Below are 230,686 nucleotides of genomic sequence, written 5' to 3'. Positions count from 1 at the left end.
TCCGGTCTGGCCTGGACGGTCCGATGCCCGTACCCATCGCTCTGGTGGGTAGGGGGCGGTGCCGTCCGTCGCCGGATCGGATGCCCGAGGGCGCGTCGCCCGATCGCGATGCTTGCCGCATCGTGCCGGGTGGCCTTGCGGGTGGGTGCGGTCAGCGGCTGTTGCCAATGCTGGGCGCCCCACCGGGAGGTGTAGGCCGGATCCACCGCGACGACGGCGATGTCCAGCTCGGCGGCCATGGATACTAGGCGGGCCTTCAGCTTCGCGGTGGGAAAGCGGGAGATGAGACGGCGGAAGCGCTTGTTGCGGCCGTGCTTCTCACGGGACTTGCCGTCGGTGAAGTCCAGGTCCTCGATGGCGATCGCGGCAGCCCCACAGCGGCGGGCGTGGTGCAGCAGCCCGGTCAGCGCGTGCCGGATCTGGGCGTCCCGGTGCGCTGCTGTGCCCGACAGGTCGTAGAAGAAGCGCCGGGGTTCGCCGACCGGGTTGCCGTGGGTGTCGAGGTGCCAGGCGGCAAGGTGGTCGTCGTTCATGTCCACCCCGACCACACCCCGTGCCAGGGCTGCCCGCTACGACTGTGACCGAAACGGCGGCGCGTTGCCAGGACGCGGTCACATACCAGCGCCCGCGCACTTGGTCGTGGTGGAGGCGGTAGGCCACAGCCCGGTTCGCGGCGATGCGGTCCAGCCACTCCTGGCCCCGGTGCTTGAACGCCACCGTGGCATCCAGGACGTAGCGGCCGTGTGGGGCGTTGGCCAGGTGAGCGAGGGCGGCCGGGAGCCTGATCGAGCTCTCTCCGGTGTCGGTGATGCGGATCGTTTCGTTGCCGAAGCGTTTACCGGACTCGCCGTCGGCGGCCAGGAACATTCGCGCCGCCTGCCACCGCTCCCGCCAGGTGCGCTCGTCCAGCCCGGCCTCGTCCAGATGGTGACGCAGGTGGGCGAGGCGTTTGCCGCCGCGTACCACGTGCACCCGGCCCGCCGCCCAGTCCGCCTCCACGCGGGCCAACCGGTCTTTGAGCGCGTGCAGGCGACGGGACTTGGCGTGCCACTGGGATCGCGACCCGTATCCGCGCGCCAGACCCTCATGCTTGCTCGACTTCGCACCCAGCGGCCGGGCCATGCGTGCCTCGATCTGCCCGATCTGACCCCGCAGCCATGCCATCTCCGCCAGCTGGCCGCGCCTTGCCAGCGCCCACTGGTCGTGCGTGGCCTTGGTGAGGCTGCCCGCCCACCGCGCGGATGAGCCCCCGGTCATCTCCCGCTTGCGGGCCGCCCACCCGGCTCCGTCGTGCGACAGTCCCTGCCGGGAACGGATCGCGAGATCCCCTGCGGCCAGCGAACCGAGGAACACGCCGACCTCTCGCAGCACCTCCGCATCCCGATCCGAGATCCGTAGGCGGTCCCGGATGGCCACCCCCGAGGGGCCCGGCACCACGAACGACGCCTTCAACTCCCGCCGCCCGCCCACCTGGTCACCCCTTCAGCGCCGTGTCGAAGATCCCGACACTCCAATCAACGAACCCCGCCCGCAAAGGTCACCCATTCGACCCAAGAACACCCGTGCTCCCCTCGAGGAAATCCCCCGCACCACACAGCTGGGCCTCGGCGCCGCGTTACTCACACACCTTCGAAAGCAGCCCAGCGCATGCAGTTCCCAACCCCCGCCGCGCCGGGGCGCCGTCCCAGCATGCGGCGCCCTTGCCGCCGGCCGGATAGATGGGTCTAGCATCTGTCCCCGGTATGTACTCCATAACCCTCTGGGAATTCGCCGCGCTCGCCGCTGCGGCCGTGCTCGTCGGATTCTCGAAAACGGCAGTCAGCGGCGCCAACACGGTCAGCCTCGCCATCTTCGCGGCGGTCCTGCCCGCCCGTGAGTCCACCGGCATCCTGCTGCCCGTCCTCATCGCCGGCGACATCCTCGCCGTACTGACCTACCGCAGACACGCGCACTGGCCCACCCTGTGGCGCCTCTTCCCGGCCGTGGCCGCGGGAGTGGTGCTCGGCACGCTCTTCATGGTGTGGGCCGACGACGCCATGGTGCGTACGTCGATCGGGGCGATCCTGCTCCTGATGGCCGCCGTCACGGTGTGGCGCAGACGCCGGGAGGACGCTCCGGAGGTCGAGGAGACCGCGAGCCGCGCCGGCCGCGCGAAGGCCCGCTCCTACGGCGTGCTGGGCGGCTTCACCACCATGGTCGCCAACGCCGGCGGGCCCGTCATGTCGATGTACCTGCTGTCGGCAGGCTTCCGGAAGCTCGGCTTCCTGGGCACCTCCGCGTGGTTCTTCCTCATCGTCAATTCGGCCAAGGTGCCGTTCAGCGTGGGCCTCGGCCTGATCAACGGGCGCTCGCTGCTCCTCGACGCGGCACTCGTCCTGTTCGTCGTACCCGGCGCGTTCATCGGCAAGGCCTGCGTGCACCGCATCAACCAGCGGCTGTTCGAGCGGCTTGTGATCGCGGCGACCGTGGTCGGCGGGGTGCAACTCCTGCTGCGCTGAGGCACCGTCACGACGCGGACAGGACCTTGTCCCGGCTGCGGGACGGCAGGCCGTGCTCCAGGTCCTCGACGAGCAGCCGCTTCGCGATCGCGTCCACGGCGGCCCGCAGGTCCTTGCCCGGCGGCCTGCCGAGGTCGGCCTCCACCTGCCGGCTCATCCACGCGCCCCAGGCCTGACTGATCACGTCCGCCTCGCGCTGCCCCGCCGCCGTCTGCGAGAAGTAGTAGCCGGCGTGCGTCAGATAGCCCTCCTCGACCATGCGGTCGAAGACAGGCACGAGCACCTCGGGCGGCATCCGGCGGCTGGCCGCGATCATGCCGAGGCTCGCGTGCCCCACCATCCGCGTGAAGAACTCCACCTGCATCACGGCCCACGCCCCCGCGGTGTCGAGCCGCGTGTCCGACTCGTCCAGGATGCGCCGGGCGGTGTCCAGGTCCGCTGACTTGACGATGTTGCCGACGGCCCGTTCGAGCAGGATCGCCGAGTCCGTGCCCTGCGGCGACGCGAAGCCCTCGCCCATGTCGGACGACCCCGACCGCGCGCTGTCCCGCAGCTGAACCTGCTTCAGGAACAGAGCCACCACGAAGCCGAGCAGCGCGACCGGGACCGTCCAGAGGAACACGGTGTGCAGCGTGTCGGCGTACGCCTCCACGATCGGCTGACGCGCCGGGGCGGGCAGCCGGTGCACCCCCTCCGGACTCTGCGCCGCCTTGGCGATCACCGCGGGCCGCGCGGCCCCGGTCGCCGCCGCGGCGGCGACCCCGTCGGCGAGGTTCGTCTTGAGCGTGTTGGTGTAGATGGTGCCGAACACGGCCGTACCGAAGGAACTGCCGAGCGTACGGAAGAAGGTGACGCCCGAGGTGGCCGTGCCCAGATCCGCGTACTCGACGGTGTTCTGCACGGCGATCGTCAGGACCTGCATGCACAGGCCGATGCCGACGCCGAGCACGAACATGTACAGCGACGCGAGCCAGGCGCTCGTCGAACTGTCCATCAGCGACAGCAAGTACAGCCCCACCGCCATGACCAGGGAGCCCACGATGGGGAACAGGCGGTAGTGGCCGGTCTTGCTGACGACGTTGCCGCTGAACACGGACGCGATGAGCAGACCGATCACCATCGGCAGGGTGCGGACGCCGGAGACCGTGGCCGAGTCGCCGTCGACGTACTGGAGATAGGTCGGCAGGAACGTCAGCGCGCCGAGCATCGCGAAACCCACGATGAAGCTGAGCACGGAGCACACCGTGAACACCGGGTTGCCGAACAGCCGCATCGGCAGCATGGGTTCCCTGGCGCGGGTCTCCACCCAGCAGAACCCGGCGAGCGCGACGAGGCCCCCCGCGAACAGCCCGATGATGGTGCCCGAACCCCACGCGTACTCGTTCCCGCCCCAGCTCGTCGCCAGGATGAGCGCGCTCGCGCCGACCGCGACGAGCGCGATGCCGAGGTAGTCGATGACGGGGCGGGCCGCCGACTTCACGACGGGGATCGTGCGGGCCGCGGCGATCACGACGAGGATCGCGATCGGTACGTTGACGTAGAACGCCCAGCGCCAGGTGAGGTGGTCCGTGAACAGGCCGCCGAGCAGCGGACCGATCACGGTCGCGACCCCGAAGACGGCTCCGATGGCACCCTGGTACTTGCCCCGTTCCCGCAGCGGGATGACATCGGCGATCAGCGCCATCGCCGTCACCATCAGGCCGCCCGCGCCGATGCCCTGCACCGCGCGCCACGCGATGAGCAGCGTCATGTTCGTGGCGAGTCCGCACAGGAACGAACCCGTGATGAAGACGATCGCCGAGACCTGGAAGAGCACCTTGCGCCCGAACAGGTCACCGAACTTGCCGACCAGCACCGTGGCGACGGTCTCCGCGAGGAGGTACGCCGTCACGACCCACGACATGTGCGCGGCGCCGCCCAGATCCGACACGATCGTGGGCAGCGCCGTGCCGACGATCGTCTGGTCGAGCGCGGCGAGCAGCATGCCCAGCATGATCGTCACGAAGACAACGTTGCGGCGCCGCCGGTCCAGTACGGGCGGCTGCGCCGGGGGCTGCACGGTCTCCGTTGTGGTGGTCACCCGGCCAGCGTCACACTGTGAACGCCGCCGCGCGCGGTCCTGCGGAGCTTTATGGGTGACGAGCGCTGCATCTGTGCTGGGCCGGGTTTTGCGGGGCTGCCACCCCGCGCCCCGCTGTCCGGGGGGTGCGGGGGCGGGTTTTTCGCTGCGGGTTGTGGGGGTCGGGCGCGCAGTTCCCCGCGCCCCTTTGTGGGGAGCCCGGGCGAGCAGTTATGGGCGCAGGCGGGGGGCGTTTGTTGCTGCGTCCAGGGTGGGGGGCTGGTTTTCCACCTTCTCGGCCAGCGTTGTTGCCCAGGTTTCCAGGGATGCCACGTCCATTCCGTACGGTGCGTGCCTGTCCGAGGCCTCGCGCCACGCCGTGAGGCCCGTTGCGCCGCGGCGCAGGAGGCGGGCGCCGCCCGCCGTGTTGCCACGGGCCGCGTGCGTCAGGCCCACCGCCAGCTGCGCCAGCGCGCGCCACAGGCCGCGCTCCTCGTCCGGACCCGACTTCCACGCGTCTTCGAACACCTCGTGGGCGTGGAACGGCCGGCCCGCGTCGAGCAGCGCCTGCGCCTCCGCGACCGTCTCCTCGGGAGCACGCACCACCCCCTCCGGCTGCCGTGCGACCCCCTCCGCGCCGTACGGCAGCGGACGGCCGAGCCCGTCGCGGGGGCGCGCGTTCCGGGCCCGCCCCTCTTCGTCACGGTCGCGGTACCTGCCACTGCTCACGTCACTCATGCCTCGATTGTCCCGCGTCGGCGCCCGGCCGTCCCGACGCGGTCCAGCCGTCGCCCTGCGGCCTCTCGCACCGGCTACGGACCACCCCTGAGCTTGGGGTATTGTTCTTTCTGCGCCGCCAAGCGGAACACCCGCCGGGCGGCGCGACCGGGACGTGGCGCAGCTTGGTAGCGCACTTGACTGGGGGTCAAGGGGTCGCAGGTTCAAATCCTGTCGTCCCGACTTTTCGAAGTCGCAGATCAGGGGCCGTGTCAGATAGAAATCTGACACGGCCCCTCGGTCGTTCCCGGGACTCCCCCAACTCCCCCTATCCCGGGGCGTCTTCCTCCGCCGACGGCGTCCCGTACTTGTCGCGCGCCGCGTACCACCACACCGTCGCCAGGATCAGCACCACGGCCAGGGCCGCCGACGCGTAGTTCATCGAGTCGACCGTCACTGGTGACGCCTGCGGCAGGCAGAACAGGATCGTCACGAACGCCACCCACGTCACCGCGATCCAGCCGACCGGTCCGCTCCAGCGCCCCAGGTTCCAGGGGCCGGGAGTGAAGCGGCCGCCCGCCCTCAGGCGCAGCAGGATCGGGATGGCGTACGCGGGCGTGATCCCGATGACGTTGATGGCCGTCACCGCTCCGTAGGCCGTCGTGGAGTAGAGGGACGGCAGCGCGATCACGGCAGCGAGGCCCACCGACAGCCACACTGCGGGCACGGGTGTGCGGGTGCGGGCGCTCACCTTGCGCCACAGTGCCGAGCCCGGCAGCGCGTTGTCTCGGCTGAACGCGAACACCATGCGGCTGGTCGCCGCCACCTCGGCGTTGCCGCAGAACAGCTGGGCCACGATCACGATCAGGAGCAGCGCCGTGGCGCCGGACGTGCCGAGGGCGTCGATCATGATCTGCGCGGGCGGCACCCCGGTGGCGCTGTCCTGCGCGCCCGCGTAGTCCTGGATCGCGAACGTCAGCCCGGCGAGCAGCACGAACCCGGCGATCCACGAGACCCACACGGCGCGCACGATGCCGCGCGCGGCGGATACCGAGGCGTTCGACGTCTCCTCCGAGAGATGCGCGGACGCGTCGTAGCCGGAGAACGTGTACTGCGCGAGGAGCAGGCCGATCGCGGCGACGTACAGCGGGTTGTGCCAGCCGGTGTCGTTGACGAACTCGGTGAACACGAAGGACGGCGAGCGGTGGTGGTCGGGCACGATCGCGAGGGTGCCCACGATCACGGCCACGCCCGCCAGGTGCCACCACACGCTGATCGAGTTGAGCACGCTGACCAGGCGTACGTCGAAGAGGTTCAGGGCGGCGTGCACGGCGTGCACGGCGAGGATGGCCAGGAAGATCAGGAAGGTCGATCCCGGTGTCGGGTCGAAGCCGAACCGGAGGTTGAGCAGCGCGCCGGTGAACAGGGCGGCGCCGTAGTCGATTCCGGCGATCGCGCCGAGCAGGCCCAGGAGGTTGAGCCAGCCCGTGTACCAGCCCCAGCGGCGGCCGCCGAGCCGGTCGGCCATGTAGTAGAGGGCCCCGGACGTCGGATACGCGCTGGTGACCTCGGCGAGCGCGAGGGCGACGAGGAGGACGAAGAGGCCGACGCCCGCCCATCCCCACATCATCACGGCCGGACCGCCCGTGCTGAGGCCGAATCCGTAGAGCGTCATGCAGCCGGACAGCACGGAGATCACGGAGAAGCTGATGGCGAAGTTCCCGAAGCCGCCCATGCGGCGGGCCAGGACCGGCTGGTAGCCCAGTTCCCTGAGTCTGGTCTCCTCGTCCGGTGGCTGCCCGGCCGGCGCGGACTCGGCGGTGCTCGGCGGGGTGGTGCCTATTTCCGGTGTGGACATGAGCTCCTCTTGTGGGGAGAGGGGGCGGAGGGAGGGGGCGCCCTTGACGCTCTCGCGGAGGCTGTAGCAGGCTTCCGCGGTGATCACGAATGCCGGCGGGCCGTGCGAGGGGAGCGTCCTCGCCATCGATCAGGGCACATCGGGGACGAAGGCCCTCGTCATCTGCCCGCGCCGCGGCGTGATCGGCTCGGGCGGCGCGCCCGTACGACCGTGCTACCTCCCGGGCGGCCTCGTCGAGGTCGATCCGGCCGCGCTGCTCGCCTCCGTCGTCGACGCGGGGCGCCGCGCGCTGGCCGCCGCGGGCGAGCCCGTCGGCGCCGTCGGCCTCGCCAACCAGGGCGAGACGGTCCTCGCCTGGGACCCCGCGTCCGGCAGACCGCTCACGGACGCGATCGTCTGGCAGGACCGGCGGGCGGAAGCGCTGTGCGCGGAACTCGCCACGTACGCCGATGAGTTGAGGGATCTGACGGGGCTGCCGCTCGACCCCTACTTCGCCGCCCCGAAGATGGCCTGGATCCGGCGTCACCTCTCGCGGGACGGCGTCGTCACCACCAGCGACGCGTGGCTCGTCCACCGCCTGACCGGCGCGTTCGTCACCGACGCCGCCACCGCGGGGCGCACGCAGCTCCTCGACCTGGACACCGTCGCGTGGTCGCCGCGCGCCCTGGACATCTTCGGCCTCGGCGGCGAGCGGCTGCCGGACGTCGTCGACGCCGCCGGGCTCGTCGGCACGACGAAGGCGTTCGGCCCCGAACTTCCCCTCACCGGGCTCCTCGTGGACCAGCAGGCCGCGCTGCTCGCCCAGGACGTGACCGAGCGGGGAACCGCCAAGTGCACCTACGGAACAGGTGCGTTCCTGCTCGCCCCGACCGGCGACCGCCCGCGCCGCGGCGGCTCGGGACTGGTCAGCTGCGTCGCCTGGCGACTGGCCGGGCGGAGCAGCTACTGCCTCGACGGGCAGGTCTACACCGCCGCCTCCGCCGTCCGCTGGCTCACCGACCTCGGGGTGATCGCGGGGGCCGAGGACATCGACCCGGTCGGATCGGCCGTGCCCGACACGGGCGGCGTCACCTTCGTGCCCGCCCTCGCCGGTCTCGCGGCGCCGTGGTGGCGCGGCGACCTGCGCGGCTCCCTGACGGGCCTCGGCCTGGACACGACCTCCGGCCACCTCGTCCGCGCCCTGTGCGAGGGGATCGCCGCGCAGGTCGTCTCGCTCGCGGACGCCGTCGCCGCCGACCTGGGCGAACCGCTGCGCACCCTCCGCGTCGACGGCGGCCTCACCCGGTCGGCCCTGCTGATGCAGACACAGGCGGACCTTCTTCAACTTCCCGTGGAGGCGGCACAGTTGGCCGACGCGACCGCGCTCGGCGTGGGCGTCGCCGCCCGGCTCGGGCTCGATCCGGCGCTCACCGTGCGGGACGCGATCCCGCGCGGGCGGCCCGCCGCCGTGTACGAGCCGCGCATCGACGCCGCGCACGCCGCCGAACGCCTCGCCGGGTTCCGCTCGGCGGTGGCCGCACTCCTCGACCGCGCGCCGACGGGGTCCCCATGACCGTCACCACCAAAGGGCCTCTGTCCCCCAGAGGGCAGATGTCGTCCCGGCCCTACGACGTCGCGGTCGTCGGCGCCGGCGTCGTCGGTGCCGCCATCGCCCGCGAACTGGCGCGCCACCCACACCTGCGCATCGCTCTCGTGGAGGCGTCCGGCGACGTCGGCGACGGCACCTCCAAGGCCAACACGGCGATCCTGCACACCGGATTCGACGCCGTGCCCGGCTCCCTGGAATCCCGTCTCGTCGGGGAAGGGCAGCGACTGCTCGCCGCCTACGCGGCCGAGTCCGGGATCCCCGTCGAACCCGTCGGCGCCCTGCTCGTCGCCTGGGACGACGCACAACTCGACGCGCTGCCAGGCCTGTTGGAGAAGGCCGGACGTAACGGATACGGCGCGGCGCGCATCATCGACGCCGACGAGACCCGGGCCCGCGAACCGCACCTCGGCCCCGGCGCGCTCGGCGCCCTGGACGTCCCGGGCGAGAGCATCATCTGCCCCTGGACCACCACGCTCGCGTACGCCACCCAAGCGGTGCGGTCCGGTGTCGATCTGCACCTCAACACTCGGGTGGAGACGGTGAGTCCGGAAGGCGGCGATCACCTTCTGGCCACGTCGCGCGGCGCGCTCAGGGCGCGGTTCCTCGTCAACGCCGCGGGGCTGAACGCCGACGTGCTCGACCGGCTCGTCCTCGGGCGGGGCGACTTCACCGTCACCCCGCGCCGCGGCCAGCTCATCGTCTTCGACGAACTCGCCCGTGACCTGGTCCGGCACATCCTGCTGCCGGTGCCGACCGCGCTCGGCAAGGGCGTCCTCGTGGCGCCGACCGTCTACGGCAACGTTCTGCTCGGCCCGACCGCCGAGGACCTCGACGACAAGGCGGCCACCGGCACGACGGCGGACGGACTCGACGGGCTGCTCTCGAAGGGGCGCCGCATCCTGCCGGCCCTGGTCGACGAGGAGGTCACCGCCGTCTACGCGGGCCTGCGCGCCGCCACCGAGCATGACGACTACCGCATCCGCTGCCACGAGGAACGGCGCTACGTCACCGTGGGCGGCATCCGCTCGACCGGCCTCACCGCGTCCATGGCGATCGCGGCGTACGTCGCGGGGCTGATCGCCGAGGCGGACCCCGGCCTCGACCTCAAGGAGCCGGTCGAGCCGGCCCCCGTCCACATGCCCAATCTGGGCGAGGCCTTCCCCCGCCCCTACCAGCGCGCCGACCTCATCGCGACCGACCCCGCGTACGGCACCATCGTCTGCCACTGCGAGCGCGTGACCCGCGGCGAGATCAGGGACGCCCTGATCAGCACGATCCCGCCCGCTTCCCTGGAGGGCCTGCGCCGCAGGACCCGGGCGCGGGGCGGACGGTGTCAGGGGTTCTACTGCGGGGCGGCCGTGCGGGCACTTCATGAGGGGCGGGGCGAATGAGGGCCGCGATGACACGGCGGCAGCGGAGCGTCGACGTGGTCGTCGTCGGCGCGGGGCCCGCCGGGCTCGCCGCCGCCCGCGGCCTCGCCGGCCACGGGGTGGGCGTCGTGGAGGTCCTGGAGCGTGAGGCGGTGGCGGGCGGCGTGCCGCGGCACTGCCACCACCGCGGGTTCGGGCGGTGGGGCGTGACGGGGCCGCAGTACGCGGCCAGGGTCGTCGAGGCCGCGCTCGGCTCCGGCGCACGCGTACGGACGGGGGTCACCGCCACCGGATGGGCGGGGCCCCTCACCCTGGAGACCACCGGCCCGCACGGGCTCGAACGCATCGCCGCGCGCGCCGTCGTCCTCGCCACCGGGGCACGCGAACGCCCGCGCAGCGCACGCCTCGTCCCCGGCACACGCCCCGCCGGAGTGCTCACCACCGGCGAGCTCCAGCAGGCCGTCCACCTGTACGGACAGCGGGTCGGCACCCGCGCGGTCGTCGTCGGCGCCGAACCGGTCGGCTACGCGGCCCTGTCCGCCCTGCGGCGCGCCGGCGTCACCGTCGCCGCGCTCACCACCGAGGAGCCGCGTCACCAACTGGGCCTGGCCTGGGCCGCCGCAGCACGCCTCGGTCACGGCGTGCCCGTACTCACCGGCGCGACCGTGGCCGAACTCCTGGGCGGGGGACGGGTATCGGGCGTGCGGCTGCGGCACCGTGACGGCCGGCTGACGACCGTCGACTGCGACACCGTGGTGTTCACCGGGGACTTCGTGCCGGACCACGAGCTGGCGCGACGCGGGGGAGTGGCACTCGACCCCGGGACGCGGGGGCCCGCCGTCGACGGCGCGTTCCGCACCGGCGCCGAGGGCGTCTTCGCCGTGGGGAACGTGCTGCACGCGGTGGAGCCGGCGCTGTGGGCGGCCCGCGAGGGCGCGCTCGCGGCCGACGCCGTGCGCGGGTTCCTGGACGGCTCGGGCCCGGCGGCGGGCGGCCCGGCGATCGAGGTCGCGGCGCCCCTGCGCTGGGTGGCGCCGAACCGGGCGGTCCCGCAGGTGCCGGTGGAAGGCTTCGTCCTGCGCACGTCGGAGGCGCTGACGCGGCCCGTGCTCGTCGTCACGCAGGACGGCCGCCGCCTGCACCGCCAGTACGTACCGCGCCGCGCGCTCCCCCACCGCACCCTGCGCTTGGCGGGCCGCTGGACGGGAAAGGTCGACGCCGCCGGCGGCCCCGTCCGGATCACGGTCAGCGGGCTCGGAGGCGGAATCTTCGGAGCGGCTGCGAAGTGATCGGGTCTCTTGAGCGCAGACCCCCTTCCTTAGGGAGGGGTTAGCTCATCCTTGGACTGGAGCCGTGAAGCGGTGGAGTTCGCTGCGTTGTCAGTGGCCCGCGTTAGCCTGATCACCTCAGTTGGAGGGGGGTGTTCTTGTGCTGACTGGTCGTAGGTACCGGCTTGAGGTGACGGCCGGCCAGGGCGCGCAGTGTGAGGAGTTCGCTGATATCTGCCGGTCGGTGTGGAACACCGGTCTGGAGCAGCGGCGGGCATACCGGCGCCGGGGCGCGTGGATGAACTACGTCCCGCAGGCCGGCGAGCTGGCCGACGCCAAGCGCGAGCACGGGTGGTTGAAGGCCGCGCCGTCGCACGTGTTGCAGCAGACCCTGCGGGATCTCGACAGGGCGTGCCGGGACCACGGCACGTTCAGGGTGCGGTGGCGGTCCAAGGCCCGCTGGTCTCCCTCGTTCCGGTTCCCTGCCGGGAGTCTGATCACCGTGGAGCGCCTGGGCCGCAAGTGGGGTCGCGTGAAGCTCCCGAAACTGGGATGGGTCCGCTTTCGCTGGTCGCGCCCGCTGGGTGGGGAGATCCGCTCTGCGACGGTCAGCCGCAGGTCCGGGCACTGGTTTGTTTCCTTCCTCGTGGACGACCAGGCCGTCACTCCGGAGCGGCACGCCATGCCGGACACGTCGGTCGGGATCGACCGGGGGTGAAGAGTGCTGCTGTCACCTCGGACGGCGACTTCCACGACCGGGTGTTCATCACGTCTGGCGAGAGCACCCGGTATCGCAGGCTGCAACAGCGCCTGGCCCGGTCCAAGCGCGGCAGTGCAAACCGGGCCAAGGTGATCGCCGCTATGAACACGGTCATGGGCCGCGTGTCGGATCGGCGCGGAGACTTCTGCGCGCAGATGGCGTCCCGGATCGTTGCGAAGAACGCTCTGGTCGTCCTCGAAGACCTCAGGATCCGGAACATGACCGCCTCCGCCTCCGGCACCCTCGCGGAACCCGGCTCGCGGGTGGCGCAGAAGCGGGGCCTGAACCGGGCGATCCTCGACAAGGGATGGCACCGTCTCGAACTCTCCCTCACCAGCGCGGCCCGGTACACGGGCACGGTCGTGGTGAAGGCGGATCCCGCATACACGTCGCAGCGGTGTTCCGCCTGCGGCTTCGTCACCGGACACAACCGTGAGAGCCAAGCGGTGTTTCGGTGCAAAGCCCCAGGCTGCGGACACGCGGAGCATGCCGACGTCAACGCGGCGAAGAACATCCGACACGCGGGCGGACAGCCCGTGTCAGCCTGCGGAGACCTCGGCACCAGCCGGTCCGTGAAACAGGAACCCGTAAGCCGGGCGACCGGCCGAACCCCCTCATAGGGCAATCCCCGTCCCTCAGGACGGGGAGGACGTCAAGCGCGCCCCTTGCTGACACGCGCGCCGTTTCCGCCCCAGGTGCGGTTCGCATCGGCCGCTCAGCGGCGCACCTTCGAAAAATGGCGCGGACACGCCCATTGTCAGGGTTGCGGTGAGGGAGTTACATGGTGCCCGCACGTGACGAAAGCGCTTTCTGCCGGTCGGGAGAATCCCGTTCGGCAGCCCCCTTCGTTGCCGCTGGGAGGCCGTATGAGACTGCCCCGCACCAGACGTACCGCGATCGCCCGGACCGCCGTCCGCACCGGACTCGAACCACGCGCCCGGCGCACCCGATCCGCCAGCGACACCCGCCGGACCCGACGTACCGCACTCGCCGCCGGGGCCCTCGCCTCGGTCGCCGTCCTCGCCGCCGCCGCGCTTCCCGCGCAGGCCAACGGCCCTGCGGGACACAGCCCGCTGCGCGCCCAGGCCGTGGCGGCCTACGACTTCGGGCATCCCGATCCCGCCGATCCCGCGAGGGAGCGGGACATCGGCCGCTCCCGCACCCCGCTCACGCTCATCAACGGCGGCTCCGCCATGCGCGTGGACGACGAGGCGTACCGGGGCAGCTCGCCCGCCCTCCAGGTGCGTCAGCAGAACCCCGCCACAGCGGGCAACGACGACTGGAAAGCGGGTACTTGGAACGAGGCCGGGGTCGGCTCCCTCGGTGCCTTCAACAGCGCCAAGGCCGCCACCGTCATGGGCTGGTTCAAGATGACGGGCGACAACCCCACCCTCAACTCCAACACCGCCAACCCCACCGACCGCTACGGGGCGATCGGACTCGCCGGTGTGCTCTCCGGCACCAGCGACGGGCACGCCGTACGGGCGCTGCTCGAACTCATCCAGGTGAACGGCGAGTTGAAGCTCGTCGCGCTCGGCCGTCGCCTCGACAGCGGCGCCTCCCAGACCTTCGCCGCCTCCGCCGACTGGCAGAAGGTGCTGCCCCGAGGCGAGTGGGTCCATCTGGCCGCCACCTTCGACTTCCGCGACGGCACGATGGCCCTCTACCGGGACGGCAAGCCCCTCGACGGCTTCTACGTCACGCCGGGGGACCCCTGGGAACTCACCACCACACCGGCGCCGCACCGTGCCTCGCCGACCGACCCGCGCGGCATCAAGATCGGCGGCAGCTTCCCGCAGAACACGCGCGAGAACAACGCCTGCGACTGCCGCATGGACGATCTCCTTTTCCTGGACCGTGAAGTGACGGCAGGTCAGGTCAGTGCCGAGTACCGCCGCATGACGAGGGGCGACTGACGACTCGTCCCCCGCTTCCACCCAGCCGTACTCGCCATCCGAAGGGACCCGCATGGCAGCACGACGCAAGAACCCAAGACTCTGGGCGGCCTACGCCGTCACCGCAACACTGGCGCTCGGCGGGCTCGCCGCGCCGTCGCACGCCGACGAGCCGGCTCCCACCGCCGCGACCGCGGGCCTGAGCGACCCGATCCCGGAGAAGCCCGCCCAGTCGAGGACCGGCCTGGTCCTCACCGAGTACGCCCAGTTCCCCAAGTCGGAGCCGGTCCCGGCCCCGACGGACCCGCGTCTGATGCGGCACGCCAGGATCAACACCATCAACGAACTCCCCGACGGTTCGGGCCGGATGGCGACCCCGGACCTCAACGGGACGCTCTACCTCACCGACCCCGGCACCGCCGGCAAGGACACGGGCGGCACCCCGCACCCGTACCTCGACGTGAAGGGCACCTTCCCGCACTTCTTCTCGGGCCGCGGCCTCGGCCAGGGCTTCGGATACGCCGCGTTCCACCCGCAGTTCGCGCAGAACGGCCGCTTCTACACCATCCACACCGAGCTCGCCTCGCAGGTCACCCAGGCCCCCGACTTCAAGCAGGCGGGCACCACCACCTACCACGGCGTCATCACCGAGTGGACCGCGGACGATCCGAAGGCCGCCGTCTTCCACGGCACCCACCGCGAGGTCCTGCGCATCGGCTTCACCGGCCAGGTGCACGGTATCCAGCAGATCGACTTCAACCCGACCGCCAAGCCCCACGACAAGGACTACGGGCTCCTCTACCTCGCCGTCGGCGACGGCGGCCAGGGCGTCGGCAACAGCGAACCGCAGAACATGGCGCTCCCGCACGGCAAGCTCCTGCGCATCGACCCGGCGGGCCGCAACAGCGCGAACGGCAAGTACGGCATCCCGGCCGCCAACCCGTTCGTGTCCACACCGGGCGCCCTCGGCGAGATCTACGCCGTCGGCATGCGCGACCCGCACCGCTTCAGCTGGGACACCGGCGGCAGCCACCGCATGTACCTCGGCCACATAGGCGAACACGCCATCGAATCGGTGTACGAGGTCAAGGCCGGCGACAACTTCGGCTGGAGCGAACGCGAGGGCCCGTTCCTCTTCGACAAGAAGACCACCGACCCGTGCGCCCGCATCGCGCCCCTGCCCGCCGACGACGCCAAGTACGGCTACACGTACCCCGTCGCCGCGTACGACCACGACCCCGGAGCCGACTGGGACTGCCGCTCCGACGTGGGCCGCGCGATCGCCGGTGGCTTCGTGTACCGGGGCAAGGACGCGCCCGAGCTGCGCGGCACGTACATCTTCGGTGACCTCGTCGACGGCCGGATCCTCGCGGCCGACACCCACGACATGCGCCGCGGCGCCGGCCTCGCGCCCCTCAAGTCCCTGATGCTGTACGACCAGGCCACCGGCAAGAAGGTCACCATGCGCGACCTCGCCGGGGATAAGCGCGTCGACCTGCGCTTCGGCACCGACCTCGCCGGTGACCTGTACATCGTCTCCAAGGCGAACGGCAAGGTCTGGAAGGTCACCGGCACCCGCACCTTCGCCGACTGCGAGGTGGGCAACACCCCCACCACGCACACCACCGGCGCGGACAACTGGGCCCCGGTCACCCCCGCCAAGTGGGAGTTCACCCCGCGCGAGACCGTCCTCACCGAGCCGGGCGTCTCCCGCCCCGGCCCGCGCCGCCCCTTCGAGTACGCCGTCCTCACCGCCGGCCCGCGCTACTCGAACGTGACGATCGAGGCCGAGGTGCGCATCGACACCCCGGTCGACATCACCAACCGGGACGTCATCGTCGTCTGGGACTACAACTCCGACACCCAGTTCCAGTACGCGCACCTGTCCAGCGACAACAGCATCTACCCGCACAACGGCCTGTTCACGGTCAACAACGCGGACCGGCTCCGCATCGACGACCAGTGGAACGGCACCTACGGCGCGCCCCCGGCCATCAAGGACGCCGCCTGGCACAAGGTCCGTCTCACGCACTGCGCGGACACCGGCGAGACGGCCGTCTACATGGACGGCAGCCGCACGCCGCTCATCACGGGGACGGACCCGGTGTTCTCCTCGGGCCGTGTGGGCTTCGGCTCGTTCGACAACAACGGCCGGATCCGGAACCTGAAGGTCACGGGGACGGTGGCGCGCGACTGACCCAGCGGGGTCGGAAGCACGTGAGGGGGAGCCGGTCCGCTGTCCGGACGGACCGGCTCCCCCTGACCGCGCCGTCGTTACGGAAGCGGCGGTGCGGCCTCGCGCTGGTGCGGAATGGCCACCGCGCCCTGCTGGAGGGCCACCGTCCGCGTGGGCGCCGGGATCCGGATGCCCTCGTCCCGGTACCGGGCGTGAAGGCGCTTGATGAACTCGTGCTTGATCCGGTACTGGTCGCTGAACTCGCCGACGCCCAGGATCACCGTGAAACTGATGCGGGAGTCGCCGAACGTGTGGAAGCGGATGGCCGGTTCGTGTTCGGGGACGGCGCCGGTGATGTCGACCATGACACTCTCGACGACCTCGGCCGTGACCCGCTCGACATGCTCCAGGTCGCTGTCGTAGCCGACGCCGACCTGGACGAGCAGTGTCATCTGCTGTTCCGGACGGCTGTAGTTCGTCATGTTCGTGGAGGCGAGCTTGGCGTTCGGGATGATGACCAGGTTGTTGGAGAGCTGACGCACCACGGTGTTGCGCCAGTTGATGTCGACGACGTAGCCCTCCTCGGCGCTGCTGAGCCGGATGTAGTCGCCGGGCTGCACGGTCTTGGAGGCCAGGATGTGCACGCCCGCGAAGAGGTTCGCGAGCGTGTCCTGGAGCGCGAGCGCCACCGCGAGACCGCCGACGCCGAGGGCGGTCAGCAGCGGGGCGATGGAGATGCCCAGCGTCTGCAGGACCACGAGGAAGCCCACCGCGAGCACCACGACCCGCGTGATGTTCACGAAGATGGTGGCCGACCCGGCGACCGCGGACCGCGACTGCGCCACCGACCGTACGAGTCCGGAGATCACCCGGCCCGCGGTGAACGTGGCGACGAGGATCAGCAGCGCCGTCAGCGTCACGGTGACGTTGTGCCGGGTCCGGGTGGTGAGCGGCAGCGCGGAGGCGGCCACAGCGACACCGGCGGCGACCGCCGCCCACGGCACGAGGCTGCGCAGCGCGTCCACGATGACGTCGTCTCCGCCCCAGCGCGTCCGGTCCGCACGCACGCCCAGCCAGCGCAGCATCATGCGCAGGAGCAGACCGGCCGCGAGCCCCGCGGCGACCGCGATCCCGGCCACTATCAGATCGTCGGGCGTCATCGCACGGTTCACCGGCGGCCTCCCGCGCCGTGACCGAGGCCGTCGTACGCCGCCGGGAGCGGCCGTATGTGATGTGTCGTCACCTTGCTACCTGCTTGTCCGTAAGTGGAGCTGCCGCGCCTGCACCGACGCGCCGGGACATCCTGCCGCACGCGCCGGAAGCACGCGCGCGGGGGATGGCGCTCACCTGCGCCTACGGGGCGGCCGCGGGGCCGGGGCCAACTCCCCGGCCCCGCGCTCCCACCCGTCAGCGCGCCGTCCCCGCCCCGCCCTCGCCGCCCAGCGCGACGTACCGCGCGTGCGCCTCCAAGGAGTCCGACACGAACGGGTACTGACGCATCGCGTTCTTCAGGCCGGCCTCGGTGAGCCAGTCGTGCCAGACGATCTCGGAGGGGAGCGGCGAGACCGGCCCGTCGACGGTGGCCTCGTGCACCCCGAGCCAGTACGGGCTGATCTCCCCGCGGCACAGGTACTTGAAGACGAAGCGCACCGGGGCGGTGACCCCGAGTTCCTCCGCGAGCTCGCGGGCCGCCGCGGCCTCGTACGACTCGCCCGCGTCCACACCCCCGCCGATCAGCCAGTTGTACCGCCCGGGAAAACGGGAGACGTGCGGCGCCCTTCGATGCACGAGGACCCGTCCAGCCGGGTCGCGGCACACGACGGTCGCCACCCGGTGCAGCCACCCCTCACGGATGGCCGCGCCCCGGTCCACGGTGCCGAGTACACGGTCCTGTTCGTCCACGCGGTCCACCAGTTCGCTCATGCGGCCACGATGGCAGAAGCCGCCGGACGTCACCGCACCGGCACCGACCTTCCTTCCCTCGCGGACCGGTACGCCGCCGTGACGATCCGCAGGGAGCGCAGCCCCGATTCGCCGTCCGTCACGCTCGTCCCGCCGCCGCTCCCGTACAGGAACGAGTGGAGCATCAGGGCGTCCAGGTTGACGCCGTAGGGAAGTTCGAAGGGCGCGCGGGACGACTCGCTGAAGCCGTGGACCTTCTGGTCGAAGGCGTCCATCTCCAGTGTCGCCCGGTCGCCGATCACCTGCATCTGCAACCCGCCCCAGGCCGGGTGGTGCTGGGGCTGGCTCCAGCTGCAGTCGATCGTCGCGACGGCGCCGTTCGCGTACTCGACCGTGACGAGCCCGGCGGTGTCCGCGTCCACCTCTCCCGGGTGGAGCACGTTGTTGACCTGTGCGTACACGGTGGTCGCGGGGGACGCCTCGAAGAGGTCGTCCAGGAGGTCCGCAATGTGCACGGTGTGGTCCATCAGAGCTCCGCCGCCCGCCAGTTGGGGGTCGGCGAACCAGCGGCGCCGGGCGGTCGGCAGATATCCGTTGTTGGCGCCGGACACCGCGAGCACGCCGCCCGCGGTGCCGGAGCGCACTGCTGCACGGACGGCCGTATACGCCGGGCTGAAACGGACGGGATGCGCCACCGCGAGCCGCACACCGGCGGCACGGCACGCCTCGACCATCGCCGCGCCGTCCTCCTCCGTCGTCGCGAGAGGCTTCTCGCACAGCACGTCCACGCCGTGCGCCGCCGCCAGCACCACGGGGGGCCGGTGGCGGACGTTCTCCGAGCAGACGACGACCTTGTCGGGGCCCCAGGCGAACAGCTCCTCGTACGAGTCCGCGTAGGCCACCCCGAGCCGGTCGGCGAACTCCCGGCCCCGCACCTCGCCCGGCGCCGCCAGATCCGTGTCCGGGTCGGCCGCCAGGACCTCGACGCCTTCCATCCCGCCGAGCAGGCGGGCGAACCCGCCCGCGTGGACATGCGCGAACGACAGCACTCCGACCTTCATCGGGCCGCCTCCTCGGAGATCTTGAGTTCCACGGGCTCGCCCGTACGAGCCGAGGCGGCCGCCGCTGCCGCGATCCGCACCGCCTCGACGCCGTCGCGAGCCGTCACGCGGGGAGCGGGCCCGCCGTCCACCGCCCCGGCGAACTCGCGCAGCTCCGTCAGGTACGGGCTCTCCGTCATCGGGCTGCCGGGAATGCCCTCGCCGGGCGGGCGCGTGCCCTGGGCGAGAATGCGGAACCCGGGCAGGGCCGTCGAGTCGTGCTCCAGGATCCCGCCGGGCCCCGCGACACGGAACGTCGTACGGAACTGGAGGTCGGGCAGTCCCCACACGCCGAGGACGTGGCTGACCGCGCCCGACGCGTGGGTCAGGACCGCCGTGCCGACCGCGACGTCACCGGGTTTCGCGCCGGGCTCCTGACGGCCACGCAGCCTCGCGTGCACGCGTACGACCTCGCCCGCGAGCATGCGGGCGAAGTCGAGGTCGTGGATCATCTGGTCCATCAGGATCCCGCCCGACAGGGCCGGGTCGGAGAACCACGGCGCCCACACCGGGTAGGCGCCCGAGCGGGTGAAGCGCAGGACCGCAGGGGTCCCGACGGCGCCCTTGCCGACGGACCCGGCCATCGCCGCGTACGCGGGGAAGTAGCGGACCACGTGCGCGGGGAACAGCAGGACGCCCGCCGCGTCGGCCGCGTCCGCCATCTCGGCGGCCTCGGACGCGGTGAGGGCGAGGGGCTTCTCGCAGATGACGTGCTTGCCGGCGGCGATCGCGTCGAGAGCGAGCTCCCGGTGGGTGAAGGTGGGTGTGCAGATGTCGACGACGGTGGAGCGGTCCAGGAGAGCGGCCAGGCTGTGCGTGGCTGTCACGCCGGACTCGGCGTACTTCGCGGCGAGTTTCTCCGCGTTCCCGTCCGTGGACAGGATGGTGACGCGTGCGCCCAGCTCGATCCACGCGGGCAGATGGGCCCGGGCGATACCGCCCGCGCCGATCAGACCCACATCGAGGTGTGTCATGTCGTTCCTTTCTGGAAACGGGGGTTCGGCCCTGCGCGCGGCTCGGCCCCAGGTGTGACCCAGCCCTTCGTGCCGAGGAACTGCCGCAGGAGGAAGGTCCCGAAGGCGCTGAACATGCCGGGCAGGAAGAGGAACAGCGCGAACAGCACGTTCTTGCCGCGGAACCGCATACGGGCGAAGGCGTACGCGGCGAGCGAGCAGAGGACGAGAGTCGGGCGCGGTCCCGCCGCGCGTCGACATCCTGAGCGTCGTCCAGTACGAGGACCAGGGCGTGAGCTGGATGTCCACGGAGATGCCGGGGTTCTTGGCCTCGAACGCCTTCACGATGTGCTTCATGCCCGCGAGCGCACCGGCGAGACGCGTTCTCCTGCGCATACGCACCTCCGGATGGTGAGGGGGGAGGGTGGAGAGGTCAGGGGGCAGGGGACGGGCGCAACGGGCCGGTTCCGTACGGGAGATGGGGGTCGAGTGCGTCGAGCGCGCGGCGTACCGCGCCGAGGGCGACGCCCTCACGGCCGAGCGCGCTGACCGCGATGCGCGGCACGTGCAGCGTCAGCGGCCGCAGGTGCTCCGTGAGCAGCGGCCCGAGTGCCTCACCGACGGGGGCGAGCGCGCCCGAGAGGACCAGGAGCTCGGGGTCCAGGGCGAGTACCAGCGCGGCGATACCCGGGGCGACCCCGGCGAGATAGCCGTCGAGCACGGAGCGTGCCCCGGCGTCCCCGGCCCGCACGGCCCGCGCGAGGGCGTCCGTCTCGGACTCGCCCGGGAGCCGCTCGCCGTCCCACGCCAGCCACTTCTCCGCGGCGTCCAGGCCGAGCTGGGGCAGGATGCCCAGTTCGCCCGCGCCGCCGCGGCGCCCCCGGTGCAGCTTGCCGTTGATCATCAGGCCGCAGGAGATGCGCCGCCCGACGAGCACGCAGGCCACGTCGTCCGCGAGCGTCGCCGCGCCCCGCCAGTGCTCGGCGAGCACCGCGAGATTCACGTCGTTCTCGACGAGGATCCGGCACGGGAAGTCGTCGGCGAGGCGGCGCGCGAGATCCAGGTCGGTCCACTCCGGGACGATCACCGACCGGATCCGGCCCGTGTCGTCGACCATGCCCGGCACGCCGATGCCGATGGCCCAGACGGCCTCGGCCCGCAGACCGTGGTCGGCGACGAAGCGGCGCAGCCGCCCGCGGAGCAGCTCGATCCGCTCCGTGCCGCTCAACTCCTCGGCGATGTCCTCCCGTTCACGCGCGACGACCTCGCCGTCGAGCCGGGCGAGCACCAGCACGATCTTGCGGAGCCCGATGTCGACACCGACGACATGCCCGGCCTCGGACCGGAAACGCAGCCGACGGGCCGGGCGGCCGGGGGTGCGCTCGGCGGGCGGAGCCACGGCCTCGGCGATCCAGCCCTGCGAGACGAGCTCGTCGACCAGCGCCTCGACCGTGGGCCGCGACAGCCCGGTCGCACCCGTCAGCTGGCTGACGGTCTGCGGACTCTCGCTGCGCAGTGCCCGCAGCACGACACCCGTGTTGAGCCCGCGCAACGCCGCGAGGTCATGCCCCCGTGCCCCAGCCATGCCGAACCGCTCCCTCATATCGGGTTGCGCAGGACTGTTGCATAACCCGACTCCCTTGGGAACCCTGCCCGTTGAGTCGGTTACGCAGCACTCTTGCGAATCGGGTGAGCGGGCCTGCGACGGGTGACGGAGTCGAGAGTCGTTGAGGCCACCCGGGTGACCCGTGACCCCCCGTGGGGCGGATCGTCACAGAAGGCCCATTGACGTCCTTTCGGCTCAGCGTTGAGGGTGGAGGCATGACGCGACTGTCCGAGCATCTGCGCCAGGCCACCCCCGTCGTCGCCGAACGCGGGGAAGGCGTCCATCTCTACGGCACCGACGGCCGCCGCTATCTGGACTTCACCGCCGGAATCGGCGTCACCAGTACCGGCCACTGTCATCCGCGCGTGGTCGCCGCCGCCCAGGAGCAGGTGGCCACCCTCATCCACGGCCAGTACACGACCGTCCTGCACCGGCCCCTTCAGCGCCTCGTCGAGAAGCTGGGATCCGTTCTCCCCGAAGGTCTCGACAGCCTCTTCTTCGCCAACTCCGGCAGCGAGGCCGTCGAGGCGGCCATGCGGCTCGCCCGGCAGGCCACTGGCCGGCCCAACATCGTCGTCGCACACGGCGGCTTCCACGGCCGCACCGTCGCCGCCGCCTCCCTCACCACGTCCGGCACGAAGATCCGTACCGGCTTCGGTCCGCTGATGGCGGGCGTCGCCATCACCCCCTTCCCGAACGCCTACCACTACGGCTGGGACGAGGAGACCGCGACGCGGTTCGCGCTGCGCGAGTTCGACCACCTCCTCCAGACCGTCTCCGACCCTGACGACACCGCCGCGATCCTCGTCGAACCCGTCCTCGGCGAAGGCGGCTACGTCCCCGCCAACACCGCCTTCCTGCAGGGACTCAGGGAGCGCGCCGACCGCCACGGCATCCTGCTCGTCCTCGACGAGGTGCAGACCGGCGTCGGCCGCACCGGACGCTTCTGGGGCCACGACCACTTCGGCGTACGCCCCGACATCCTCATCACCGCGAAGGGCCTCGCGAGCGGCTTCCCGCTCTCCGGGATCGCCGCTCCTGAGGCGCTGATGCACAAGGCGCGGCCCGGCTCGCAGGGCGGCACCTACGGCGGCAACGCCGTCGCGTGCGCCGCCGCCGTCGCCACCCTGGAGGTCGTCGAGGAGGAAGGGCTCGTCGCCAACGCGGCCGCCATGGGCGCCCGCCTGCGCTCCGGCCTGGAGGACGTCGCCGCGAAGACGGAGGCGATCGGCGACGTACGGGGACTCGGCCTGATGCTCGCCAGCGAGTTCACCACCCCGGACGGGGAACCCGACGCTGCGACCGCCGTACGCGCCCAGCAGGCCGCCGCCGACGAGGGACTGCTGCTCCTGCTCTGTGGCCCCTGGGGCAACGTCGTGCGGATGATTCCCGCGCTCGTCGTCGACGAGGGGCAGATCGACGACGGCCTGCGGGCCTGGGCCGCGGCCGTGGAGACCGCGACGGCAACCCGCTGACCAGCGACGGAGGAACCGGTATGACAACGACCCACCCCACGCCCCGAGTCATCGAGGACGTCCCCAAGCAGCTCCTCATCGGCGGCCGCCTCCAGGACGCGGCCGGGGGCCGCACCTTCCCCGTCGACAACCCGGCCACCGGCAAGAGTCTGTGCGAGGTCGCCGACGCCGGTCCCGACGACGGCCGACGCGCCGCGGAGGCCGCAGCGGCCGCACAGGAGTCGTGGGCCGCCACGGCGCCCCGCGCCCGCAGCGAGATCCTGCGCCGCGCCTACGAGATCATCATCGCCCGCACCGACGACCTCGCGCTCCTCATGACCCTGGAGATGGGCAAGCCCCTCGCGGAGGCGCGCGGCGAGGTCGCGTACGCCGCGGAGTTCTTCCGCTGGTTCTCCGAGGAGGCCGTACGGATCGAGGGGGGATTCGCACCCTCGCCCGACGGCCGCAGCCGACACCTGATCATGCGCCGGCCCGTCGGCCCCTGTCTGCTCGTCACCCCTTGGAACTTCCCGCTCGCCATGGGCACCCGCAAGATCGGCCCGGCCGTCGCCGCGGGCTGCACCATGGTCCTCAAGCCCGCCCCGCAGACACCCCTGTGCAGCCTGGCCCTGGCCGGGATCCTCACCGAGGCGGGCCTGCCCGACGGCGTCCTGAACGTCGTGACGACCACGGACGCCGGCGCCCTCGTCGAACCCATGCTGCGCGGCGGAGTCGTCCGCAAGCTGTCCTTCACCGGGTCCACCCAGGTCGGCCGGATCCTCCTGGCCCAGTGCGCCGACACCGTCGTCCGCACCTCGATGGAGCTCGGCGGGAACGCGCCGCTCATCGTCTTCGACGACGCGGACCTCGACACGGCCGTCGAGGGTGCCATGGTGGCGAAGATGCGCAACATGGGAGAGGCGTGCACGGCCGCGAACCGTATCTTCGTGCACAGCTCCGTCGCCGACGACTTCGCCTCCCGCCTCGCCGCGCGCATGAGCGCCCTCACCGTCGGCCCCGGCACCGAACCCGGGACGCACGTCGGGCCGCTCATCGACGCCGCCGGCCGCGACAAGGTCGACCGGCTCGTTCGGGACGCGGTGGACCGGGGGGCGAAGGTCCTCACCGGCGGCGAACTCCCCAACGGGGAAGGCTACTTCTACCCGCCGACCGTCCTCGTGCGGGTGCCGCGCGACGCCGGTCTCACCGGGACCGAGATCTTCGGACCCGTCGCCGCCCTGTTCACGTTCGACGACGAGGACGAGGTGGTCCGCGCCGCCAACGACACCGAATGGGGCCTCGTCAGCTACCTCTTCACCCGCGATCTCGACCGGGCGCTGCGTGTCGGGGAACGCCTGGAGACGGGCATGGTCGGCCTCAACACCGGCCTCGTCTCCAACCCGGCGGCCCCCTTCGGCGGGGTCAAGCAGTCCGGCATCGGCCGGGAGGGAGGCCGGGTCGGCATCGACGAGTTCCTGGAGTACAAGTACCTGGCGATCCCGGCGCCGGGACAGTGACGACGATGACGGACCGGTGCGGCCTCAGAGCCGCTCCAGCGCGCGGAACGCCGTCAGCTCGGCGAGCAACGCCCTTGCTGCTGGGGTGAGTTCACGGACGGGCAGCGGTCGTCCGGAGTTGAGGACCCGCAGTACGGCGGCCAGGTCGGCGGCAGGCAGCTCCGTGGCCGCCACATGGCCGCACGCGGAGTACAGCCGCCGCCCGGCGGCCTCGGTCCACAGCACGCGCTCCGTGGCCCGCACGACGTCGTCGTCGCCGAACCTGCCGCGCGGCGCCGGCAGCGGCACGGGCCGGAAGCCCCCGGCCGTCCAGTGCCGCAGGGACTGCCGGGCGACGCGCTCCTCCAGCGGCCCGCGCGCGCCCGCCGAGCGGAAGTGCGCGAGGGCACGCTCCAGGGGTGCGGGCAGCTCCGACCCCGACTCGGCGTCGGGCACGAGCAGGCCCTCCTCGCCGGACTGTGCGGCGCCCGCGGGATCCGGGTCCGGCGTGAGCAGCGTCTCGGGCGTCACGTCGTGCAGCAGGTCGTACAGTTCGGCCGCCGCCTGCCGTCCCTCCCGTACGACGCTCACGCGTACGCCTGTCGACGCCCAACCGGCGTAGGGCTCGGCGGCGGGGGAGAGATGCGACGGCCAGTACAACAGGTCGCCCGGATCGGCCTCGACGGTGAAGGAAGCGCCCCGGTCCGCCGTATCGAACCGCATCCGCTGCCGCCCGCCCAGCGCGAACAGGAACGTCGCGACGCGCTGGCCGGGCGGCGCCTCGGCGAGCGGCTGCTCGTACGTGCCGTGGACCAGTGTCGTGAAGGCGCTCTGTGCGGGCTGTCCCACCCGCGCCCAGAGGCCGGCGTAGAAGGCGCGCTCGCGTGCCCACAACGGATGGTGGAACGCGTGAAATGCCTGGAGGGACAGGGAGTACGGCTCGCCGGAGAGTTGTCGGACGAGCCGCTGGTGGTAGCCCGCGAACGAGCCGTCCCTCGGCTGCGGCAGGAAGTCGCCGGGGTCGGTCTGGGGCTCGCCGCCGATCGCGAATCCCGCGTAGGGCGGCACGCCGAACGGACCTCCGCGGTGGGCCGCGGCGACGGCGGTCTCGAACACCTCGTGCGCGTCGAAGGGGGCGGGTGCGACCGATTTGAACAGCACGGGTTGCCGGTCCCAGTACCGCTCGCCGAATTCCCGCCAGTCGAGCTGGTCGAGCCGGACCGACTGCCGCTGCTCGACGGGGGCGGCGGCACGGCTCGCGGGCCCGGTGACGCGGGGGTCCTCCCTCATGCCGCTCCGTCTCCGTCCACCAGTTCGATGGCCCGAATGCGATGCAGGTCGGACAGGAGCGGGATCAGCGCCTTCGCGGGCATCCGCGAGCCGCGGCCCAACTCCCTTACGGTGAGGGGCACTTCGGGCCGCAGCCGGTTCCTGACGCGTTCGGGTGCGGCTCCCTCGACCGCCAGGGTGTGTCCGTTCGCGGCCCACACGGCGCGTCCGGGGCCGTCCGGTATGCGGAAGAGCTCGGCCGAGGCCCGTACGCGCAGGCCGGGCCCGAGGGGTACGGCCGGTCGCGGCGGAGGCGCCGGTTCGAGCCCCGCCGCCGATCTGCGGGCCGCCCAGGACACGCGCAACTCCCTGGCCGTACTCGGGGCGGCGGCGAGCCCGGCGAACAGCCGCGCGGTGCCGGCGACCGGCTCCGCCGCGCCGACCTCGCCGTCCGGGCCCGCCGGGGGAGGGAACGGCAGCACGCCCGGTGTGCCCGCGTAGGCGGGGTTCGCCTGCATACGGTCCGCCAGAAGCTCCCGTACGTGGGTGAGGGCGGCGGCGCGGCGAGCGGGGACGGTGATCCGTAGCGTGGTGCAGCGGTCGAGGTAGTGATCGAGGTGGCGGCATCCGGCGGGCCAGTACAACAAGTCCCCGGCGTTGGCGGCGAGTTGATACTCGGTTCCGGTGTGCTCGGGCCAGAGCCTGACCGTCATGGTGCCGGCGAGTACCCACGTGAGCGCGAACGAGCCGGGGCGCGGGGCGGGGGCGTCGCGGCCGGCGCAGCGCTCTCCGAGGGCGAGTTCGGCGGTCACCGGCAGGGTGGGCCAGCCCACTGCCCGCCACAGCCCGGAGACGAGTTCGCGCACATGGGCCCAGAGTCCGAAGTCCCGCCACAGCGGCTGTCGCACACTCAACAGCCAGCCGGATTCGGGGAGTTGATGGGCCAGCCGGTCCCGGTACGCGCCCGGATCGGGGTCGTCGGGGCCGGGCAGCAGCGCGCCCGCGTCGCGTAATCGGCCCTGCGTCGCGGTGGCGAAGCGGACTCCGGCCGCGTCCTCGGCGGGTGGTGCGCAGGAGGCGGCGACGACCCCGTACACCTGCTCCGGCCCGAGGCCCGGGGCGAACGGAACCGTGGCAGGCTCCCTGCCCCAGTGTGCTTCGGCGAACCGTTTCCACCTGGTGGAGAGGTCGGGCTCTGTCGCATTCATGGCGTCGAGAATCTGTCAGAGCGCGATCGAGCGAGTCAACGGTTGACCCGTGATCGGCAGACATATGGCGCGGAAGTAGCGCTGCGCCCCAGTGGTTCGCCCGTGCCCGCCCTCCCCTCGGCACGCACGGAATCGGCGGGACAGGGGCGTGGGCGAGTGGTGGGCGAAAGGTGAGGGAAGTGTGGAATCTGAGGCGCCCCGGCGGCGGAATGTCGGATTCCCGTGTATTCACCATGCAGTTGCCGCCGGTAACACTTAGCGCCGTTGATCAGCGGAGATCGCGGCCATGGGATCGTATGTGCGAGCCCGCTGCGGAGCTTCTGCGGCCGAGTCGGAAGGTGATCTGCATGCCCCTCGCGCTGTTCAGGAGGAGCCGGTCCGGACGTGACCCGCGCGGGGCAGGACTGGTGCACCCCGTGCCGCACGGCGCCGGCGCCTTCCACTGCGAGGTGGCCGACCCCATGGGGCAGCCGATGTCGGGGGCGGACATCACGGTGACGCGGGTCGACAACGGCCGCGTCGTGGCGAAGGCGGTCAGCGACCCGTACGGCCTCGTCTTCCTCACGCTCCCGCCCGGCCGGTACGGCGTCATGATCGCGGCCGACGGACTCCAGCCCCACCAGCAGACGGTCGACGTCGTCGCCGGTGAGACGCTCCCGCTGACCTCGGTGCAGCTGCACATGGGGCGCCCGCCGGAGCTGCCGCAGCCCGGCACCTGGCTGTTCGACCCGCCGCACACCGCGATCCGGTTCATCGCCAAGCACGTCGGCATGGCGCACGTCCACGGCCGGTTCACCCGCTTCGACGGCGGCATCCAGGTCGCGAACGACATGGCGGACTCGCGGGTCGAGGTGCGGATCGACGCGGCGAGCATCACGACGGGCAACAAGACCCGGGACAACCACCTGCGGTCGGCCGACTTCCTCGATGTCGAGCGCTACCCGTACATCCACTTCTCCTCCGACCGCTTCCTGTACCGCGGCGGCACCAAGTGGACGATCCAGGGCGCGCTGACCATGCACGGCGTCAGCCGCACGGTGGAGCTGGACACCGGCTATCTCGGCATGGTCAACGGCGGTTACGCGGAGGAGCTGCGCTGCGCGGCCCTCGCCACGGCCGAACTCCACCGGGAGGACTACACGTTGGACTGGCGGAGCATGCTGGCCCGCGGCATCGCCGTGGTCGGTCCCACGGTGAAGCTGGAGCTGGACATCCAGGCGATGTACCACAGCCACGACACCCCGACGCCGCCGGAATAGGACGCCTGATCTGACGTCAGGCCACCAGCCGCAGCCGTTCCCGGGCCCGTCCCACGCGCACCGTCTGACCCCAGGTCAGTTCCAGCGCGTCGCTCTCCACGCCGTCGCCGAAGGCGACCAGGCGGTCGGACTCGACCGTGACGCGCAGGCGGTCGGCGGGGCCGAGGGAGCCCTCCACCTGGGACGTCCCGGTGGCGGGGGAGGGCCAGGCCTCCCGCACGAACCAGAGCAGCCGGGGCTCCGCCGGGCCCGGCAGCGGCAGCGTGCTCGCGTGCTGCTGCCACAGTGAACGCAGCCAGCCGGTGGCGCCGGTCCCGGTGCCGACCAGGACGCCTGAGGAGGCCTGGGGCTCGGCCGCGTGCGTGTCGTCGTCGGGACCGATCCGGTAGCGCGCCGTCTGGTGCGACGGCGGACCGAGGTAGATCTCGTTGAGCGCGAGAATCCGCTGTGTGTCGTCGGCGACCGCCTCCACCATGGTGAGTTCGTCGGCGGATGCCCGGCCGGAAACGGCGGCCGGCAGCAGTTTCGCCGCGTCGGCCGCTCGGTGCCGCACCAGAACCCCCGGATTGCGCCCCGGATCCGCGTCGATGCCGACGACCGGCTGCCCCGACAGATACTTGGCCGCGTTCGCGACCAGACCGTCCTGCCCCACGACGATCACCACGTCCTCCGGGCCGAACAGGAACCGGTCCAGATCCGCCCGCTCGAGACGGGTCCTGCGCCACGACAGCGGCACGGCCGCCGCGACCTCCGCGAGGGCGCGCGCCGTACGGTGATGGCGCTCGGCCACCTCCTCGACGGAGCGCCCGCGCGAGGAGAGGAAGAAGGCGGCCTGGCCGTGCGTGCCGTGCCGGGCCAGCAACTCCTCGTACTCCGTGGTCCGGTGGACGAGTACGGCACGCGGGGCGAGCGTCACGATCGCTCACCCCGGTCGTGGCCGAGCCGGGCGAGCAGGCCCGTGAGCACGTCGGGGGAGAGGGTCAGGTTCTCGATCCGCGGCACGTTCTGTGCCAGTTGTGTGGCGGCGAGCGCGTGCAGGGTCGCGGCGTCGACCTCGGAGTGGACCCGCAGCCACGCCTCCTGCGCGTGCGCCCGCGCCTCGCCGACCGCGCGTGCCGCCTCCGCCTCGCCGCCGGCCAGGCGCACCGCCCGCGCGGCCTCCGCCTCGGCGCGTACCGCGTCCGCCGCCGCGTTCTCCTCGGCCTCGCGGCGCGCGTTCGTGCCGCGCTGCTGCACCAACTGCTCTTCCTGCCGCGCCAGTTCGATGCGGCTGCCCAGCTCGTTCTCGGCGATGGCGCGCTCCCGCTCGACCGCCACCGCCCGCCGCTCGTACGTCGCCCGGTCCGCCTCCTGCTGGATCCGCTCCCGGGCCGGCGTGCGCAGCGCCCGCTCCACCTCGGGCTCGGGGCGCAGCGCCACGACGCGCACGGTGACTACCTCCACGCCGGTGGCGGGCAGCCGGGGCTCGGCGGCGAGACCCGCCGCGACCCGTTCGCGCACCGCCGTCACACCGTCGGCGAGGGCCTCCGCGAGCGGGGTGCGCGCCAGGACGTCCAGCGCGTGCTGCTGCGCCGTCTCCGTGAGCAGCGCGGACAACTGCTCCAGGGGCGTGCCGCGCCAGGCGCCGGTGTCCGGGTCGAGCGAGAAGTCGAGCCGGGCGGCGGCGAGCGCGGGGTCGCTGATCCGGTACGTCACCGAGGCCTGCACGGCGACGTCCTGGAAGTCGGCGGTCCGCGCATGGAACGTGACAGCCAACTCCCGGTCGTCCACGGGTACTTCGGACAGCGCCGCGCTCAGCGCCCGGAACCAGAAGCTCAGACCCGTGCCGTCGTGGGCGGGCGCGCCGCGCTTCTGGTGGCGGATGTGGGCGGTGGGCGCGGAGCGCAGGTGGTGCAGTCCGAAGCGTCGCTTGATGTCGGCCATGACGGGAACCCCCTGATTGTTTTCGTCATGGCGACGATATGACGCACCGTGAATATAGTCAAGGTGACCATAAAGATTGTTGGGGGCGGCCCAGGGTCACGGCTTGCGCGCCACCCCCGCGTACAGCGGCACCGGTGAACCGTTCCTGACTTCGTCCACGCCGAGCTCCGACCAGTCGTAGACCCGTGCGGGATGCGGCTTGCTGGTGTCGATCCGGTCGACGGACGGCGGCGGGATCTCCCCCATGCGGCAACTCCCTTGTGAAGCAGCTCAGTTCGGTCAGGTGCCCGATCATCGTGCCTCAGTGGTCGCGGCGGAGGGAGGCGATCGGGAAGGATGGGCCCGGCAGGGATCAAGGCGGCGGGCCAGGGTGCGCCGCGCAGGAACGGAGAGGCGACGATGACGCGACCGGACCCCCACACCTCCGGCAACCACCGGACCGCCGGCACCCCCGAGGTGCCCGAGCGGCTCGACATCACCCGGGCCACGCTCGACGACTGGGCCGTCATCAGCGGCTGGGCGGCGGAAGAGGGCTGGAACCCGGGCCTCGCCGACGCCCGCAGCTTCTTCGCCCAGGATCCCGACGGCTTCTTCATCGGCCGGATCGACGGCGAGCCGGTCTCCGCGATCTCCGTGGTCAACTACGGCGACGACTACGCCTTCCTCGGCTTCTACCTCGTACGGTCCGACCTGCGCGGCCGCGGCTACGGAATCGCCACCTGGAAGGCGGGCCTCGCACACGCGGGCGGCAGGACGGTCGGCCTGGACGGCGTCCCCGCCCAGCAGGACAACTACCGCAAGTCCGGCTTCGAGCTCGCGCACACGACCGTCCGTTACGCAGGCGTACCGCAGGCCCCGCGACCGGCCGAAGGCGACCCCGCACCCGGCACCGTCATTCCTGTCTCCGAGGCGGGCGGCCTCAAGTCCATTGCCCTGTACGACAGTGCCTGCTACCCCGCGGAGCGCCCCCGCTTCCTCGCCTCCTGGCTCGCCGGTGACGGGCATCGCGCGCTCGCCCGCGTCGTCGACGGCCGCGTCACCGGCTACGGCGTCATCCGCCCGGGCCGCGAGACCTTCCGCGTCGGTCCGTTGTTCGCGGACACCCCGCAGGGCGCCCGCGCGCTGTTCGACGCCCTGCTCGCCACGGTCGGCCGGGCCCCGGTCGCCGTGGACGTGCCCGAATCCAACCCGGCCGCCGTGGCACTCGCCGAGGCGTACGGCCTGACCCCCGGGTTCGCCACGGCCCGCATGTACACCGGCCCCGTCCGGCCGTTCGCCGAGGAGCGCGTCTTCGGTGTCACGACGCTCGAACTGGGTTAGGCCCTGTCGTCGTGCGCACGTCCGGATTCGGGCCCCATCGCGGCGACATAAACCAACTGCATTAGGCTGGTTGCTGTGAGTGAACACGGGCTGGAGAGACGGCAGTTCGGCCATCGTGCCCGACTGGCCCTGCCCCCTGCCCTGGCGTTCAAGGCTGACGATCAGGCGCACGCTGCCCGCACCATGTGGAACTGCCTGCATGCCTGGTGGCAGATGATGCCCAAGGAGAAGCGGACTCTGGCGAACGCGGATGCCGTGATCAGGCAGGCCCGCAAGGACGTCGAGTTCCTTGCTGTGCTCCCGGCGCAGGCCGCGCAGGCTGTGCTGAAGACGTACTTCCAGGCCTGGAAGAACTGCTGGGACGGCCGTGCTGATGCGCCTACGTTCAAGGGCCGGTTCCGGTCGGTGATGAGTGTGGACATTCCGCAGGGCCGTGATCTCCAGATCAAGCGTGTGCACCGCCGGTGGGGCATGGTCAGCATTCCCAAGGTCGGACGGGTCCGCTTCCGTTGGACCAAAGACCTGCCCGTGGGCAAGAACGCCGACGGCGACAACCGGATCACCGGGGCCCGACTGGTCAAGGATGCGCTCGGCTGGCACATCGCCTTCCGCGTCCAGACCTTGGAGGTCGCGTCCGAGCCCCACCAGGGGCCTGAGGTCGGCATTGACGCCGGTGTCAACCTCCCCCTCGCACTCTCCGATGGCAACCACCACAACCACGGACGTCCGCCCCGGCTCCCGGACGGCACAGCCGACCGGGACAAGTGGCTCAGTCCCCAGGAGAAAGCCAAGCTCCTGCGCTTGGAGCAGCGAGCCGCCTGGCGCAAGCTGCACCGCAAGCCCGGTGAGAGGGCCAGCCGCCGCCTGCATCGCACCTACGACCAGATCAAGCAGCTCCGCGCCAAAGCCACGCGTCGGGCGACTGACTGGCAGCACAAGACCACCACAGCAATCGCCCGGCAGTACGGCACGGTCGTGGTCGAACAGCTCACCATCGCGAACATGGTCAAGTCCGCTCAGGGAACCGTCGAGGAACCAGGGAAGAACGTCAAGCAGAAGTCAGGGCTGAACCGCTCCATCTCCCAAGAGGCTTGGGGCCGGACGATCGCGATGCTGACGTACAAGACCGCCCGCCAGGGCGGCACCCTGCACAAGGTTCCCGCCCCCGGCACCTCCCAGCGCTGCTCGGCCTGTGGTGTCACCACGCCTGGCAGCCGGGAGGACCAGGCCACGTTCGTGTGCAAGAACCCCGACTGCGGCTTCGAGGCGAACGCCGACTGGAACGCCGCCCGGAACATCTTGCACCTCTACCGGATGGGCCGCGCGCTCATCCCGGCTGCCGGGAGGGCAGTCGCAAGGCGCGCTCGTCGCGTCAAGCCCGCCACCGCAAGGTAGGCAGGAATCTCCCGGCTTCACCGGGAGAGCACTTCAAATGAGCGACTACCTCCAGCCCGACCGGCTCCTGTCGATCCTGGGCCGCCACAAGGACGTGTTCCTCTTCTCCGGGCACACCCACTGGGACCTCAATCTGTCCGAGTTGACTCAGCTGACGGTCCCGCTGCACACCTCCGACTGACCGTTCGCCGGGGGCGGGCGCGGCGCCGGGTCACGTGTCGGTGAACGACCCGTGCCGCCCCGCCCCCGACGCGAACCGCGCGGCCCCCTTCAGGCTCTCCTCCAGCACGGCTGTTCCGTAGCGCAGTTCACCCGCCATGGCCGCCTCCTCGCCCTGGCCCGCCTGGTCCAGAACGGAGGCGCGGTCGCCGCGCATACAGGCCTGCGGGAAGCCCGCGATCTGCTCAGCGAGCTCCTCCGCCTCGGCACGCGCCCGGCCGGGCGGCACAAGGCGGTTGGCGAGCCCCATCGCGTACGCCTCCGGGGCGGGCACCGGGCGGCCCGTCAGGATCAGGTCCATGGCGCGGCTCTCGCCGATGAGCCGCGGCAGCCGCACCGTGCCGCCGTCGATGAGGGGCACACCCCAGCGCCGGCAGAACACCCCGAACACGGCGTCCTCCTCGGCGACCCGCAGATCGCACCAGAGCGCCAGTTCGAGACCCCCGGCCACCGCGTGCCCGCTCACGGCGGCGATCACCGGCTTGGACAGCCGCAGGCGGGTCGGGCCCATCGGCCCGTCGCCCTCCTCGGCGACCCGGTTGCCGCGCTCAGTGCCGATGGCCTTGAGGTCGGCGCCCGCGCAGAACGTGCCTCCTTCGCCCCAGAGCACCGCTACGCGTGCGGATGCGTCGGCGTCGAACTCCTTGAAGGCGGCGGCCAGCTCGGCCGCCGTGGGCCCGTCGACCGCGTTGCGGACCTCGGGGCGGGACAGTACGACCGTGGTGACATGCCCTCGGCGCTCGACGCGGACCGGCATCCGGACCCTCCTGAGTGATCGTCGCTGGGTGATGCCCAGCGTGGCACGTCGCCCGCGCCCCTCCCAGGCGCCCCCCACCGCGAATTGAACCCTTCGGTTGACCTCAACTTTGCTTTAGGTCTTACCGTCTACTTCATGAGCATGGAGACCACGGCGTGGACGCAGCTGCACAGCGTCATGAACGCCCAGCAGGACACCCGACCTTTCGCCCCCGCCACCCTGCGCCGCATCGCCGCCTTCGCGCGTCCGCACCGGCGCCGGATCGCCCAGTTCGTCGTCCTGAGCGTGGTCACCGCGCTGACCGCCGTGGCGACCCCGGTCCTCGCGGGGCACGTCGTCAACACCATCGTCGCCGGCAAGGACGAGGGCACCGTCATCCGCCTCGCCCTCCTCATCGCCGTCATCGCCCTCGCGGAGGCGGGCCTCGGCATCGTCGCCCGCTGGCTCTCGGCCAACCTCGGCGAGGGCCTGATCCTCGACCTGCGCACCGCGGTCTTCGACCACGTGCAGCGCATGCCCGTCGCCTTCTTCACGAGAACCCGCACCGGCGCCCTCGTCAGCCGGCTCAACAACGACGTGATCGGCGCGCAGAGAGCGTTCAGCAACACGCTCTCCGGCGTGGTCGGCAATGTTGTGACCCTGGTCCTCACCCTCGCCGTCATGCTCACGCTGTCCTGGCAGATCACGCTCCTCGCACTCGTGCTCCTGCCGGTGTTCGTGGTGCCCGCGCGGCGCATGGGTACGCGGATGGCCCGGCTCCAGCGCGAGGCGGCCGCGCACAACGCGGCCATGGGAACCCGGATGACCGAGCGGTTCTCGGCCCCCGGCGCCACGCTGATCAAGCTGTTCGGCCGGCCCGGCGACGAGTCCGCCGAGTTCGCCGCCCGCGCAGCCCGCGTAAGGGACATCGGCGTCCGCACGGCCATGGCGCAGTCCGCGTTCATCACCGCGCTCACCCTCGTCTCGGCCCTCGCCCTCGCGCTCGTCTACGGCCTGGGCGGCTACTTCGCCATCGAAGGCACCCTCGACGCGGGCGCCGTCGTCTCCCTCGCCCTGCTCCTCACCCGCCTCTACGCGCCGCTGACCTCCCTGGCCGGAGCCCGCGTCGAGGTCATGAGCGCCCTCGTCAGCTTCGAGCGCGTCTTCGAGGTGCTCGACCTCAAGCCGCTGATCGACGAGAAGCCGGACGCCCGAGAGGTGCCCGAGGGGCCGGTCGCGGTGGAGTTCGAGGACGTCCGCTTCGGCTACCCGTCCGCCGACAAGGTCTCCCTCGCCTCCCTCGAAGAGGTCGCCTCGCTCGACACCCGCGGGGGCGCCGAGGTCCTGCACGGCATCTCGTTCCGCGCCGAACCCGGCCAGACCGTCGCCCTCGTCGGCACCTCCGGCGCCGGCAAGTCGACCGTCGCCCAGCTCATGCCCCGCCTCTACGACACCGACGAGGGCGCCGTACGCATCGGCGGGGTCGACGTCCGCGACCTGACCGCCGTATCCCTGCGCGAGACCCTCGGCATGGTCACCCAGGACGGCCACCTCTTCCACGACAGCGTCCGCGCCAACCTCCTCCTGGCCAGGCCCGGAGCGAGCGAGGACGACCTGTGGGACGTCCTTCGCCGCTCCCGCCTGGAGGACCTGGTCCACTCCCTGCCCGACGGCCTCGACACCGTCGTCGGCGAGCGCGGCTACCGCCTCTCAGGCGGCGAACGCCAGCGCATGACGATCGCCCGCCTCCTCCTCGCCCGGCAGCGCGTCGTCATCCTCGACGAGGCGACCGCCCACCTGGACAACACGTCCGAGGCGGCCGTGCAGGAAGCGCTCGCGGAGGCACTCGAAGGCCGTACCGCCGTCGTGATCGCCCACCGCCTGTCCACGATCAGGTCCGCCGACCAGATCCTGGTGGTCGAGGACGGCCACATCGTGGAGCGCGGCACCCACGAGACGCTCCTCGCCGAGGACGGCCGGTACGCGGAGCTGTACCGCACACAGTTCGCGAACCCGGCGGACGTGGTGGAAGCCGCGTAGCCGCCTCGAAGAGAGCGAGGAGGAGGGGGTGGCCGCAGCGGCCACCCCCTCCTCCTCGCTCACGCCCTGCCCGTCGGTGCTAGTCGGTGCCGGACTCCATCGCGGCGCGGTCGAGGAGCTCGGCCTCCTCGGACACCTCACCGCGGGAGGCGATGACCTCGGCGCCGCCCTCCGGCATCGCGCCGATCAGGCCCGTCGCCGCCGCCTGTGCGGCGCCGATCAGCTCGGGGTGCGTCGTGCCGACGATGCCGAGGCCCGCGTACTGCTCGAGGCGGGCGCGCGAGTCGGCGATGTCGAGGTTGCGCATGGTGAGCTGGCCGATCCGGTCCACCGGGCCGAACGCCGAGTCCTCGGTGCGCTCCATCGAGAGCTTGTCCGGGTGGTAGCTGAACGCGGGGCCCGTGGTGTTGAGGATCGAGTAGTCCTCGCCGCGCCGCAGCCGCAGCGTCACCTCGCCGGTGACGGCCGAGCCGACCCAGCGCTGCAGCGACTCGCGGACCATCAGCGCCTGCGGGTCCAGCCAGCGGCCCTCGTACATCAGCCGTCCGAGGCGCCGGCCCTCGTTGTGGTACTGGGCGAGGGTGTCCTCGTTGTGGATCGCGTTCACGAGACGCTCGTACGCGGCGTGCAGCAGCGCCATGCCCGGGGCCTCGTAGATGCCCCGGCTCTTCGCCTCGATGATCCGGTTCTCGATCTGGTCCGACATGCCCATGCCGTGGCGGCCGCCGATGGAGTTCGCCTCCATCACGAGGTCGACCGCGGAGGCGAACGCCTTGCCGTTGATCGTCACCGGACGGCCCTGCTCGAAGCCGATCGTGACGTCCTCGGCGGCGATCTCCACGGACGGGTCCCAGAACCGCACGCCCATGATTGGCTGGACGGTCTCCACGCCGGTGTCGAGGTGCTCCAGCGTCTTGGCCTCGTGGGTGGCGCCCCAGATGTTGGCGTCGGTCGAGTACGCCTTCTCGGTGCTGTCGCGGTACGGCAGGTCGTGGGAGACCAGCCACTCCGACATCTCCTTGCGGCCGCCCAGCTCCGTCACGAAGTCGGCGTCGAGCCACGGCTTGTAGATGCGCAGATGCGGGTTGGCCAGCAGGCCGTAACGGTAGAACCGCTCGATGTCGTTGCCCTTGAACGTCGAGCCGTCGCCCCAGATCTGGACGTTGTCCTCGAGCATCGCCCGTACCAGCAGCGTGCCGGTGACCGCGCGGCCCAGCGGCGTCGTGTTGAAGTAGGCACGGCCGCCCGAGCGGATGTGGAACGCGCCGCACGCGAGCGCGGCCAGGCCCTCCTCCACCAGCGCCGCACGGCAGTCGACCAGGCGCGCGATCTCGGCACCGTAGGTTTTGGCACGGCCGGGCACCGACGCGATGTCGGGCTCGTCGTACTGGCCGATGTCGGCGGTGTAGGTGCACGGGACGGCACCCTTGTCGCGCATCCACGCGACCGCGACGGAGGTGTCGAGGCCGCCAGAGAAGGCGATGCCGACGCGCTCGCCGGCGGGAAGGGAGGTGAGAACCTTAGACATAGGAAGAGTATGCATCCCGGAGAATGATTATGCAAAGGGAGGGGTGTCCCTTTCTGTCGCCATCCTCCGTGACGCTTCCTTCATCGTGACCGCGGAGGAGGCGCGGCGCACCGCGGGGCGACCCGGGTTCAGGCCGCGTTACCCATGGGCGTCCCGGACGATCCCATACGTGAGCGCCGCGAGGCCGTCGCCGACGGTGCGGGTGTCGAGGAGGCGCAGTGACAGCTCGGCGCCTGTCTCGCCGAAGAGACGCTCGCCGGCCCCCAGCACGACCGGGTGGACGATCAGTCGCAGCTCGTCGGCCAGACCGTGCTCGAGCAGCGTGCGCACCAGCCTGCGGCTGGCATAGACGACGATGTCCCCGTCCAGCTCCTGCTTCAGCTTCGAGACCGCGGCGACCACCTCGCCGTCGAGGACCGTCGAGTTGTTCCACTCGGGGTCGACGAGGGTCGAGGACACGACGTACTTGGGCAGGGCGTTCAGCCGCTCCGCCCACGCGCCGCTCCGGGACGGCCACCGGGCCGCGAACCACTCGTAGCTCCGCCGGCCGAGCAGCAGCGCCTTCGTGCCGAGCGCCTCGTCGAACTCGACCTTGGTCCACTCCAGCCGGTCCTTGTCCGCCATCCGGTCGAACCAGCCCCCGCGCCTGAAGCCCTCCTCGCCGGTCGGGTCCTGGACGACCCCGTCGAGCGAGACGTTCTCGCTGATCACGATTTTTCCCACGTCGGTCTCCTTCAGTACGGGCTAGTGTCGGGGCGGCGAGCAACCCGAGAGGAGTGAGGCATGCCCGGTCGTACTCGCACGCTTTGACGCTGTAGGCCGTGATCGGCCCGTCATCGCGTGCTGCCCTTGTCGCGTGGCACAGCGAGCTCTCTCCTGCCCGATCCGCCGGTGCGCCTTTTGCGCGCCCGGTGGCGGGCCTCGTCGTCTGCACCGCAAGGGATTCCTGTGCCCCCCGCGCCCTCTGGTTCGTCCGCGTCATCTGGTTCCTCCGATTCCTCCGATTCCTCTGGTCCCTCTGGTTCCTCTGATTCCTCCGGTTTCTCTGTGGTTTCCGCTTCCGGACGACCTGCTTCCCCAAGCCTGTGGCGGGACCGCGACTTCCGCCGACTCTGGGTGGGCCAGACGGTCTCCCAACTCGGCGAACACACAACACTGGTGGTTCTGCCGCTCTGCGCCGTCCTGACGCTCGACGCCGGCGCCGGTGAGCTGGGCGTCCTGCGCGCGGTGGGGCAGGCGCCGATCCTGCTGCTCTCGCTCCTGGCCGGCGCGTGGGTGGACAGGTGGCGGACCCGCACGGTGATGGTGTGGGCCGACGTGGGCCGCGCGCTGGCCCTGGGCGCCGCCGCCGCGGCAGGGCTCCTCGGCGCGCTCGGCCTGCCTGTGCTGCTCGTGACCGGCTTCGCCGTCGGGGCCCTCTCCGTGTTCTTCGACGTGGCCTACCAGGCATCTCTCGTACGGCTCGTAGAACGCGATCAGCTGGTGCGGGGCAACAGCGCGCTGGAGGGCAGCCGCTCCGCCGCCCAGATCGCCGGCCCCGCACTCGGCGGGGCGCTGGTCTCACTCCTGACGGCGCCGGTCGCTGCCGCGTCCGGCGCTCTCCTCTTCGCGCTGTCGTTCCTGTCGATCCGACGGATCCGCCGCGGCGAGTCGGTCCAGGAGCCCACGCACGATCCCACGCAAGAGCGGTCGCAGCGTCTCCGGGAGCCCACTCAACCGCCCTCGCGACGCCCTCCGCGGGTGTGGCGGCGGATCAGCGAGGGCCTCCGCTTCGTCGTCGGCGACACCTCGCTACGGGCCGTGTGCCTCGCCTCGGCCGCCTTCCAGTTCTCGCTGGCGGCGACGATGACCGTCTATCTGCTCTTCCTGCCACGGGAACTGCACCTGTCCGGCACGGAGGTCGGTCTCGCGCTCGCGGCCACGGGGCCGGGCGCGCTCCTCGGCTCGCTGCTGGCCGCCCGACTGCCGGGCCGCTTCGGGTGCGGCGTGGTGCTCGTGTCCGCGGCGGCACTCGGCGACGGAGCGTTCCTGTTCGTGCCCGCGCTGCACGGTTCCTCCGCGGGAACGGTTCTCGGCCTCGTCGCGGTCAACTCGTGTTCGGGACCTTCGGCCAGCTCGTGAACGTCACGGTGATGGGCGTCCGGCAGGCCCTGACCCCGGACGGGATGCAGGGCCGGGCGGCGGCGACCATCACGTTCGTCGGCATGGGCCTGACCCCGCTCGGCTCGCTGCTCGGCGGTTTCCTGGCGGACGAGTGGGGGCTACGCCTCAGCCTCGTGGTGACGGCGGCAGGGATGCTGCTGTCACCGTTGCTGATGGCGCTGTCCCCACTGGCCCGCCTGGGACGGACGCTTCCGGCCCGCCGGATTCTTGTGGACTGATGCTGCCACCGGATTTCCATGGGCGGAGGGCTGACCCGAGACCTGGATAAGGCTGGATGAGGGCGGGGCTCAGGCCGTCCGTATCGACCGGTTCTCCTTGAGGCGGCTGTAGATGCGTTCCGGGGTCAGGGGCAGCGCGCGGTAGCGGACGCCCGTGGCGTCGTGGAGCGCGTTCGCCAGGGCGGGGGCCACCGGGTTGATGCAACATTCCGCCATCCCCTTCGCCCCCATGGGCCCGAAGGAATCCGCCGACTTCACCAGGAGCAGTTCCGTGCGGGGGACGTCGGCGTAGGTGGGGATGCGGTAGTTGCGGAGGTTCGGGTTGGCCATGGCTCCGCCCGCGTCGACCTGGTAGTTCTCGGTCAGCGCGAAGCCGATGCCCTGGGCCACCCCGCCCTCCACCTGACCCCGGACCTGCGCCGGGTTGATGACGACGGCCGCGTCGGTGGCCTGAACGCTGTAGAGGATGCGGATCTCGCCCGTCACCTGGTGCACCGCGATCTTGAATCCCTGCGTGTTGGACACGACGCTTCGGGGCGATCCGTAGGCCTTGCGTGCGGCGGTGAACCGGATTCCGCGCGCGCGGGCCAGCGCGACGAGTTCGGCCAGCGGCACGTGCTGGTCCCCGCAGACGACTTCCCCGTCGCCCAGTGAGCACATGACCACGTGGACACCCGTGTGCGTGGCGGCGAATTCGAGGATGCGGTCGCGTACGGCGTTGGCCGCGCGGAGTACGGCGTTGCCCGCCACGAAGAGTCCCGCGCTCGCGAACGCGCCGGTGTCGAATCCCGTGCGGTCGGTGTCCGACTGCACGAGGCGAATGCGCGAAGGCGTCGTCCCCAGTTGGTTGGCCGCGATCTGGACGTGCGCGGTCGACGTGCCCTCGCCGAACTCGACCGTGCCGATGGCCAGTTCGTACACGAGGTCGTCGCCGAGCGTGACCCAGGCCTCGGAGAGGTGCTCGGTCGGTGGCGCGGTCTCGTGCAGGGAACTCGCGACCCCGGAGCCCACCAGCCACCCGGCGCCGGGCGGCGGCTCGTTGACCGCACGGGCCAGGGCGTGAGCCACGAGATCGACGCACTGGCCGAGCCCGTTCTCGTTGAACATCACGTCGTCGGGGCCGTCGTGCATGGCGACGAGAGGGTCGCCCGGCCGCACGATGTTGCGCCGCCGCAGTTCGAGCGGGTCGAGGTGCAGGGCGCGGGCCAGTTCGTCCATCGCCGATTCCACGGCGAACGCGGGCTGCGTCATCCCGTAACCGCGCAGCGCCCCGCTCGGCACGGTGTTGGTGTAGACGGAGAACCCGTCGAACTTCTTGTTGGGGCAGCGGTAGATCATGATGGCGGCGCCGCCCGCGTACAGGGTCTCGCCGCCGTGGTTGCCGTAGGCGCCCGTGTTCGACACATTGCGGACCTGGACGGCCGTCAACGTGCCGTCCGCCTTCGCGCCGAGCCTGACCGTCAGCTTCATCGGGTGCCGCGGCGACGCCGTCGTGAACTCCTCCTCGCGGGTGTACTCGAAGCAGACGGGTCGCCCGGTGTCCAGGGCGGCGAGCGCCGCCAGATCCTCCGAGATGACCTCCTGCTTGCCGCCGAATCCGCCACCGACCCGCTTGCAGAACACGCGGAGCTGATCCGGGCGAAGCGCGAAGAGATGCGAGAGCTTGACCTTCGCGATCGACGGCGACTGCGAACTGGTACGCACGTTCAACCGGCCGTTCTCCACCCAGGCGATGGAGCCGTGGGTCTCGAGATGCGCGTGCTGCACGCGGGGTGACGAGTACGTTCCTTCATGGATCACGTCGGCCTCGGCGAACCCCGCGTCGACATCGCCGATGTGCGAATGGATCTCCAGCAGGATGTTGCGGCCGGAATCGCGGACGAACGGGTCGTCTGTACTGTGCAGTTGGGGAGCGCCGTCGGCCATCGCGGCCTCGGGGTCGAACACCGCCGGCAGTTCCTCGTACTCCACCTCGACCCTTCGGCAGCCCTCTTCCGCCGCGCCGACCGTGTCGGCCACGACCGCGGCGACGCGCTGGCCGACGAAGCGGACCGTGTCGTCGAGGATGTACGTGTCGTCCGGATCGACGAGGTGGTCGGTGTGGATCGCCGTCGAGAACCGCCTGCGCGGCACGTCCTCCCAGGTGTAGACGCGATGCACGCCCGGCACCGCCAGCGCGGCGGTCTTGTCGATCGACACGATCCGTGCGTGCGCGTGCGGCGAGTGCACCACCTTGAGGTGCAGCAGGCCTTCGACATCGGTGTCCATCGTGAACTCGGCGCGCCCGGTCACCACGTCGTCGCCCGCCGGGGCGCCGACGCTCGTCCCGACGGCCTTTCCCGGCGCGGCGGTCTCGACGCCGGTGACACCCTTCACGGCGTCCTCGATGGCCCGGTAGCCGGTGCAACGGCAGAGGTTGCCCTTCAGCGCTCGAGGCAGGTCCGCTTTCTGTGTCTCGGTGAAGGTAGCCGACGTCATGATCATCCCTGCGGTGCAGAAGCCGCACTGGAACCCTGGGCCATCGCGGAACTGCCGCTGCATCGGGTGCAGTTGTCCGGGAGGCCCGAGCCCCTCGATCGTGGTCACCTCATGGTTCTCGGCGCGGAATGCGGGGGTGATGCAGCTGTGTACCGGAGCGCCGTCCAGCCACACCGTGCACGCGCCGCAATCGCCCGCGTCGCAGCCCTTCTTGACGCCGGTGTGCCCGAGCGACCGCAGGAAAGTCCGCAGACACTGGCCGGGGCCAGGCTCCTCGTCGAAACTCCTGCCGTTCACGACGTACGTCATGGCACGTCACCGGCCGACAGTTCGCGTCGAATCTCTTCGGCGAAGTACTTCGTCAGGTGGCGGCGGTGATCGGGGGTCCCGTTGGGATCCGCGAACCAGAGGCCGGCGGGGATGGCGTCCATGCTCTGCCGCAGCGTCGAGGCATCGGGCAGGGCATCGAAAGCGAGGCGCACAGGTCGTGTCGTACCGGCGGTGACGGTGAGCAACAGGTCGCTCGTGCCCGGTGTCTGAGTGCCGACGAGGAAGACCGTCGAACGGCCGAGACGGGTCAGCGCGAAGCGGCGGTGGGCGGTGCGTTTCCTCAGGGCATGGGCCGGAATGTCGACGCGCCGCAGGATCTCCCCGGGGCCGAGCACGTTCTGATGGTCGCCGGTCACGAAGTCGAGGGCATCGACGGTGCGCGCGGAACCGTCGGGAGACCACAGCTCGTACCGCGCCTCCAGCGCGACCGTCAGCGTGATCATGGGCCCGGCAGGCAGGGACAGGCAGATATTGCCGCCCACGGTCGCCGAATTCCATACCTTGAACGAGGACAAGAAGGCTTCGCAGCTTTTCGCGAAAAGAGTGCCCGCGGTCCAGTCATCCGGAAAAGCAAAGGAATACAGATCGCGAATGGTGCACGTCGCGCCGATCTCGAGGCCGGTGCGGTCGGCGACGAGGGGATCCCAGCCCAACGCCGTCAGGTCGACCAGCCGGCGCAGGCTCGGCTGCTCCACGGAGAAGAGCCACGTACCACCGGCAAGCCACGCATCGCCTTCGCGCCAGTCCGCGCCGGGCCGGTTGAGCGGGCGCCGGACGACTTCCGTGATGGTGTTGAGGTCCATGGAGACTGGTCTCTCGCGCGGTAATCGTGCGACGGATATTCCCCGAGCATCGCGAGAATTCAAGTGTCGTTGGAATTCCCTGTGAACTAGACTACGCCGTATGGGTATCCGTGCAAGCGGCAGCGCGACCGTCGTGACCTCCCAGAAGGTGCGCGCCGGACTCGACGAGGAGTACGGCCGCTGGCAGGAGAAGGTGAACCGGGCCGTTCGGGACTTCGACGGTTTCAAGGGGACGGAGACCTATCCCCCCGGATCGGGCGAGGATCACGAATGGGTTGTCGTGTTCCGTTTTGCCGGGACGGACCAGCTCACGGCGTGGCTGGACTCCGCCGCCCGCCGCGAGTTGCTCGCCGAGGGCCGCGCCTTGCTGGACGGCACCCCGACCCAGGAAGTCCTCGCCGGTGGCCATATCGAGGAGCCCGACCGGGAGGAGGGGGTCACGGCGGTCATCTCGCACGACGTGCGGCCGGGCAGGGAGCAGGAATTCGAGCGCTGGCAGGAAAAGGTCCTGAGGGAGCAGGAGAAATATCCGGGATTCATGGGAACGGAATTCTTCAAGCCCGTCGAGGGAATCCAGGACCACTGGGTGGTCGTTTTCCGATACGACACGCGTGAGCATCTTGACGCCTGGCTGGACTCCAGCAACAGGGAGCGCCTGCTGGAGGAGGGGCGTGACTATTTCGCGTCCTACGAGGTCCGCAAGGTGGGGACGGCTTTCGGCGGCTGGTTCCGGTTCGGCTCGGACGAGGGCGAGGAGGTCCCGCCCAACTGGAAACAGGCCATGACCGTAGTGCTGGCGCTCTATCCCACCGTCATGGTCCTGAATCTGACCGTGGGTCACGAGTTCGACGTCCTGGGCGTCCCCGGCTACCTCGGCCTGTTCTTCAGCAACATACTGAGCGTCAGCATTCTGACCTGGCTGCTGATGCCGCTGGTGAACCGGGCCCTGGCCTTCTGGCTCCGGCCCGGCCGGACCCGCCACGTACGCCTCGACGTGGCAGGCGCGGCGCTCGTGGCCCTGTGCTGGGCCCTGACCGTCCTCGTCTTCGCCCTGACGACGGGCTGACGCACGCGTTCTTTCCCGCGGACAGGGACAGGGTGCGGCCTGCCACCTCCTTCGGTGATCTCCTTGCCGAAGATGTTCCCGGACGGTGATCCACTTCTGGATCTCGTTGGTTGCCTCGTAGATCTCGTAGATCTCGCGGATCTCCGCAAATCTGCGAGATCTTGCTTTCGCGGTAGATCGCCTCGACCGGTCCCGGCGTACCGTCCGCGCTGGGCTCGTCGCAGTGGCGGTGACCTGCGGCGAAGACGTGCCGTGGGGCCGCAGGCGTAGCCTTGAATTCAGACATTTCGGTACTGGGCAGGTCGCATGGCCACGATGCACGCATCATGCGAGACCGGTCATAAGAACCCTTTCGACACGACCACAGCAGCGATGATCGTGCTGGATGCGCAGGGGAGAGTGACTGGCTGGAGTCCTGGAGCCCGCAACCTCTACGGTGCCGACACCCGAGATGTGCTCGGTCGCCCGGTGAGCGAGGTTCTGCGGGATGTCCGTGCCCGGGGTGACAGGCTGCAGGGCGTCGGGGCAGCGGGGGCACCGGCACCCGGGGACGCCCGGACCGAGAGACGTACCGTTCGACGCCCGGACGGGGCGCTGGTGGAGACGGTCTTGCGCGTCTTTCCGGTGGAGCAGGACCGGGGGAGGCCCGCCTGGGTCCTGATGGCGGCGGCAAGCGACCGCTATCAGGAGTGGGTGACCGACCAGTCGATGTTGTCCGGGCTCTTCACACAGGCTCCCGTGGGGCTCAGCGTCTACGGCCCCGACGCCCAGCTCAACTGGGCCAACGACGTCGTGCAGCAGGTCATGGGCTGGCACGCCGGCGAATGGGAGGGCCAAGCCAACAGTGTGCTCTATCCGCACGGCGCCATCCTGTCCCCTCCTCGGTACCACGAGACGGAGGAGGTACTGGAGGAAGTGCTGCGCACCGGCGAAGCCGTGCTCGACGTCCATTGGCGCGGGCCCACCCCCGCCGCCTGCGAGTACTACCGGGTCTACTCGTGCTCGTACTTCCGCCTGCAGGACGACGCGGGCCACCCCCTGGGCGTCTGCGAGGCGTCCGTCGACGTCACCGATCGCTACGAGGCACAGACTCGCCTGGCGCTGCTCAGCCGAGCCAGCGGGATCGGTACCACGCTCGACGTCGGGAAAACGGCGGAGGAACTCGCGGGGCTCGTGGTTCCGGATCTCGCCGACTCCGTACGGATCGAGGTCGCGGAGTCGGTCCTGGCCGGAGAAGAGGCCCCGTCCTCGGCCTCCGTTGCACCGACGGGGCTACGGCTCATGGCGGAGCGCACCACGAGCGCCCCGTCCGTCGAGCAAAGTGATGCCTTGCTGGGTGTCATCGGCAGTCGGCCGATGACCGCGCACCAACGCCTGCTGGCCGTGCCCCTGCTCCTGGGCGGCAGCACGCTCGGCACGGTCACCCTCCTGCGGCAGCCGCCCCGTGCACCGTTCACCGAGGAGGACCGCGCCCTCGCCGAGGAACTGGCCTCGCGCACCGCGGTGTGCGTGGACAACGCTCGCCGCTACGTTCGCGAGCACACCACGGCGCTGAAACTGCAGCGCGACCTTCTCCCGCGAGAACTGCCGCAACCGAGTGGCATCGAACTCGCGCACCGCTACATCCCCACCACCGGTCCTCTCGGAGTCGGGGGCGACTGGTACGACGTGATTCCGCTGTCGGGCGCCCGCGTCGGGCTGGTGGTCGGTGACGTGGTGGGGCACGGGGTGGACGCCGCGGCCACCATGGGACGGTTGCGCACGAGCGTGAGGGCACTGGCAGCCCTGGACCTTCCGCCGGACGAACTCCTCACCCGGCTCGACGACTTGGTGGGTCAGGCGCGCGTCGGAATACACCGGACGCCGGGCGACGAGGGGACGGACAGGGCGCTCGGGGCGACCTGCCTGTACGCCGTGTACGACCCCACCTCCCGCACCTGCGCCATGGCCAGCGCGGGCCACCTCCCGCCGGTCGCCACCGGCCGTGGGACAGGCACCCGGCACGCTGAACCGCTCGACCTGCCCACAGGCCCCCCGCTGGGCATCGGCGGGCTGCCTTTCGAGAGCGTGGAATTCGAGTTCGCCGAGGGTGCTGTGCTCGCCCTGTTCACCGACGGAATCGTCAAGGCGCGCGGCCGGGACGTGGACGAGGGGGTGGTGGACTTGTGCGGCGCCCTGGACGCCTCGGGCGGGTCCCTGGAGAAAGCGTGCGACGAGGTGGTCTCTCTGTGTGCCCCGGGATCCGCCGATGACGATGCCGCGCTGCTGCTGGTGCGCGTCCACGCCTTCCCCGAGGACAGCGTGGCCTCCTGGGATGTCGCCGCCGACCCGGCCGAGGTGGCCGGAGTCCGCGCACTCGTCCAGGAGAAGCTGGAGGACTGGGGGCTGGACGAGGCGGCGTTCGTCTCAGAACTGGTCGTGAGTGAACTCGTCACCAACGCCATCCGGTACGGCCGCCCCCCTGTCTCCCTGCGCCTGCTTCGGGACGTCGACCGCACACTGATATGCGAGATTTCGGACGGGGGTCACACCTCTCCGAATCTCCGCCACGCCGGCGACGAGGACGAAGGAGGGCGGGGCCTCTTCCTGGTGGCACAGCTGACCGCCATGTGGGGCACGCGCTACGACCGCCAGGGCAAGACGATCTGGGCCGAGATCGGGCTGGGGCAGGAAGTACCACTGGACCTGTTTCCGGAGCCGTGAATTCGATTCCTCGCCCGGCCCGGAGTCCGAGGAGCCTCTCGCGGTGCGGAGTCGTGCTCTCGGATCTTCCCCGACACCCTTTCGCCCCGACGTGACGCGACCGGGATCGCACGGCGCAGAGCCCGGAAGAATCCCATCGGCGGACGACACCGTGACGGCAGTCCAAGCACTGGAGTACGTCCGCGAGAGGGTGGTCACCCCGTCCCTCGTAACGCGCCGCACGCCAGGCCGAGTTGCAACCGATCGCCTGGGCTGGGAGGAGCGCCCAGGCGTGCCGTGGGGCGGTGATGTGGAGGTGGTGTGTGTGGCGGACGACGTGCGAACCTTCATATAAACACTGCGTGTTAGCCTGCCCGCGGTCGCGATCGAACGCATACGGGGGAGGCACGGTGGGCTCGGACGGCTACCAGGTCAAGGCAGGTATGACCGGCCAGGCCCAGCAACTCGACGACGCCGGCACGGACATGGACGGCGTCAGGTCGGCCGTCAAGTCCCGCACGAGTTACTCGTACGGCGATGTCGGCGGCGATGACGCCGCGTCGGCGCTGAACGCGTTCGTCAAGGCATGGGAAGCGGAGACCAAGACACTGGCGTCGGCGTTGCACGAGCTCGGCGGCAAGGTGCAGTTGGCCAAGAAGACCTACCACGGCACCGACGGCCTGGTGAAGACGCGCGCGGACAGCGTCCCCGTCGGCGGCATGAGCAGCCTCACTGGCACATCGACGCAGGGCGGGCGCACCTCGGCCCTGTCGGGCTACTGAGGAAGCGGGCCGGTGTCGTTCTTCTCCTTTCCCCTCGACTCCCCTTCCTTCCGTCTCGAGTGGCTCGCCGGGCTGTCCAAGAAGATGCTCGGTGCCGGGAGCAAGAACGAGCTCCTCGACCTGATCGACGACGCCCTCTCGGTGCCCGAACCGGGCGGCGACCAGGGCGTGCTGGAGGGCCTGGCAAGCCTCTACCGCGGCCAGGTCGACCCGGTCGGCAGCGTCTTCGACCAGGTCGACCGGGTGGGCCGCAAGGGTCTTCCGGAGGTGTGGGTCGGCGACACGAGCGTCCTCGCCTCCGACGTGGTGAACGCCGCCGGACGGTCCGCGACCCAGATGAGCGAGGCGTTCCAGGGTTGCGCAACGGTGCTGCTGACGCTGGCCGACGCGATCGGCGCCGCGCAGCGCAAGGACGAGCAGGGCCGCGGACAGCTGCTGGAGCAGAAGAAGACGCTCGGCGGCAAGGACGGTTTCTTCGACGACCTGCACGAGAACGACGAGGAGGAGTGGGACCGCAAGAACGCCGCCCACTTCGGTTCCTACGCGGTCGACCGGATGCACACCGCCGTCTCCGACGCGCAGGAGGCCACCCGCGTCGCGGCCCGGGACCTGAACAAGTGGGCCGCCGAGGCACGGGCCGGGAAGATGGAGACCAGCGAACTCACCGCCGTCGACAAGCTGATGCTCGCCGACACCGGCGTCGCGGGCGCCGACACCGAGCTGAACGAGATCCTCACGGCGGGCGACCTGGCGCGCGCGTCGACGCGTATGGACCAGCTGAACCTCGACGACGAGACGGCCATGGAGCGGATGCTCGCGAAGTCGGACAACCCGCAGGAGCGGGCCTACCTGATGAAGGCCCTGGCCGCCGGCCACAGTGTCGCCGAGATCGGGACGTTCCAGGACAAGATCCACGGCAAGGACCCCGACTGGCTGCGCCGGCATCTCACTCCCGTGGTCACCGCCACCGACAGCATGAACGACGAGGGCCTGGCGTCGGACGGCGGGAACAACAACAAGGATGCTGTCACCTTCGACGGCCAGCAGTGGATCCAAGGCGGCGACGGCTCCGAGGGCACCTGCGTGGCCTCGTCCACCGTCACGTCCCGCGCCATCGTCGACCCCCTCTACGCGCTCGACCTCACCGGCGGCCCCGACGGACAGCAGGACGACCCCGACGCCTTCAAGCAGCGCCTGGTGGCCGAACAGCACCGGCTGCACACCGAAGGCGACGGCGGCAAGAACTGGGGCGGCATGGGGTCCGAGGGGCAGGAACGGATCAACGACACCGCCGTCGGCAGCGCCACCGGCAGTGACTACCAGCGTCAGGACCTGAACAGCGCCGACGACCGCAGGGCGGTCCTCACCGACGTCGAGAAGTCGGTGGCGCAGGGGCGGCCGGTGCCGGTCGACGTCTCGGGCAAGGAGGGCGCCCACGCCATGACCATCATCGCCCAGGAGGGTGACATGCTTCAGGTGTACAACCCCTGGGGCACGACCACCTGGGTCAGCGAGGACGACTTCATCAACGGCCACATGGGCAAGGCTTCCACCAGTGATCTCCCCAACGCGTACAGCGTCTATCTTCCGCGGTAGCAGGGGCGGTGCCGCGATCGCGGCGACCGCGCTCCTCGCTCTTGCCACGGGCTGCGGCTCGGGCAGCGACGAACCGGCCGGCGGTTCCACGAGCACCGCGGGCCACCCCTCGGCCACCACGCGCCACCCGGTGAAGGACACCAGCATCACCGCGGAGCCGGGCGAGCGCTTCACGCTCACCGTCGACCAGAACGCCTCCACCCGCGAGTACTGGTACCTGGTCGACCCCGAGCCCGACAGCTCGGTGCTGGTCAGCCGCGGCCAGGACTCCGCGTCGGACTCCGGTGACGAGCCGGTGGCCGGCGCCGGCCACCGGCTCACCTTCACCTTCGAGGCCAAGGGCAAGGGGACCACCCGATTCACGCTGCTGCACTGCACCTTCACCACCTGCCAGGGCAATACCTCCGCCCGGCCCCCGGAGACCACCGGACCCTCCGCCACCCCGACCACGGGGGCGGCCACCCCCTCCCAGGCCCCCGAGCGCATCACCTACACCGTCACCGTCGACTGAGCCGCAGCGGAACAGTCAGATGAGACGAGACACCCGAGGCCCCGCCATGAACGACGACGCCCCGTACCCGCCGGACCGCACGGACGACGAGCTGGCCCGGCTCGACATCACCGTCCTGCTGCGTTATGGCCTCACCGCCGCGCCCGGCACCCGGCGCACCGCCCTGTTCGGCGACGGCGCGGCGGCCGCGGCCGTCGTCCTCGACCGCCTCGGCACCGAGCCGCGCTCGGTCGCCTTCCTCGCCGACACCGTGCGCGCCGGCGGACTCGCCCGCGCCGCGGAGCTGCCCGAGCCCCTGCCCCACCGGGAGGCGGCCGTCCTCGTACGGGAGTGGCTGCGGGCCGGCACCGAACTCGTGGGCGGGATCGCCGCCGACGACACCGCGGCCGCCTGGCTGCGCGCGGTCGCGACCATCATCGAACTGAAGCAGCTGACCCGGGCGCGGGGCCGGAGCACGTGATCTGAGCAGCCGATCCGAGTACGGCGGCGGCGACGGCAGCCGCGCACAGGGGCCCCACGTCGACCGCGGGCAAGGCCGGGGCGGCAGGCGCACCGGTACCGGCCGCCCCGGCCGTGCTGCTCGCCGTGTCCGTCAGCCGGTCGTCCCGGTCTGCTCCGGCGCGTTCTGAGGGGTGATCACGTGCCAGAGCAGGCCGACCACGCCGGTGCCGACCGGCTGGTGGTCGGCGGTGTACCGGTACAGCGGGGAGCCGGCGTACGTGACCTGGTCGCACACAGTGCCGTGAGGCTGGTCGACGGGGTGCGCAGCGAACCCCCCATTCCGACGACGAGCGGGGAGCGCGCCATCCTGGCAACTCCTTCAGAGCATCTCCAGGGGCGTGGGCCCGCTGGGCGGCGGGAACGCCTCGTCGAGGGCGTCGAGCGCCTCGGCAGGAAGGTGGAGGTCCGCCGCGCCGCGGTTCTCCCGAACGTGGTCGGGTGATCCGGAACGCGGGATCGCGGCCACCCCCTGTTCCAGCACCCAGGCGAGTGCCACCTGGGTCGGCGTGGCTCCGAGGGCCTGGGCCACGGCACCCAGAGCCTCGACCTTCAGCAGCCGCCCCTGCTCGATCGGGGAGTAGGCCATGGCCGTCACGCCGGTCTCGCGGCACCAGGGGAGCAGATCCCACTCGATGCCGCGCCGGGAGAGGTTGTACAGCACCTGGTCGACGGCCACGGCGTCGCCGCCGGGGAGGGCGGTGAGCTCGACCATGTCGGCGACGTCCAGATTGCTCACGCCCCAGTAACGGATCTTCTCCGCCTCTATCAGGTCGGTGAATCCCGCAAGGGTCTCCTCGAGTGGCCACCCTCCCCGCCAGTGCAGCAGGTAGAGGTCCAGCCGTTCCGCACGGAGCCGCCGCAGGCTGCCCTCGCAGGCGGCGACGGTGCCTTTCCGGTCGGCGTGGCCGGGCAGCACCTTGCTGACGAGGAAGACCTCCTCCCGGCGTCCCCGAAGGGCCTCCCCGACGAGCTCCTCGGCTGCGCCGTCGCCGTACATCTCCGCCGTGTCGACGACGGTCATGCCCAGGTCCACGCCCAGCCGCAGCGCGGCGATCTCCTGTTCACGCCGGGCCGGGTCCTCGCCCAGGTACCAGGTGCCCTGCCCGAGCGCCGCGATCTCCTCACCGGAGGGGAGCGCGATTGTTCTGGCCGATTCCGCAGACATCTCGTGCCTCCCGTCTGCCGCGGATCCGTGTCACGCGCACCCCCACCGAGTGCCCAGGTCCGCGCCTCCCAGGCAACCGGTGTCGCATACGCCGCAGGGAGGTCAGGAGGGGGGAGGGGACTGCGCCGAGAGCGCGCCGGGACCGGGTGCGCGATCGCGCAACGCGACGGCGACCGACACAACGGCGCCGCAGGAGAGGACTGCCGCGAAGCCGATCATCGCGGTCTGCACGGCGAAGTGCCGTAGGGCGATGCTGAACAGGACGGAGGGCAGGCCCATTCCGAGGTACGCGACGACGAAGAACACGGCGAGGACCCCTGCGCGTGAGGCGGGCTCGGCCACTGAAACGGCACGTTCGACGCCTCCCTTGAACAGCAGCCCTGAGCCGGCTCCCGACAGGGACACGGCGACCAGGTAGAGCCAGAGCGCCGGATGGTAGAGGGCGACGGCGCACAGGACCAGGCCGACCGGGAAGACCACTGCCCCCACGGTCAGGACCCGGGGCAGTGGGAGGCGTCCCAGCACCAGCTGGGCGGCCGCCGCGGAACCGAACATGAGGAAGGCCGCCAGGCCGACCACGAGGTGCGAGTCGGTGTGCAGGGTGCCGTGGAGCACGCTCGCCCCGAGGGAGGAGATCAGGCCGAGGATCGCGAAGGCGAAGGCGCCCAGCGCGCCGGCCGCGCCGAACGTCCGCCGGCCGCCGGGGCGCAGGACGAACCTGCTGGGCGGTTCGGCCGCGGGCAACTCCAGGTCCACGGTCTCCGGGGTGCACAGCACCAGCGCCAGGCACACTGCCATGGCGAGCGTGAAGATCGCCTGGGTGGTGATCAGGGGCGTCGGAAGCCACTCGGCGGCGGCTCCGGCGACCAGGGGCCCTGAGGCCAGGCCGCCGAGGTTGGCGGCGGTCGCCACGATGCCGGGCAGCACCGAACCCGTCCGTTCCGGACGGGCCTCGTGGTGGAGGTCGTGCAGGTACGTCGTCGCGGTCGAGGCCATCAGCCCCAGTCCGACACCGTTCAGGATCCTGCCCGCGATCAGCCCCGGCAGGTCACGCCACACGATCAGTACGACCGACGCGAGGATGCCGACCAGCAGGGCCGGGACGATGATGCGCCGTCGGCCGAGCCGGTCCGACAGGTGTCCCAGTCCGAGGAAGGCGGCCGCTGCGCCCACGACCATCGAGGCGTACGCCACCGTGACCGTGGTCGCGCCGAAGTGGTCCCGTGCTTCGTACAGCGGCCACAGCGGGGTCGGCGCGGTGCCGAAGGCCATCAGCACGGTGAAGGCCACCGCCACGAGCCAAAAGCCGGTCGCGTGTGAGGCACGGCGCCGGGCGGGGGCGCGGGGCGGCAGGTCGGCGGGAGCGGGTGCTGGGACCCGGTGGGTCGGGTCGCCGGGAGCGTCGGTTGTGGGACGGCTCAGCGGCGTCGGAACGGCAGGCAGGGGTACCCCTCCTCGTGCGGAAGTGAATGGTGCTTTCCATTGTCCTCACCAGCCAGGATCAATGCCAACGAATGTTTTTGCTGGTCTCAAGCAATGTGAGTGATACTTCTCGTGTGGAGCTACGTCAGCTGGAGCACTTCATCGCGGTCGCCGAGGAGCTGAGTTTCACGCGTGCCGCCCGTCGGCTGCACGTGGTGCAGTCGGGGGTGTCCGCCGCGATCCGCTCCCTGGAGCGCGAGCTCGGCTGCGCGCTGTTCGAGCGCACGTCGCAGCAGGTCCGGCTCACCGGGGCGGGCGCGGCGCTGCTGCCGGAGGCTCGGGCCACCCTGCACGCCGCCCAGGCGGCCCAGGACGCCGTGCGCGCCGCACAGGACACGCTGCGCGGCACGGTGAACGTGGGCGCCATGGCCTCGGTCGAGGTGGTGGACCTGCCTGCGCTCCTCGGGCAGCTGCACGCGCGGCATCCGGCGATCGACGTCCGGCTGCGGCTGGCGACGACCGGCTCGGCGGGACTGGCGCACGCGCTGCTCAGCGGGGACCTGGACGTGGCCTTCCTGTCGCTGCCCGAGCACAAGCCCGCCGGGATCGACGCACGGGAGCTGGCCACCGTGCCGCTCGTCCTGGTGGTGAGCGCCGCCCATCCGCTCGCGCAGCGGGGGGAGGTGGCACTTGCGGACCTCGCGGGGGAGCCCTTCGTGGACTTCCCGCCGGGCTACGGCAACCGCGAGGTGGTCGACCGGGCGTTCGCGGCGGCGGGCGTCGTACGCCGGGTGGCACTGGAAGTGCCCGACATCGACATGGGGGCGGCACTGGTCCGGCACGGCCTGGGCATCGCCTTCCTGCCCGCGTTCGCCGTTGCCCGCACCCCCGGCCTGCACGTCCTGGACGTGCACGGCACCATGCTTTGCTGGAGCATGCATCTCGGCACGTCGTCGACCCGGCGGCCCAGCTCGGCCCTGCGGGCGCTGCTCGGCCTGGTCGACCTCCACGTCATCGCCCTGTGACGCCCGGGCCGCGGCCCGGGCGTCACAGGGCGGTGGTGTCCGGCCCCCTGCGTCCGCCTCGCTCCGGCCGCGACATCTGCCGCAGCATCCGCTGACGCTCACGCTGCCGTCGTCCAGGACGAGGCCGTGGCATTGGCCAACACCTCCCCCTACGGCCTGGGAGGCGCGGTCTTCGCCGCCGACCCGGAACGTGCTCGCGGGGTCGCGGGACCGGCTGGAGGCGGGCATGGTGTGGATCAACCACCCGACCGGAACTGCCCTTCGACGGCATCAAGAGCGCTCCGGCTACGGGCGCGAACTCGGCGACGTGGGCATCGTTGAATTCGCGTACCGCAAGCTCGTGCGCTACGTGGACGCCGACGCCCCGATCGAAGAGGTGCTGGGCTGACCTCCGAGCCGGTCGACCGCGCTCGGCGGATGCCGTGCCGACCGTCAGAGGCTGAAGCGCTCCTTGCCGAGGAAGGGACAGCTCGCTCTCGAACAGCACCGAGGGCGCACGCCCGGCCGTGTCGTCGCCCGCGTCATGTAACGAATCCTCGCGATAACCGCCGCATCTGGCACAACGACCACACAGGACAGCTGTCCTGTGCTCACTGACGGCCGTGTCGGAGTCCGAGGGTGCGTTCCACATAGAGATCGAACTCCCGTGAAGAGCAAGGACATTGACATCGAGGCCAACGGTCCCGAACTCGTGGTCACCGGAGAGATCAAGGAGCGGGAACGCAAGGGCGTCCTGCGCCGCAGCACCCGCCGCGTCGTTGCCTTCGAGTACCGTTTGCGGCTGCCGGGAGAGTTGCATCCACAAGATCAAGGCCGGCATGCAGGACGGAGCGCTCAGCATCACCGTCCCCAAGGCCGAAGCCGTCAGGCCCCGCCGGGTCCAGATCAGCGAGTCCGGCGAGGGCGCGCGCGAAGACGCCGCCCAGAGCGGCGGGCGGCGGGACCACCGCAGCCTGAGACCCCACCGAGCCGGCGGTGCCGGACCAGTGTCCGTCACCGCTGCCGTCGCGACGGCCCGCACGGTGCGGTTGGTCGGCATGGTCTCGACCACACGTCAGAGCCCGGGCTACCGACCGGTCATGGCCCGATCGCCCACCGCATCCGCCCCCGGCCGCATCCACGTCCAGATCGCCGAAATGCCCGAGGGTCAGCGCTACTTGTGGACCGGGCGCGCCGTCACCCGGCACCGCGGCGGCTGGGGCGACCCGGCAAGACCTTCGCCATCGGCCTCGGCTGCGAGATCCGTCACGCCCACCGTCTCGTCTACGCCGACGGCCTCGACCTCACCCATGTCTCCGCGGCCACCCACATCGGCATGGGCTGCCGCGTCTGTGAACGCCTCGACTGCCCCCAGCGCGCCGCACCACCCCTCGGCCACCCGCTGCGGATCGACCAGAACACCAGCACCTTCGTGCCGTACCCCGTGACAGAGGACATGACCTGACCTGGCCGGCACTCGTATTCTCGCGCGGCATCAGAAAAGTCAGCAACGGGTCGGTGTGAGTCCTCGAACACCTGGCGACAGCTGACCGAACATGCGAATCGATGTAACCTCCGAAGACCGCCCTTGACCTGCAATAGCAGGCAGGGAGCAGACGAATCGGGAGTTTCTTCGTGCTTCGTACAGTATTCAAGTCCAAGATCCATCGCGCCACCGTCACCCAGGCCGACCTGCACTACGTCGGGTCCGTCACCATCGACCGTGACCTCCTCGACGCCGCCGACCTGTTGCCCGGCGAGCTCGTCCACATCGTCGACATCGACAACGGCGCCCGCCTGGAGACGTACGTCATCGAGGGCGAGCGGGGGAGCGGTGTCATCGGGATCAACGGGGCCGCGGCCCATCTCGTGCATCCCGGGGACCTCGTGATCATCATCAGTTACGCTCAGGTCGACGACGCCGAGGCGCGTGCGCTGCGGCCCCAGGTCGTGCACGTGGACCGGGAGAACCGGATCGTGGCCCTGGGCGCCGACCCGTCCGAGCCGGTTCCCGGCGGGGACACGGAGCGCAGCCCCCAGGCGGTGGCGGCCACCAGCGGCTGACCGTCCCGCAGCAGACACGAGGAGACCCCCATGAGTGACATCGAGATCCACGACGAACGGGACAAGGGCCTCCTCGTGGCCGGCGCGGCGGGAGAGCCCGAAGGTGCTGTCTTCGGGTACATCCAGTACTTCGTCCTCGACGCGCCCGAGAGGGCCCTCGTGCCCGTGCACACCGTCGTGGAGCACGAGCACGAGGGCCGGGGCATCGCAGGATCGCTGGCCCGGGAGCTGTACGCGATCGCCGCCCGCGAGGGCATCGCCGTCGCGCCCCTGTGCCCGTTCGTCGTGGAGTGGGCCGCGCGCCACCCCGGCGAGGCCCCCGTCGCCCCGCCCGAGCTGCTCGACGCCGCGCAGCGCGCGCTCGCCGACGACCCGGCCAAGTGGTGACCGCGTGACACTCGCTCTCCTGCACACCTCCCCGGTCCACGTCCCCGTCTTCGACGCCCTGCGCGACACCGACCACCCCGGTCTCGTCCTGCGCCACGTCGTGGGCGAGAGCCTGCTCGAACGGGCCAGGACCGCCGGGCCCGACGCCGTCGCGGACGACGTGCGCGCGCTGCTCGAAACCGCCGTGGCCGACGGGGCGGACGCCGTGCTCTGCACGTGCTCGACCATCGGCGGCGTCGCCGAGGCCCAGTCCGCCGCCGTCGGCGTCCCTGTCCTGCGCGTGGACCGGCCGATGGCCGCCGCCGCGGTCGAAGCCGGGCGGGTCGTCGCCGTGGTCGCCGCTCTGGAGAGCACCCTCGCGCCGACCGTCGCCCTCGTCGAGGAGGAGGCCGCCCGCGCCGGCCGCCCCGTCGACGTACGCACGGTGCTGGTGGCAGGGGCCTGGGAGCGTTTCGAGGCCGGTGACCGGGACGGCTACCGGGACCTCGTGGCCGCCGCCGTGGACGCCCTCACCGATGTCGACGTCGTCGTGCTCGCCCAGGCCTCCATGGCACCCGCCGCCGACCGGACCACCGCGACGGTCCCTGTTCTCTCCAGCCCCCGCCCCGGCCTGCGCGCGGCGGCGGACAACACGGCCTACGCTGAGCCGAGTTCGTACCGAGTGACACCGGCTTGAGCTGAACGAGGAGAGCCAGATGGCCCAGGACGAGACCGGCACCGACGTCGTGATCAGCCCCACGGGCTGGGTCGCCGAACAGGCCCGCCTGTACGAGGAGTCCGGCGGCACCGAGGGCACCACGATCCCGGGCCCGATGAGCGCGCCCTGCCTGCTGCTCGACTACCAGGGGCGTCGCTCCGGGCAGTGGCGCCGCACGGTTCTGATCTACGACCGTGACGGCGACGACTACCTGATCGTCGCCTCGAAGGGCGGCGCCGACCAGCACCCCGAGTGGTACCTGAATCTGGAGGCCAATCCGGACGTGCGGCTGCGCGTCGGGACGGAGCGGTTCACCGCCCGCGCCGAGACCCTCTCCCCGGAGGAAAAGGCCAGGGTGTGGCCCCACCTCGTGGAGATCTTCGCCCCGTACGCGGACTACCAGAAGAAGACCGACCGGGACATTCCCGTCGTACGCCTCACCCGTACCAAGGGCTGAGAGCCGACCGGGGCGGTGTGTGGACCCGGCGGGCGTGGGAACGCGTGCCGGGAGACAGTGGCAGGGACCGGCTCGCGCCCCGCCGAAGCGCGGCCGGCCTCCGACCCCCCCCAGGAGGAATCGATGACGCATCCCTTCCCCGACCCCGTCACCCCGCCGACACCGGGGCCCGACGTGCCCGGTCCCGGGCCGTTCCCGGCCCCGGTCCCGACGCCCCCGTCGCCCGGCCCCGGCCCCACGCCGCGGCCCTCGCCGCCCCCGCCGTCCCCGGGCCCGCCGAATCCCGACCCGGAGCCGGCGCCGCCCGAGCCGGAGCCTTCACCCATTTGACGCCCTCCCGTGCCCGAGGGCAGAGGCGCGCGATCCTGGCCATGCCGCTGCGCCCCTCCGGGCCGCTACGGGCAGGGTGCCCTACACCTCCATCTTGAAAGGTGGAGCACCGGGCAAGCGTTCGGTAGCGGCAAGGCCCTACGCCGACACCTCGGACCGGTCGCCGCCCCACAGCGTGTGGAACGTGCCCTCGCGGTCCGTGCGGCGATAGGTGTGGGCGCCGAAGAAGTCCCGCTGGCCCTGGGTGAGCGCGGCCGGGAGGCGGTCGGCGCGCAGCGCGTCGTAGTACGCGAGCGCGGCGGCGAAGCCGGGCGCCGGCACGCCCTCGACCGTCGCGGCGACCAGGACGGCACGCCAGTCGTCCTGCGCCGCGCCGATCTCCTGCGCGAACGTCTTGTCCGCGAGGAGGCTCGGCAGGTCGGGCCGGGCGTCGTACGCGGCGGTGATCCGGTCGAGGAACGCGGCCCGGATGATGCAGCCGCCGCGCCAGATCGAGGCGATGGCGCCCAGGTCGATGTCCCAGTCGTACGCCTCGCTGCCCGCCGTGATCTCGTGGAAGCCCTGCGTGTACGACACGATCTTCGACGCGTACAGGGCCTGCTCGACCCGGTCGGCGAACGCCGCCGCCTCCGGTTCGCTCAGCGCGGTCGGCGTCGGGCCCGCCAGGTCCTTCGAGGCGGCGCGCAGGTCCGCGTGGCCGGACAGCGAGCGCGCGAAGACGGCCTCGGCGATGCCCGACACCGGGACGCCCAGGTCGAGGGCGATCTGCACGGTCCAGCGCCCCGTGCCCTTCTGCTCCGCCTCGTCGACGACGACGTCCACGAAGGGCTTGCCCGTCGCCGCGTCCACGTGCGACAGGACCTCGGCCGTGATCTCGATCAGATACGAGTCGAGGCGGCCGGTGTTCCACTTCCGGAAGATGTCGGCGATCTGTGCGGGGGAGTAGCCCGCCACGTCGCGCAGGAGCTGGTACGCCTCGCCGATGAGCTGCATGTCGGCGTACTCGATGCCGTTGTGGACCATCTTCACGAAGTGGCCGGCCCCGTCCGGGCCGACGTGCGTCACGCACGGGGCGCCGTCCTTGGCCTTCGCGGAGATCTTCTCCAGCATCGGGCCGAGCGCCGCGTACGACTCCTCGCTGCCTCCCGGCATGATGCTCGGCCCGTTCAGGGCGCCCTCCTCGCCGCCGGAGACGCCTGTGCCGACGAAGTGGATGCCGCGCTCGCGCAGTTCGCGCTCGCGGCGCCGGGTGTCCGCGAAGTGGGCGTTGCCGCCGTCGACGATCATGTCGCCGGGCTCCAGGAGCGGCGCGAACTCCTGAATCACCGCGTCCGTGGGGTCACCGGCCTTGACCATGATCACCAGGCGGCGCGGCCGTTCCAGCGCCGCCACGAACTCCTCCGCGGTCTCGGTGGGGACGAACTCGCCCTCGCCGCCGAACTCCGCCACGAGGTCGTGCGTGCGGGACGCGGTGCGGTTGTGCAGGGCGACCGTGTAGCCGTTCCTGGCGAAGTTGCGGGCGAGGTTGCGCCCCATGACAGCGAGCCCCGTGACACCGATCTGGGCTGACTTGCTCATGCCTGTCGCTCCTGACGTAGGGAGGTGATCGTTCCTGTTCATTTGTAGCGCGGTGAGGCGTACCGTGACGCTGCGACGCTCTCTCGAGCCCTCAGGACTCGCTGCGGAGGTCTCTACGGATGTCTCTACGGAGAAGGAGCTGCCCGTGCCTCATTTCGACCTGCCGCTCGACGAACTGCGGGCCTACCGGCCTACGTTGACGCAGCCCGAGGACTTCGACGCGTTCTGGGAGAAGACCCTGGCCGAGGCGCGTGAGCACGACCTCGACGCGCGCTTCGTCACCGTCGACGTGCCGCTGTCCGGGGTCGATGTCTTCGATGTTACGTACGCCGGGTTCGGCGGGCATCGGGTCAAGGGCTGGCTCGTCCTGCCCGCGGGGACGAGCGGGCCGTTGCCCGCCGTCGTCGAGTACATCGGCTACGGAGGCGGGCGCGGCCTGCCGCACACGAACCTGATGTGGGCCGCGGCCGGCTTCGCGCACTTCGTCATGGACACCCGCGGCCAGGGCTCCGGCGGCCGCGTGGGGGACACCCCCGACCCGGTCGGCAGCGGACCCGCGCACTCCGGCTTCATGACGCGCGGCATCGAGGACCCGCACGAGTACTTCTACCGGCGCGTCTTCACCGACGCCGTGCGCGCCGTCGAGGCCGCCCGTTCGCACCCCCTCGTCGACGCGTCGCGCGTGGCGGCCCTCGGCGGCAGCCAGGGCGGCGGCATCACGATCGCGGTCGGCGGCCTCGTGCCCGACCTCGTCGCCATCGCGCCCGACGTGCCGTTCCTGTGCCAGTTCCCCCGCGCGGCCACCCTCACCGAACGCCACCCGTACCGCGAGATAGCCCTGTATCTGAAGGCGCACATCGGCGCCGACGAGCAGGTCTTCCGCACGCTGTCGTACTTCGACGGCGTGCACTTCGCGGCGCGCGGCACCGCGCCCGCCCTCTTCTCGGTGGCGCTGGAGGACCAGACCTGCCCGCCCTCCACGGTCTTCGCGGCGTTCAACTCCTATGCCGGCCAGGACAAGACGATCAAGGTGTACACCTTCAACGACCACGAGGGCGGCGGGCCCTTCCACCAGGCCACCCAACTCGACTGGCTTCCGCTGCGGTTGCGCGGCTGATACGCGAACTAAGCCTGGGGAAAGCCCCCTTGACCCCTCTTGACTGGCCGTGTCACTCCTGTGCGGGTCTTGTCATGAGTGTGCGGGAGCGGCTAACTTGCCGCTTCTGACGTGTGTCTGAGGGGGCTTCCATGGCCGTACGCGGTCGGCATCGCCGGTATCAGCCGAACCGGATCAACCGGGCGTCGCTCACCGTCACCGCGGGCAGCGCGGGTATGGCGATCCCTCTCATCGGCGCGGGCGTGGCGCACGCCGCCGGCGCGGACGCCTGGAACAAGGTCGCGGCCTGCGAGTCGAGCGGCAACTGGAGCATCAACTCCGGAAACGGCTACTTCGGCGGGCTCCAGTTCACGCAGTCGACCTGGGAGGCGTACGGCGGTACCGCCTACGCGGCGCGCGCCGACCGCGCCACCAGGGGCCAGCAGATCGCCGTCGCCGAGAAGGTCCTCGACGGGCAGGGCCCCGGCGCCTGGCCGGTCTGCTCGGCCCGCGCCGGCCTCACCCGCGGCGGCGATGCTCCGGGACCGCACACCGAAACCGTCCGGCAGAAGCCCCAGCGGATGGTGAAGGACGTCAAGCCCGAGGTCACACCCCAGTCGACGGCGGGCACGGCCCAGATGTACACGGTGGTCGGCGGCGACACCCTTTCCGGTATCGCCGACGCCCGCGAAGTGCCGGGCGGCTGGCGGAAGTTGTACGAGGCGAACCGCCGCACCATCGGCTCGGACCCCGACCTCATCCTGCCGGGACAGCGGCTAGCCCTGCACCCGTCGGCGAAGCCGGGCGGCCCGGCCGCCCCGCAGAAGCGCGAACGGCAGGCCGAGAAGCCCACCGAGAAACACGAGAAGACCGACAGGAAGAGCGACCAGAAACGGGACACCGCCCCCGCGAAGAAGACCGGTACAGCCACCGCCACCCGGCCGCGGACCGAGAAGCCTGCCACGTCCCACGACGTCATCGCCCCCGTCTCGGCGAGCCTCAGCACCCCCTATCGCGCGGCGGGGTCCTCCTGGTCGAAGGCCTACCACACAGGCGTCGACTTCGCCGTGTCCACCGGCACCACCGTCAAGGCCATCGCCGCGGGCCACGTCGTCTCCGCGGGCTGGGGCGGCTCGTACGGGTACGAGGTCGTGATCCGGCACGCGGACGGCAAGTACAGCCAGTACGGCCACCTCTCGGCGCTCAGCGTGAAGGCGGGACAGCGGGTCGTGGCCGGCCAGCGCATCGCGCGCTCCGGTTCCACGGGCAACAGCACGGGCCCGCATCTGCACTTCGAGGTGCGGACCGGGCCCGGCTTCGGTTCCGACGTCGACCCGCTGGCGTATCTGCGGGCGCACGGCGTCAGGATTTGATGCGCTCGTCGCGGGCGCTGTACCACTCGTCGTACCGGCCGCTCTTGCCCTTTCGGCCCCGCGGACCGGCGTCCCGCGCGGGCGCCCCGACGCGCCGCATCAGCGGTTCGCCGTCGGTGATCGCGCGCGGCGACTCGCGCGTGGGCTGAGCGGGCATCACTGCGACGACCGGCTCGGCGGCCGCCTTGCGCGACCCGCTGATCCGCTCCGTGGTCAGCAGGATGAGGCCGCCCGCGGCGACGACACCGCACGCGAGCGCGAGAGCGGTGCCCGTCGTGCCGTATCGGAACGTTTCGCCGAACAGAGTGAGACCGACCGCCGCCGCGACCACCGGGTTCACCACGGTCACCGTGGCGAGCGGCGCCGCGAGGCCCGCGCCGCGGTACGACGCCTGGGACAGGAGCATGCCGGACGTGGCGAGCGCCGCTATCACCAGGAAGCTCGAGAACTGGGCGAACGTCCCGTCCTCCGTCCACTCCACCGCCACCGACTTCGTGAACACGGACGCGATGCCGAACGCGACACCGGCCGCGCCCGCTAGCAGGACGCTGCGCACCACGGGGTGGCGGTGCACGGCATGGGCGAGCGTCATCAGGGCGAGAACCGTACCGGCCGTCACAAGGGCGACCATCAGCCGCTCCGTGCCTTCGAGGGACTGCTCGGACGCCGACCCCGTGAGGGAGAGCAGACCGGCGAGACCCACCGCGGCCATGATCGCGCCACGCCAGGCGGTGGCTCCGGCCTTACGGTGCACGAAGAGCGCCGCCATCGGCAGCGCGAACACGATCGTCAGCGCGCCCAGGGGCTGGACCAGGCTCAGCGGGCCGTACGCCAGGGCCGCCACGTGTAGGAGCGCTCCCAGACCGTTGAGCGCGACCGCGCACCACCACACCGGGCGGCGCAGCGGCGCGTAGGTGTGCTCGGGCGTGGAGACCGCGACCCGCTCCTGGAGGATCGCGCCGCCCGCGTAAGCGACCACGGAGACGAGGGAGAGGAGCACGGCCAGCGTGAGTGCGCTCATCGCCCGCTCCTCACTGTGCGGCAGCGCATCCCGTGGCGCGGCGAACGGTCGGTTTCCATGCCTCTACGATCTCTCTTTCCGGCGCTCACGTCGTCGTACCTGAGCACGCATTGGGTCCTACTGCCGATGGAGTACGACCCGCCCCCGGTCCTCCACCCGGTGGGGGACACGGGGTGCACCCCACCCGTGACCTGCGGACGCCTACTTGCTGTACTGAGGCCGTGACAGCCCACATCGACCTGCGCGAACTCTGTTCCCTCGGCGGCTTCTTCGCTCTGTGTGAGACCGGCGCGACAGAGAGTGATCTACCGACGCTGGGGCGCGTCTATCAGAGCGGCGCACCGGTCCGCGACCCTCTCGCGTACCGCGTCGAGAAGGTCGCGCGGGCCCTCTCCGTGCCCGAAGCGCGCGTCGCCGTGTCCGTCGCCCAACTCGGACTCGCGGCGCGCCTCTGGTCGCTGTCGCTCGGCAGCGCCGCCCTCTTCGGCCGCGTCCCCGACCTCGACCCCGCGCTGCTGCACTGGAACCCCGACGCCAGTGCGCCCGACGACCTGTTCCTCGCCGGTACGGGGCAGCTCCCCGCCGGCAGCGCGCACATCGCGGAGCTCGTACTCGACCGCCACCTCGAACCGCTGTCGGCCGCACTGCGCGCCCGCTACCGCGTATCGGCCCCGCTGCTGCGCGGCAACGCCGGGTCCGCGCTCGCCGGCGCGGCCCGCGAGATCAGCCGCTGGGCGCGCCGGGCGGGGCGCCCCGACGTCGCCGCCCGTGCCCGCCTCCTGACCACGGAACTCTTCGAAGACCCCCGCCTCGCCGCGACCGGCACCCGCACCGGCACCGCCTTCCGCCGCACGAGCTGCTGCCTCATCTACCGCGCCCCGGGCGGCGGTCTCTGCGGAGACTGCTGCTTCGAGCGGCCGCCGCAGCACTCTTCCCCACCGGCCGCTTCTGGGTGACCATGAAGGTGCGCGGCCGGGCACGCTACGGACGACGGGGGTTCTGCATGAGAGTGGGGCTGCTGACCCGGGAGTACCCGCCGGACGTCTACGGCGGCGCGGGCGTCCATGTCGAGTTCCTCGCAAGGGAGTTACGTCCCCTCGTCGACCTCGACGTGCACACCTGGGGCGAGGGCGGCGCCGAGGGGCTGCGGCGGCACCGCGCCTGGCAGGCGCTCGACGGGGCGAACGACGCACTGCGCACCTTCTCCGTGGACCTGTCCATCGCCGCGGCGCTGGAAGGCCGCGAACTCGTCCACTCCCACACCTGGTACGCCAATCTCGCGGGACACATGGGCAAGTTGCTCCACGGCATCCCGCACATCGTGACCGCGCACTCGCTCGAACCGCTGCGCCCCTGGAAGGCCGAGCAACTCGGTGGCGGATACGCGCTGTCGAGCTGGGCCGAGCGCACGGCCGTCGAGGCGGCCGACGCGGTCATCGCCGTCTCCGGAGCCATGCGCGACGACATCCTGGCCTGCTATCCGGCGATCGACCCGGCGAGGGTCCGCGTCGTCCACAACGGCATCGACTCCGCTCTCTACCGTCCCGACCCCGCAACGGACGTCCTCGACCGCATCGGCGTCGACCAGGGGCGCCCGTACGTCGTCTTCGTCGGACGCATCACGCGGCAGAAGGGTGTTCCGCATCTCCTGAGGGCGGCCAAGGAGTTGGACCCTTCGGCGCAGCTGATCCTGTGCGCCGGAGCCCCCGACACCCCTGCCATCGGGCGCGAATTCCGCACTCTCGTGGACGAGTTGCGCGCGCTTCGGGACGGTGTCCACTGGATCCCGCAGATGCTGCCTCGTACCGAGGTGGTCCAGCTCCTCACCCATGCGCGGGCGTTCGTCTGTCCGTCGGTGTACGAACCCCTCGGCATCGTGAACCTGGAGGCGATGGCGTGCGGCACCGCCGTCGTGGCCTCCGCCGTCGGCGGCATCCCCGAGGTCGTCGCCGACGGGACGACCGGCCTCCTCGTGCCCTACGAGGAGCGGGACCCGCAGGCGTTCGAGAGCGGGCTCGCGCAGGCCCTGAACCGGCTGGTGGCGGACCCTGGAGAGGCGGCCCGCATGGGCGCCGCCGGACGTGAGCGCTCGCAGCGCGAGTTCGGCTGGGACACCGTGGCCCGGCGCACGGCCGACGTGTACGAGGAGATCCTCAAGGCGAAGCAGTCCGTCAACAAGGCGAAGTAGTCCGTCAACAAGGCCAATTGGATCCTCAAGGTGAAGCTGGGGGCTGGGATGCGCGGTGGACCTTCGGTGCTCGGGATCGTACTGGCGGGCGGGGAGGGCAAGCGCCTGCTGCCACTCACCGCCGACCGGGCGAAACCGGCGGTGACCTTCGGCGGCACGTACCGCCTCGTCGATTTCGTCCTGTCCAACCTCGTCAATGCCGACATTCTGCGCATCTGCGTCCTGACCCAGTACAAGTCGCACTCGCTCGACCGGCACGTCACGACGACCTGGCGCATGTCGAGCCTGCTCGGCAACTACGTCACGCCCGTCCCGGCCCAGCAGCGCCTGGGTCCGCGCTGGTACCTCGGCAGCGCGGACGCCATCCTCCAGTCGCTGAACCTGGTCCACGACGAACAGCCCGACTACATCGCGGTGTTCGGGGCCGACCACGTCTACCGCATGGATCCGCGCCAGATGCTCCAGCAGCACATCGAGAGCGGCGCGGGTGTCACGGTCGCGGGCATCCGTGTACCCCGCGCGGACGCCTCGTCGTTCGGGATCATCACGCCGGCCGGTGACGGCACGCGCGTGGACCGCTTCCTGGAGAAGCCGGCCGACCCGCCCGGCATCCCCGGCTCCCCGCATCAGGTGTTCGCCTCCATGGGCAACTACGTCTTCACCACGAAGACCCTCATCGACGCGTTGCAGCAGGACTCCGAGATGCTCAACTCCGTTCATGACATGGGCGGTTCGATTCTTCCGATGCTCACCGAGCGCGGCGTCGCCCAGCTCTACGACTTCGACGGCAACCATGTCCCCGGGGAGACGCCCCACGAGCACGGCTACTGGCGGGACGTCGGCACTCTCGACGCGTACTACGAGGCCCATCTCGACCTGCTCTCGGACAAGCCCGCCTTCAACCTCGACAACCGGCGCTGGCCCATCTACACGCACCCCGGGCAGCTGCCGCCCGCCAAGTTCTGCGCGGGCGGCATCGCGGGCCAGTCGATCGTCAGTCCGGGCTGCGTCATCCGCGGTCAGGTCACCCGTTCCGTCCTGTCCCCGGGCGTCACCGTCGAGGAGGGCGCCGTCGTCCAGGGCTCGGTCCTGCACGACAACGTCCGGATCGGCAGGGGTGCCGTGGTGCGCGGGGCCGTACTCGACAAGAACGTGGACGTCCCGCCGGGCGCGACCATCGGCGTCAACCCGGAGCGGGACGCCGAGCTGTACACCGTGTCGAAGGGCGGGGTGATCGCGCTGGGCAAGGGCCGGCAGGTCGTGGGCTGACGGTTCCTGACCTCTCGTCGGTGGGGGCCCTGCGCCGTGCCTGGTTCGCGGGGCTCCCGTTGCCGTGTCCCTTGACGAGTACACGTACACGACAGAAGAATGATCGCGCTTGCGTTGACAACGTTGTCTAGGACTCTAGGAGGCGGTCTCGCCATGAGATGGACCCAACGGCTGCGCGGAGCGGGGACGGCGGTGGCGGCGGCCGCGCTCCTGGGCGGTGCGCTCACTGTGCCGTCTGCCCAGGCGGCAGCGGCCTCCGACGAGGGCCGGCTCACCGATCTGGTCAACCCGTTCATCGGCACCGAGAACGAGGGCAACACCTACCCAGGCGCCGCCGTGCCCTTCGGCATGGTGCAGTTCTCGCCCGACACGGGGCACAACACCGGTTACGACTACTCCGAGAACCACATCCGCGGCTTCTCCACCGTGCATCTGTCCGGCGTCGGCTGCGGCCTCGGCGGCGATCTGCCCGTGCTGCCCACGACCGGCGACATCACGTCGACCGACTACGCGAAGTACGCGGCCGAGTTCAGCCACGACGACGAGAAGGCGAGCCCGGGCTCGTACAAGGTCGGCCTGAAGACGGGCATCGAGGCCGAGCTGACCGCGACGAAGCGCACCGGCGTGCAGCGCTACACGTTCCCCGCCACCGACAAGGCCAACGTCCTCATCAACGCCGGCCAGTCGCTGCACAAGACCCTGAACACCAAGGTCGAGATCCTCGACAACCGCACCGTCCGCACGGCCATCACGGGCAGTGGGTTCTGCCAGGACACCAAGCCGTACACGGTGTACACGATCACCCGCTTCGACCGGCCGTTCAAGACCTCGGGGACGTGGAAGGGCGACGCGGTCACCGAGGGCTCGAAGAAGTCGACGGCCGGCGGTGAGCGCAGCGGCGCGTTCGTGCGCTTCGACACCTCCAAGGACCGCAGCGTCGAGGCGACCACGGCGATTTCGTACGTCGACGCGCAGGGCGCGGCGCTCAACCTCAGCTCCGAGGGCGGCCGTTCGTACGACCGCGTCGAGCACGCCGCGCAGGCCGCGTGGGAGGACCGGCTCGACGACGTCAAGGCGCAGGGCGGCAGCGACACGCTCCGCCGCACCTTCTACTCGTCCCTGTACCGCTCGTTCCTCGCGCCGAACATCGGCAGTGACGTCGACGGCCGCTACACCGGCTGGGACCAGAAGATCCACCGGGCCAAGGGCTACACGTACTACCAGAACTGGTCCCTGTGGGACACCTACCGCACGCAGGCGCAGCTCTTGTCGCTGCTCGCGCCGCGTGAGTCCCGCGACATGGCGATATCCGTCATCAAGATCGACGAGGAGAGCGGCTGGCTGCCCAAGTGGGGCTACGGCACGGTCGAGACGAACATCATGACGGGTGACCCGGTCACCCCGTTCCTCACGAACGCCTATCAGCAGGGGCTGCTCAAGGGCTACGAGGAGCAGGCGTACCGCGCGCTGAAGAAGAACGCCGACGGGGTCCCGCCCGCCGACTCCGCGCCGGTCGGCCGTGAGGCCAACAAGGAGTACATCGCGGACGGCTTCGCGCCGTACATCAAGGACCGCGCGCATGTGAAGCCGGGCGACTCCGACTACGACCACGGCGCCTCCGCGACCCTGGAGTACGCGCTGTCCGACGCGATGCTCGGGCAGATGGCGAAGGACCTGGGCCACAAGGACGACGCGGCGCGGTACACGCAGCGGGCGCAGAACTACCGGAAGATCTTCGACAGTTCGACCGGCTTCTTCCGGGCGCGGGACGCGGCGGGCACCTTCACCGGCCCGGCCGACCCCGCCAAGAGCGAGGGCTTCCACGAGGGCACGTCCTGGCAGTACCAGTGGCTCGTCCCGCAGGACCTGCCCGGCATGGTCGGCCTGATTGGTGGCACCAAGGCGGCCAACGACCGCCTCGACTCGTTCTTCGCGTACGACCAGCTGGTGCAGGACCCCGCGAAGACCGCCCGTGAGGTGTGGGTCAACGGTCCGTACGACTACTACAACGCGGACAAGTACAACCCGCAGAACGAGCCCGACCTGATAGCGCCCTACACGTACCTCTCGACCGGTCAGCCCTGGAAGACGACCGACGTCGTGCACGCGGCGCTCACGCTCTTCACGGACGCCCCGACCGGCATGACCGGAAATGACGACCTCGGGACCATGTCCGCCTGGAACGTCCTGTCGTCGATCGGAATCTTCCCGGTCCAGCCCGGCACGGACACCTGGGGCCTGTCGACCCCGGTCTTCGAACGGGTGGACGTGACCCTCGACCGGCGCTACTACCCGAAGGGCCACCTCACGGTGAAGGCTCCGGGGGCGTCGGACTCGGCGCGGTACATCCAGTCGGCGCAGACCGACGGAACCGCTTTCGGGAAGACGTATCTGACGACGGACGACATCCGCGGGCTGCGGGAGCTGTCCTTCACGGTCGGCGACAAGCCCTCCACCTGGGGCACTTCCGCCGACGCGGCGCCGCCCGCGCTGAAGTAACGGCAACACGCGCCCCACCGGCACCACGAGACCCGCCCCTTCACCGAGGGGGCGGGTCTTAATCTGTTGTTTACTGTGTGTAGCTTGATCGTACTTGACCGTAATCACCGGAGAGCGGTTGACTGCTTTCCCCAGTCGTCGACGCGAGAGCGGCCTCAGTGAACTCTCAGCAGTCCCAGCACTCTCGGCCCGCGCCGAGCCCGGACCTCCTCGCGCCACTCGACCTGGCGTTCTGGAACATCGAGACCGCCGAACACCCGATGCACCTGGGCGCGTTGGGGGTGTTCGCCACGGGGTCGCCGGGCGACGCCCAGCACGCGGTGGAGCTCCTCGCCGCCCGTGCCCCCGCCGTCCCCGGACTGCGGATGCGCATCCAAGGAGTGCGGATCCCCGTGGGCGGCGCGGCGCGCGTGCCCGTACCCGACTTCGAACCGCTCGACCACGTACGGCTCACCGAGCCCACCGCGGATTTCCACGCGGCGGCTGGTGCCCTGATGGAGCGGCCGCTCGACCGGGCGAGGCCCCCTTGGGAGGCACATGTCCTGCCGGGTGCGGACGGCACCTCGTTCGCGGTCCTGTTCAAGTTCCACCACGCGCTGGCCGACGGGCTGCGGGCGCTGACGCTCGCCGCCGGGGTGATGGACCCGATGGACCTGCCCGTCTCCCGGGCGGCGCCCCCCGCCGAGGCGCCCGGCGGGTTCCGGCTGCCGTTCCCCGGCATGCGTGACCTCCGGCTCGGCGACCTCGACCCGCGCAAGCTGCCGGGCCTCCTGCGGGACAGTGCCTCCAGCGCCGTCACGGCCCTCGACATCGGCACCTCCGTCGTCCGCGCCACCTGGGACGTGCATACCTCGGCTGCCTTCTCCTCGACCGCCACGGGCACCCGCCGCACGGAGGGCGTCGTCCTGGAACTCGACGATGTGCACCGGGTCCGCAAGACGGTCGGAGGCACCGTCAACGACGTCCTCATCGCCGTCGTGGCGGGGGCCCTGCGGCGCTGGCTCGACGAGCGCGGCAACGGCAGCGAAGGGGTGCGCCCGCGGGCCCTGATCCCCGTCTCGCGGCGCCGTCCCCGTACGGCCCACCCCCAGGGCAACCGGCTCTCCGGCTACCTGGTGAAGCTGCCGGTCGACGAGGGCGACCCGCTGGCCCGGCTGCGCTCGGTCCGTACGGCCATGGACCACAACAAGGACGCGGGCCCGCAGCGCGGCGCCGGCGCCGTGGCGCTGCTCGCCGACCATGTGCCGCCGCTCGGTCACCTGATCGGCGGGCCCGTCGTAGCCCAGGCGGCCAGGCTCCTGTTCGACATCCTGGTCACGAGCGTGCCGCTGCCGAGCCTCGGCCTGCGGCTCGGCGGCTGCCCGCTCACCGAGGTCTACCCGCTCGCTCCGCTGGCCCAGGGCCAGTCCCTCGCCGTGGCCGTGTCCACGTACCGGGGGCGTGTGCACTACGGCCTGGTCGCCGACGCGGCCGCGGTCCCCGACCTGGACGTACTGGCGACCGGCATCCGCGAGGAACTCGCGGCCCTGGTGAGGGTGTGCGAGACGGAGCAGCGGGGGCTCTGAGGGAGAGGGGCGGCGTCGCCCCGCGGCCGTACCGGACCAAGATCCAGGACCGGCGTTCCCGGACCGGTCCTGGAGCGGGATAAACTGCCCACTTGGCGGAATGTCGACAGCAGGTTGTAAGGTTCCGCCTTTTGGGAGCATCCGCGGTCCCTCACAGCACGCCGCGGTCCGAGTGACGCGAGGAACGCAGCGGTGACGATGACAGAGGACAGCCCGACGGGCGCCATGAACGCCATGGTGGTGTCGCAGGAGTCGTTCGGCCCCGGGATCGACCCCGAGCGGCTCGCCGTCTGCCTGAGCGTGCTCGACGAACTCGACAAGCTGGACGTCGACCACCCCGACGCGATCAAGGTCCGGCGGGCCACCGCCGGGATCTACCGGACCGTGAAGCAGCGCCGTCGCCAGGACCGCCGCGCCGCGAAGACGGCCCACGACAAGGCCGTCACCGAGGCGACCGCGACCGGCTCCGCCGAGCGCATCGACGACGAGACCGAAGGCCTCCTGCCGTCCTCGCAGGTCCAGGAGGGCAAGCTCGCGGGGATACTCCAGCGTCCCCGCTCCTGCTACACCTGCAAGGCCCGGTACGTCGAGGTCGACTACTTCTACCACCAGCTCTGTCCCGAGTGCGCCGCCGTGAACCGCGCCAAGCGCGACATCCGCGCCGACCTCTCCGGCAAGCGCGCCCTGCTCACCGGCGGCCGCGCCAAGATCGGCATGTACATCGCGCTGCGCCTGCTACGTGACGGCGCGCACACGACGATCACGACGCGGTTCCCCAAGGACGCCATCCGCCGCTTCAAGGCGATGGACGACTCGGCGGACTGGATGGACCGCCTCGAGGTCGTCGGCATCGACCTGCGGGACCCGGCCCAGGCCGTGGCCCTGGCCGAGCAGGTCGCCGAGCAGGGCCCGCTGGACATCCTCATTAACAACGCGACGCAGACCGTACGCCGGCTGCCCTCCGCGTACGCCGCCCTCGTCGAGGGCGAGAGCGCCCCGCTGCCGGCCGGTGAGCTGCCCGCCCACCACGTCATCGGCGCGTTCAACTCCGGCGCGGTCGACGGCCTGACCGCGCTGCCCGCCGGTATCTCAGGCCTCGACGCCCAGAAGGTCGCCGATCTCGCCCTGGTCGCGGGCAACGCCAGCGTCGCCCGGCACCGCGACGGCAGCGCCATCGACGCGGGCGGCCTCGTCCCGGACGTCGTCGACAGCAACACGTGGGTGCAGACGATCGAGCAGATCTCCCCGGTGGAGCTGCTCGAGACCCAGCTGTGCAACTACACGGCGCCGTTCATCCTGATCAGCGCGCTGCGCCCGGCGATGGCCGACGCCGCGAAGAAGGCGTCGAGCGGACGCGCCTACGTCGTGAACGTCTCGGCGATGGAGGGCGTCTTCGGCCGCGGCTACAAGGGCGCGGGGCACCCGAACACGAACGCCGCGAAGGCCGCCATGAACATGGTGACGCGGACCAGCGCCCAGGAGATGTTCCAGACCGACGGCATCCTCATGACCTCGGTCGACACCGGCTGGATCACCGACGAGCGGCCGCACTACGACAAGCTGCGCCTCGCCGACGAGGGCTTCCACGCCCCCCTGGACCTGATCGACGGCGCGGCCCGCGTCTACGACCCGGTCGTCCGCGGCGAGGCCGGCGAGGACCTGTACGGCGTCTTCCTGAAGGACTACGCGCCCGGCAAGTGGTAGAGCCTCAGCGCGTGCCCGGCAGCCGGTGACGGAGCTGCTGGTGGACGGCATCGGTCAGGCCCGGCGACGCGGCTCTGACCCTGGTTCCGCCGTCCACCAGGAGGTCGGCGCCCGTCACCCAGGCCGCCTCGTCCGACACCAGCCAGCGCACCGCCCGGGCCACGTCCTCAGGCTCCCCGATCCGGCCCAGCGGCAGCCCCATCGCCACGGACTCCTCGGCGTGCTCCCACACGAAGCGTGCCATCTCCGTGCGGACGAGCCCGGGCGAGACGGAGTTGACCCGCACTGACGGGGCCAGCTCGCCCGCGAGTTGCTGCGTCAGGTGCAGCAGCGCCGCCTTGCTGGTGCCGTAGGCGCCCACGCGGGGGCCGACGTGCCCGGCGCCCTCGGTGCAGATGTTCACCACGGCCCCGCCGTGCTCCGACATCCAGGCCCGCCAGGCGCACTGCACCAGCCGCAGCGGCGCCTCCACATTGACCGTGAACGCCGCGCGCCAGGCCTCCGGATCCGCCTCCATCAGCGGCCCGTACGGTTCGTTGGTGGCGGCGTTGTTCACCAGGATGTCGAGCCGGCCGTACGCGTCCAGCGCCCGCTCCGTCAGCTCCCACAGATGCGCGGGATCCGCGACGGACCCGGCCAGTCCCGTGGCTTCGGCGCCGCTCTTCGTCAGCGCGGCGACGGTCTCGCGGACCGCGTCCGGATCACGCGCCGTCACACACACCCGCGCCCCGGCGCCCGCGAGCGCCACGGCGACGGCCCGGCCGATGCCCCGCGACCCCCCGGTCACGACGGCGACCCTGCCTTCCAGCGAGAGCTCCGAAGTCATGGGGCGTACGGTCTCATGACGGGGCGTCAGTGCGACATGTCAACTACGTAGTGATGGTGTGAAGTTGGTGGACCGATACCCCTGCGCCACCAGCTCCACCACCGGCCGCCAGTCCTCCATGACCCCGGCGTCGAGGCCCACCACCTTGCCCGCGTCGTCCGCCTGACGCAGCGTCACCGCGTCGTCGGCCAGCGGGTCATGGGCGAACGCCGCCGCCTCCCCGGGCGTCATCGGCCCGCCCTGCGTCTCCAGTGTCAGCGCGCTCTGCGGCGACAGGCCGCGCGCCGGGTCCGATGTCGCCAGGTAGCGCTTGGCCGGGACGTGCAGCTGCACCAGGCGCGCGACCCGCTCCCCGAGCAGCCCCCGCACCGCGGCCGCCGCCGTGTCCGCGTGGCCCGCGTCGTCGCCGGGGTGCAGCAGGTGGCCTATGTCGTGGACGAGCCCCGCGAGCTGGAGCTCCTTGTCGCTTGGGTGGCCGCGGCGCAGGAGCGCGGCGGTCTGCAGCGCGTGATCGTGCAGGTCGACGGGGTCGCCGCTGCGGTCGGGGGTGTCCCATGCGCCGCGGCAGGCGTGCAGCAGATCCATCAGCTCGTCGACGCTGCGCAGCTCGACCCGTGTCATGTGTGGCTCCTCCCTGGGACCCGTATGGCGGTGTTCCGGCAGGACACCATGGCCATCTTTCGCCGGGGACAACGGGACATTAACGGCGCGTCCGGACCGGCGATAGGGTGACCGCAGGCAGCGATCTTCAGTGGTGGCGCGGCGCCGAGGTCGAGGAGGAGACGGGTACGGATGACAGGTGGGCAGTCCCCGGCGGTGGACGAACCCCGTGATCCGGACGTCGATCTGCGCGTGCCGGCCCAGAGGCGCGCGGGCCTGCGGGCGCAGGGCCCTATCGTGGCGGTCGTCTCGCTCGGCGGCGCCGTAGGTGCCTGCGCCCGCTACGGCGCCGCGCTCCTGTGGCCCACGTCGCCCGGGGCGTTTCCCTGGACGACGATGTGGGTGAACGCGCTCGGCTGTTTCGTGATCGGCGTCTTCATGGTGATCATCACCGATGTGTGGGCGGCGCACCGCCTGGTGCGGCCGTTCTTCGGCACCGGCGTCCTGGGCGGCTTCACCACGTTCTCGACGTACGCGGTGGACATCCAGCGCCTGGTGGACGGCGGCCGGGTCCGCACGGGCCTGGTCTATCTCGCGGCGACGCTCCTGGCGGCGTTCGCCGCCGTAGGGCTCGGAGTGGCGCTGACGCGCCGCCTCCTGGCGTGGAGGAAGCGATGACGCGGCTGACCGGGCGTGCCCTGCGACTGACGGTCTTCGTCGGTGAGAACCACACGTGGCACCGCAAGCCCCTGTACAGCGAGATCGTGCACCGGGCGCACAAGGCGGGACTCGCGGGGGCGAGCGTCTTCCGCGGCATCGAGGGGTTCGGGGCGTCGTCCCTGATCCACACCTCGCGGCTGCTCTCGCTCAGCGAGGACCTGCCCGTGGCCGTCGTGATCGTCGACACCGAGGCGCGGGTCCGGGCGTTCCTGCCGGAGCTGGACGAGCTGGTGTCACAGGGCCTGGTCATGCTCGACGACTGCGAGGTCATCCGCTACGTGGGCCGGGAGAAGGGCGGAACGCGGGCGTGAACTGGCTCCTCGTGATCGCCGGCGCGATGGTCGGCGCACCCCTGCGCTATCTCACCGACCGGGCCGTGCAGACGCGCCACGACAGCGTCTTCCCGTGGGGGACGTTCACGGTGAACGTCTGCGGCTGCCTCGTGCTCGGTCTGCTCACCGGCGCGGTCGCCGCGGGCGCCGCCTCGTCGCAGGTGCAGCTGCTCATCGGCACGGGCCTGTGCGGGGCGCTGACGACGTACTCGACGTTCTCGTACGAGACCCTCCGCCTCGGTGAGGACGGGGCGCGGCTCTTCGCCGTGGCCAATGTGGCCGCGAGCGTCGCCGCAGGTCTCGGCGCCGCCTTCGCGGGGGTCGCCCTCGCCGACACCCTCTGGGGATAGGCCAAAAAAGGGAGCGCGAAAGTCTGAACGCCACGCCCGTCACGTCCGTACCCTCCCGTACCAACAAGTAGCTCGCCCTCGCGGCGAGTTGACGCCGGTATCGGGAGGATTGCTTGCGACGCATCAACGGGACCGCGCTCATCTTCGCCGCCCTGGTGGCCACCCTGGGCGCACTCGCCTTTCCGATCTGGTCGTACGCCGACCGCTCGGGCACCGGGGCGGCCAACCTGAACGCGGGCAGCGTGGCCACCCAGTGGGGCCCCCTGTCGGCCACCGACCGGGACTTCCTGGTCAAGGTGCGGCTCGCCGGGCTCTGGGAGATACCGGCCGGCCAGCAGGCCATGGAGCGGGCGCCGACGCAGGCGATCAGGATGGCGGGCGACCACCTCGTCGTCGGCCACACCGACCTGGACAAGCGTGTCCGCTCGGTCGCGGGCCGGCTCGGCGTCGAGCTCCCGAACCAGCCCAACCCGCAGCAGCAGGGGTGGCTCAACCAGCTGACCGCCGCGAGCGGCAAGGACTACGAGAACAAGTTCGCCAACCTGCTGCGCGACTCCCACGGCAAGGTCTTCGCCCTGATCGCCCAGGTCCGCCACACCACCCGCAACACCCTTGTCCGTGAGCTCGCCACCGACGCCAACCAGACCGTCCTCGACCACATCACGATGCTGGAGAACACGGGCGACGTGGACTTCGACGCCATCGCGAACGAGGCCGCGGGCGCCGCCACCGCCAGCCCCACCGGACCGCCGCCCCCGGGAGGCGTGCTGCCACCCGCTCCGAACCCCGCCGAGCCCTCCGGTTCGCCCGATGTGACCTCCCAGCCGTCGGCCGAGTCGACCGACGATCCGGGGCGATCGATCAACACGGCCCGGCCGGACCCCACGTAGTCGTCGCCCAGTCGGGTGTCATATCGCCGGTGGCCGGATGAATCCCCGGCGACCCCCGGCCGTCTCTCTGGTTTCGGCCCCATCGAGCGCGACCCTGCTCATATGGTTACTCTGTCTGTAGCCGACGGACAGCACAACGTGGTCCTACCAGTACCCGTGGTCCGTCGCGGGACGGCCCCATCCCGGGCCGCCCATGCGGAAAACCGGCGCCACCGCGCCCGAACCGGTATTGAAACAGGCCCGACCGGGCGCCGGACGCCCGACGGGAACGCCGGGTGGGACGCGCCGGACAGGGTTACCCGACACACAAGGAGTGCGCGGTGACACCAGAGAAGACGGATCGCGACCAGCGCCCACGGGAACGCACGGAGCGCGCGGGGGAGCGGCCAGAGAAGCTGGGCAGCCTCGACGTCTGGGCCCGCTCGGCCCCGATCAGGCTCGCGGGCTACGAGGACGACCTGGCGGAGCCTCACATCCTGCCGAGCGTGGACTGACCGGCCCCCGGCTCCGTATCCGTCCCTGACCGGCCGAGTGCCAGACTCACGTACATGCTGATCAGGGACGCGGAGGACAAGGACTGGGCGCAGATCTGGCCGTTCTGGCGGCAGATCGTCGGATCCGGCGAGACGTACGCCTGGGACCCGAACACCCCCGAGGCGCAGGCCCGGACCCTGTGGATGGGTCCGGGCAAGCGTGCGTATGTCGCCGAGGCGGACGGCGCTGTCGTCGGCTCGGCCTACGTCGCGCCGAACTACGGCGGTCCCGCCGCCGGCATCGCGAACGCGGGCTTCATGGTCAACCCCGCCCAAGGCGGCCGCGGCATCGGCCGAGCCCTCGCCGAGCACGTCCTGGAGCGCGCGAAGGCGGACGGCTACCGCGGCATGGTGTTCAACGCGGTCGTCGAGACCAACCCCGCCGTCGGCCTGTGGACGTCCCTCGGCTTCACGATCCTGGGCACGGTCCCGGACGCGTACGAGCACGCCCGGCACGGCCGGGTGGGGCTGCACATCATGTACCGCGCGCTGTGACGCGTCGGCGTCCGACGGTGGCAGGTCCCCGGAGACCGGTTTCGCGCCTTCTTCGCACGCGCTGACAGACGGCCGTTTTCGGACATTCGTCGCCGCTGCCGCTCTGGGCCGGGTGCCGATGGGCGGTCATCGGATCACTCTCTCAATTGCCGCCTCTGCGCAGCCCATTGACGCGCTCACGGACCCCCACCATCATCAGACCTCCGATGAATGCCCAGCCTTGAGCCGCATCAGGGAGTGCTGAGTATGAGTTCGTACCCAAGACGCCAGGTCCTCGGGACGGCCGCAGCGGTGGCAGCCGCGGCCGCAGTGCCGCTCGCCGCCGCCGGACCGGCGGCCGCGTCCGACGCGGCGGCCACCGCCCGGACCGCGTCAGCGGAAGCCGTCTGGGGGCCCGTCCCCGATCCGGTGCCCGTTCCGCTCGACGCCCACTTCGACAACGACGGCGTCGACACCTCGGCCGCCCGCGGAGGCGACTTCGACGGCAGCGGCTACACCTTCCCCGGCGAGGAACTGCCCGCGGGCCCCGTCGAGCTCGACGGGATCGCCTACGTCTTCCCGTCGTCGGCGGCGGGCGCCAAGAACAACATCGTGGCCATGGGCCAGCGCGTCGACCTCCCCAAGGGCCGCTATCTGTCCGCCCTGTTCCTGACCGCCGGCAGCTACGGCAACGCCTCCGGCAGCGCGACCGTCCACTACGCCGACGGCTCCACCGCGAGCGCCGGACTCGGCGGCGCCGACTGGTACTCCTCCGGCGGCCCGCTCTCCGCCGCCTACCGCTACAAGCCCGACGGCACCAAGGACACCAACCGTGTCGGCATCGGCACCAGCGAGATCCCCCTCGACCCGCAGCGCGAGGCCGTCGCGATCACCCTGCCGAAGCTCAACCCGGCCGAGGCGAACAAGACCGCCCTGCACGTCTTCGCGCTCTCGCTCCAGCCGGCCGCGCAGGGCCGGGCGCTGGCGCTGCGCGACGCGCACTCCACGTTCTCGCTCCTGGAGTCGACCGGCGCGCAGAGCGTCGAGGCGACCGTCGTGAACGCGGGCACCGTCGGCATCGTCACCGCCGACGCCCTCACCGTCAGCGTCGACGTACCCGGTGCGCGCACCGTCGAGCCCGCCCGCGTCACACGCCTCGCCCCCGGTGAGCAGGCCCGCGTCCGCGTCGGCATCCGCAACCGCGCCGGCACCGCGCCCGGCACCGTCCAGGACGGCAAGGTCGTCGCCACCGGGCGCGGACACCAGGCCGCGGCCAGCTCCAGGAAGCTCACGCTCGGCGTCCCCGACTACGAGCCGACCGACGCTTCGCTCTCCGGCCACCAGGCCCCGTACTGGTTCCACTCCGCGAAGTTCGGCATCTTCATCCACTGGGGCGTCTACTCGGTGCCCGCGTGGGCGCCGGTCGGCAAGCAGTACGCCGAGTGGTACTGGGACCAGATGCAGGACCCGAACAACCCGACGTACGCCCATCACAAGGCCACGTACGGCGAGGACTTCGCGTACGACGACTTCATCCCGATGTTCACCGCGAAGAAGTGGGACCCGCGCGCGTGGGTCGAGCTGTTCCGGGACGCCGGCGCTCAGTACCACGTCCTCACCTCCAAGCACCACGAGGGCTTCGCGCTCTGGGACACCAAGCTGTCGGACCGCAACGCCGTGAAGATGGGCCCCAAGCGGGACATCATCAAGGAGCTCTTCGACGCGTCCCGCCGCTACGCACCCGAGCTGCACCGCGGCCTGTACTTCTCGATGCCCGAGTGGTTCAACCCGGACAACCCGTGGATGGGGCACGCCCCGCGCAACCCGTACACCCTGGAGCCCGCCCCCTACACCGGCTACACGTCCGGCAAGGACTACGTGAAGGGCTTCCAGGCCCCGCAGATGCTGGAGCTGATCCACGACTACGACCCGCAGCTCCTGTGGTGCGACATCGGCGGCGTCAACGACTCGCACAACGTTCTCGCCGAGTTCTTCAACCACGGCAAGAACCGCCCGAAGCCCTACGAGGTCGCCGTCAACAACCGCTCCGGGATCGGCTTCCACGACTTCACGACACCCGAGTACACGACGTACGACAACACCGTCGTCGCGAAGTGGGAGTCGAGCCGCGGACTCGACCCGTACAGCTACGGCTACAACGCCGAGACGCCGGACGACCGCTACATGAGCACCGAAGAGGTCGTGCACAGCCTCGTCGACATCGTGTCGAAGAACGGCAACTTCCTCCTCGACATCGGGCCGCGCGCCGACGGCACCATCCCCGAGATCATGCAGACCCGGCTGCGCGAGACGGGCCACTGGCTCAAGACCAACGGCGAGGCCATCTACGACACCACGTACTGGTCGAGGATGGCGCAGCTCGGCGAGGACCTGCGGTTCACCGTCAGGCCGAACAAGGCGTTCTACATCCACTCGCTCGCCGAACCGGGCGCGACGCTCACGGTCGAGGCCGCGGTGCCGGTCAGGGCCGGGGACAAGGTCACGATGCTCGGCTACGACCGGCCGCTGAACTGGCGCACCAAGGGCGGGTCGTTCGTCGTGGACGTACCGGCGGCGGCACGCGCGGCGGGGGAGCACGTGTGGGTGTTCAAGGTGGAGTGGAAGGGCTGAGACGTGCCGGGGGGAACCCGGGAGTGAGCAGCGGGCGGCGGACCGGGGGTCCGCCGCCCGCCGTGCGGTCGGTAGCTCAGCCCACTGATTCATCCGATGAATTGTGCGAGATGTCCAAGTGGTCGCCGGGAACGATCCATTGACACCCCGCCGGAGGGCTTGAATCATCGGACCTCATGACGGATCTGAGCTCCAAGATCGCGCCCCGGCGACGCAGACACCGACTGATCGGCACCGTCGCGGCGTTCCTGCTGCTTGCGGCACCGGCCCCCCTGGCGCGGGCGGCACCCCAGGGCCCCGTGCCCCGAACCCTGCCGAGCCTCACCAACTGGGCGCCAGGACACGGTACTTACTCCTACGGTCCCGGTGCGCACCTGGTCGCGCACGACGCCGCCTCGCGCCGCGTCGCCGCCACGCTCGCCGATGACCTGCGCGCCGCGGGCAGGGGCACGGTGCCGGTCACCGGCGGTCCGTCCCGCACCGGCGACATCGTGGTCGATGTCGAGCCGTCACGGAGCGGGTCCCTGGGCGCCGAGGGCTACGAACTCCGCGCCGCACAGCGGCTCGAGATCACCGGAGCGGCCGAGGCCGGAGCCTTCTACGGCACCCGCACCCTCCTCCAGCTCCTCGCCCAGGGCGACCAGGTGCCGGCCGGACGCACCGTGGACGTGCCCCGCTACAAGGAACGCGGCGTCGGCGTCTGCGCCTGCTACGTGCACATCTCCACGGACTGGATGGAGAACCTGGTGCGCGACATGGCGTACCACAAGCTCAATCAGCTGCTCGTCGAGCTGAAGGTGAAGAGCGAACGGCACCCCGAGGCCAACACCTGGGGCTACTACACCAGGAGCGAGATACGCCGCCTCGTCGCGCTCGGCGAGAAGTACCACGTCACCATCGTTCCGGAGATCAACTCCCCGGGGCACATGGACCCCTGGATCGAGAACCGCCCCGACCTCCAGCTCACCGACTCCGACGGCAAGCCGCAGCCGTCCCGCCTCGACATCACCGCGCCCGCGGCCTTCGACTACTACAAGAGCCTCATCGACGAGTACGGCGAGGTGTTCCCCGCCAAGTGGTGGCACATGGGCGCCGACGAGTACATGCTCGGCTCGGACTTCGCCAAGTACCCGCAGATCGCCGCGTACGCGAAGAAGAAGTACGGCCAGAACGCCACGCCCCAGGACGCGTTCATCGACTTCGTCAACCGCGTCGGCGAGTACGCCGCGAGCAAGGGCAAGCGGCTGCGCATCTGGAACGACGGCCTGACCGGCGCCAACACCGTCCCCGTGACGGCCGGCACCACCGTCGAGCACTGGCTCGGCGTCAAGGAGAAGCCCAGCGAGCTGATCGCGCAGGGCTACCCCGTGATGAACTCCGCCTACGCTCTCTACCTCATACGCGGCGGATTCCACACGGACACGCAGAAGCTCTACGACGAGCAGTGGGACCCGCGCAGCTTCGAGGGCGAGAAGCTCACCTCGCGCGAAGGCATCACCGGGGCCAAGATCAGCCTGTGGCCCGACAACGGGCGCGGCGAGACGGAGAACGAGGTCGCCGGTGCGGCCCGGCTGCCCCTGAGCCATCTCGCGCAGGCGACGTGGGGCGACCCGCACCCCGACGCGACGTACGCCGGCTTCACCGCACGGGCCGAGGACGTCGGCACGGCGCCGGGACAGCGGGACCTGACGCGGCCGCCCGTCGCCGACGGCACGTACACGCTCGCCGACACGCGCCACCGCACGACGGAGGCCGGATTCGAGTTCACTCGCACCCCGGACGGCTATCTGACCCTCAAGTCGACCGAGACCGGCAACTGCCTGGAGACCCGCAGCGGAAAGCTCACCCTCAACGTGCCGCTGCAGCCCGGCTCGGCGGTCACGCAGGAGACCTGCGACGCGAAGAACACCCTTCAGCGCTGGCAGGCGTCCCGCTCCGGCGGTGGCTACGTGCTCACCAACGCCATCACACGCATGACCCTGAACGCGACATCCGACGGACATCTCGTGCAGAACCCGCCCGACCAGCAGACCCCGACCACCTGGACGCTGACCCGGCGCTGAACCGGCGCCGCCCCGAAGGGACCCCACCCGCAGATGACCGTCAGCAGACGACTCTTCATGACCGCCGCCGTGACCACGGCCGTGGCCGCGTCGAGCAACTCCCTCGCCCTTGCCGCCCCGGCAGCGACCGGAACCACGGCGGCAGAACCCCACCACCGCATCCCCATCAGCACCGCGGACTCCCCGGAGGAACTGGTCGCCAAAGCCTCACAGGTCCGCCCGACGGCCCGTCAGATCGCTTGGCAGAGCCTGGAGAAGACCGCCTTCCTGCACTTCGGCGCGAACACCTTCACCGGCCTCGAATGGGGCACCGGCGACGAGGACCCGAACGTCTTCCAGCCGACGGGCCTCGACACCGACCAGTGGGCACGCGCGCTGCGCGACGGCGGATTCAAACTCGCCATCCTCACGGTCAAGCACCACGACGGCTTCGTCCTCTACCCGTCCCGCTACACCAAGCACGGTGTCGCGTCGAGCAGTTGGCGCGACAGCCGGGGCGACGTGCTGCGCTCCTTCGCCGACTCCATGCGCAAGTACGGCATCAAGGTCGGCGTCTACATCTCGCCCGCGGACGAGAACCAGTACCTCGACGGCGTCTACGCCAACGGCAGCAAGCGGTCCGCCCGCACCATCCCCACACTCGTCGACGGCGACGACCGGGCAGGCGGCGACCCGCGCACGTTCACCCTCGACGCGACCGACTACGGCGCCCACATGCTCAACCAGCTCTACGAGGTGCTCACCGAGTACGGGCCCGTCGACGAGGTGTGGTTCGACGGCGCGCAGGGCCGCATCCCACCGGAGAAGGTGGAGACGTACGACTGGGACAGCTGGTACGCCGTGATCCGCGCGCTCGCCCCCGGCGCCACCATGGCCGTGCGCGGACCGGACGTGCGCTGGGTGGGCAACGAGGGCGGACTGGCGCGCGAGGACGAGTGGAGCGTCGTCCCGGTCAAGGACTCGGGCAACGGAAGCGTCGACTACGCCCTGCGGTACGACGCGCCGGACCAGGGCGGCCGTGACGCGCTCGCGCAGTCGCGCTCCGTGGCCCAGTACCTCCAGTGGTGGCCCGCCGAGTGCGACGTGTCCATCAGGCCCGGCTGGTTCTACCACGCGGACCAACAGCCCAAGAGCGTCGACCAGTTGGCCGACATCTGGTTCCGGTCCGTGGGCCGCAACTCCGTGCTGCTGCTCAACATCCCGCCGGACACGGACGGCCTGCTGCCCTCGGCGGACGTGGCGCGGCTCAAGGAGTTCCGCGAGCGCATCGACCGCGAACTCCCCGAGGACCTGGCCCACGGCGCCCGCGTGCGCGACGACGGCGCGGGCACCCGCACCGTCGACCTGCGCACCGCCCGCGAGGTCGACCGGATCCGGCTCGCCGAGGACATCCGGCACGGCCAGCAGGTGGAGCAGTTCGTCGTGGAGGCGAAGTCCGGCGGAGCCTGGACCGAGGTGGCGCGGGCCGGGACGATCGGCGCGAGCCGCGTCCTGGTCCTGCCCGCGCCCGTGACCGCCCGCGAGTGGCGCCTGCGGATCACGCGGACCCGCACCGGCCCGCACATCGCCCGGTTCGGCCTCTACCGCTCCCGAGTCTGAGCGCGGGGAACAACGGGACGTGGGGTGGCCCGCCGGACGCGGGCCACCCCACGCGTGCGAGGATCGGCCGCACCGGTCCAGTGCGTGTACGAGGCGGAACCATGACTGCGGAAGACGTGACCCCGAAGGCCTGCTGCGCCGCGCGCCGCGAAGGCGGCGGCGATCCGCAGCCCGTGCCCCTCGCCCCCACGGCCCGGCGCGCCTCCGGCAAGGGCATGGCGACCCTGCCCGGCGGCACGTTCCGCATGGGCAACGAGGACGACCGGGCCAACCCCGGCGACGGCGAGGGACCGGTCCGCGAGGTCACCGTCGGCCCCTTCCGGATCGACGAACACGCCGTCACGAACGCCCAGTTCGCGACGTTCGTCAAGGACACCGGCTTCGTGACCGCCGCCGAGCGGTTCGGCTGGTCGTACGTCTTTGCCGGTTTCCTCGACCCGCGCGTCGCCCGCGCGACGCCCGCCCCCGCCGGCACGCCCTGGTGGCGGGGTGTCGAGGGCGCGACCTGGCGCGCGCCCGAGGGACCCGGCTCCGGGGTCGGGGACCGGTCGCGGCACCCCGTGATCCACGTCAGCTGGGACGACGCGAGCGCCTACGCCGCCTGGGCCGGCAAGCGGCTGCCCACCGAGGCCGAGTGGGAGTACGCGGCCCGCGGCGGCCTCGACCAGGCCCGCTACCCGTGGGGTGACGAGCTGACTCCGCGCGGCCACTGGCGCTGCAACATCTGGCAGGGCGAGTTCCCCGTCGTGAACACGGGCGAGGACGGCCACACCGGCACGGCGCCCGTCGACGCCTACCGGCCCAACGCCTATGGCCTCCACAACACCGTCGGCAACGTGTGGGAGTGGGTCGCCGACCGGTTCACCACCGACCACCCGGCGGCTCCGCTCACCGATCCGCGCGGCCCCGCCGAGGGCGACACACGTGTGATGCGTGGCGGCTCGTACATGTGCCACGACTCGTACTGCAACCGCTACCGCGTGGCGGCGCGCACCGCCAACACACCGGACTCCAGCAGCGGGAACTGCGGTTTCCGGTGTGCGGCGGACGTGTAGGAAGCGGTCACTGGGCGGCGTACACCCGCTCGCCGCCCACGAACGTCTCCTGGACGCGCGTCGCTCCGATCTCATCCGTGGGCGCCGCGAACGGGTCCCGGTCGAGGACCACCAGGTCGGCGAGGCGCCCCGCCGTGATCGAGCCGGTCACGTCGTCGAGGTGGTTCACGTACGCGCTGCCCGCGGTGTACGCCGTGAGCGCCGCGTCCAGGCCGATCCGCTGCTGCGGCAGGAACACCGGGGTGCCGGGCGCCGCGTCGGGCAGGACGCGGTTGACCGCGACGTGGATGGCCTCGATCGGGTCCGGGCTGCTCACCGGCCAGTCGCTGCCCGCCGCGAGCGTCGCGCCCGAACGCTGAAGATCACCGAACGGGTACTGCCACGCGCTGCGCTCGGGGCCGAGGAACGGGATCGTCAGGTCGTCCATCTGCGGCTCGTGCGCCGCCCACAGCGCCTGCATGTTCGCCGTCGCGCCCAGCTCCCTGAACCGGCCGATGTCATCGGGGTGGACCACCTGGAGATGGGCGAGGTGTGGGCGGGTGTCGGTGCGCCCGTTGGCACGGCGCGCCGCCTCGACGGCGTCGAGTGCCTCGCGCACCGCCCGGTCGCCGAGGGCGTGGAAGTGCACCTGGAAGCCGCGCGCGTCCAGCTCGGTCACGTACTTCTGGAGGTCGAGGGGCGGGACGAAGCTGATGCCGCTGTTGTCGGAGGCGCAGCCGCAGCCGTCCAGGTAGGGGCCGAGGAGGGCCGCCGTGCCGTTCTCGGCCACGCCGTCCTGCATGATCTTCACCGTCGTGCAGCGCAGCCGCCCGCGCGTGCCGGCCGCGCGACGCGCCACGAGCTCGTCGATCTGCTCGGTGCCGCGCGAACGGTCCCACCACAGCGAGCCGACCACCCGCGCGGTGAGGCGCCCGTCCGCGGCGGTCGCGAGATACGCGTCCGTGGGGTCGGTGAGGTTGGCGTGCTCGCCGAGGAGGGCGTCCTGCCACGCGGTGACGCCGAGGGAGTGCATCAGCGCCTGGGCTCGCAGCAGGCCCGTGATCCTCTGCTCCAGCGTGACGGGCGGCAGCAGCCGTCCGATCAGGTTCGCCGCGCCCTCCTGGAGCATGCCGGTCGGCGCCCCGTCGGCGTCGCGCTCGATACGGCCGTCGGCGGGGTCGGGGGTGCGTGCGTCGATCCCGGCGGCCTGCAGGGCGCGGGAGTTGACCCAGGCGCCGTGGTGGTCGCGGTTGACGAGGTAGGCCGGGCGGTCGGGGACGAGGGCGTCGAGCTCGGCGGCCGTGGGCAGGCCGCCGGGGAACGCCTCCATGGACCAGCCGCCGCCGGTGATCCACTCGGTGTCGGGGTGCGCCTGCGCGTACGCGGAGATGCGGCTCCGGTACTCGTCGAGGGTCGTCGCGCCGCTCAGGTCGCACTGGCCGAGCTCCAGGCCGCCGCCGACCGGATGCGCGTGCGCGTCCTGGAAGCCGGGGATGAGCAACTTGCCCTTCAGGTCCACCACTTCGGTGGCCGGACCGACGAGTTCGCGTACCTCGTCGTGGCCCACGGCGACGATCCGCTCGCCGCGTACGGCCACCGAGGTCGCACGCGACCGGGCGGGGGAGAAGGTGTGGACCGGGCCGCCGGTGAAGACGAGATCGGCGGGGGCGGTGTCGGGCATGGGACGTGACTCCTTGCGGTGAGGGGACGGGGGCTGGTCAGGAACGTTCGGCGGTCAGGGGGACCGTCTCGGGAGCGGTGGCACCGCCCTTGGTGAAGTACGGGGAGCGGCGCACGTACTTGGCGTACGCGGCCATCACCAGGCCGGACGCGACGATGGCGACCGGTACCGACAGCATGAACCACCCGTTGTCCGGGCTGAGTTCGAAGCTGTCGCTCATCGTCACGTACGAGCGGGCGAGGTAGACGCCGATCCCGAGGAGCGCGATGCCGCTGACCCCGGGGGCCACGACCGCGCGCAGCGCACCGGACAGCGGACCGCGCAGGGCGGCGCGGAAGCGGACCGCGCAGGCGAGCGCCGTCAGGCCGTAGTACAGGGCGACGACCAGGCCGATGGAGTTGACGGCGGCGAGGATCATCTCGTTGAGCTTGGGGATGGCCAGTGCGAGCACGGAGACCGCGGCTGAGATCGACATGATGAGGACCGTGCCCAGGGCCGGGGACCCGTAACGCGGGCTGATGCGGGTCCATACCTGGCCCATCGTGCGGTCGCGGCCCATGGCGAGGAGGCCGCGGGCCGTCGGGATGACGCTCGACTGGAGCGAGGCCACCGCGGAGAACATCAGCGCGAGCAGTGGCAGCGTCGCCCACGGCTCGTCGGCGAGCTTCGCGCCCAGATACGTCAGGCCCTGCGGGCCCTGGGCGACCAGCTCGGGCAGGCTCATCTCGCGCTGGAAGGCCAGGGCACCGTAGAGGAACATCGCGAGCATCGTGAACAGCGCGATGAAGCCGCCCCGGCCCGCGTCCCGCACGTTCTTGGTCTCTTCGGTGACGCTGAACGCCGCGTCCCAGCCCCAGAAGAAGAACACCGCGAGGACGAGGCCCTGTGCGAAGGCTGTGCCGTCGTGGATCGCGAAGGGGTTCAGCCACGACCACTGGAAGGCGTGGCCGCCCGACACCAGGGCCCAGCCGCAGAACGCCAGCAGGACCGTGTACTCGAAGACGAGCAGCCAGGTCTGGAGCCGGGTGGCCTTGCGGACGCCGGTGATCGCCGTGTACGTCACGACGGCCAGGACCAGGAGGCCGACCACGGTGCTCAGGGCCGTCGAGTTCGGGTCCAGCGTGAGTCCGAGGGCGTGGTGCCAGCCTGCTTTAGTCGCGAACTGGAGGAAGACCGACCCGGTCACGGCGCTGGTGTACGCCATGAAGATGACCGTGCCGATCAGGGTGACCCAGCCCGTGATGAAGCCGGGCCACGGGCCGAGCGACTTGCCGACCCACACATAGCCGCTGCCCATGTTCGGCTCGGAGCGGTTGAGGCGGGCGTACGCGGAGGCGATGCCGAGGATCGGAAGGAACGCCACGAGCAGGATCGCCGGGGCCTGGAGGCCCACCGTCGCGGCGAGCGCACCCATGCCGATTCCGATGCTGGTGGTGGCGGCGGTGCTGGACGCGGCGATGGCGACGCCGTCGACGACACCGAGGGAACGGCGCAGGCCAGGGGGTTCGCTGCTCATTCGGACACTCCTGAAACCGGAGGAGGGGAGGGAGGGTGCGATCAAACAGGCCTTGTCAATGTTGCGTCAATGGTGTTGACATAAGGCGAACGGGCAGCGCGGACGGAAGGGGATTCGGTATGACCGAAGGGCGGATTCCGGTGGAGCGGCGGCGCCGCAAGCCGACCAAGTCGGGGGTGCTGCTCTCCGCCGACCTGATCGTCGACTGCGCCCTGCGCCTGGTCGGCCAGCACGGGCCCGACGCGCTGAGCGTGCGCAGGCTGGGCGCCGCGCTCGGCTGCGACCCGAGCGCGGTCTACCGCTACTTCCACAACACGGACGACTTGCTCCTGGCCGTCGCCGACCGGATCATCGGCGAGAGCATGGCCGGCTTCACGCGGGGCGACGACTGGGTCGCGGACCTGCGGACCATGGCGCGACGGATCCATCGCGCCTACAGCGAGCACCCGCGGATCGCCGCCATGGCCGCGTACCGGGTGACGCGTCGGATCAACGAGGTCAAGGCGGTGGAGACGGGAATCGGGCTGCTGCGGAGCGCTGGCTTCGACGCGGCCACGGCCGTGCGGTACTACGCGGCGTTCGTCGACACGGCGCTGGGGCACGCGGCCCTGGACGCCTCCCATCTGGCGCTGCCGCCCGAGCGGCGCGCCCAGGACCACAGCGCCTGGACGGACACGTACCAGTCGCTCCCGGCGGACACGTACCCCCAACTCGACGCCGTGCGCGAGCACTTGCCCCTGATGGCGGAGAGCTCCTTCGAGACGGCCCTCGGGCTCCTGCTCTCGGCGCTGGCAGCACAGGCGCCGCGCTGACCCTCCTTCTTGCGGGGGCGGTCAGGCCGGTTCGGCGTCGAGCTGGCTGCGCATCCAGGCCTCGACCTCGCCCACATGGGCCGCCGCCGCGGCGCGCGCCGCCTCCGGGTCGCGGGCGACCAGCGCGCGGTGGATACGGGCGTGCTCGCGGCCCGTGCGCTCGAAGGCGCCCTCTTCCTGGTAGCCGCGCCACACGCGGGCCCGGAACGTCCGTGACGACAGCCCCTCCAGGATCGCGGCCATCGTGTCGTTGCCCGCGGCCGTGGCGATGACCCGGTGGAACGCGAGGTCGTGGGAGAGGATCTCCTCGGGGTCGTCCGTCGCCGCCATCGCCGCCAAGTGCAGCTCCACCTCGGCGAGTTGCTCCGGCGTGATGCGCGCGGCCGCCAGCGCGGTCGCGGTCGACTCGAGCACGCGGCGCACCTCCATCAGCTCCACGAGCCGCGCGCCGCGCGAGAGATCCGCGACGACGCCGAAGGTCTCCAGGAGATCCCCGGCGTTCAACTGCGTGACGTAGATGCCGGATCCGTGCCGCGCCTCCAGGACGCCGAGGACCGTGAGCGCCCTGATCGCCTCACGCATGGAGCTGCGCGAGATGCCGAGCTGGGTGGCCAGATCGCGCTCCGTCGGCAGCCGCTGGCCCGGCTCCAGCAGTCCCTCGCCGATCATCGCCTTGATCTGCTCGATGGCCCGCTGCGTCACGGTGCCCTTCTGCGGGGCGGTCTGTTCCACGGACGCTCCTCAATTGGCCGGGTGCGCCGCAGTCTAGCCAGAGATGTGGTCCGACCACTACGGCTTGAAACGCGGAAAAGTTGGCGCCAAGGGGTGTCGTGGCCGCCAAGTGGTCTGATAAATATTTCCGCCATCAGGTACCAGAAGTCGCTCGATCTCGCTCGATGAGGAGCCGTCAGATGGCCGGCAGAACAGTGCGCAAGCGGAACAGGTCGCGGATCGTCGGCGCGGCGGCGGTCGCCGCTTGCGCCGCCCTGGTGCTCTCCGCGTGCGGCAGCACGAAGGACGACGTCGCCTCCGGCGGCAAGGGCGGGGGCGACGGAAAGGGCAAGGTCGGGGTCATCCTGCCCCTGCTCACCTCGCCGTTCTGGCAGTCGTACAACGACTACGTGCCGAAGATGGCGAAGTCCGAGAGCGTGGACGCGCTCAAGACCGTCAACTCCAACAGTGACCCCTCGCAGCAGATCACGGACATCAACAACCAGCTCAACCAGGGCGTCAAGGGCCTCGTAGTCGCGCCCCTCGACAGCGCCGCGATCTCCGCCGGCCTCGACCAGGCCGAGCGCAAGGGCGTCCCCGTCGTTGCCGTGGACGTCGCGCCCGAGAAGGGCAAGGTCGCCATGGTCGTACGCGCCAACAACGTCGCGTACGGCGAGAAGGCCTGCGAGTACCTCGGCCAGCAGGTCAAGACCGGCAAGGTCGTCCAGATCATGGGTGACCTCGCCTCCGTGAACGGCCGCGAGCGCTCGCAGGCCTTCCGCGACTGCGTCAAGAAGAAGTACCCGGACCTCAAGGTCCTGGAGATCCCCGCCAAGTGGGAGTCCGACACCGCCGCGTCCAAGCTGGACACCCTCCTCAACGCCAATCCCGACCTCAAGGGCATCTACATGCAGGCGGGCGGCGTCTACCTCGCGCCCACCCTGCAGACCCTCAAGTCCAAGGGCCTGCTGAAGAAGACCGGCGAGAAGGGCCACATCACGATCGTCTCGAACGACGGCATCCCGCAGGAGTTCGCCGCGATCCGCAAGGGCCAGATCGACGCGACCGTCTCCCAGCCCGCCGACGCCTACGCCAAGTACGGCATGTACTACATCAAGGCGGCGATGCAGGGGAAGACGTTCAAGCCCGGTCCCACCGACCACGACTCGGAGATCGTCAAGCTGCCCAGCGGCATCCTCGAGGACCAGCTGCCCGCGCCGCTCGTCACCAAGGACAACGTCGACGACCCGAAGCTCTGGGGAAACACGGTCAAATGAGCATCTCGACGACAACCACGCCGGCGGTCAGGCCGCTGGTCGAGGCGTCGGGCATCGCCAAGCGGTACGGTCCCACGGTCGCCCTGCAGGACGGTCGCCTGACCGTCCTGCCCGGCGAGTCCCACGCCCTCGTGGGCCGTAACGGCGCCGGGAAGTCCACCCTGGTCACGGTCCTCACCGGCCTCCAGGCACCGGACGCGGGCACCCTCCTGTTCGACGGCGAGCCCGCGCCCCCGCTCAGCGACCGCGACGCCTGGCGCGCCAAGGTCGCCTGCGTCTACCAGAAGCCGACCGTCGTACCCGAACTCACGGTCGCCGAGAACCTCTTCATCAACCGGCAGCCCGGCAGCCGCCGCGGCTTCTTCTCCTGGCGCAAGCTCCAGGAGGAGGCCGCGCAGGTCCTCGACACCTGGGACATCCACGTCGACCCCGACGCCCGCACCGCCGACCTCAAGGTCGAGGACCGCCAAATGGTGGAGATCGCACGGGCGTTGAGCGGCGGCGCCCGCTTCATCGTCCTCGACGAGCCCACCGCACAGCTCGACAACCGCGAGATCGAGCGCCTCTTCACCCGCATGCGGGCCCTCCAGGAATCCGGCGTCACGTTCCTGTTCATCTCGCACCATCTCCAGGAGGTGTACGAGGTCTGCCAGACGGTCACCGTGCTGCGCGACGCCCGCTGGATCACCACGGCGCCCGTCGCGGAACTGCCGCGCGCCGCACTGGTGGAGGCGATGGCCGGCGAGGTCATCGCCGAGGAGCGCGCGGCCGCCCGCGCTGCCGTGGAACACGAGCCCGACGCCACCGTCCTCCTCGACGCGCGCGGCCTCACCTCGGAGGCGTACCACGACGTCGACCTGGCCATCCGCAGCGGCGAGGTCGTCGGGCTCGCCGGATCGAGCGGCAGCGGCAAGATCCAGCTCGCCGAGGCGTTCGCCGGACTGCACACGCCGACCGCCGGAACAGCCCGACTGGACGGCAGGAAGCTGCCGTTCGGTGATGTCGGCGCCGCGCTCGCGGCGGGCGTCGGCTGCGTGCCGCGCGACCGGCACGACCAGGGACTCGTCACCGGCATGACGATCGGCGACAACGCCACCATGAGCGTCCTCGGGCGCCTGGGCCGCTACGGCTTCGTCGGCACCGACCGCAAGCGCCGCTTCGCCGCCGACCTCATCGACCGCCTCGACATCCATGCGGAGGGCCCCGACCAGCCCGTGTCCGACCTCTCCGGCGGCAACGCCCAGAAGGTCGTCATGGCCCGCGCCCTCGCCTCCGACCCCCGCCTTCTCGTCCTCATCAACCCCACCGCGGGCGTCGACGTGAAGTCCAAGGAGTCCCTGCTGTCCCGCATGGACAGCGCCCGCGAGGACGGCACCGCGGTCCTCGTCGTCTCCGACGAGCTCGACGACCTGCGCCGCTGCGACCGGGTCCTCGTCCTCTTCCACGGGAAGGTCGTCGCCGAGCACGCGGCCGGCTGGAACGACCACGAGCTGATCGCCTCCATCGAAGGAGTGGACCATGGCTGACATCAAGGCCCCGTCGGCCTCACCAGCCACCCCTGTACGGCTGCCCGGCAAGGGCTACGCGAAGAATGTCCTGCTGCGCCGGGCGCGCGAACTCGCCCTGGTGCCCGCTCTGTTGCTGCTGATGGTGCTCGGAGCGGTCGTCAACGACTCGTTCCTCACCGAACGCAACCTGATCTCCATCCTCGGCGCGTCCGCAGCCCTCGCGATGGTCGTGCTCGCCGAGTCGCTCGTCCTGATCACGGGCAAGTTCGACCTGTCCCTGGAGTCGGTGGTCGGCATCGCGCCCGCCGTCGGCGCCCTGCTCGTCCTGCCGGTCTCCCAGTCCGGATTCGGCACCGAGTTCCCGACCGTGCTCGCGCTGCTCGCGATCCTCGTCGTGGGCGCGGTGATCGGGGCCTTCAACGGCATCCTCGTCGTGAAGTTCAAGCTCAACGCCTTCATCGTGACGCTGGCGATGCTGATCGTCCTGCGCGGACTGCTCGTCGGCGCGACCAAGGGCAAGACGCTGTTCGGGATGCCCGACGCGTTCTTCTCCCTCGCCACCACGACGTTCCTGCGCATCCCGATGTCGGTATGGCTGGCCGCCGTCGCCTTCGGCGTGGTGGGTCTCATCCTGAAGTACCACCGGATCGGCCGCGCAATGTACGCGATCGGCGGCAACGCCGACGCCGCACGCGCGGCGGGAATCCGCGTCGAGCGCGTGATGCTCGGCGTGTTCGTCGTCGCGGGCGTCCTCGCCTCGGTCGGCGGGATCATGCAGACCGGCTACGTCGGAGCGATCAGTGCCAACCAGGGCAACAACATGATCTTCACCGTGTTCGCGGCGGCGGTCATCGGCGGCATCAGCCTCGACGGCGGCAAGGGCACCATGTTCGGCGCGCTCACCGGCGTCCTGCTGCTCGGTGTCGTCCAGAACCTGCTGACCCTCGCCCAGGTTCCGTCGTTCTGGATCCAGGCCATCTACGGCGGAATCATCCTCCTCGCCCTGATGATCGCCCGTGTGACGACCGGCCGCGCCCAGGACTGACCCCCGCCTCAGCAAGAAAGGCCATCCGTGTCTCCAACTACCGCCAGAATCATCGCGGTTGACACTTTCGACATCCGGTTCCCGACCTCCAGGGAGCTGGACGGATCCGACGCCATGAACCCGGACCCCGACTACTCCGCCGCCTACGTCGTGCTCCGCACCGACGCCGCCGACGGAGTCGAGGGGCACGGATTCACGTTCACCATCGGTCGCGGCAACGATGTCCAGGTCGCCGCGATCGACGCCCTGCGGCACCACGTCGTCGGCCGAGGGGTCGACGAACTGTGCGCCGACCCGGGGACGTTGAACCGCGACCTGATCGGCGACAGCCAGCTCCGCTGGCTCGGTCCCGAGAAGGGCGTGATGCACATGGCGATCGGTGCCGTCGTCAACGCCGTGTGGGACCTGGCGGCCAAGCGCGCCCGCAAGCCGCTGTGGCAGTTCCTCGCCGACGCGCCGCCCGAGTGGCTCGTCTCGCAGATCGACTTCCGCTACATCGCCGACGCGCTCACCCCCGACGACGCCCTCGCGCTCCTCACATCGGGCCGCGAGGGCGCGGCGGAACGCGAGAGTGCCCTGCGCGAGCGCGGCTTCCCCGGCTACACCACGTCACCCGGCTGGCTCGGCTACTCCGACGAGAAGCTCGGCCGGCTCGCCCGGCAGGCCGTCGCCGACGGCTTCCGGCAGATCAAGCTGAAGGTCGGCGCGGACCTCGCCGACGACATCCGGCGCTGCCGCACCGCCCGCTCGGTGATCGGCCCGGACATCCGCATGGCGATCGACGCCAACCAGCGGTGGAACGTCGGCGAGGCCATCGAGTGGACCAAGGCGCTCGCCGAGTTCGACCCGTACTGGGTGGAGGAGCCGACCAGCCCCGACGACGTCCTCGGTCACGCCGCGATCCGCAGGGCCGTCGCGCCCGTGAAGGTCGCCACCGGCGAGCACGTCCAGAACCGCATCATCTTCAAGCAGCTCCTCCAGGCCGGCGCCATCGACATCCTGCAGATCGATGCGGCCCGCGTCGGCGGCGTCAACGAGAACCTCGCCATCCTGCTGCTCGCTGCCAAGTTCGGCGTCCCCGTGTGCCCGCACGCGGGCGGCGTCGGCCTGTGCGAACTCGTGCAGCACCTCTCGATGTTCGACTACGTCGCCGTCGCGGGCACCACGCAGGACCGCGTCATCGAGTACGTCGACCATCTGCACGGCCACTTCATCGACCCCGTCGTGATGCGCGACGGCCATTACACGGCGCCGACCGCGCCCGGTTTCTCCGCCGCGATGCGGCCCGAGTCCATCGCGGAGTACACCTACCCCGACGGCGCGTTCTGGGCCGCCGACCTCGCCCGGCAGGGCACCACCGACCAGAAGGGTGCAGCGGCATGACCGACGCCAGCGACGTGCAGGACTTCGCGGGGCTCAGGGCCCTCGTCACCGGCGGAGCGTCCGGGATCGGCCGGGCCACCGCCGAACTCCTCGCCGCCCGTGGCGCGAGCGTCGCCGTGCTCGACCTCGACCCGGGCAGCGTCGACAAGCCGCTGCGCGGCTACACCGCCGACGTCAGCGACGACGCCTCCGTCCGCGCCGCCGTGGCCGCCGCCGTGGCGGACCTCGGCGGCCTCGACGTCCTCGTCAACAACGCGGGCATCGGCGCCCAGGGCACCGTCGAGGACAACGACGACGACCAGTGGCACCGCGTCCTCGACGTCAACGTCCTCGGCATCGTCCGCACCACGCGCGCGGCCCTGCCCCACCTGAGGGACTCCGCGCACGCGGCGATCGTCAACACCTGCTCCATCGCCGCGACGGCCGGCCTCCCGCAGCGCGCCCTGTACTCGGCGTCGAAGGGCGCCGTGTACTCCCTGACGCTCGCCATGGCCGCCGACCACGTCCGCGAAGGGGTACGCGTCAACTGCGTCAACCCGGGAACTGTGGACACCCCATGGGTCGGCCGGCTGCTGTCCGCCGCCCCCGACCCGGCCGCCGAACGCGCGGCCCTCGCATCCCGTCAGCCCACGGGCCGCCTTGTCTCCGCCGCCGAAGTCGCGGGCGCCGTCGCGTACCTGGCGAGCCCGCTGTCCGGCGCCACCACGGGCACCGCCCTGGCCGTCGACGGGGGGATGCAGGGGCTGCGGCTGCGCCCCGCGGGCCAGTGACCGCCATGCGTACCCGCACCCTGGGCCGGCGCGGCGTGGACGTCACCGAGCTGTCCTTCGGCGCCGCCGGCATCGGCAACCTGTACGCGCCCGTCACCGACGAGGAGGCCCGGTCCGCTGTCGACGCGGCCTGGGACGCGGGCATCCGCTACTTCGACACGGCCCCGCACTACGGCATCGGCCTGTCCGAGCGGCGCCTCGGCGAGGCACTCGCGGCCCGGGACCGGTCGGCGTACACCGTCTCCACCAAGGCGGGACGCCTCCTCGTACCGGCCGGGGAGAGTGGGGGCGACGACCTGGAGAACGGGTTCGCCGTGCCCGCCACGCACCGCCGCGTCTGGGACTTCAGCGCGGACGGAGTGCGCCGCTCCCTGGAGGACAGCCTGACGCGGCTGGGCCTCGACCGCGTCGACGTCGTCTACCTGCACGACCCGGACGACCACGGTGAGCAGGCGTTCCGCGAGGCCTACCCTGCGCTTGAACGGCTGCGCGCCGAGGGTGTCGTCGGGGCGATCGGCGTCGGCATGAACCAGGCCGCGATGCTCACCCGGTTCGTCCGCGACACCGATGTGGACGCCGTCCTGTGCGCGGGCCGCTACACCCTCCTCGACCAGGGGGCGCTGACGGAACTGCTGCCCGAGGCGCAGGTACGCGGCACGTCGGTCGTTGTCGGCGGCGTGTTCAACTCCGGCCTCCTCGCCGACCCGCGGCCCGGCGCGACGTACGACTACGCGGTGGCGCCCCGCGAAGTCCTCGACCGTGCCTACCGGTTGAAGGACGTGGCGCAGCGGCACGGCATCACCCTGCGGGCGGCCGCGCTCGCCTTCCCGTTCGGTCATCCGGCGGTGTCGAGCGTTCTGGTCGGCGCCCGCTCGCCGCACGAAGTCCGGGACACCGCACAGCAGTTCACCGTCGCCGTACCGGCCGCGTTCTGGAAGGACGCCCGCGCCGGGGGACTCCTTGCCGACGGTGTCCCCGTACCCGGAGAGGAGCACGCGTGAGAATCGCCCTGCACACCAAGGTCCGCGCCGACCGCGTCGAAGCGTACGAGACCGCCCACCGCGAGGTTCCGGCCGAACTCCGGAAGGCCATCCGCGCGGCCGGTGCCACGTCGTGGACCATCTGGCGCAGCGGGACCGACCTGTTCCACGTCCTGGAGTGCGAGGACTACGCCCGCATGCTCGCCGAGCTGGACAAGCTGCCGGTGAACATCGCCTGGCAGGCCCGCATGGCCGAACTCCTCGATGTCGTGCACGACTACTCGGCCGACGGCGCCGACGCGGGCCTGCCCGTCGTCTGGGAGCTGTGATGCCCGCGATCGTCGACGCGCACCATCACGTCTGGGACCTCTCCGTGCGCGATCAGGACTGGATCACCGGTGACGAACTCGCCCCGATCCGGCGGGACTTCACGCTGGACGACCTGGCGCCCCTGGCGCGCAAGTCCGGTGTCACGGCCACCGTCCTCGTGCAGACCGTCACCGTCGAGGAGGAGACCCCGGAGTTCCTCGCCCTCGCGCACGACAGCGAACTCGTGGCCGGAGTGGTCGGCTGGGCCGACCTCACGCGCCCGGACATCGGCGACGCCCTGGCCCGGCTCGCCGAACTCCCGGGCGGACGCTACCTGAAGGGCATCCGCCACCAGGTCCAGGGGGAACCCGACCCCGAGTGGCTGCTGCGGCCCGACGTACGACGGGGCCTCGACGCCGTCGCCGACGCCGGTCTGGTCTACGACCTGGTGGTCCTGCCGAACCAGCTCCCCGCCTGCGCGGCGGCGGCCGCCGCTCTGCCCGGTCTCACCTTCGTCCTCGACCACTGCGGCAAGCCGCCCATCGCGTCGGGCGTCACCGAGCCGTGGGCCGACGACGTGCGCGCGCTGGCGGCCCTCCCCAACACGGTCTGCAAACTCTCCGGCCTGGTCACCGAGGCCGACTGGGAGACCTGGACGCCGGGCCTGCTGCGGCCGTACGCCGACACGGTCCTGGAGGCGTTCGGGCCCGACCGCGTGATGTTCGGCTCGGACTGGCCGGTGTGCACCCTCGCCGCGACCTACGAGCATGTCGTGGAAGCAGCACAGGAGTTGACGGGATCGCTGACCACCCCTGAGCGTGACGCGGTCTTCGGGGGCACGGCGACCCGCGTCTACCAGCTCTGAGTCCGGGAGGCGGCAAGCCGCGTCGGCCCCAGGAACTCGCGTACGTACGTCCGCTCCCAGCAGGCACCCGTCGCCCGCAGCTCGCGCCACGTGGTGAAGCGATAGCGGTAGAGCCGGGCGCGGACGTACGTGGGCGGGGCGTCGGCGGGGAACGGTGAGCGGCGCAGGAGCCGCAGGGTGTCGCGGTCGCCGGTGAGGAGGCGCTCCACCAGGCCTCCGAACCAGGACTCCGCGTACATGGGGGAGAGCGCGGCGAACCACATCATCCAGTCGAGCCGCAGATGATAGGGGGCGAACTGGCGTGGCCAGCGCTCCGGATCGCCCGGCTTTCCCTTGAACTCGTAGACCAGCCAACGGGATTCCTCGCGCGGCACCGGGTCGGCCGTGCCCTCGATGACGATCTCGTCCCGGATGCGCCCGACGGAACCGAAGGCGCCGTACGCGTTGACGAGGTGCAGAGAATCGTAGGAGCGGTTCATGGACTGGCGCCGGGACAGCAGGTTGCGTGCCGGGTGGTAGCTCAGCGCGACGACGAGTGCGGTGACGGCGATGACGACGCACTCGTACCAGAGCGGGGCGGCGGCCAGGTGTGGCGGCTCGCGCAGGAGGGAGAAGTCCACCGCCGTCACGGCGAGCAGGATCGTCAGCCAGTTCAGCCAAGAGAAGTTGCCCGAGAGGACCAGCCACAGCTGGGTGAGGATCATCAGGCAGGCCGCGCCCGTCGCGATCGGCTGCGGGGTGAACAGGAACACGGGCACGACGAGTTGGGTCACGTGGTTGGCCCCGGCCTCGACGCGGTGCAGGGGGCGCGGGAGCCGGTGGAAGAACCAGCTCAGCGGGCCCGGCATCGGCTGTGTCTCATGGTGGTAGTAGAGGCAGGTCAGCTTCCGCCAGCACTCGTCGCCGCGCATCTTGATCATGCCCGCGCCGAACTCGAGGCGGAAGAGGACCCAGCGCAGGAGCAGCAGTACGAGCAGCGGTGGCGCCACCCGTTCGTTGCCGAGGAAGACGGCGAGGAAGCCCACCTCCAGCAGGAGTGACTCCCAGCCGAACGCGTACCAGGTCTGCCCGACGTTCACGATCGACAGATAGAGCACCCACGGCACCACCCACAGCGCCATGGCCGCCCACAGGGGCACCCGGTCGGCGAGGCCCGCGACGAGCGCGGCCGACACCGCGGCCCCGCCCCAGGCGACGCCCGCGAAGAACCGGTCCGAGTAGTACGCCCTGAACAGGGTCGGCGCCTGCCGCCACGGCATCCGCGCCAGATAGCGCGGAACCGGCAGCATCCCGCGCTCGCCGATCAGCGCCCGGAACTGCAGCGCCGCCCCGACGAAGGCCACGAGATACAGCGCGGCCAGACCGCGCTGGAAGATCAGGCGGGCGAGCCAGTACCCGGGCGAGCTGAACCACTCCACCTCTCCAGTGTGACGGAGGGGCGCAACGCGCGTGCGGGATCGCATTGCGCTTGCGGGATGCCCGATTTTGCCGCAAACAATGGGGCAAAGTGCCCATATGTAGGCGGGAGAACACGGTGCGCTCACCCACCAGGACCTTTGTCGCTGCCCTGGCGATATCCGCCGCGCTCCTGGTCGCCGGATGCTCGGGGGACAGCGGCAACAACGCGTCGGCCGGCAAGGGGGAGCTCTTCCTCCAGCCCGTGGCCGGCACGGGCCCCGACCCGTTCACCGACTCCACCGCCAAGACCACCGAGACCCCCGCGCCCGTCACCCGAACGCCGCAGCCGCCGTCACCGAGCGGCACCGCCTCCACGAGCACGCAGGGCATGCACCCCGTCGACGGTGCGACCCCCGGCCTCTACGGCGGCACACAGTCCGTCGGAAGCTGCGACGTCGAGAAGCAGGTCACCTTCCTCACCGCGGACCCGACCAAGGAACGCGCCTTCGCCGACGCCGAAGGCATCTCCGCGGACGCCGTCCCCGGCTTCCTGCGCGGGCTCACGCCGGTCGTCCTGCGCGCCGACACCCGCGTCACCAACCACGGCTACCGCTCCGGAGAGGCGACGAGCTACCAGTCCGTGCTCCAGGCCGGCACCGCCGTCCTCGTCGACGACCGCGGGATGCCACGGGTGCGGTGCGCGTGCGGCAATCCGCTGAGCCCGCCCGTCGCGTTCAGGGGGACGCCGAACACCCAGGGGCAGCAGTGGTCCGGCTACCGGCCCACTCGGGTCGTGGTCGTCACCCCGGCACCGAAGGTCATCACGAACATCGTCATCGTGAACATCACGAACAACACGTGGATCGAGCGGAAGGTCGGTGACGACGGGCAGCACGACAAGCGCGTGCCGCCGCCCCCGATGCCGAAACCCCACCCCTCCGACAGTTCCGCGTCGCCCCCGACGTCGCCCCCGACGTCGCCCCCGCCGTCGTCCACGTCGCCGAGCCCGAGCAGCAGCACCGGCCCGCCGGACTCCTCCAGCAGCGCCAGCCCCCCGTCGTCAGAGCCGCCCTCCTCGGAGAAGTCGGCGCCGGCCTCTGAGCCCGCGAGCCCGCCGACCAGCGTGCCCGGCGACACCGGCACCCCCACGGACGCGCCTCCCAGCGACGGATCCAGCGACCTCGGCCCGGACACCGTCCCCGACAGCCCCGACCTGCCCGACGGCAACGGCCTCATCCCCGACCTGCCGTCCGCCGCGAACGTCAGCGACAGCTGACGGGCCCCGTCCCGGCGAAGCGCGCCGGTGGCCGCCGCACCGACGGCCCCCGGCGCGCTCCGGGGCGCGCCCAGGCCCGTCCGGAGTACGCCGTGCCCCGCATGCGAGTGATTCGCGCTGCGCCTAGCGTGGCCCCATGGAAGCCGCCGGTACGGGGGGCGGGGAGCCGATCGACTGCACGCACTGCGGCAGGGCGACAGGGGGCGCCGCCTGCTGCTTCCTCGCCGAGTTCGGGGACCACCTGGGCATCGGCAGCTTCGACTGGGACCTCGACACCGGCCTGATGCACATGGACGCCAAGGCCCACGAGATCTTCGACGTACGCCCCGACGAGTACGACGGGCGTCCCGAGTCGCTCGACATCCGCATCCCCCCGACCGAGGCCACCCGCCTCGACGAAATCGTCTCCACGGCCCTCAAGAGCAGCAACGAGAACTACGGCGCCTACTTCCGCATCAAATGCCGCGACGGCAGGATGCGCTGGACCCACACCCAGGGCTACATCAGGCGCGACGACACCGGCCGCCCGCGCCGCATCATCGGCATCGTCCGCGACGCCACCCAGGAACTCAGCGACAGCACGGCCCGCCGCGAACAGGACGCCCTGCGCCGCCGCCAGACCAGCGTCGTCCAGGGCACCACCGCCGCCCTCGCGCACGCCCGCACCGTCCAGGACGTCATCGACGTCCTCAAGGACAGCCACGGCCTCCAGCACCTCGGCGCGACCAGCCTCGTCATGGGCCTCGTCAAGGCCGGCCGCATCCACCTGGTCGCCGACGGGCCCGAGGGCAGCTTCGTGCCCGGCACCAAGGTCACGCGGATCGACGAGCCCTACCCCATGGGCGACGTCGTGCGCACCCTCGCGCCCCGCTTCATCGATTCCCCCGACGACTTCGCCCGGTCCTACCCGCTGCTGTGGCCGCACATCACCCAGCTCGAGATCACGGCCGCGGCCTACCTGCCGCTCATCGCCCAGGCCCGCCCCATCGGTGCGCTCGGCCTGCTCTACATGGACAAGCGCGGCTTCACCGAAGAGGAGCGCAACGTCCTCGTCGCCCTCGGCAGCAGCATCGCCCAGAGCCTCCAGCGCGCGATGTTCTACGAGCAGGAGAAGGACCTCGCCCAGGGCCTCCAGCAGGCCATGCTGCCCCGCACCATCCCCGCGGTCTCCGGCGCCGACATCGCCGTCCGCTACCGCTCGGCCGCCCTCGGCCGCGACATCGGAGGCGACTGGTACGACGTGATCCCGCTGCCCGGCGGACGCGTCGGCGCCGTCATCGGCGACGTCCAGGGACACGACACCCACGCCGCCGCCGTCATGGGACAGTTGCGCATCGTGCTGCGCGCCTACGCCGCCGAAGGGCACACGCCCGCCACCGTCATGGCCCGCGCCTCCGTCTTCCTCCACGAACTCGACACCGAGCGGTTCGCGACCTGCCTGTACGCGGAGGCCGACCTCTCGACCGGGGTCGTCCAGCTCGTGCGCGCAGGACACCTGGACCCGCTGCTGCGCCTCACCGACGGGACCTGCCGCAGACTGCCCGTCGACGGCGGCCTGCCGCTCGGCCTCTCCGCCGAGTTCCGCCAGCTCGAATACCCGGTCGGGACCGTCGAACTCGACCCGGGCCAGGCACTGATCCTGTGCACCGACGGCCTCGTCGAGCAGCCGGGAACCGACCTCGACGACGGACTGCAGGCCCTCACGGCCCTCGTCAGCAGCGGCCCCCACGACCTCGGCGACCTCGGCGACCTGCTGTGTGAGAGCGTCGACGAACGCGGCGGTGACGACGACGTCGCCCTGCTCCTGCTGCGCCGGCGCGGCATCGGCGCGCCCCAGTCGGGCGGCCGCCTCCAGCAGCACGTCGCGCCGAACGACCCCGAGGCCCTGAGAGAGGCCCGGCACATGATCAGGGCCGCCGTACGGGCCTGGGGCGCCGGCGGGCGGGCGGACGAGATCGAGCTCGTCGCCGACGAGATGATCACCAACGCGCTGATGCACACCGACGGACCCGCGGTCGTCACCCTCCGCGTGATCACCGCGTCCGACCGCAGGCTGCGCGTGGACGTCGAGGACACCTCCAGCGCGCTCCCGCGCCGCCGCGAGGCGGGCGAGGACGGCGTCTCGGGGCGCGGTCTGCTCCTCGTGGACCGGCTCGCGGACGTGTGGGGAGTGGAGGCGCGGGGGAGCGGCAAGTGCGTGTGGTGCGAGTTTGTGGTGCCGGCCAGGGACTGACCACAGGCGCGGTGACGGCTCACCTGGCGCTGTCGGTGCCCGGTGGCACTCTGGACGTATGCCGGAACTTCCCGAGGTCGAAGCGCTGACGGACTTCCTCACCGAGCACCTGGTGGGGCACGAGATCGTCCGCGTCCTGCCCGTCGCCGTGAGCGTCCTGAAGACGTACGACCCGCCGCCCGCCGCCCTGGAGGGCCGCACGGTCACGGGCGTGACGCGGCACGGCAAGTTCCTCGACCTCGACGCGGACGGGCTGCACCTCGTCACGCACCTCGCCCGCGCGGGCTGGCTCCACTGGAGGGACCGGCTCCCCGACGGCCCGCCGCGCCCCGGCAAGGGACCGCTCGCCCTGCGCGTCGCCCTGGAGGACGGCGAGGGCTTCGACCTCACCGAGGCGGGCACCCAGAAGAGCCTCGCGGTGTACGTCGTCCATGACCCGGCCGATGTCCCCGGCATCGCGAGGCTCGGCCCCGACCCGCTCGCCGACGGCTTCGACGAGGCGCGCTTCGCCGCCCTCCTGGACGGCGAGCGGCGGCAGATCAAGGGGGCGCTGCGCGACCAGAGCCTCATCGCGGGCATCGGGAACGCGTACAGCGACGAGATCCTGCACGCCGCGAAGATGTCCCCCTTCAAGCTCGCGTCGAGCCTGACCGCCGACGACGTGTCCGTCCTCCACAAGGCCCTGCGCGACACGCTGACCGAGGCCGTCGAGCGCTCCCGCGGCGTCGCGGCCGGGCGGCTCAAGGCCGAGAAGAAGAGCGGGCTGCGGGTGCACGGCAGAGCGGGCGAGAAGTGCCCGGTGTGCGGCGACACGATCCGTGAGGTGTCCTTCCACGACTCGTCGCTCCAGTACTGCGCGACCTGCCAGACGGGCGGCAAGCCGCTCGCGGACCGCAGGATGTCGAAGCTCCTGAAGTGAACGCCCTGGGGGACGCTGCCCGAAGTCGCCTGCCAGGAACGGGGGTTCACCGCATAGGGATGGCCACCAGACGCGTTCCGTCCGTGGTCCGCACCTCGAAGCGGGCGATCTCCTGAGGGTGGAGCGCCACCGCGCTCTGCGTCGTGGTCGCCGCGGCGTCATGGGCCCGCGCGGCCCAGGTCGTCACCGTCTGCCGTGAACCGTCCTTGCCGACGGCCACCAGCTCGCACACGCGGGGACCGCGCGCGTCACGGACCTCGATCCCCACCGCGGTGCCCCACTCGCGGCCGGACGCCGTCACCGATGCCGACACCCCGGTCCGCGCGTCCCGCGCGTCCAGCCGCACGGCGCCGTCGCCGGATCCGCCCAGGACCACAACACCCGGCCCCGCCACGGCGAGCACGACCGCCGCCGCCATCGCACACAGCCACCGCCTGCGCCCCGCCCGGCGCACCCGCTCCATCCGCGACACCAGTCCGTCCAGAAGCACGGGACCCGCCTCGGCCACGGTCTCCACGGCCGGCGGCGTCGCCCGCGCGTACAGCGCCAGCGCCGCCGTCGTGGACCCGAACTCCCCGACCCGCGCCACGCACCGGGGACACTGCCCGAGATGGTCCTCGAAGCGGAACCGGTCCGCCTCGTCGAGGACGCCCAGCGCGTAGGCGCCGACGTCGCGATGCCGATCCAGGGACCTCATGCCGTTCCTCGCGTCGTACGTGTATGACCTCTGACCGGACGGTGTGTGCCGCTCGCCCTCCCGTACGCAACCGGCCGCCGAATCACTCAAGTCCCACCAGGATTGGCCACCACGGGACAACCACCTACACTCCAACCGCATGCTGCGCGTACTGGCCGTCGACGACGAGGAACCCGCACTCGCCGAACTGCTCTACCTGTTGCGGGCCGACCCGCGGGTGCGCGCAGCCGAGGGCGCCACCGACGCGAACGAGGCACTGCGCCGCATCGGCCGCGCCCTGGACGCGGGAGGCGACGACGCCAACGCCATCGACGTGCTCTTCCTCGACATCCAGATGGCCGGGCTCACAGGCCTCGACGTGGCGCGGCTCCTCGCGGGGTTCGCCAAGCCGCCGATGATCGTCTTCGTCACCGCCCACGAGGACTTCGCCGTGCAGGCCTTCGACCTGAAAGCCGTCGACTACGTCCTCAAGCCCGTGCGCAGGGAGCGCCTCGCGGAGGCCGTGCGGCGCGTCGCCGAACAGGCCGCCGTCGCCAGGCCCACGGTGGACCTCTCCGCCGACCGGATCCCCGTCGAACTCGGCGGCGTCACCCGCCTCGTGGCCGTCGCCGACATCGCGTACGCCGAGGCCCAGGGCGACTACGCGCGCCTGCACACCGCTGACGCCAGCCACCTCGTGCGCATACCGCTGACCACTCTGGAGGAGCGCTGGCAGCCGTACGGGTTCGTCCGGATCCACCGCAGCCATCTCGTCGCCCTGCACCGCATCGACGAACTCCGCCTCGACGGCGGAGGCATGAGCGTGCGGATAGGCGACGCCGAACTCGCCGTGAGCCGCCGCCACGCGAGCCGGGTGCGCGAACTGCTCATGCGGCGCGCGGGCGGCTGACCGGAAACCGCGTGACCTGGGCCGATACCAGTCGACCCCTTCCGCTCGGCCTGCACCCCCGCCTACACTCCGGCCGTGTCCGCCAGCGCTGAGCCCGCACCCCGCCGCGAGGTCGTGACCGGCGAGCCGCGCGCGGTGCGCCGGCTGCCCGGCCACCCCACCCAGTGGGAGATCGACGAACAGACGACGCTGGGCGCGGCCTACGTCCGCTCCCTGATGCGCAGTCAACTCCGCACCGGACTCACCGCGTTCGCGGTCCTTGCCCTGCCCGTGGTGACCCTGCCCCTCTTCTTCGGCGCCCTTCGCAACACCACCGTCGTCTGGATCGTCCTCGGCTTCGGCTGCTACCCGGTCCTCGTCCTCATCGCCTGGTGGTACGTGCGCCGGGCCGAGCGCAACGAACGCGACTTCGCGCGCCTCGTGCACGGCCGGGCCGTCCGCGACCGCCACGGTGCGCCGTGAACGAGGCGTACGCGATATCCGCGGTGACCGTGGTCGTCCTGGCCACGGTCCTCATCGGCGGCTTCGGCCTGCGCATCTCCCGCACCACCTCCGACTTCTACGTCGCCTCGCGCACGGTGGGCCCCGGCCTCAACGCCGCCGCGATCAGCGGCGAGTACCTCTCCGCGGCCTCCTTCCTCGGCGTCGCCGGACTGCTGCTCGTGCACGGCCCCGACATGCTCTGGTACCCCGTCGGGTACACCGCCGGATACCTCGTCCTGCTCGTGTTCGTCGCAGCCCCGCTGCGCCGCTCCGGCGCCTACACGCTGCCCGACTTCGCCGAGGGCCGCCTGGAGTCCCGCAGCGTCCGCAGGGTCGTCAGCATGCTCGTGGTCGGCGCGGGCTGGCTCTACCTCGTGCCCCAACTCCAAGGCGCGGGGCTCACGTTGCAGATCCTCACGGGGGCGCCGCGCTGGTTCGGCGGGGCGCTCGTCGCGGCCGTCGTCGTTCTCGCTGTCGCCGCGGGCGGCATGCGCTCCATCACCTTCGTACAGGCCTTCCAGTACTGGCTGAAGCTGACCGCGCTGCTCGTACCCGCGTTCTTCCTGGTCCTCGCCTGGCACGGCGACGGCGGCGCCCCGCCGCCCGCGGACGGCCTGCCCTGGTCGGGCGCGGGCTCCGGGCAGCCGCTCGCCACCAGCCGCGCGGACCACCCGCTGTACGCGACGTACGGCCTCATCGTCGCCACGTTCCTCGGCACGATGGGCCTGCCCCACGTCGTCGTCCGCTTCTACACGAGCCCGAACGGCCGCGCGGCCCGCCGCACCACGGTCGCCGTGCTCGGCCTCATCGGGCTCTTCTACTGCCTGCCGCCGGTCTACGGCTGGCTCGGCAGCCTGTACGCGCCCGAACTGAGCGCCACCCAGGACGCCGACGCGGCCGTCCTGCTCCTGCCGGGGCGGGCCGTCGGCGGGCTCGGCGGGAACCTGCTCGGGGCGCTCGTGGCGGGCGGCGCCTTCGCCGCGTTCCTGTCGACCGCCTCGGGCCTCACGATGGCCGTCGCGGGCGTGCTCAGCCAGGACGTCCTGCCGGCCCGCGGCGTGAGGCACTTCCGGCTGGCGACACTCCTCGCGATGACCGTGCCGCTGGGCGGGGCGCTCCTGGTCAGCGGGGTGCCGGTGGCGGACGCCGTAGGGATGGCGTTCGCGGTGTCGGCGTCCTCGTTCTGCCCGCTGCTCGTCCTCGGCATCTGGTGGCGACGGCTCACCCCGCCCGGCGCGCGGGCCGGACTGCTCCTCGGCGGCGGCTCCGCGCTTGTCGCGGTCACCCTGACCGTCGCCGGCGTCGTACAAGGCGGCTGGCTGCACACGCTGCTCGCCTGGCCCGCCGTGTGGTCGGTGCCGGTCGGCTTCCTCGCCATGATCCTCGTGTCGCTCGCCACCCAGGACTCCGTACCGCCGCACACCAGCGCCACGATGACGCGACTACACCTCCCGGAGTCGCTCAGCGTGCGCGGGACGATCACCACGGGCGAGCCGGGAGCCCGGCCGTGACCGCCACCGCCGTGCTCCTCGCCCTGTGCCCGCTCCTCCTCGCGGGAGGCTTCGTCCTCGGCCGGCGCACCGCGCACCCCGGTGGCCGCAGCGACGTGGGTACGCCGGTGGAGCGGGCCACCTTCGACACCCTGCACACCGCCTCGCTCGCCGCGCCGCCGCTGCGGGCCGGGCTCACCGAGGAGTCGGCGCGCAGGTCGGCCCGCAGGCTGCGCACGCTCCTCGGCACCGACGCGCTCTGCCTCACCAACCGCACCGCCGTCCTCGCCTGGGACGGCGCGGGGGACCCGCACGGCAAGCAGGTCATGGGGCATCTCGAAGGGCTGCTCGACACCGGGCGCAGCGCCGCGTTCGGCTGCGGCTGCGACGCCGTCGACTGCCCGCTGCGCTGGGCCGTGGCCGCCCCGATCGTCACCGACGGACGCGTGCTCGGCGCCCTCGTCGCCTACGCGCCCCGCGAGTCGGCCGTCCTCGCCCGGGCCGCCGACGAGGTCGCCCGCTGGATCTCCGTACAGCTGGAGCTGGCCGAACTCGACCGCTCCCGCACCCGGCTCATCGAGGCGGAGATCAAGGCGCTGCGCGCGCAGATCTCGCCGCACTTCATCTTCAACTCGCTCGCCGCCATCGCCTCGTTCGTCCGCACCGATCCCGAGCGGGCCCGTGAACTCCTCCTGGAGTTCGCCGACTTCACCCGCTACTCGTTCCGCCGCCACGGCGACTTCACCACGCTCGCCGACGAACTGCACTCCATCGACCAGTATCTGGCCCTGGTCCGGGCCCGGTTCGGCGACCGGCTCTCGGTCACGCTCCAGATCGCGCCCGAGGTGCTGCCGGTGGCGCTGCCCTTCCTGTGCCTCCAGCCCCTCGTCGAGAACGCCGTGAAACACGGCCTGGAGGGCGCCGTCACCCGCAGCCGCATCACGATCGGCGCCCGGGACGCGGGCGCGGAGGCGGAGGTCGTCATCGAGGACGACGGGGTCGGCATGGACCCCGGCGAGCTGCGCGCGATCCTGCGCGGCGAGGGCGGCACCTCGACCGGGATCGGCCTGTCGAACGTCGACGAGCGGCTCAGGCAGGTGTTCGGCGACGACTACGGCCTCGTCATCGAGACCGGCACCGGCGCGGGCATGAAGATCACCGTGCGGATCCCCAAGTACCGCGCGGGTGTGCACTCTTCGGGCGTAGAGGTCGGGTAGCGGGCGCAGCGGCCGCAGGGGGCCTCAGAACAGATGGATCGCCAGATGGCCCAGCGGCAGCCCGAGCTGCCACGCCGGTGTCCACACCTGCGGCCCGTCGTCCCCTTCGTCGGGCAGCGGCCCGCGGCCCGGCACCGAGTCCAGATCGGGAGCCAGCAGCTCCGTCTCCTCCAGCCACCGCCACGCCGCCTCGGCCAGTTCGAGGTCCGGCGAAGGTCTGTTCTCATCGAGCGCCTGCGCGGCAAGGCGCGCCATGTGCTCCCGTACCCAGTACTGCCACGGCTGGTCGTACGCCGTCAGTGACAGCCAGTTCTCCAGCTGGGACACGACCCGGATGCCGGACAGCTCGCCGTCCGTGTCCGACAGGAAGATCGTCAGTGCGAGTGCGTCGCGCCCGGCCCGGAACTCGAAGGACGTGGGCGGCATCAGATCACCGGTGCGCAGCAGCTCATCGGCGATGTACTCGGCGTACAACCACGCCATCGGCACCGTCAGTTCGCCGCCGCCGGCGCCCGATGTGCCTTCCTTGCTCCCGTGCAACATCCCTTCCTGCCTTCCTCCGGTCATGCGCTCCGCCGGCCCCCGGGCCCTCGCGTCCGACCGGGCAGGGGAGGACAGCCGATTACTCAATCGAGGACCGGGGCACCGGGCAAGGCGCTTTACGGAGGCTTGACCTGCCGTCCGGTTTCAATGCGGGGCGGCCGTGTTCGCCTCGTAGCCCGGGAGCACCCTGCGCAGTGCGCGCAGCGCGTAGTACGCGCGGGACTTCACGGTACCGGGCGGGATCCCGAGCGCCGCGGCAGCCTCGGCCACGGAGGCGCCCCGGAAGTACACGTGGAGGAGCACCGCCCGGTGCTCCGGGCTGAGCGTCGCCACGGCCTCACGGACGTCGAGCGCGGCCGCCGAGCGCTCCGCGTGGTCGGCGCAGACCCGCGCGCTCTCCAGGACGGTGCCGCCGATCTCCGGGGGCCGGGCGAGCCGCGCGCGCCGGGCGTCTATGGCCAGCCTGCGGCCGACGGTGAACAGCCACGGCCGCACGGACTCGTAGTCGGCGCGCAGCGCCTCCGGATGCTGCCAGGCGCGTACGAACGTCTCCTGGACCAGGTCTTCCGCCCGCTGCCGGTCGCCGTCGCACAGTCGCAGGAGGAAGGAGAGAAGCGGCCTGCCGTGCTCGCGCTGGAGCTCGGCCAGCACATGTTCTGCCGTGTGGTCGGGTCCTTCGGTCTTCATGGCGGTCGTCATGGCCGTATGGCAGCGCAGCACGCTGCTCACGCCCAGAGCGGGGGCGGCGGTCTGCGACGGGCGGTCGATGCGGTCGGCGAGCGGTGCGGTGAACGGGGCCGACTGCCTCGGAACGTGACGCCGTTCCGGGGACTGCGGCGGTATGGAGCCTTGACTCGGCCTGACGCCCGTACGTCTATGCCTATGTCGAAAATCACCTTATGCACCGAATCGGGAGCTTGATCGATGACGCACCGCAGACGCGGCACAAGGCACACGGGACACACCCGGCGCACGCGGCACGCACGGCAGGGCGCAGTGGTCCTGGCCGCCGCACTGATCGCGGCGGGCGCGGGCTGCTCCGCGCCCGAGGACGGCGCACACCGCGCGGCCCCCCACGGCACCGGCGCCCCGGCGCCGTCGGCCGCCGGCGGCGCCACCGACGGGCAGCGCGGCTTCACGCTGGTCGCCTCCGGCGACGTACTGCCTCACGCGTCGATCATCGAGCAGGCGAAGACCGACGCGAGCGGCGACGGCTACGACTTCGCGCCGATGCTGTCCGCCGTGCAGCCGGTCATCTCCAAGGCGGATCTGGCGATCTGCCACATGGAGACGATCTACGGCGCGGGCGGCCACTACACCGGCTCCCCGACCTTCAAGTCCCCGCCCGAGGTCGCCAAGGGGCTGCGCGACACGGGCTACGACGCCTGTTCCACGGCCTCTAGCCACGCCCTCGACGACGGCGCCGCCGGTATCGACCGCACCCTCGGCGCCATGGACCGCGCGGGCATCAGCCACACGGGCTCGGCCCGCACCGCCGCCGAGGGCAGCAGCCCCGCGTGGCTGCGCGCCGGTGGCGCCAAGGTCGCCCACCTCGCGTACACGTACGACACGAACGGCCTCCCGCTGCCCAAAGGGCGCCCGTGGGCCGTCAATGTGATTGACCGTCAGAGGATCGTCAAAGACGCGCGGGCGGCCCGCAAGGCGGGCGCGGACGTGGTCGTCCTCTCCCTGCACTGGGGCACCGAGTGGCAGGAGGAGCCGGACGAGGACCAGTTGCGACTCGGCGACGAGCTCACCGCTTCGCGCACGGACGGCCGCCCCGACATCGACCTGATCCTCGGCACGCACGCGCACGTCCCGCAGGCGTACGAGAAGGTCAACGGCACCTGGGTGGTCTACGGCATGGGCGACCAGATCGCCGGCGAGATGTTCAACACCGACGGCGCGCAGGACGCGCGCGGCAACGAGGGCACCATCGGCCGCTTCACCTTCGCGCCGCCGGAGCGGCCCGGCGGGCGCTGGGAGGTGCGCAAGGCCGAGTTCATCCCGCAGTGGTTCAACCTCGGCTCGAAGCGCGTGATCAACGTCAACCAGTCCATCCACGACGGCCTCGGCCTGACGGACGTCCGCGACCGGATCAGTCAGGCCGTCCTCAGCCGCGGTGCCGCCAAGGACGGCCTGACGATGGGCCGGTAGGCGACGGGCGGGTAGCGGTCAGGACTTCGTCAGCGGGTCCGTCTTCGCCAGCTCCGACCTCTTGTACGAGTAGCTGAATTGAAGTGCTCTCCTCCCTTCGCAAGCTCAGGGAGGAGATTCCCACCTACCTTGCGGTGGCGGGCTTGGCGCCGCGGGTGCGCCTGACGACTGCCCTCCCGGCAGCCGGGATCGCCACGAGGCCGATCCGGTACAGGTGCAAGATGTTCCGGGCCGCGTTCCAGTCGGCGTTGCCGGACCAGCCGCAGTCTGGGTTCTTGCACACGAACGTGGCCTGGCCTTCCCGGCTGCCGGGCGTGAGGAAGCCGCATGCGGAGCAGCGCAGGGAAGTGCCAGGGGCGGGAACCCTGTGCAGGGTGCCGCCATAGCGGCCAGTCTTGTACGTCAGCATCGTCACGGTGCGGCCCCATGCCTCCTGGCTGATGGAGCGGTTCAGGCCGGACTTCTGCGCGACGTTTGTCCCGGGTTCCTCGATGGTGCCCTTGGCCGACTTGACCATGTTCGTGATGTTGAGTTGTTCGACCACGACCGTGCCGTACTGCTGGGCGATACCGGTGGTGGTCTTGTGCTGCCAGTCAACGACTCGGCGCGTGGCTTTTGCGCGGAGCTGCTTGATCTGGTCGTAGGTGTGGTTCAGCCGGTTGGAGCTGCGCTCCTTCGGCTTGCGGAAGGACTTGCGGTGCGCGGCCCGTTGTTCGAGGCGGAGCAGCTTGGCCTTTTCATCCGGGTTCAGCCACTTGTCCCGGTTGGCGGTGCCATCCGGGAGCCGGGCGGGTCGTCCGTGATCCTGATGGTTGCCATCGGACAGGGCAAGGGGAAGATTGACCCCGGCATCGATGCCGATCTCAGGGCCGGTGTGCGGCTCAGGCTTTGATTCCAGAGTCAGGACACGGAAGGCGATATGCCATCCGAGTCCGTCTTTGACCAACCGCGCCCCGGTGATCCGATTCTCCCTGTTGGCGAGCTTGCCGACCGGGAGAACCTTGGTCCAGCGGAAGCGGACCCGACCGACCTTGGGAATGTTGACCATGCCCCAACGGCGGTGCACCCGCTTGATCTGGAGATCGCGGCCCTGCGGGATGTCGACGGACATGACGGTGCGCAAACGGGCCTTGAAGTTCGGCTCGTCCGCCCGCCGGTTCCAGCAGTTCCGCCACGCCTGGACGTACGTCTTCAAGACTGCCTGCGCGGCCTGCGCGGGCAGCACCGCATACCAGTCGATCTCCTTGCGCGCCTGCCGCACGGTCTGATCCAAGCGCGTCAGGGAGCGCTGACACCTCGGCGTCATCTGCCACAGGTCGTGGAGCTGATTCCACATCGCTCGTGCGGCGTGCGCCTGGTCGTCCATGAGCCGGGCCTGTGCAGGCGTCACCGCCAGCCGGGCACGGTGCCCGAACTGCCGCTTCTCCCAGACAAGTTCGTCCATCACGATCACTCTACGACATTTGGCTTATGTCACCACGATGGAACCTGAACCCTCATCCTGATGTGCGCACCGGCGCCACGTCGTTCACAACCTGCACGCCCACTTGGTTTTTTTGTCACCAAGTGCCGGCGCAACGCATTCACCGACGCCATGCTGACGCGCACCGAGGAGATCATGCGCGAGGTCTGCGGGGACTTCGAGGCCGAACTCAAACAGTTCAACGGCGAGCAGGACCATGTACACCTGCTCGTGCACTGCCCGCCGAAAGTCTAGCTCTCCAAGCTGGTCAACTCCCTCAAGGGCGTCTCCTCCCGCAGGCTCCGCCAGGAGTACAGCACGCACGTCCGCCGTTACCTGTGGGGCGGACACTTCTGGTCCGGCTCCTACTTCGCCGGGTCCTGCGACGGAGCACCACTGACCGCCGTCAAGCAGTACATCGAGAATCAACAGCGTCCAGTGGTCTGAAGACAAGACCGGCCAGGTGCTCGACCTCTTCGCGGACGGCAGTGGGCTGACGGGCGATCATGATGGCCCAGCCGCTGCGACTGAGGAAGACGGCACGCCCGAGGGTTCGGGGGCGGTTACGGGACCACGGTGACGGGCCAGCGCCCGGCTTTCACCAGCCGGATCGCGACCGACCCGACGATGCGGTGTCCCGCCTGCTCGGACGCGCCGACGACCACGGCGTCCGCCTTCAGGTCGTCGGCGGCGGTGACCAGGCCGTTGTACGGGTCGCCGCGGAAGGTGTGGAACTCCCAGCGCACCTCGAATATGTCCTTCACCCGCTCCGCCGCCTCCCTGATCTCGGCGATCAGACCCTCGGCGATCTCGTCCGTGGTGTCGGCCACGGGGACGCCGAGCGCGGCGCCGGCGGCCATGACGGGCTGGACGTAGACGACGGCGAGGAGAGCGCGCTGACGGCGCGCGAGGCCCCCGGCGTAGGACGCGGCGCGCAGCGAGGAGTCGGAGCCGTCCACCCCGACCACGATCACCTTGGGGCCGTCGGTACCGCGTTCGAACTGGTGTGGCTGCTCTGCGTTCACAGCGGTGAGGCTAGCGGAAACCCCAGGTCCCGCAGGCCATGGGGGCGAGCCTTTCCGTACGGGCCGCCTCGGGCGCTGCTGGTCCCATCGGGTGCTTTCGGGAGGGGGCGCGGCGTTGGAATGCGGCCCGCGTCGGGCGCCGTGCGACGCATTAGTCATGAAACCGGATCAGAACAATCCAGGGCGGCGGGCCCTGTTCCGCGGCGTGGCGCTCCTCGGCCTCGGCGCCGTCGCCGGCTGCACCGGCGCCCCCGGCCGCCCGAGCGCCCCTGCCGCGGGGCCGCAGGCCGCGAAGGCGATGCGGCCGTCCACGTACCGCCTCCAGCCCCTGGCCGGATACGGTCCGCCGCACGCGGCGCCTACCCGGCTGCCGGTTCGGCACGAGCCGATCCTGCAGATGGACACCCACGACGAGAGCATGGTCCTCACCTTCGACGACGGACCCGACCCGCTCTACACCCCGCACATCCTGCGGACGCTGCGTGAGCACGACGTCCGCGCCATGTTCTTCGTCTGCGGGGAACAGGTCGAGTGGAACAAGGACCTGCTGCGCGAGATGGCCGACGACGGGCACATCGTCGGCAACCACACCTGGACGCACCCCCTCCTGACCGAAATGTCGCGCGCGGCGATGCGCTCCGAGATCGAGCGGACCTGCGAGATCATCGACGACACGATCGGCGAGCCGCCCGCCTGGTTCCGCGCGCCGTACGGCGCCTGGAACCGCAACGCGTTCCGCATCGGCGCTGAGCTCGGCATGGAACCCCTCGCGTGGACCGTCGACACCAACGACTGGTCGGAGCCGGGCACCCGCTCCATCGTCCGGGCGGTCCGGGCCGGGGCGGCCCCCGGCGTGGTGGTCCTCAGTCATGACGCGGGCGGCAACCGCTCCCAGAGTGTTGCCGCCCTGCGCATCTTTCTGCCGGAACTCCTCGACTCGGGCTACCGCATCACGGTGCCCAGGCGTCGGGGAGTCTGAGGCGGGATTTCGCCCGCCGGGTCAGCGCACCTCGACCAGGCGGGCGAAGACGACGACATTCCCGTCGTAGCCGTTCTGCTCGGAGAATCCGCCGCCGCACGTGATCACTCTCAGTTCGGGCGCTCCCGTACTGCCGTAGACGCGATTACCCGGGAAATTCGCCTTCTCGAAGACCTTGATGCCGTAGATCTCGAACACGGCGGTCTTCTGGTCCTTGCGCACGACCTGGACGCGATTTCCCTTTTTGAGCGAGCCGAGGCCGTAGAAGACCGCGGGCCCCTGCTGGTTGTCGACATGGCCGACGATGACGGCGGTGCCCTTCTCGCCCGGAGTCACGCCACCGGTGAACCAGCCCGCGAGATTCGGGTCCTCGGGCGGCGGGGCGTCCACCCAGCCGTCCGGATCGACCCCTACGGGCGTGACCGGGGCATCCACCTGGATCGCCGGGATCCGCACCCGCTCCGCCACGGAGAACGGCAACGGCTTCGGCGCCGTCGCGCCGGGACTGGACGGGGCGCGGAAATCTCCTGCCGCCGCCGAAGCGGGCTGCGGGGGACCGAGGTCGAATTCCCCCGATCCATTGCGGATCAGCGCGATTCCGGTGAGCAGAACCAGCGCGATCACGCCCCACGGCGCGCGCTTCCTCTGCTGACCCTCCTCCTCGGCCGGCTGGGACGAAGACATTCGTTCACCCCTCTCGACGCGGCGGCGATACCGCGACAGTTGCGCTCACGAAAACGCTAAGCGAGGCGCACGCGGCGGGCGACAGCGCGGGAGCGAACGGGTGGCGGCCAGGAATGCGGTGTGCCATACGACTCCGGGTCGTCAAAGATTCCTGACAGCCCGTGGCCTGCGGCCATATCAGCCCCTACGAATTCCGCCGGCGATGCCCGGAACGCCGTGTACGGGCCCGGACGGCCGCGATCCGCGTAGGGCGAACGGGGCAACGGTGTGCGCCGGTCAGGCGACAGGTGACGGCTCGTCGGGTCCCATCGTGTGCCATACGTGCGGGCCCGCGCCGCGCCACTCGACCAGATGGGGATCGTCGAGCGTCATGTCGGACTCGCCGAGCCCCGCCGAGCGCAGCAGCCGGATCAGGTCCTTATCGCTGTGCGCGAGCCCGACGGCCCGCCCCCGCATGGTGACGTGCCGCCCGCCCTCGGGTGCGGGAGGGTGTACGACGATGGGGGTGTGCCAGGCAGTCATGGCACCAGAGTGCGTCGCCGGGACGCCGGGCGCAGCCCGCGCCCCGCTGGGAGAGGCAGGCAGTGATGACGGACGGCACGGCATCCACCGGGTTTCCGCGCGGGATCGGCGCTCCGGCGCTGCGCGCGCTGAACGGGGCCGGATACACGGAACTCGCCCAGCTCGCGGACGTGCCCGTGAACGAGCTGAAGGCGCTGCACGGGATGGGTCCCAAGGCGTTGCGGGTCCTCGGCGAGGCGCTGGCCGAGCGGGGGCTGGCGCTGGGCGGGCCGCGCTGACCCGGAGGTGAGCGCGGCCCGCCGGTCTCACCCCCCGGCGTGCGGGAACAGCATGAGGAACGGTTCCACAGTGGCCGCGACCCCGCGGCTGTAGGGCGCGTCGAGGTCCCAGACCAGGAAGAGCAGGAACGCGATCAGCGCGGAGAAGAGCCCGGCGAGGATCAGTTCGCGTGCCGTCCGGCGGATCTGGAGGGCGAAGACCATGCCGATCGTGACGAGCCCTCCCGTGATGAGGCCGAACCACACGACGCCCGGCATGGTGGCGCCGGTGGAGTCCGCGCGCGCGTTGCGGGCGTCGTCCGCGGCGGTGATCTGGTCGAGCAGCGGCTGGTAGGCCTGCGCCTCGAAGTCGGTCTTCGGCTGGTAGTCGGTGACGTCGTGGCGCACCTTGTCGAGGAGCCGGGTGCCCTCGGCGGTGAGATGGCCCTGGTTCTTCATCGTGCGCCACTCGGTGGTGACGACGTGGCTGACATAGGTGTCGACATCCGCGCGGATGCGGGTCCTGACCTCCGTCGGGTAGACGCGGACGCGTTCATGGACCTCGTGCAGGGCCTGCGCCTCGTTGCGTACGTGGTCCTGGGCGGCGCTGCGGCCCTCCCAGACGCCCGCGATGGCGAGGCCCAAAACGATCGCGTACACCACGCCGATCATCATCGTCATGTACTCGATGACGTCCGGGGTCTCGCTCGGGTCGTCGTCGTCACCGATCCTGCGCTGCTGAAGGACGGTCACGGCGAGCACGACCGCGCACGCGGCCACCATCGCGAGGGTGAGAACAAGCCATTCCGACATCGGGACCTCCGGGCGGTCAGCGCGGGCGCAGGGCGGCTACGGCGAGCACCGCGGGCGCGGTGATGAGCAGGGTGAGCGAGACCAGGGAAGGCCCGCCGCTCGGCGGCGCCTTGCGGGGCGCGGGGCGGTAAGCGGGGTAACTCACCGGAGTCGGCGAGGGCTTGGGGCGCACCGTCGGCTTCGGCGCGGGCGGCGGAGGTGCCTTCACGGGTGGCGGCGGCGGAGGCGGAGGCGGTGGAGGTGGTGGAGGTGGTGGAGGTGGTGGGGGAGGAGGAGGCGGCGGCGGTGGGGGCGGTGGCTTGGGGGCCGGGGGCGGCGCGGGCTTGCGCGGCGGTGGCTTGACGGGGCCCGCCCGGCAGACGACGCCGTCCCCGGCGCGGGCTACAGCGTCCCCGCCCTTGCCGATGGAGGCGTACGCGCAGTTGTCGGCCGGGGTCAGTGCGGCCGCCGTGGCGCCGGCCGCGGGCGAGCCCATCAGCCAGGCCAGCGCGAGCGCCGCCACCACCCGTGTGACCAGGGTCGACCTGGCCCCTCTGGATCCGTACACGACGGAGATCATGGGCGGCGGGAGCCGCCGCCACGCCCCGGCCGCCGAGGATTGGTCCGAAGGTGGGGAGATGGGGGGCGCCAGGTTTGCCCGCGGCCACCGGAGCGCACGCGTGGCCCGCACCGGACGCGTCCCGCGCCCCTCGCCAGAAAGAAATTTCCGGCCGCGTTGAACACATCCGCCGTCGCCGCGCGTACCTAGGGCCATGTGCGGCCCCTTCCGGGATCGCACAACACCCAAGCAAACAGCGGGAGTTGGCAATGAACACCTGGCGGAACGCCTCACTCGTAGCCACAGCTGCGGCCCTGCTGGCGCTGACGACGGCGTGCGGTCAGGACCAGGGCGCCCAATCGCCCAACGGCCAGACCGTGGGCAACGCCGCCCCGGCGCAGGGCGGTTACGGCAACGGCGACGCGTACGGCAGCGGGGACGGCTACGGCGACGCGAAGGACGCGGGGGCCGCCAAGGCGAAGCCGGCCGGGCAGCTCGCCACCTGGGACAGCAAGAAGCTCGGCCAGGTCCTCACGGACAGCGCGGGCTTCACGATGTACCGCTTCGACAAGGACACCGCCCAGCCGCCCAAGTCGAACTGTGACGACGCCTGCCTCAAGGCCTGGCCCGTGGTGCCCGCGGACGGCGCCAAGGCCGCGCCCGGCGTCGACCAGTCGCTGCTCGGCGAGGTCACCGCGGCCGACGGCACCAAGCAGCTCACGATCGACGGCTGGCCCATGTACCGGTACGCCATGGACACCAAGCCGGGCGACGCGAAGGGGCAGGGCGTAGGGGGCGTCTGGTACGCCGCCGGGCCCGACGGCAAGAAGGCGAGTCCCGCCGCCGCGCAGCCGGCCGACCTGGCAGGTCTGTCCACACGAAAGGACCCGAAGCTCGGCGAGATCGTCGTCGACAAGAACGGAATGACCGTCTACCGCTTCCTCAAGGACTCGGCCTGGCCCATCAAGTCGAACTGTGTCGACACCTGCGCGGAGAACTGGCCTGCCGTCGCGCCCGTGGCGAAGAACGACACCAAGGGCATCCTCAAGAAGGGCTTCATGACGTACAACCGCCCCGACGGCGGCAAGCAGCAGACGATCAACTGCTGGCCGGTCTACACCTACTCCGGGGACAAGAAGCCGGGCGACACCAATGGGCAGGGCGTGGGCGGCACTTGGTACGCCGCTTCGCCCGAGGGAAAGCCCGTGGGAGCGCCCAAGTAGGGGCACCGCGTAGAGTCTGCGACGGATTTGGCGAATCGCCGGTCTGTTCCTCCCGTGATCACGCGGAGGGAACAGGCCGGTTCTTTTCCGTTGCAACAGAGAGGGTTTCGGGGTGATTTCGGATCATTGCCATTCGGCACTTGCCGGAGGCAGTGACCGAGAACGGACGGTCAATTTCCGTTTTGACTCGCTCCATTGGCGGGCGATCAGTAGCCTCAGCTCGAACACCGGCTCGCCTACGCCTTGGAGACATTGATGGAGCGTCCCGCCTGGGCCCCCCAGGGCATCGACATCTCGGTGCCCAGCGTGTCCCGGATCTACGACTACTACCTGGGCGGTTCGCACAACTTCGAGGTGGACCGGGAGGCGGCCCGCAAGGCGATGGAGTTCATGCCGGGGCTCCCGAAGATCATGCAGGCGAATCGTGCCTTCATGCGCCGGGCGGTGCGTTACGCGGTCCAGGAGGGCATCACCCAGTTCCTGGACATCGGATCCGGAATCCCCACTTTCGGCAACGTCCACGAGGTGGCCCAGGCGGCCGACTCCGAAGCGCGCGTCGTGTACGTCGACCACGACCCGGTCGCCGTCGCGCACAGCCGGGCCGTCCTCGACGGCAACGACCGCGCGGCCGTCGTGACCGCCGACCTGCGCAAGCCCCGGGAGATCCTCGCGGCACCCGAGGTCGGTGAACTCCTCGACCTGGACAAGCCGGTCGCCCTGCTCCTCGTCGCCGTCCTGCACTTCGTCGAGGACGCCGACGACCCGCAAGGCGCCGTCGCCGAACTGCGGGACGCCCTCGCGCCCGGCAGCCTCCTGATCGTCACGCACGCCATGTACGAGGGCATCCCCGTCCCCGCCGCGCGCGCCGCCGGCACGGTCGACGTGTACAAGAACATCCGCAACCCGCTGATCATGCGCTCGCGCGAGGAGATCGCGCGGTTCTTCGAGGGATACGAGATGGTGGAACCCGGACTCGTGCAGATGCCCGACTGGCGGCCGGAGAGCGCGCCCGCGGACGAGGATCCATATGCCTTCTCGGGCTGCGCCGGCGTGGGGCGCAAGGCGTGAGCGGCGAACCGGACGGGCCCGAGGACAGACTCCGCAGGTTCGCCACCATCTGGAGCCGGGCGATCTTCCCGGTGACGGCGAGCTCCCTCACCCGGGTCGAGTTCGAGAAGGAACTCATGCCGCTCGCACGGCGGTTGCGGGACGCGCTCGGCGAGCGGACCCTGGACGCGCCCGCGGCCCAGGCCGTCGGCGCGGCCCTGATCGGCGTGCACTGCACCGACCCCGAGGCGCTCACCCGCACCCTCGACGTCGTCGACGCCTACCTCGTCCTGTACTGCCGTGCCGACGAGGACCGGCGCGAGGACGAGCTGCGGGCGCGCTGCGCACGGCTCCAGCACTCGGTCGCGGCCGGCTTCGCCCAGGCACTGCGTGAGCGGACCCTCGTCGAGCAGGAGGCCATCTCCCGGGCGGCCCTGAGCGCGCGCAGCGCGGTCGCCGAGGCCCTTCACGCGAGCGAGGCCCGGTTCCGCGCGGTGTTCCACGGCGCGGCCATCGGCATCGGCATAGCCGACCTAGAGGGCACGGTCCTGGAGGCCAACGACGCGCTGGTGCGCATGTTCGGCGGCGCCGAGAACCTGGTGCGCGGCCGCAACGTCGTCGAGTGGACCCACCCCGACGACGCCCCGCACTTGTGGCGCCTGTACGAGGAGCTGGTGCGCGGCGAGCGCGAGCACTACCGCGTGGAGAAGGCGTTCTACCGCCCCGACGGCACCGCCCTGTGGACGAACCTGACCGTCTCGCTCCTGCGGGACGCCGACGGAGTGCCGCAGTACCAGCTGGCACTGGTGGAGGACACCACCGAGCGCCGCCTCCTGAACCTTCGGCTGCGTTACGAGGCCACCCACGACGCGCTCACCGGGCTCCCCAACAGGACGCTGTTCTTCGAGCGCCTGGAGAAGGCGCTCGCGGCGGGCGACGGCATGCGCTTCGGCCTGTGCTACCTCGACCTCGACGGCTTCAAGACCATCAACGACAGCCTTGGCCACGCGGCGGGCGACCGGCTCCTCGTCGAGGTCGCCGACCGGCTCCAGGGCTGCGCCACCGCGCCCGGCGAGATGGTGGCGAGGCTCGGCGGCGACGAGTTCGTCGCGCTGACCACCGGCCGTGACACCGCGGCCGAGGTCGACGACCTCGCCGGACGCATCATGCACGCGCTGTCCGCGCCCATCCGCATCGACGGGCGCGAGCTGACCGTGCGCGGCTCCATCGGCATCGTGGAGGGGCCCGCGGCGGGCGAGCGCAGTCCCGCGGAGGTGCTGCGCAGCGCCGACATCACCATGTACCGGGCCAAGTCGGCGGGCGGCAACCGCTACGAGCTCGCCGACCCCGAGGCCGACGCGCGTGCCATCACCCGCCACGGCCTCACGACCGCACTGCCCGCGGCCCTGGAGCGCGCCGAGTTCTTCATCGAGTACCAGCCGCTCGTGCACCTCGGCGACGGCAGCGTGCGCGGCGCCGAGGCGCTCGTGCGGTGGCTGCATCCGCAGCACGGTGTGCTCGGGCCCGACCAGTTCATCCCGCTCGCCGAGGACACCGGCCTCATCGTGCCGCTCGGGCGCTGGGTCCTGGAGGAGTCCGTGCGCCAGGCCCGGGTCTGGCAGGAGCGTTACGAGGACGCCGGGTCCCTGCGCATCAACGTGAACCTGTCCCCGATGCAGCTCACCCACCCGGGCCTCGTCTCCGACACCGTCGACATCCTGGAGCGCTTCGGACTCGAACCCGGCGCGCTCTGCCTCGAGGTGACCGAGTCGGCGCTGATCGGCGCCGACGACGATCTCCTCAAGCCGCTGCGGCGGCTCGCCGAGATGGGCGTGGACATCGCGCTCGACGACTTCGGTACGGGTTACTCGAACCTCGCGAACCTGCGCCGGCTCCCGGTGAGCGTCCTCAAGCTGGACCGCTCCTTCACGCAGGGCATGCAGCGGTTCCCCGCCGACCCCGTCGACCTGAAGATCGTCGAGGGCATCGTCGCGCTCGCGCACAGCCTCGACCTCTCGGTCACCGTGGAGGGCGTGGAGACGGGCGCGCAGGCCGAGCAGCTGCGCGACCTGGGCTGCGACACCGCGCAGGGCTGGTACTACGCCCGCCCCGGCCCGCCGGACCGCCTGCACGAGCTCGCCCTGTGCGACGCGACGCGGTGAGTGCCTGGTGATCCGCTGGGTGTACGCCTTCATCGACCGGCCGGAGGCGCGCTTCGGGGCGGCCTGCGACTTCTGGACGCGGGTCACGGGGACGCGGCTGTCCGCGCCCCGCGGCGACCGCGACGAGTTCGCGACGCTGCTGCCGGACGACTCAGCCGATCCGTACCTGAAGGCGCAGGCGGTCACCGGCGTCGGAGGCGCACACCTGGACCTCGCGGTGGACGACCTCGCTCGGACGGCGGACCTGGCACGCCGCCTCGGCGCGACGCCCGTTCACACGGAGGACGGCCTGGAGGTCCTGCACTCACCCGGCGGCCAGCCGTTCTGCCTGGTCCCGTGGTCCGGCGAGCACCGGCGCCCCGCCCCCGTCACGGCCCCGGACGGGTCGACGAGCCGCCTGGACCAGGTGTGCGTCGACCTGGCCCCGACGGTGTACGAGGCGGAGATCGACTTCTGGACGACCTTCACCGGATGGACCTCGGCGCCGGGCACGCTCCCGGAATTCCACACGATCCGCCCCCCGGCGGAACTCCCGGTACGCATCCTGATGCAACGCCTCACGGACGCCCGCCCCACAGGCGCCCACCTGGACCTGGCCTGCGCAGACATCGAGGCAACGCGCACCTGGCACGAATCACTGGGCGCGACGCTCCGGTCAAGGGGCGCGCACTGGCTGGTCCTGCAAGACCCATCGGAAACGGTGTACTGCCTGACGTCCAGACCCCCCAACTAACCAACAGCAACAGCCCTCAGCCCCACGACCAGGGGCGCGGAGAGCGGCGCAATCGATCAGGGGCCGGGGACCAGCGCAATCCATCAGGGGCGCGGGGACCGTCGCAAAAAACGACCACGTGCCGCACCCGCAACCCAGCCCGGACCCCCACGATCAGGGGCGCGGGGAACTGCGCAAACCCCCAAAGACGACCCGCACACAACCACCCGGCAACAACGTGTCACCGCTCCAGCAGCATCCGCTGAAGCTCCCGCGCGGCCCGAGGCGGAGCCACATCGCTGCGATGGGCCAGCGCAATGGTCCGGTGCAGCCCGGGACGGGCCAGCGGGGTCACCCGCAGATCGGCCCCCACGCGCGTCGCGACCATATGCGGCACGACGGCCACCCCGAGCCCCGCCCGCACGAACCCCAGCACCGCGTCCATCTCTCCGCCCTCCACCGCGAAATCCGGCTCGAACCCCTCCGCCCGGCACGCGGCGACGGTCAGTTCCCGCAGGTCATAGCCGTGCCGGAACATCACAAGCCGCTCACCCTCAAGATCGGAAATGCGCACGGACCGCCCCCGTCCGGGCTGCGGCGCATCCGGCGACGACACGACCACCAGATCCTCCCGCAGCAGCTCCACGGTCGTCAGCGCGGGCGCCGGCGCGGGCAGCGGCAGCACCACGAGCGCCAGGTCCAGCGCGCCGCGCGCGAGTTCGCGTACGAGGTCGTGGGAGCCGCCCTCCTCGATCATCAGGCGGATGCCGGGATACCGGTCGTGGAAGGTGCGCAGCACATCGGGCAGCAGGCCGGTGCACAGTGAGGGCGTGGCGCCGAGCCGCACCCGGCCGCTCTTGAGCTGCGCCAGCTCGTGCACCTCCTGCCGGGCCGTGTCCGCGTCGGCGAGGATGCGGCGGGCCAGCGGAAGGAGCGCCTCGCCCGCGTCGGTGAGCGTGATGTTCCCGCGGGCGCGCAGGAAGAGATCCGCGCCCAGCTCCCGCTCCAGGGACCGGATCTGCTGGGACAGCGACGGCTGGGCGACATGGACCACTTCGGCGGCCCGGGTGAAGTGCCGGGTCTCGGCGACCGCGACAAAGTACTGGAGCTGCTGGAACTGCATGACCCCCACAGTAATCGCTCGATAGCCTGTGCCTATGGAAATGAGCCGGACCATGTCTTGGACCGATCGGGTCCTTCGGCTCTAGCGTGCGTGGCATGGCTCTGGCAACACGGACGGACCGACGGCCGTCCATGACGCGTACGCTCTGGGACTCGTCCGTCGGCAAGAAGACAGTGATGGCCGTGAGCGGCCTGATCATGCTGCTCTACTTGGTCGTCCACATGATCGGCAACCTGAAGATCTTCTTCGGGTCGGGCGAGTTCAACCACTACGCCCACTGGCTGCGCACCGTCGGTGAGCCGTTCATGCACTACGAGTGGACGTTGTGGCTCATCCGCGTCGTGCTCGTGGTCGCCGTCGTCGCGCACGCCACATCCGCGTACCAGCTGAGCCGCCGCGACATCAAGGCCCGCCCGGCCAAGTACGTGCACAAGAAGGCCCGTTCGAGCTACGCCACGCGCACCATGCGCTGGGGCGGCATCATCCTCGCGCTGTTCATCGTGTGGCACATCCTCGACCTGACGACCGGCACCGTGCACCCGGGAGGCTTCCAGTCGGGCCACCCGTACCAGAACGTGATCGACACCTTCTCCACCTGGTACGGCAACGTCGTCTACATCGTCGCGATGCTCGCACTCGGCCTGCACGTCCAGCACGGCTTCTGGAGCGCGGCGCAGACCCTCGGCGTGGGCAGCGCGACCCGCGACCGCGTCCTGAAGACCATCGCCAATGTTCTCGCGCTGCTGCTCACGGCCGGCTTCATCGCCGTACCCGTGGGCGTCATGACCGGAGTGGTGAGCTGACCCATGAATTCCTACGCGGAGTACGCGACCGGTGAGCCGGTCGTCGACACCAAGGCCCCCGAGGGCCCCGTCAACGAGCGCTGGGACACCCGCCGCTTCGAGGCGAAGCTGGTCAACCCCGCCAACCGCCGCAAGCACACCGTGATCGTGGTCGGCACCGGCCTGGCCGGCGGCTCCGCGGGCGCCACGCTCGCCGAACAGGGCTACCACGTCGTCCAGTTCTGCTACCAGGACTCCCCGCGCCGCGCCCACTCGATCGCCGCGCAGGGCGGCATCAACGCCGCGAAGAACTACCGCAACGACGGCGACTCCGTCCACCGACTGTTCTACGACACGGTCAAGGGCGGCGACTTCCGCGCCCGCGAGTCGAACGTCCACCGCCTCGCGCAGATCTCCGTCGAGATCATCGACCAGTGCGTCGCGCAGGGTGTCCCGTTCGCCCGCGAGTACGGCGGCCTGCTCGACACCCGCTCCTTCGGCGGCGTCCAGGTCTCCCGTACCTTCTACGCCCGCGGCCAGACGGGCCAGCAGCTCCTCCTCGGCGCGTACCAGGCGCTGTCCCGGCAGATCGCCGCCGGGAACATCGAGATGCACGCGCGCACCGAGATGCTCGACGTGATCGTCGTCGACGGCAAGGCGCGCGGCATCGTCGCCCGCGACCTGATCACCGGGAAGATCGACACGTACTTCGCCGACGCCGTCGTCCTCGCGTCCGGCGGCTACGGCAACGTCTTCTACCTGTCGACGAACGCCATGAACTCCAACGCGACCGCCGTGTGGCGGGCGCACCGGCGTGGCGCCTACTTCGCCAACCCGTGCTTCACCCAGATCCACCCCACCTGCATCCCGCGCACCGGGGACCACCAGTCGAAGCTGACGCTGATGAGCGAGTCGCTGCGCAACGACGGCCGGATCTGGGTCCCGAAGGCCAAGGGCGACGACCGCCCGCCGAACAAGATCCCCGAGGACGAGCGCGACTACTACCTGGAGCGCATCTACCCGTCCTTCGGCAACCTCGTGCCCCGCGACATCGCCTCGCGCGCCGCGAAGAACGTGTGCGACGAGGGCAGGGGCGTGGGCCCCGGCGGCCAGGGCGTGTACCTGGACTTCGCCGACGCGATCAGCCGCATGGGCAAGAAGGCCGTCGAGGAGAAGTACGGCAACCTCTTCGACATGTACGCGCGGATCACCGCGGAGAACCCGTACGAGGTGCCGATGCGGATCTACCCCGCCGTGCACTACACGATGGGCGGCCTGTGGGTCGACTACGACCTGCAGACCACGATCCCGGGCCTGTTCGCGGTCGGCGAGGCCAACTTCTCCGACCACGGTGCCAATCGCCTGGGCGCGAGCGCGCTCATGCAGGGTCTGGCCGACGGCTACTTCGTGCTTCCGTCGACCATCAACGACTATCTCGCGCGCAACCCGCACCACGAAGAGGTGAGCGCCGGACACCCCGTCGTCCAGGAGGTGCTGGCCGAGACCGATGACCGGATCAACCTCCTCCTCGCCGTCGACGGCGACCGCACCCCCGACTCCTTCCACCGTGAACTCGGCGAACTCATGTGGGAGTTCTGCGGCATGGCCCGTACGGAAGAAGGCCTGCGCAAGGCCCTCGACCGGATCCCGCAGATCCGCGAGGAGTTCTGGCGGCGCATCAAGGTGCCGGGCACCGGCGAGGAGTTCAACCAGTCGCTGGAGAAGGCCAACCGCATCGTCGACTACCTGGAGCTCGCCGAGCTCATGTGCCTCGACGCCCTGCACCGAGCCGAGTCCTGCGGCGGCCACTTCCGCGAGGAGTCCCAGACCCCGGACGGCGAGGCCGCTCGCCGTGACGAGGAGTTCTCCTACGCGGCCGCCTGGGAGTTCACCGCCACCGGCGACGCCCCCGTCCTGCACAAGGAAGACCTCGTCTTCGAGTACGTCCACCCCACTCAGCGGAGCTACGCATGAAGCTCACCCTGCGCGTCTGGCGCCAGAAGAACGCCGACGCCGAAGGCGCCATGTCCACGTACGACGTGGACGGAATCTCCCAGGACATGTCGTTCCTGGAGATGCTCGACACGCTCAACGAGGAGCTCATCCTCAAGGGCGACGACCCCGTCGCGTTCGACCACGACTGCCGTGAGGGCATCTGCGGGGCCTGCTCGCTCGTCATCAACGGCGACGCGCACGGCCCCGAGCGGGCCACGACCTGCCAGCTCCACATGCGGTCCTTCCAGGACGGCGACACCATCGACATCGAGCCGTGGCGCGCCTCCGCCTTCCCCGTGGTGAAGGACCTCGTCGTCGACCGAACCGCCTTCGACCGGATCATCCAGGCCGGCGGCTACATCAGCGCGCCGACCGGGGCCGCGCCCGAGGCGCACGCGACGCCCGTGCCCAAGCCCGACGCGGATTTCGCGTTCGAGCACGCCGAGTGCATCGGCTGCGGCGCGTGCGTGGCGGCCTGCCCGAACGGCTCCGCGATGCTGTTCACCTCGGCGAAGGTCAACCACCTCAACGTCCTGCCGCAGGGCGCGCCCGAGCGCGAGACCCGCGTCCTCGACATGGTCGGGCAGATGGACGCCGAGGGCTTCGGCGGCTGCACGCTGACCGGCGAGTGCGCCACCGCCTGCCCCAAGGGCATCCCGCTGATGTCCATCACCAGCATGAACAAGGAGTGGCTGCGCGCCACGCGCAAGGTGGCCAAGCGCTAGCACGCGGCGCTTGCAGAAACGTCCGCCGGCAGGGGGCGGACGGGCGGGGCCGGGAGCGGTGCTCCCCGGCCCCGCTTCCGTATGCGTCGACGGCGCGCGACCGCTCGTCCTGGAGCGCGTACTCGACGGGCCGGAGACCCGCGGATGGCTGGAGCACTGCGCGCCGGCGAAGTGAAATTCCGCGAGGTGTCACGGTCCGGGATCGGCGAGGAGGGGGCCCAGCGGGCCGAGGTCCAGGTTGAGGTCGCTGCGCTGCAGACCGTGCTGCGCGCACAACTCGTCCATCCGCTCGTCGAGCAGCATCAGCGCGGTGCCGAGCCGGTCCTCCTGCTCGGCGCTGAGCGTCCCCTCGTCGAAACGGCGCACCGCCTGGCGTTCCATGAGTTGCCGCAGGAGTTCCACGACGGTCAGGACCAGGGCCGCCAGGTCGTTGGTGACCCGCTCGGGATCGAGGTCCACCGCGTGGGCGCGCGGCGCGGTCACAGCGGCCCGCTGTCCGACCAGGGCGCGGGGACCCGGTCGCTGACCGACGCCAGCAGGGCGTGCAGGGAGATCCGCACCAGCGGCACGTCGGCGATGGCCAGCACGAGGTCACCGCTGACCACGACGCCGGTCGTCAGCACCCGGTCGAGCAGGTCGACGAGCGGTACCCCGACGGGCGCGTACGGCTCCGGGCCGTCCCAGGGGACCACCGAGCGGTCCGTGGCGCCGACGACCGGCACGGTCATGCGGGGACCTCCTGGCGCGCTGCGCGCTCCACCTCGTCCAACTGGGCGAAGGAGTATGGGATCCAGGGCCCGGACATGGTGACCTCCACGGCCGAGCGGCCGACGTCGCGGGCCAGTTCACCGACGGCCCGGACAAACTCGGTGCGGCGTCCGTCGTCGACCAGATAGGCCGCGTTGAGCAGTTGCGGGACGCTCGTGCCGGTCAGCTGCTCGCTCTGCGGCCGGTGCCGCGTCGCGGCGACGGCGTAGCGCCGCAACTCCCGGTCGACGGCGTGGGCCTGCGCCAGGGTCGACTCGCGCGCCTCGCGCTCGGTGCGCCGCAGCGCGCTCGCCCGGCGCAGGTACGACCGCCCGTCGGCCGCTCCCTCCCCGGCCGCGACGCCCGCTCGCGCGGTTGCCGGACCGTGCACCTTCACCGCCCACTCCGTACGGTCGCGCAGCCGGTCCAGCAGAGCGCGCAGGGACGCCTCCCGGGCGGCCACGGCCCGTACCGCGTTGTCGTCGTCGAGATAAAGCGTCGCCATCGGCAGCGGAACGGCCGTGCCCGCGCTCGCGGCCGTCTCCACGCCGCGGTGGTGGGCCCGGGCACAACGCTCCAGCTCGTCGGGCCGGTTGAGGCGCTCCGCGAGCGCCTCCTCGCCGAAGTCCGCCGCGGGAGCGTCCTGGACGACCAGATGCAGCGGGCCCGCGGCCAGGACCCGCAGCGGACCACCGCCGTCATGGCCGGGCGTCACCGCGAGCACCTCGTCCGGCGGCGGGGTGTCCGTCACGGCGAACACGCAGGTGACCGTCGTCATTTGTCTCCCTCCGCGGTGTCGGGGTCGGCTTCCTCAAGGGCTTCGAGACGGGCGCGCAGTTGCGCGTTCTCCTCGGTGAGCGCGTCACGCGCGGCGCGCGAGGACAGCGCCGGGTCCGTCTCCCACCAGTCGATGCCCGCCTTCTTGGCGGTCTCGACCGAGGCGATGAACAGGCGCAGCCGGATGGTGAGCAGTTCGATGTCGAGCAGCTCGATCTTGATGTCGCCCGCGATGACGATTCCCTTGTCCAGGACCCGTTCGAGCAGGTCCGCGAGGCTGCCGCTGGGCGGTCCGACGGGCTGCGGATCCGCGCCCGCGGGCCAGGTGCCGAGGTCGGTCATGAGGCGCCTCCGCGGCGCCGGTGGCGTGAGGGGGCAGGCTCGCGGCGGTGCCGTCGGTCGGGCGCACCCGGCGCGGGACGGGTCGCGGCCACCGAGCTGTGACCGGTGAACCGGACCGGACTGGCGAGGCGTTGGAGCAGGCGCTCCTCCTCCTTCTCGAAGGTTGCCTCGTCGATCGCACCCTCCTCCAGGGCCCGGTTGAGTGCCGCCAGGCGTGCCCGCACCGCACGCGGGTCACCCATCTGGCGTTCGGCCTCCTCCAGCAGGTGGTCGGCGACCCAGAGGGTGCCGCGCAGCGGGGCCAGCGGCAGCAGCAGGAGCCCGCTCACGAGTCCCATCGCGTCACCGGCCGGCCGGGGCGGACGACGCGTCGACGAAGCTGTAGCAAGGCAGCGGGCCGGTCACGCTGAGGGTCAGCCGGTCGCCGACGTCGCGAGCCCGGTCGGTGAGCACCTGCCGGAAGCGGGGCTCGTCGGCGGAGCGCACCAGGAACGACGTGCTCAGCACCTGCTCGTCGTCGACCGGTCCCTGCGCCGTGCGCACGGCGAGCGGAGCCAGGCAGGCCAGAACCTCGCGTGCCGCACGCCGGGCCTCGCGGGTTACGCCTTTGGCGAGCGCCTCGCCCAGCCGTACGTTCGCCTCGTAGCCGGGGCGGTTGCGGGTCTTGCGGGCGAGCGCGCGCAGGGTCTCGTCGCGGTGTACGAGGTCGGCGAAGCAGCCGGGCACGACGGTGCCCTTCACGTTCATCTCGACGCAACCCCGCACGCTTTCCAGCTGTGTCATCAAGTGGGCCTGGTCGGTGCGCAGTTGGCCGCGAAGGGCCTCGGAGTCGGGCGTGAGGACGGCGAACTGCATGGGCAGGACCGGTCCCTGCGCGGTGAGTTCGCCGAGCACCGACTGATGGGCCATCAGGTCCCGTCGGCGCGCCCGGACCTGAGCCGGGGCGTCCGAGACCGCCGCGCACAGCCCGGCCTCGGCCAGCAGCCGCACCGCCGCGCCGTCCACTCCGGGGGCGCGCGGGGGACGCACGCCCGCGGGGGCGATGCCGTAGACGTAGAGCGTGCCGGCGGTGGTGGGGGCGGCGGTGGCCGTCACGGTCACTCCTCCTCCTCGGCCTTGCGGCGCCGGGTCCGGGGGCGGTCGTCGTCACTGCCGCGGCGGCTCGAGGAGCTGGAGGTCTTCTTCGCGGGGCTGCGGCGCCTGCGTTCCGGCTCGGCGGCGCGCTCGGAGCCCTCGTCGTCGTCCGTGTCGTCGTCCGGGGTGAGGACGTCCTTCACCTTGTCGGTCAGCGAGCGGGCGGTGCGCTTGGCGCCCGCCTTGCCGATCGTCTTGGAGACCGGCCCGCCGCCGAACAACTCGGGCACGGTCTTGGAACGCGAGTCGTGCTCGAGGTCGAGGCGGTTGCACGCTTCGGCGAAGCGCAGGTAGGTGTCTACGCTGGCGACCACGATCCGCGCGTCGATCTTGAGGATCTCGATCCCGACCAGCGAGACGCGCACGAAGACGTCGATCACCATGCCGCGGTCGAGGATCAGTTCCATCACGTCGTAGAGGGTTCCGGCGCGCGGCGCACAGACGACCTCGTCGGTGTAGACGGTCATGCGGCGGTCCTTCCGGGAGACTTGTGCGACGGCCCGGTCACTGGTCCTGGGCTCCGCGCCGGTAGCGGGAGACACGGCGGTACTGCACGAGCTCGCCCGCCGAGTCGAGTTCCACCTGGTACGTCGCGAGCAGACTGGTGGTGTCGGGGATGCGCGCCAGTTCGAGTACGTCGACGTCGACGATCCAGCCGTCGTCCTCGCCCCGGCACACCGCGGAGACCCCTTCGAGGCGGTGGCGGATCAGCTCCGTCAGCTCCTCGGCGGCGCGCCGGGCGGCCTCCCCGGCACCGTGCACGGTCCGTCGGCGTTTGGTGGACGAGGCCGTGCCACGCCGTCGCTCGTCGGCTCCGGATTCGGTCATGCACTTCACTCTTGCCGCTGGAGCCGGTGCGCGCGTGTACAGCTAGGCCATACGAGCCGGGCCCATCGTTCGAGCGGAGCTCGGGCCGCGGAGGGCGGACCGGCCTTGTGGCGCGGCGTGAGTGGTGCGGGGGAAACCCGCAGGTGGCCGCCGCACTGCGCGCCGGCGAACTGACAGGTGCGGCTTGAGCCGTTCAACAACCTCACACCCGCGCGCTCTACGCCGGTTACTCGACGGTCAGTCGGCATCGGAAGAACAGGGGCGGCGGACCGCACGACACCGCTCAGCGGCCCCCGCCTCGCCGCCCCGGCCCGTGACCAGGAGAGAGCCATGAACGGCGTTTCCACGCTCGACCGTCCCCCGCAGCCCGCGGCGCCCACCCGCTACAGCGTCTCACTCGCCCGCGACGAGGCCGACGTGCGTGCCGCGCAGCGGCTGCGGCACGACGTCTTCGCGGGCGAGATGGGCGCCCTGCTGACCACCCCGCATCCGGGCCTCGACGTCGACGCCTTCGACGCGTACTGCGACCACCTGCTCGTCCGCGACACGGTCACCGGGCAGGTCGTCGGCACCTACCGGCTGCTGCCGCCGGAGCGGGCCTCCGTCGCCGGACGACTCTACTCGGAGGGCGAGTTCGACCTGACGTCCCTCGACGGGATCCGGCCAGGCCTCGTCGAGGTCGGCCGCTCCTGTGTGCACCCCGACCACCGGGACGGCGCCGTCATCGGCCTCATCTGGGCCGGGATAGCCCGCTACATGGTCGACCGCGGCCACGAGTGGCTGGCCGGCTGCTGCTCCATCCCGCTGGCCGACGGCGGCGCCCTCGCGGCGGGTACCTGGGACCGCGTGCGGACCAAGTACCTGGCTCCCGAGGAGTACCGCGTACGACCGCTGCTGCCCTGGGACGCGGAGGGTGTGGAGTTCCCCGCCCGCACCGATCTCCCGCCGCTGCTGCGCGGCTACCTCCGCCTCGGCGCCTGGGTGTGCGCGGAGCCGGCCCACGACCCGGACTTCGGAGTCGCCGACCTGTACGTGCTGCTGTCGATGCGCCGGGTCAACCCGCGCTATCTGCGGCACTTCCTCTCCCTCGCCCCGGTCTGATGAGCGTCTGGCTGCCCAGCGCGCCCTGCACCCCGAAGGCATGCGTGGAGCCGGCGGGGTCCACGTCGGCCGTGCCCCGGGCCGTGCTGCGGATAGCGGCGGTCGTGGTCCTGGTCCTGGCCGGGATCGCGCTGTCACCGTTCGGCGGGCGGATCCCCGCCGGACTCGTCGGGCGGTGGTGCCGGGCGATCGCGTGGGCCGTAGGGGTCCAGGTCCGCGTCACCGGCACCGCCGCCGCCACCGGCGGTCTGCTCCTGGTCGCCAACCACATCTCCTGGCTGGACATCCCGCTGCTCGGCGCCGTGCGCCCGGCACGGATGCTCGCCAAGATGGAGATAGGGCGGTGGCCCCTGGCCGGGCCGGTGGTCGCGCGCAGCGGCGTCCTGTTCATCGAGCGGGACCGGCTGCGCGCCCTCCCCGACACGGTCGCCCGCATCGCCGAGGCGCTGCGGGCCGGCTCCGCGGTCGTCGCGTTCCCCGAGGGCAGCACCTGGTGCGGCCACGCGCAGGGGCACTTCCGGCGCGCCGTCTTCCAGGCCGCGCTGGACGCGGGGGTCCCGGTCCAGCCGGTCCGCGTCCGGTACCGGCTCGCCGACGGGGCGGCCAGCACCGCTGCCGCGTTCGTCGGCGACGACACGCTGCTCGCCTCGCTGTGGCGGGTGGCGTCGACACGGGGGCTGGTGGCCGAGGTCGAGATACGGGACGTGATCCCGCCGGGCTCTCACCTCGACCGCCGCTCACTGGCCCGGGCCGCCGAGGCGGGGACGACGGGCCGGCCCCGCCGGCCCAGCACCGAGCTGGTGGCCTGAGACCCCACCGGAAGGGGTTCCGGCGAACTGCGGTGCGGTATCGCGCCCCTTCAGGGGCGCGGGGCCGGGCCGATATGCGGCTCCGCCGCGATGAGGGTCCCCCTGTTCGAGCGGAGCCGAGAACTTGGGGGAGCCGACCACCCACCGACGGCCCGCGGATTCATGGCCGCGCGTCCAACGGAGCGCCTGGCGGGAAGGCACGGGCGAGATAGGGAGCCGTAGCGCTCCCGCTCGCCCGCGCCACCTCCGTCGGCGGCCCCGCGGCGACGATCCGACCACCCGCGTCGCCGCCGCCCGGCCCCAGATCGATCACCCAGTCCGCGCCCGCGACCACCGCCATGTCGTGCTCGACGACCACCACGGTGTGCCCGGCGTCGACGAGCCCGTGCAACTGCCGCATCAGAACCTCGACATCGGCCGGATGAAGACCGGTCGTCGGCTCGTCGAGCAGGTACAACGTGTGACCGCGGCGCCCGCGCTGCAACTCGCTCGCCAGCTTGATGCGTTGGGCCTCCCCGCCGGACAGCTCGGTGGCCGGCTGCCCGAGCCGCAGATAGCCGAGCCCCACGTCGAGCAGCGTGCCGAGGCTGCGCGCCACGGCCGGCGTGTCCGCGAAGAACTCCGCCGCGCTCTCCACCGTCAGATCGAGGACCTCGGCGATCGTCCGCCCCCGGTAGGTGACTTCCAGCGTCGCGGCGTTGTAGCGCGCGCCGCCGCAGTCCGGGCAGGGCGCGTACGTGCTCGGCAGGAAGAGGAGCTCGACGCTGACGAAGCCCTCGCCCTGGCAGGTCTCGCAGCGGCCCCCGGCCACGTTGAAGGAGAACCGCCCCACGCCGTACTTGCGGGCCTTCGCCTCGTCGGTGGCCGCGAACACCTTCCGTACGACGTCGAACAGGCCCGTGTACGTGGCGAGGTTGGAGCGCGGCGTGCGCCCGATCGGCTTCTGGTCGACGACCACGAGGCGGCCCACGCCCTCCAGTTCCTCCGTGATCGAGCCGATGAGCGTGGACTTCCCGGACCCTGAGACACCGGTGACGGCCGTGAAAGTGGACAGCGGCACGTCCACCGACACGCCGCGCAGATTGTGCCGGGTCACCGGGCCGACCTTCAGCCGGCCGCGCGGCTCCCGCACCGTGCGCACGGGCATCCTCTCGCGGCCGAAGAGGAAGCGCGCCGTCGCCGAGTCCGCGACGGACGCCAGATCCGCGACGGGACCGCTGTGCAGGACACGGCCGCCGTGCTCGCCCGCGAGCGGGCCGACGTCGACGAGCCAGTCGGCCTTGCGGACGACATCCATGTGGTGCTCGACGACGAACACCGAGTTGCCGGCCGCCTTGAGCCGGTCGAGGACCGTGAGGAGCGACTCCGTGTCGGCCGGGTGCAGGCCCGCCGACGGCTCGTCGAGCACGTAGACCACGCCGAAGAGGCCGGAGCGCAACTGAGTTGCCAGGCGCAGGCGTTGGAGCTCGCCCGCGGAGAGCGTGGGTGTGGCGCGGTCCAGGCTGAGGTAGCCGAGGCCGAGTTCGGTGACGGTGGCGATGCGGGCCAGCAGATCGCCGGTGAGGACCCGCGCGGTCTCCGAGGCGTCGCCGGGGGCGTCGAAGATCTTCGCGAGGTCCGCGAGCGGCAGATGCGCGAGATCCGCGATGGTGCGGCCGCCGAACGTCACCGCGAGCGACTCGGCCCGCAGCCGCGCCCCGCCGCACACCGGACACGGCGCGCTGTCGAGGAACCGCTCGGCCCTCGTGCGGAGCGTCTGGCTCTTGGAGTCCGCGAACGTCTTGAGGACGTAGCGGTTCGCGCTCATGTACGTGCCCTGGTAGGGGCGTTGGATCTGGCCCGCGTCCCGCACGGGGTGCACGGTGACGACGGGCTGGTCGTCCGTGAACAGGATCCAGTCCCGTTCGTCCTGCGGCAGTTCACGCCACGGCCGGTCGACGTCGTACCCGAGCGCGTCCAGGACGTCGCGCAGGTTCTTGCCCTGCCAGGCACCCGGCCACGCGGCGATCGCGCCCTCGCGGAGGGAGAGGGACGGGTCGGGCACGAGCAGCGCCTCCGTCGTGCGGTGCACCACGCCGAGCCCGTGACACTCGGGGCACGCCCCGGCCGCCGTGTTCGGCGAGAAGGCGTCCGAGTCGAGCGGGTCCGCGCCGGGCGGGTAGTCGCCCGCCCGCGAGAACAGCATGCGCAATGAGTTCGAGAGCGTGGTGACGGTGCCGACGGAGGAGCGGGACGTGGGGGAGGAGCGGCGCTGCTGCAGCGAGACGGCCGGCGGAAGGCCGGTGATCTCGCCGACCTTGGGGGCGCCCACCTGGTGGATGAGACGGCGCGCGTACGGGGCCACGGACTCGAAGTAGCGGCGCTGCGCCTCGGCGTAGATCGTCCCGAAGGCGAGAGAGGACTTCCCGGAACCGGAGACCCCCGTGAACACGGCGAGCACGTCGCGCGGGATGTCCACGTCGACGGCCCGCAGATTGTGCTCACAGGCACCCCGCACGCGGACGAACGGATCGTGAGGGGGCTCGTGCATGGGGCGGGCTCCGTACGGCGGCTCGGATGTGGCGTCAGCTGGGGGCAGGAGGGCAAACCCCACGATTCTAGGCCGCGCCCAGGCCCGCGACCCGGGCGAGCCGCCGGAAGGAGTCCAGGAGTCCGTCCCGGTCGTACGAGCTGGTCGTGACCAGGACCTCCTGCGCGCCGCTCTCCTTGATCAGGGTCTCCAGCTCGTCCGCGACCTGGTCCTCGGTGCCCGCGATGTGGCCGCGCAGCCCGGACTCGTAGAAGTCCCGCTCCTTCGCGGTCATCGTCAGCGCCTCCACGCGCTCGGCGGGCGCCAGCGGCGGGAACGTGCCGTGGGTGCGGGAGTACGCCATCGACCAGGCCTCCGGGATCAGCAGGCGCTGGGCCGCCTCCGGCGTCCCGGCGACCGCGACCGTCCCCGAGACGACGACGTACGCTTCGCGCGCCCACGCGGACGGCCGGAACGCCGCGCGGTAGTGGTCGATGCCGCGCAGCATCTTCTCGCGGTTCCTGAGGTCGCCGATCACCATCGGGAGTCCGGCCTCGGCGGCGATCGTCGCGCCCTCGCCCATGGCCAGCACGAACGGCGGGACCGTCAATCCGTCCGAGGGGCGTGCCCGCACGCCGGTCGCGGAGGTGCCGCGGAAGAACGCGAGCAGTTCGGCGAGCTGCCCGGCGAAGTCGTCGGCGTCGTCCTTGTCCCGGCCGAGCGCCTTGCGCACCCCGCCGGTGAAGCCCACCGAACGGCCGAGGCCCATGTCGATCCGGCCGGGGAACAGCGACTCCAGGACCCCGAACTGCTCGGCCACCACCAGGGGTTGATGGTTGGGCAGCATCACGCCGCCGGTGCCGACCCGGATGGTGCGGGTGGCGGCGGCGACTGCCGCGGCGAGCACGGTCGGTGCGGACCCGGCGACGCCCGGCACGCCGTGGTGCTCCGCCACCCAGACGCGGTGATAGCCGAGCGCGTCGAGCTCCCGCGCGAGGCGCACGGTGTCGCGCAGCGCCTCGGGTCCGTCGTACCCCTCACGGGTGCGCGAACGGTCGAGGACGGAGAACCGGGTCGATGCGATCACTGAGCTCACACACTGCTCAACGCCTGTGCCGCGCCAGGATTCCCTACGCTTGGCGTGTGATCGACAACAGCAGACCGCTCGCCAGACCCCTCGCCGTGTTCGACCTCGACAACACCCTCGCCGACACGGCCCACCGCCAGCGCTTCCTGGAGCGCACCCCGCGCGACTGGTCGGCCTTCTTCGCGGCCGCGCCCGATGATCCGCCGCTCGCGCGCGGCGTCGAGCTGGCGCTGGAGAGCGCCCGCGAGTGCGAGGTCGTCTACCTCACGGGCAGGCCGGAGCGGTGCCGCGCCGACACCGTGGCCTGGCTCGCCGAACAGGGCCTGCCCGAAGGGCGCGTCTGGATGCGCCGTAACGACGACCGCAGGCCCGCGCGCCGCACCAAACTGGAGACGCTGCGCGCGCTCTCCCGCGGCCGCGAGGTCCGCATGCTGGTCGACGACGACGAGCTCGTGTGCGACGAGGCCGAACGGGCGGGCTTCACCGTCGTACGCGCCCGGTGGGCGAGCGGGTCCGAGGCGCTCAAGGACGCCCAGGAGCGCGAGGGCCGGACCTGAGCGGACCCGGCACGTGGGCTCAGGACCGGACCTGAGCGGACCCGGCGCTCACGCGCACGCTCAGGCCTCGTCCTCCAGTCGGAAGCCGACCTTCAGGCCGACCTGGTAGTGCTCGATCTGCCCGTTCTCGATGTGGCCGCGTACCTGGCACACCTCGAACCAGTCCAGGCCGCGCAGCGTCTGCGAGGCGCGGGTGATGCCGTTGCGGATGGCCTGGTCGACTCCCTCGTGGGAGGTGCCGACGATCTCTGTGACCCGGTACGTGTGATCGGACATGAAGGCCTCCTCGGCCCGTGCGGTGGACGTCTCTCCACGGTGCCTCAGGTCACCGCGGACCGCGAGCGAGAGGGCAGATGCTCGACTTACCGGCCGTCACCCCCTTGACCGTTCGATTGGTCCATACCAAAATCCAGCCACACCCGTGCGAGCGTCACGCTCATCCCCCACGTCGGGCCGCCCTTCCCTGTCCGCAGGCAGAAAGTGACCCACGTGAAGTACCGCCGCACCGCCGCGTCCCTCATCCCCCTCGCCCTCGTGTCCGCCTCGCTGCTCACGGGCTGTGCCTATCTGCCGGGCGGGGGCGACGAGCAGCGCACGGTGACCGTCTGGCTGATGAAGGACAGCGCGTCGGACGCGTTCCTGAAGCGGTTCACGAAGAGCTTCGAGGACAAGAACCCCGGCCTGCGCCTCGACATCCGTATCCAGGAGTGGACCGGCATCGGCGAGAAGGTGAGCGCGGCCCTGGGTCAGGCGAAGGGCGACCCGGCGAGCAAGGACGCGGCGGACGGACCGGCCCCCGACGTCATCGAGGTCGGCAACACGCAGGTCCCCCAGTACGTCGACGAGGGCGGACTGCTCGACCTCAGTCTGGAGTCCGCGCGCGACTTCGGCATGGAGGACTGGCTGCCCGGACTCGCCGATCCCGGCATGTTCCACTCACGCCAGTACGGCATTCCCTGGTACGCGGCCAACCGGGTGGTGATCTACAACAAGGACCTGTTCGCGAAGGCGGGCATCAAGCGGCCACCCCGCACCCGCGCCGAGTGGCTCGACGACACGCGGCGCCTGAACACCCACGGTGACCAGGGCATCTACCTCGCCGGCCAGGACTGGTACACGCTCGCCGGATTCATCTGGGACGAGGGCGGCGACCTCGCCACGGAGGACGGCGGCATCTGGGAGGGCAGCCTCCAGTCACCGGCGGCGCTGCGCGGCATGGAGTTCTACCGGCAGCTCCAGGCGCTCGGCCGGGGCCCCAAGGACGCCGACGAGGAACACCCGCCGCAGTCGGGCGAGTTCGCGAAGGGTGACGTGGGCCAGATCGTCGCCGTGCCGGGTGTCGCCCAGGCCGTCGAGCAGCAGAACCCCGAACTCAAGGGAAAGCTCGGCTACTTCCCGATCCCGGGCAAGACGGCGGCCAAGCCGGGATCCGTCTTCACCGGCGGCTCCGACCTGGTCGTGCCCGAGAACACCGACGACCGCGACGGAGCCGTCGCGGTCGTCAAGGCCCTGGCCGGCGAGAAGTGGCAGAAGGACCTCGCCGGCACCATGAACTACGTGCCCAACAAGACGACGCTGAGCGACGCCGTCGCCGACGAGCCGGGCGTGGCCGCGATGGCGGCGGGCGCCGCACGCGGCCGGGCCACGCCCGTGTCCCCGCTGTGGGCGAAGGTCGAGGCCGACAACCCGATCAAGGCGTACATGTCGAAGGTGCTCGCCGGGGCCGCCCCGGCCGAGGAGGCCCGGGCGGCCTCCCGCCGGATCACCAAGGAGCTGGACGCCAGCGGGCCGTGACCCGGCCGCCGCCGGCCGCCCCGGCCGTCAGTCGACGCGGCTCAGGGAGAGCGCGAAGCGGTTCTGCGCGTCCGTCCACCAGTGCGTCATGCGCAGCCCCGCGCCGGCCAGTTCGGCCCGCACGCCCTCCTCGCGGAACTTCGCCGAGATCTCCGTGCGGATCTCCTCCCCGTCCTCGAAGTCGACCGCGAGGCCGAGCGCCGGGATCTTGACGGTCTGCGCGGCCGTGGAGCGCAGCCGCATCTCGATCCACTCGTTGTCCGCGTCCCACAGGGCGACGTGCTCGAAGGCGCCCGGGTCGAAGTCGGCGCCCAGGTCACGGTTGATGACGCCGAGCACGTTCTTGTTGAACGCGGCCGTCACGCCCGCCGCGTCGTCGTACGCCGCGACGAGGACCGACTCGTCCTTCACCAGGTCCGTGCCGAGCAGCAGCATGTCCCCGGGCCGCAGCAGAGCGCGTACGGCGGTCAGGAACACGGCGCGCTCGGCCGGCAGGAGGTTGCCGATGGTGCCGCCGAGGAACGCGGCCAGGCGCGGCCCTGGGGCGTCCGGCAGGGTGAGCGCCAGCGTGAAGTCGGCGATGAGCGCATGGATGCGCAGCCCGGGGCGTTCGGCGCCGAGCGCCTCGGCGGCTCCCCGCAGAGCGCTCTCGCTGACGTCCACCGGGATGTACGTCTCCAGATCCGGCAGGTCGTCGAGCAGATGGCGGGTCTTGTCCGACGAGCCGGAGCCCAGCTCGACGAGGGTGCGGGCGCCGGTGGCGTCGGCGATCTCCTGCGAGCGGGCCAGCAGGATCTCCCGCTCGGCGCGCGTCGGGTAGTACTCGGGCAGGGTCGTGATCTCGTCGAACAGCTCGCTGCCGCGCGCGTCGTAGAACCACTTCGGCGGCAGCGTCTTCGGCGTGCCGGTCAGGCCGCTGAGGACATCGGCGCGCAGGGCGGCGCCGGTGGCGTCCTCGGGCAGGGTGCGGGTCAGCTGGTACGGGCTCACGCGGTGGGCTCCTTGAGCGGGGTCAGCAGGACGTCGGTGCGGCTCGCGGCGAGCAGGGTGCGGTCCGGCACCTCGCGCCAGTGCGGATCGTCGTCGTAGGGCTCGGAGGCGACGACGGTGCGGCGGCCGGGTTCGGCGAGATACCAGAGGCTGTCGCCCCAGGCGGTCGCGGTGATCGTCTCGCCGTCGGTCAGCAGGAGGTTGAGGCGGGACCCCGGGGCGGCCTCGGCGACCTCCAGGACGGTGTCGGCGAGGGCCTGCCCCTGGTCGTCGCCCGAGCGCAGCCGGCACAGCAGCAGCGCCCACACGAACGCCGAGTCGCAGCGGGCCTCCAGGGACAGCAGGTCCACGGGCGGCACCGCCGTGGTCAGCGGCGCGAGCGAGCGCGGCCAGCCGGTCACCGCGCCGTTGTGGGAGAACAGCCACGGGCCGCAGGCGAACGGAGCCGCCGCGGCCTCACCGTCCGCGCCCCCGAGCGTGGCGTCGCGGACCGCGGCCAGCACGGCCCCCGAGCGCACCACCCGCGCGAGGTCGGCGAACGACTGGTCGCCCCAGATGGGCCCGGCCCTGCGGTAGCGCGCGGGCACCGGGTCCCCGTCCGCGTACCAGCCCACACCGAAGCCGTCGGCGTTCACGGTCCCGTGCCGCTGACGGCGCGGCTCCCAGGACTGGCGCAGCAGGCTGTGGGGCGGCGCCACGAGCACGTCGCCGAGCGGCGCCGCAGGGCCCAGGTAGGCCAGTTGCCGGCACATCAGGCACCCTCCCCGTCGCGCGCGGTGCGGAACCCGGCGAAGATCTGCCGGCGCACCGGGTAGTCCCAGTTGCGGAACGTGCCGCGGCACGCCACCGCGTCCACGGCGAACGAGCCGCCGCGCAGCACCTTGTGGTCCGGGCCGAAGAACACCTCCGAGTACTCCCGGTACGGGAACGCCACGAACCCCGGGTACGGCAGGAAATCGCTCGACGTCCACTCCCACACGTCGCCGATCAACTGCCTCACACCCAGCGGGGATTCACCCGCCGGATAGCTGCCCGCCGGGGCCGGGCGCAGGTGGCGCTGGCCGAGGTTGGCGCGCTCCGACGTCGGGTCCGCGTCGCCCCACGGGTAGCGCATCGACCGCCCGGACGCGGGATCGAAGCGGGCCGCCTTCTCCCACTCGGCCTCGCTGGGCAGGCGCCGGCCCGCCCAGCGCGCATACGCGTCGGCCTCGTACCAGCTGACGTGCACGACGGGCTCGTCCGGCGGGACCACCTCGGTCACCCCGAAGCGGCGCCGCAGCCACTGCCCGGCCTCACGCCGCCAGAACAGCGGCGACCGCAGGCCGTTGTCCCGCACCAGGGCCCAGCCCTCCGGCGTCCACCAGCGGGAGTTGTCGTAGCCACCGTCGTCCATGAAGGCCAGATACGCGCCATTCGTGACCGGCGCGGTGTCGATGTGGAACGGCGGGACGAGGCGCGCGTGCGCGGGACGCTCATTGTCCAGCGACCACGGCTCGGTGGTCGTCCCCATCGTGAACGGGCCGCCGGGCACCAGGACTTCGGACGGTCCGCGGAACGCCGGCGAGACGGGGTCGGGATCCGGGGCCGTCAGCGCCGGAGCCCCCGCCCGGAGCTGATGGGTGATCAGCATCGTCTCGTCGTGCTGCTGTTCGTGCTGGGCGATCATCCCGAACGCGAACCCCGCCTCGGTGAGCCGGGTGCCGTGGAACGGCGTGCTCTCCAGGACGTCGAGCGCGCGCCCCCGCACCTCGGCCGCGTAACCGCGGGCCTCCTTGGGCGCGAGAAGCGGCAGCTTCGGCCGCTCGGAGCGCGGATGCTCGAAGGCGTCATACAACGGGTCGATCTCCGGGCGCATCGCCTCACGGCCCGCGACCGCGCGCAGGAGCCACTGCTCCTCCTGGTTGCCGATGTGCGCCAGGTCCCACACCAGCGGCGACATCAACGGCGAGTGCTGCGCGGTCAGGTCGGGCCCCTCGACGCAGCTCGTGAGCAGCGTCGTGCGGTCCCGCGCGGCGAGCAGCGCGGTCCGCGCGCGCTCCCGCAGCGCCTCGGGGTCCGGGGCGGTGTCTTCGCTCTGTGCGGTCATGAGGTGACGGTCCTCCCGGGGGCGGGGGCATCGATGTGGTCGAGCACGTCGTCGGCGGGGCACCGGCCGCGCACGACATAGCGGTCCATGAAAGCGGAGACGCCGGCCAGCACCTTGGGTGACGCGCCGAGCCTCGGCAACGCGTCGAGCGCCGCCGCGAAACAGGTCACGGCCGCCTCGGCGAGCTCGGAGTCCGAAGGGCCGAGCCGCGCCGCGTCGCGCCACAGCTGATTGTGCGGCGCGGGCAGCGGGCCCGCTCGTTCGGACAGCGGCTTCACCGTGCGGTACGCGGTCTCGGCGGCCTCCGGGTCGTCGAACAGCGCGGTCGTCACGGCGAGCGGCACGATCCAGCCGTCGTCACCGGGCTGGGCGTCGATCATGCGCAGTTCGAGGTGTCCGCGCGGGCGCACCGGCGGGAAGAGAGTGGAGATGTGGTACTCGACGTCACCACGCGTGGCGGGCCGCGGCCCACCGGTACGCAGCCACGTCCGCAGGGACATGCCGTCCGGCACGTCCCACGGGCCGCTGTCCTGGCGGACGCACATCACCGGCGCGTCCAGGACATGCCGCACCCAGGCCTCGCGCGGCTCCGCGTCGAGAGGCGGCGCCCCGGACCTGCCGGGGTCGATCTCCTCCCACACGGCCTGGCGAGTGGAGCGCCACCCCGTGGGACGCCCGCACAGCATCGGTGAGTTGGCGAAAGCGGAGACCAGGACGGCGCCCAGCAGATGCGAGAGCCGCCAGCGCCTGCCGTGGCCGAGCGACCCCGGCTCCTCGTACCCGGCGTCGAGGCAGACCTGCACCGACGCCGACGAGCACATCATGGCGCGGCCCGCGGGCCCGGCCCGGTCGAACGAGGACTCCATGGCGTCGTAGCGCGGCTCGTGGAGCAGCCGCCGCGGCGGGCGCCAGGGATCGGTGCCGAGGCCGGTCAGCGCGAGGCCACGGGCAGCGAGCGAGGTGCGGACCGCCGTCAGATCGGCCGAGACGGCCGAGACACAGTCCATGAGCGAGGCGGCGGGCAGGGAGCTGAGCTCCAACTGGCCGCCGGGTTCGACGGTGAGCGCCGAGCTGAGGGGCAGGGCGCCCAGTGCGGCGTACGCCGCGTCGAGCCGTTCGGGTGCCAGGGGGAGCCGCGGCCTGCGCGGCTCGTGGACGAGCCATTCCACCTCGACGCCCACGGTGCGAGGTGGTCCGGTCTTGAAGCAGATCCCGCGGACCAGCGCCTCGACCTCGGCCTCGGTGACCAGGGCCGCCGTGCCGAGCTCCGTACAGTCTCCTTCGGGCATGTTCAGGATCCTCCTGATCCGTTCGCCTTTATCGTCCCCGGTAGGGGCCGTGCCGTCGACTCGACGGGGATGGGCCGGGCCGGGGCAGTGCTCGTACCACCCAAAACCCTCACGGCGAATCGCACAAGAGTGCCCCTCGGACACAGAAAATCTGTTGCTCGCGGAGTCGCCCGGCGCACATCATGCGTTCATGAGGACGACCACGGGGGAGCGGGCGTGAGCGCCCGGCTGCGGGGGATCGCGCAGCAGACGGAGGAGATCGTCGCGGCGGGGCGGTACACGGCGCCGGGCGGCGCGGTCGTGCCGATCGCGGACGCGGTGGCGGCAGCGCGGGACGCGACCCGCACGTACGGTCCGGCCCCGGTCGATGTGCCCGAGCCGGGCCGGCCCGCGGATACGGCCGTCGAGGTCACCGGCGAGTCCAGCCTGGAAGCCGCACGCCGCCTGGTCACCGCCGGTCAGGACCCGGTCGCCGTACTGAACTTCGCCTCGGCCCGCAATCCCGGCGGCGGCTATCTCAACGGCGCACAGGCCCAGGAGGAAGCCGTGTGCCGGGCCTCGGCCCTGTACACGTGCCTGCTGCGGGCCCGCGACTTCTACGACCACCACCGCGAGAACCGCGACGCCTTCTACGCGGACCGCGTCATCCACTCGCCGGGCGTCCCCGTCTTCCGCGACGACCGCGGACGGCTGCTCGACGAGCCGTACGCCGCGGGCTTCCTCACCTCACCGGCGCCGAACGCGGGCGTCATCCGCCGTCGCACCCCGGAGCGGGCCGGTGAGATCGCGGGGGCTCTGGCGTCACGGGCCGAGCGGGTCCTGGAGACGGCCGCGGCGCACGGCTACCGGCGCCTCGTGCTCGGCGCCTGGGGCTGCGGTGTGTTTCAGAACGATCCGGCGCAGGTCGCCGACGCGTTCCGGGCGCTCCTCGACGGGGGCGGCCGGTTCGCGGGCCGCTTCGACCACATCGTGTTCGGCGTCCTGGACCGCACGCCGGACGCGCGGACCAGGACGGCCTTCGAGCGGGCCTTCGCGGCCTCGCCGGCGGTCAGCGCCAGCCGTACCGCTCCCTGAGCCGCAGCACCACGAGGTTGAACCGCATGCGGTCCAGGGCGCACGCCTCCCGGCGCATGCCGCGCTCGTGGACCCGAAGGACGCGGTCGATCGCCACCCACGAGTCGCGGCCCGCGGTGTCCCACGGCCCGCTGCCGATCGGCACCCACTCCCTGTCGTGGTCGTGCCGCTTGCTCGACAGCTGTACGGCGAGGAGCGTGCCGGCGGCCTCCCTGGCGACGACGAGCACGGGACGGTCCTTGCCGCGGCCGTCGTTCTCCTCGAACGGCACCCACGTCCAGACGATCTCGCCGGGATCGGGGTCGCCGTCGTGGGCGGGCGCGTACTCGGTGCGCACCCGGCCCACCTCGCGCGGCGCGGCCTCGACCGTGGCGGTGGCGCCGGCACGGCCGGGGTGCTCGTGGGCATGCGGGTCATCGATGAAGGCAGTCACGCGGGTCACGTTAGGGCCTTGCTGGCCCAACCCGCAGGGCGGGCCCGGCCGGTGGGACACAGGCTCGGCGCATGAAGACCCCCATAACCGCCCGAGCCGTACGACGCGTACGTCGCATAAGCCCGGGCCCCCTTTCTCTCCTCGCGCTCACGGGTGCCATCGTTCTCGCGCTGTGCGGCGCCGCCCTCGCCCCCGCCCGGGGCGACGCCGCGCCCCCGCCCCGCACCGTCTCGGCCTGGCTGCCGTACTGGGACCAGGAAGGCGCCAACCAGGACGCCCTCGCCCACGCGGACCAACTCCGCACCGTCAGCCCCTTCTGGTACGAGTCGAAGTCCGCGACCCGCATCGACGGGCACCCCGGAGCAGGGGAGCGGCGCATCATCGACGGACTGCACGCCGCGGGCATCCAGGTCGTACCGACCGTCATGGAACAGATGGAGCCCGGCGCCCTCGCGGCCATCGTCACCAGCCCGGACCGCCGCGCCGAACACATCACGGAACTCCTCGCCCTCGTCCGCAGCCGCGCGTACGACGGGATCGACCTCGACTACGAGACCATCGCGGCGACCGGTGACGCCACCTACCGCACCGTGGGCGCGGGCTACACCGCGCTCGTGCGTGACCTGTGCTCGGGGCTGCACGCGCTGGGCAAGGTGTGCTTCGCCACCGTCAACCCCAAGACCACCACGACGGACCGCATCTGGGACTACCGGAGCCTCGGCCAGGTGGCCGACCGCGTTCGCATCATGGCCTACAACCTGCACTACGCCACGGGCACTCCTGGGCCGCTCTCCTCCACCGCCTGGTACGACGAGATCCTGCGCCGCGCAACGGCCGAAATCCCCGTGGACAGAATCGAGTTGGGCCTGCCCGCCTACGGCTGGGACTGGGCCGAGGGCGGCGACGAGCGCGCCCGGCACGTCACCTCGAAGGAGGCGGAGGCCCTGCGCGAGGCCGTCGGCGCGCCCTACGGGCTCGACCCCGCCTCGCAGACCCCGCACTTCACGTACAAGGAGAACGGCACCGTCCGCACCGTCTGGTATCAGGACGCGCGCGGCACCGACGCGCACCTGCCCGTGCTGCGCCGCCACGGAGTGCACAACACGGTGCTGTGGGCCCTCGACTTCGAGGACCCGGGCCTGTGGGCGGTGCTCGCCCGCGATGCCTGAGCTGTTCCTCTTCACCGTTGAACTCGATCAGGTCCGTAACGAACAGCTAGTGTGCATGCAGGTTACAGGCGTCGTGACGACCTCGGCGAATATCGGCATTTGGTTCCCAGTGTGGTGACATGAACCAGGAAGATTCCCAGACTTGATCGGAAGGGGGTGGGCTGGATGATCCGTGCGTACAAGTTTCTTTTGCGGCCCACCGTCCGCCAGGCGCAGGCCCTGGGCGAGATGCTGAGGGATCACTGTTCCCTCTATAACGGGGCCTTGCAGGAACGTCGGGACGCCTACCGGCACGTTTCGACGACGAGTGTGAAGTACGGGCAGCAGTCCGGACAGCTCAAGGAGATCCGGGCGTTCGACCCGGAGCATCAGGGCCGTTGGTCGTTCTCCTCACAGCAGGCGACGTTGCGCCGGCTGGACAAGGCGTTCGTCGCGTTCTTTCGTCGGATCAAGACCGGGGACAAGCCCGGCTACCCGCGCTTTCGTGGGGTGAACTGGTTCGACACGGTGGACTTCCCGAAGGACGGGGATGGCTGCCGGTGGAACTCCACCCCGCACGATCGGGTGACTCAGGTCCGCTTCCAGGGTGTTGGGCACGTCAAGGTCAACCAGCACCGCGCAGTGGCCGGCGAGGTCAAGACCGTGTCGGTCAAGCGCGAGGGCCGCAAATGGTTCGTGGTGCTGTGCGCTGAGCAGCCCCGACCCGATCCGCTTCCCGCGACCGGTTCAGCAGTTGGTATCGATCTTGGCATCGCCTCGTTCCTCACCGACTCGGGCGGCACCCACGTCCCCAACCCTCGCCACGCCCACAAGGCCGCCGTGAGACTCAAAGCTGCGCAGCAGGCCCTGAGCCGCTCCCCGCGCCGCAAGACCAAGGACCGCTCCCGCAACCATCAGCGGGCGGTGGAGAAGGTCGCGGAATTGAATGGCAAGGTGCGCCGTCAGCGGCTCGACCACGCGCATAAGACGGCGCTCGACCTGGTCCGCGCGCACGACTTCATCGCGCACGAAGACCTCAAGATCCGCAACATGAGCAAGGCCCCCTCACCGAAGCCCGACCCTGAGCAGCCGGACGGCTTCTTGCCGAACGGGGCCGCTGCCAAATCCGGGCTCAACAAGTCGATCAACGATGCCGGTTGGGGGGTGTTCCTAACGATCCTGCACGCCAAGACACCTCACGGAGCTAAGTCGTCAAGCAGCTTCGAGAAGTTGTGTGGGGAAGGCGAGGTTCTCGTCGAACAGGATGTGCTTCTGGAGGCAGTGGTAGAGCTGGCCGATCATCTTGTTGAAGAGGTTTCTCTGAGCGGCGGCGTGCCAGTCCCCGGCCTCGCGGCGGCGGTCGTAGTGGGCCTTTGCGCCCGGTGAGTGGGTCAGTGAGGCGAAGGCCCACAGGTAGCCGGCGTGGTTGAGCCGGTCGTTCTTCACCCAGCGTCTGGTGATGCTGGACTTCTTGCCGGACGCCCTGGTGATGGGGGACGCACCGGCGTAGGCCTTCATACCGCGGGCAGTGGCGAAGCGGGCGTGGTCGTCCCCGATCTCAGCGAGGATCCGGGCGCCGAGCTGGGTGCCGAGCCCGGGGAGGCTCAGGATGATCTCGGCGTCCGGATGCTGAGGGAAAACCTCTTCAACCGCCTCGGCGAGCTGGTCGGCGGCCGTGCAGGCGGCTTCGAGCTGCCGCAGCAGAGCGAGCATCTGCTTGCCGAGCGCGTCCTCGACCAGTGGCGGCTGGTGCGCGTATTCGGCCCGCAGGACCTCGCGGATGCGCGCGGCGTCGGCATCGATCCGGCGCTGGCGGCCGGCGCGCTTGAGCGCCGAGCGCAGTTGCGCGAGCGACAGCCGGGCCGCCCGCGAGGGCGTGGGGGCGAGCTCCAGCAGGACGCGGGTCTCGGGGCGGCAGAGACCGTTCTGCCAGTGCAGGTAGGCGTCGAGGGCGGCGGGGAAGTACTCGCGCAGGAGCGAGCGGAGCTGGTTGGCGAGCTGCTGCCGGTTCCAAACGGCGTCCTGCTGGGCGCGGGCGAGGACGGCGATGGCGCGGGCGAGATCGCTGTCCTGGGGCAACGGCCGGTGGGCGTGCATATCGGTGCGGAGGATGTTCGCCAGGACGAGGGCGTCGCCGGGGTCGGACTTCTTCCGTGTGACCGCGTGGCGGTCGCGGTAGCGTGCGGCGGCCATCGGGTTGATGGCGTAGACCTGGCGCTTCCCGGTGCGCAGGACCGCGACGAGCAGGCCGCGGGAGGTCTCGATGGCGACCGGGATCGGGTTGTCCTCGGTGTCGCCGTGCTCGGCGAGCAGATCCAGCAGGATCTTGTAGCCGGTCGCGTCGTCGGTGATGTGGCGCTTGGCCAGGAGCGTGCCGTCGTCGTCGACCAGGGCGACGTCGTGTGTCTTCTCGGCCCAGTCGATGCCGCAGTAGATCAACTTTCCCTCCTCGAAGTGTGGGTGTTTGCGCTGGTCACGAGCGCATGCGGGGCCACGCAGCGACCTAATTCCAGGCCTCGATCAAGGAACGGGCCGACACCTCACAAGCCGTTCGTGGCACCAGCTCACCGCACAGGCCCCGGTCTGTTCCCAGAGCTCAGACGGCTCGGGGAATGCAAGAGATCACCGTGCGACGGGCTCGCACCACCAACTCCAACGAGTGATCAAGCAAACGGTGTTGACGCCGCTGGCGGCAGTGAAGGCGCCGAACACCGCCGATCTTGGCGGAGACATCATGGCCGGGCTGAAAGAAGGCGTGTGTCCGGAGCCCACACAACCGCCAGCAGCGTCAGTGCTGGGTGGGTGGCGGCCACGAGAGCACCGAATGGCGCCGCTCTCTGGGAAGGCATCTTGGCCGTGACGTTGAGAGGTATCCACCGGCACTCTCGAGACCACCACCCGCCAGCTGGGTTGCGCAGCCGTGCTCGTCGCAGACCTTCGGCCCGGCGGAGTGCAGGCGTCACAACCCGTTCGAACCACCTCACCGACCGGCGAGGGCCGGTGAGCTCGTTACACGGGAATTAGGCTGAAAGCGCCGGACGGGAAGTGATGGCCGTGAACCCCCGCAACACCTCCCGCACATGCCCCGAATGCGGCCACATCGCCAAGGGGAACCGGCCCAGCCAGGAAAAGTTCGAATGCCTCTCGTGCGGTCACCGGGCACACGCTGACGTCGTCGGAGCAACCAACGTTCTACGGGCCGGGCTGGTCCGTCGCGAAGCCATCCTGGCATAGCGGGAAGCCACCCCGCTTACGGGGTGGAGGAGTCACGTCGTCCTTCACGGTCAGTGCATAGTGCACCCCAAGCGGCGGCCTGCGGCCCCGCGCCGCGCGTTCGCGGTCCGCGGCGTCCGCCTCGGCGAGGGCGGCCTCCCCGCGGACGGTGCGGAAAGCGTTCAGGGCAGGCTGCGTCGCCTCGATGCGCGCCAGGGCCTCCTCGACGAGGACGCGCGACGACACGTCCCCCTCGGCGAGCGCGCGGGCGGTCGCGGCGAGCCCGGCGGCACGGTCGGACGCCATGCGGACACCTCCTCGTACGGAATACGGACTACGGAATTCGGAACTTCGAACGCCTGAGTGCACGCACGCTAGCGGTCGCGGGCCCCGACCGGTATGCCCGGCCGGGAACACGGCCGTACCCGTCTGGAAGGATGCGGTGCGTCATGGTGCAGATACCGAAGCCGCAGTCCGCCCGCACATCACGGGAGTCCGCCGCGCCGAGCCCGGCGCCGACGAGCGCCGACGTCGCCCGCCTCGCCGGGGTCTCGCGCGCCACCGTCAGCTACGTCCTGAACAACACCAGCGCCGTCAGAATCAGCGAACCCACCCGGCGCCGCGTCCACGAGGCCGCGAAGGAGCTCGGCTACGTGCCGCACGCGGCGGCCCGCAGCCTGCGCGCCGGACACACCCGCATCGTCCTGATGCCGTCCCCGAGTGTCCCCGCCGGACCGCTCTACAACGCGTTCTTCAACGACCTGCAGTGGGCGCTGAGCCGCCTCGACTACACGGTCGTGCAGTACGGCAGCGTCAGCCTGCGCGGCGACGATGCGGCGCGTGCCTGGGCCGAGCTGCGCCCGGTCGCCGTCCTCACACCCCCTGACCTGGGCACCGAGGGCGTCGAGGTGCTCCGCCGCTCCGGCGCCAGGGCCGTCATCACGCTCGGCCCGGAGCGCGCCGAGGGCGCCCACGCGCTGCTCATGGACCACCGTGAGGTCGGCCGTAGCGCGGGCGCCCACCTCGTCGAACGCGGCCGGCGCCGCATCGGCGTCGTACTGCCGACGGAGCAGGGCCTCGACCACTTCGCGCGGCCGCGCCTCGACGGCGTACGGAACGCGGTCCTCGGCACCGGCGCCGAGGTCTTCGAGCTGCCTCTCACGTACGACGAGGAGTCGGCCGCCCAACTGGTTCCGAAAGTCCGTGAGTTGAGGCTCGACGCCGTGTTCGCGTACAACGACGAGTACGCGATGCTCCTGATGCGGGCGCTCCAGGACGCGGGCGTCGGCATCCCGGAGGAGACTGCTGTCATCGGGGCCGACGACCTCATGCTCGGGCGGCTGCTGCGGCCCCGGCTGAGCACCGTCCGTATCGAGCTGCCGTCCGGGCAGGAGCTCGCCGCGCTCGTCGACCGCCTGGTACGCGACCCGGGCGCCGTCACCGAGTCGCACGACATGCTCCGGGCCCGCGTCGTGGCCCGGCAGTCGACGTGAGGGCCGGGGTCGCGAGTGGCCCACGTGACTAGGATGTTGCATGCTCAACAACATGGGTCGGCGCACCGCCCCGCGCGCCGCCCCGGAGATCAGTGACCGATCGGAGATCCGGCATGTCCCTGCTCGACCCGAAGACCTGGCAGGCCCGGCCGCTGTCGGGCGATGAGCACGTGGTCACGGAGCCCGCCACGGGCGAGCGCCTCGCCACCGTCACGCTCGCCTCCCCGGACGACGTCCGCGCCGCGGCGAGGGCCGGAGCGGCGGCCCAGGGCGACTGGGCCCGGCAGCCCCACTTCGTGCGCGCCGCCGTCCTGCGCCGCGCGGGCGACCTGTTCACCGAGCACGCCGACGAGCTGCGCACCTGGCTCGTGCGCGAGTCGGGATCCATCCCGGGCAAGGCCGACTTCGAGCTGCACGTCGCCGCCCAGGAGTGCTACGAGGCCGCCGCCCTCGCGTCCCGGCCCACCGGCCAGGTCCTGCCCAGCGAGGCGCCCCGCCTTTCGTACACACGCCGCGTCCCGGCCGGTGTCGTCGGCGTCATCGCCCCGTTCAACGCCCCGCTCATCCTCTCCATCCGCTCCGTCGCCCCGGCCCTGGCGCTCGGCAACGCCGTCGTCCTCAAGCCGGACCCCCGCACGGCGGTCTGCGGCGGGCTCGCCCTGGCGGCCGTCCTCGCCGCCGCGGGCCTGCCACAGGACGTCCTCCACGTGCTGCCCGGCGGGGCGGACGCGGGCCAGGCGCTCGTCGCCGACCCGGACGTCCCCGTCATCTCCTTCACCGGCTCCACCGGCGCGGGCCGGGCCGTCGGCGAGGCCGCGGGGCGCCACCTCAAGCGGGCGCACCTGGAACTGGGCGGCAACTCCGCCCTGATCGTCCTGGCGGACGCCGACCTCGACGCCGTCATCTCCACCGCGGCCTGGGGCTCCTTCTTCCATCAGGGCCAGATCTGCATGACGACCGGCCGCCACCTCGTCCACGCCTCGCTCTACGAGGAGTACGTCGAACGCCTCGCCGCGAAGGCCGAGTCCCTCGCCGTCGGCGACCCGCACCGCGACCAGGTCCACCTCGGCCCCGTCATCGACGCGGCCCAACTCGCCAAGATCCACGGCCTGGTGGAGGCCAGCACCGCCGCGGGGGCGAAGCTCGCCGCGGGCGGCACGCACCGCGACCTCTTCTACCGGCCGACAGTCCTCGCGGGCGTCGACGACAGCACCCCCGCGTACGCCGAGGAGGTCTTCGGGCCCGTAGCACCCGTGCGGTCCTTCACCGACACCGACGAGGCGGCCGCGCTGGCCGCCGCGAGCCCGTACGGCCTCTCCCTCGGCATCGTCACCCGCGACCCCGCCCGCGGCCTCGACCTCGCCGAGCGCATCCCCACCGGCATCGTCCACATCAACGACCAGACGGTGAACGATGAGGCGGTCGCTCCGTTCGGCGGAGTCGCGGCGTCCGGCACGGGCGCCCGTTTCGGCGGCGAGGCGAACATCGAGGCCTTCACCGAGACCCGGTGGACGACGGTGCGCGGCGACGTGGCGGGCTATCCGTTCTGACCCCGTGCACGTGATCGTGAAGCGGCCGCCGGGCTCGTACGGAGAGTACGGGCCCGGCGGCCGTCGGTATGGGGGTAGTGGCGTCAGGCCTGCTCGCCGCCCGCGCCTTCCTCGCCCGCCGTGGCCTGCTGCTCGGCGATCGACTTGCGCACCTCGTCCATGTCCAGCTTCCTGGCCTGGCCGATCACGTCGTCCAGGGCCTCCTGGGGAAGTGCCCCGGGCTGGGCGAACACGGCGACCTGGTCGCGGACGATCATCAGGGTCGGGATCGACTGGATACCGAACGCCGAGGCGAGCTCGGGCTGGGCCTCCGTGTCGATCTTCCCGAAGACCAGGTCCGGGTTGGCTTCCGCAGCCTTCTCGTAGACGGGCGCGAACTGCTTGCACGGCCCGCACCACGACGCCCAGAAATCGATCAGCACGAACCCGTTGTCCGTGACCGTCTGGTCGAAGTTCTCCTTGGTGAGCTCCACGGTGGTGCTGCTCATGATGTGCCCTCTTCCTGCTTCCTGGTTGCGGTGCTGAAGCCGCTGTTCACAACGGTCCCGGTAATGGACGTATTCCGCGCGCGTACCCGTGTGGCCACGGCGCACACCTGCGACCACACTGGGGCCCATGACGGATGAGAACACATACGACGTGGTGGTCCTGGGCGCCGGGCCGGTCGGGGAGAACGTCGCGGACCGGGCGCGCGCGGCGGGCCTCAGCGCCGCGGTGGTGGAGAGCGAACTGGTCGGGGGCGAGTGCTCCTACTGGGCGTGCATGCCGAGCAAGGCCTTGCTGCGCCCGGTCATCGCCCAGGCCGACGCGAGGCGTCTGCCGGGCCTGCGGGAGTCCGTGCAGGGTCCTCTGGACGCGCCCGCTGTCCTCGCTCGCCGTGATGAGTACACCTCACACTGGAAGGATGACGGCCAGGCGAGCTGGCTGGAGTCCATCGGCGCCGACCTCTACCGGGGCAAGGGCCGCCTCACGGGCCCCCGCCGGGTCACCGTCACCGGGACCGACGGCACCGAGCACGTCCTCACGGCCCGGCACGCCGTCGCGGTCTGCACGGGCACGCGCGCCGCGCTACCCGACCTCCCCGGCCTGGCCGACGTCGAGCCGTGGACGAGCCGCGAGGCCACCAGCGCGCAGAAGGTGCCGGGCCGCCTCGTCGTCGTGGGCGGCGGAGTCGTCGCCGCGGAGATGGCCACGGCCTGGCAGGCCCTCGGCTCGCAGGTCACGATGCTCGTACGGGGATCGGGGCTGCTGTCCCGGATGGAACCCTTCGCCGGGGAGCTGGTCATGCAGGCCCTCGTCGAGGCGGGCGCGCAGGTGCGGACCGGCGTCTCCGTCAAGGGAGTCACCCGGGAGGGCCCCACCGTCGTCACCACCCTGGACGACGGCTCGACCCTGGAGTCCGACGAGATCCTCTTCGCCACGGGCCGCGAGCCCCGCACGGACGACATCGGCCTGGAGACCCTCGGCCTCGAACCCGGCTCGTGGCTCCCCGTCGACGACAGCCTCCGCGTCGAGGGCAGCACCTGGCTGTACGCGGTCGGGGACGTGAACCGTCGCGCGCTCCTCACCCACCAGGGCAAGTACCAGGCCCGTATCGCGGGCGCGGCCATCGCCGCCCGCGCCCAGGGAGTCCCGCTCCTGGAGACGGACCGCTGGGGAGCCCACGCGGCGACCGCCGACCACTCCGCCGTCCCGCAGGTCGTCTTCACCGACCCCGAGGCGGGCTCGGCGGGACTCACCCTCGCGGAGGCCGAGGCGGCGGGCCACCGCGTCCGCGCCGTCGACTACGACATCGCCTCCGTGGCGGGCGCCGGCCTCTACGGCGACGGCTACCGAGGCCGCGCCCGCATGATCGTCGACCTCGACCGCGAGATCCTCCTGGGCGTCACCTTCGTCGGCCCGGGCGTCGGCGAACTCGTCCACTCGGCGACGGTCGCCGTCGCGGGCGAGGTCCCGATCGACCGCCTGTGGCACGTGGTCCCGTCCTATCCGACGGTGAGCGAGGTGTGGCTGAGGCTGCTGGAGACGTACCGCGGCTGAGGGGTGGCCCTCTGTGCGTGGCTGTCCGGGCGAGACACGATGCCCCCCGCCCGGACAGTCTCACCCCGCAAGGCGCGGAGAGGTCCCCGCGGACCCCTGGCTACCTGCGGCGGATCCGCCCGCACATCCGCGGCCCAGGAGAGCACCGCCGGCTATCGCACCTGGCCGGGATGTACTGCGACCAGCTCGTCGTGCTCCGGCAGGGGCGTGTGATCGCGGCCGGCGCCCCCTGTGACGTACACCGAGCCGGGGGAGCGCCCGTTCGTCCGCTTCCCGCGGACGTCGGCCTCCTCATGTCCAAGATCACTGCGGATGGTCCGGTCTTGGCCGTGCGCCCCTTACGCGGTACGGTCTGACCGATATTGACGACGGCAACGCGGAAGCCGGTGGGAATCCGGCACGGTCGCGCCACTGTGAGACGAGCCACTCGCCCGGACGGGCAAGGACCTCGCGAGTCAGACCCGCAGCTGTCGTACTTGTGCACCACCGAGATGGGACGCGAACTCCCAGAGGAGGTCCTGCCATGGCGCAGACCGTCGCTCAGCCGACAGCCACCAGCCCCGTTCTTCCCGCAGCCCTGCCCCTGAAGGCGATTGCCCCTTGGGCGGCCTTCTTCGGCATTCTGATGCTGGTCCTGCTCTACTTCGTCGGCGCCGAACAGGGCGCCACCGCCGTCGTCTCCGGCGAGGGCGTTCATGAATGGGTGCACGACGCCCGCCACCTGCTCGGCTTCCCCTGCCACTGACGAGGGACGCCGTAAAGCTCATGAACTCCGCAACAGTGAGAAACCTCCTCGTACGGGGCATGCTCGCCGGCCTGGGTGCCGGTCTGCTCGCCCTGGTCGTCGCCTACCTCCTTGGCGAACCCAGCGTCGACAGCGCCATCGGCTACGAGGAGGCCCACGCACCCGCGCACCACCACGAGGTCGAACTCGTCAGCCGCAGCGTGCAGTCCACCGCGGGCCTCGCCACCGGCATCCTGCTCTACGGCGTCGCCTTCGGCGGCATGGCCGCCCTCGCGTACTGCTTCGCGCTCGGCCGCGTCGGACGCTTCACGCCGCGGGCCACGGCCCTCCTGCTCTCCGGCACGGCCCTGCTCGCCGTGTACGTCGTGCCGTTCCTGAAGTACCCCGCCAACCCGCCGTCCGTCGGCGATCCCGGCACCATCAGCAAGCGCACGACGCTGTACTTCCTGATGATGCTGCTCAGCGTGCTCCTCGCCGTCGCCGCGGTGATCATCGGGAAACGACTCGCTCCCCGCCTGGGCACCTGGTACGCCACCGTGGCAGCGGTCGCGTGCTTCGTCCTCGCGATCGGGCTCGCGTACGCGTTCCTGCCGGTCGTCAACGAGGTACCGAAGGACTTCCCCGCAGCGCTGCTGTGGCGGTTCCGCACCTCGGCCCTCGCCATCCAGCTCACTCTGTGGACCGGATTCGGCCTGATCTTCGGCGAGTTGGCGCAGCGTCAGCTCGCCCCGCGCACCGGGGCGGTCCCGTCCGGCAACGCAACTCCCGTACCCCACTGAGAGAACCGCGCCACAAGACCCAGGCAGGCGATCAAGCGCAGAGGGCCGCCGGAACCATCCGGTCGGCCCTCTCGCTTTCTTCCGAGGGCGGAGACCCGCGTGGCCAGACACCCCCAACCGCGCCACATCACACTCGGCGGCCGCGAGGCGGTCGCGCTGACCCTGGAGGAGTACGAGCAGCTGATCGCCAGCAGACGGCAGATCGGCGGCCAGAGTGCCCGTGTACGCGTCCTGGCGCAGCGGGCGAAGGAGAGCGAGGAACTGCTGCGGGAGATCGAGGCACTGGTCGGCTGTCCGTCGCACGGCTGCCACGGCCTGCGGGACCGAAGGGGGAGCGAGGGTCGGGGCGGCGAGGCGGGAGAACCCGCGGGAGCGAAGGGCGCCGCCTGTCTGCGGTGTGCGCTCGCGGTACTGCTCCTGCGCCATCGGGAGTCAACGGGCGGTCCGCCGGGGGTAGTTGGCGAGGAATGCTGCTCACCGTCGAGCCAGTAGGGGGCGAGACCCAGCACGGGTCAGCCCCCGGGGCCGTCCTCCGACGGGCCCAGTGCCCGCCCGAGCCGAAGGTTCCAGCGCCCGGAGCGCCCGCTGACATCGGTCACCGTGAGGGGCGGTACGTCGAGCCGCCAGAACGCCGGCCCGGGCGCGTCGAGGATCTTGACGGCCACGGCCCGCACCACCTCCGGCTCCACCACGGCGAGCGTCCGTCCGTCGAACTCCGCCGACGCGTCCAGCCAGCGTGCGACCCGTTCGCACAGGGCGCGTACGGACTCCCCGCCGTGCGGCGCGGCGCCGAGGTCGGAGAGCCAGAGCGCGATGCCGGCCGGGTCCCCGATGCTCACCTCGTCGAGCGTCAGACCCCGCCAACGACCTACGTCGAGCCCGGCCAGCTCCGGCGCCTCGACGGCATCGAGGCCGAGGGCCTTCGCCGTCTCCCGGCAGCGCACGGTGGGGGACACCAACAGCCGGTCGGCTGGGGGAAGGACACCGGCCGCCGCCCGCGCACGTGCCGCGGCGCTCGCGTCGAGCGAGCACCCGTCGTCGAACCGGGCCTCCCGCAGAGCCCGGCTCGTGGCGGCAGAGATCAAGGTGACGCGGCTGGTCACGGGCTGAGCCCCCTCCTTGATGTGGGGGCGACGCGCCAGGCCCACGCGTCCACCCCCTCGTGACGCTCGGCGCGCCTACGAACGCGTCTCGCGTTCCTTCTTGACGGCGCGCAGGACCACGAACTTCGGGTCGCTGGCGATGAGTTCACTGTTGCCGAACAGGCGCCGCAGCTTCACGTGGTAGCCGAGGTGGCGGTTGCCGATGACCCACAGCTCACCGCCCGGACGCAGCGCGTCCCGCGCGTCGGAGAACATGCGCATGGCCGTGGCGGCGGTCGTCGCCTGGTGCGAGTGGAACGGCGGATTGTTGAGGACGAGGTCCGCACTGCCCGCGGGGAGCTCCGCGAGCCCGTCGCCCACGAGGAACTCCGCCCTCGCCTCGGGGTGTTCAGCGGGGTCGATGTTCGCCCGGTAGGTCGCCTCGGCCGACGCCACCGCCTGGAACGACTCGTCCGTGAACACGATCTCCGCGCGCGGGTTCTCCAGCGCCATGGCCGTACCGACGACGCCGTTGCCGCAGCCCAGGTCCACGACGCGCTCGGCGCCCTCGCTGCGGGGCAGGTGCTGGAGCAGGAACCGGGTGCCGATGTCGAGGCGCTCCGCGCAGAACACTCCGGCGTGGTTGGTGACGGTCCGGCCCGACACGGGGCCGACGCCGTCGGGCAGCGCGTACGTGTGCGGCCACGGGTTCCGCGGCCGGGCGAGCGCCGGGTACGGCGTCGTGAAGATGAGCCGCGCCTTTTTCTCGGCGAGGGACGTGTGGGTCGGGCCGATGATCCGCTCGAACAGCTTCAGCGTCGAGGTGTGGATCTCCTTGACCATGCCGGTCCCGATCACCACGGTGTCGTTGTGGACGGCGGGCGCGATGCGGTGCAGCTGGTCCTCGAGGAGCGCCAGGCTCTTGGGGACGCGGACGAGCAGCACGTCCACGCGCTCCGGCGGGGTGTCCTGGGTGGTCAGCAGGCGCACCGCGTTCTCGTCGAAGCCGGCCCGGTCGAGGTTGGCGCGGGTCGCGCGCTGCCCGAGGTACGACTCGGAGATCGCGGTCGGCCGGTCGCAGTGCCCGGCCAGGGCCGTGGCGAGGGCGCCCCACCGGTCGCCGATCACGACCACCGACCCCGACAGATCGGCGGCGCTGTCGGCGAGATGCCGCAGCAGGTACTCGTCCGCGGCATCCCATGCGCGCAGCGTGTCGCGGGGATCCTCGGGGAAGCGGGCGAGGTCGAACTCGCCCCATGACGTCTCGAAACGGTTGCTCATCGTCCCGCCAGGCTAGCGGAGGCGCAGATCAGCGGGGCCGGGGGCGGGGCCGTAGCCTGCCCGCGTCGGGGCCGACCGGCCCAGCGGCCGGCCCCTGCCGTTCGGCTCGGGCGCCCCGGCCGTACAGCTCAGACGCCCCCTGCCGTACGGCTCACGCTTCCCCGGCCTACGGCTCAGGAGTCGCCGAACTCGCCCGCGAACGCGGCCGCCATCCGCAGATGCGGTCCCGCCTCCTCGTGACGGCCCTGGCGCTCCAGGGTGCGGCCCAGCATCAGACGGGCGTAGTGCTCGACCGGATCACGCTCGACGACCGTGCGCAGCTCGGCCTCGGCTCGGCCCAGCTGGGCCGAGTGATAGTACGCGCGGGCCAGCAGCAGCCGCGCCGCCACCTGCTCGGGGATCTCGGCGACCAGGTCGTCGAGGATCTGCGCCGCGAGCGTGTACTCCTTGGCGTCGAAGAACTTCCGCGCGCGCTCCCAGCGCTCCGCCGGGGTGCCCTGCGTGTAGTAGTTGGTCGTGTTCACCACTGGTGCCTCCTCGACCGCTGTCAACGGCACGGACCCGGCGCATATTCCGTCCTGGTGAGCGCGCGGGTCCACCTGTACGCGTGCCTGACGGGACGGCCTGGACGGGTCTAGGTTGTGAGCCATGAGCAATCTTGATCGCGAGGCGGAGCCGACCATCTGCGGCGGCCGGGGCTTCGTCGTGGCGGAGCCCGTACGTGAACTCCTCTCCCCCCGGCGCGTGAAGCTAGGCGAGTCCACCGAGGTCCGCAGGCTGCTTCCGAACCTCGGCCGCCGCATGGTCGGCGCCTGGGCCTTCGTCGATCACTACGGGCCCGACGACATCGCCGACGAACCCGGCATGCAGGTGCCGCCCCACCCCCACATGGGACTGCAGACGGTGAGCTGGCTGCACGAGGGGGAGGTCCTGCACCGCGACTCCACGGGCAGCCTCCAGACGATCAGGCCCCGCGAGCTGGGACTCATGACGTCCGGGCGTGCCATCAGCCACTCGGAGGAGAGCCCGCGCCCGCACGCCCGCCTTCTGCACGGCGCGCAGCTGTGGGTCGCCCTGCCGGACAGCCACCGCCACACGGAACCCCGCTTCGAGCACCACGGCGACCTGCCCAGGGTCACGGCCCCCGGCCTGAGCGCGACCCTGATCCTCGGCGAGCTCGACGGCGCCGTGTCGCCGGGCACGACGTACACGCCCATCGTCGGAGCGGACCTCAGCCTCACGCGCGGCGCGGATCTCAGCGTCCCGCTCGAACCCGACTTCGAGTACGCGGTCCTGTCCATGTCGGGCGAGGCCCACGTCGACGGCGTCCCGGTCCTGCCCGGCTCCATGCTCTACCTGGGCTGCGGCCGTACCGAACTCCCCCTGCGCGCCGAGTCGGACGCATCCCTCATGCTCCTCGGCGGCGAGCCGTTCGACGAGGAGCTGATCATGTGGTGGAACTTCATCGGCCGGACGCAGGACGACATCACCCAGGCCAGAGAAGACTGGATGAGCGGGTCGAGGTTCGGGGAAGTGAAGGGGTATGACGGGGAGCGGTTGGATGCGCCGGCGCTGCCGCCTGTGCCGCTCAAACCTCGGGGTCGAGTGCGCTGAACTGCCCTTTTGTAGGGTGGCCCACGCGAAGTCGCGTGAGCGTCTAAGTCGACCCGCTCGACTTCGCTGCATGCCGATCGCAAACGGATCTCGCAGCATCTGAGTCCACGTCTTCGAGTCGCAAGTTTGGCCCGTTGTAGGCAGCTCTAGATCAGACTGATGCTGACTCAATGCTGACTTTAGTGACACCTCGTCAGATCTGACTCGGCGTCGAGCTCTGACGAGGCTCGGCTTCCTGAGCTCTCGGGGAGGGGTAGTTCTCAGCATCACAACAACGGTGCGGTGGCAGGAGAGGCGGGGCGCTGGTGAGGGAGTTGCAGCATCTGTCGACGGCCAAGCTGGATGACTTCTACGAGCCGCCGCCTCGAAGGCGCCGCACCGACCGGCCCCTGGAAGCAGAAGTCGGCGCCTGTGGCAGCAGCGCCCGCTTCGCGCTTGGAGAAGGAAACCCTGCGGAGCCAACGGCTACTGAACAAGATGCCGAACGGCTGGAGAAGGTCCTGGTACACCTGCGGGCAAAGCGTTGGGCGCGCACGCAGACACCGGCGTCCTGCGGGGGCATAGGCGCCGACGCCCGGCTGGAGTTCTGCGGCCGCTCCCACTACGGCGCGGCGGAAGGGGACTTGGGACTCCGCAACCATGGCGTGTCCACCTACAGATCGCTGGAAGAGGGCGACTGTCCGCACCGCGACATGGACTTCTGCAGCAACATCGAGCTGTTCCTGTGCGGTTCGATGCAGCATGTCCGGGATCACCGTGACCATCCGCCCAGCAGGATGGGATCCGGCTCGGACCGGCTGCACGACGTGGCGGCGGACTTGGTCGCCCGGGAAGCCACCGGTGATACGTCCCTCCCGAGTCGGCTGGACTCAACAAGCAGCCGTCCCCAGCAGCTCGACGCGATGCGAAGTCGTTCGGGCGCTCACACCGACTATGCCGAAGATGAGATCACGGCCCATCGTCGCGCCCACCAGCGTATTGACCGGGCCGAACGAGGCCGCCATCGGTGTGTCCGCGGCTCCGGCCGTGGCCTTTGCCTCTTGGCGTGACGCGATGAAGGCCGGGACATCGGCGGGCCGGATCAGCGGGCCACTCGACCCTACTCGGAGGCCGCAGCCTCCCGTGATCATCGACGCTCCGCGCTCAAGACAGGCTTGAGCGCACAATTCCGGCAGCGATGCAGGACGGTCGGCCGCGACAACGAGGAACCCACCTTCGCGCAGGTACGGCACCAACGCCTCGCTGGTCGTGATGGTTTCCATGACAGCGGTCGGCTCCGCTTCAGGGAGGCGCTCACGCACCCACTCGCCGGCCACATCGACCTTTGCCCGTCCGACGTCACAACGCCGATAGAGATATTGGCGGTTCAAGTTCTCCAGCGCGACCCGGTCGCCGTCCACGAGCGTGAGCCCGCCCACGCCCGCACCCACGATCTCAGCCAGCACCGCGCCGCCGATGCCGCCGACGCCGAGAACGGTCACGTGCGCCGCGCGCAGCCGATCCTGTGCCGCACCGGCATCCAGACCCAAGGCCGCGAAGTACTCGACCTGGTTCCTCCAAGCGGACGAGTGCCACGAACGGTCGAACGGTGCGACTACGAGGCGAAGCCGAAGAAGCGTACGCACGATGGCGTCCACTTGGCTTCCGCTCGGCGCTGGGAGGCCGGCCGGCTCGTCGGAGACCGCTTTGAGCCATTCGAACATCGATTCAGGGCAGCGTCGGACCAGCAGTACCTCGTCGGAAAAAACGCGCAGCTCGTCGCCGTCGCGGGACCAGGTCGCCGCGGGCGAGAGAACGTAGCGGTCGATTCCGTCAGCCATCCCTGGCCTTCCTTCGTAGCGAGATCACCGTTTGGCGAAGATCATGAAGAATCGGCGTTCCAGCTGAACCGGGGGAAGCGCATGGCGCCCATCGGTGGCCAGGGCCGACCTGCCAGTGCCTCGCGTTGCAGCCAGTGGCCTCGGAGACGCAGGAGCGGCAGGACCGGACACTGCTCGCGGACCGCTCGACGCAGCTCGTCGTACGCCGCATCGTCGTCCGGGACTTCGGACAGCCGGTGCAGCAGCGGCGCGAGGACGGGGTCACGGCGCGCCGGGTCGAGCAGGTCCAGCGCACCGATCGGATCCTCGAAGAGCGGGCCGCGCAACGCGAGGAGCACGTCGCAGGACTGCGCCGAGCCCGAGACGAAGTCGGCGGGTGCCATCTCGACCTCGACACCGAGGTTCTCGGTCAGCTGGGCCGCGACCTCTTCGGCCACGTCCCGGTTGGGGTAGTAGTCCCAGTACCCCAGGCGCAGCCGTACGCCGGAGCCGACGGTGCTCGGCGGTGCCTCGATGTGGTGGTCGGGCGCTGCCGGCTCCGCACCGTTCCAGCACCGTGCGACAAGGCGGGCGTAGCGAATCGCGCCGAGGAGCCGGCGACGGAACTCCGCCTCGCCCACCGCTGACGGGCTGTCGGGGTTGATCTCCAGGCGCATCTCGATCGCGGTGGGTGCCGTGTGGAACACCTGGCTGTCTGTGAAGTCCGGGACGCGGTCGAGCGGAAACGCCGTCGCGCACGTCACATCGACCTCGCCCCGCCGGAACCTCTCCGGGGCGTCGTGCGGATCGCGGCGGACGAGCACCCGCACAGGTGGCGTGCCGGCCTTGACGGGTTCGAGCCAGTACTCGTCGTCGGCGGTGCGCACGGCACGCTCGTACGTACCGGAGGACAGTTGCCCGCACGACGAGATCGGAGCGAGATCGACGCTCCGGAGCAGGCTGGGCAGGTGCGGCGCCTGGCGGCGGAGCTCGATGACGAGCGCATCCTTCGATGTGCGGACCGCGCGGATGTCGCGCAGGAACCGCTGGAGCGACGGAACCGTGAGCGCGGTTCGGATCGCCCGGGCGTGGTCGCGCGTACGCACCGGGCTCCCGTCGGAGAAGGACGCGCCCTGCTGGACGCGGTAGTGCTGGCTCAGCCCGTCGTCCGCGACCCACATGAGATCGAGCCGACTGCGTTGGCTCGCCGCGGCGAACCAACGGCTCAGGTAGTCGCCTCCCGTGGGCCCGTGCCATCGAATCGGGTCGTCGTCCACCTCGACAATGACGGGACGCGTCACGCTCACGTGGTCACGAGAGGGCTGTCGGCCACCGGAGGAGTCCGTCCGGGGGCATCGGGCGAGGCGTCGATCTGCGCACACAGCCCTGCCACCGCCGTCGCGACCTCGCGCAGACGGCCAGGGGCGATGTTCGCGAGGAGAGCTTCGCGTTCTTCCCGCCCGCGAGGCATGAGGGCCTTGAATACCTTGGCCTGCGCCGGCGTCAGGCGGAGAGTCGACACCTCTGCCTCACTTGCGCGATACACGACCACGACCGTCGGACGGCTCAGCTCCGGCTTCCAGGTGATTTCGCGCGGGTCGGAAATCATCGTCACGACGTCGACATCGAAGTCCGCGATCAGGAAGTGCGGCTTCTCCTCCACGGTGGCGGGCCGCCGGTATACGTTGACGAGCTCTTCCTCGACCTCGTCTCCCCGGAACTCCGCAAGCATCGAGTCGTATGCGAACAGCGCCCTGGCGGCTTGCGCATGCACGCCCTCCATGGGCGCCAGAATCTCAGTGAGCGCTTCCTCGATGGGCATTGCAGCCCGTTCGAGCAGTGCGTCGATGAGTTCAACGTACGTGTGTCCCGCACCCTGCTTGAGGAAGCGCAGCAGGTGGTAATAGCGGCGCGTGAAATACCGTGAAAGGCGCAACACATCCTGGTAGTACTCGTAGTCCCGGTTCCCGCTGCGAATGAAGGTGAATCCGGTGAAGGTCGCCAGATCGTCCTTGATGAGCGCGCGGACGTCCGACGGGAGGAAGGTGCCCATGACGTCGAGCCCGCTGTCGAGCGGTGCGAGTTCAGCCCGGTACTCATCCGTGATCTCAGCGCCGGGAAGCGGCTGAAGCACACTGAGGTCACTGTTGACGGCACCGTAGGCGATCGCGTCGAAGACGACCTCCAGTGCCTTCTCGAGGTCTTCGGGGCTCTCGTCCGGGTATCCCACGATCGTGTTCGTCTCGAACTGGATGCCGACTTCCTTGGCGGACCGGAAGAACTCGTAGGTCCGCTTCGTCGAGGGCATCTTCAGCATGGCTTTGAGGATCTTCTCCGACCCTGCGTCCGTGCCGCAGAAGATGTTGAAGCATCCCGCGTCGGCCATGCGCCGCAGAAGGGACGGGTTGACATTATCCGGTCGGACCGCGCAGCCCCACTCGAACATGTCGTTGTGCTCGGAGAAGTAGGACACGAACTCGTCAAGATACGTACGCTTGTTGGCGAAGTTGTCGTGCAGGAAGTTGAACTGGGTCACCCCATACGTGCGGTGCAGGAAGCGAAGCTCATCGAGGATGACCGCGGGATCTTTGATCCGGAAGTCGCGGTCCCAGAACGTCGACGTCATGCAGAACTTGCACGAGTAGGTGCATCCGGAGCCGATGTGCACGTCGAAGATGTGTGGGGTCGACAGCCGGATGTAGTCGCCCATTGGGACGGCGTCGTACGCGGGCATCGGCACGAGGTTCAGGTTCGTGGTCGGCTGAGGCCCGCTGGACACGGCCTGGCCGTTCTTGCACGACCAGAAGCCGCGTACCCCGGCGGGATCGGTCCCGTCGGCAATGGCGTCCGCGAGGGCGGTGATCGCGAGCTCTCCCTCGCCGCGGCACACGAAGTCGACGCAGTCGGCGAAGCGCGGGAGGGCATCGGGGAAGACACCGAACGTCCCGGGCCCACCGAGAACCACCGTTACGTCGGGCCGGAGCCGCTTGACCTCACGCCCGATGAGGAGGCATGCCGGGAGGGTGTCCGCGAGACAGGTGAGGCCGAGAATGTCGGGATCGTCAGCGAGGAAGCGAGCGCAGGTCTGGTCGAGCCAGTCAGCGTCACTGGGCTCGAAGGCGCCGATCCGGTGCTCGTACTCCAGGTCGACGACGACGCCGGGATGGCCGTGCGCCTTCAGTGGTGAGGCTATGCAGAGCAGTCCGAGAGGAACGAAGAACGGAGAATTGACATCGGAATTGATCAGGGGCCGGCCGAGCGTCACGCGAGCATGCCGCGTGGACGATCGAACCGACACCTGGCCCTCCCCAGCAAACGAGAGGGCCAGTCGTTTCTGAGTCGGCATCAGATGCGATCAGCAGCGCCGCGCAACGATGGCACCCAAAGTAGCCGATGACAGGGCGATCAACTCGACGTCATCGTCAAGGTCAAGACCTTCCTCGTCGGTGAAGAGAACCATGTCCGGCTCCGCCTCATCCATCGCGGTCACCGAACGCTCCGTCACTGCCTGCGCCATTTTGACCCCTCTTTACCTTGACTGGTTCCAACATCCTTATCTCATACAGTCTTTGGCGTCTCGTCAATGGGCAGTGCGCACGTTTCCCGGTGCCACACCTGGTCCCGGATGCATCGGCCGTGGTGCGGCTGTGATCTTGCCTGGAATGAGGAAGTGCCCTGTGGCCTGCGCCGATTGGAGTTCTCCAGTCTTCCAGCACGCATGATCGCGAGGGCACTTCCGAGATGCGATCTCCCCACGCCGCGGGGCGGATCTCGGCGCGGTTCGATGATCCGAATCTGATCGCGTACGGGGCGGCGGCCTTGCTGGCGGCGGCCTCTGTCTGAGTGGCGGACGCGATGACACCGGGTCTGCTTGATCCGGGGGAGCGAGAGGACCGCCGACGGCCAATCGATTCCGCTTCTCCCGCAGTTGTCGGCACGTCAGGCCGTGAATGTCCTGTTAGGAGCCCTCTTCGTGCCAGCGGGGGAGTGGTACATAACCGTTCTGATTGGGGGTATTTCGTGGGGCAGGAACTGACGACAGCCCGTGCGGTTCCGGCGCGTCGCTTCCGTGCCCCGATGTCCGCTGACCGACGGATGTCAGGCCTTTCCCGCCCCTTGTAGGGCTTGATCGAATCTGGGTAGGCTGCTGCCGGTCCGGAACAGTGCCAGGCGGAGAGGTCGCCGTTTGATGCTGCTCACCTTCAGCGGACAAGGGCTGAACATGGATGGGTTCCCGCCATGTGGCGCAAAAGATCAAGGACCGGAATCCGCAGGTAGCGGAAACCGATTCGGCGATCACTCCATTCAGCGAGTTCGGTCATTCAGGGCATCCGGCAGGGGATTTCTGGCGGCGGTCGTGATGGCGCTTGACGCTGAGGGATCGTCTCGACGAACACTCGGCCCATGGTTCCTGCATCAGCTTGGCGGGTGTAGGCGCCATCGGCCCCATTTTTTAATGTGTCTTCCGTTATGTGACATTCGGGACGGAGCTAGGATTGTGACGTCTTCGCAGGCCAACGTTCCTGATCTGGAATCCACGGCAGTCCCGTTTCCGATTCCCAGGGCGCCTGGTTGTCCGCTGGATCCGGCACCTGAGCTCGCCGAGCTACAGGAACGGGCGCCGCTGGTCCGAGTTCGGCTGTGGGACGACAGCACTCCGTGGCTGGTGACGAGGCACGCGGAGCAGTGCGCGCTCCTGTCGGACCGCCGGGTCAGCGCGGACTGGATGCAGCCGGGCTACCCGTTCCACAGTCAGTTTCTGCGGGACCACCATGAAGAAGGCCAGTTCCTGACCGCCATGGAAGGCCCCGAGCATCTCCGGCTGCGCCGGATGATCGCCAGGCCGTTCACCCCCCGCAAGGTCGAGCAACTGCGGCCCACGGTCCAGCAAGTCGTCGACGACCACATCGATGCCCTGCTGGCCGGCCCGAACCCGGCGGATTTCGTGGCGGATTTCGCTCTGCCGATTCCGTCCATCACCATCTGCCACGTGCTCGGCGTCCCTTACGAGGACCACGACTTCTTCCAGCACGCCATCAGGACAATGACCGGCAGCGACGTCCCGGACGAAGCTGTGAACAAGTCCCAAAGCGACCTGTATCACTACCTGGCCAAGCTGATCGGCCGCAAGCTCGTTGCCCCCGAAGACGACCTGCTGTCCCAGCTGGCCACCGAACGGCTGGCCACCGGCCAGCTGAACCGGCACCAGCTGGTGATGCTGGTCCTGTTCCTGCTGATCTCGGGCCACGAGACCACGGCCAGCATGATTGCGTTGGGCACGCTGGCCCTGCTGCAACATCCCGACCAAATCACTGTGCTGAAGGACTCCGACGGCCCCGAGGTCGCCGCGGCCGTCGACGAGCTGCTGCGGTACCTGACCACCGTCCAGCCCGGCCGTCGCCGCGTGGCTGTCGAGGACATCGAGATCGGCGGGCAGGTGATCCGCGCCGGCGAGGGTCTGATCCTCCCGGAGGAGATCGGCAACCGCGACGAAAGCGTGTTCCCCGGTGCCGGGGAGCTGGACCTGCGCCGCGACGCCAGCCAGCAGCTCGCCTTCGGGTTCGGTGTGCACAAGTGCACCGGCCAACCGCTGGCCCGCCTGGAGCTCCAGGTCGTGTTCGCCGCCTTGTTCCGGCGCATTCCGACGCTGGCCTTGGCCGCCGACCTCGGCGACCTCCCGTTCATGGACGACGGGCTCGGGTACGGCGTCAAGAAGATGCCCGTGAGCTGGTAAGTGAATGAGGTTGTGCCGGTGACAGGAGCCGGAGTGGAGTTGTTGCAGATCGGGCACGGTCGACCGGAACCGTGGCCGAGTCTCCCGGTGGTGGAGGGCTTCCAGGAGATGCACGCTACCGGTTCCAGCTCTTGGCACATCCACCGAGGATGGCCGCGGCGCCGGCAACGGTTCCCGGAGGGTCGGCCCGCTGTCCTGCGCGAAGTGAGGACTGTAGGTTCCGGTCAACGGCGGAGGCCGAACACCCATGATTACCGGAGTCACCAGGGGGATCCCGCAGCATGACCACCACGGAGGCCCTTGACGGGTCGGCTGCAGTCGACGAGGCAGCACGAAGCGTCGCGCGCCCGTTCTACGTATACGCCGTGCTCGCCAACTCGCTGTTCCAGCGTGGCGTATTCGTCCTCTTCCTTCAGCAACGAGGCTTCTCCGCCGGGCAGGTGGCCCTCCTTCAGACTCTGATCTACCTGGTCAGCGGACTTGCGGAGTTGCCGACGGGAGTCATCGCTGACCGGATCGGCAGGCGTGCCAGCATCGTGATCGGTCAGGTGCTGATCGCTGGATGCCTGCTCGGTCAGGTGACGTCCTCCAACTACTGGGTGTTCCTGACGCTGTTCATGGGCCAGGGCGTGGGCATGGCATGCGTATCCGGTTCGGACACCGCCCTGCTGTACGACCTGCTCGTGCGTCGTGGTGCAACGGCCGGATACGTCAAGATCAAGTCCCGGTTCACCATGCTCGGGACGGTCACTTCGGGAGTCGCCATCGTCCTCGGCGGCCAACTGCAGCAGTTCTCCTGGGGAATCGTCTACCTCGGTTCGGCGTCGTGCCTCGTCCTGGCCGTGGTGGTGATGAGGTCACGGGTGCCCGAGATCCGCGGCGCGGACGCGGTGGACGAGCAGGACGGAGCCGAGAAGGAGCACAGCGACGCCACAGCATGGCGGGCAATGCTTCGTGTCGCCACGCCCGCGCTCGTGACGCTTGTCGTGGTGTCCGGATTGATGCATGCGACGTTGACGCCGTACATCATTTTTACGCAGAAGACCCTCTCCGATCAGGGAGCGGGCACCGCGCTGGTGAGCGTGGTCATCTCGGCGGGATTCTTCGTCGGCGGACTCGTTCCCTTGCTGTCGGACCGCGCGAACCGGCGCATCGGGTATCGGATCGTCATCCCGGTGTCACTCGTGACGCTCGCTGCGGCACTCGGCCTGAGCGGCTTCGGCCTTGTCTGGGTCACCATCGCCGCGTTCCTGGTCCTGGTCGGAATTCCCGAGATCACCGCGGTGCTCGTGGACAACGTGCTCAACGAGGCAGTGCCATCGCGCCACCGGGCGAGCCTGCTGTCGATGATCTCATTCGTGGAGTCGGTGCTCATCGGCACCGGCTATCTCGTCCTCGGCACGCTCATGGACGGGTTCGGCTCCAGTGTCGGCATGGCCACCTACGCCGCGGTCCCCCTGCTGGCATGTCTCCTGTGGCTCCCGGTGCTCTTCCGGGGCGCGCGGGTGACCACCGAGACCGAGAAGCCCGCCGGCCAAAAGGCATCCTGAAACAGGCTAACGATGAGGAGCCGAAGTGGAATTGATGCAGATCGGGCACAAACGACCGGTGCTGGATCTAAACCCGCCGGTCGTGCACGAGGATGCCCTTTCGGTTGCTTTGGTCTGCATGCCCTGGGCCGTGGTGGACATGCCCTCACTGGCGCTGAGCACCATCGCTCCGCTGTTCGAGCAGCGCGGAGAAGTTGAGAAGCTCGACGTCATCTATGGCAATATTCGGTGGCTCGACTTCCTGGTCCGGGAAGCGGGCCTCGAGCGTGAGCACTACGAACTGATCGTCGATGCCGAAGTGTTCGGGGTCGGCGAATGGGTCTTCTCCAGCTGCTTCCGCCCCGGCATCGACCCGCGCCACACGAGTTTCTATGACCTCGTGAGCGACAGTGAGCACGTTGATGCCTATTGTGCGATGTTCCGCGCGGCGCCCGCCTTCATCGATGAGTTGGCCCGAGATCTCGTAGCGTCAGGTGTCGACGTCCTGGGGTTGACGACGACGTTCGATCAGAACATTGCCTCGTTCGCACTCGCGCACCGCGTCAAGGAGTTGTCCCCAAGCATCGTCACGATGCTCGGCGGGGCGAACTGCGACGGCGTTCAAGGTACGGCAGTCCACCGCGCTCGCGCGGAGTTCGACTACGTGATCCGGGGCGAGGCGGAGCGCTCGATCGCGCCACTCATCGCCCACATCGCGGGATCCCGTTGCGGTGACGAGCACGGGCATGACGAACGGCTGCGTGCCGTGCCTGGACTGTGCTGGCGATCCGACATCGATGGAGCCTCGGTAAGCAACCCCATCGGACCGACACCCGTCTCCATGAACGCGGTTCCGGAGCCCGTCTACGATCACTATTTCCGCGATTTGCGGAAGTCTCCGGCCGCTCAGCTCATCGATGTCAAGATTCCTCTGGAGGCCAGCCGCGGATGCTGGTGGGGCGCGAAGCACCATTGCACATTCTGCGGCTTGAACGGGTCGGCCATGGCCCATCGCGCAAAGCCTGCCGAGCGCGTGCAAGCGGAGGCCACCCGGGCTGTCCGTCGGCACAACGTACTTGACCTGGTGTTTTCTGACAACATTTTGGCGCCCGACCATGTCGTTCGGCTGACCACGGACATGGCGCTGCCCGCTGAATGGGACGTCCGGTTGTTCGCCGAGGTGAAGTCGAACCTCAATTTCAGTCAACTCGAGTCCCTTGCGCGCGCCGGTTTCACGCAACTGCAACCGGGCGTCGAGAGCCTCTGCACACCCATCCTGCGCATCATGCGCAAGGGGGTGACCGGGTGGCAGAACGTGCGATTCCTGCGGGACTGTGCCACCTGCAGGATCTATCCGTCGTGGAACATCCTCGTGGGTTTCCCTGGGGAGAGTGACCGCGACTACGCGGCGTTGATCGACTCGCTCCCGTCCCTCCATCATCTGACGCCGCCCGCCGGGGTGTTCCCGATCAAACTGGAACGCTTCAGCCCCTACTTCGACGATCCAGAACTCGGTCTCCGGGTGCTCGGTCCCTCGCGCAACCTGGTGAGCGCTTACGAGGGAGTAGTGGACGCCCTCGATGACTTCGTCTACGTGTTCGAGTCCGAGTCCGCTGGCATATCACCTGAGACCAGCGAGACGTTGCGCGAAGCGGTCTCGAACTGGAGGGCCAACGCATCGACTTCTCGGCTGGTCGCTCTGCCGGCGCCGGACGACTCGCTCGTCGTCGTCGACGACCGGTCCACCTGGCCCTCCCGTGAGGTGGTGCTTCAACCGGGTCTCGAGGCCGAGGCCTACCGAGGACTGGCCAAGGGCAAAACGCTTCCTGCACTCACTTCCATGATGTGCTCGCTCGGGATTGCAGTGCCGGAAGGCCAGCTCAAGGAGCTCGTCGAGAATTGGACGGAGCTCGGAATCGTATTTCATGAGGATGCCACCTATTTGGCGCTCGCGACAGGACTGCGTTGGTGACGAAACAGACAGCAGAGCGGCGGTCGAACCGACGACGACTCTTCGCGTCGGTGAATCTCCACTCGATGCAGAGCAGGGAGGACCTCGTCACCCTGACCCGGTCGGGATACGCCGGGGTACGACTGGTCGGTCATTGCGCCATGTCGGAGATGGGCGATCGCGAACTCGTCTCCCTGGTCGCGCTGCTCCGCGACGCGCGTGGAGTCGGTTTGCGGGTTTCGTGGAGCGGTGACTGTGGCGCCCTCGAGGTCGGGTGCCTTCGCCACCTCGACCCGCCACGGCAGTCGGACGGCACCTATGCGTGGTCGGCGCAGCAGGGAGAATCCCTTGTCGTTCGGCGCGGTCCGACGTTCCTAGCCGTCGAGGACACACGCTACGGGGATCGTCGCCGCATCGATATCGACCGCTCGGAACCGGCGGCAGCCGTTCTTGACGAAAGCCGTTGGGGGCACACGATCACCCCCGTAGAGGCGGCCAGTCTGCACGCTCTTCAATTGCACGACCTCGTCTTTCGTTCCGGCGACCACTGTGTGGGTATTGCCGTAAGGCAAGGAGTCTGGTGTGTCTGAAGGCAACATCGTCTTCCGCAAGACACTCGATGAGCGGACTACGTCGCGAGGGCCGGCGGATCCAGCCGCCACCGTCGTTCCGATGCGCATGGGAACGGCAGGAGTGGGACTACTCGTCAACGATCACCGCGAAGCCACCCGCATCTTGTCCGATGTCGAAACCTACGGCAGTGCGGGCGAACTCATGGCCACCGTTTTCGACGAGCCGGCCGAGTCGCATCCGGATTCGATGTCCGACGAGATGGTCTTCGCGGTCAACCAGACCGATGGGGAAGAGCATCGTCGCGTACGGCGCGCACTTCGGAGGGTCATCGATACGCGTGTGCGCGATGTCTCGGACCAGCTGATTCAGGATGTCCAACACTCGATCGAGAGGGCTCTCACCCTGGGGAGGCTCGACGCGGTCGCGTCGATCGGCGCGCCCATCGCCGACAGTGTCATGTCACGATTGCTTGGACTTGACGCACACCTCGTCTCGGCCCTGAGGACCGCGGTTTACCAGGGATACCCGGTGCGCGAACTCGACGCCACGCTCGTCGACTGGGTGCGCGACAGGCGTGCTCACCCCGCCGATGACCTTGTGTCAGACCTGATGGCGGAACTGCCTTCTCTCAACGATCGACAGGTCGCGGCGAACACTCGACTGCTCGCGCTGTCGGGTGTCGAGGTGTTGGCGGCACTGATTACGAATGGAATCCTCTGCCTGGCGCAAGATCCGAAGACGCAGAGTCTCGTACGCGATGACGAGACGCTGCTGCCTGACCTCGTCCATGAGGTGCAGCGATACGCGAGCCCGATTGCGCGAGGGATCTATCGGATGACGAAGGAACCATCCGTGATAGGCGGGTACGCAGTTCCCGCAGGTACTTTGCTCATCATTGGTGTGGACGTTTGCAACAGGGACACGTCAGCATTTCCCGATGCTCACAGATTTGACCTCACTCGCGGTCGGGATTTCGAACATCTGACGTTTGGCCGAGGGCGGCACTCATGCCTGGGTATTCCAGTCACACGCCTGATTGCGGCGCAGGCCCTGCGCGCGTTTCTCTCGGGAACAACGAGTTTCGGCCTGGCCGTGGAGCCGTCAGCGCTGCGTTTCCACGACACTATGGTCATGAACGGCCTAGCCGAACTCCCGATTTGGGTTGAGTGCGCGAACTAGTGTCTCGTGATCCTGATTTCGCTACCTCGCGTTGTTATTGACGAGTTTCCTCACGCTGGTCTGGACGAGTCGGACCTTGACGAGGATCTCGTCGGTGGTGGCGGTCCAGGTGAAGGGTTTCGCGTTCTCGTTCCAGGAGTCGATGTAGTCGCGGATCTGTTTGACCAGGACGTTGACGCTCGCGAACGTGCCGCGGTGGATGGACTGCCGGGTGGTGATCCCGAACCAGATCTCGATCTGGTTCAACCATGAGGACCCGACGGGGGTGAAATGGAAGTGGGCGTGCGGGTTCTTCGCCGGCTGCGCCTTCACGTCCGGAGTGGTGTGCGTGGAGAGGTTGTCCAGGACGATATTGATTTCCTTCCCCGTGTGTGGCTTGACGGCCTTCTCCGGAACGCCAGGACGGTCGCGCCGTTCCGGTTCGGCCTAGCGGCAAATGGATCAGGTCATCGACACTCGCCGATTCTCCCCACGGCCATGACGTGCTCAGCCGTGAAGGGCTGGGCCTTCGTCGGGTTCGCCGACGGTGATGGCTTCGGCGATGGCTTCGTGCCGGTGCCGCCACCTGGAGGGAGCCGCCGGCGAGTCCGGCCAGGTCGATCCCGTCGAGGGCACGCTGCTCGCCACGTTCCTGTCGGGACGTGGCGGCCGCGTTGATCATGGAGGGTGGACAGGCAGGTGTATGGCCTACACACTTAACGAATGATCAACGGAGTTCTGGACCAGGCGCAGTCCTTCGGCCCCCTCGGCAAGGGCGAGCGCCTCGCCCTGGAGGACGTCGGGTCGGGCGTCTTCGAGGGGTACTGCCATGGTGGCCGCGCGCAGGAGCGCGCCTATGGAGGAGCGGTCGTGGGCCAGGCCCTGGCCGCGGGGTACCGCACCGTCGAGGACGACCGCTCCGTGCACTCCCTGCACGCCTACTTCCTGCGCGCCGTCACGCCCGAACGTCCTACGAGGTACGCGTCCGACGTGGTCCGGGACGGGCGCAGCTACTCCGTGCGCCAGGTGACGGCCACCCAGGGCGGCAAGGAGGCGCTCACGATGAATGTGTCCTTCAAACTGCCGCAGCCGGAGGGGAGTTGGCGCCATCCCGGCATGCCGGACGTCCCGGGTCCCGAAGGCCTCGACGACGGCTTCGCGTTCCGTCCGGCGACGCATCCGCTGCGTACGGCGGTGGAGTGCCGGCAGGTGCCGGACGTTGCCGGTCCGGACGAGGGGCAGATCGAACGCTTCGCCTGGTTCCGAACGGTCGGCGCGCTCCCCGACGACCCGGCACTGCATGCCTGCGCCCTCGCGTACATCTCCGACGCGCCGCTCGCCCCCACGGCCCTCGTGCCGTACGGCGAACCGCGGCCGGTCGGTGTCGTTCTCGCCTCGCTGGACCACGCCATGTGGTTCCACCGCCCGTTCCGTGCCGACGAGTGGCTCCTGTACGCCTGCCGCAGCCGCCTGGCGGGCGACGGGCGCACCCTGGCGTACGGCGAGTTCTGGGACCGGCACGGGCGGCTCGTCGCGTCGGTGGTCCAGGAGGCGCTGCTGCGGACCAGGGATTGACATGATCCCGGTAGCCCTGGCCCGCGTCACCGGCCAGTGGCTCCAGCGGCCGCCTCGACCGCTCGATCCGCAGGGCCCCAAGTGCGCCGTCACCCGGACAACGTCCGCTTGCGTGCGTCCAACGCATTGACGCCGTGCTGCGGGGCCGCGATGCTCACGGTCCGCGCCTGTCCTGCGACCACTCGCCGAAGCCGACGCCGATGGAGGACTCCCGCATGGGCCCGTTCCTGCCCGACGCCGTACGACAGCACGCCGCGCTCATCCCTGGCGCTCCCGCCGTGACAGAAGGTTCCCGGACGCTGACCTACGCCGAGCTCGACCGGCGCGGCAACCGCGTCGCCCAGGCCCTCCTCGCCGCGGGCCTGCCCCAGGGCACCCACGTCGGCTACCTCGTACGCCCCGGCATCCTCTCGGCCGAGCTCCTGATGGGCTGCGCCAAGGCGGGGTTCGTCGCCACCCCGCTGAACTGGCGCCTGGCCGCGCCCGAACTAGTCGCGGTCGCCCGGGACGCCGAACTCGGCATCGTCCTGACCCAGACCGAGTTCCTGCCCGGAGCGCGTGCCGTGCGTTCCGCGCTGCCCGGCGTCACCCTCGTCACCGAGAGCGGGGGTGACGCGGGTGAGTACACGTACGAGAAGTGGCTGGCCGCGGCCGGTGACGCCGATCCGGGTGGCGGGAGCGAGGACGCGGTCTTCCTCCAGCTGTACACCTCGGGGACCACCGGGCTGCCCAAGGGCGTCCAGCTCACGCTGAACAACTGCAGCGCGGGCGAAGCCCAATTGCGCGAGATGGGCTGGACGACCGCGTCCGTCTCCCTGAACGTCATGCCCGTCTTCCACATCGCCGGAACCGGCTGGCTCGTGAACGCGCTCGCCGCGGGCGCCCACACGGTGCTGGTCCCCGACCTCGTGCCGTCCGCCGTGGTCGAGCTCATGGAGCGCCACCGGGTCACGCACACGTTCTTCGTGCCCGCCATACTCCACCTCCTCACGACGCTGCCCGACATCCACGAACGCGACTTCTCCGCGCTCCAGTTGATCGTCTACGGGGCCTCGCCCATCACGCCGGCCCTGTTGCGCCGGTCCATGGAGGTCTTCGGCTGCGGCTTCTACCAGAAGTACGGACTGACCGAGACGACCGGCTCCGCCGTGCGGCTGCTGCCCGAGGACCACGTCGTGGACGGACCGCGCTCCGCGCTGCTGCGCTCGGCGGGCAACGTGTGGCCCGACGTCGAGGTGGCCATCGCCGACCCGGTCACCGGTGATCATGTGGCGCCGGGAGTGGTGGGGGAGATCCTCACCCGCTCCCACCAGGTCACGCCGGGCTACTGGAAGCGGCCCGAGGAGAACGAGGCGCTGTTCACCGCCGACGGCTGGCTCAGGACCGGCGACGCGGGCTATCTCGACAAGGACGGCTACCTGTTCATCACCGACCGGATGAAGGACATGGTGATCACGGGCGGCGAGAACGTGTACCCGATCGAGGTGGAGTCCGTGCTCGCCGAGCATCCCGCTGTCCTGGACGTCGCTGTCTTCGGCACCCCCGACGAGAAGTGGGGCGAGGCTGTCACCGCCGCCGTCGTGCTGCGGCCCGGGACGGACGGGGTCACCGCGCAGGACCTCATCGACTTCACGCGCGAGCGCATCGCCTCGTACAAGAAGCCGCGGATCGTCCACTTCGTGGAGGAGCTGCCCCGCAACCCCAGCGGCAAGATCCTCAAGCGGGTCCTGCGCAAGGAACTCGCCCATCGCGCCGATTGAACGACCGTTAAGCCAGTGGGCGCGGGCGGGCCTGTGGGACCCGGTCCGGAAATGCGTGACAAAGGCCCCAAAGCTATGCTCGGAGGGTTCCCGTCGTTGGCGGCACGGGCCTGGACGGAGCGCGGGAGGCGACCGGCCCGGCCGGCCGACCGGGGTCCCGGCTCACTTCTCCGGAGCGAACGCATGGCAGGAAGGCGCAGGGCGGAGATCGGCCTGGGGGAGCGCCTTGCCCTGAACCGCGTGGGCACCTTCGAGTGGGACCTGTCGGAGGGGACCTTCGAGCTCGACGCGGCGGGCCTCGCCGTGTATGACATGGGACCCGACGAGTACGACGGTCGGCCCGAGTCCCTGCTGTCGCGCGTCGCGCCCGAGGAGGGCGCCCGGATGGGCGCCGCCGCGATGTCGGCGATCCACGCGGGACGCTCCTCTTACGGTGCCTACTTCCGCGTACGGCGCCGCGACGGCCGGGAGCAGTGGACCCATCTGCGGGGCCGGATCCTCAGGGACGAGCACGGCACACCCCAGCGCGTGGTCGGCATCGTGCGCGACGCCGACCAGGACCGCGCCCAGCTCGCCATGACCAGCCCCGTACAGCTCGCGGGGTGGCAGCGGATGACCACCGTCCTCCAGGGCACCGCCGACGCCCTGTCCCGGGCCGTTACGGTGGCCGACGTGATCGCCGTCCTCACCGGCGAGGGCGGGCTCGAACTCTTCGGGTCCGACGGACTCATCCTCGGCCTCGTCGAGGGCGACGCTCTCCAACTCGTCGCCCTGGTGGGCGAGTCGACGTCCGAGCTCGACGAACTCAAGCTGCACCGCCTCGACGAGTCGCTGCCCCTCGCCGAGGCGGTGATCACCCAGCGCCCGCGCTTCGTGACCTCCCTGCGCGAACTCGCCGACGCCTTCCCGCGTCTCGGCCCGTACCTGAAACGCCTTGAGCTGGACGCCGCCGCGTTCCTGCCGCTGGTCGCCCAGGCGCGCTCCGTCGGGGGCCTCGCGCTGCTGTACCGGGGGCGCGAGGAGTTCACGGCCGAGGACCGCGACCTGTGCCTCGGCCTCGCGGGCATCGTCGCCCAGTCCCTCCAACAGGCCATCCTCTTCGACGGCGAACGGGACTTCGCCACGGGCCTCCAGTCGACCATGCTGCCCCAGCACATCCCCAAGTTCCCGGGCGTCGAGATCGCCGCCCACCTGCCGCCCGCTACAACGCCGCGGGCAGCGGCCGGCAGGTGGGCGGCGACTGGTACGACGTGATCCCGCTGCCCCGACGCAGGATCGGCGTCGTCGTCGGTGACGTCGAGGGGCACGACACCCAGGCCGCCGCCGTCATGGGCCAGTTGCGCATCGCGCTGCGCGCCTTCGCGGGCGAGGGCCACCCGCCGTCCACGGTCATCGCGCGTGCCTCGCGCTTCCTCGCCGAGCTCGACACCGACCGCTTCGCCACGTGCACGTACGCCCAGGTCGACCCCGCCACCGGAGACGTACGGGCCATCAGGGCCGGCCACATGGAACCGGTGCTCCGGCACACGGACGGCCGCGTCAGCACCCCGCCGGTGCGCGGCGGGCTCCCGCTGGGCCTGGCCACGGAGTTCGAGCAGGAGGAGTACCCCGAGACGCGGCTCGACCTGCTGCCCGGCGAGGCGTTCGTCCTGTTCACCGACGGCCTCGTCGAGCATCCGGGGCGCGACATCGCGGCAGGCGTGAAGGCCCTGACGGAAGCGGTGCGCTGCGGGCCCGTCCAGGCGCGCGCCATCGCCGAGCATCTGTCGGAGCGGGTGTCGCAGATCAGGCCGACCGCCGATGACGTGGCGCTGCTCGTCCTGCGCCGGGACCTCGACCAGGGCACCCCGCTCGCGCCGCGCATCCACCAGTACCTCCACCCCGCGGACCCCCAGGGGTTCGCCGAGACCCGCACAGCGCTGCGAAGGGCCCTGGAGGACTGGGGATTCGGCGCGGTGGCGGACGACGTGGAGGTCGCCGCCGGTGAGCTGATGGTGAACGTGCTCCTGCACACGGAGGGCGGCGCCGTCATCACCCTCGAAGTGCTGCCGGGCCTGGCCCGGCGCGTCCGGCTCTGGGTCAAGGACCGGTCGAGCGTGTTCCCGCGCCGCCGCACACCGGGCGAGGCCGCGACATCGGGTCGCGGGCTGCTGCTCGTCGACGCGGTCGCGGACTGCTGGGGCGTCGAACCGCGGGGTGAAGGGAAGGCGGTGTGGTGCGAGTTCGCGGAGCCGGAGCCGGAGCCACCTGGCGGTACGTGAGACACCAGGCGTGCGACCGTGCCTAGGACACGGCGAGATCCTCGCCGGTCTCGTCGAGGTGGGCCGCCATGGCGGCGACCGCTTCCTGCGGTGCGCCCGATGCGATGGCGGCCAGGATCCGCCGGTGGGCCGTGATGGTCGCCCGCTGGCTGTCGCCCCGGCGGGACCGCCCCTCGTAGCTGGCGAGCCGGTGTGCGGTGAGGATGTCCGACAGAGATTCCAGGACGAGTTCCAGCATGCCGTTCCCGGCCATACGGGCGATCTCGTGGTGGAAGGCGAGATCGAGGGCCACGAAACGGTCGCGGTCCTCGACGGCGTCCTCCATCTCGTCGAGCAGGGCGCCGGCCGCGTCCGCCGAGGCCGCACCGGACGCGACCCGGGCCGCCGCTCGGGATGCCAGCGCTCCCTCGATCGCGCCGCGCGCGTCAAGGACATCGGCGACCTCCAACGACTGCTGGCGCAGCCGGAATTGGAGGATCTGCCCGAACACCCGCGCCGAGGGGACGTTGACCCTGGCCGGCCGGCCCTGGCTCGACACGAGGATCTCGCGGGCGGACAGCACCCGGATCGCCTCGCGCACCGCGAGCCGGTTGACCCCGAACCTGGCCGCGAGTTCGCCCTCCGAGGGCACGTCGTCGCCGGGCTCGAGCCCCGACTCCTCGATCAGATCGACGATCTCGCCGGCGACCTGATCGAACAGCGTGGTGCGGCGCACTGCCACGTGGGAACTCCTTCGGGGGATGTGCCGGGCAGGCCCCAGCGTACCGTCGGCGTCACGCCGGGAATCAGGCGTGTGCGCTGCTCAGCACCACGTACTCCCACTGCCCGAGCGGGCGCGACAGCAGTGGGCGGCCGTCGCGCCAGGCCGCGGTGAGGCGTTCGCCCCGGGCGGTCACCTGGACCACCGAGCGCGGTTCCGGCATGCCCTGCGGCAGCCGGAGCCGGAAGTCGTCGGCCTCGTCCGGCGACGCGTTCCACACCACGACGCGCCAGTCCGTGCCGTCCGTCAACGCCTGTGTGACGAGCCACGGATGCCCTGTGGCCCGCGCGTGCGCACCCCGCGACAGCCAGTCGAGTACGGCGCCCAACTGGGCCTCGCGCTGCGCGTTCATCAAGGTCATGCCGGGGGTGTGCGCGGGCCAGGGCGTGACGGCGACCCGGCCGCCCAGCGCGTTCTCGTACAGGACGAGTCCGCTGCCCCTCTCGCGGTCGAGCTGGTCGCGGACGATGCCGGCGACGCGCGCGTCCGGCGCGGGGTCGAACGCGACCACGGTGGAGCGGTCGTAGCTCTCGGTGTCCAGGGAGATCGCGCAGCCCGGGCGCAGGGAGAACTCGGGGTCGGTGCAGATCTCGCGGGCGTGCCCCTCGGGGGACTGCCGAGCACCGGTCACGCCGATCAGCGGGCCGTAGCCGCGCTCGAAGAGGATGCGGGCCGCCACCGAGTCGAGCAGGAGCCCCTGGCCGAGCCACTCGCGCAGTTCGGCGTCACCGAAGGACCAAGTCGCCTCCCCGGAAAGGGCGTTGACGTACGCCCCGCCCCGGGCGGTGACGGCGTGGCCCGCGGCGCCGAGCAGTCCCGCCCATGAGCCGTGCGGGACGACGAGGGACTGCCAGCCCGCACGCTCCGTGCGGGTGCGCCTGCCGGTGCGCTCCGACCAGGGCAGCCCGACGCCGACCGTACGGAAGGACTTGGGGAACGTCTCCGAGAGCCAGTCGAAGGTGTCCCGCCAGTCCGCGAGGAAGGTGGCGCGGCGGGGTTCGTCGTCGGGGTGGTTGCCGAGGAAGTCGTAGAGGCTGATCGCGAGGCCGTCGCTGCCGAGGATGTGGGCCAGGGACATCTGCGCGCCCGTCTGACGGAAGGACTTGTTCCACTGTCCGTAGGGCCAGCATTCGATCTCGGGGAAGCTGCGCAGGCCGGCGGGCTGTACCGCGCGCTGCATGTCCAACTGCTGGATCGCACGCGGCAGTTCGGGTCCGGCGCCGTCGGAGTAGCCCCAGAAGTGCGGGCGGTGCGCCGTGGGAAGGTCGAGCCAGGCCTGCCAGTCGCGGCCCTCGGCGGCGTGGGAGTCCGTGCGCGAGGACATGAGGCCGAGCCGGTCCCCGAGTATCTCCCGCCAGGACCCGAGAAGTTCGCGCTGGGTGGTGTCCCAGAAGTCGAGCCACCGCTCCCGCCAGGGGTGCGGGTCGCCGGGCGCGGTGCAGGCCGCGACCAGTTCCTCCCGGGTCGTCGTGATCCCGGTGCGGAGGGCGAACTCGGCCAGGTGGAGCGGGCAGAAGCAGCCGCCCCAGTCGAGCGGGCGGTGGTTGTGCAGCCGGATGTCGTCCTCGATCCACACCGTGTCGACGTCCTCGGCGGCGTAGAGACGCAGCGTCTGCGCGAAGTACGCGCGCCAGGCCGGATCCAGCGGGCACACCTGTACGGCGGCGGCCGTCCCGTGCTGGTCGGTCATCGTCTGCCACGACTGGCCGGGCTCGAGGGAGCGGGCCCAGTCGCTGTGGCCCACGGTGTGGCCGGGGTTGAGGCTCACGGCGACGCCTTCGGCGCGAAGCCGGGTGCGCCACGGCCGCGTGGCCGCCAGCCAGTGCGCGACGCGGTCGAGGCTCTCGTGGCCGTCGTTGAACTCCAGGCCGAAGAGGAATACGCAGATCTCCTCGGCCCGCGCCACCCGCGCCAGGGCCAGCAGCCTGTCGCCGGCCTGCTTCGGATCGTCGGCCGGATCCACCTGGAGGCGGAGCACATAGCGTGAGGTCACTCGTTCGCACCTTCGGTCTCGGGGCCAGGCCGGGGAGGGCGGGGCGACACCTAGCGTCGCCACATAGCAGCTAAGCTGTCAAGGGTGGGGCAAGGGCCGGGTGAGCGTCCGGGCAGGCGGAGCGAACGAGGAGTGGCGATGGGGCGGTTGGCGGACCGGGTGGTCCTGGTGACGGGCGGGGCGCGCGGCATCGGCCGGGCGGTCGTCGAGACGGCCGTGCGCGAGGACGCGGCGGTGGCGTTCCTCGACCTGGACGAGTCGGCCGGAGCGGCGCTGCGCGACGAACTCAACGGCAGGGGCGCCCGCGTGGCCTTCCGCCGGGTCGACGTCACGGACGGGCAGTCGGTCGCCGACGCCGTGAACGACGTGGCCGAGGCGCTCGGACCGGTCGACATCCTGGTCAACAACGCTGGGCGCAACGTCTACGCCGACCCGGTCGCGATGACCGAGGCCGAGTGGGACCAGGTCTTCGACGTCGACCTGAAAGCGGCCTTCCTGTGCGCGAAGCACACCCTGCCGTCGATGATCGAGCGGGGCAGCGGGGCGATCGTGAACATCGCGTCCCTGCACGCCAAGCTGACCTGCGCCGGCATGTACCCGTACGCGGCGGCCAAGTCCGGTCTTGTCGGGCTGACCCGCTCGATGGCCCTGGAGGTCGCCCCTCACGGCGTACGGGTCAACGCGGTCAGCCCCGGCTACATCAGGACGGCCCTGGTCGACGAGTACTTCGACCAGAACCCGGACCAAGACGCCGAGCGCAAGACGCTCGACGTCCATCCGCTGGGCCGGATCGGTACCCCCGAGGAGGTCGCCGAAGTGGTCTGCTTCCTCGCGTCCGACGCGGCGTCCTTCGTCACCGGGGCGGAGTGGGCCGTGGACGGCGGACTCGGAGTGCGGTTCGCCTGATCTCCGCTACGGGGGAGCCGCCGTGATCGGTCGGCCGGGGATCAGCCGTCCCCGGTCGCGGCGGCGATGCGCTCCCGGGTGTGCCGCAGTTCGGTGACCACCGGCCGGCCCGTCACCAGTTCGCCGCCGTCCACGAAGCCCTCCTCGCGGTCGCGCAGCGCGTCGACCAGCCGTCCGCGCCAGAGCTCCAGCTGCGCGGCGTGCTCGGGCCGCCGCGCCAGGTTCACCAACTCCTTCGGATCCTCGACGAGGTCGAAGAGCTGCTCGTGCCCGTCGCCCGACATCCACAGATACTTGTGCCGCCCGTCGGTCACCCACTGCAGCGACTGCCCCAGATAGGTGTGCTCGCCGTGCAGATACTCCCGCCAGTCGTCCGGCCGTTCACCGCGCAGGAACGGCAGCAGGCTGCGCCCGTCGACACTGTCCGGCACCGGAAGTCCCGCCGCCTCCAGCAGCGTCGGCATCACGTCGCGCAGTTCCACGACCTCGTCGGCCACAGAACCGCCCGCGCCGCCGCGCATCGACGGCGCGAGGTTCATCAGGATCGGTACCCGCGCCGAGCCCTCGAAGCCGAGTGCCTTACGGAACATGTGGTGGTCGCCCATCATCTCGCCGTGGTCCGACACGAAGCAGAACATCGTGTCGTCACCGAGACCCGCCTCGACCAGCGCCTCGCGGAACCGCTTGATCTGCAGGTCGATATGCGCCATGTGCCCGTAGTAGCCCGCCCGCGCCCGGTGGACCAGACGCGGATCGATCACGCCGACGGCGGCCTCGTGACAGCCGTCCTTGCGGTACGGCGCATAGTCGTCGACCCAGTCACCGACCACGGGTTCGTACGGGTCGAGCGCCATGTACTGGTCGAAGGCCCACTCGGGCGGGTCGTACGGATGGTGCGGCCGGTGGAACGACAGGTAGAGGAAGAACGGCTTGGTGGGGTCCCGGCGCGGCAGCCACTCGATCGCCTCGGTCACCGCCCACGTCGTCGGATGGAGCGCCTCGGGCTTGTCCCAGGGGCGCGCGACGATGGAGTTGCAGCTGACACCGTGGTCCGCGTAGTCGGCGGACGGCGTCATCCCGGGCTGGCGGCGCAGCCAGGGCACATAGTCGTCGAAGAACTCGAAATTACGGCTGTGCCGCCTGCGCGCGTAGTGCAGATAGCCGTCGTGCAGCCGCACGTCGTCGAAGCCGAGGCGAGCGCGCTCCGGGAAGACGTGCATCTTGCCGACGGCCTGCGTCTGGTAGCCGCCGCGCCGGAACTCGCCCGGCAGCGTCACCGGGTGGACCTGCTCGAAGGGCACCCCCTCGCGGTAGCCGACCCGGCCGTGCCGCTCCTGCGACTGGCCGGTGAAGAGGGCCACGCGGGCGGGAACACAGGTCGGCGTCGCGGAGTAGGCGCGGTCGAAACGCACGCCCTCGCCCGCGAGTTCGTCCAGGTGAGGGGTGTGGACGTCGGGGTGGCCCGCGGCGGAGAGGCAGTCGCCCCTCCACTGGTCCACACAGATCAGTACGACATTGGGCTGGGGCAAGAGGAGCTCCGGGTCCGGGAATCCCGTCGGCCCCGGTCACCGCCGACGGGTGGGCGACGGTGACGATCATGCCTGGAGCGAGCCGACCCGAACAGGGTGCGCGGGCGAATACGTCGAGCGGGCACAGTCGACCTGGCGACAAGGAGCCATGACTCGCTCAGCGGCGCGGCGACGCGTCGGCGGCGGCGCCCGGCTCCGGTACTCCGACGGCGTGATGCCGTACGCCGTGCGGAACGCGCGGCTGAAGCCGGCCCCGCGGGGGAAGCCCCGGCGGGCCGCGACGGCGTTGACGGGGGAGGAACGCGGCGCCGGATCGACGAGGTCGCTACGGGCCGCTTCCAGGCGCCGACGGCGGATCCATGCGGCGACCGAGCGGCAGCGACGGGTCCGGGCCCCACCCGGGATGACGCCCTAGGCTTCACGAGGCACAGGCCACGACCCCAGGAGCGCGCACCGTGTACGACCCCGCACCGGCCCACCCGTACCCCGACAGCACCAGCCCAAAGGAGGCCCCTGCCCCGCACCCGCTGCTGACGCCCGTGCTGGGCCTCCTGGGCACCTGGCGTGGCCGCGGACAGGGCGGATACCCCACGCTCGACGCGGACTTCACGTACGGGCAGGAGGTCGTCCTCAGCCATGACGGCCGGCCGTTCCTGCGTTTCGAGGCCCGGGCCTGGCTCCTCGACGCCGACGGTGCGCCGCTGCGGCCGTCGGCCCGGGAGAGCGGCTGGTGGCGCCTCCAGCCCGAGGGCCGGGTGGAGGCGCTGATCACGCAGCCGACCGGCATCGCGGAGATCGCCGTCGGTACCGCGGACGGCAACACGGTCGACCTCGCCACCGACCACGTGGCGCTCACCCCCACCGCCAAGGAGGTCAAGGCCACGCGCCGCCGCTACGCGCTGACCGACGACGGCACGCTCACGTTCACCCACGACCTCGAGGCCGTCGGCATGCCGCTCCAGCACCACCTGTCGGCACGGCTGCGGCGCGAGGCCTAGCTCGCGGGCCTCTCGGATCAACGGCCGTCGTCGGCAAGGGACTTCGGGCAAGGGCATTCAAGTGAAGGGATTGGCAGAAAGTGGCCACCCGGTGGTTACCCGGAAGTAACTGTGGCTGCTTTGATGTGGCGTGCTCACGTCCCTCACAGCATCCCCACAAGAAACGGGAGGCCACGTGTCCCGCGTTGCCCGCCGCACGACCGGTTCCGCCCTCGCCGTCACCCTCGCCGCCGCCTCCGCGGTCCTGACCGCCCCGCAGGCGTCGGCGGCGACGTCCGCCGACACGCCCAGGCTCAAGGTCCTGACGTACAACACGTTCCTGATGAGCACCAATCTCTACCCCAACTGGGGTCAGGCACACCGGGCGGCGGCCATCCCGGCCGCACCGTTCTTCCAGGGCAACGACGTCGTCGTACTCCAGGAGGCGTTCGACAACACCACGTCTGACGCGCTGAAGAGCAACGCGGCGGCGCAGTACCCGTACCAGACCCCCGTCGTCGGCCGGTCCAAGGACGGCTGGGACGCCACCGGCGGCTCCTACTCGTCGACCACGCCCGAGGACGGCGGCGTGACGCTGCTCAGCAAGTGGCCGATCGTGCACGAGGAGCAGTACGTCTACAAGGACGCCTGCGGCTCCGACTGGTGGTCCAACAAGGGCTTCGTCTACGCCGTCCTCGATGTGAACGGCGCGAAGGTGCACGTGGTCGGGACGCACACCCAGTCCACCGACTCCGGGTGCGGGGCCGGTGAGGCGGTCAAGGACCGCAGCCTCCAGTTCAAGGCCATCAAGTCGTTCCTGGACGCCAAGCACATCCCGGCCGGCGAGCAGGTCATGGTGGCGGGCGACCTCAACGTCGACTCGCACGGCGGGGAGTACGCCTCCATGCTCGCCGACGGCGGATTCGTCGGAGCCGACTCGCGGACCGGGCATCCGTACTCGTTCGACACCGAGACCAACTCGATCGCGAGCTACCGCTACCCGGGCGAGCCCAAGGAGGACCTGGACTACGTCCTGCACGTCCAGGGCCACGCGCGGCCGGCCGGATGGGTCAACAACGTGTTCAAGGAGACCACCGCGCCCTGGACCGTGAGCAGTTGGGGCACGAGCTACACGTACACCAACCTGTCGGACCACTACCCGCTCCAGGCCGGACGCCCGTGACCCGCGCCCGGCGCCGGGAGCAGGGTCAGAACGCGTCCGCGAGGAACGCGAGGCCCGCGATCAGGCCGATGTAGGCGAGCACCGCCAGGGCGCACACGAACAGCAGCAGCCAGCCGACCACGATGCCGAGGAGCGCCGTCCCGCGCCCCTCGCCGTCGAGGCGGCGCCCGCGGAAGCGGCCGACGTGGCCGGCCCTGACGGCGATCAGGGCGCTCAACACGGCCATGTCGACAAAGTTGCCTGGGGTTCAGCCAGGCGATGCCGGTTTGAAGTGCTCTCCTCCCTTCGCAAGCTCAGGAAGGAGATTCCCACCTACCTTGCGGCGGCGGGCTTGACGCCACGGGTGCGCCTGACGACTGCCCTCCCGGCAGCCGGGATCGCCACGAGGCCGATCCGGTACAGGTGCAAGATGTTCCGGGCCGCGTTCCAGTCGGCGTTGCCACACCAGCCGCAGTCTGGGTTCTTGCACACGAACGTGGCCTGGCCTTCCCGGCTGCCGGGCGTGAGGAAGCCGCATGCGGAGCAGCGCAGGGAAGTGCCAGGGGCGGGAACCCTGTGCAGGGTGCCGCCATAGCGGCCAGTCTTGTACGTCAGCATCGTCACGGTGCGGCCCCATGCCTCCTGGCTGATGGAGCGGTTCAGGCCGGACTTCTGCGCGACGTTTGTCCCGGGTTCCTCGATGGTGCCCTTGGCCGACTTGACCATGTTCGTGATGTTGAGTTGTTCGACCACGACCGTGCCGTACTGCTGGGCGATACCGGTGGTGGTCTTGTGCTGCCAGTCAACAGCGCGGCGCGTGGCTCTTGCGCGGAGCTGCTTGATCTGGTCGTAGGTGCGGTTCAGCCGGTTGGAGCTGCGCTCCTTCGGCTTGCGGAAGGACTTGCGGTGCGCGGCCCGTTGTTCCAGGCGGAGCAGCTTGGCCTTTTCATCCGGGTTCAGCCACTTGTCCCGGTCGGCGGTGCCATCCGGGAGCCGGGCGAGCCGTCCGTGATCCTGATGGTTGCCATCGGACAGGGCAAGGGGAAGATTGACCCCGGCATCGATGCCGATCTCAGGGCCGGTGTGCGGCTCAGGCTTAGATTCCAGAGTCAGGACACGGAAGGCGATATGCCATCCGAGTCCATCTTTGACCAACCGCGCCCCGGTGATCCGATTCTCCCTGTTGGCGAGCTTGCCGACCGGGAGAACCTTGGTCCAGCGGAAGCGGACCCGACCGACCTTGGGAATGTTGACCATGCCCCAACGGCGGTGCACCCGCTTGATCTGCAGATCGCGGCCCTGCGGGATGTCCACCGACATCACGGTGCGCAAACGGGCCTTGAAGTTCGGCTCGTCCGCCCGCCACTCCCAGCAGTTCTTCCACGCCTGGACGTACGTTTTCAGCACTGCCTGCCCGGCCTGGGCGGGGAGCACTCCGAGCCAGTCGATCTCCCTACGGGCCTGGCGGATCGCCGCATCGGCGGCGGCCAGGGAACGCTTGTCCTTGGGGAGCATCGTCCACCAGTCGTGCAGGCAGTTCCACATGGTGCGGGCCGCGTGCGCCTGGTCGTCCATGAGCTGGGCCTGTGCAGGCGTCAGCGCCAGCCGGGCACGGTGCCCGAACTGCCGCCTGTCTTCCGCACGTTCCGTAGTCACATGGTCACCATAACGTTGGACCCCATGTCGCCGAGAGGGAACCAAAATCCCGATGTGCGTTCTGGGCGCCACGTCGTCTACAACCTGCACGTCCACTTGGTTTTTGTCACCAAGTACCGGCGCAACGCATTCACCGATGCCATGCTGACGCGCGCTGAGGAGATCATGCGCGAGGTCTGCAGGGACTTCGACGCCGAACTCAAGCAGTTCAACGGCGAGCACGACCATGTACACCTGCTCGTGCACTACCCGCCGAAAGTCCAGCTCCCCAAACTGGTCAACTCCCTCAAGGGCTCCTCCCGCAAGCTCCGCCAGGAGTACAGCACGCACGTCCACCGTTACCTGTGGGGCGGACACTTATGGTCCGGCTCCTACTTCACCGGATCCTGCGGCGGAGCACCACTGACCATCGTCAAGCAGTACATCGAAAAACAGCAGCGTCCCGTGGTCTGAGGACAACACTGCGGACCCGAACGAACAGTACGGTCACAGCAGCTCTGAGATGGCCTTCACCCCCCGCTCTGAAGGCAGAGCACTGGCCAAGATCAGAGGTAGAAGTTGGCGAGCGACGCGACGCCGAAGCCCGCGAAGGAGATGCTCACCTTCGCCGGCCGGTTCCTGCCGCCGAGGCCGTGCCCGGACCCCGTCCGCTCCTGTGTGCTCTGCGAGCCGCCGCTCACGGTTCCCCTGGGCTGGTGTCCGGTGCAAGGCGTGAATACCTACGGGGGCGCCGCGACAGGGCTCGACACAGGCGCGTGGCCACGAGCGCGGGCCCTCTCCTGTGGCGCCCGGCGACCCGCTCCGCAAGGCTGGAAGAGGGGGCCGCCGCACGGATCAGGAAGGGCCCCTCATGCCGGACGCGAAGGACTCCGCCCCGCCGCACTCCGCCTCGGCGCGGGGCGTACGCGTCTCGGAGAACGGGCCGTACCTCGTCACCGGCGGCGTCCCCCTCATCCAGCTGGTCATCGTCACCGACGCGCGGGGCCAGTCCGTCGAGTGGTGGCAGCAGCGCACGTACGACACCGAGGAGACGTACGAGCTGTGCCGCTGCGGGCAGTCCGCGAACAAGCCGTTCTGCGACCGCAGTCATGAGCGGGCCGGGTTCGACGGCACCGAGACCGCGAGCCGGCTGCCCTATCTGGAGCAGGCCGACGAGCAGGACGGACCCGAGCTCACCCTCACCGACGCCCAGCCGCTGTGCGCCTTCGCGCGGTTCTGCGACGCGGACGGGCAGGTGTGGAACCTCGTCGAGGAGAACGGCACCGCCGACGTCGTGGAACGGGAGACGGGCGACTGTCCCTCAGGGCGCCTCGTCGCCTGGAACCTCGCCGAGCGGCGCCCCGTCGAGCCCGAACTCCCGCCGTCCATCGGCATCATCGAGGACCCGCAGGAGGGCGTCAGCGGAGGGATCTGGGTGCGCGGCGGCATCCCGGTGACCGCCGCCGACGGCACGCCGTACGAGGTCCGCAACCGCGTGACCCTGTGCCGCTGCGGAGCCTCGCGCAACAAGCCGTTCTGCGACGGCACCCACGCGTCGATCGGCTTCAAGGACACCTGACCTCACCGCGCTCCGGTACCCGCGGCCGTACGCCGTACGGGTCATCCCAGCGCGCCGTCGTCCGCACCTGCCACTGGAATGGACGAGTGCCCCCATGGAGCGGACCCCTCACCCAGAGCCCCGGCAGCGCGCCGCCCGACGACTGTCTGGCGCGCAACGACTGGATCTGCGGCGAGTACCTGAGCACCCGCCGTCACATCCTCCTCGACGCGGTCGTCCAGCACCTCCAGCTCACCGCGCTCGCCGTCCTGATCGCACTGGTGCTCGCCGTGCCGCTGGCCGTCGTCGCGCGCCGCTGGACCCTCGCGTCGGGCCCGGTCCTCGCCCTGACGACGATCCTCTACACGATCCCGTCGCTCGCCATGTTCTCGCTGCTGCTTCCCGCGTACGGCCTGTCCGCGTCCCTCGTCGTCGCGGGGCTCGTCCTGTACTCGCTCACCCTCCTCGTGCGGAACATCCTCGCGGGCCTGCGCGCGGTCCCCGAAGACACCCGGCAGGCCGCGCGCGGCATGGGATACGGGCCGGTCAGGCTGCTGCTCACGGTGGAGCTGCCCCTCGCCCTGCCGGCCGCGATGGCGGGCCTGCGCATCGCCATGGTCTCCGCCGTCTCCCTCGTCACGGTGGGCGCCATCGTCGGCTACGGCGGCCTCGGCAACCTCATCTACGCGGGCATGAACACGTTCTTCAAGGCCCAGGTCCTCACCGCGTCCGTGCTGTGCGTCGTCATCGCGGTCGCCGCCGACCTGCTGCTGCTCGGCGTACAGCGGATCCTCACTCCCTGGACGAGAGCGAGCCACGCGTGAAGACCCTCACCGACGCCTGGGACTGGCTCGCCGACGCCTCGCACTGGTCCGGCGACGACGGCATCTGGCACCGGCTCGCCCAGCACCTCGTCCTCACCGTCGTCTGCCTCGTCATCAGCTGCCTGATCGCGCTGCCCGTCGCGCTCGTCCTCGGTCACCTCGGCAAGGGCGGCGCGCTCGCCGTGAACATCTCCAACGTCGGCCGCGCCGTCCCCACCTTCGCGGTCCTCGTGCTGCTCCTGCTCACCCCGCTCGGCAAGTTCGGGGAGGGGCCCACGGTTGTCGCCCTGGTCCTTTTCGCTGTCCCGCCGCTCCTCACGAACGCCTACGTCGGGATGCGCGGAGTCGACCGTGACATCGTCCAGGCCGCTCGCGGCATGGGGATGACGGGACAGCAGATGCTGTTCCAGGTCGAGGTGCCCCTCGCCCTGCCGATGATCATGAACGGGGTGCGGATCGCCGCGGTGCAGCTCGTCGCCACCGCGACGATCGCGGCCCTCGCGGGAGGCGGCGGCCTCGGCCGGATCATCACCGCCGGATTCAACCTGGCGAGCACCCCGCAGGTCGTCGCGGGCGCCGTCCTCGTCGCCGTCTTCGCGCTGCTCGTCGAGGGCGCCTTCGAGCTAGAAGACTGCTGAAAATCTCGGTTCTGGCCCCGGCTCGGTGGAGTTGGGGCCAGTCTTGTATGCATGCAGGGGGAATGGGCCGGGGAGATGGTCGGGCCGGATGTGTGGGAGACCTGCCGGGAGTTGATCCCGGCTGGCAGTGTGTTCGCGTTCCTGGCCGAACATCGCGAGGTGCTGTTCGAGCCGGGGATGTTCTCGGACATGTATCCGTCGTCCAACGGCCGTCCGAGTCTGCCGCCGCAGGTCCTGGCCGCGACGGTGGTGCTGCAGAGCCTGCACGGGCTGTCGGACTTCGAGACGGTCCAGGAACTGCGGTGTGACCTGCGCTGGAAGGCGGCCTGCGGGCTCGGGCTGTACGACACCGCTTTCGATCCCTCGCTGCTGACGTACTTCCGGCGCCGTTTGCGTCACTCGGCCGATCCGACGCGGATCTTCACCAAGGTCAAAGAGGTCGTGGCCGCGACCGGTGTGCTCAAGGGCAGGCAGCGGCGGGCGCTGGATTCCACCGTGCTGGACGACGCGGTGGCCACCCAGGACACCGTCACCCAGATCATCTCCGCGATCCGCCGGGTGATCCGCGAGGTCCCCGGGGCCGGGGAGACCGCGGCGCGGTGGTGCCACGCGCACGACTACACCGACCCGGGCAAGCCGAGGATCGCCTGGGACGACGAGGCCGCCCGCGCCGCGCTGGTCGATGCGCTGGTCACCGACGCGGTCAACCTGCTCGGGCACCTGCCCGAGCAGAACCTGGGCGAGAAGGCGGCGAACGCGGTCGGCCTGCTGGCCCTGGTCGCGGGCCAGGATGTGGAGCCGGCCGAGGACTCCGACGGGCGCGATGGCCGCTGGCGCGTCGCGAAGCGCACGGTGGCGGACCGGACCGTGTCCACCGTCGATGCGGACGCACGGCACATCCACAAGAACCGCACCCGTCACCAGGACGGCTTCAAAGGGCATGCGTCCTTCGAGCCGGAGAGCGGCCTGTTCACCGCTGTCGCCCTGACCAGCGGCTACGGTCCCGGCAATCACGAGGCCGCCGTGGCCGGCGATCTGCTGGCCGACGAGGACGGCGAGTTAACCGTGCTCGGCGACTCTGCCTACGGCACCGGCGACCTGCGCGCACAACTGCAGGCCGACGGCCACACCCTGGTGATCAAACCGCCACCGCTGCGGCAGGCCGTCCCCGGCGGGTTCACCATCGACGACTTCCACATCGACCAGGCCGCGGGCACCGCAACCTGCCCGGCCGGACACACCGCCAACCTCGGCCAGACCAAAGCCGACGGCGCCCGCACCGCCCAGTTCAAGCGCGCATGCACCAGCTGCCCCCTGCGAGAGCGCTGCACCACCTCCAAGACCGGACGCACCCTCAACGTCCACCCCCAGTACGAACTGCTGGCCGCCGCCCGCCACCAGGCCGCCACCGACGCCGGATGGCAGGACGAATACCGCCGATGGCGGCCACCCGTCGAACGCGCCATCGCCTGGCTCGTCGCCAAGGGCAACCGCCGGGTTCCCTACCGAGGCGTCATCGCCAACAACATCTGGCTCCACCACCGCGCCGCCGCTCTCAACCTCCGCCGACTCATCAACCTCGGACTCACCCGCACCAACACCACCTGGCACCTCACCCCCGCCACCGCATAGCGGAAAGGGCCACCCGGCCCACAGCCGGACAGCCCCAACAACAAGATTTTCAGCAGTCTTCTAGCCGAACGATTCGCGCCCGCCCTGGCCCGGAAGAGGGTCTGATGGCGGCCTTACGACGGCGGGCCGCAGCGGCAGCCGCACTCCTGCCGCTCCTCCTCGTCGGCGCCTGCGGCGGCGGACCCTCCCTGGAGAACCAGGGCGCGGTCACCGCCCCGCCCGGCGACAGCAAGCACCTCACCATCGGCACGGCCGGCTTCACCGAGAGCGACCTGCTCGCCCAGATGTACGCCCTGCTCCTGAAGCAGGCCGGCTACAGCACCAAGATCCTGTCCGTCGCCAACCGCGAACTGTACGAACCCGCCCTGGAATCCGGCCAGATCGATGTCGTGCCCGAGTACGCCGCGACCTTCGCCGACTGGCTCAACGCCAAGACGAACGGCGCCAAGGCCCCGCCCGTCGGATCGCCCGACCTCGACGCCACCATGAAGGCCCTGCACGGCCTCGCCGCCCCGCGCGGACTCGCCGTCCTCGACCCCGGCAGGGCCGTCGACCAGAACGCCTTCGCCGTGACCACCGCCTACGCGAAGCAGCACCGCCTCAAGACCCTCAGCGACCTCGGCGCGTCCGGCCTGAAGGTACGCCTCGCCGCGGGCGACGAATGCGTCCAACGGCCGTACTGCGAGCCGGGCCTGAAGAAGACGTACGGCATCGACGTCACCGGCGTCGACCCCAAGGGCGTCGGCACCACCCAGTCGAAGAAGGCGGTGCAGGACGGCAAGGACCAGATGATGCTCACCACGACGACCGACGCGACCCTGTCCGACTTCGGCCTCGTGCTGCTCGCCGACGACAGGCATCTGCAGAACGCCGACTACATCGTGCCGGTGGTCAACCGGGCGCGGGCGGGCAGCGAGCGCGTCGCCGACGTCCTCGGCGCGCTGAACTCCGTACTGACCACGCAGGACCTGGCGTCCATGAACCAACAGGTGGACAGCTGGCGCAGGCTCCCGGAGGACGTGGCGCGCTCGTACCTGGAGTCGAAGGGTCTGCTCAAGAGCTGAGCATTCATGAGGGAGATGGGTCGGTCACGCGTCGGCGACCGAGTCGAAACTCACCTCGTCCCGCGCCACGCCCTGGGCGTCCGCGTCCACCGAGCGGCGCAGCGCCTCGTGGAGCTTCGCCGGGGTCAGCACGCCGAGGAAGCGGGCGCCGTCGAGGACCGCGACCCAGCCCGCGTCGTGCTGGAGCATCACACCGAACGCCTGCTTGAGCGGGGCGCCGACGGGCACCCAGGCGTTCATACGGTGGGCCAGGTCACCGACCAGCCCTTCCTCGCCCGCGAGCGACAACTCGTCGATGCCGACCCAGCCGTGCAGATCGCCGTCCGCATCGAGGACGACGGCCCAGCGCGCGTCGTCGTCATGCAGCCGCGCGGCGGCCTGCCGGGCGGGCTCGCCGGCGCGGGCCACAGCGGGCTGGTCCAGGTCGTCAGGCTCGATCTCGGTCACGGAGAGCCGCTTCAGACCACGGTCGGCGCCGACGAACTCGGCGACATACGGCGTCGCGGGCGTGCCGAGCACCGCACCCGGAGTGTCGAACTGCTCGATACGGCCCTCCCCGTACACCGCGATCCGGTCGCCCAGCCTGACGGCCTCCTCGATGTCGTGCGTGACCAGGAGAACCGTCTTGCGCACGGCGGCCTGCATCCGCAGGAACTCGTCCTGCAACTGCTCGCGGACCACCGGGTCGACGGCGCCGAACGGCTCGTCCATCAGGAGCACCGGCGGGTCGGCGGCGAGCGCGCGGGCCACACCGACGCGCTGGCGCTGGCCGCCCGACAACTGCTCCGGGTAGCGGGAGCCGTACTGCTTCGGGTCGAGTCCGACCAGGTCGAGCAGTTCGGCGGCCCGGGCGCGCGCCGTGGACTTCTTCCAGCCGAGCAGCGCGGGCACGGTCGCCGTGTTGTCGAGGATCGTGCGGTGCGGAAAGAGCCCGACCTGCTGGATGACGTATCCGATGCGGCGGCGCAGCTTGACCGGGTCGACCTTCGAGATGTCCTCGCCGTCGACGAAGATCCGGCCGGACGTGGGCTCGATGAGGCGGTTGACCATCATCATCGTGGTGGTCTTCCCGCAGCCCGACGGGCCGACCAGGGTGACCAGTTCGCCCTCGCCGACCTCGAAGGACAGATCGTCCACGGCCGTCGTGCCGTCCGCGTACCGCTTGGTGACTTGGTCGAACCGGATCATTCCCTCACGCTAACCGCGACGGTCACTCCCCGCTCACCAGCACCACCTCCAGGGTGCGCGGGCCGTGCACGCCCTCGACCCGGTCGAGTTCGATGTCACTGGTGGCGGACGGACCGGAGATCCACGTCAGGGGCCGCGTCGGGTCGAGCCGCTCCAGGGCCTGCGGGACCGAGGAGACGACCTGGTCCGGGACGCGCACGACGCAGATGTGGTGATCGGGGATCAGCGTGATGCGGCGGCGGCCCTGGTCGGGCGAGCCGTCGAGCACGATGGTGCCGGTCTCGGCGACGGCGACCGCGCAACCGGTGACCACGCTCCCCGCCTTGTCCAAGTCGTGCGTGGTGCTCACGGCACGGTCGTGCACCCGGGTGGGATCGGCGGCGGACATCCACTCGGGCGGCAGGCCCGGGGGCACGAGCACGTACTGCGGTCCCCGCGCGGCGAGCAGCCTCGTGATCAGGTACGGGAGCGCCTCCTCGTCCTGGCAGCGGTGCACGATCGCCCGGTAGTCCGCCAGGTTCTCGGCGAGCAGGTCGACGGTCTCCTCGGTGGTCCGGGAGCCGTGCTCACTCCGGTACTGCCGGTCCACGGCCGTCTCGTACGACGTCTGTGCATCGCCCCGGGGCGCCTCGCCCAGCGCGCGACGGACCCGGCCCAGGATGATGTCCCTGCTGCTCATTTGCCGCTCTCCTTCTTGCCGTGCGTGCGCTGCCACCAGTCCCTGAACGGCTCCGCGGGCACCTGCGGCAGATCCCGCGTCGCGCTCCAGGCCCGGCCGGGACCGGGGAGCGTACGGGGATGGAAGCGGCGCGTGCGCGAGGCCATGCGCTGGCCCGCGCGCAGCGCTCCGGGGTGGACGAACGCCCAGCCGGCCGCGCGCATGGCCGCCCGCTCCGCCGCATGGCCCTTCGCCGGCTTCAGGACCACCCTGTTGCCCTGGCGGGTGGCCGGTCCGCCCTGCACGACCCGCTCCCGCAGGTGCACGAGGACTTCGGGGATGTCGATGGCGACGGGGCAGACTTCGTAGCAGGCGCCGCAGAGGCTGGAGGCGTAGGGGAGTGAGGCGTCGATCTCGCTTGCTGTGCCGCGGAGTTGGGGGCTGAGGATGGCGCCGATGGGGCCGGGGTAGACGGAGCCGTAGGCGTGGCCGCCGGCCCTTTCGTAGACGGGGCAGACGTTGAGGCAGGCGGAGCAGCGGATGCAGCGCAGGGCCTGGCGGCCGACTTCGTCGGCGAGGGTGTCGGTGCGGCCGTTGTCGATGAGGACGAGGTGGAAGGCGCGCGGGCCGTCCGTGTCGGTGGTGCCGGTCCACATCGACGTGTACGGGTTCATGCGCTCGGCCGTGGAGGAGCGGGGGAGTGTCTGGAGGAAGACTTCGAGGTCGCGCCAGGTGGGGATGATTTTCTCGATGCCGACGACGGAGATGAGTGTCTCGGGCAGGGTGAGGCACATGCGGCCGTTGCCCTCGGACTCGACGACGACGAGGGTGCCGGTCTCGGCGACCATGAAGTTCGCGCCGGAGATGCCGACCTTGGCGCGCAGGAACTTCTCGCGCAGGTGGAGGCGGGCGGCTTCGGCGAGTTCGGCGGGGGTGTCGGTGAGGCCTTCGGGGGCCGGGCGGCCCCATTCGCCCATCTCCTTGGTGAAGATGTCGCGGATCTCGCCGCGGTTGCGGTGGATGGCGGGGACGAGGATGTGGGAGGGGCGGTCGTGGCCGAGCTGCACAATGAGTTCGGCGAGGTCGGTCTCGTAGGCGGCGATCCCGGCTTCTTCGAGTGCTTCGTTGAGCCCGATCTCCTGGGTGGCCATCGACTTGACCTTGACGACTTCGCACTCGCCGGTCTCCTTGACCAGGTGGGTCACGATCCGGTTGGCCTCGTCGGCGTCGGCTGCCCAGTGGACGGTGCCGCCCGCCGCGGTGACGGTCTCCTCCAACTGGACGAGGTAGGTGTCGAGATGACGGAGGGTGTGGTCCTTGATCTGTTTGCCGGCCTCGCGCAGCAGTGCCCAGTCGTCGAGCTCGGCGACGGCTTTGGCCCGCTTGTCGCGGATGGTGTGCGTGGCGTGCCGGAGGTTGGCGCGCAGGGTCGTGTTGCCGACGGCCTCGTGCGCGGCCTTCGGGAAGGCGGGCATGCCGACGAACGTGCCGCTCATGACAGGGGCTCCTCTTCCGTGCTCGCCAGGATCTCCGCGATGTGGACGGGGCGCATCGCGGTGTGCAGGCGGGACATCGTGCCGCCGAGGTGCATCAGGCAGGAGTTGTCCGCCGCGCACAGGACGTCGGCTCCGGTCGAGCCGGCGTTGCGGACCTTGTCCTCGCCCATGGCCGCCGAGACATCGGAGTTCTTGACGGCGAAGGTGCCGCCGAACCCGCAGCACTCCTGCGCACCCGGCAGCTCCTTGAGGTCAAGTCCCTTGACCGCCATGAGCAGTTGGTAGGGCCGGTCGCCGAGCCCGAGGGAGCGCAGGCCGTGGCACGTCGGGTGGTACGTCACGGTGTGCGGGTAGTACGCGCCCACGTCCGTCACACCGAGCACGTCCACGAGGAACTCGGTGAGCTCGTACGTCTTCGGCACGACCGGCGCGAGAGCGGCCGCGAGCCCGTCGCCGCGGCCCTCCGCGCGGGCCCGCTCGCCCATGCGCGGGTACAGCTCGCGCACCATCGCCCCGCACGATCCCGACGGCGTCACGATCGCGTCGTACTCACCGAATACATCGGAGAACTTGCGGGCGAGCGGCTCCGCCTCATGGCGATAGCCGGTGTTGTAGTGCGCCTGTCCGCAACAGGTCTGCCCCATCGGGAAGTCGATGTCGACACCCAGTCTGGTCAGCAGATTCACCACCGCACGGCCGGTGTCCGGGTAGAGCGTGTCGTTGACACACGTCAGGAACAGTGCGACGCGCATCGCGGCCCCTTCGTATCGATCATCGGATGGGTGCAGGGTACGCGGCAGGCGGCCCGGAGGGGAGACACCTGGCGTCACCGTTCGGCGAGGCGCCGCTCGGCGGCCCGCCACGCGGTGTGGTTCCCCCGCGGCTCGTACCTGGTCAGGGGCTGGGTGCGGGCGAGGAGTTCGCGCATCGCCGCCCGGTCGCCGACGAGGCCGTGGGCGCGCGCCTGCACGAGTACGTTGCCCAGGGCCGCCGCCTCGGCGGGGCCCGCCACGACCGGGAGACCGCACGCGTCGGCGGTGAGCTGGCACAGCAGCGCGTTACGGGCGCCGCCGCCCACGATGTGCACGACGTCGACCGGGTGGTCGGCGAGGCGTGCCGCGTCGGCTGTCGCACGCCGGTGAGCGAGCGCCAGGGAGTCGAGAATGCACCGGGTCGTCTCGGCCCGGGTGCGCGGCACGGGTTGGCCCGTGGTCCGGCAGGCCTCCGCGATGCGCTCGGGCATCCGGCCCGGGGCGAGGAACACGGCGTCACCCGCGTCCACCACCGACCGCAGCGGCGCAACGTCCGCTGCCTCCCGCAGCAGCGCCCCGAGTTCGGCATCCCCCCAGGCGCGCAGGCACTCCTGGAGTAGCCACAGGCCCATGATGTTGCGCAGATAGCGGACCGTGCCGTCCAGACCCAGCTCGTTCGTGAAGTTCGCGGTGCGGCTCGCCTCGCTCAGGACGGGGGCGTCGAGTTCGAGACCGGCCAGCGACCAGGTGCCGGTGCAGATGTAGGCGAACCGCTCGCCGGGAACGGCCGGGACGGCGGCCACCGCGGACGCGGTGTCGTGCGAGCCGACGGCCGTCACCGGAACCGGACCCGCCAGCCCCGTCTCCTCCAGCACCTCCGGCAGCAACTGCCCCGCCGGGTCCCCGGGCCGCCGCAGCGGCGGGAAGAGCCCGAGATCGACCCCGAGGCGCTCGGCGACCGAGAACGCCCAGTCACCGGTGCGCGGGTCGATCAGCTGGGTGGTCGAGGCATTGGTCACCTCCGTGCCCAGCTCGCCGGTCAGCCAGTACGAGATCAGATCGGGAATCAGCAACAGGCGCCGTGCAGCCGCAAGTCGGGCGGATCCCTGTGCCGCCACGAGCTGGTAGAGCGTGTTGAACGGCGCGTACTGCAAGCCCGTCGCCGTGTAAAGCTCCGCCGCCGGCACGCTCGCCCAGACCTTCTCCGCCACGCCCTCGGTACGCCCGTCGCGGTAGTGCACGGGGTGGCCGAGCAGCGCGCCGTCCGCGTCGAGGAGGCCGTAGTCCACGGCCCAGCTGTCGATGCCGACGGACGCGATCCGCTCGCCCGCCGTGGCGCCGGCGGCGCGCAGCCCCTCCAGCACGCCCGCGTACAGGCCGAGCACGTCCCAGCGCAGCCCCTCCGGAAGCCGCACCGGACGGTTGGGGAAGCGGTGGGCCTCCGCCAGGGCGAGGGTGCCGGGGCCGACCCGGCCGACCATGACGCGCCCGCTGGAGGCACCCAGGTCGACCGCGGCGAACGCGCCCGTCCGGGCGGGAACCGGATGCGCCATGGCCGCGCTCATCGCAGGAAGGCCGCGGCGACGCCGGCGTCCACCGGTACGTGCAGCCCTGTCGTGTGCGTGAGGTCCCCGCCCGTCAGGGCGAACACCGCGTTGGCGACATGCTCGGGCAGTACCTCGCGCTTGAGGAGGGTCCGCTGCGCGTAGAACTCGCCGAGCTTGTCCTCCTCGATCCCGTACGTCGCCGCGCGCTGCGCGCCCCAGCCGCCCGCGAAGATCCCGGAGCCGCGCACCACGCCGTCCGGATTCACGCCGTTGACCCGGATGCCGTGCTCGCCCAACTCAGCGGCCAGGAGCCGTACTTGATGCGCCTGGTCGGCCTTGGTCGCGGAGTACGCGATGTTGTTCGGGCCCGCGAACACCGCGTTCTTCGAGGCGATGTACACGATGTCGCCGCCGAGCCCCTGCGCCCGCATGACACGGGCGGCCTCGCGCGACACGAGGAAGGAGCCGCGCGCCATGATGTCGTGCTGGAGGTCCCAGTCCCGGGCCGTCGTCTCCAGGAGCGGCTTCGAGATGGAGATGCCGGCGTTGTTCACCACGAGGTCGACCCCGCCGAACGCCAGGACCGCCGCCCCGAACGCGTCGACGATCCGCTCCTCCGACGTCACATCGACCGTGACGGCCACCGCCTTGTCGGGACCGCCCAACTCCTCGGCCACGGCGGCCGCGTTGTCCCCGTTCAGATCCGCGACCACCACGCACGCGCCCTCCGCCACGAGCCTGTGGGCGATCGCCTTCCCGATTCCGCTGCCCGCGCCCGTCACGAGCGCGACCCGGGTGGCGAGCGGCTTGGGCTTCGGCATCCGGCGGAGCTTGGCCTCCTCCAGGGACCAGTACTCGATGCGGAACTTCTCCGACTCCTCGATCGGCGCGTAGGCCGACACGGCCTCGGCGCCGCGCATCACATTGATCGCGTTGACGTAGAACTCGCCCGCGACGCGCGCCGTCTGCTTGTCCTTGCCGAAGCTGAACATGCCGACCCCGGGGACGAGCACGATCGCCGGATCGGCGCCCCGCATCGCCGGCGAGTCAGGGCCCGCGTGCCGCGTGTAGTAAGCCGCGTACTCCTCGCGGTACTCGGCGTGCAGCTGCCTCAGGCGCGCGACCGCCTCGTCCAGGGGAGCCGTCGGCGGCAGGTCGAGGACCAAGGGCCTGACCTTCGTCCGGAGGAAGTGGTCGGGGCAGGACGTGCCGAGCGCCGCCAGGCGCGGGTGCTCGGTGCGCGACAGGAAGTCGAGCACGACGTCCGAGTCGTCGAAGTGCCCCACCTGGGGCCGGTCCTGGGAGGCGAGCGCCCTGACGAACGGGGCGAGCGCGGCGGCCCGCTCCCTTCGCGCCGCCGGTCCTGCGCCGGTGTACCCCGCGAGCAGCGGTCCGAACGGCTCGGCCCTGCCCCGTTCGGCGAGGAACGCCTCCGCGGTATGGATGATGTGCAGGGAGCGCCGCTCGCACTCCTGTGCCGTGTCGCCCCACGCCGTGATGCCATGACCGCCGAGGACGCAGCCGATCGCCCGCGGGTTTGCCTGCTTGACCGCCGCGATGTCCCGGCCGAGCTGGAATCCGGGCCTGCGCCACGGCACCCACACCACGGCGTCTCCGAAGCATTCGGCGGTCAGCTTCTCGCCGTCCGCGGCGCAGGCGAGCGCGATCCCGGAGTCGGGGTGCAGGTGGTCCACGTGCGCCGCGTCCACCAGTCCGTGCATGGCGGTGTCGATGGACGGCGCGGCGCCGCCCCTGCCGTGCAGGCAGTAGTCGAACGCGGCGACCATCTCGTCCTCGCGCTCCACCCCCGGATACACGCCCTCCAGGGCGCGCAGCCGGTCCAGGCGCAGGGCGGCGAGCCCGTCGGCCGTGAGCGTCCCCAGGTCGCCGCCCGAGCCCTTGACCCACATCAGCTCGACGTCACCACCCGTCACCGGGTCGGTCGACGTGCCCTTCGCCGAGGTGTTGCCCCCCGCGTAGTTCGTATTGCGCGGATCCGCGCCCAACCGGTGTGAACGGGCCAAGAGTTCGCTCACGCACGCGTGCTCCTCCGTCATGTCGCTCATGCCCCCCATCCGGCCTGTACGCCTCCGACGCGGTCCTTCACGATCCGCTCCTGCCATCCTGAGCGCCGGTAGGCCCCCATGGGATCCGGGTCGAGCCCCAACTCTTCCCTGACCTCCTCCAGTAGGGGACGCACGTCCGTGTTGTACGCGTCCATCAGCACCCCGTTGGCCGCCAGCACATCGCCCTCCCGCTGGGCCGCGGCGAGCGCCTCGGCGTCGACGAGCAGCGCCTTGGCGGTGGCCTCCTGGACGTTCATCACCGAGCGGATGATCGCGGGGATCTTGGCCTCGATGTTGTGGCACTGGTCGAGCATGAACGCGATCCCGGAGTCGGCCTCCAGACCGCCGCCCCGCCGCACCTCATACAGGATCCGGAACAGCTGGAAGGGGTCCGCCGCGCCGACCATCAGGTCGTCGTCCGCGTAGAAGCGCGAGTTGAAGTCGAACGCGCCGAGGCGTCCCTCCCGCAGCAGGAACGCGACGATGAACTCGATGTTGGTGCCCGGCGCGTGATGCCCGGTGTCCACACACACCTGTGCCTTCTCTCCGAGCTTGAGGCAGTGCGCGTACGACGTGCCCCAGTCCGGCACGTCGGTGGCGTAGAAGGCGGGCTCGAAGAGCTTGTACTCGAGCACCATGCGCTGGTCGTCGCCCAGCCGGTCGTACACGGTCCGCAGCGCCTCGGCTAGCCGGTCCTGGCGGTCCCGGAGGTCATCCTGGCCGGGGTAGTTGGTGCCGTCGGAGAACCACAGCTTCAGATCGCGCGAGCCGGTGGCGTCCATGATGTCGACGCACTCCAGGAGGTGGCCGACGGCCTTGCGGCGCACCGCGGGGTCCGGGTTGGTGACGCTGCCCAGCTTGTAGTCGTCGTCCTGGAAGACATTGGAGTTGACAGCGCCCAGCTTCACACCGCACTCCTCGGCGTACGCGGCGAGCTTCGCGTATCCCTCGGGTCCGCCCTCGACGCGGTCCCACGGTATGTGCAGCGCCACGGTCGGCGCGGCACCTGTGAACGCGTGGACCTGCGCGGCGTCGTCGAGCTTCTCCCGCGGGGTGCGGGGCACGCCGGCCTGGGCGAACACCTTGAAGCGGGTGCCCGAGTTTCCGTAAGCCCAGGACGGTGTCTCGATCGACTGGCGCTTCAGGACGGCCTTGGCGGCCGCTGTCCGCGCCTCGTGTGCTGTGGACCCGGTCATGTCTCTCCTGTGAACGAACGATCGTTGTGAAACGATTCAAAGCCTGACGCTAAAGGGCCGTGCGGGGCGTGTCAACGGCCCCGCACGGCCTTGTCGGTGACGGCGCCCGCGGCCCGATCTCTCAGGCCGCGGGCGCAGTTCAGCCTTCGCCCGTCAGTGTGAAGCGGTGGGTGCCCGGGGTGAGAGCGGAGACCGTGACGCGGCCGGAGTCCAGGCGCACCCCGGACGCAGCGGATCTGCCGTTCCGCCAGAGCGTCCGCCCGCCCGAGCGCACCGTCGCGCCCCGGCCGTCCGTGGGCAGCGCGACGACCCCCCGAGTGCCCCGCGGCGCACGCACGGTCAACGTGTACGTTCCGCCCTTACGCTCCCACTCCACACCCAACGGCCCATGAGGTGTGGGTAGTTCGCCCCTAGCCCAGCGCACCGAGCCGGTGAACGGACGTACCTCCCAGGCGGCGTACCCCGGCGACGTCGGCTTCGCGCCGAGCAGCTGATGGGTGAGCGCGGGCAGCACTCCCGTGGACCACCCGTGCGCCATGCTCGTGTACGCGCCCTCGTACAGCGAGCCGTTCGGACCGATGCCCTCCCAGTGCGTGATGCCGGGGTCGTGGCTCTCCATCCACCCGTAGGTGCGCTTGATCTGGTCGATCGCCGAGTCGGCCAGGCCGCTCTCGAAGCGCGCCACGAACTCCGGGTACGAGGTGAAGGCGTACACCCGCTGGGAGGCGCCACCGAAGAGGGTGTCGTTGTCCATGAAGGCGTTGCCGTACCGGCGTTTCGTCGTCGCGTCCAGGTGGGCGAGCGCCGACGCCGCCCGCTCCGCGCCCGCGACGCCCGACGTGATGGCGATCGCGTTGCCGTCCTGCGCGTGCCGGACGGCGCCGGTCGCGGAGTCCAGATAGGCGCCCGCCGCCTCGTCCCACAGATGCGTGTTGACCGCCTGGGCGACCTTGTCCGCCCGCTCCCGCCACCGCCCCGCGTCCGTGTCATGGCCCACGTGCTCCGCGATACGGGCCGCGTCCCTCAGGGCCTGCACATAGTTGGCGTTGTAGTACGTGATCCGGCCCGTGCGCCCGAGGAACGCGTAATCCCCGTACCCCGACGTGCCGTTGAGGCCCTTGCTCAGCAGGCCCGCGTCGTCCGTCACACTCGGGTACCACGTGTCGAGGACCTTGACGAGCTGCGGGTAGTAGCGCTCGGCGTAGTCCTTGTCGCCGGTGTACAGGACGTAGTCCCAGCTGCACGTCACCCACCACAGCGGGTAGTCGAACAGCGGGAGCGTGTACTGGTTGATGGAGGCCGGCGGGATCCAGCCGTCGGCCCGCTGGTGCTCCGCGAGGTCCGCCAGCACGTTGCGCGCGGCCTCGGCCGCGTCGTCGTGCGTGAGATAGAGGGTGCGCCCCGCCACCGCCACGTCACCGACGTACGGATCCCGGTCCCGCTTCGCGCCGTCGTGCAGGACGAGCTTCCCGTCGAGCGACGCGCTGAAGGCGCCCCGCGGGTCCACGTCGTCCGCGCGGAAGGTGTCGACGACCAGCTCGTTCGTGTACGAGGCGTCGTACCAGTAGCGGTTCAGCTCCTCGTCGGAGCACAGGAACCAGCCGCGGTATGACTCCGGTGTGCCGAGATACGCCGTGAAGTCGAGCGACACCGCGTCCACGGCGACGGTCCCCCACGGCTGCGCGGCGGGCGCGTCGGTCGGCAGCGCGTCCAGCGTGATCTTGAGATAGCGGAAGCCGTGCAGGCCGTCCGCGTACACCTTGTCGCCGCCCGAGGCGTAGCCCTTCTTGTCCGTCCACGTGGCGCCGCCCGCGGGCACGGCGTACTGGTCCGTTCCCTTCGAGGCGCCGCCCGCCTGGTCGTTGCGGGTGAAGTCGGAGCGGTCGGTGAGGAACTGGAGCGTCTCGGAGAAGGCGAGACGCACCCCGGGGTTGTTGCCGGACGCCGAGGCGAAGTCGACCTTCGGGTGGCCGACGACGACCTTGCCGAAGTCGAGCGTCACGCTCGGCGCCACGACCGGGTCCACGGCCTCGGGCCAGACCTCGTTGATCCGCGTGAACACGCCCTGCCCGAGGTCCTGGGCCGAGGTGACCGTGATCCGCACCCGCGCCGTGGACACCGGCGCGTCGAAGCGGACGGCGCGCTGCACCGCGCTGTTGCCGGTGACGGCGGCGACCTTTTGCCAGTCCGAGTCCACCCAGGCGTCCACCGTGAAGTCCGTGGGAACGCCGTCCACGTCGGACACCACGGTCAGGCCCGCGAGCGTGAGCGCTTCGGGCACTGTCACCGTCAGGGTGTCGGGGAAGGCGCGCTCGGTGTCGTCGTTCCAGAAGGTGTCGAGGTCACCGTCGACGGCGTGCTGCGCGTCGTACGTGCGCGGCCGGCCGTCGCCTCCGTTGTTGCCGGCGTGGGTGGTGGAGCCCTCCGCGGTGGTGCCGTCGGGCCAGCGCGGTGGCGCGGGAGGTTCGGGGCGGCGCAGGACGGTGACCTGGCCGCCGGGTTCGAGGAGGGCGTCGGGACGCGTCACGTCACCGGCCGACCGGACGATCCGCACCGGTCGCACCGTGCGGCCGGACGGCGCCTGGACGTAGCGGTGCCAGGCCGCGTCCGGGACCGGTGCGGCAGCCGAGCCCTGAACCGGTGTCGCTGCCGCGGCCGTTCGCGCGCCCAGGAGGGGCAGCCCGGCCGCGGCCAGCACCGCCCCGCCCACACCCGCTCCGAGCACGGCGCGCCGGTCGGGCCCCTGTGCTGTCTTCACGTCATCCGTCACGTCTGTGTGCCTCCGTCCGCCCGCGCCGGGACGGGGCAGGAGTGAATCGATTTAGGCATGGGCTCATCTCGGCCTCGTGGTCCGTCAGTTGGAGAAGCGGTGGGTGCCGGACGCCGCGGCGAAGACGACACAGCCGTCGTCCATGCGGAGGAACTTCGTCGCTCCGTGGGCCACTTGGGCCGCGTCGGACGCGGGGATCCACACCTCGGCGGTCGTGTTGGCCGGCACGGTGAGCGTGAGCCGGAAGCCGCCCGAGTCCATCGACCACTTGGTGCTGATCGGTCCCTGGACGGAGTCGTAGCGCCCCTCCGCCCGCGTGATCCCGCCCCCGGGCCGTGGCCGCACGAGGATCTTGCGGAAGCCCGGCTCGGCCGGTGCGATACCGGCGATGTTCGCGTACATCCACTCGCCGACCGAGCCGTACGCGTAGTGGTTGAACGAGTTCATCCCGGCGTCCTGGAAGCTGCCGTCCGGCTTGATGGAGTCCCAGCGCTCCCACATCGTCGTCGCGCCCTTGTCGATCTGGTAGCCCCAGCTGGGGAAGGACCGCTGGACGAGCAGCCGGTAGGCGACGTCGGTGTGACCGGCCGCGGTGAGGACCGGCAGCAGGCGCGGTGTGCCGAGGAACCCCGTCGACAGGTGCCAGTCCTTCGCCTTGATGAGAGCGACGAGGCGGTCGGCGGCAGGGCCCCGGTCGTTCTCCGCCAGCAGGTCCATCGACAGCGCGAGCACGTACGCGGTCTGCGTGTCGCCCTTCACCTTGCCGCCGTCCGAGACGTACGTCGCGCGGAACGCGTCACGCACACTGCCGAACAGCGACGCGTACGGCGCCGGGTCCTTGCCGAGCGCCTTCGCCGCCCGGGCGACGAGGTCGGCGGCGTGGGCGAAGTAGGCCGTTCCGATGACGTCCTTGGGCGTCTCGTCCTGGAGGTTGAGCCAGTCCCCGAAGCCCTCGGCCGGGCGCAGGAAACCGCTGCTGTGCTTCTCCAGGTAGTCGAGCCACTTCAGCATCGACGGCCACGACTGTTCGAGGACGCGCGTGTCGCCGTACGCCTGGTACAGCGCCCACGGGACGGTCACGCCCGCGTCGCCCCAGCCCGCGACGCCGTCGCCGACGCCGGGCATGTCGGGGGCCACGTTCGTGAACGCGCCCTCGTCGCTCTGGCCGTCGCGCAGGTCGCCCAGCCACTTGGTGAGGAAGCGGGCCGACTCCATGTTGTAGGCGGCCGTCGGCGCGAAGACGTTGATGTCGCCGGTCCAGCCGAGCCGCTCGTCGCGCGCCGGGGTGTCGGTGGGGATCGAGACGAAGTTGCCGCGCTGCCCCCAAGTGATGTTCTGGTGCAGCTGGTTGAGCATCGGCACGTTCGTCGAGAAGTCCATCGTGAAGGGCGCAGACGTATGGATGACCCGCCCCACGACGGCGTTGAGCGGCGGCTTGCCGGGGTAGCCGGTCACCTCGACGTAGCGGAAGCCGTGGAAGGTGAAGCGCGGCTCGTACGTCTCCTTGCCACCGCCCTTGAGGGTGTACGTGTCGGTGGCCTTCGCCGTCCGGAGGTTGGCGGTGTAGATCGTGCCGTCCGGGTTGAGGACCTCGGCGTGCCGCAGCCGTACGGTGGTGCCGGCCTTCCCGGCGACGGTGAGGCGGACCGCGCCGACCATGTTCTGGCCGAGGTCGTAGACGAACACGCCGGGCTTCGGCTCGGTCATCTTCCGTGCGGGCAGCTCGCGTTCGAGGCGGGTGGGGCCGCCCGCCTCGGCCACCAGGGCGGCGCTCACCTTGTCGACGGCGGTGGCCGCGACCCAGCCGGAGTCGTCGAACCCGGCGCGCGTCCAGCCCTCGGTCTCCAGGCGCGCGTCGTACTCCTCGCCCGCCATCAGGTCGGCCTCGGTGACGGGCCCGGTCGAGGCGCGCCAGTCGGTGCCGGACAGCACCCGCTCGGTCGATCCGTCGGTGTACGTGACCTCCAACTGGGCCAGGAACGCGGGTCGTTCGCCGTACTGGTGCGGACCGAACCAGGCGATGTTCCCCGCGTACCAGCCCGCGGCGACCGTCGCCCCGAGCGCGTTGGCCCCGGACTTCACCAGCTTGGTCACGTCGTACGTCTGGTACTGGACGCGTTTGCGGTAGTCCGTCCAGCCCGGCGCGAGCCGGTCCTCACCGACCCGCTCGCCGTTGATGTGGGCCTCGTACAGGCCGAGGGCCGTCGCGTAGAGGCGAGCCCGCGCGACCGACCGGCCCTTGAGCCGGAACTCGTGGCGCAGCTGGGCGGCGGGGGCGTGCGATGGCGCGACCTTGCCCCAGGGGCCCGAGCCCCACTTGGCGAGGGCCTTCGCCGCCCTCCACGAAGTGTCGTCGAACCCGGCCGACTTCCAGTCGCCGGCGGGCTCCTGGTCGGCGGCCTTCCAGTCGGTGCCGGTGACGAAGGTCTTCACCCCGTCGGCCGTCGTCAGCTCCAGGAGGCCGAGCAGGCCGGCGGGGCTGTCCGTGGCGTTGACGGCAGAGACGGCCAACGTGGCCGCACCGGAGCGGAGTTGGGCGGTCACGTCGACGACGGCCGGGCGGCGCCAGTTCTCCGCCGGGCCGTCCGGGTCGGCGTGCGCCACCTCGGTGCCGTTCACGTACGCGGTGTAGCCGTCGTCGGCGGTCATCACCAGGCGGGCCCGGGTCAGGCCTTCCGGGATGTCGGCACGGCCGCGGAAGTAGCGGGTTCCCGCCGGGGCGCCGGTGGCCGGGTCGCCCTCGGGGAACCAGATCCAGGAGGCGTCGTCGAGCGCGGGCGCCCCGATCAGCGCCGCGGGCGCGCCGATCCAGCGGGCGGACCAGTCGGACGCGGCGGTCAGGCCGGTCTCCCACCAGGACGGCTCGCTCCACTCCGAGGCGCCTCCCGCGGTGTCCCAGACCCGGACCGACCAGTAGTAGCGGGTACGCGCGGCCAGGGCGGGGCCCGCGTAGGGGACAAGGGTGGACTCGGGGGACGCGATCTTGCCGCTGTCCCACACGTCGGGGTCGGTCAGGCGGCTCGCGGTGGTGGCGACCCGTATCTGATAGGCGCTCTGGGCCCGGCCCGGTTCGTCCGACTCCAGGGGCCAACTCAGCCTGGGGTGCGGTACGTCGATGCCGAGCGGGTGGCTCACGTACTCGACGGTGGGTGCGCTCACGCGCACGGCCTTCGCGGCCCGGGCCCCTCCGGCGGCTCCCGAGGCAGGGGCGGCCTGCGCGGCTCCCGGCGCGGCGGAGGCGATGGCCGTCCCCAGGGCGGCAGTCGCGGTCGTGCTGAGCAGTCGTCTTCTGCTGATCACACTCGGCTCCATACGACTCGGCTATGAATCGTTTCAGGACGGGAAGTTAAAGTGACGAGAGTGACCTGTCAAGGGTTTGCCGCAGCGCTACAAAGGGTTGAGAGATTTCCAAGTCCCCACCATTGACGCCGCTGTTGGTGCGGGACTAGCTTCCGTGCAATCTGTTTGAAACCTTTCATAGTCAGCTCCGCAGACCCGATCGGTGCCATTCACATGAGAGAGCCCCCCGTCCTGGCCGTAGAGGGACTCGACAAGTCCTTCGGTGCCGTGCGCGCCCTCCACGGCGTGTCCCTGCAGCTCCACGCCGGAGAGGCGCACGCCCTCGCCGGAGAGAACGGCGCGGGGAAGTCCACCCTCATCAAGACGCTCGCCGGGGTCCACCGGCCCGACGCCGGCACCGTGCTCATCGACGGCGAGCCCGTCACCCTGCACGGACCCGCCGACGCCCGCGACGCCGGGATCGCGGTCATCTACCAGGAGCCCACGCTCTTTCCGGACCTCTCCGTCGCCGAGAACATCTTCATGGGGCGCCAGCCCCGCCGCTCCCTCGGCCGGATCGACCACAAGGCGGTCAAGGCCGCTGCCGCCGCGCTCTTCGCGCGGCTCGGCGTCGACCTCGACCCCGAGCAGCCCGCGCGCGGCCTGTCCATCGCCGACCAGCAGATCGTGGAGATCGCCAAGGCGCTCTCCTTCGACGCCCGGGTCCTGATCATGGACGAGCCGACCGCCGCGCTCACCGGCAGCGAAGTGGCCCGCCTCTTCGCCGTGGTGCGCACCTTGCGCGAACAGGGCTCCGCCATCCTCTTCATCTCCCACCGCCTGGAGGAGATCTTCGGGCTCTGCCAGCGCGTCACGACGCTGCGCGACGGCGCCCTGATCGCGAGCGAACCCGTCGAAGGCCTCACGGAGGACGACCTCGTACGCCGCATGGTCGGCCGCGACCTCGACGAGCTCTACCCCAAGCAGGCCACCGACATCGGCGCAGTCGCCCTGAGCGTGCGCCGGCTGACCCGCGAAGGCGTCTTCACCGACGTGTCGTTCGACGTGCGGCGCGGCGAGATCGTCGGCCTCGCGGGGCTCGTCGGGGCCGGTCGCAGCGAGGTCGCCCGTGCCGTCTTCGGCATCGACCGCCGGGACGCGGGCACCGTCGAGGTCGACGGCCGTGCGCTCGTCAACGGCGCCCCCAGCGCCGCCATGGCCGCCGGACTCGCCCTCGTGCCCGAGGACCGCCGCGCCCAGGGCCTCGTGATGGGCATGTCGATCGAACGCAACATCGGGCTCACGGGGCTGCGCACGACCGCGCGGGCCGGTCTCATGGACCGCCGGGCCGAGCGCAGCCGCTCACTGGACTGGGCCGTGAAGCTCCAGGTCAAGTACGCGCGGATCGCCGACGCGGTCGGCACCCTGTCCGGCGGCAACCAGCAGAAGGTCGTCCTCGCGAAGTGGCTCGCCACCGGCCCCCGCGTGCTGATCGTCGACGAGCCGACGCGCGGCATCGACGTCGGCACCAAGGCCGAGGTGCACCGGCTGCTGTCCGGACTCGCCGCGGACGGCGTCGCGGTGCTGATGATCTCGTCCGACCTGCCGGAGATCCTCGGCATGGCGGACCGCGTACTCGTCATGCACGAGGGCCGTCTCACGGCGGAGATCCCGCGCACCGAGGCGACGGAGGAGTCCGTGATGGCGGCGGCGACAGGGAGGGCGGCGTGATGCGTGCCCCGAGCGAAGCGAACCCCGGAAGGAGGACCCCATGACCGTCACCGCGCAGCCGCCCGCGCCCGCAGTCGGTCCCGACAAGGCCGGCGGTACCCGGCTCGTCGACCGGGTGTTCAAGTTGCGTGAACTCGCCATCCTGCTGGTCTTCCTGGTGATGATTGGCGTCACCCAGGCCGGCAACACCGAGTTCCTCTCGGAGCAGGGCATCAAGGACCTGCTCCTCAACGCCACCATCCTCGTCCTCGTCGCCACCGGGCAGGCGCTGGTCGTCATCACGCGGAACGTCGACCTGTCCGTCGGCTCGACCCTCGGCATCACCGCCTTCGCCGCCGGTGACTTCCTCCACGCAGGCGGCAACTCCGTCGTCGCGATCGTGCTCGCCGTCGCCCTCGGCGTCGGCTGCGGGCTCCTCAACGGCGCCCTCGTCAGCCTCGGCCAGGTACCGGCCCTCGTCGTCACCCTCGGCACGCTCTACGTCATCCGCGGCATCGACTCGATCTGGGTCGGCTCGCGGCAGATCACCGCGTCCGATCTGCCGGGCGGATACGTCGACTTCGGCTCCGGCGGCATCTCCGCGGTGCCGTATCTCGCGCTGATCGCCCTCGCCGTCCTGATCGCGGTGGCGTACTACCTGCGTCACTTCGGCGGCGGGCGCGAGCTGTACGCGCTCGGCTCCAACCCGGAGGCCGCGCGCCTCGCCGGCATCCCCGTGCGCCGGCGGATCCTCGCCGCGTACACCGCGTGCGGAGCACTCGCCGGGCTCGCGGGCGCCCTGTACCTGGCCCGCTTCGGCAACGTCGACTCCGCCACCGGCAACGGCTACGAACTCACCGTCGTCAGCGCCGTCGTGGTCGGCGGCGTCGCCTTCACCGGCGGCTCCGGCAGCGTCTACGGCGCCGCGCTCGGCGCCCTCCTGCTGACCTCGATCAACAGCGTGCTGCCCGCCCTGGGTGTCAGCTCGGTGTGGGTGCTCGCGATCAACGGCGTCCTGCTGGTCCTCGCCATCGCCGTCGACCGGGTCGTCGCCCTGCGCGTCGCCGAGGCACTGAAGAAGAGGGCTGCATTCAACAGAAGGAGTGGCCGCCATGGCTGATCTCCCCCTCGCCCGCGCCGTCCGGTGGGACACCGTGGTGGGCGCCCTCCTGATGGTGCTCCTCCTGGCGTCGTTCTCGTTCGTCGACGGCTTCGGCAACGCGCTCAACCTGTCGTTCCTGCTCGGCAACACCCTGCCCATCGCGCTGATCGCGCTCCCCATGACCCTCCTGGTGGTCGCCGGCGAGATCGACCTCTCCGTCGCCTCGACGGCCGGCCTGTCCGGGGCCGTGATGGGCTCCCTGTGGAACGCGGGCATGGCCATCGAGACGATCATCCCGCTGTGCCTCGTCCTCGGAGTCCTCTGCGGGCTCGTCAACGGCCTCCTGGTGACCCGCCTCGGCCTGCCCTCCCTCGCCGTCACGATCGGCACCATGGCCGCCTACCGCGGCATCGCCCAGATCATCCTCGGCTCGGACGCTGTCACCGACTTCCCCTCGCAGTACCTGGACTTCGCGGCCGGACGCATCGGCGACACTTTCCTGCCGTACACGTTCCTGCCCTTCCTCGCGCTGCTCGCGATCGCGGTCGTCATCCTGCACGCGACGCCGTTCGGACGCTCCCTCTTCGCGATCGGCGCCAACGAGGAGGCGGCGCGCTTCGCCGGGATCCGCGTCCGGCGGCACAAGCTGTGGCTGTTCGTCGCCACCGGCCTCATGGCCTCGCTGACCGGCGTGTTCTGGGCCCTGCACTACGCCAGCGCCCGCTACGACAACGCCACCGGGCTCGAACTCTCCGTCGTCGCCGCCGTGCTGCTCGGCGGCATCGACTTCGACGGCGGCCGGGGCACCCTCGGCGGCGCGATCGCCGGAGTGTTCCTGCTCGGCGCCCTCCAGAACGCGATGAGCCTGCTCAACGTCTCCGCCCAGTCGCAGATCGTCGTCACCGGCGTCCTGCTGGTCGTCTCCGTGCTCGGACCCCGCGTCGCCCGGCAGATCGGGACCGCCCGAGCGGGCCGCCAGGTCACCACCCCCTCGCACTGACCTCACGTACCGCCCGAAAGGGGCCCACGATGTCCGCACCCGCACTCCGCCGAGCCTGCCTGGCGCTCGCCGCCGTCACCTCCCTCGCACTCGCCGCCACCGCGTGCGGCGGCACCACCAAGGACTCGGCGAAGGACGACGACGCCGGCACGTCCTCCCACGCCAAGGCCGACCCGGGAGCCGCGACCAAGAAGGGCCTGAAGGTCGCCTTCCTGCCCAAGCAGGTCAACAACCCGTACTTCACCACCGCCGACAAGGGCGGCGAGAAGGCCGTCACCGAGCTCGGCTCGACGTACAAGGAGACCGGCCCCAACAGCGCCACCGACACCAGCGGGCAGGTCAGTTACGTCAACACGCTCACCCAGCAGCAGGTCGACGCGATGGCCGTGTCCGCTCAGGACCCCGGCGCCCTGTGCACCGCCCTCAAGCAGGCCATGAAGAACGGCATCAAGGTCGTCACGTACGACTCGGACACCAAGCCCGAGTGCCGCAACGCCTTCGTCTCGCAGGCCAGTGCCGAGGCGCTCGGCCGCACCCAGGTCCAGCTCCTGGGCGAACAGACCGGCTACAAGGGCGACATCGCGATCCTGTCCGCCGCGCAGACCGCGACGAACCAGAACACCTGGATCGACTTCATGAAGGACGAGCTGAAGAAGCCCAAGTACAAGGACATGAAGCTGGTGAAGGTCGCCTACGGCAACGACGACGCCCAGCAGTCCTTCCAGCAGACCCAGGGCCTCCTCCAGGAACACCCCCAGCTCGCCGGGATCATCTCCCCGACCACCGTCGGCATCAAGGCCGCCGCCCAGTACCTGTCCGGCTCCAAGTACAAGGGCAAGGTCGCCCTGACCGGCCTCGGCACCCCCAACGACATGCGCAAATACGTCAAGAACGGCACCGTCGAGGGCTTCGAGCTGTGGGACCCGGCCAAGCTCGGCGAGCTCGCCGCCCGCACCGCCGTCGCACTGTCCTCCGGGCAGATCACCGGCAAGGAGGGCGAGACCTTCAAGGCCGGCGCCATGGGCACCTTCACCATCGGCAAGGACGGCGTGATCGACCTCGGCAAGCCCACCGTCTTCGACCGGAAGAACATCGACGACTACCACTTCTGAGGCCGCCGTCCCCCGAGTCCCCCGTCCCCACAGCCACCAGCGCATTCACGGGTAATCTGAATCATTCCCGTCGCTCATCGCCCCATGGAGGTCCCCGCCAGATGGCCCAGTCGGTGGGTATCAAGGACGTCGCCCGCGCCGCCGGAGTCTCCGTCGGCACGGTCTCGAACGTCATCAACCGCCCGGACTCCGTCGCGTCCGACACCAGGGCCCGGGTGCTGGCCGCCATCGACCGGCTCGGCTACGTACGCAGCGAGTCGGCGCGCCAGCTGCGCGCCGGCCGCAGCCGCATCATGGGGCTGCTCGTCCTCGACATGGGCAACCCGTTCTTCGTGGACGTCGCGCGCGGCGCCGAGCGTGCCGCACGCCAGGCCGGGCTCGGCGTCATGGTGTGCAACAGCGCGCAGGACCCCTCCGAGGAGGCCGAGTACCTCTCCCTGTTCGCCGAGCAGCGCGTGCGGGGCGTGCTCCTCACCCCGGCCGAGGCGAGCGGCCGCAACATCGAGAGCTTCCGCCGGCACGGCATCCCGTTCGTGCTCGTCGACCGCGTCGCCGAGGGCACCTCGGAGTGCTCCGTGTCCGTGGACGACGTCACTGGCGGCGCGCTCGCCGTGCGCCACCTCGTCGACGCCGGACACCGCAGCATCGCCTACGTCAGCGGCCCGCCCGCGCTCAACCAGGTCAAGGACCGCCGCACCGGCGCCCTCCAGGCCCTGGCCGAGGCGGGCCTTCCGGCCGGAGCGCTGCGCGAACTGCCCACGGAGCGGCTCGACGTCGCGGCGGGACGCGACGCCGGGGCCCGCCTGCTCGGCCTCGCCGATCGCCCCACCGCCGTGTTCTGCGCCAACGACCTGCTCGCCCTCGGCGTCCTCCAGGCGATGTACGCGGCCGGTGTACGGGTCCCCGAGGACATCGCGATCGTCGGCTACGACGACATCGAGTTCGCGTCGGCCGCCACCGTGCCCCTGACCTCGGTGCGCCAGCCCGCCGTCACCATGGGAGCGATGGCCGCCGAACTCCTCCTGGAGGAGACGGAACCCGCGAGCGGCGAGCCCCACCGCCACCGCAGGGTCGTCCTCCAGCCCGAGCTGGTCGTACGGGGGTCGAGTCTGGGCTCGCGCTGACATGTGCTGAACTGGGCGGACACCGCACACCGCATTTCGAACGCCGCCCAGGAGCCTCCTTGACGACCGCCACATACCGCCAGCCCGGTGTCGTCCTCACCGACCGCCGCTTCACAGTGCCGCTCGACCACGACCACCCCGAGGGCGAGAGCATCGAGCTGTTCGCCCGCGAGGCGGTGGCCACCGGCAAGGAACACGCGAACCTTCCGTGGCTCCTCTACCTCCAGGGCGGTCCCGGATTCGGCGCCAACCGCTTCTCTGGCAAGCAGGCCTGGCTCGGCACGGCGCTCCAGGACCACCGGGTGCTCCTCCTCGACCAGCGGGGCACCGGCAGCTCCACCCCGGCCAACCGGCAGACGCTTCCGCTGCGCGGCGGCCCGCGCGAACAGGCCGACTACCTGACGCACTTCCGCGCCGACTCGATCGTCAGCGACTGCGAGGCCATCCGCGGCGAGGTGACCGGCGGCGCCCCCTGGACGGTCCTCGGCCAGAGCTTCGGCGGGTTCTGCGCCACCCACTATCTGTCGACGGCCCCCGAGGGCCTCACCGCCGCCGTCATCACCGGCGGCCTGCCCACCCTCGACGGCCACGCGGACGACGTCTACCGCGCCGCGTACCCGCGCATCGAACGCAAGGTCGCCGCCCACTACGCGCGCTACCCGCAGGACGTCGAACGCGCCCGCCGCATCGCCGAGTACCTCTCCGAGCACGAGCCCGTACTGAACGGCGGCTACAAGCTGACCGTCGAGGCGTTCCAGTCCCTCGGCATCCTGCTCGGCGGGACCGGCGGCAGCGACCGCCTGCACTACCTCCTCGAGGACGCCTTCGTCCGCACGCCCGCGGGCGTCGAACTGTCCGACGCGTTCCAGGAGGACGTACAGGCCACGCTCTCCTACGCCGGACACCCGCTCTACGCGCTCGTGCACGAGGCCATCTACGGGCAGGACGACCGGCCCACGAACTGGTCCGCCGAGCGCGTACGCGCAGAGTTCCCCCAGTTCGACGCCGCGAAGACCCTCGCCGGTGACGGGCCCCTGCTCTTCACGGGCGAGTCCGTGCACCCATGGATGTTCGACTGCGACCCGGCCCTGCGCCCCCTGCGCGAGACCGCGGAACTCCTCGCCGCCCGCACCGACTGGGCCCCGCTCTACGACCCCGCGCGCCTGGCCGCCAACGAGGTGCCGGCCGTCGCCGCCGTTTACCACGACGACATGTATGTCGACACGGCCCACGCCCTGCGCACGGCCCGCGCCGTCAAGGGCCTGCGCACGTGGGTCACCGACGAGTTCGAGCACGACGGTCTGCGGGCCGGAGCGCCGCGCGTCCTCGACCGACTGCTCGCGATGATGCGCGGAGACGTCTGAGAGGGCACGGGCGGGGGAGGCGAGACGGCCTTCCCCGCCCCGCGAACACCCCCGCATCGCGGACCACGCCGCATTAGGGTGCGGCCATGACCGAGCCGAAGATCCAGACCGCCGCCCCCGACCAGCTCCAACCCATGCCCGAGGACTGGCAGCGCGCCCTCGCCGTCGTGGCACACCCGGACGACCTCGAATACGGCTGCTCCGCGGCGATCGCCGGCTGGACCGACGTCGGACGCGAGGTCACGTACGTCCTCGCCACCCGCGGAGAGGCGGGCATCGACACCCTCGAACCCGCCAAGTGCGCGCCCCTGCGCGAGCAGGAGCAGCGTGCGAGCGCCGCCGTCGTAGGCGTGGACACCGTCGAGTTCCTCGACCACAAGGACGGCGTCGTCGAGTACGGAACCGCGCTGCGCCGCGACATCGCCGCCGCGATCCGCAGGCACCGGCCCGAACTCGTCATCACGCTCAACCACCGCGACACGTGGGGCGGCGTCGCCTGGAACACCCCCGACCATGTCGCCGTCGGCCGCGCCACCCTCGACGCGGCGGCGGACGCCGGCAACCGCTGGATCTTCCCCGAACTGATCGAGCAGGGCCTCGAGCCGTGGAACGGCGTGCGCTGGGTCGCCGTCGCGGGCTCGTCGTCGCCCACGCACGCGGTCGACGCGACGCCCGGTATCGAACGGGCCGTGCACTCCCTGCTCGAACACCGCACGTACATCGAGGTGTTGACGGACGAGGACCCCGAAACCTACTGCCGCTCCTTCCTCACCGGCAACGTCCAAGCCACCGCGGAGCGCTTCGGCGGCACACCGGCCGTACCGTTCGAACTCTTCAGTCGGTAGGGCCCGTCGCCTACCCTGCGCCTTCTGATGACACGTCAGAAAGGTGGGGGTGGTGGCGCGGTGATCGACACGACGAGCAACGAACTTCCCGGTGAAGACGAAGGCGAAGGCGGGAGTGGGGGTGGGGGTGGGGGTGGGGGTGACGGTGCGCTGCGGCTCCGGCTGCACGTCGAGGACGGCGGCATCGGCGTCCTCACCCTGTGCCGGCCGGAGAAGCTGAACGCCTGGAGCTGGGAGTCGAGCCGTCAACTCGGCCTGCTCGCCGACCGGATCCGCTTCGACGACACGATCCGGGTGGTACTGCTGCGGGCCGAGGGGCGGGCCTTCTGCGCGGGCATCGACATCAAGGCGCCCGGCGGCGGGATCACCGGACGCTCTGGGTCCGAGCGCACGCGCAACTACTACGAGGGCATCCGCTGGGTCCATGAGCGGTTCCGCGCGTTCGCCGGCCTGCCGCAGCCCGTCGTCGCGGCCGTACAGGGCTACTGCCTCGGTGTCGGGTTCGAGCTGGCGCTGATGGCCGATGTGCGGATCGCGGCCGACGACGCCGTGTTCGCACTGCCGGAGACGCGGCTCGGGGTCGCGGTCGACGCGGGCGGTGATCTGCGGATCGCGCGCGAGGCGGGCGCCGGCTGGGCCAAGTTCCTCGCGCTGACGGGCCGCCGCATCGACGCGGGGACGGCGCACCGGCTGAACCTCGTCCAACAGGTCATCGGGACAGGCGAGTTGGCGGGGGCCGCTCACTCGGTCGCCGCGGAGATCGCGGCCAACGCGCCACTCGCCGTGCAGTCCGTCAAGCGGGACATCGACGCCTTCGCGGACGCGGGCATGGGGGCCGCCCTCGACCGAGTGGCGATGAGCGCGGCGCTCACGCTCACGTCGGAGGACATCAGGGAGGGGTACACGGCGAAGACGGAGCGGCGCGAGCCCCGGTTCGAGGGGAAGTAGCGCTTGAGCCAAAGGCCCGCCGCCGTCACGGTCCCTCCCGGAACGGTCCCCTCCCCATCTGCTCCCGCACGGTCACCACGGGCGGGCTCACCAGTCCGCGCCGCTGCCAGTTCGCCCCGTCCACGACGAGTGTGTGGCCGCTGATGAAACGGGCGTAGGGGGAGGCGAGGAAGGTGGCGGCCCATCCCAGTTCGCGGGGCGCGCCGACGCGCAGGGCGGGCTGCCGGGCGTCATGCTGACCGTGACCCGCCTCCAGGCCGAGGTTGGCGCGGATGTCCCCCGTCATGTCCTCGTGCGGCATGAGGCCCGGCACGAGCCCGTTGACCTGGATCCCGTACGGGCCCCACTCCACGGCCAGCGTCTCCACCATGTTCTTCACACCCGCCTTGGCCGCCGCGCTGTGGGCGAAGCCTGGACCGCCCGTCCACGCGTAGGAGGCGCCGACGGCGATCACCGAGCCCGGCGTGCCGGCCGCGAGGTGTCTGCGGCCGAACTTGCGGGTCATGTAGAAGGTGCCGTTGAGGGTGATGTCGACGACGGTGCGCCAGGCGTTCGGGCTCATGTCCTCCGCGGGTACGGGGAAGTTGGCGGCCGCGTTGTTGACGAGGACGTCGGGGGCCCGCCCGTGGGCCGCCTCCGCCGCGTCGAAGACCTCGGCGATGCGGTCCGGGTCCCTGATGTCGCAGACCGCGGCCGTCACCGTGCCGCCGTCGCGGCTCACGCTCGACAGTTCCTCCAGTGCGGGCTCCAGGTGTGCGGCCCTGCGGCTCACGATCATCACGTCCGCGCCGAGCCGCGCGAACTCGGCGGCGACGGCCTTCCCGAGCCCGGTACCGCCCCCGGTGACCAGGACCAGGCTTCCCCGGTACGTTCCCGAGGGAAGCGCCGTCGTGCCGGCCGGGGGAGGGGCGGGCAGCCCCCGCGCGGCCGTCGGGTGGGCGGGGCCGGTCGAGTCCGTCATGCCGGTATCGATACCGCGTGGACGCCGAAAGCTCCATGCCTGCGACATTGCCCTCGACATCGCCCGCGACATCGTCTGGGAGAAGCCCGCGAGGGTGTGCGCGAAAAAGGGTCCCCGGCCTGTTCCCAGATATCCAAGCGACCGCTTAGTATGCGAGCGAGCCCGGTAAGACGCAGAAGTCCCGTGGAGGCCCCGCATGCAGGCATGGCAAGTGCACCGGAACGGCGAGCCGAGCGAGGTGATGGAGCTCGCCGACATCGAGCGGCCCGTCCCCGGGGACGGACAGGTCCTGCTCAGGGTGCGCGCGGCGAACATCAACTTCCCGGACGCGCTGATGTGCCGGGGCCAGTACCAGGTGCGGCCGCCGATGCCGTTCACGCCCGGCGTGGAGATCTGCGGCGAGACCGAGGACGGCCGGCGCGTCCTGGCCAACCCCGCGCTGCCGCACGGCGGCTTCGCCGAGTACGCCGTGGCGGACGCCGCCGCCCTGCTGCCCGCGCCCGACGCGCTCGACGACGCCGAGGCCGCGGCCCTGCACATCGGCTATCAGACCGGCTGGTTCGGCCTGCACCGCAGGGCGCACCTCCAGGCGGGCGAGACGCTCCTCGTGCACGCGGCGGCCGGCGGCGTCGGCAGCGCCGCGGTCCAGCTCGGCAAGGCCGCCGGCGCCACCGTCATCGGCGTCGTCGGGGGCGAGGAGAAGGCGAAGGTGGCCCGCGACCTCGGCTGCGACGTCGTCATCGACCGCCGCGCGCAGGACGTCATCGCCGCCGTGAAAGAGGCCACCGGCGGCCGGGGCGCCGACGTCATCTACGACCCGGTCGGCGGCGAGGCGTACACGCAGTCCACGAAGGTCGTCGCCTTCGAGGGCCGGATCGTCGTCGTCGGATTCGCGAGCGGCACGATCCCCAGCCCCGCCCTCAACCACGCCCTGGTGAAGAACTATGCGATCCTCGGCCTGCACTGGGGCCTGTACAACACCAAGGACCCGAAGCTGGTCGCCCACTGCCACGAGCAGCTCACCGAGCTCGCGACGCGCGGCGCGATCAAGCCGCTGATCAGTGAGCGCGTGCCGCTGGGCGGCGCGGCAGCGGCCGTGCAGCGCGTCGCCGACGGCGTCACCACCGGCCGCGTCGCCGTGGTGCCCGGCCACGAGGGGGCGGGCGCATGACCGACGCCGCCGAACTGCGCCGCCGCACCCAGGAGTTGCTAGCCGCGTATCCGCCCGCGACCACGGACCGTACCGACTTCCTTAAGGCCCGCTTCGACGCCGGCCTTTCGTGGGTGCACTATCCGCAGGGCCTCGGCGGGCTCGGTCTGCCGCGCTCGCTCCAGACCGTCGTGGACGCCGAACTCGCCGCGGCGGACGCCCCGGACAACGATCCGCGCCGCATCGGCATCGGCCTCGGCATGGCAGCCCCGACGGTGCTCGGCTTCGGCACCGACGAGCAGAAGCAGCGCTTCCTGCGCCCGCTGTGGATCGGCGAGGAGGTGTGGTGCCAGCTGTTCAGCGAGCCCGGCGCGGGCTCCGACCTCGCGGCGCTCGGCACCCGCGCCGTGCGCGACGAGGCCACCGGCGACTGGGTGATCAACGGCCAGAAGGTGTGGACGTCCGGCGCCCACACCGCCCGCTGGGCCATCCTCATCGCCCGCACCGACCCGGACGTGCCCAAGCACCGCGGCATCACGTACTTCATCTGTGACATGACCGATCCCGGTGTCGACGTGCGGCCGCTGCGCCAGATCACCGGCGAGGCCGAGTTCAACGAGGTGTTCCTCACCGACGTCCGCATCCCGGACGCGCACCGCCTCGGCGAGATCGGCGACGGCTGGAAGGTCGCGCAGACCACGCTGATGAACGAGCGTGTGTCGATCGGCGGCTCCCGCATCCCGCGCGAGGGCGGCATGATCTCCGCGGTCGCGAAGACGTGGCGCGAGCGCCCCGAGCTGCGTACCCACGATCTGCACCAGCGGCTCCTGAAGCTGTGGGTCGAGGCCGAGGTCGCCCGTCTCACCGGCGAGCGCCTGCGCCAGCAGCTGGTCGCGGGTCAGCCGGGCCCCGAGGGCTCCGGCATGAAGCTCGGCTTCGCCCGGCTCAACCAGGAGATCAGCGGCCTGGAGATCGAACTCCTCGGCGAGGAGGGCCTGTTGTACGACGACTGGACCATGCGCCGGCCTGCCGTCGTGGACTTCCTGGCCCGTGACGCCGGATACCGCTATCTGCGCGCCAAGGGCAACAGCATCGAGGGCGGGACGAGCGAGGTCCTGCTCAACATCGTCGCCGAACGCGTCCTCGGGCTGCCGTCCGAGCCGCGCACCGACAAGGACGTCGCCTGGAAGGACCTCGCGCGATGAGCGATCTGCTGTACACGGAGGAGGAAGAGGCGCTGCGGTCCGCCGTGCGCGGCCTCCTCGCCGCCCACTGCGACGCCGCGTCGGTGCTCGCCCGGGTCGAGACGGACGAGCCGCACGACCGTGCGCTGTGGAAGTCGCTCGCCGAGGGGATGGGGCTCGCGGGCCTGCTGATCCCCGAGGAGCTCGGCGGCCAGGGCGCGACACACCGTGAAGTAGCCGTGGTCCTGGAGGAGTTGGGACGCTCCGTCGCCCCCGTTCCCTATCTCACCAGCGCTGTCGTCGCGACCGTGGCGCTCCTCGACTGCGCGGGCGACGAGGCTTCCGAGCTGCTCGGCGCGCTCGCGTCGGGCCGCACCGTGGGCGTGGTCGCCGTGCCCCTGCCGGCCGCGCCCGGTCAGGCCTTCAACGGCGTACGTGAGGAGGGCGGCCGGCTGCAGGGGCGGGTCACCGGCGTCGCCGACGCGGCGGCGGCCGATGTGCTCCTCGTGCCGACGAGCAGCGGTCTGTACGCGGTCGACGTCACCGACGACGGCGTCACCGTCGAGGCGCGGACGTCCCTCGACCCCACCCGGCCCGTCGCCACAGTGACTTTCGTCGGTGCACGCGCGCGCGTGCTGACCGACAACGCCGTTCCGGCCGTCCGTCGCGCGCTGCGGGCCGGAGCGGGACTTCTCGCGTCCGAGCAACTCGGCCTCGCCGAATGGTGCTTGACCGAAACGGTCCGCTACACGCGCGAGCGCCGCCAGTTCAACCGGCCCGTCGGTTCCTTCCAGGCGCTCAAGCACCGGCTCGCCCAGGTGTGGCTGGAGGTCGTCGGTGTCCGCGCCGCGGCCCGCAGCGCGGCGGACACCCTCGCCGCCGGGAGCGACGACGCCGATGTCGCGGTGGCCGTCGCCCAGGCGTACGCCGGACCCGCAGCCGTCCACGCGGCGGAGGAGGCGCTCCAGCTGCACGGCGGCATCGGCATGACCTGGGAGCACCCCGTCCACCTCTACCTCAAGCGGGCCAAGGCCGACTCGATCGCCCTGGGTTCGGCGGGCAGGCACCGGGAGGAGCTGGCCGAGCTGGTCGACCTCCGGGCGCCCTGACGCCGGGCCCGATGTCAGACATGACACCGGTCCGACGCCGGGCCTGACACCGTTCCTGACACCGGGTTTTACCTTCCCTTGACGAAATGGCATTATTGCGACCCGTTCGCAATAAGAGTTGATCTTCAATAGGGGTGGGCATGGTGGTCAGGCCGGCACGAGGTGCGACAACGGTGGCGGCGGTCGCCGCATTGTCGGTGACCGCCGCGGCCTGTTCGGCGCCCGGCGCCTCGGGCGGGGCCGGCAAGGGGCGGGCAGCGTCGAGCGCGGTCGTGGGCATCGCCTACGAACCGGACACGCTCAGCCCGCTCCTGGGCTACGGCAAGGACGGCAACTCCAAGATCTTCGACGGGCTGCTCACCCGCGACGCGGACATGGAGCTGAAGTCCGCGCTCGCCGCCGCGCTGCCGAAGGTGAGCGCCGACGGCCGCACGTACACGTACAAGCTGCGCGACGGCGTGCGGTTCAGCGACGGGAAGCCCTTCTCGGCCAAGGACGTCGTCTTCACCTACGAGACGATCCTCGACAAGAAGACCAACAACGCCTCCAAGACGGAGCTCGACGCCGTCGACACGGTCGAGGCCGAAGGCGACGACACCGTCGTCTTCGCCTCAAGTACCCGTACGCCCCGTTCGCCGAGCGCACCGTCCTGCCCATCGCGCCCGAGCACATAGCGGGCAAGCAGGACGTCAACACCGGCGACTTCACCACGAAGCCGGTCGGCACCGGGCCGTACACGCTCGTGAAGTGGTCCAAGGGCGAGAAGCTCACCTTCATGGCCAACCCGCGCTACTGGGGCTGCGAGCCGAAGCTCAGGAACTTCACCATGGCCATCATCAAGGACGACGACGTGCGCGCCACCCGGCTGCGCTCCGGAGGCCTCGACGGCGCCGTCCTGCCGCCCGACCTCGCCGCGACGTTCAAGAGCGACGGCGACAAGAAGACGTACGCCGCCCGCACCTTCGACTACCGCGTCGTGACCCTGCCCACCGGCAACAAGGTCGCCGGCGACACCGCCGTCAGGCGCGCGCTCGACATCGGCGTCGACCGCAAGGCCATGGTCGACTCGATCCTCTACGGCGCGGGCAAGGAGGCGTACGGGCCGGTTCCGATCGACAGCCCCTGGTTCACCGAGGGCACCGAGCGCACCCACGACCTCGCGGCGGCCGAGCGGATCGCCGACCGCGTGGCCGTGATGTACGCGAGCCGCATCGTCGAACTCGCCGACGCCTCCGGCTTCTTCGGCAGTCCCGGGCCCCGGCACCCGTACGCCCGCGGCCTCCTCGGCGCCCTGCCGGAGCGGGAGTTCACGCCCATCCCCGGGATGCCGCCCGAACTGGGCGCGCTCCCGGTGGGCTGCGCGTTCGCCGCGCGCTGCGACCGCGCCACCGGCATCTGCGGGACCCGCCCCGCACTCGCGGACGGCGTGGCCTGCCACCATCCCGCGACCGTCGAGCTGGAGGCACCACGTGCTTGAACTGATCTCCGTCACCGCCGGCTACGAGCGCGGCAACCCCGTCGTGCGGAACGCCGGCCTGACCATCGCCAGCGGCGAGGCCGTAGGTCTGCTCGGGCCCAGCGGCTGCGGCAAGTCCACCCTCGCCCGCGTCGCCGCCCTGCTCCACCGCCCCGACTCCGGCCGCGTCGTCGGCGACGGGGAGCCGGCCCGCGGCTGGCGCCACCGCGCACCCCGCGAGCAGCGCACTGCGTTCGGCGTGGTCTTCCAGCAGCTGCGCATGTCGGCTGACCCACGACTGCGCCTCGCCGATCTCATCGCCGAACCGCTGCGGGCCGCCGGCCGGAAACCGGACGATCGTGTCGGCGAACTGGCCGCGTCCGTCGGCCTGGGCACCGACCTCCTCTCGCGGCGCCCCCACGAGGTCAGCGACGGCCAGCTGCAACGCGCCTGCCTCGCACGCGCCCTGGCCCTGCGCCCCCGCTGGCTGATCTGCGACGAGATGACCGCGATGCTCGACGCGTCCACGACGGCGGCCCTGGTGGGCGTCGTGGAGGCCTATCGCGCGGAGACCGGTGCGGGACTGCTGGCGGTGGGCCACGACCGGCGCCTGCTGGAGGGCTGGTGCGGCCGGACGGTGGAGTGGGACGCGCTGGGCTCCGCCGGAGACGGCAGGTGAGCCAGGGCAGGGCCGACCCCCGCCCGGCAGCCCTCCGTTCACCCTGAGCAGGCAGGTGAACGCGGCAGGCAGGTCCGGCCAACTCCCGCCCCGGACCTGCCCATTGACCCCTACGGGACCTCATACTCGCTGAGGCCCCGTACGGCACTCCCCGGGAGGAACGCATGGCCCACCTCACCCGCCGCAGAGCCCTCACCACCCTCGCCGCGGCGGTCACCGCGACCGTCGCCGTGCCCGGGTACGCGCAGGCGACCGAGCGGGGACGCGGCCCCCGCCCCCTGCTGCGCGCCCACGCGCACAACGACTACGAGCACCCCCGGCCTCTCCTCGACGCCCTCGACCACCGCTTCGCCAGCGTCGAGGCGGACATCTACCTCGTCGAAGGTCAGCTCCTCGTCGCCCATGACCGGGTCGACCTCGACCCGAAGCGCACCCTCGCGGCGCTCTACCTGGAACCGCTGGCCGCCCGCGTCAGGGCCAACCACGGCTCCGTGTATCGGGGTCACCGCACGCCGCTCCAGCTCCTCGTAGACATCAAGACCGAGGGCGCGGCCACCTACCTCGAACTCGACCGCCAACTGCGCGGCTACCGCAACCTGTTCACCACCTGCGCGCACGGCAGGGTCCGCACCGGCGCGGTGACCGCCGTGATCTCCGGGGACCGCGCCGCCCGCGAGCCCATGGAGCAGCAGCGGGTGCGCAGCGCGTTCTACGACGGCCGCCTCGCCGACCTCGGCGCCGCCGCGCCCGCCTCCTTCACCCCGCTCATCAGTGACAACTGGGCGAACAACTTCACCTGGCAGGGCACGGGACCGATCCCGGCCGCCGAGCGCGAGAAGCTGCGCTCCATCGTGTCGGCGGCCCACCGGGAGGGCCGCCGCGTCCGCTTCTGGGCCACGCCCGACGTGGCGGGACCGGAGCGCGACGCGGTGTGGGGCGAGCTGCTCGCCGCCGGCGTGGACCACCTCAACACGGACGACCTCGCGGGGCTCGAAGCGTTCCTCGACGCCCATGAGAAGTAGCGTCCACCGCCACATCACTCGTTCGGGGGACACGTCACTCGCCCGGGCGCAGCCTCCGCTACGCCACACTTGCGGCCGAAAGCCGCGGTGTTGGCGTGGCGGAGGAGGTTCGGCGATGTCCCTGTCGATTTCGGTCGTGCTGCTGCTTCTGATCCTGGCGGTGGTCTTCCTGCGCAACGGCGCGATGAAGATCTCGCACGCGATGGTCTGCGTGCTGCTGGGGTTCCTGCTGGCCGGCACGAGTATGGCGCCCACGCTGCAGAACGGCCTGACGGCGACGGCGGGGATCGTGAGCGGCCTGCATCCGTGATCGTTCCACGTTCATCCACGGGGTGAGTGATCGTTTCGTGTTCATGAACAACACCCCTATGCGCATGGACACTTCAAGGGCGTGGCCCTAGCTCCGCGCCATGACGAGCAGAGCCCTGAGCCGTGCCCTCGCCCTGACCACGACGATCGCCGCGGCCGGCGCCGCATCCCCCGCCCAGGCCGACGACATCCCGAAGGCGCCCGGCCACCGGCTCGTCGAGCAGTACGCGGGCGCACCTGCCGAGGCGCGCCCCGTGCCGGGGCAGGCGCCGCCGCAGCACCCGTATCTCGCGGCGAACGGCCGCAGCGGCATGCACGCGGACGCGGCCGGCAGCGGCACGTATCCCTGGAGCGGGCCGCTGGGGAACACGCCCACGGCGAGCAGCGAGAAGATGGCCGCGCTCGGCGGCGAATGCGCGACGGTGACCTTCGACAAGGACGGCCGCATCGTCACCGTCTGCGGCACGTTCACCGGCTTCCTCGTGAAGCTGCTCGACCCGCACTCCCTGAAGACCCTCGCCGAGTACAAGCTCCCGCAGCGCCCGTCCACCGTTGAGGCGATCACGCGGCTCGACTTCTCGAAGATCTTCAAGGACACCTCGGGCGGCGCCTACTCGTACCTCGACGACGAGGACCGGCTTGTCCTCGCCGACTCGCGGCAGCACATCATCAGGCTCGCGCACGAGCAAACGGCGGACGGCAGTTGGCACTTCCGCGTGACCGACGACTGGGACCTGACGGGACAGGTGCCGCACGACTGCGTGAGCTGGACGAACCTCTACCCGAGCGGCACGTGCGACCCGGTCACGTCGGTGATGCCCGACTGGCAGGGCCGCGTCTGGTGGGTGACGCGACAGGGCCGTGTCGGCACGGTCGACCCGGCAGACGGGACGATCAAGTCGATCCAGCTGCCGGGGGAGGAGATCCAGAACTCCTTCTCGGTGGCGAAGGACGGCGTCTCGATCGTCTCCGACCATGCGCTCTACAGCTTCGAAGCGGCGGCGGACGGCACTCCCAAGGCCGTGTGGCGCCAGACGTACGACCGCGGCACGGGCACCAAGCCCGGCTCGGTGAACCAGGGTTCGGGCACCACGCCCGACCTGTTCGGTGCGGGCGAGGACTACGTCGCGATCACCGACAACGCGGACGACCGCATGAACATCCTGGTCTACCGTCGCGGCCGCGAGGTCCCCGACGACCGGCGTCTCGTGTGCAAGGTCCCCGTCTTCGGCTCCGGCGCCTCCACGACGGACAACTCCTTGATCAGCTACGGCAACAGCCTCGTCGTCGAGAACAACTACGGCTACGAGGACATCACCTCGCTCACCTTCGGCCGCTCCGTGGTCGGCGGAGTCACCCGCGTGGACGTGCGCAAGGACGGCTCGGGCTGCGACGCGGTGTGGGAGAGCAAGGTCCGTTCCCCCTCCACGGTCCCCAAACTCTCCACCGCGAACGGCCTTCTGTACTTCTATACGAAGGACCCCAACTCCCTGGGCATAGACGCCTGGTACCTCACGGCGGTCGACTTCCGCACGGGCGAGCCCCGCTGGAAGCAACTGGCGGGTACGGGAGTCGCCTACGACAACAACTGGGCCCCGGTCACGCTCGGTCCGGACGGCACGGCGTACGTGGGAGTCTTCAACGGACTGGTGGCGGTGCGGGACGGTAAATGAGACGCGCGGCGGGCTCCGAGTAGGCTGCTCTCAACAGAATCCAACAGAACCGAACGCGTCGGTCGACGGAGGAGCTCGCTGTGAAGGTATTGATCGCCGGAGGCGCCGGATTCATCGGAAGCACGATCGCCTCGGCCTGCCTGGACGCCGGGATCACCCCGGTCATCCTCGACAGCCTGGTGACGGGGAGGCGGGAGTTCACCGAAGGGCGCGTGTTCTACGAGGGTGACATCGCGGACGGCACGCTCGTGGACCGCGTCTTCACCGAGCATCCCGACATCGACGCGGTCATCCAGTGCGCGGCTCTGATCGTGGTGCCGGACTCGGTCGCGGATCCGGTGGGCTACTACGAGGCGAACGTGGCGAAGAGCCTCGACTTCGTCGGCCATCTCCTGCGCAACGGCTGCCCCCGCATGATCTTCAGCTCCTCCGCCTCGATCTACCGCGCGAACGACGACCTGACCGTGGACGAGGAGTCCGCCGTCGAGCCGCTGAGCCCCTACGCCCGCACCAAGGCCGTGTGCGAGGCGATGTTCGCCGACATCGCCGCCACCCGGCCCCTCCGCGTACTGTCCCTGCGCTACTTCAACCCCATCGGGGCCGATCCCAAGATGCGCACGGGCCTGCAACTGCCGCGCCCCAGCCATGCCCTGGGCCAGATGATCCTGGCCCAGGAGGACGGCGTGCCGTTCCGGGTCACCGGCACCGACTACCCGACCCGCGACGGCTCCGGGATCCGGGACTACGTGCACGTCTGGGACCTGGCCGCCGCCCATGTGGCCGCCCTGCGGGCCTTCGACACCCTCCTCGCCGGGGCGACCACGTCCACCGCCGTCAACGTCGGCACCGGCACGGGCACCACCGTGCGTGAACTCCTCGACGCCTTCAACAGCGTGACGGACGCGCCGATCGCCTCCGTCGACACCGTGCGCCGGCCCGGTGACGTCGTGGGTGCCTATACGCGCAGCGACCGGGCGAGGGAACTGCTCGGGTGGCAGCCCCGGTACTCGGTCGCCGACGGCATCCGTGACTCCCTTCGGTGGGCGGCCCTCCGGGGCGAGATCCTGGCCGGGTAGGGCGCGGCGGTCAGCGGCGCGAGAAGACCCCGATCCCGTTCGCGACGGCCCGCTCCGGGGAGTCCGTCGGGTGGTTCCTCACGGTGGTCGTCGCGGCGCCCGGGTCCTTCGTGACCAGGGTCGACGAGCCGCCGCCGTCCAGGCTGAAGGCGTCGTCCGCGCCCAACTCGCGCATCGCGGCGGCGACTTCCGCGATGGTCAGGCCTGTGCGGTACTGCGGGGCGCCGTCGAGGGCCAGGAGGTACAGGCGGCGGCCGTCGGCCGTGGCGCCCGCGGCGGTGCGGACCGCGGCCGTCTTGGCGTCCAGGCCGGGCAGCGGTGCGCCGTCCCGCAGTACGGGGTAGCCGCCGACCGCGAACTGGTAGGGAACGTGTGACGTCGCCGCCACCAGGCGGTGCGTGATCCGGACGTGGTCGCCCTCGGACAGCTTCCGCAGCTCCTGCGCGCCCGCCTCGCGCCCGACGAGGACGGTGGTGCCGGACGCTATGGGCCCACTGCCGGGCGTGTCGGCCGATGACACGACGCGGCCGTGGCGCACCGTCACCTCGTACGTGTCCGTGCTGCACGGCGCGGCCCGGTTCGTGTCGGTGCCGCAGGTGGCGCGCACGCGCGACACGGCGCCCCAGTCTGAGGTGAATGCGCCGACCGAACCGACCGGCAGGGCGTACTGGTTGAGGCCGCCGAGCGGCAGCCGCCGGCCGTCGGCGTCGACCGATCCTTCGAGGGCCATGCGGTCGAGCCGGACCCGGTGGTCCACGCCCACGCCGAGCACGTCCTCGGTGGTGGTGCCGGGCGGGAGCGCGGGGCCGAAGCGCTGGCCGTTCGGCACGGCGGACTTGAGCGTCCGGCCGGTCGCGACGGCCGGACCGACGGAGGCGCCGGTGGCCTCCACGCCGGGGTGCTGGGACTCGGTGATGTTGAAGAAGTCGCCGTTGACGCCGCCGACCGCGCCGCTCGCGTCGGCCAGCGAGGAGACGGTGGCCCGGGCGCCGACCGCGTCAGGGTGCAGCAGATCGACCCGCACCCGCGCGTTGCGCAGGTCGACGCTCAGCACATGGGCGTGCGTGAGGCCCTTGGCCGCGGGGATGTCGAACTCTTCGTAGGTGACGCCCGGGGCTATCGCCGTGCCGCCGCCCTCCGCGCCACTGGCCGGCGCCGCCCCGGCGAGGACGGTGCCGGCCAGCGCGCCGAATGCGGCGCAGGCCGCCAGGGCCGATCTGTAGCGTCCGTCGCGATGTCTCACGTGACCCCCTGCTGTCCGCGTAACTCACCCCTGTCACAAGGGAGTTCACCAGACGCGGAGGGGCACGTCGATGGCTAGGCGTCGACCAGCCGGGAACGGATGAGGAAACGTACTCCTTCGGGCGCTTCCAGGGAGAAGCCGCTGCCGCGGCCCTCGACCACGTCGACGATCAGCCGCGTGTGGCTCCACACCTCGAACTGGCTCTTCGACATCCAGAACGCGACCGGCTCCGCGACGCCCTCCACGGTCAGGGACGCGAGCCGCACGTCGCTGCCGCCCGTACGGAACTCGCCCTCCGGGTAGCACATAGGGGCGCTGCCGTCGCAGCACCCGCCGGACTGATGGAACATCAGGGGCCCATGGGCCGTACGCAGCCGACGCAGCAGATCGGCGGCCGCAGGGGTCAGCTCCACACGCGGGGCCTCGTCACTCACGGCGGGTTCCTTCCGTAGGACGGTGTCGCGGGGCCACAGTCAACTCCCCGCTACGTTGCAGGAAGGTTGCGCCCCGCGCCAGGCCCCGGGATCTAAGAACCCTCGGGGACCAGCTGTTCGCCCAGGAAGGACACGACGCGTTCGCGGGCGGCGAGCGCCGGGTTGCCCGGCTCCTCGCGCACCTCGGCGGTGAGCACCGCGTGCGCGGTCTTGGCGAAGCCGCCCGCGTTGCCCGGGGACGAGTCCAGTTCGATGACCTCGAACGCGTCGCCGAGGTGCTCGCGCAGGGTGCGGAACCGCTGTTCGGGCACCGCCTTGTCCTCGCTGAAGCGCAGGCCGAGCACGCACAGGCCGGACTCCTTGGAGCGGGTGACGACCGTGTCGAACTCCGCGCGGGACAGGCCCGGGTCGACGCGCCGCGCCCCGCTGACCGGGAACGGGACCGACGGCTGGCTGAGCACGGGCGCGAGCACGACGTCGTCCACCGCGGCCGCGAGCGCGAAGCCTCCGGTGAAGCACATGCCGATGACGCCGACCCCGGGACCCGGTGTGCGCGCCGCGAGATCGCGGGCCAGCGCGCGCAGATAGTCCGCGATCGGCCGGCGCGCGTTCGTGGCGAAGGCGCGGAACTCGGAGGCGACGCAGAGCCGGGCCACGACCTTGAGCGCGTAGCCGACGGACTCCTCGCGGCCCGGCTCGCCGAACGGGGACGGGACCGCGACCGTGAACCCCTGCGCCACCAGATGGTCGGCCAGGCCGAGCACGGCGGGCGTGATGCCGGGGATCTCCGGGATCAGTACGACACCGGGACCACTGCCTTTCTCGTACACGTCGTAGGTCAGCCCGGCGCCCGTGAACGGTGCCTTCTGCCAGCCGGTGAGATCAGAGGTCGGTGCCGATCCGGTCACGACGCTTCTCCTTGGACTCCAGTGAGCAACGAGCGGGCGTGGCCCACGATCTCACGCGGCGAACGCCGAGATCTTCAGTGTGTCCGAAAGGACCTGCCACACCGCCAGGGCGAGCAGTCCGCTCACCATGCCGCAGCCGTTGGTGCATGTCGTCGCCTCGTCGTACCAGGCGCGCACGGTCATGAAATGCATGCCGAGGGTCCGCGAGAAGGAGAACCGGATGTGGAGACCGTCCCCGAGGCTGTGTCCCGGCAGCGTGGTGATCTGGAAGTAGGTGTTCCCCACGCGCTCGACGGACACGGGATTGTCGCCCACCAGCGAACACCGGTCGCCCTGCCGGACCGCCCCCCGGCAGCCGCTGCCGGCCACGGGGAACAGCCAGAAGTGGTCCGTGAGCTGGGACCGGACGTCGTGCGGGGTGGTGAACGGATGTAGCCCGAGGCTGAAGTTGTACTCGTACAGCCAGTTCACCCCGGCGCACGGGTAGGCGTCCGTGCCGCATTCCGCGGGGCGGCTCTCGGCGTGGGCGACGGGTGCCTTCGGCCCGGCGACGAGGATGCTCCCCAGCGCGACCGCCAGTACGGCCCGCGCCCACGTGAGACGCCGCATGCGCACTCCCTACGTCCTCACGGCCGGACCATCCTCGTAAAGCACCATAAGTGGGACGGAGTGAGGGTGGGTGGCTCAGTGGGGCAGTCGGCCCAAGGCTCGCGTCGGGCGGTCGGGTCCAAGGCCCGCTCACTGATCTGTCGGTTGTCCCTGCCGGCCCAGGCGTACGGCGCGGGGTGTGGCGCCCCACCAGCGCCGGCAGCAGCGGTTGAGGGCCGACTGCTCGGAGAGGCCGAGGAGCAGGGCGACCTGCCCGAGGGGGAGGTCGGTGCCGGTGAGATAGCGGTGGGCGGCGGTGCGGCGCTCCTCGTCGATGACCTCGGCGAACGTCGTGCCCGAGGCGCGCAGCCGCCGCTGGAGGGTCCGCGGATGGACGTTGAGCAGGCCGGC

204 protein-coding genes, 1 tRNA gene, 11 pseudogenes and 1 riboswitch (2 of these 217 running past the window's edge) are annotated in these 230,686 nt (G+C 70.9%); of the genes and pseudogenes, 126 read left to right on the top strand and 90 right to left on the bottom strand.

Annotated features, from left to right (window positions below; all coding sequences use genetic code 11):
- Positions 1-533, bottom strand: partial view of a hypothetical protein gene (locus tag OG456_RS01570; RefSeq protein WP_266556453.1) — the 5' portion only. It extends 217 nt beyond the left edge of the window; the window shows 533 of its 750 coding nt (coding positions 1-533); it begins with the start codon at positions 531-533; its stop codon lies beyond the left edge, outside the window.
- 1,209 nt (positions 534-1,742) lie between these two features.
- Here OG456_RS01570 and OG456_RS01565 point away from each other — a divergent pair.
- The gene (locus OG456_RS01565; protein WP_266556451.1) at positions 1,743-2,498 is read left to right on the top strand and encodes a sulfite exporter TauE/SafE family protein; all 756 of its coding nucleotides are present in this window, start codon (positions 1,743-1,745) and stop codon (positions 2,496-2,498) included.
- A gap of 7 nt (positions 2,499-2,505) precedes the next feature.
- Here OG456_RS01565 and OG456_RS01560 read toward each other — a convergent pair whose 3' ends face one another.
- Positions 2,506-4,578 carry an MDR family MFS transporter gene (locus tag OG456_RS01560; protein ID WP_266556449.1) on the bottom strand — a complete coding sequence of 691 codons (2,073 nt, stop codon included), beginning with the start codon at positions 4,576-4,578 and terminating at the stop codon, positions 2,506-2,508.
- Between the two features lie 210 nt (positions 4,579-4,788).
- Positions 4,789-5,295: a DUF309 domain-containing protein gene (locus tag OG456_RS01555; protein ID WP_266556447.1), complete on the bottom strand. Its 507-nt coding sequence runs from the start codon at positions 5,293-5,295 to the stop codon at positions 4,789-4,791.
- 148 nt (positions 5,296-5,443) lie between these two features.
- On the opposite strand from OG456_RS01555, the gene OG456_RS01550 reads away from it, so the two are divergent.
- Positions 5,444-5,517, top strand: a tRNA-Pro gene (locus OG456_RS01550).
- A gap of 85 nt (positions 5,518-5,602) precedes the next feature.
- Here the strand turns inward: OG456_RS01550 and OG456_RS01545 are convergent.
- Positions 5,603-7,132 carry an amino acid permease gene (locus OG456_RS01545; protein WP_266556445.1) on the bottom strand — a complete coding sequence of 510 codons (1,530 nt, stop codon included), beginning with the start codon at positions 7,130-7,132 and terminating at the stop codon, positions 5,603-5,605.
- Between the two features lie 79 nt (positions 7,133-7,211).
- Between OG456_RS01545 and OG456_RS01540 the strand changes: the two genes are divergently transcribed.
- The 7 genes from OG456_RS01540 (at position 7,212) to OG456_RS01510 (ending at position 16,210) form a co-directional block, all read left to right on the top strand.
- Positions 7,212-8,684, top strand: a complete 1,473-nt coding sequence (locus tag OG456_RS01540) for an FGGY family carbohydrate kinase (RefSeq protein ID WP_266556443.1) — start codon at positions 7,212-7,214, stop codon at positions 8,682-8,684.
- Positions 8,681-10,111: an FAD-dependent oxidoreductase gene (locus OG456_RS01535; RefSeq protein ID WP_266556441.1), complete on the top strand. Its 1,431-nt coding sequence runs from the start codon at positions 8,681-8,683 to the stop codon at positions 10,109-10,111. The genes OG456_RS01540 and OG456_RS01535 overlap by 4 nt, the downstream gene beginning before the upstream one ends.
- 8 nt (positions 10,112-10,119) lie before the next feature.
- Entirely contained in the window at positions 10,120-11,379 is a 1,260-nt protein-coding gene (locus tag OG456_RS01530; protein ID WP_266556439.1) for an NAD(P)/FAD-dependent oxidoreductase, read from the top strand.
- 169 nt (positions 11,380-11,548) lie between these two features.
- Complete coding sequence (locus OG456_RS01525; RefSeq protein WP_266556437.1) at positions 11,549-12,076, top strand: transposase; 528 nt, start codon at positions 11,549-11,551, stop codon at positions 12,074-12,076.
- Entirely contained in the window at positions 12,073-12,738 is a 666-nt protein-coding gene (locus tag OG456_RS01520; protein ID WP_266556435.1) for a transposase, read from the top strand. Before OG456_RS01525 ends, OG456_RS01520 begins: the two co-directional genes overlap by 4 nt.
- A gap of 246 nt (positions 12,739-12,984) precedes the next feature.
- Positions 12,985-14,034 carry a LamG-like jellyroll fold domain-containing protein gene (locus OG456_RS01515; RefSeq protein ID WP_266556433.1) on the top strand — a complete coding sequence of 350 codons (1,050 nt, stop codon included), beginning with the start codon at positions 12,985-12,987 and terminating at the stop codon, positions 14,032-14,034.
- 52 nt (positions 14,035-14,086) lie between these two features.
- A complete protein-coding gene (locus OG456_RS01510) occupies positions 14,087-16,210 on the top strand; it encodes a sorbosone dehydrogenase family protein (RefSeq protein ID WP_266556431.1) in 2,124 nt (707 codons plus the stop codon).
- A 77-nt stretch (positions 16,211-16,287) separates the two neighbouring features.
- Here the strand turns inward: OG456_RS01510 and OG456_RS01505 are convergent, their stop codons facing one another.
- The 6 genes from OG456_RS01505 to OG456_RS01480 form a co-directional block, all read right to left on the bottom strand.
- Positions 16,288-17,361, bottom strand: a complete 1,074-nt coding sequence (locus tag OG456_RS01505) for a mechanosensitive ion channel family protein (RefSeq protein WP_266556429.1) — start codon at positions 17,359-17,361, stop codon at positions 16,288-16,290.
- Between the two features lie 235 nt (positions 17,362-17,596).
- Complete coding sequence (locus OG456_RS01500; RefSeq protein WP_266556428.1) at positions 17,597-18,112, bottom strand: NUDIX domain-containing protein; 516 nt, start codon at positions 18,110-18,112, stop codon at positions 17,597-17,599.
- A 29-nt stretch (positions 18,113-18,141) separates the two neighbouring features.
- Positions 18,142-19,152, bottom strand: coding sequence for a Gfo/Idh/MocA family protein (locus OG456_RS01495; protein WP_266556426.1), 1,011 nt, complete (start codon positions 19,150-19,152; stop codon positions 18,142-18,144).
- Complete coding sequence (locus tag OG456_RS01490; RefSeq protein ID WP_266556425.1) at positions 19,149-20,165, bottom strand: Gfo/Idh/MocA family protein; 1,017 nt, start codon at positions 20,163-20,165, stop codon at positions 19,149-19,151. The genes OG456_RS01495 and OG456_RS01490 overlap by 4 nt, the downstream gene beginning before the upstream one ends.
- Positions 20,162-20,335: a hypothetical protein gene (locus OG456_RS01485; RefSeq protein ID WP_266556423.1), complete on the bottom strand. Its 174-nt coding sequence runs from the start codon at positions 20,333-20,335 to the stop codon at positions 20,162-20,164. Before OG456_RS01485 ends, OG456_RS01490 begins: the two co-directional genes overlap by 4 nt.
- Before the next feature lie 242 nt (positions 20,336-20,577).
- Entirely contained in the window at positions 20,578-21,729 is a 1,152-nt protein-coding gene (locus OG456_RS01480) for an ROK family transcriptional regulator (protein WP_266556421.1), read from the bottom strand.
- Between the two features lie 236 nt (positions 21,730-21,965).
- Between OG456_RS01480 and OG456_RS01475 the strand changes: the two genes are divergently transcribed.
- The gene (locus OG456_RS01475) at positions 21,966-23,225 is read left to right on the top strand and encodes an aspartate aminotransferase family protein (protein ID WP_266556419.1); all 1,260 of its coding nucleotides are present in this window, start codon (positions 21,966-21,968) and stop codon (positions 23,223-23,225) included.
- Between the two features lie 20 nt (positions 23,226-23,245).
- Positions 23,246-24,721 carry an NAD-dependent succinate-semialdehyde dehydrogenase gene (locus OG456_RS01470; RefSeq protein ID WP_266556417.1) on the top strand — a complete coding sequence of 492 codons (1,476 nt, stop codon included), beginning with the start codon at positions 23,246-23,248 and terminating at the stop codon, positions 24,719-24,721.
- A gap of 24 nt (positions 24,722-24,745) precedes the next feature.
- Here OG456_RS01470 and OG456_RS01465 read toward each other — a convergent pair whose 3' ends face one another.
- On the bottom strand, positions 24,746-25,990 hold the full coding sequence (locus OG456_RS01465; RefSeq protein WP_266556415.1) for a hypothetical protein: 1,245 nt from the start codon (positions 25,988-25,990) through the stop codon (positions 24,746-24,748).
- On the bottom strand, positions 25,987-27,177 hold the full coding sequence (locus tag OG456_RS01460) for a hypothetical protein (protein ID WP_266556413.1): 1,191 nt from the start codon (positions 27,175-27,177) through the stop codon (positions 25,987-25,989). Before OG456_RS01460 ends, OG456_RS01465 begins: the two co-directional genes overlap by 4 nt.
- A gap of 347 nt (positions 27,178-27,524) precedes the next feature.
- Here OG456_RS01460 and OG456_RS01455 point away from each other — a divergent pair, with 347 nt between their 5' ends.
- On the top strand, positions 27,525-28,436 hold the full coding sequence (locus OG456_RS01455) for a YceI family protein (RefSeq protein ID WP_266556411.1): 912 nt from the start codon (positions 27,525-27,527) through the stop codon (positions 28,434-28,436).
- 16 nt (positions 28,437-28,452) lie between these two features.
- Here the strand turns inward: OG456_RS01455 and OG456_RS01450 are convergent, their stop codons facing one another.
- The 3 genes from OG456_RS01450 to OG456_RS01440 all read right to left on the bottom strand — a co-directional run bounded on the left by OG456_RS01450 (position 28,453) and on the right by OG456_RS01440 (position 30,605).
- Entirely contained in the window at positions 28,453-29,352 is a 900-nt protein-coding gene (locus OG456_RS01450; RefSeq protein WP_266556409.1) for a hypothetical protein, read from the bottom strand.
- On the bottom strand, positions 29,349-30,359 hold the full coding sequence (locus OG456_RS01445; protein ID WP_266556408.1) for an SPFH domain-containing protein: 1,011 nt from the start codon (positions 30,357-30,359) through the stop codon (positions 29,349-29,351). Before OG456_RS01445 ends, OG456_RS01450 begins: the two co-directional genes overlap by 4 nt.
- Positions 30,360-30,455: 96 nt before the next feature.
- Positions 30,456-30,605, bottom strand: a complete 150-nt coding sequence (locus OG456_RS01440; protein ID WP_266556407.1) for a hypothetical protein — start codon at positions 30,603-30,605, stop codon at positions 30,456-30,458.
- A 153-nt stretch (positions 30,606-30,758) separates the two neighbouring features.
- On the opposite strand from OG456_RS01440, the gene OG456_RS01435 reads away from it, so the two are divergent.
- The 3 genes and pseudogenes from OG456_RS01435 to OG456_RS01425 form a co-directional block, all read left to right on the top strand.
- Complete coding sequence (locus OG456_RS01435) at positions 30,759-31,679, top strand: GNAT family N-acetyltransferase (RefSeq protein ID WP_266556406.1); 921 nt, start codon at positions 30,759-30,761, stop codon at positions 31,677-31,679.
- A 75-nt stretch (positions 31,680-31,754) separates the two neighbouring features.
- Positions 31,755-33,074 carry a transposase gene (locus OG456_RS01430; protein WP_266556405.1) on the top strand — a complete coding sequence of 440 codons (1,320 nt, stop codon included), beginning with the start codon at positions 31,755-31,757 and terminating at the stop codon, positions 33,072-33,074.
- 31 nt (positions 33,075-33,105) lie between these two features.
- Positions 33,106-33,216: pseudogene (locus tag OG456_RS01425) on the top strand (phosphohydrolase); the annotation flags it as partial.
- Positions 33,217-33,285: 69 nt separating this feature from the next.
- Here the strand turns inward: OG456_RS01425 and OG456_RS01420 are convergent.
- The gene (locus OG456_RS01420) at positions 33,286-34,050 is read right to left on the bottom strand and encodes a crotonase/enoyl-CoA hydratase family protein (RefSeq protein WP_266556403.1); all 765 of its coding nucleotides are present in this window, start codon (positions 34,048-34,050) and stop codon (positions 33,286-33,288) included.
- A gap of 141 nt (positions 34,051-34,191) precedes the next feature.
- Between OG456_RS01420 and OG456_RS01415 the strand changes: the two genes are divergently transcribed.
- Complete coding sequence (locus OG456_RS01415; RefSeq protein WP_266568985.1) at positions 34,192-36,069, top strand: ABC transporter ATP-binding protein; 1,878 nt, start codon at positions 34,192-34,194, stop codon at positions 36,067-36,069.
- A 79-nt stretch (positions 36,070-36,148) separates the two neighbouring features.
- Here the strand turns inward: OG456_RS01415 and argG are convergent, their stop codons facing one another.
- Positions 36,149-37,597 (bottom strand): argininosuccinate synthase, encoded by a 1,449-nt coding sequence (gene argG, locus OG456_RS01410; RefSeq protein WP_266556401.1) that lies wholly within the window; start codon positions 37,595-37,597, stop codon positions 36,149-36,151.
- 138 nt (positions 37,598-37,735) lie between these two features.
- Positions 37,736-38,320: a dihydrofolate reductase family protein gene (locus OG456_RS01405; protein WP_266556399.1), complete on the bottom strand. Its 585-nt coding sequence runs from the start codon at positions 38,318-38,320 to the stop codon at positions 37,736-37,738.
- A gap of 360 nt (positions 38,321-38,680) precedes the next feature.
- Here OG456_RS01405 and OG456_RS01400 point away from each other — a divergent pair.
- Positions 38,681-39,978 (top strand): annotated as a pseudogene (locus tag OG456_RS01400) (MFS transporter).
- Between the two features lie 69 nt (positions 39,979-40,047).
- Here OG456_RS01400 and OG456_RS01395 read toward each other — a convergent pair.
- Complete coding sequence (locus OG456_RS01395; protein WP_266556397.1) at positions 40,048-42,765, bottom strand: molybdopterin-dependent oxidoreductase; 2,718 nt, start codon at positions 42,763-42,765, stop codon at positions 40,048-40,050.
- Positions 42,762-43,589: a xanthine dehydrogenase family protein subunit M gene (locus OG456_RS01390; RefSeq protein WP_266556395.1), complete on the bottom strand. Its 828-nt coding sequence runs from the start codon at positions 43,587-43,589 to the stop codon at positions 42,762-42,764. The genes OG456_RS01395 and OG456_RS01390 overlap by 4 nt, the downstream gene beginning before the upstream one ends.
- A gap of 100 nt (positions 43,590-43,689) precedes the next feature.
- Between OG456_RS01390 and OG456_RS01385 the strand changes: the two genes are divergently transcribed.
- The 6 genes from OG456_RS01385 to OG456_RS01360 all read left to right on the top strand — a co-directional run bounded on the left by OG456_RS01385 (position 43,690) and on the right by OG456_RS01360 (position 50,686).
- The gene (locus tag OG456_RS01385) at positions 43,690-44,655 is read left to right on the top strand and encodes an antibiotic biosynthesis monooxygenase (RefSeq protein WP_266556393.1); all 966 of its coding nucleotides are present in this window, start codon (positions 43,690-43,692) and stop codon (positions 44,653-44,655) included.
- A gap of 306 nt (positions 44,656-44,961) precedes the next feature.
- Complete coding sequence (locus tag OG456_RS01380) at positions 44,962-47,358, top strand: SpoIIE family protein phosphatase (RefSeq protein WP_323136275.1); 2,397 nt, start codon at positions 44,962-44,964, stop codon at positions 47,356-47,358.
- A 389-nt stretch (positions 47,359-47,747) separates the two neighbouring features.
- Positions 47,748-48,119: a hypothetical protein gene (locus OG456_RS01375; protein WP_266556389.1), complete on the top strand. Its 372-nt coding sequence runs from the start codon at positions 47,748-47,750 to the stop codon at positions 48,117-48,119.
- 12 nt (positions 48,120-48,131) lie between these two features.
- Complete coding sequence (locus OG456_RS01370) at positions 48,132-49,715, top strand: peptidoglycan-binding protein (protein ID WP_266556387.1); 1,584 nt, start codon at positions 48,132-48,134, stop codon at positions 49,713-49,715.
- A complete protein-coding gene (locus OG456_RS01365; RefSeq protein ID WP_266556385.1) occupies positions 49,675-50,226 on the top strand; it encodes a protease inhibitor I42 family protein in 552 nt (183 codons plus the stop codon). The genes OG456_RS01370 and OG456_RS01365 overlap by 41 nt, the downstream gene beginning before the upstream one ends.
- A gap of 19 nt (positions 50,227-50,245) precedes the next feature.
- Entirely contained in the window at positions 50,246-50,686 is a 441-nt protein-coding gene (locus OG456_RS01360; RefSeq protein WP_266556383.1) for a hypothetical protein, read from the top strand.
- Positions 50,687-50,818: 132 nt separating this feature from the next.
- Here the strand turns inward: OG456_RS01360 and OG456_RS01355 are convergent, their stop codons facing one another.
- The 3 genes from OG456_RS01355 to OG456_RS01345 form a co-directional block, all read right to left on the bottom strand.
- A complete protein-coding gene (locus tag OG456_RS01355; RefSeq protein WP_266556381.1) occupies positions 50,819-50,962 on the bottom strand; it encodes a hypothetical protein in 144 nt (47 codons plus the stop codon).
- An 84-nt stretch (positions 50,963-51,046) separates the two neighbouring features.
- A complete protein-coding gene (locus tag OG456_RS01350) occupies positions 51,047-51,892 on the bottom strand; it encodes an aldo/keto reductase (RefSeq protein ID WP_266556379.1) in 846 nt (281 codons plus the stop codon).
- Positions 51,893-51,994: 102 nt separating this feature from the next.
- Entirely contained in the window at positions 51,995-53,314 is a 1,320-nt protein-coding gene (locus OG456_RS01345) for an MFS transporter (RefSeq protein ID WP_323136389.1), read from the bottom strand.
- A 134-nt stretch (positions 53,315-53,448) separates the two neighbouring features.
- Here OG456_RS01345 and OG456_RS01340 point away from each other — a divergent pair, with 134 nt between their 5' ends.
- The 7 genes and pseudogenes from OG456_RS01340 (at position 53,449) to OG456_RS01310 (ending at position 57,923) form a co-directional block, all read left to right on the top strand.
- Positions 53,449-54,339: a LysR family transcriptional regulator gene (locus OG456_RS01340; protein ID WP_266556375.1), complete on the top strand. Its 891-nt coding sequence runs from the start codon at positions 53,449-53,451 to the stop codon at positions 54,337-54,339.
- A gap of 226 nt (positions 54,340-54,565) precedes the next feature.
- On the top strand, positions 54,566-54,727 hold the full coding sequence (locus OG456_RS01335; protein WP_266556373.1) for a hypothetical protein: 162 nt from the start codon (positions 54,566-54,568) through the stop codon (positions 54,725-54,727).
- Between the two features lie 712 nt (positions 54,728-55,439).
- A pseudogene (locus OG456_RS01330) lies at positions 55,440-55,783 on the top strand (DUF2083 domain-containing protein); the annotation flags it as partial.
- Between the two features lie 170 nt (positions 55,784-55,953).
- Complete coding sequence (panD, locus tag OG456_RS01325) at positions 55,954-56,382, top strand: aspartate 1-decarboxylase (RefSeq protein WP_266556366.1); 429 nt, start codon at positions 55,954-55,956, stop codon at positions 56,380-56,382.
- Positions 56,383-56,412: 30 nt separating this feature from the next.
- On the top strand, positions 56,413-56,769 hold the full coding sequence (locus OG456_RS01320) for a GNAT family N-acetyltransferase (RefSeq protein WP_266556364.1): 357 nt from the start codon (positions 56,413-56,415) through the stop codon (positions 56,767-56,769).
- A 4-nt stretch (positions 56,770-56,773) separates the two neighbouring features.
- Positions 56,774-57,445, top strand: a complete 672-nt coding sequence (locus OG456_RS01315; protein ID WP_266556362.1) for an aspartate/glutamate racemase family protein — start codon at positions 56,774-56,776, stop codon at positions 57,443-57,445.
- Positions 57,446-57,464: 19 nt separating this feature from the next.
- Positions 57,465-57,923: a nitroreductase family deazaflavin-dependent oxidoreductase gene (locus OG456_RS01310; protein WP_266556360.1), complete on the top strand. Its 459-nt coding sequence runs from the start codon at positions 57,465-57,467 to the stop codon at positions 57,921-57,923.
- A gap of 468 nt (positions 57,924-58,391) precedes the next feature.
- Here the strand turns inward: OG456_RS01310 and gndA are convergent, their stop codons facing one another.
- Positions 58,392-59,831: an NADP-dependent phosphogluconate dehydrogenase gene (gene gndA, locus OG456_RS01305; RefSeq protein WP_266556358.1), complete on the bottom strand. Its 1,440-nt coding sequence runs from the start codon at positions 59,829-59,831 to the stop codon at positions 58,392-58,394.
- Positions 59,832-59,976: 145 nt separating this feature from the next.
- On the opposite strand from gndA, the gene OG456_RS01300 reads away from it, so the two are divergent.
- Positions 59,977-60,948 (top strand): acetylxylan esterase, encoded by a 972-nt coding sequence (locus OG456_RS01300; RefSeq protein ID WP_266556355.1) that lies wholly within the window; start codon positions 59,977-59,979, stop codon positions 60,946-60,948.
- A gap of 131 nt (positions 60,949-61,079) precedes the next feature.
- The gene (locus tag OG456_RS01295; protein WP_266556353.1) at positions 61,080-62,300 is read left to right on the top strand and encodes a transglycosylase family protein; all 1,221 of its coding nucleotides are present in this window, start codon (positions 61,080-61,082) and stop codon (positions 62,298-62,300) included.
- Here the strand turns inward: OG456_RS01295 and OG456_RS01290 are convergent.
- Positions 62,290-63,321, bottom strand: coding sequence for a DMT family transporter (locus OG456_RS01290; RefSeq protein ID WP_266556351.1), 1,032 nt, complete (start codon positions 63,319-63,321; stop codon positions 62,290-62,292). The genes OG456_RS01295 and OG456_RS01290 overlap by 11 nt on opposite strands.
- A 314-nt stretch (positions 63,322-63,635) precedes the next feature.
- Between OG456_RS01290 and OG456_RS01285 the strand changes: the two genes are divergently transcribed.
- The 6 genes from OG456_RS01285 to OG456_RS01260 all read left to right on the top strand — a co-directional run bounded on the left by OG456_RS01285 (position 63,636) and on the right by OG456_RS01260 (position 72,546).
- Entirely contained in the window at positions 63,636-64,277 is a 642-nt protein-coding gene (locus OG456_RS01285) for a (2Fe-2S)-binding protein (protein ID WP_266568983.1), read from the top strand.
- Between the two features lie 47 nt (positions 64,278-64,324).
- Positions 64,325-65,509: a glycogen synthase gene (gene glgA / locus OG456_RS01280; RefSeq protein ID WP_266556349.1), complete on the top strand. Its 1,185-nt coding sequence runs from the start codon at positions 64,325-64,327 to the stop codon at positions 65,507-65,509.
- A 48-nt stretch (positions 65,510-65,557) separates the two neighbouring features.
- Entirely contained in the window at positions 65,558-66,778 is a 1,221-nt protein-coding gene (gene glgC / locus OG456_RS01275; RefSeq protein WP_266556347.1) for a glucose-1-phosphate adenylyltransferase, read from the top strand.
- 153 nt (positions 66,779-66,931) lie between these two features.
- Positions 66,932-69,277, top strand: coding sequence for a GH92 family glycosyl hydrolase (locus OG456_RS01270; protein ID WP_266556345.1), 2,346 nt, complete (start codon positions 66,932-66,934; stop codon positions 69,275-69,277).
- Between the two features lie 158 nt (positions 69,278-69,435).
- Entirely contained in the window at positions 69,436-70,842 is a 1,407-nt protein-coding gene (locus OG456_RS01265) for a wax ester/triacylglycerol synthase family O-acyltransferase (RefSeq protein WP_266556343.1), read from the top strand.
- A 198-nt stretch (positions 70,843-71,040) separates the two neighbouring features.
- Complete coding sequence (locus OG456_RS01260) at positions 71,041-72,546, top strand: SDR family NAD(P)-dependent oxidoreductase (RefSeq protein WP_266568981.1); 1,506 nt, start codon at positions 71,041-71,043, stop codon at positions 72,544-72,546.
- Between the two features lie 4 nt (positions 72,547-72,550).
- Here OG456_RS01260 and OG456_RS01255 read toward each other — a convergent pair whose 3' ends face one another.
- Both OG456_RS01255 and OG456_RS01250 read right to left on the bottom strand, forming a co-directional pair.
- Positions 72,551-73,372: an SDR family oxidoreductase gene (locus OG456_RS01255; protein WP_266556341.1), complete on the bottom strand. Its 822-nt coding sequence runs from the start codon at positions 73,370-73,372 to the stop codon at positions 72,551-72,553.
- A gap of 39 nt (positions 73,373-73,411) precedes the next feature.
- On the bottom strand, positions 73,412-73,993 hold the full coding sequence (locus tag OG456_RS01250) for an inositol oxygenase family protein (protein WP_266556339.1): 582 nt from the start codon (positions 73,991-73,993) through the stop codon (positions 73,412-73,414).
- A 171-nt stretch (positions 73,994-74,164) separates the two neighbouring features.
- Here OG456_RS01250 and crcB (OG456_RS01245) point away from each other — a divergent pair, with 171 nt between their 5' ends.
- From crcB (OG456_RS01245) to OG456_RS01200, 10 genes are all read left to right on the top strand, one after another.
- Positions 74,165-74,650, top strand: coding sequence for a fluoride efflux transporter CrcB (gene crcB / locus OG456_RS01245; protein ID WP_266556337.1), 486 nt, complete (start codon positions 74,165-74,167; stop codon positions 74,648-74,650).
- A complete protein-coding gene (locus OG456_RS01240; protein ID WP_266556335.1) occupies positions 74,647-75,003 on the top strand; it encodes a DUF190 domain-containing protein in 357 nt (118 codons plus the stop codon). Before crcB (OG456_RS01245) ends, OG456_RS01240 begins: the two co-directional genes overlap by 4 nt.
- The gene (crcB, locus tag OG456_RS01235; protein ID WP_266556333.1) at positions 75,000-75,374 is read left to right on the top strand and encodes a fluoride efflux transporter CrcB; all 375 of its coding nucleotides are present in this window, start codon (positions 75,000-75,002) and stop codon (positions 75,372-75,374) included. The genes OG456_RS01240 and crcB (OG456_RS01235) overlap by 4 nt, the downstream gene beginning before the upstream one ends.
- Positions 75,375-75,487: 113 nt before the next feature.
- Positions 75,488-76,264, top strand: a complete 777-nt coding sequence (locus OG456_RS01230) for a DUF4142 domain-containing protein (protein ID WP_266556331.1) — start codon at positions 75,488-75,490, stop codon at positions 76,262-76,264.
- Positions 76,265-76,584: 320 nt separating this feature from the next.
- Entirely contained in the window at positions 76,585-76,758 is a 174-nt protein-coding gene (locus OG456_RS01225) for a hypothetical protein (protein WP_266556329.1), read from the top strand.
- A gap of 54 nt (positions 76,759-76,812) precedes the next feature.
- Positions 76,813-77,292 (top strand): GNAT family N-acetyltransferase, encoded by a 480-nt coding sequence (locus OG456_RS01220; RefSeq protein ID WP_266556322.1) that lies wholly within the window; start codon positions 76,813-76,815, stop codon positions 77,290-77,292.
- Between the two features lie 246 nt (positions 77,293-77,538).
- Positions 77,539-79,902, top strand: a complete 2,364-nt coding sequence (locus tag OG456_RS01215; RefSeq protein ID WP_266556320.1) for an alpha-L-fucosidase — start codon at positions 77,539-77,541, stop codon at positions 79,900-79,902.
- Between the two features lie 176 nt (positions 79,903-80,078).
- Entirely contained in the window at positions 80,079-81,965 is a 1,887-nt protein-coding gene (locus OG456_RS01210; protein ID WP_266556318.1) for a family 20 glycosylhydrolase, read from the top strand.
- A gap of 33 nt (positions 81,966-81,998) precedes the next feature.
- A complete protein-coding gene (locus OG456_RS01205) occupies positions 81,999-83,564 on the top strand; it encodes an alpha-L-fucosidase (RefSeq protein ID WP_266556316.1) in 1,566 nt (521 codons plus the stop codon).
- A 215-nt stretch (positions 83,565-83,779) separates the two neighbouring features.
- The gene (locus tag OG456_RS01200) at positions 83,780-84,619 is read left to right on the top strand and encodes a formylglycine-generating enzyme family protein (RefSeq protein ID WP_266568979.1); all 840 of its coding nucleotides are present in this window, start codon (positions 83,780-83,782) and stop codon (positions 84,617-84,619) included.
- A gap of 7 nt (positions 84,620-84,626) precedes the next feature.
- Here OG456_RS01200 and OG456_RS01195 read toward each other — a convergent pair whose 3' ends face one another.
- Positions 84,627-86,279: an amidohydrolase gene (locus OG456_RS01195; protein WP_266556314.1), complete on the bottom strand. Its 1,653-nt coding sequence runs from the start codon at positions 86,277-86,279 to the stop codon at positions 84,627-84,629.
- 37 nt (positions 86,280-86,316) lie between these two features.
- Complete coding sequence (locus OG456_RS01190; RefSeq protein ID WP_266556313.1) at positions 86,317-87,795, bottom strand: APC family permease; 1,479 nt, start codon at positions 87,793-87,795, stop codon at positions 86,317-86,319.
- A gap of 119 nt (positions 87,796-87,914) precedes the next feature.
- On the opposite strand from OG456_RS01190, the gene OG456_RS01185 reads away from it, so the two are divergent.
- Positions 87,915-88,607, top strand: a complete 693-nt coding sequence (locus tag OG456_RS01185; RefSeq protein ID WP_266556311.1) for a TetR/AcrR family transcriptional regulator — start codon at positions 87,915-87,917, stop codon at positions 88,605-88,607.
- A 21-nt stretch (positions 88,608-88,628) separates the two neighbouring features.
- Here the strand turns inward: OG456_RS01185 and OG456_RS01180 are convergent, their stop codons facing one another.
- A complete protein-coding gene (locus OG456_RS01180) occupies positions 88,629-89,339 on the bottom strand; it encodes a FadR/GntR family transcriptional regulator (protein ID WP_266556309.1) in 711 nt (236 codons plus the stop codon).
- A gap of 179 nt (positions 89,340-89,518) precedes the next feature.
- On the opposite strand from OG456_RS01180, the gene OG456_RS01175 reads away from it, so the two are divergent.
- From OG456_RS01175 to OG456_RS01140, 8 genes are read left to right on the top strand one after another with little or no spacing between them, the layout of a single operon-like run.
- Positions 89,519-90,595 (top strand): sugar ABC transporter substrate-binding protein, encoded by a 1,077-nt coding sequence (locus OG456_RS01175; RefSeq protein WP_266556307.1) that lies wholly within the window; start codon positions 89,519-89,521, stop codon positions 90,593-90,595.
- Positions 90,592-92,121 carry a sugar ABC transporter ATP-binding protein gene (locus tag OG456_RS01170; RefSeq protein WP_266556305.1) on the top strand — a complete coding sequence of 510 codons (1,530 nt, stop codon included), beginning with the start codon at positions 90,592-90,594 and terminating at the stop codon, positions 92,119-92,121. The genes OG456_RS01175 and OG456_RS01170 overlap by 4 nt, the downstream gene beginning before the upstream one ends.
- Positions 92,114-93,148, top strand: coding sequence for an ABC transporter permease (locus OG456_RS01165; RefSeq protein ID WP_266556303.1), 1,035 nt, complete (start codon positions 92,114-92,116; stop codon positions 93,146-93,148). The genes OG456_RS01170 and OG456_RS01165 overlap by 8 nt, the downstream gene beginning before the upstream one ends.
- 27 nt (positions 93,149-93,175) lie before the next feature.
- Positions 93,176-94,531: an L-fuconate dehydratase gene (locus OG456_RS01160; protein ID WP_266556301.1), complete on the top strand. Its 1,356-nt coding sequence runs from the start codon at positions 93,176-93,178 to the stop codon at positions 94,529-94,531.
- Positions 94,532-94,545: 14 nt separating this feature from the next.
- A complete protein-coding gene (locus OG456_RS01155) occupies positions 94,546-95,301 on the top strand; it encodes an SDR family NAD(P)-dependent oxidoreductase (RefSeq protein ID WP_266568977.1) in 756 nt (251 codons plus the stop codon).
- A gap of 5 nt (positions 95,302-95,306) precedes the next feature.
- Positions 95,307-96,302 carry an aldo/keto reductase gene (locus OG456_RS01150; RefSeq protein ID WP_266556299.1) on the top strand — a complete coding sequence of 332 codons (996 nt, stop codon included), beginning with the start codon at positions 95,307-95,309 and terminating at the stop codon, positions 96,300-96,302.
- Positions 96,299-96,610 (top strand): L-rhamnose mutarotase, encoded by a 312-nt coding sequence (locus OG456_RS01145; protein WP_266556297.1) that lies wholly within the window; start codon positions 96,299-96,301, stop codon positions 96,608-96,610. The genes OG456_RS01150 and OG456_RS01145 overlap by 4 nt, the downstream gene beginning before the upstream one ends.
- On the top strand, positions 96,610-97,455 hold the full coding sequence (locus tag OG456_RS01140) for an amidohydrolase (RefSeq protein WP_266556295.1): 846 nt from the start codon (positions 96,610-96,612) through the stop codon (positions 97,453-97,455). Before OG456_RS01145 ends, OG456_RS01140 begins: the two co-directional genes overlap by 1 nt.
- On the opposite strand, the gene OG456_RS01135 is transcribed toward OG456_RS01140, so the two are convergent.
- Complete coding sequence (locus OG456_RS01135) at positions 97,443-98,873, bottom strand: lipase maturation factor family protein (RefSeq protein WP_266556293.1); 1,431 nt, start codon at positions 98,871-98,873, stop codon at positions 97,443-97,445. The genes OG456_RS01140 and OG456_RS01135 overlap by 13 nt on opposite strands.
- Before the next feature lie 116 nt (positions 98,874-98,989).
- Here OG456_RS01135 and OG456_RS01130 point away from each other — a divergent pair, with 116 nt between their 5' ends.
- From OG456_RS01130 to OG456_RS01120, 3 genes are all read left to right on the top strand, one after another.
- Positions 98,990-100,129, top strand: a complete 1,140-nt coding sequence (locus OG456_RS01130; protein ID WP_266556291.1) for a DUF6777 domain-containing protein — start codon at positions 98,990-98,992, stop codon at positions 100,127-100,129.
- Between the two features lie 136 nt (positions 100,130-100,265).
- Positions 100,266-102,362: a SpoIIE family protein phosphatase gene (locus tag OG456_RS01125; protein WP_266556289.1), complete on the top strand. Its 2,097-nt coding sequence runs from the start codon at positions 100,266-100,268 to the stop codon at positions 102,360-102,362.
- Positions 102,363-102,420: 58 nt separating this feature from the next.
- Positions 102,421-103,281, top strand: coding sequence for an Fpg/Nei family DNA glycosylase (locus tag OG456_RS01120; RefSeq protein ID WP_266556287.1), 861 nt, complete (start codon positions 102,421-102,423; stop codon positions 103,279-103,281).
- A 46-nt stretch (positions 103,282-103,327) separates the two neighbouring features.
- On the opposite strand, the gene OG456_RS01115 is transcribed toward OG456_RS01120, so the two are convergent.
- Entirely contained in the window at positions 103,328-103,978 is a 651-nt protein-coding gene (locus OG456_RS01115) for a zf-HC2 domain-containing protein (protein WP_266556285.1), read from the bottom strand.
- A 139-nt stretch (positions 103,979-104,117) separates the two neighbouring features.
- On the opposite strand from OG456_RS01115, the gene OG456_RS01110 reads away from it, so the two are divergent.
- From OG456_RS01110 to OG456_RS01095, 4 genes are all read left to right on the top strand, one after another.
- On the top strand, positions 104,118-104,867 hold the full coding sequence (locus OG456_RS01110) for a LytTR family DNA-binding domain-containing protein (RefSeq protein WP_266556283.1): 750 nt from the start codon (positions 104,118-104,120) through the stop codon (positions 104,865-104,867).
- A 114-nt stretch (positions 104,868-104,981) separates the two neighbouring features.
- Positions 104,982-105,329 (top strand): hypothetical protein, encoded by a 348-nt coding sequence (locus OG456_RS01105; protein ID WP_116506061.1) that lies wholly within the window; start codon positions 104,982-104,984, stop codon positions 105,327-105,329.
- The gene (locus OG456_RS01100) at positions 105,326-106,861 is read left to right on the top strand and encodes a cation acetate symporter (RefSeq protein ID WP_266556281.1); all 1,536 of its coding nucleotides are present in this window, start codon (positions 105,326-105,328) and stop codon (positions 106,859-106,861) included. The genes OG456_RS01105 and OG456_RS01100 overlap by 4 nt, the downstream gene beginning before the upstream one ends.
- Entirely contained in the window at positions 106,858-108,057 is a 1,200-nt protein-coding gene (locus OG456_RS01095; protein WP_266556279.1) for a sensor histidine kinase, read from the top strand. Before OG456_RS01100 ends, OG456_RS01095 begins: the two co-directional genes overlap by 4 nt.
- Positions 108,058-108,081: 24 nt before the next feature.
- On the opposite strand, the gene OG456_RS01090 is transcribed toward OG456_RS01095, so the two are convergent.
- A complete protein-coding gene (locus tag OG456_RS01090) occupies positions 108,082-108,600 on the bottom strand; it encodes a hypothetical protein (protein WP_266556277.1) in 519 nt (172 codons plus the stop codon).
- Positions 108,601-108,744: 144 nt separating this feature from the next.
- Positions 108,745-109,287, bottom strand: a complete 543-nt coding sequence (locus OG456_RS01085; protein WP_266568973.1) for a sigma-70 family RNA polymerase sigma factor — start codon at positions 109,285-109,287, stop codon at positions 108,745-108,747.
- A gap of 237 nt (positions 109,288-109,524) precedes the next feature.
- On the opposite strand from OG456_RS01085, the gene OG456_RS01080 reads away from it, so the two are divergent.
- Positions 109,525-110,757 carry a CapA family protein gene (locus tag OG456_RS01080; protein ID WP_266556275.1) on the top strand — a complete coding sequence of 411 codons (1,233 nt, stop codon included), beginning with the start codon at positions 109,525-109,527 and terminating at the stop codon, positions 110,755-110,757.
- 124 nt (positions 110,758-110,881) lie between these two features.
- Here OG456_RS01080 and OG456_RS01075 read toward each other — a convergent pair whose 3' ends face one another.
- Positions 110,882-112,201, bottom strand: a complete 1,320-nt coding sequence (locus OG456_RS01075; protein WP_266556273.1) for a transposase — start codon at positions 112,199-112,201, stop codon at positions 110,882-110,884.
- Between the two features lie 91 nt (positions 112,202-112,292).
- Here OG456_RS01075 and tnpA (OG456_RS01070) point away from each other — a divergent pair.
- Positions 112,293-112,666 (top strand): annotated as a pseudogene (tnpA, locus tag OG456_RS01070) (IS200/IS605 family transposase).
- Between the two features lie 116 nt (positions 112,667-112,782).
- On the opposite strand, the gene OG456_RS01065 reads toward tnpA (OG456_RS01070), so the two are convergent.
- Positions 112,783-113,244 carry a universal stress protein gene (locus tag OG456_RS01065; RefSeq protein ID WP_266556271.1) on the bottom strand — a complete coding sequence of 154 codons (462 nt, stop codon included), beginning with the start codon at positions 113,242-113,244 and terminating at the stop codon, positions 112,783-112,785.
- Positions 113,245-113,401: 157 nt separating this feature from the next.
- On the opposite strand from OG456_RS01065, the gene OG456_RS01060 reads away from it, so the two are divergent.
- A complete protein-coding gene (locus tag OG456_RS01060; protein ID WP_266556269.1) occupies positions 113,402-114,223 on the top strand; it encodes a polysaccharide deacetylase family protein in 822 nt (273 codons plus the stop codon).
- A gap of 21 nt (positions 114,224-114,244) precedes the next feature.
- On the opposite strand, the gene OG456_RS01055 is transcribed toward OG456_RS01060, so the two are convergent.
- Positions 114,245-114,907, bottom strand: a complete 663-nt coding sequence (locus OG456_RS01055; protein ID WP_266556267.1) for a class F sortase — start codon at positions 114,905-114,907, stop codon at positions 114,245-114,247.
- Positions 114,908-115,183: 276 nt separating this feature from the next.
- Positions 115,184-115,429: a hypothetical protein gene (locus OG456_RS01050; protein ID WP_266556265.1), complete on the bottom strand. Its 246-nt coding sequence runs from the start codon at positions 115,427-115,429 to the stop codon at positions 115,184-115,186.
- A 65-nt stretch (positions 115,430-115,494) separates the two neighbouring features.
- Between OG456_RS01050 and OG456_RS01045 the strand changes: the two genes are divergently transcribed.
- Entirely contained in the window at positions 115,495-115,707 is a 213-nt protein-coding gene (locus tag OG456_RS01045; protein ID WP_266556263.1) for a DNA-binding protein, read from the top strand.
- 27 nt (positions 115,708-115,734) lie between these two features.
- On the opposite strand, the gene OG456_RS01040 is transcribed toward OG456_RS01045, so the two are convergent.
- Together OG456_RS01040 and OG456_RS01035 are read right to left on the bottom strand one after the other, a co-directional pair.
- A complete protein-coding gene (locus OG456_RS01040; protein WP_206302000.1) occupies positions 115,735-116,499 on the bottom strand; it encodes a DUF4239 domain-containing protein in 765 nt (254 codons plus the stop codon).
- A 16-nt stretch (positions 116,500-116,515) separates the two neighbouring features.
- Positions 116,516-117,046, bottom strand: coding sequence for a hypothetical protein (locus tag OG456_RS01035; RefSeq protein WP_266556258.1), 531 nt, complete (start codon positions 117,044-117,046; stop codon positions 116,516-116,518).
- Positions 117,047-117,306: 260 nt separating this feature from the next.
- Here OG456_RS01035 and OG456_RS01030 point away from each other — a divergent pair, with 260 nt between their 5' ends.
- The 4 genes from OG456_RS01030 to OG456_RS01015 all read left to right on the top strand — a co-directional run bounded on the left by OG456_RS01030 (position 117,307) and on the right by OG456_RS01015 (position 122,202).
- Complete coding sequence (locus OG456_RS01030; protein WP_266556256.1) at positions 117,307-118,260, top strand: SCO0930 family lipoprotein; 954 nt, start codon at positions 117,307-117,309, stop codon at positions 118,258-118,260.
- A 255-nt stretch (positions 118,261-118,515) separates the two neighbouring features.
- Positions 118,516-119,328, top strand: a complete 813-nt coding sequence (locus tag OG456_RS01025) for an SAM-dependent methyltransferase (RefSeq protein WP_266556254.1) — start codon at positions 118,516-118,518, stop codon at positions 119,326-119,328.
- Positions 119,325-121,469 (top strand): bifunctional diguanylate cyclase/phosphodiesterase, encoded by a 2,145-nt coding sequence (locus OG456_RS01020; protein ID WP_266556253.1) that lies wholly within the window; start codon positions 119,325-119,327, stop codon positions 121,467-121,469. The genes OG456_RS01025 and OG456_RS01020 overlap by 4 nt, the downstream gene beginning before the upstream one ends.
- Positions 121,470-121,476: 7 nt before the next feature.
- The gene (locus tag OG456_RS01015) at positions 121,477-122,202 is read left to right on the top strand and encodes a VOC family protein (protein ID WP_323136274.1); all 726 of its coding nucleotides are present in this window, start codon (positions 121,477-121,479) and stop codon (positions 122,200-122,202) included.
- Between the two features lie 220 nt (positions 122,203-122,422).
- Here OG456_RS01015 and OG456_RS01010 read toward each other — a convergent pair whose 3' ends face one another.
- Positions 122,423-123,304, bottom strand: a complete 882-nt coding sequence (locus tag OG456_RS01010; RefSeq protein WP_266556252.1) for a LysR family transcriptional regulator — start codon at positions 123,302-123,304, stop codon at positions 122,423-122,425.
- A 131-nt stretch (positions 123,305-123,435) separates the two neighbouring features.
- Between OG456_RS01010 and OG456_RS01005 the strand changes: the two genes are divergently transcribed.
- From OG456_RS01005 to OG456_RS00995, 3 genes are read left to right on the top strand one after another with little or no spacing between them, the layout of a single operon-like run.
- Positions 123,436-124,107 (top strand): succinate dehydrogenase, encoded by a 672-nt coding sequence (locus tag OG456_RS01005; RefSeq protein ID WP_266568970.1) that lies wholly within the window; start codon positions 123,436-123,438, stop codon positions 124,105-124,107.
- Positions 124,108-124,110: 3 nt separating this feature from the next.
- Positions 124,111-126,060 (top strand): fumarate reductase/succinate dehydrogenase flavoprotein subunit, encoded by a 1,950-nt coding sequence (locus tag OG456_RS01000; protein ID WP_266556250.1) that lies wholly within the window; start codon positions 124,111-124,113, stop codon positions 126,058-126,060.
- Positions 126,057-126,806, top strand: a complete 750-nt coding sequence (locus OG456_RS00995) for a succinate dehydrogenase/fumarate reductase iron-sulfur subunit (RefSeq protein WP_266556248.1) — start codon at positions 126,057-126,059, stop codon at positions 126,804-126,806. The genes OG456_RS01000 and OG456_RS00995 overlap by 4 nt, the downstream gene beginning before the upstream one ends.
- Before the next feature lie 189 nt (positions 126,807-126,995).
- Here the strand turns inward: OG456_RS00995 and OG456_RS00990 are convergent, their stop codons facing one another.
- The 8 genes from OG456_RS00990 to OG456_RS00955 are packed head-to-tail and all read right to left on the bottom strand — an operon-like array spanning position 126,996 to position 130,634.
- A complete protein-coding gene (locus OG456_RS00990; protein WP_266556246.1) occupies positions 126,996-127,289 on the bottom strand; it encodes a gas vesicle protein K in 294 nt (97 codons plus the stop codon).
- Positions 127,286-127,534, bottom strand: a complete 249-nt coding sequence (locus tag OG456_RS00985; RefSeq protein WP_266556244.1) for a gas vesicle protein — start codon at positions 127,532-127,534, stop codon at positions 127,286-127,288. The genes OG456_RS00990 and OG456_RS00985 overlap by 4 nt, the downstream gene beginning before the upstream one ends.
- Positions 127,531-128,331, bottom strand: coding sequence for a GvpL/GvpF family gas vesicle protein (locus OG456_RS00980; RefSeq protein ID WP_266556242.1), 801 nt, complete (start codon positions 128,329-128,331; stop codon positions 127,531-127,533). Before OG456_RS00980 ends, OG456_RS00985 begins: the two co-directional genes overlap by 4 nt.
- Positions 128,328-128,672: a gas vesicle protein gene (locus OG456_RS00975; protein WP_266556240.1), complete on the bottom strand. Its 345-nt coding sequence runs from the start codon at positions 128,670-128,672 to the stop codon at positions 128,328-128,330. Before OG456_RS00975 ends, OG456_RS00980 begins: the two co-directional genes overlap by 4 nt.
- The gene (locus OG456_RS00970) at positions 128,669-129,010 is read right to left on the bottom strand and encodes a gas vesicle protein GvpG (RefSeq protein WP_266556238.1); all 342 of its coding nucleotides are present in this window, start codon (positions 129,008-129,010) and stop codon (positions 128,669-128,671) included. The genes OG456_RS00975 and OG456_RS00970 overlap by 4 nt, the downstream gene beginning before the upstream one ends.
- A 4-nt stretch (positions 129,011-129,014) precedes the next feature.
- Positions 129,015-129,773, bottom strand: coding sequence for a GvpL/GvpF family gas vesicle protein (locus tag OG456_RS00965; protein ID WP_266556236.1), 759 nt, complete (start codon positions 129,771-129,773; stop codon positions 129,015-129,017).
- A complete protein-coding gene (locus tag OG456_RS00960) occupies positions 129,770-130,273 on the bottom strand; it encodes a gas vesicle structural protein GvpA (protein ID WP_266556234.1) in 504 nt (167 codons plus the stop codon). Before OG456_RS00960 ends, OG456_RS00965 begins: the two co-directional genes overlap by 4 nt.
- Before the next feature lie 37 nt (positions 130,274-130,310).
- Positions 130,311-130,634 (bottom strand): gas vesicle protein, encoded by a 324-nt coding sequence (locus OG456_RS00955; RefSeq protein WP_266556232.1) that lies wholly within the window; start codon positions 130,632-130,634, stop codon positions 130,311-130,313.
- A 330-nt stretch (positions 130,635-130,964) separates the two neighbouring features.
- On the opposite strand from OG456_RS00955, the gene OG456_RS00950 reads away from it, so the two are divergent.
- Both OG456_RS00950 and OG456_RS00945 read left to right on the top strand, forming a co-directional pair.
- Positions 130,965-131,735, top strand: coding sequence for a GNAT family N-acetyltransferase (locus tag OG456_RS00950; RefSeq protein ID WP_266556230.1), 771 nt, complete (start codon positions 130,965-130,967; stop codon positions 131,733-131,735).
- Positions 131,735-132,544: a 1-acyl-sn-glycerol-3-phosphate acyltransferase gene (locus OG456_RS00945; protein ID WP_266556228.1), complete on the top strand. Its 810-nt coding sequence runs from the start codon at positions 131,735-131,737 to the stop codon at positions 132,542-132,544. Before OG456_RS00950 ends, OG456_RS00945 begins: the two co-directional genes overlap by 1 nt.
- A 160-nt stretch (positions 132,545-132,704) precedes the next feature.
- Here the strand turns inward: OG456_RS00945 and OG456_RS00940 are convergent, their stop codons facing one another.
- Both OG456_RS00940 and OG456_RS00935 read right to left on the bottom strand, forming a co-directional pair.
- The gene (locus OG456_RS00940; protein ID WP_266556226.1) at positions 132,705-135,074 is read right to left on the bottom strand and encodes an excinuclease ABC subunit UvrA; all 2,370 of its coding nucleotides are present in this window, start codon (positions 135,072-135,074) and stop codon (positions 132,705-132,707) included.
- A 67-nt stretch (positions 135,075-135,141) separates the two neighbouring features.
- Positions 135,142-136,149 (bottom strand): LLM class flavin-dependent oxidoreductase, encoded by a 1,008-nt coding sequence (locus OG456_RS00935; RefSeq protein ID WP_266556224.1) that lies wholly within the window; start codon positions 136,147-136,149, stop codon positions 135,142-135,144.
- A gap of 47 nt (positions 136,150-136,196) precedes the next feature.
- Between OG456_RS00935 and OG456_RS00930 the strand changes: the two genes are divergently transcribed.
- The gene (locus OG456_RS00930; RefSeq protein WP_266556222.1) at positions 136,197-136,697 is read left to right on the top strand and encodes an HAD family acid phosphatase; all 501 of its coding nucleotides are present in this window, start codon (positions 136,197-136,199) and stop codon (positions 136,695-136,697) included.
- A gap of 60 nt (positions 136,698-136,757) precedes the next feature.
- Here OG456_RS00930 and OG456_RS00925 read toward each other — a convergent pair whose 3' ends face one another.
- Complete coding sequence (locus OG456_RS00925) at positions 136,758-136,973, bottom strand: dodecin (RefSeq protein WP_266556220.1); 216 nt, start codon at positions 136,971-136,973, stop codon at positions 136,758-136,760.
- A 213-nt stretch (positions 136,974-137,186) separates the two neighbouring features.
- Here OG456_RS00925 and OG456_RS00920 point away from each other — a divergent pair, with 213 nt between their 5' ends.
- Complete coding sequence (locus tag OG456_RS00920) at positions 137,187-138,491, top strand: extracellular solute-binding protein (RefSeq protein WP_266556212.1); 1,305 nt, start codon at positions 137,187-137,189, stop codon at positions 138,489-138,491.
- Positions 138,492-138,518: 27 nt separating this feature from the next.
- Here OG456_RS00920 and egtD read toward each other — a convergent pair whose 3' ends face one another.
- Genes egtD through egtA form a run of 4 tightly spaced genes read right to left on the bottom strand, consistent with a single transcriptional unit; the run spans position 138,519 to position 142,856 of the window.
- Positions 138,519-139,481 (bottom strand): L-histidine N(alpha)-methyltransferase, encoded by a 963-nt coding sequence (gene egtD / locus OG456_RS00915; protein ID WP_266556210.1) that lies wholly within the window; start codon positions 139,479-139,481, stop codon positions 138,519-138,521.
- On the bottom strand, positions 139,478-140,233 hold the full coding sequence (egtC, locus tag OG456_RS00910) for an ergothioneine biosynthesis protein EgtC (protein WP_266556208.1): 756 nt from the start codon (positions 140,231-140,233) through the stop codon (positions 139,478-139,480). Before egtC ends, egtD begins: the two co-directional genes overlap by 4 nt.
- Positions 140,233-141,567, bottom strand: a complete 1,335-nt coding sequence (egtB, locus tag OG456_RS00905) for an ergothioneine biosynthesis protein EgtB (RefSeq protein WP_266556206.1) — start codon at positions 141,565-141,567, stop codon at positions 140,233-140,235. Before egtB ends, egtC begins: the two co-directional genes overlap by 1 nt.
- Positions 141,564-142,856, bottom strand: coding sequence for an ergothioneine biosynthesis glutamate--cysteine ligase EgtA (gene egtA, locus OG456_RS00900; protein ID WP_266556204.1), 1,293 nt, complete (start codon positions 142,854-142,856; stop codon positions 141,564-141,566). Before egtA ends, egtB begins: the two co-directional genes overlap by 4 nt.
- Positions 142,857-143,072: 216 nt before the next feature.
- Here egtA and OG456_RS00895 point away from each other — a divergent pair, with 216 nt between their 5' ends.
- Entirely contained in the window at positions 143,073-143,930 is an 858-nt protein-coding gene (locus OG456_RS00895) for a TIGR02452 family protein (protein WP_266556202.1), read from the top strand.
- Here OG456_RS00895 and OG456_RS00890 read toward each other — a convergent pair.
- Complete coding sequence (locus OG456_RS00890) at positions 143,905-144,363, bottom strand: type II toxin-antitoxin system PemK/MazF family toxin (RefSeq protein WP_100593005.1); 459 nt, start codon at positions 144,361-144,363, stop codon at positions 143,905-143,907. The two genes, OG456_RS00895 and OG456_RS00890, sit on opposite strands and share 26 nt — an antisense overlap.
- Positions 144,364-144,434: 71 nt before the next feature.
- On the opposite strand from OG456_RS00890, the gene OG456_RS00885 reads away from it, so the two are divergent.
- Together OG456_RS00885 and OG456_RS00880 are read left to right on the top strand one after the other, a co-directional pair.
- Positions 144,435-145,532 carry a glycosyl hydrolase family 18 protein gene (locus tag OG456_RS00885; protein ID WP_266556157.1) on the top strand — a complete coding sequence of 366 codons (1,098 nt, stop codon included), beginning with the start codon at positions 144,435-144,437 and terminating at the stop codon, positions 145,530-145,532.
- A 165-nt stretch (positions 145,533-145,697) separates the two neighbouring features.
- Positions 145,698-146,702 (top strand): annotated as a pseudogene (locus OG456_RS00880) (RNA-guided endonuclease InsQ/TnpB family protein); the annotation flags it as partial.
- Positions 146,703-146,723: 21 nt separating this feature from the next.
- Here OG456_RS00880 and OG456_RS00875 read toward each other — a convergent pair.
- Complete coding sequence (locus OG456_RS00875; RefSeq protein WP_266556155.1) at positions 146,724-147,950, bottom strand: IS110 family transposase; 1,227 nt, start codon at positions 147,948-147,950, stop codon at positions 146,724-146,726.
- Positions 147,951-148,529: 579 nt separating this feature from the next.
- On the opposite strand from OG456_RS00875, the pseudogene OG456_RS00870 reads away from it, so the two are divergent.
- Positions 148,530-148,745: pseudogene (locus OG456_RS00870) on the top strand (zinc ribbon domain-containing protein); the annotation flags it as partial.
- A gap of 51 nt (positions 148,746-148,796) precedes the next feature.
- On the opposite strand, the pseudogene OG456_RS00865 reads toward OG456_RS00870, so the two are convergent.
- Positions 148,797-149,030, bottom strand: a pseudogene (locus OG456_RS00865) (amidase); the annotation flags it as partial.
- A gap of 143 nt (positions 149,031-149,173) precedes the next feature.
- On the opposite strand from OG456_RS00865, the gene OG456_RS00860 reads away from it, so the two are divergent.
- Together OG456_RS00860 and OG456_RS00855 are read left to right on the top strand one after the other, a co-directional pair.
- On the top strand, positions 149,174-150,217 hold the full coding sequence (locus OG456_RS00860) for a LacI family DNA-binding transcriptional regulator (RefSeq protein ID WP_266556153.1): 1,044 nt from the start codon (positions 149,174-149,176) through the stop codon (positions 150,215-150,217).
- Positions 150,218-150,330: 113 nt separating this feature from the next.
- The gene (locus tag OG456_RS00855; RefSeq protein WP_266556151.1) at positions 150,331-151,767 is read left to right on the top strand and encodes an aldehyde dehydrogenase family protein; all 1,437 of its coding nucleotides are present in this window, start codon (positions 150,331-150,333) and stop codon (positions 151,765-151,767) included.
- A gap of 83 nt (positions 151,768-151,850) precedes the next feature.
- Here OG456_RS00855 and trxA read toward each other — a convergent pair whose 3' ends face one another.
- On the bottom strand, positions 151,851-152,255 hold the full coding sequence (gene trxA / locus OG456_RS00850) for a thioredoxin (protein WP_266556149.1): 405 nt from the start codon (positions 152,253-152,255) through the stop codon (positions 151,851-151,853).
- 127 nt (positions 152,256-152,382) lie between these two features.
- Between trxA and OG456_RS00845 the strand changes: the two genes are divergently transcribed.
- The 4 genes from OG456_RS00845 to OG456_RS00830 all read left to right on the top strand — a co-directional run bounded on the left by OG456_RS00845 (position 152,383) and on the right by OG456_RS00830 (position 155,823).
- Complete coding sequence (locus OG456_RS00845) at positions 152,383-153,807, top strand: NAD(P)/FAD-dependent oxidoreductase (protein ID WP_266556147.1); 1,425 nt, start codon at positions 152,383-152,385, stop codon at positions 153,805-153,807.
- Between the two features lie 326 nt (positions 153,808-154,133).
- A riboswitch (cobalamin riboswitch) is annotated at positions 154,134-154,291 on the top strand.
- Between the two features lie 39 nt (positions 154,292-154,330).
- On the top strand, positions 154,331-154,552 hold the full coding sequence (locus OG456_RS00840) for a CbtB-domain containing protein (protein WP_266556145.1): 222 nt from the start codon (positions 154,331-154,333) through the stop codon (positions 154,550-154,552).
- 20 nt (positions 154,553-154,572) lie between these two features.
- Positions 154,573-155,331 carry a CbtA family protein gene (locus OG456_RS00835; RefSeq protein ID WP_266556143.1) on the top strand — a complete coding sequence of 253 codons (759 nt, stop codon included), beginning with the start codon at positions 154,573-154,575 and terminating at the stop codon, positions 155,329-155,331.
- Positions 155,332-155,430: 99 nt separating this feature from the next.
- Entirely contained in the window at positions 155,431-155,823 is a 393-nt protein-coding gene (locus tag OG456_RS00830) for a hypothetical protein (RefSeq protein WP_266556141.1), read from the top strand.
- A gap of 20 nt (positions 155,824-155,843) precedes the next feature.
- On the opposite strand, the gene OG456_RS00825 is transcribed toward OG456_RS00830, so the two are convergent.
- From OG456_RS00825 to OG456_RS00815, 3 genes are all read right to left on the bottom strand, one after another.
- Positions 155,844-156,434: a histidine phosphatase family protein gene (locus OG456_RS00825; protein WP_266556139.1), complete on the bottom strand. Its 591-nt coding sequence runs from the start codon at positions 156,432-156,434 to the stop codon at positions 155,844-155,846.
- A 75-nt stretch (positions 156,435-156,509) separates the two neighbouring features.
- A complete protein-coding gene (locus OG456_RS00820; protein ID WP_266556137.1) occupies positions 156,510-157,694 on the bottom strand; it encodes a methyltransferase in 1,185 nt (394 codons plus the stop codon).
- Between the two features lie 173 nt (positions 157,695-157,867).
- Entirely contained in the window at positions 157,868-158,218 is a 351-nt protein-coding gene (locus tag OG456_RS00815) for a tetratricopeptide repeat protein (RefSeq protein WP_266556135.1), read from the bottom strand.
- A gap of 124 nt (positions 158,219-158,342) precedes the next feature.
- Between OG456_RS00815 and OG456_RS00810 the strand changes: the two genes are divergently transcribed.
- Complete coding sequence (locus tag OG456_RS00810) at positions 158,343-159,308, top strand: pirin family protein (RefSeq protein WP_266556133.1); 966 nt, start codon at positions 158,343-158,345, stop codon at positions 159,306-159,308.
- A 305-nt stretch (positions 159,309-159,613) separates the two neighbouring features.
- Positions 159,614-160,270: pseudogene (locus tag OG456_RS00805) on the top strand (SAVMC3_10250 family protein); the annotation flags it as partial.
- Here OG456_RS00805 and OG456_RS00800 read toward each other — a convergent pair.
- From OG456_RS00800 to OG456_RS00785, 4 genes are all read right to left on the bottom strand, one after another.
- Positions 160,178-161,011: a ThiF family adenylyltransferase gene (locus OG456_RS00800; RefSeq protein WP_266568968.1), complete on the bottom strand. Its 834-nt coding sequence runs from the start codon at positions 161,009-161,011 to the stop codon at positions 160,178-160,180. The pseudogene OG456_RS00805 and the gene OG456_RS00800 sit on opposite strands and share 93 nt — an antisense overlap.
- Positions 161,012-161,169: 158 nt before the next feature.
- Entirely contained in the window at positions 161,170-162,414 is a 1,245-nt protein-coding gene (locus OG456_RS00795) for a hypothetical protein (protein ID WP_266556131.1), read from the bottom strand.
- Positions 162,411-164,405 carry a radical SAM protein gene (locus OG456_RS00790; protein WP_266556129.1) on the bottom strand — a complete coding sequence of 665 codons (1,995 nt, stop codon included), beginning with the start codon at positions 164,403-164,405 and terminating at the stop codon, positions 162,411-162,413. The genes OG456_RS00795 and OG456_RS00790 overlap by 4 nt, the downstream gene beginning before the upstream one ends.
- A 57-nt stretch (positions 164,406-164,462) precedes the next feature.
- Positions 164,463-164,624 carry a hypothetical protein gene (locus OG456_RS00785; RefSeq protein WP_227293201.1) on the bottom strand — a complete coding sequence of 54 codons (162 nt, stop codon included), beginning with the start codon at positions 164,622-164,624 and terminating at the stop codon, positions 164,463-164,465.
- A 1,209-nt stretch (positions 164,625-165,833) separates the two neighbouring features.
- Between OG456_RS00785 and OG456_RS00780 the strand changes: the two genes are divergently transcribed.
- The 5 genes from OG456_RS00780 (at position 165,834) to OG456_RS00760 (ending at position 172,073) form a co-directional block, all read left to right on the top strand.
- The gene (locus tag OG456_RS00780) at positions 165,834-166,841 is read left to right on the top strand and encodes a cytochrome P450 (RefSeq protein ID WP_266556125.1); all 1,008 of its coding nucleotides are present in this window, start codon (positions 165,834-165,836) and stop codon (positions 166,839-166,841) included.
- A gap of 281 nt (positions 166,842-167,122) precedes the next feature.
- The gene (locus OG456_RS00775; protein WP_266556123.1) at positions 167,123-168,391 is read left to right on the top strand and encodes an MFS transporter; all 1,269 of its coding nucleotides are present in this window, start codon (positions 167,123-167,125) and stop codon (positions 168,389-168,391) included.
- 34 nt (positions 168,392-168,425) lie between these two features.
- Positions 168,426-170,342 carry a RiPP maturation radical SAM C-methyltransferase gene (locus tag OG456_RS00770; protein WP_266568966.1) on the top strand — a complete coding sequence of 639 codons (1,917 nt, stop codon included), beginning with the start codon at positions 168,426-168,428 and terminating at the stop codon, positions 170,340-170,342.
- On the top strand, positions 170,339-170,911 hold the full coding sequence (locus OG456_RS00765) for a DUF5825 family protein (protein ID WP_266556121.1): 573 nt from the start codon (positions 170,339-170,341) through the stop codon (positions 170,909-170,911). Before OG456_RS00770 ends, OG456_RS00765 begins: the two co-directional genes overlap by 4 nt.
- Positions 170,904-172,073 carry a cytochrome P450 gene (locus OG456_RS00760; RefSeq protein ID WP_266556119.1) on the top strand — a complete coding sequence of 390 codons (1,170 nt, stop codon included), beginning with the start codon at positions 170,904-170,906 and terminating at the stop codon, positions 172,071-172,073. Before OG456_RS00765 ends, OG456_RS00760 begins: the two co-directional genes overlap by 8 nt.
- 21 nt (positions 172,074-172,094) lie before the next feature.
- Here the strand turns inward: OG456_RS00760 and OG456_RS00755 are convergent, their stop codons facing one another.
- A complete protein-coding gene (locus tag OG456_RS00755) occupies positions 172,095-172,418 on the bottom strand; it encodes a transposase (RefSeq protein ID WP_266568964.1) in 324 nt (107 codons plus the stop codon).
- A 357-nt stretch (positions 172,419-172,775) separates the two neighbouring features.
- Between OG456_RS00755 and OG456_RS00750 the strand changes: the two genes are divergently transcribed.
- The 3 genes and pseudogenes from OG456_RS00750 to OG456_RS00740 all read left to right on the top strand — a co-directional run bounded on the left by OG456_RS00750 (position 172,776) and on the right by OG456_RS00740 (position 177,648).
- Positions 172,776-173,627, top strand: a complete 852-nt coding sequence (locus OG456_RS00750; RefSeq protein WP_266556117.1) for an acyl-CoA thioesterase II — start codon at positions 172,776-172,778, stop codon at positions 173,625-173,627.
- Between the two features lie 200 nt (positions 173,628-173,827).
- The gene (locus OG456_RS00745; protein WP_266556115.1) at positions 173,828-175,387 is read left to right on the top strand and encodes a long-chain-fatty-acid--CoA ligase; all 1,560 of its coding nucleotides are present in this window, start codon (positions 173,828-173,830) and stop codon (positions 175,385-175,387) included.
- 183 nt (positions 175,388-175,570) lie between these two features.
- Positions 175,571-177,648 (top strand): annotated as a pseudogene (locus OG456_RS00740) (SpoIIE family protein phosphatase).
- A 22-nt stretch (positions 177,649-177,670) separates the two neighbouring features.
- On the opposite strand, the gene OG456_RS00735 reads toward OG456_RS00740, so the two are convergent.
- Both OG456_RS00735 and OG456_RS00730 read right to left on the bottom strand, forming a co-directional pair.
- Positions 177,671-178,369 carry a FadR/GntR family transcriptional regulator gene (locus OG456_RS00735; RefSeq protein WP_266556113.1) on the bottom strand — a complete coding sequence of 233 codons (699 nt, stop codon included), beginning with the start codon at positions 178,367-178,369 and terminating at the stop codon, positions 177,671-177,673.
- 64 nt (positions 178,370-178,433) lie between these two features.
- Positions 178,434-180,401: a hypothetical protein gene (locus OG456_RS00730; protein WP_266556111.1), complete on the bottom strand. Its 1,968-nt coding sequence runs from the start codon at positions 180,399-180,401 to the stop codon at positions 178,434-178,436.
- Between the two features lie 138 nt (positions 180,402-180,539).
- Between OG456_RS00730 and OG456_RS00725 the strand changes: the two genes are divergently transcribed.
- The gene (locus OG456_RS00725) at positions 180,540-181,307 is read left to right on the top strand and encodes an SDR family NAD(P)-dependent oxidoreductase (protein ID WP_266556109.1); all 768 of its coding nucleotides are present in this window, start codon (positions 180,540-180,542) and stop codon (positions 181,305-181,307) included.
- A 41-nt stretch (positions 181,308-181,348) separates the two neighbouring features.
- Here OG456_RS00725 and OG456_RS00720 read toward each other — a convergent pair whose 3' ends face one another.
- Together OG456_RS00720 and OG456_RS00715 are read right to left on the bottom strand one after the other, a co-directional pair.
- Entirely contained in the window at positions 181,349-182,836 is a 1,488-nt protein-coding gene (locus OG456_RS00720; RefSeq protein WP_266556107.1) for an arylsulfatase, read from the bottom strand.
- A 66-nt stretch (positions 182,837-182,902) separates the two neighbouring features.
- A complete protein-coding gene (locus OG456_RS00715) occupies positions 182,903-183,178 on the bottom strand; it encodes a helix-turn-helix domain-containing protein (protein WP_323136387.1) in 276 nt (91 codons plus the stop codon).
- 113 nt (positions 183,179-183,291) lie between these two features.
- On the opposite strand from OG456_RS00715, the gene OG456_RS00710 reads away from it, so the two are divergent.
- Together OG456_RS00710 and sph are read left to right on the top strand one after the other, a co-directional pair.
- A complete protein-coding gene (locus OG456_RS00710; protein ID WP_266556105.1) occupies positions 183,292-183,834 on the top strand; it encodes an FABP family protein in 543 nt (180 codons plus the stop codon).
- A gap of 175 nt (positions 183,835-184,009) precedes the next feature.
- Positions 184,010-184,996, top strand: coding sequence for a sphingomyelin phosphodiesterase (sph, locus tag OG456_RS00705; RefSeq protein ID WP_266556103.1), 987 nt, complete (start codon positions 184,010-184,012; stop codon positions 184,994-184,996).
- Positions 184,997-185,021: 25 nt separating this feature from the next.
- Here the strand turns inward: sph and OG456_RS00700 are convergent, their stop codons facing one another.
- A complete protein-coding gene (locus OG456_RS00700; RefSeq protein ID WP_266556101.1) occupies positions 185,022-185,222 on the bottom strand; it encodes a hypothetical protein in 201 nt (66 codons plus the stop codon).
- 86 nt (positions 185,223-185,308) lie between these two features.
- On the bottom strand, positions 185,309-186,631 hold the full coding sequence (locus OG456_RS00695; protein ID WP_266556099.1) for a transposase: 1,323 nt from the start codon (positions 186,629-186,631) through the stop codon (positions 185,309-185,311).
- A gap of 24 nt (positions 186,632-186,655) precedes the next feature.
- Here OG456_RS00695 and tnpA (OG456_RS00690) point away from each other — a divergent pair, with 24 nt between their 5' ends.
- Positions 186,656-187,084 (top strand): IS200/IS605 family transposase, encoded by a 429-nt coding sequence (gene tnpA, locus OG456_RS00690; protein ID WP_266556096.1) that lies wholly within the window; start codon positions 186,656-186,658, stop codon positions 187,082-187,084.
- A gap of 92 nt (positions 187,085-187,176) precedes the next feature.
- Here tnpA (OG456_RS00690) and OG456_RS00685 read toward each other — a convergent pair whose 3' ends face one another.
- Entirely contained in the window at positions 187,177-187,311 is a 135-nt protein-coding gene (locus OG456_RS00685) for a hypothetical protein (RefSeq protein ID WP_266556094.1), read from the bottom strand.
- A gap of 170 nt (positions 187,312-187,481) precedes the next feature.
- On the opposite strand from OG456_RS00685, the gene OG456_RS00680 reads away from it, so the two are divergent.
- From OG456_RS00680 to OG456_RS00660, 5 genes are all read left to right on the top strand, one after another.
- Positions 187,482-188,189: a CDGSH iron-sulfur domain-containing protein gene (locus OG456_RS00680; RefSeq protein ID WP_266556092.1), complete on the top strand. Its 708-nt coding sequence runs from the start codon at positions 187,482-187,484 to the stop codon at positions 188,187-188,189.
- A gap of 86 nt (positions 188,190-188,275) precedes the next feature.
- Positions 188,276-188,992, top strand: a complete 717-nt coding sequence (locus tag OG456_RS00675) for an ABC transporter permease (RefSeq protein WP_266556089.1) — start codon at positions 188,276-188,278, stop codon at positions 188,990-188,992.
- Positions 188,989-189,630 carry an ABC transporter permease gene (locus OG456_RS00670; protein WP_266556087.1) on the top strand — a complete coding sequence of 214 codons (642 nt, stop codon included), beginning with the start codon at positions 188,989-188,991 and terminating at the stop codon, positions 189,628-189,630. The genes OG456_RS00675 and OG456_RS00670 overlap by 4 nt, the downstream gene beginning before the upstream one ends.
- 51 nt (positions 189,631-189,681) lie before the next feature.
- A complete protein-coding gene (locus OG456_RS00665) occupies positions 189,682-191,262 on the top strand; it encodes an IS1182 family transposase (protein WP_266556085.1) in 1,581 nt (526 codons plus the stop codon).
- Between the two features lie 104 nt (positions 191,263-191,366).
- The gene (locus OG456_RS00660; protein ID WP_266556083.1) at positions 191,367-192,326 is read left to right on the top strand and encodes an ABC transporter substrate-binding protein; all 960 of its coding nucleotides are present in this window, start codon (positions 191,367-191,369) and stop codon (positions 192,324-192,326) included.
- 24 nt (positions 192,327-192,350) lie between these two features.
- Here the strand turns inward: OG456_RS00660 and OG456_RS00655 are convergent, their stop codons facing one another.
- The 9 genes from OG456_RS00655 to OG456_RS00615 all read right to left on the bottom strand — a co-directional run bounded on the left by OG456_RS00655 (position 192,351) and on the right by OG456_RS00615 (position 207,299).
- A complete protein-coding gene (locus OG456_RS00655; RefSeq protein WP_266556081.1) occupies positions 192,351-193,514 on the bottom strand; it encodes an ABC transporter ATP-binding protein in 1,164 nt (387 codons plus the stop codon).
- Between the two features lie 22 nt (positions 193,515-193,536).
- Positions 193,537-194,193: a lactate utilization protein C gene (locus OG456_RS00650; RefSeq protein WP_266556079.1), complete on the bottom strand. Its 657-nt coding sequence runs from the start codon at positions 194,191-194,193 to the stop codon at positions 193,537-193,539.
- On the bottom strand, positions 194,190-195,668 hold the full coding sequence (locus OG456_RS00645) for a LutB/LldF family L-lactate oxidation iron-sulfur protein (protein ID WP_266556077.1): 1,479 nt from the start codon (positions 195,666-195,668) through the stop codon (positions 194,190-194,192). Before OG456_RS00645 ends, OG456_RS00650 begins: the two co-directional genes overlap by 4 nt.
- Positions 195,665-196,420 carry a (Fe-S)-binding protein gene (locus OG456_RS00640; protein WP_266556075.1) on the bottom strand — a complete coding sequence of 252 codons (756 nt, stop codon included), beginning with the start codon at positions 196,418-196,420 and terminating at the stop codon, positions 195,665-195,667. The genes OG456_RS00645 and OG456_RS00640 overlap by 4 nt, the downstream gene beginning before the upstream one ends.
- A gap of 74 nt (positions 196,421-196,494) precedes the next feature.
- Positions 196,495-197,973, bottom strand: coding sequence for a rhamnulokinase family protein (locus tag OG456_RS00635; protein ID WP_266556073.1), 1,479 nt, complete (start codon positions 197,971-197,973; stop codon positions 196,495-196,497).
- Between the two features lie 8 nt (positions 197,974-197,981).
- Complete coding sequence (locus OG456_RS00630; RefSeq protein ID WP_266556071.1) at positions 197,982-200,003, bottom strand: bifunctional aldolase/short-chain dehydrogenase; 2,022 nt, start codon at positions 200,001-200,003, stop codon at positions 197,982-197,984.
- Positions 200,004-200,029: 26 nt separating this feature from the next.
- Positions 200,030-201,229: an L-rhamnose isomerase gene (gene rhaI, locus OG456_RS00625; protein ID WP_266556069.1), complete on the bottom strand. Its 1,200-nt coding sequence runs from the start codon at positions 201,227-201,229 to the stop codon at positions 200,030-200,032.
- Between the two features lie 139 nt (positions 201,230-201,368).
- Positions 201,369-203,999 (bottom strand): alpha-L-rhamnosidase C-terminal domain-containing protein, encoded by a 2,631-nt coding sequence (locus tag OG456_RS00620; protein WP_266556067.1) that lies wholly within the window; start codon positions 203,997-203,999, stop codon positions 201,369-201,371.
- 84 nt (positions 204,000-204,083) lie between these two features.
- Positions 204,084-207,299 (bottom strand): alpha-L-rhamnosidase, encoded by a 3,216-nt coding sequence (locus OG456_RS00615; protein WP_266556065.1) that lies wholly within the window; start codon positions 207,297-207,299, stop codon positions 204,084-204,086.
- A 213-nt stretch (positions 207,300-207,512) separates the two neighbouring features.
- On the opposite strand from OG456_RS00615, the gene OG456_RS00610 reads away from it, so the two are divergent.
- The 8 genes from OG456_RS00610 (at position 207,513) to OG456_RS00575 (ending at position 216,483) form a co-directional block, all read left to right on the top strand.
- Positions 207,513-209,009 (top strand): sugar ABC transporter ATP-binding protein, encoded by a 1,497-nt coding sequence (locus tag OG456_RS00610; protein WP_266556063.1) that lies wholly within the window; start codon positions 207,513-207,515, stop codon positions 209,007-209,009.
- A 40-nt stretch (positions 209,010-209,049) separates the two neighbouring features.
- The gene (locus OG456_RS00605) at positions 209,050-210,108 is read left to right on the top strand and encodes an ABC transporter permease (RefSeq protein ID WP_266556061.1); all 1,059 of its coding nucleotides are present in this window, start codon (positions 209,050-209,052) and stop codon (positions 210,106-210,108) included.
- Entirely contained in the window at positions 210,101-211,090 is a 990-nt protein-coding gene (locus tag OG456_RS00600; RefSeq protein WP_266556059.1) for an ABC transporter permease, read from the top strand. The genes OG456_RS00605 and OG456_RS00600 overlap by 8 nt, the downstream gene beginning before the upstream one ends.
- A gap of 29 nt (positions 211,091-211,119) precedes the next feature.
- Entirely contained in the window at positions 211,120-212,202 is a 1,083-nt protein-coding gene (gene rhaS, locus OG456_RS00595; RefSeq protein ID WP_266556057.1) for a rhamnose ABC transporter substrate-binding protein, read from the top strand.
- A gap of 101 nt (positions 212,203-212,303) precedes the next feature.
- Positions 212,304-213,326: a LacI family DNA-binding transcriptional regulator gene (locus tag OG456_RS00590; RefSeq protein ID WP_266556055.1), complete on the top strand. Its 1,023-nt coding sequence runs from the start codon at positions 212,304-212,306 to the stop codon at positions 213,324-213,326.
- Positions 213,327-213,385: 59 nt separating this feature from the next.
- Positions 213,386-214,690, top strand: coding sequence for an alpha/beta fold hydrolase (locus tag OG456_RS00585; RefSeq protein ID WP_266556053.1), 1,305 nt, complete (start codon positions 213,386-213,388; stop codon positions 214,688-214,690).
- Positions 214,691-214,776: 86 nt separating this feature from the next.
- Complete coding sequence (locus OG456_RS00580) at positions 214,777-215,535, top strand: PIG-L deacetylase family protein (protein WP_266556051.1); 759 nt, start codon at positions 214,777-214,779, stop codon at positions 215,533-215,535.
- Positions 215,536-215,562: 27 nt separating this feature from the next.
- Positions 215,563-216,483 (top strand): enoyl-CoA hydratase/isomerase family protein, encoded by a 921-nt coding sequence (locus OG456_RS00575; protein ID WP_266556049.1) that lies wholly within the window; start codon positions 215,563-215,565, stop codon positions 216,481-216,483.
- 25 nt (positions 216,484-216,508) lie between these two features.
- On the opposite strand, the gene OG456_RS00570 is transcribed toward OG456_RS00575, so the two are convergent.
- Complete coding sequence (locus OG456_RS00570) at positions 216,509-217,444, bottom strand: SDR family oxidoreductase (protein ID WP_266556047.1); 936 nt, start codon at positions 217,442-217,444, stop codon at positions 216,509-216,511.
- Between the two features lie 196 nt (positions 217,445-217,640).
- Here OG456_RS00570 and OG456_RS00565 point away from each other — a divergent pair, with 196 nt between their 5' ends.
- From OG456_RS00565 to galE, 10 genes and pseudogenes are all read left to right on the top strand, one after another.
- The gene (locus OG456_RS00565; RefSeq protein ID WP_266556045.1) at positions 217,641-218,615 is read left to right on the top strand and encodes an NADPH:quinone oxidoreductase family protein; all 975 of its coding nucleotides are present in this window, start codon (positions 217,641-217,643) and stop codon (positions 218,613-218,615) included.
- On the top strand, positions 218,612-219,799 hold the full coding sequence (locus OG456_RS00560) for an acyl-CoA dehydrogenase family protein (protein WP_266556043.1): 1,188 nt from the start codon (positions 218,612-218,614) through the stop codon (positions 219,797-219,799). The genes OG456_RS00565 and OG456_RS00560 overlap by 4 nt, the downstream gene beginning before the upstream one ends.
- Positions 219,796-220,887: an acyl-CoA dehydrogenase family protein gene (locus tag OG456_RS00555; RefSeq protein ID WP_266556041.1), complete on the top strand. Its 1,092-nt coding sequence runs from the start codon at positions 219,796-219,798 to the stop codon at positions 220,885-220,887. The genes OG456_RS00560 and OG456_RS00555 overlap by 4 nt, the downstream gene beginning before the upstream one ends.
- 140 nt (positions 220,888-221,027) lie before the next feature.
- Positions 221,028-222,007 (top strand): annotated as a pseudogene (locus tag OG456_RS00550) (ABC transporter substrate-binding protein); the annotation flags it as partial.
- A gap of 27 nt (positions 222,008-222,034) precedes the next feature.
- Positions 222,035-222,364 (top strand): annotated as a pseudogene (locus tag OG456_RS50770) (oligopeptide/dipeptide ABC transporter ATP-binding protein); the annotation flags it as partial.
- Positions 222,357-223,022, top strand: coding sequence for an ABC transporter ATP-binding protein (locus OG456_RS00540; RefSeq protein ID WP_266556039.1), 666 nt, complete (start codon positions 222,357-222,359; stop codon positions 223,020-223,022). The pseudogene OG456_RS50770 and the gene OG456_RS00540, both read left to right, overlap by 8 nt.
- A 164-nt stretch (positions 223,023-223,186) precedes the next feature.
- Positions 223,187-224,044, top strand: a complete 858-nt coding sequence (locus tag OG456_RS00535; protein WP_266556037.1) for a phosphatidylinositol-specific phospholipase C/glycerophosphodiester phosphodiesterase family protein — start codon at positions 223,187-223,189, stop codon at positions 224,042-224,044.
- Positions 224,045-224,159: 115 nt separating this feature from the next.
- Positions 224,160-224,354 (top strand): hypothetical protein, encoded by a 195-nt coding sequence (locus OG456_RS00530; protein WP_266556035.1) that lies wholly within the window; start codon positions 224,160-224,162, stop codon positions 224,352-224,354.
- Positions 224,355-224,454: 100 nt separating this feature from the next.
- On the top strand, positions 224,455-226,026 hold the full coding sequence (locus OG456_RS00525; protein ID WP_266556033.1) for a hypothetical protein: 1,572 nt from the start codon (positions 224,455-224,457) through the stop codon (positions 226,024-226,026).
- An 80-nt stretch (positions 226,027-226,106) separates the two neighbouring features.
- Positions 226,107-227,102: a UDP-glucose 4-epimerase GalE gene (gene galE, locus OG456_RS00520; protein WP_266556031.1), complete on the top strand. Its 996-nt coding sequence runs from the start codon at positions 226,107-226,109 to the stop codon at positions 227,100-227,102.
- A gap of 10 nt (positions 227,103-227,112) precedes the next feature.
- Here the strand turns inward: galE and OG456_RS00515 are convergent, their stop codons facing one another.
- The 5 genes from OG456_RS00515 to OG456_RS00495 all read right to left on the bottom strand — a co-directional run.
- The gene (locus OG456_RS00515; protein ID WP_266556029.1) at positions 227,113-228,345 is read right to left on the bottom strand and encodes a phosphodiester glycosidase family protein; all 1,233 of its coding nucleotides are present in this window, start codon (positions 228,343-228,345) and stop codon (positions 227,113-227,115) included.
- Positions 228,346-228,419: 74 nt separating this feature from the next.
- Positions 228,420-228,779, bottom strand: a complete 360-nt coding sequence (locus tag OG456_RS00510; protein ID WP_266556027.1) for a DUF779 domain-containing protein — start codon at positions 228,777-228,779, stop codon at positions 228,420-228,422.
- A 92-nt stretch (positions 228,780-228,871) separates the two neighbouring features.
- Positions 228,872-229,687, bottom strand: coding sequence for a dienelactone hydrolase family protein (locus tag OG456_RS00505; RefSeq protein ID WP_266556025.1), 816 nt, complete (start codon positions 229,685-229,687; stop codon positions 228,872-228,874).
- 51 nt (positions 229,688-229,738) lie between these two features.
- A complete protein-coding gene (locus OG456_RS00500; protein WP_266556023.1) occupies positions 229,739-230,296 on the bottom strand; it encodes a hypothetical protein in 558 nt (185 codons plus the stop codon).
- 129 nt (positions 230,297-230,425) lie between these two features.
- Positions 230,426-230,686, bottom strand: the 3' end of a protein-coding gene (locus OG456_RS00495; protein WP_266556021.1) for an AraC family transcriptional regulator. 759 nt of this gene lie beyond the right edge of the window; 261 of the gene's 1,020 nt are visible here — the last part of the coding sequence; its start codon lies beyond the right edge, outside the window; its stop codon occupies positions 230,426-230,428.

Source organism: Streptomyces sp. NBC_01446, assembly GCF_026340095.1.
Lineage (GTDB): Bacteria > Actinomycetota > Actinomycetes > Streptomycetales > Streptomycetaceae > Streptomyces > Streptomyces aureus.
Note: the sequence above shows the minus strand (reverse complement) of the source record. Positions and strands in the feature narration are given on the sequence as shown.

Coding starts and splice junctions, on each gene's coding strand:
- OG456_RS01565 (WP_266556451.1), top strand. CDS start 1,743: ATGTACTCCATAACCCTCTGGGAATTCGCCGCGCTCGCCGCTGCGGCC.
- OG456_RS01555 (WP_266556447.1), bottom strand. CDS start 5,295: ATGAGTGACGTGAGCAGTGGCAGGTACCGCGACCGTGACGAAGAGGGG.
- OG456_RS01545 (WP_266556445.1), bottom strand. CDS start 7,132: ATGTCCACACCGGAAATAGGCACCACCCCGCCGAGCACCGCCGAGTCC.
- OG456_RS01535 (WP_266556441.1), top strand. CDS start 8,681: ATGACCGTCACCACCAAAGGGCCTCTGTCCCCCAGAGGGCAGATGTCG.
- OG456_RS01530 (WP_266556439.1), top strand. CDS start 10,120: ATGACACGGCGGCAGCGGAGCGTCGACGTGGTCGTCGTCGGCGCGGGG.
- OG456_RS01515 (WP_266556433.1), top strand. CDS start 12,985: ATGAGACTGCCCCGCACCAGACGTACCGCGATCGCCCGGACCGCCGTC.
- OG456_RS01510 (WP_266556431.1), top strand. CDS start 14,087: ATGGCAGCACGACGCAAGAACCCAAGACTCTGGGCGGCCTACGCCGTC.
- OG456_RS01500 (WP_266556428.1), bottom strand. CDS start 18,112: ATGAGCGAACTGGTGGACCGCGTGGACGAACAGGACCGTGTACTCGGC.
- OG456_RS01495 (WP_266556426.1), bottom strand. CDS start 19,152: ATGAAGGTCGGAGTGCTGTCGTTCGCGCATGTCCACGCGGGCGGGTTC.
- OG456_RS01490 (WP_266556425.1), bottom strand. CDS start 20,165: ATGACACACCTCGATGTGGGTCTGATCGGCGCGGGCGGTATCGCCCGG.
- OG456_RS01485 (WP_266556423.1), bottom strand. CDS start 20,335: ATGCGGTTCCGCGGCAAGAACGTGCTGTTCGCGCTGTTCCTCTTCCTG.
- OG456_RS01480 (WP_266556421.1), bottom strand. CDS start 21,729: ATGGCTGGGGCACGGGGGCATGACCTCGCGGCGTTGCGCGGGCTCAAC.
- OG456_RS01475 (WP_266556419.1), top strand. CDS start 21,966: ATGACGCGACTGTCCGAGCATCTGCGCCAGGCCACCCCCGTCGTCGCC.
- OG456_RS01470 (WP_266556417.1), top strand. CDS start 23,246: ATGACAACGACCCACCCCACGCCCCGAGTCATCGAGGACGTCCCCAAG.
- OG456_RS01465 (WP_266556415.1), bottom strand. CDS start 25,990: ATGAGGGAGGACCCCCGCGTCACCGGGCCCGCGAGCCGTGCCGCCGCC.
- OG456_RS01460 (WP_266556413.1), bottom strand. CDS start 27,177: ATGAATGCGACAGAGCCCGACCTCTCCACCAGGTGGAAACGGTTCGCC.
- OG456_RS01455 (WP_266556411.1), top strand. CDS start 27,525: ATGCCCCTCGCGCTGTTCAGGAGGAGCCGGTCCGGACGTGACCCGCGC.
- OG456_RS01445 (WP_266556408.1), bottom strand. CDS start 30,359: ATGGCCGACATCAAGCGACGCTTCGGACTGCACCACCTGCGCTCCGCG.
- OG456_RS01440 (WP_266556407.1), bottom strand. CDS start 30,605: ATGGGGGAGATCCCGCCGCCGTCCGTCGACCGGATCGACACCAGCAAG.
- OG456_RS01435 (WP_266556406.1), top strand. CDS start 30,759: ATGACGCGACCGGACCCCCACACCTCCGGCAACCACCGGACCGCCGGC.
- OG456_RS01420 (WP_266556403.1), bottom strand. CDS start 34,050: ATGCCGGTCCGCGTCGAGCGCCGAGGGCATGTCACCACGGTCGTACTG.
- OG456_RS01415 (WP_266568985.1), top strand. CDS start 34,192: ATGGAGACCACGGCGTGGACGCAGCTGCACAGCGTCATGAACGCCCAG.
- argG (WP_266556401.1), bottom strand. CDS start 37,597: ATGTCTAAGGTTCTCACCTCCCTTCCCGCCGGCGAGCGCGTCGGCATC.
- OG456_RS01395 (WP_266556397.1), bottom strand. CDS start 42,765: ATGACGTACGTCGTGAACGGCAGGAGTTTCGACGAGGAGCCTGGCCCC.
- OG456_RS01390 (WP_266556395.1), bottom strand. CDS start 43,589: ATGGACCTCAACACCATCACGGAAGTCGTCCGGCGCCCGCTCAACCGG.
- OG456_RS01385 (WP_266556393.1), top strand. CDS start 43,690: ATGGGTATCCGTGCAAGCGGCAGCGCGACCGTCGTGACCTCCCAGAAG.
- OG456_RS01380 (WP_323136275.1), top strand. CDS start 44,962: ATGGCCACGATGCACGCATCATGCGAGACCGGTCATAAGAACCCTTTC.
- OG456_RS01360 (WP_266556383.1), top strand. CDS start 50,246: ATGAGACGAGACACCCGAGGCCCCGCCATGAACGACGACGCCCCGTAC.
- OG456_RS01350 (WP_266556379.1), bottom strand. CDS start 51,892: ATGTCTGCGGAATCGGCCAGAACAATCGCGCTCCCCTCCGGTGAGGAG.
- OG456_RS01335 (WP_266556373.1), top strand. CDS start 54,566: ATGGTGTGGATCAACCACCCGACCGGAACTGCCCTTCGACGGCATCAA.
- OG456_RS01320 (WP_266556364.1), top strand. CDS start 56,413: ATGAGTGACATCGAGATCCACGACGAACGGGACAAGGGCCTCCTCGTG.
- OG456_RS01310 (WP_266556360.1), top strand. CDS start 57,465: ATGGCCCAGGACGAGACCGGCACCGACGTCGTGATCAGCCCCACGGGC.
- gndA (WP_266556358.1), bottom strand. CDS start 59,831: ATGAGCAAGTCAGCCCAGATCGGTGTCACGGGGCTCGCTGTCATGGGG.
- OG456_RS01295 (WP_266556353.1), top strand. CDS start 61,080: ATGGCCGTACGCGGTCGGCATCGCCGGTATCAGCCGAACCGGATCAAC.
- OG456_RS01290 (WP_266556351.1), bottom strand. CDS start 63,321: ATGAGCGCACTCACGCTGGCCGTGCTCCTCTCCCTCGTCTCCGTGGTC.
- glgA (WP_266556349.1), top strand. CDS start 64,325: ATGAGAGTGGGGCTGCTGACCCGGGAGTACCCGCCGGACGTCTACGGC.
- glgC (WP_266556347.1), top strand. CDS start 65,558: ATGCGCGGTGGACCTTCGGTGCTCGGGATCGTACTGGCGGGCGGGGAG.
- OG456_RS01270 (WP_266556345.1), top strand. CDS start 66,932: ATGAGATGGACCCAACGGCTGCGCGGAGCGGGGACGGCGGTGGCGGCG.
- OG456_RS01260 (WP_266568981.1), top strand. CDS start 71,041: ATGACAGAGGACAGCCCGACGGGCGCCATGAACGCCATGGTGGTGTCG.
- OG456_RS01255 (WP_266556341.1), bottom strand. CDS start 73,372: ATGACTTCGGAGCTCTCGCTGGAAGGCAGGGTCGCCGTCGTGACCGGG.
- OG456_RS01250 (WP_266556339.1), bottom strand. CDS start 73,993: ATGACACGGGTCGAGCTGCGCAGCGTCGACGAGCTGATGGATCTGCTG.
- crcB (WP_266556337.1), top strand. CDS start 74,165: ATGACAGGTGGGCAGTCCCCGGCGGTGGACGAACCCCGTGATCCGGAC.
- OG456_RS01240 (WP_266556335.1), top strand. CDS start 74,647: ATGACGCGGCTGACCGGGCGTGCCCTGCGACTGACGGTCTTCGTCGGT.
- OG456_RS01220 (WP_266556322.1), top strand. CDS start 76,813: ATGCTGATCAGGGACGCGGAGGACAAGGACTGGGCGCAGATCTGGCCG.
- OG456_RS01215 (WP_266556320.1), top strand. CDS start 77,539: ATGAGTTCGTACCCAAGACGCCAGGTCCTCGGGACGGCCGCAGCGGTG.
- OG456_RS01210 (WP_266556318.1), top strand. CDS start 80,079: ATGACGGATCTGAGCTCCAAGATCGCGCCCCGGCGACGCAGACACCGA.
- OG456_RS01205 (WP_266556316.1), top strand. CDS start 81,999: ATGACCGTCAGCAGACGACTCTTCATGACCGCCGCCGTGACCACGGCC.
- OG456_RS01200 (WP_266568979.1), top strand. CDS start 83,780: ATGGCGACCCTGCCCGGCGGCACGTTCCGCATGGGCAACGAGGACGAC.
- OG456_RS01195 (WP_266556314.1), bottom strand. CDS start 86,279: ATGCCCGACACCGCCCCCGCCGATCTCGTCTTCACCGGCGGCCCGGTC.
- OG456_RS01190 (WP_266556313.1), bottom strand. CDS start 87,795: ATGAGCAGCGAACCCCCTGGCCTGCGCCGTTCCCTCGGTGTCGTCGAC.
- OG456_RS01185 (WP_266556311.1), top strand. CDS start 87,915: ATGACCGAAGGGCGGATTCCGGTGGAGCGGCGGCGCCGCAAGCCGACC.
- OG456_RS01175 (WP_266556307.1), top strand. CDS start 89,519: ATGGCCGGCAGAACAGTGCGCAAGCGGAACAGGTCGCGGATCGTCGGC.
- OG456_RS01170 (WP_266556305.1), top strand. CDS start 90,592: ATGAGCATCTCGACGACAACCACGCCGGCGGTCAGGCCGCTGGTCGAG.
- OG456_RS01165 (WP_266556303.1), top strand. CDS start 92,114: ATGGCTGACATCAAGGCCCCGTCGGCCTCACCAGCCACCCCTGTACGG.
- OG456_RS01150 (WP_266556299.1), top strand. CDS start 95,307: ATGCGTACCCGCACCCTGGGCCGGCGCGGCGTGGACGTCACCGAGCTG.
- OG456_RS01140 (WP_266556295.1), top strand. CDS start 96,610: ATGCCCGCGATCGTCGACGCGCACCATCACGTCTGGGACCTCTCCGTG.
- OG456_RS01125 (WP_266556289.1), top strand. CDS start 100,266: ATGGAAGCCGCCGGTACGGGGGGCGGGGAGCCGATCGACTGCACGCAC.
- OG456_RS01120 (WP_266556287.1), top strand. CDS start 102,421: ATGCCGGAACTTCCCGAGGTCGAAGCGCTGACGGACTTCCTCACCGAG.
- OG456_RS01115 (WP_266556285.1), bottom strand. CDS start 103,978: ATGAGGTCCCTGGATCGGCATCGCGACGTCGGCGCCTACGCGCTGGGC.
- OG456_RS01110 (WP_266556283.1), top strand. CDS start 104,118: ATGCTGCGCGTACTGGCCGTCGACGACGAGGAACCCGCACTCGCCGAA.
- OG456_RS01090 (WP_266556277.1), bottom strand. CDS start 108,600: ATGTTGCACGGGAGCAAGGAAGGCACATCGGGCGCCGGCGGCGGCGAA.
- OG456_RS01085 (WP_266568973.1), bottom strand. CDS start 109,287: ATGAAGACCGAAGGACCCGACCACACGGCAGAACATGTGCTGGCCGAG.
- OG456_RS01080 (WP_266556275.1), top strand. CDS start 109,525: ATGACGCACCGCAGACGCGGCACAAGGCACACGGGACACACCCGGCGC.
- OG456_RS01075 (WP_266556273.1), bottom strand. CDS start 112,201: ATGGACGAACTTGTCTGGGAGAAGCGGCAGTTCGGGCACCGTGCCCGG.
- OG456_RS01060 (WP_266556269.1), top strand. CDS start 113,402: ATGAAACCGGATCAGAACAATCCAGGGCGGCGGGCCCTGTTCCGCGGC.
- OG456_RS01055 (WP_266556267.1), bottom strand. CDS start 114,907: ATGTCTTCGTCCCAGCCGGCCGAGGAGGAGGGTCAGCAGAGGAAGCGC.
- OG456_RS01050 (WP_266556265.1), bottom strand. CDS start 115,429: ATGACTGCCTGGCACACCCCCATCGTCGTACACCCTCCCGCACCCGAG.
- OG456_RS01045 (WP_266556263.1), top strand. CDS start 115,495: ATGACGGACGGCACGGCATCCACCGGGTTTCCGCGCGGGATCGGCGCT.
- OG456_RS01040 (WP_206302000.1), bottom strand. CDS start 116,499: ATGTCGGAATGGCTTGTTCTCACCCTCGCGATGGTGGCCGCGTGCGCG.
- OG456_RS01030 (WP_266556256.1), top strand. CDS start 117,307: ATGAACACCTGGCGGAACGCCTCACTCGTAGCCACAGCTGCGGCCCTG.
- OG456_RS01025 (WP_266556254.1), top strand. CDS start 118,516: ATGGAGCGTCCCGCCTGGGCCCCCCAGGGCATCGACATCTCGGTGCCC.
- OG456_RS01010 (WP_266556252.1), bottom strand. CDS start 123,304: ATGCAGTTCCAGCAGCTCCAGTACTTTGTCGCGGTCGCCGAGACCCGG.
- OG456_RS01005 (WP_266568970.1), top strand. CDS start 123,436: ATGACGCGTACGCTCTGGGACTCGTCCGTCGGCAAGAAGACAGTGATG.
- OG456_RS01000 (WP_266556250.1), top strand. CDS start 124,111: ATGAATTCCTACGCGGAGTACGCGACCGGTGAGCCGGTCGTCGACACC.
- OG456_RS00995 (WP_266556248.1), top strand. CDS start 126,057: ATGAAGCTCACCCTGCGCGTCTGGCGCCAGAAGAACGCCGACGCCGAA.
- OG456_RS00985 (WP_266556244.1), bottom strand. CDS start 127,534: ATGACCGTGCCGGTCGTCGGCGCCACGGACCGCTCGGTGGTCCCCTGG.
- OG456_RS00980 (WP_266556242.1), bottom strand. CDS start 128,331: ATGACGACGGTCACCTGCGTGTTCGCCGTGACGGACACCCCGCCGCCG.
- OG456_RS00975 (WP_266556240.1), bottom strand. CDS start 128,672: ATGACCGACCTCGGCACCTGGCCCGCGGGCGCGGATCCGCAGCCCGTC.
- OG456_RS00970 (WP_266556238.1), bottom strand. CDS start 129,010: ATGGGACTCGTGAGCGGGCTCCTGCTGCTGCCGCTGGCCCCGCTGCGC.
- OG456_RS00960 (WP_266556234.1), bottom strand. CDS start 130,273: ATGACCGTCTACACCGACGAGGTCGTCTGTGCGCCGCGCGCCGGAACC.
- OG456_RS00955 (WP_266556232.1), bottom strand. CDS start 130,634: ATGACCGAATCCGGAGCCGACGAGCGACGGCGTGGCACGGCCTCGTCC.
- OG456_RS00950 (WP_266556230.1), top strand. CDS start 130,965: ATGAACGGCGTTTCCACGCTCGACCGTCCCCCGCAGCCCGCGGCGCCC.
- OG456_RS00945 (WP_266556228.1), top strand. CDS start 131,735: ATGAGCGTCTGGCTGCCCAGCGCGCCCTGCACCCCGAAGGCATGCGTG.
- OG456_RS00940 (WP_266556226.1), bottom strand. CDS start 135,074: ATGCACGAGCCCCCTCACGATCCGTTCGTCCGCGTGCGGGGTGCCTGT.
- OG456_RS00925 (WP_266556220.1), bottom strand. CDS start 136,973: ATGTCCGATCACACGTACCGGGTCACAGAGATCGTCGGCACCTCCCAC.
- egtC (WP_266556208.1), bottom strand. CDS start 140,233: ATGTGCCGGCAACTGGCCTACCTGGGCCCTGCGGCGCCGCTCGGCGAC.
- egtB (WP_266556206.1), bottom strand. CDS start 141,567: ATGACCGCACAGAGCGAAGACACCGCCCCGGACCCCGAGGCGCTGCGG.
- egtA (WP_266556204.1), bottom strand. CDS start 142,856: ATGCCCGAAGGAGACTGTACGGAGCTCGGCACGGCGGCCCTGGTCACC.
- OG456_RS00885 (WP_266556157.1), top strand. CDS start 144,435: ATGAAGACCCCCATAACCGCCCGAGCCGTACGACGCGTACGTCGCATA.
- OG456_RS00860 (WP_266556153.1), top strand. CDS start 149,174: ATGGTGCAGATACCGAAGCCGCAGTCCGCCCGCACATCACGGGAGTCC.
- OG456_RS00855 (WP_266556151.1), top strand. CDS start 150,331: ATGTCCCTGCTCGACCCGAAGACCTGGCAGGCCCGGCCGCTGTCGGGC.
- trxA (WP_266556149.1), bottom strand. CDS start 152,255: ATGAGCAGCACCACCGTGGAGCTCACCAAGGAGAACTTCGACCAGACG.
- OG456_RS00845 (WP_266556147.1), top strand. CDS start 152,383: ATGACGGATGAGAACACATACGACGTGGTGGTCCTGGGCGCCGGGCCG.
- OG456_RS00840 (WP_266556145.1), top strand. CDS start 154,331: ATGGCGCAGACCGTCGCTCAGCCGACAGCCACCAGCCCCGTTCTTCCC.
- OG456_RS00835 (WP_266556143.1), top strand. CDS start 154,573: ATGAACTCCGCAACAGTGAGAAACCTCCTCGTACGGGGCATGCTCGCC.
- OG456_RS00820 (WP_266556137.1), bottom strand. CDS start 157,694: ATGAGCAACCGTTTCGAGACGTCATGGGGCGAGTTCGACCTCGCCCGC.
- OG456_RS00810 (WP_266556133.1), top strand. CDS start 158,343: ATGAGCAATCTTGATCGCGAGGCGGAGCCGACCATCTGCGGCGGCCGG.
- OG456_RS00800 (WP_266568968.1), bottom strand. CDS start 161,011: ATGTTCGAATGGCTCAAAGCGGTCTCCGACGAGCCGGCCGGCCTCCCA.
- OG456_RS00785 (WP_227293201.1), bottom strand. CDS start 164,624: ATGGCGCAGGCAGTGACGGAGCGTTCGGTGACCGCGATGGATGAGGCG.
- OG456_RS00780 (WP_266556125.1), top strand. CDS start 165,834: ATGCAGCCGGGCTACCCGTTCCACAGTCAGTTTCTGCGGGACCACCAT.
- OG456_RS00775 (WP_266556123.1), top strand. CDS start 167,123: ATGACCACCACGGAGGCCCTTGACGGGTCGGCTGCAGTCGACGAGGCA.
- OG456_RS00770 (WP_266568966.1), top strand. CDS start 168,426: ATGCAGATCGGGCACAAACGACCGGTGCTGGATCTAAACCCGCCGGTC.
- OG456_RS00750 (WP_266556117.1), top strand. CDS start 172,776: ATGATCAACGGAGTTCTGGACCAGGCGCAGTCCTTCGGCCCCCTCGGC.
- OG456_RS00745 (WP_266556115.1), top strand. CDS start 173,828: ATGGAGGACTCCCGCATGGGCCCGTTCCTGCCCGACGCCGTACGACAG.
- OG456_RS00725 (WP_266556109.1), top strand. CDS start 180,540: ATGGGGCGGTTGGCGGACCGGGTGGTCCTGGTGACGGGCGGGGCGCGC.
- OG456_RS00700 (WP_266556101.1), bottom strand. CDS start 185,222: ATGGCCGTGTTGAGCGCCCTGATCGCCGTCAGGGCCGGCCACGTCGGC.
- tnpA (WP_266556096.1), top strand. CDS start 186,656: ATGTCGCCGAGAGGGAACCAAAATCCCGATGTGCGTTCTGGGCGCCAC.
- OG456_RS00680 (WP_266556092.1), top strand. CDS start 187,482: ATGCCGGACGCGAAGGACTCCGCCCCGCCGCACTCCGCCTCGGCGCGG.
- OG456_RS00665 (WP_266556085.1), top strand. CDS start 189,682: ATGCAGGGGGAATGGGCCGGGGAGATGGTCGGGCCGGATGTGTGGGAG.
- OG456_RS00660 (WP_266556083.1), top strand. CDS start 191,367: ATGGCGGCCTTACGACGGCGGGCCGCAGCGGCAGCCGCACTCCTGCCG.
- OG456_RS00655 (WP_266556081.1), bottom strand. CDS start 193,514: ATGATCCGGTTCGACCAAGTCACCAAGCGGTACGCGGACGGCACGACG.
- OG456_RS00650 (WP_266556079.1), bottom strand. CDS start 194,193: ATGAGCAGCAGGGACATCATCCTGGGCCGGGTCCGTCGCGCGCTGGGC.
- OG456_RS00645 (WP_266556077.1), bottom strand. CDS start 195,668: ATGAGCGGCACGTTCGTCGGCATGCCCGCCTTCCCGAAGGCCGCGCAC.
- OG456_RS00640 (WP_266556075.1), bottom strand. CDS start 196,420: ATGCGCGTCGCACTGTTCCTGACGTGTGTCAACGACACGCTCTACCCG.
- OG456_RS00635 (WP_266556073.1), bottom strand. CDS start 197,973: ATGGCGCATCCGGTTCCCGCCCGGACGGGCGCGTTCGCCGCGGTCGAC.
- rhaI (WP_266556069.1), bottom strand. CDS start 201,229: ATGACCGGGTCCACAGCACACGAGGCGCGGACAGCGGCCGCCAAGGCC.
- OG456_RS00610 (WP_266556063.1), top strand. CDS start 207,513: ATGAGAGAGCCCCCCGTCCTGGCCGTAGAGGGACTCGACAAGTCCTTC.
- OG456_RS00605 (WP_266556061.1), top strand. CDS start 209,050: ATGACCGTCACCGCGCAGCCGCCCGCGCCCGCAGTCGGTCCCGACAAG.
- OG456_RS00600 (WP_266556059.1), top strand. CDS start 210,101: ATGGCTGATCTCCCCCTCGCCCGCGCCGTCCGGTGGGACACCGTGGTG.
- rhaS (WP_266556057.1), top strand. CDS start 211,120: ATGTCCGCACCCGCACTCCGCCGAGCCTGCCTGGCGCTCGCCGCCGTC.
- OG456_RS00590 (WP_266556055.1), top strand. CDS start 212,304: ATGGCCCAGTCGGTGGGTATCAAGGACGTCGCCCGCGCCGCCGGAGTC.
- OG456_RS00580 (WP_266556051.1), top strand. CDS start 214,777: ATGACCGAGCCGAAGATCCAGACCGCCGCCCCCGACCAGCTCCAACCC.
- OG456_RS00575 (WP_266556049.1), top strand. CDS start 215,563: ATGACACGTCAGAAAGGTGGGGGTGGTGGCGCGGTGATCGACACGACG.
- OG456_RS00570 (WP_266556047.1), bottom strand. CDS start 217,444: ATGACGGACTCGACCGGCCCCGCCCACCCGACGGCCGCGCGGGGGCTG.
- OG456_RS00565 (WP_266556045.1), top strand. CDS start 217,641: ATGCAGGCATGGCAAGTGCACCGGAACGGCGAGCCGAGCGAGGTGATG.
- OG456_RS00560 (WP_266556043.1), top strand. CDS start 218,612: ATGACCGACGCCGCCGAACTGCGCCGCCGCACCCAGGAGTTGCTAGCC.
- OG456_RS00555 (WP_266556041.1), top strand. CDS start 219,796: ATGAGCGATCTGCTGTACACGGAGGAGGAAGAGGCGCTGCGGTCCGCC.
- OG456_RS00535 (WP_266556037.1), top strand. CDS start 223,187: ATGGCCCACCTCACCCGCCGCAGAGCCCTCACCACCCTCGCCGCGGCG.
- OG456_RS00530 (WP_266556035.1), top strand. CDS start 224,160: ATGTCCCTGTCGATTTCGGTCGTGCTGCTGCTTCTGATCCTGGCGGTG.
- OG456_RS00525 (WP_266556033.1), top strand. CDS start 224,455: ATGACGAGCAGAGCCCTGAGCCGTGCCCTCGCCCTGACCACGACGATC.
- OG456_RS00500 (WP_266556023.1), bottom strand. CDS start 230,296: ATGCGGCGTCTCACGTGGGCGCGGGCCGTACTGGCGGTCGCGCTGGGG.